The organism is Paenibacillus sp. FSL E2-0178, assembly GCF_038593005.1.
Classification (GTDB): domain Bacteria; phylum Bacillota; class Bacilli; order Paenibacillales; family Paenibacillaceae; genus Paenibacillus_AQ; species Paenibacillus_AQ phytohabitans.
In genome coordinates this window covers 6,104,804-6,335,489 of the sequence record NZ_CP151953.1, presented here as the reverse complement: position 1 = coordinate 6,335,489, position 230,686 = coordinate 6,104,804, and the positions used below count along the sequence as shown (strand labels likewise).

The following is a 230,686-nucleotide window of genomic DNA, read 5'->3' as shown; positions in this document are numbered from 1 at the left end:
TGCCGATCCTGCTGCTCACTGCCCGCAATCAGCCGGTGGATATCTATACGGGATTCTTATCCGGAGCCAATGATTATGTCGCGAAGCCCGTGGATGCTCTGGAGCTGAAATACCGGGTCCGCTCCCTGACCGGACTGAAGCAGTCTATTAATCAGAGCCTGCGGCTGGAGGCTGCTTACCTGCAGGCGCAAATTCAGCCGCACTTCCTGTTCAACACGCTGAACGCACTGCTGGCCTTAAGTGAATTCGACCTCCCGAAGATGCGTGATCTCGGAGAGGCGTTCTCCTCCTATCTGCGAATCAGCTTCGACTATATGAACTCGCAGCAGCTAGTCGGACTGTCCCATGAGCTGGAGCTGGTTGAGTCCTATCTGTTTATTGAGAAGGCCAGGTTTGACGAACGCCTGCAGATCGAATGGGATGTGGAACCGGAGATCGAGCTGCTCCTCCCGCCGCTTACCCTCCAGCCGCTGGTCGAGAATGCGGTCAGACACGGCCTGCTGAGCCGGAAGGCCGGCGGACTGCTGCATATCCGTATTCACCGCCGGCAGGGGTACACATCGTTTGAAGTAGAGGATAACGGCAAAGGGATGCCTGATGAGCAGGTTCTTCATCTGCTGGATGACAGCGGACTCGGCTTGCCTTCCCGCGGCATCGGACTGCTGAATACCAACCGGCGGCTGACACAGCTGTATGGCCAGGGACTGGTCATTCACAGCCAGCTTGGAGCCGGCACCACCGTTTCTTTTGTTATTCCGGAGCGGAAGCAGCCGGAAGATGTTTAACTTCACGGTTATGCCTATCAGTCACAACACAAAGAACCTGACTCCTCCTTCATTGGAGGGTCAGGTTCTTTATTGTCGCTATACACTGTCAGCCAATCTCAATGACTCTGGCCGAATAGGTCTGGGGGAGCCGGACACACAGCACCGCCCGCTCGGCATCCCAGGCGGCCACAGCGGATTCCGCCCGGGCTGGATAGAGGCATCGAACATTTCCACTCTGCCCAGCGTTCTTCCCCTGCGCCGCCCCCTTCGCCCACTTGCCCAGCGGAATCTCGATAAGCTCCTCTTCCTGATCCATCCGCCAGACGGCCAGTACGATCCGGCCGCCCAGCTGCAGACCCAGGCAGGCCCGGCTGGAATGCTGCTGCGGAATGCCCAGCGGCCAGAAGGCTGCGGATTCCGCCAGCTCCTGCCGGAGCGATTGGTAGCAGGTAATGCCTTCGCGGACCAGAGCGCTGCCGGCTTCGCCAAGCTCCGCCAGCGGTCCGCCCAGAATGACGCGGGACAGCATCACGTTGACCATGTTGAAGATGACAGCTTCATCATCGGAAGTGGTCAGCGGATAGGACCAGATTCCGGCCTGCTCCGGCGGTATGACCGACGGGCTTGCGGCGGCAATCATGCCCATCAGCCGGTAGTCCATCTGGTCGCTGACACACTGCAGGCTGAAGCGCTCCAGGGTAGCATAATCCATCCGCATGCCTCCGCTGGCACAGCTCTCGACAATAAGCTCCGGGTGACGGAGGAACAGGCGGTCCGCCCAGGCCAGATAAGCCCGGTTATGACCCAGCAGGCCATCACCCAGACTCTCCGCCGCGATATCCGTGCCGGTTCCGGCGTTCTGGTTGTAGTCGAACTTGAAGTAGCCGATGCCCAGCTCCGCAATGAGCCGGTCCACGGTATCATCGGCATGCCGCACAACCTCCGGGTTGCGGAAATCAAGCTGGTACCGCCCGGCATCGACCACTCTGCGGCCGCGCTTGCAGAAGAACCAGTCATCCGGCTTCTTGCTGAGCGGACTGTCCCGGTGCACCGATTCCAGCTCCAGCCACAATCCCGGAATCAGGCCTTTGGAGCGGATATAGCCGGTCATTGCCGCGAGACCGCCTTCGAAGCGGCCCTCCGACGGCAGCCATTCTCCCAGCTCCCCCTCATACCAGCCTGCATCAATGCAGTAAATCTCGCAGCCGGCAGCCGCAGCCGCGTCCACCAGCGGCTGCACTCTGGCCGTAGTCGGATCGCCCCACAAGCTGTGCATGAAATCGTTATAGACTACAGGCAGCGTGCGGTTATCTTCATTCTTCCTCCGCACCTGCCGCAGATAACGGGTCAACTCCCGGGCGGCTTCGGTGAAGCCCCCTTGAACCGCTCCGGCTACCGCAGGAACCGATTCGAAGCTCTCTCCCGGCTGGAGCGTCCGGCTCCAGTGTCCCTCGTCCTCATTCGGCCCGCTCAGCCTGACATACAGCTCATTCACCTCGGCATCGCTGAGTTCCCATTGCCAGGAGCCGTTATGCTCAATCTGCCAGAACAGGCAGGAGCCTGATTCTGTATTCTCAAGGATGGCTACCGGCAGATGTTCATAGGAGGACCAAGTGCCGAGCGAATGCACCGACAGCCGGTTCACCGAATGATCGAATACCCGGCTGAGGCCCCATTCAGGCAGGCTATGCTGCTGCCACTGCACCTCTCCACACCAGGAATTACGCGGCAGGTGCAGCATCATCTTCTGGTCCCACGGGAGGCTGCCTTCCTTGGCCGCGCCGTTATAGGCGAAGGAAGACACGTACTCGACCGGCAGCGGGTGACCGCCTTCATTGCGCAGCTCGGTCCAGGTTCTCGCCAGGGACAGGCCCTTGTAGAACTGGAAATGGCTGATCACAGCCAGCCCTGTGGCGGCATCGGACTGGCGGATCTCCAGCCTGCGGCTGTCTCCGGCTTCACTGAACAGGTGTGACTGATATTTCAGGCGGGTGCCCGGCACCGTTCCGATATGCTTGAGCCCGTGATGGATCACATGATCCTCTCCTGTAATCTGCACATCCACCAGGCGGCGGTTCGCATAGCTTTTATCGTCCAGCGTTTCTTCTTCATACGTCCCGGAGGCAAAATGCAGCAGCTTCACGCTGCCTTCGTCTGTCACTTCAATGAGCACATGCAACATAGCTTCGTGATGCTCAATACGTATCATTGCCATACTTCTCTCCCCTGTTGTGCTGCGTATTATGCCGTTATAGCGGTCTTTTGGCCGGCTCCGCCTTTAGGCGTACTGTAACCGTGGTACCGGCGCCGGGCTTAGACGCGATGCTGATTCCATAATGATTGCCGGCATAGAGCTTGATGCGCTCATTCACGTTGTACAGCCCGTAGGAGCTGCCGGTGGAATCAGGCTTTGCCTCATGCGGCTCCTCCATCAGCAGTTGGCGCGCCTGCTCCTCTTCCATGCCGATTCCGTCGTCGGACACTTTGAAGATCAGATCGCCTTCTTCCTCTCTGACGGAGATGGTAATCGTTCCGCGTTTGTCTTTGGACTTCAGGATTCCATGCAAAAGGGCATTCTCGACAATCGGCTGCAGGATCAGCTTGGGCATCTGGTAGGCACCCAGCCCGGGCTCGGTATCCAGCACGAAGGCGAATGCATCCAGAAACCGGCTCTGCTGGATCTTCAGATAGACTGCGGCCAGACTCAGCTCATCCTCTACGCTGACGATGCTCCGGCCCTTGCTCAGGCTGAGCCTGAAGTATTTAGCCAGGCTATCGATCATCTGGCTGATGTCGGTTGCCCCTTTGCCGATGGCAATCCAATTGATTGTATCCAGCGTATTGTAGAGGAAATGCGGGTTAATCTGGGCCTGTAGCGCCTGCAGCTGGGCCTCGCGTTCATGAATTTCGGCTCTGTACTTCTCCTCCACCAGCGTCCGCACCCGGAGAATCAGATGATCGACACTCCGCTCCAGCATATGAAAATCGCCGTTGACCGGAGGAAGCTCAATCAGCCCTTCACTTCCCTCCTTGCGGATGACGGTAATAACCTGCATGACTCTGCGGTTCATTCCGCGGACAATGATGGCGAGCAGCACAAAGGGCAGGATCAGGAACAGCGCCACATACTCCATCAGCGAGGTCCATTCCGACCGCTGCGTCAGCTCCAGGGCGCGGCGAGACAGCTGGGATTCCGTTCCCTGCGCGACCAGCCTCCAGCCGGTGGGCTGCAGCGTCGTATACATCACATCGTTGACCTCCGTGCCTATCTTCAGCGTGGAGCTGCCCTCACTGCTAAGCTTCATATCCTTCAGAATGGCAGGAGCAATCTTCGTACCGATTATGGCGCGGTCAGGATGATAGACAATCGTTCCGTCCGCGTCCGTCAGATAGACCTGCGTGCCCGGCGCAAATTGCAGCGCGGACAGAATATCCGCCACCATCTTCTCCTGTACATCAATCATCAGCACGCCGGATACCTTATCGTACCGGTCCGGATCACGCAGCATACGGGCGAACGAGAACACGCGGGCCTTCCCGATATCAAGAAAAGATTCCTCGTAAGCCCCAATCGGAACAATGCCTCCGTTGGCCCCAATGACGGGGGAATACCAGGCTTTGTTCTTCAGGCTGTCCAGCGAGAAGAAATTGATTTTCTCACCCGCATACAGCTTCGATTGATCAACATACAGCCGCACATGGAATACATCGGAGTTCGACTGTACCGTATCGACGAGAAATCTCAGGTCCTTAATGACCTGCAGCTGAATCTCCATCGACTGGTCATCGGCGCCGACGGAGAGGTACGAGTGGAGGTTCGGGTTCATAAAAGCCGCATTGCTGATATCGTAGATATGCTCCAGGCGGTAAGACAGGTTGCTTCCCGCCTGCTTCAGCGCCTGCTGCATGGTCCGGATCACTTCACTCTTCAGAATGGAGGCCGAACGCTCGTAATAGCCATACAGGAAGATTCCCGCCGGAACAACAATCAGCAGCAGATAGGCCAGCAGCCACTGCCGGGGAATCCGGATGCGGCGGGCCAGGCTTACGGCCGAGCCGAAGGCTGAGGACAACAGGTGCCAGAGTCTTGCAGCTGCCCTACGCATGGCTGTCCCGGTATGCGCTCGGTGTAACTCCCGTGGCTTTTTTGAACAGCTTGGTGAAGTAGCTCGGGTCCGTATAGCCGATGGCATAACAGATATCATAGAATTTGTACTGCGGATCGCGCAGCAGCTCCTTCGCCTTCTCCACCCGGATCTGCGTCAGGAATTCGTTGATTGTCTGCCCGGTCTCCTGCTTGAACAGCAGACTGACATAGGTTGGCGTCAGATAGACCTCCTTGCCAATGTCCGTTACCGTCAAGGCCCCGTCCGCATATCTTTGCTTGATGATCTCGCGTACCCTTTCAATCAGATTGGCTACCTTGCCGGTCCGCTTCTCGCGGATACGCGCACAGACACTGCTGAGATGAGCTTCAATCAGCTCCCGCATCTCGCCAAGCGTCTCCTGCTCGAACAGTGTCTCCCACAGCCGGGCTTCCGCCGCCTCCAGCTCGGGAGACCCGGCATTCAGCTCCAGCAGCAGCTGCCCGACCGCGAGGACAATCTGCAGGCAGATGTTGCGCCCGTATTTAAGCCCGTCACGGCGGCCCCGGTTCAAATCCGTGAACAGCTGGTCCAGCACCTCGCGCATCCGGTCCGGATCAGCCGCCTTCAGTGCCGACAGCAGCTGCTCGCTATGATCCGGATCGTATCTAGTGAAGCTGGCCGGCTCCGACTCGGGATTCTCCAGGCTGTCCATGGTGATAATCCGGTTTTTGCCCAAATACCATTTATGATCGGCCGCTTCACGCGCCTGCTTATAGGAATGAACCAGCCCGGGAAGGCCGGTCACCCGCTCGCTGATGCCGATGGTGACGCTGATCTTCAGCCATTTCTCCAGATTGCCGAGGATATCCCCCGCCAGCTCCAGCAGTGCTTCGGCATTGTCCGCAGCGCCGCCGTCCTCCGGATTCTCCCGCAGAATGCCGACAAACTCCCCGATCCGGTGCTCAAAGGCATAGCCGGTAAGGTGCTGGCCGATCAGCTCCTGGCAGATGTTCAGCACGGAATACCACAGCAGCTGCTGATCCGTCTCCGAACGGCTCCCTGTGACCTCTGCGAGATCATCGACAGAAATCACGATCACCCAGTACACGGCAGTAAGCGGCAGATTCAGACCGAGGAACTGCAGCCGTTCACCCAGACCCTGGCGGGGGGCGCCGGTGCTGATCAGGGACAGCAGGAACTTCTCCCGCAGCAGCGGCATCCCTTCCTTCAGCTTGCTCTGCATGTCCACCTTGAACCGGTGCTCCGCCCGCTCGGCATCGAGATGGCTGACCACCCGCTGGATCACCGCGCTGAGCTCCTCCAGATTCACCGGCTTGAAGATGTAATCGACCGCGCTTACCTTAAGCGCCGATTTCAGATAATCGGCATCATCATGGCCGCTGACAAAAATAATCTTCGTCCGGGGATACCCGGCATGGATATGCCGGGACAGCGTAATCCCGTCCATCTTGGGCATACGGACATCGGTCAGCACAATATCCGGCTGCTCCTTCCCGATCACCTCAAAGGCCACATCCCCGTCATCCGCCTCACCAATCACTTCAATACCGTACGAGGACCAGTTGAAATAGGAGCGCAAGCCGAAGCGAACCGTTGGCTCATCATCCACAATTAGCAGTTTGTACACAGCCCCGTCCTCCTTTATGTAGATTGAACTAGAGATATAGAATCAAGAATCAGTCGCCACTGCGGTGAATGTTTGGACTTCCGGCCGCTGTTGTCCCCGGATTCTTGAATTTGTAACGCTGGTCGCGGTGGAAATCCGGGTGACTGCTGATGCTTCCGAAGCGGGCTTTCCTGCGGAAGGCTTTCAGGCGTACGCTGTCGCTCCTACAGTTCCAAAATCCCCCTCCGTACCTTTGCTTTCTTGGGGTAGTTTTTAAGTTCATTTTATCTACATTAGCACCTATATAGATTGAACTTCAGAATCTAATTGTGTGGGCCTGGCGGAATACGTCAATACCTTACACTTGATCCGTTACTGGCAGTGTGTTGACTTTTAAATAATCAATGTAGACATAAATGTTGTACGTTTTGCAACTTGAGTTCATAGATAGTCCGATGTTCGGGAGAATTGTTGTATAAAATACAAGAATCCTCCCGCAAATTCGTTTGAAATAGGTGAAATCCTGCAGTTTCTACAACAATTTCGGATTTGGGCTGATTTAATGAAGAAAATGTTGTATTATGTGCAAGATTTTATGAAAATCTACCTGATCACTGCCCGGAAAGCGGATGAATCGAGGATATCCCGCGGCAACAGCAGCCACCATGAAGTCCCATATTCACAGAGTGATGTGAAATCTTGCGTGAAGTTCTTCAGTTCAATCTATATAGTTAATGTTAACTTATAAAACGCACATCCTGGCGCTTCAGCGCCTCATGCAGCTTATCGGCCGGAACATCCCGCAGCGGCACAGACTCATCCAGCGAGATGGCGGCCGCAGCGCCTGCCGCCTGGCCCAGCGCGTAGCAGGTGGCCTGCATGCGCATGGAGGACATGGCCACATGTGTAGCCGATATCGGCCTTCCGGCCACCAGCAGATTCACGACCTGCTCCGGCACCATGCACCGGTAAGGAATATCATACCCGCTGATGGCCCGTTCATCGGTCGTTCCCGCTCCGTCGGGGCTATGAATATCAATCTCGTAGTTGGTCTGTGCGACCACATCCGGGAACCGGGCTCCGCTGACCACATCCTGCTCGGTCAGGGTGTAAATTCCCTCAATCTGGTTGCTCTCCCGGACCCCGGTCTGCGGGGCAACATGCGAGAGTGCATACGTCCCGAAGCCGTTTCTCTGCAAATAATTCACAATCGAGAACACCTGCCGGAGCGCTTCCGTCTCCGCGTAATTCACCTCTTCTATTTTAGCTCCGTTCGCCTTCACGCGCGACATATTTACAAGCAGTGTACCGTCGCCGTTCTGCTCCCAGTAGAGCTCGCGCCCTTGCGGCAGATCCGCCAGCTCCTTGTATTCATAGCAGCCTTCGGGAAGGATCGGGATCACCGGCTTGCCGGTATTCTGCATCATGAACATCAGGGTCATCGGCTGGGTCAGTCCGTCTTCTTCTCTGCCCGAGTGATACGGGACTCCCGCCTCAACCGCTACTCTTGCATCACCCGTGCAGTCAATGAACTGCTCCCCTTCAAAAGCCCTCAGTCCTTCCCGGGTGGAGACAATGACCGCCTTGATCCTGCCGCCCTCCTGCACCGTGCCCACGAACTCGGCATGGTAATATACCTGCACCTGCTCTTTTTTCATTTTCTCATTCATATACTGCCGCATCAGAAAAGGCGAATACTGTGGTGCAATCGACTCGTCATGCCCCTGCGGCAAAGATTCTGCCAGCATCTCCGCAATAATCTCACGGTAGATCCCGGTCACATTCCCGATGGGCATAAATACGCTGACATTCGCCAGGGTTCCCATCCCGCCGAGCTGTGCCGATTTCTCCAGCAGCACCACCTGCTTGCCGCATCTTGCCGCACTGATTGCCGCCGCCGTACCCGCAGGACCGCCGCCTATGACAATAACCTCAGCATGCAGCACCGTCTGAACCTGCCGCTGAAATGAATATTCCAGGTTATTCAAATTTTCCGTCTCCCTTCATGGAAAGGAAGCGGCAAGCTCCTGTAATTCAAGCTGCCGCTCCTATGGTTTATTTGTTTACAGTTGCATACCAGTCATTGATTTCCTTCGCACTCGCTTCTTCTCCCGCGGCCTTATACTTGGCCTGGAAATCTGCCAGTCCGTCCAGCGTATCCGCTCCGGCAATCAGCTTAATCGTGTAATCCCCCGCCATCGATTCCAGCTGCAGATTGTTCTTTGCATATTCCGGCATGTACGGTGCCAGCCCCAGAATATTCTGGATCTTGTATTCATCCGGCAGCTGGTTGTTCAGGCTGTCGAACGCTTCGAACTGCACCGGATTCTTCCGCGCCCGGGCCTGCCAGTACAGCGGATAGTTCTGTTCATCCGTGCCTGACATGTAGTTGTTCGACAGGTTGCGCTCATCGTTGAAGGCCGGCAGAATCGGCAGGTACGCCCCGTTCTCGAACGTGTACGTCTTGCCTTCTTCCCCGATCGCCAGATTCTTGAACGTCTCCGGCTCCAGCGTCGCGTTGATCCATTTCACCGCATCTTCCGGATGCTTCGACGCCTTCGGCACGAAGGTCAGACGGTCGAATCCGGCATTGCCCGAGAAGCCCGCTTCCCCCGACGGTCCCTTCAGCGCGGAGACGAAAGCAAACTTCGCATCCGGGAAGTTCTTCGTCAGCGCATCGGAGATGCCGCCGATATCCGCCCAGTGGACGATGATCGCTCCGGCTTTGCCGCTGGTGAATTTCTCTTTGGCGGTGGCATCCTTGTTCACGACGAATTCCTTGTCCAGCAAGCCCTGCTTGTAGAGATCTGCAGTATAGGTGATGTAGTCCTTATACGCCGGGTCCAGCAGACGCGGCACCAGCTGGCCGTCCACATCATTCCACGTATTCGGCATACCGAACGCGCCGACCAGGTTATCCAGCATCGGCAGGTCGCCGCGGATCGTCAGCGGCACGTTCTGGTCGCCGTTGCCGCCCGGGTCCTTCTCCTGGAATGCTTTCAGTACCGTGGTCAGTTCATCGGTAGTCGTCGGCATCTTCAGCCCCAGCTTCTCCAGCCAGTCCGTGCGGATCAGGATGCTGCTGTTCACTTTGTAGGTAACGACCACCGGAATGGCATACAGCTTGCCGTCAATCTTCAGCGCGTCCATCGACTCCTGGGAGATCGCCTTTTTGATATTGGGACCGTATTCATCAATGAGCGGCGTCAGATCGACCAGTGCGCCTTTTTGCGCATAATCGGAATAGAGCGCCATGTCATTGTAGGTGGTGATCACATCGTACGGCTCCCCGGAGGACATAATCAGGTTGAGCTTCTCGCCCCATTTGTCCTGCGGCAGCATGTCGTACGACACTTTGTAGCCGGTCTTCTCCTGCAGCATCGACGCTACCGGATAGGTATTGTAGTCCTCGCTTTGCCAGATGCTCAGCCGTTTAAGGTCCGGCTTGGACTCGGCGGCTGCCGTCGCCGGACTGCCGGAATTGCCCGGCGCATCCGCACCTCCTGCTGCTGTGGCATTATTGCTGCTGTTGTTCGACGAGCAGGCTGCCAGGGATGATGCAAGAAGCATGGTCGCTGCGGCCAGTGCGGCTGTTTTACTGATTTTTCTCATGTGAGACCCTCCTGAAAGATATATCTATAATTTACAGTTGAAGCCGAATTCCAGAATTCTGATCAGCCCTTGACGGAACCGATCAGCACACCCTTGATGAAGTACTTCTGCAGGAACGGATACACCAGCAGAATCGGCACGGTCGAGGCGATGACAGTCGCTGCCCGGACGCCTTCCGCCGGAACGTTCATCAGATCATCGGCGCTCCGGTTGAGGGAGGAGCTGTCCGCATTCATGACGATATCCTGCAGATAGAGCTGAAGCGGTTTCAAGTTAGAGCTGTTAATATACAGCATCGGATTGAAATAGTCATTCCAGAACGATACGGCGTAGAACAAACCGATCGTAGCCAGCACCGGAGCGCTGAGCGGCAGAATAATCCGGAATAGGATCGTATAATTCCTCGCCCCTTCGAGCTTGGCTGATTCCTCCAGGCTTTCCGGGAGGCTCTCGAAGTAGCTTTTGATCACCAGCATGTTGAATACATTGATCAGTGCCGGCAGAATCAGCGAGCCCAGATGATTGATCAGGCCGAGCTGGCGGATCAACAGGTAATTCGGAATAATGCCGCCGCTGAACATCATCGTGAAGATAAACATGACGATCAGAATGCCGGAGCCTGGAAGCTCCCGCTTGGACAGCGGGTAGGCCGTCATGGCGGTGATAAGCAGCGACAATAGCGTTCCCACAAGCGTGACAATAACCGAGATAAGCAGGGAATGCAGAAACTGGCTGGAGGTGACGACGAATTTCATCGTATCCAGCTGGAACCCTACCGGGAAAATACCGACCTTACCCGAGGTGATCGCCCACTCCTCACTTACCGACTTCGACAGTACATTGGCGAACGGGAGCAGAGTGATCAGTCCCATCGCGGTCAAAAAGAGATAGATTCCGGCATCAAAGCACAGACTGCCGATTGTTTTGCTGCGCATGTTCACACTTCCCCTCCCTTACCAGATGCTGCGGTTCAAAAATTTGCGGCTGAGCATGTTGCCGGACAACACCAGCACAAAGCCGACGACGGAATTGAATAATCCGACCGCTGTACTGAAGCTGTAATCCTGCTGCCCCAGTCCGAGGCGGTACACATAGGTTCCAATTACATCGCCCGTCTGGTAGACCAGCGGATTATACATGGTGAGAATCTGTTCCGTCCCCGCCTCCAGCAGGCTGCCGATCCGCAGGATGAACATCAGCACAACGGTGGGCAGAATGCCGGGCAGGGTGATCGAGATCATCTGTCTGATCCGTCCCGCACCGTCGATGGCTGCCGCTTCGTACTGCTCCTGCTCGATGCCCGCAATGGCAGCGATGAAGACGATGGCATTCCAGCCAGTTTCCTTCCAGCCTGCCGTGAAGACAATGACGCTGCGGAAGAACTGGTTGTCGGTCAGGAACGAGACCGGATGCCCGCCGAAGCTGCTGATGATCACATTGACCAGCCCGCCCGCCGGGGAGAGAATGGTAATGAACAATCCGGAGATGATGACCCACGAGAGAAAATGGGGCAGATAAATAACCGTCTGGATCGTACGCTTGAAGAACATCCGCTTCACTTCATTCAGCAGCAAAGCGATCAATACCGGAATCGGAAATAATATGACGATCTTGTACAGGCTGATGACCAGCGTGTTGATCAGCACATTCATGAAATCGCTGGAATGAATCAGCTTCTCGAACTGCGCCAGCCCGACCCATTCGCTTCCCCCGATACCGCCGAAAATGTTGAAATCCTGAAAGGCAATCAGGATGCCGTACATCGGCGTGTATTTGAACAATAATAAAAAGACAAGCCCCGGAAGCAGCAGCGCGTACATATCGAGATTGCTGCGGATCAGCCGCCAGCGCCGTCCGCCGGCCCCTGTCTTGACCGCCTGCTGATGGCCCAGCGAGATTTCGCTTTTGCTCAAATCTATCACCTTCTTCTGTCTGTTGTATCTTTATTGTAAAGAAACGATACCGTTATCAGTAGAAGGCAATCCTTCAATTTCTGGTGCTATTCTATAAAGTTGCGGCACTATGGAGCTGCGGCGCTGTCTCTACATGTCCACCTCAATAGTATGCGTCAGACCGTCTCCAAAAATAGGAAAGACGTCCCCGGCAATCTCCTTGCCGTCAACGGTGAGCCGCTCCAGCCCGCACTGCTTCCGGTTCTTGTTGCGTATGGTCAGCAGATAGGTATCGCCCCTATAGACCCGCTTCATAGAGCATTCTTCCCAGTCCTCAGGAATGCAGGGACGAATCTTAATATCGTCATAGCCCGGATAGAAGCCGAGCATATACTGGGTCACCGCACGGAACATCCAGCCTGCCGTACCGGTTACCCAGGCAAATGCCGTCTCTCCGGCCCGCGGATTCGCCGGACCGAAGTACATATTCGTGAACGCATAAGGCTCGCAGCCGGAATAATCCGAAGGGTTGGCGGCGCTGTCGGGCAGTATTTTGCTGTAGGTGTCAAAGGCTTCATTGCCTCTTCCCGCCACGCAATCGGCAACAATCTTGAACGTTCCCCCATGGCAGTAAGGCGTTCCGTTCTCCCAGATGCCGGGAACAAAGCCGGTTAAGCGGCCGATGGAGGCATTGTATTCCGTATAAGGAGGCGAAAGGGTAAGCGGTCCATACGGGGAGTCCAGCTTGCTGTCCACCGCCAGCAGACACTGCCCGGCACGTTCACCCTCAGCCAGTCCCGACATGACCGCCCAGGTCTGGCTGTTCAGGTATATGCTGCCCTCCTGTTCCGTATGGGAACCGACCTTGTCCCCAAGGTCATTGTAAGCCGCAAGGTACCAGTCCCCGTCCCAGCCGTTAGCATTCACCGCGTCCTTGATCCGTGCCGCAAGCTCCAGCAGCTCCCGGGCAAGCCCCTCATCCCGGACCACTTCCCGGGCCAATTCCGCAGTTTCGTTCAGGGCATGATACAGGGCAATCGAGGTCCAGACGCTTTCGCCCTTGCCGCCCGTACCGATTCCGTTCAGCGAATCGTTCCAGTCCCCGTCATGTGCAAGCACCAGCGAGTGCTCCCCGAGGTCCCCGGAAGAATAACGGACCGCTGTCAGCATATGCTCCCAGACCGTGCCCGCTCCTTCATCCAGATAAGGCACCTGCTCCTGCAGGAAGGCATAATCACCGGTTTCCTTGAGATAGGCATTCACCGTCGGCGCAATCCATACGGGACCGTCAGAATAAATATGCGGGTCCAGCGGAAGCCAGCCCCGGACACATTTCCCGTCCTTGTATTGATACTTCAGGGTTTCCTTGATCTTCTCCTTAGCCAATCCCGGGAGAAAAGCGGACACCGCCCAGGCATCCTGCAGCTGGTCACGGAAGCCCTTGCCTGTGGCTCTGCCGGCCTCGGCACAGAGCAGCACCTGCTGCTTGACCCACATATTGGTGATGTGATTCACCTTATCCAGCGGCGTCTGCACGGCAATATCCTCCGTCATCGCTGTCTTCTCCGCCAGCAGCCGCGCGAAATCAGCTTCGATCCTGCCGGGTGCCAGCAGCTTGCGGGTCAGCTCCCGCGCCGTCTCATTGCCATCGGCTGCTCCCCAGAGGGTATGATAGGTAACCTCCTCCCCCGGCTTCAGGGTGAAGGTGTGCTCCAGCACGCCGACCATATCCTCACAGGCGGCCAGTGAATTCGAGCAGGCTCCGCGGACTACGCTCTGGGGACTGCCGGTATCGCCATAGTTCCCCAAAAATGCCCGTTTTCCCGTCTCATAGCCTGTCGGCTTCACGCTCGCCGCCGCGAAGCCGTCGAACCATTCATGCGGCCGCTCCTGGGCATGGTTGTGCGCGACGATAATACCGTCTTCCGCCAGATAATCGCAGTAGACATAGGAGTTATATTCACTGTACCTTGCATAGCCTTCCAGTGAGAATTCTACGAAGGAATAGACCTTAATCTCCCGTTCACGCGGGCTTTCGTTCGTGAGGGTGACCGTCCAGATTTCCACCGGGTCCTCCGCATTGACGAATACTCTGGCACCCGCGGCAATTCCGCCGTAAGCCCCCTCCAGCCGGGTATACCCCAGCCCGTGGGTGCAGGAGTAGCGGTCCAGCGTCCGCTTGACCGGGTACCAGCCCGGATTCCAGAATTCACCCGTTTCCCCGTCACGGATATAGAAATAGCGGTTGCCGCCGCGGAACAGGCTTGAGCGCCCTCTTCCCTCCGGGTCGATATAGGCGGCACTCCGCGAGCCATAAGCCCCGTCGCCCCCGCCGAAATGGTTAATGCCCGACAGTATCCGCGGGTTCCAAATATAATTCAGCATAGGCCGCGGGGTCTGCGTGCCGGTAAATACAAACTCTGAGCCGTTCTCTGTGAAATTGCCGAAGCCAGCCATGGTGCTCCAGCCCCTTTCCTTATAATTTATCTGAAGTCGATGCCGTCACCCGGAGCAAGCGCGGAATTCGCCTTGATATAGGGAATCAGCTCTTGAATGGTGGTGTAGGCCACGGCCACATAGGTGTCCGCCGCCCCGTAGTAGATGGCAATCCGCCCGGTTGCCGCATCCTGCAGCGTTGCACAGGGGAAGACCACGTTCGGGACGAACCCGACCGCTTCGTAATTTTTCTCCGGGGTCAGCAGATAATCCCTTGTCCGGTACAGCACCTTGGAAGGGGTATCCAGATCGAGAATCGCCGCACCCATGCTGTAGACCAGCCCGTTGCAGGTGCCGACGACGCCATGGTAAAAGATCAGCCAGCCCTCCGACGTTTCAATCGGCGCAGGTCCGCCTCCGATCTTCACATCCTGCCACCAGCCGGCGGCAGCCTTGGACATGACCTTCCGGTGGTGTCCCCAATGGACCATATCCGGGCTCTCGCTCAGATAAATGTCGCCGAACGGGGTATGCCCGCTGTCGCTGGGACGGCTGAGCAGCACGTACTTTCCATTGATTGTCCGGGGAAACAGTACGCCGTTGCGGTTAAAAGGAATGAACGGATTCTCCAGCCGGACAAACTCCCGGAAATCCCGGGTCATGCCAAGCCCCAGAGCCGCACCGCCGAAATCCGTACACCAGATGATGTAGTACATATCTTCAATCTGCACCACCCGGGGATCGTAGGCATAATTCGGCTGGTAAGGCTCTCCCGCTTCGTCTTTCCAGACAATGATATCATTATCGATCTCCCACTTCAGTCCATCCGCCGACCGTCCCAGATGCAGATTGGGCATGCCATGCTTATGCTCGGCGCGGAAGACTCCGACGAATCCGCCTTCGTATGGAATGACCGCACTGTTAAAGATCCGCGAAGCGGCCGGAATCGGATTCCAGTCCACAATCGGATTGGCGTTATGTCTCCAGACTACATCCTGAATTCCGTCCGGCTTGTCCTGCCACGGAATGTTAGGTAACGCGCTGCCAATAATTTCTGCCATGTTCTTAAACCCCCTAATGATATGGAAGACCCGGCCAGCAGCTCTGGCCGGGTCCCTGTTACTCCCCCACATTCTATCAATTTGCGCTTCATTTCCCCATGGAATATCCTTTAATTTCCCGGCTTATTGTATAGACTTTTTCGGTGAAAGTTTATTTTGTAACCTGGACAACGATCATCTGGCTGGTTGACACCCCCGCGCTGTTGATCAGCTCGCAGCGGTATTCATAGCTGCCCGGCGCTTTGCCGCGAACCCTGGTCAAGGCAGACTGGGCATTTGGCGTCCGCTGGGCAAGCGTCTGAGTATCTATAAGCACGCCATTCTCATACAGCTTGTATACGGAGCCGTTCGTTCCCCACCACAGGTTCATGCTGATCTCGAAGCTGCCGTCCTGATCCCAGTTGTTGTGGCTCAGGACCGGGGTACCGGGCTGTGCCTGGGTTACAGCCACGGTCAGCGGAGCGCTTCTTGTGGTCCCCGCCCGGCTCGTCAGCTCTGCGTAATAGCGGTAAGTCCCGTTCTTCCTGCCGCTGATGGACGTGACCGCTGTCTGGGCATCCGGAGAATGGGCGGACAGCGTCTGCGTATCAATGAGAACATCGTTCTCGTAGAGCTTATAGGTATCTCCGTTGTTCCCCCACCACATATTCATCGTCACCTGATAATCGCCATCGGCCAATCCCGTATCGTAGCCGTTGTTGTCGGCAAGCACCGGCGTGCCGGGCACTCCGGCCGGAGCAGCGGTGCCGCCGTCCGCGAGAATGATCTTGCCCCATTTCTCCCGGTTCGCGGAGTTGCTCTCTACCCCGTTCCAGTAGAACTGACGTTCACGGCCGCCGGCACCCCCTTCATCGAAGCCCATATCGAAACGGATGGCCGTACCGTCTGATGGACCGGTTACTCCCAGATCCGCAAAAGCAATCCGCGCCTCAAGGGTATAGCCCTTGCCGTCCTCATCCGGCTTGGCCGCCATATCGATGGCCGGCTGCTCCTGCTCCTTATACCCGGCCCAGTAATAGGCCGTCTGTGCGTTGCCGCTTGCGTCCATGGCCGCTGCCAGCAGAATCTGGCTGTCGCTGAACTGCATCGAGCCGCCTTCATCCACATTCTTCGGCCCGAAGAACAGCTCAATGGCATCTCCGGCCCACAGGTAGGCCTTGGCCGCCGGCACGGTGAGCCCCTTGATTACATTCGGGCTCTGCATCGGCGTGGGATCATCAATATGGGAGCGGAAATAGAAGTAATCATCATCCCAGGTCAGGCTCATCTGGCCGCCGACGCCTGTCTTCATCACACCCAGCACCAGATCGACATCGGTAATAGAGGCAGTCGCGGCACCTGTCCATTCCGTGTCCAAATTACCGAGTACCGGAGCAGCAGCTGCCTTCGCTACAGACAATACCTTATCCGAAGTCCGCTCGGTCTGTCCCGGCTTGAACACATGGTCATAAGGCGGCGTGTTGCCGAGCAGGATGTCATAGATCTTGGCGTTGGTTCCGGACACCGACTGGAGGAAGTCCTGATACGGCCGTCCCGCGACATTGATCAGCCCGATGGCGCCGGCTTCGCCGTTCAGGCCCTGGAACCATCTTCCCGTAGGCGCCTGGTCCAGATAGGTGAACCAGTCGGCGCCGACAATGATGCCTGAAGCTGCCGCCTGCTCCACGTAGTTGCTGTACATCAGTCCTTTGTCCTGCTCATTCTCGGCCATCCGGGCCGCGAACGTCAGTCCAGTGGTCGGATCGCCGTAATGGAACTCCGTCATGATAAACGGCGTTTCTCCAGCCAGCTCGTACAGATGCTTCAGCATATCCAGGTTCAAATCATAGGTGTAATAATTATAGGTCAGCACATCCATATATTTGCCCGCATACTGGGCCAGGGCTTCCCGGAGCTTGCTGTCATTCATCACACCGGCCAGCCACCGGTCACCCATAGCCAGATGATTCGGGTCATACTTCTTGGTGTAATAGGCAATTTGCTTGTAGAGCTCATCCAGATACAGCGCTGTAAAATGGTCCATATCCTGCGTAGCCAGCTCTGTCTTGGCGGCAAAGGAGGTGTTCTTCAGCGCCTCGAAGCTGGCGGCGTTCATCGCCCAGGCGGTATTGAAGCTGTCAATCGTTCCGTATTCCTCCGCGAGCATCTCCACCAGCCTGACCTTGCTGCCGGTCGAGGCATTCGCCGCCGGAACGGCGGACTTCAGCTTGTTGTAAGGAAGCTCGTTGGCGAACATATAGCCGATCAGCTGCTGATTACCGGTATTGGCCCCGAGTGCACTGAATCTCTCATCCAGCTGGTTCAGCATATCGGGGTGGAAGATATCGAATAAGCCGCTGTCCCCGATCTTCAGGTTCGGCATAGGCAGCCAGTCCACATAAGGCATGCCGCTGGCTTTGGACCAGGCGCCGAGTCCGGTGAAGCCCAGCGACTTCACGAAATCCACGCTGTCCGCGGAATACTGGGCCTGACTAAAGGGCTGTCCGGTCCGCCGGATCTGATTCGCCACATAGAAAGAGAAGTTCCCGCTGCCGTCATAGGCGCTCTGGAACTGTCCGGTCTTCGCCGGCAGCCATTCATAGACGTTCTCGCGCCCGTTCACGACCGTGAAGGTCTCATCCACATATCCCGTGCCGTTCACAGCCAGGTTGAAATACAGATTGCCGAGCGGATCGACCATGACAGATTTCCCGTTCAGCTGTTCAATATGGAAGTATCCGGTCTGCGTTAAATGATAGGTTGCCTGGCTTCCGGCCAGTCCGCCGTAAGCATCCCGGTCTGCCGGAGCGGTAAGCCCGTCCGTATAGGCCTGATCGGCAAGCGCAGCCCCGGCGAATTCCGCGTCGTTATGAATCTTGCCCGGGAACTCGGCCGTGCGGATCTGCCCGTAGGCATCGACCACAATCTCTTCCGTGTTCACGTAAGCGAACGAACGGGTGATGCTCTTGCGCTTGCCCGCAGCTTCCGTCCAGGCGGTCAGTGTGGCGGAGTGGTCCAGGGTGACCGGCCCGGTATAGAGAAGCTTCGCCCCGCTTCCCGTGAGCGTATAGTAAATATTCCCGCCGCTCTCGCTTGTGGCGAGCGTTACGGCTTGCCCGGGAGTCATCTCCCCGGCTCCCGGCTCTGCCGTCACCGGAGCCGCGACAGCATTAATGGCAACCTCCGACAGTTGCACAGTCCCGGCGCCAACGCTGTCCGGAATGGCGATCTTAAGCAGGGTCATGCCTGCCGGAACGCCATAGCTCTGGTAGACGGTGAGCGGAAGATTCGTCTTCCCGGCATTGGCATACGTGTCGGCGGTCAGGGCCAGAGGCTCAAAACCGCTTCCGTCAGACACGGAAGCGGCTATCCCCTTTGGCGTATTGGCTTCATCTTCATAGAGGGTGATAGAAACGGAGGTGATGCCGGACGGCAGCTCGTACAGAAGATAGCCGCCGCCCGCCCCGGCCTGGACAGCCCGCGCGGAATCTCCGCCATACCAGGCTGTATTGGCGTTGTCGATCTTGATATTGGCGGATTCCTTCACTTTGTCCAGGCTGTCCAGCCCGTCGATCAGCCCATCCGCCAGCTGCAGTTCATTGGTATTCAGGACGGTGAATGCAGCATTCTCCTGCCAGTACCCTGTACCCAGCTCGAAATCGGAATTCGCCAGCAGATTATTGCTTCCTGCGGCGTTCAGGAGCAGATCATCGAGGTACAGCACCCCGCCGCTGCTTCCGCTCCCCAGCTTCAGGATATAGTCACCGCTTGCCGCCGGCTGCACGGTGAAGCTGTGTTCTTCCCAGTCACCCGCTGAAGCCACGGCGAAGCTCTCATCGGCCAGCTGCTGCTGGTTGTCCTTGTTCTGCAGCTGAACCGAGACACTGCCGCTCCCCTTCGCCCAGAATTTGAAGCTGTACGCTTCGCCTCCCTTCAGGCGAACCGCCGGGGAGAGGGCTGACTCTACTCCCGCTGCTGCCCCGCCACTGCTGACCTTCAGCGCCCAGCTTCCGCTATGGGCATCTGCGCTGCCCGCATTACGCGAGTAATCCGTCATCTTGAAGTTCGCAGGATTCCACCAATGGGTTCCGCCGTCCTCGAAATTCTCGTCGATCACGGCAACCCCGTCCTCCGTTCCCGCCAGCTTCACATCGTCAATATAGATCCGGCCTGTATTGCCGCTGGTGTCCCTGTCCCCCAGCTTGATGTTGTACGGGCCGGTGGCGGAAGGCGTGTACGTGGCCGAGACATACTGCCAGTCAGCCGTGGCCTGGAAGGGCTTCACAAGCACCTCCGCCCAGCTCGTTGTATTCTGAATTACCAGTGCCATCTTGCCGGAGCCCTTGATCCATGCGCCGAAGGTATAGCTCTTGCCTGCGGTAAGCACAGGCTGCGTACTATAACTGGAACCGTTGGTATCTCCGGTGCCTTTCACATTGGCCGTAAGCGACCATACCCCGCTGCGGGTGAAGGATGTCCGCGAAGGCACACTCACCGCCTGAGACCCGTCTTCGATATCGGCGGGATCGCCGGGGACATAAGTCCCCGTTGCTCCCAGCAGCAGAATATAGTCGACCTTGAAGTTATCGAAGTTGTCCAGCTCATCGCTTGGATTGATCTGCAGCTTGACGGTAGCTCCCTGAGGGATCTGTACGTCAGGAATGACGACAGAGCCGTAGCTGTGCGACCAGGAGCGCCCATGTTGCGGGAACAGGATACCCGCTTTGACCAGAACGCCGTTGACGTAGAGAGAAGCTTTCTGGTCCGACTGCCAGCCCTGATAGACAATGGCAAGCCCGTTATCCGCCCGGTTCGCATTGGTGAAGGTAAGCGCGTTGACCGATTTGTACATCACAGCGAATTCTCCACCGGATGCCCATGGATCACCGTGAAGCTTGTTGACGCTACCGGTCAGGATGCCGTCTTCGCCTTCGATCCGGACATACGGCCCGCTGATGCCGGGGATATCCGCAGGCTCAATGGCCGGGGATGTATCCGGCGCTCCGGCCGGGTTCCACAGCTCGCTGAATTTGGCCGAGGACTGCGGGAAAGCTACCGTGTCATACAGATCATGGTCGCCGTCGCTGGCCGAGACGTTGAAGTACACATGCCAGGCCACATTGTTGTTCTCGATCCACTCATGCATCTGCTGGATGAAATAAGGATTATCCGCCCCGCCCATTCCGTCTGACCGGGCAGCCAGCCCCCATTCGCAGAGACCAAGCGGAACCCCTTGATCTTCGGCGAAGGAGGCAATCATATTCAGTCCCCAGTTGCCGTCATTCACCTCGGCCGTCCAGGCCAGCTGTTGTCTTCTTAACCGTTCGGCTGGATCGGCGTTCTGGTAGGCCGTCCCGTATATCGGTGTCCCGCCGCTTTGTGTCCAGGTCTGGTCATAGTGGTCGATCCCGATGAAATCCACATAGTCTCTGCCCGGGAAGGCCGCTTCCAGGTCTACGCCCCAGATTGCGGTGGCCGGATTCCAGACGAATTTGAACTGCTGCCCCGGAATGCTGCGCAGCGTGTTAACGAACTGGCGGAAGCTTTCCGCGAAATCCTCGGTTTTCTGCAGATGGTCCGGATCATTGGCATTTCCGACCGACCATACATACCAGCCGCCGTTGAACTCATGCCCGAAGCGGATCGTCGCATTCGCCATGCCGGAGGCAATCAGATTCTCCCCGAGCTTCCGGTAATGCCCGTTATAGGCTCCGCTTGCCGCCTCTGCCAGGCTTCCGCCCGATTTAGGGAACGGATATGCCGCCCACAGCATACTACCGGCATAAGGTGTATTCTGCCAGGCAGCCAGGCGGTTGCCGCCTTCAAGATCGGACCATGTATTCTGCTCCAGGAAATCCTCCGCCAGATACGGGGTCCGGCCAACCCAGTCTCCGAAATCCGTTACCCCGTCCGGGTTCCGGTCCCAGGCATACACGCCCAGATTGTTAATACCCTCATATTGCTCGGCCGGGGGATTATCCGATTGGTTGGGATACCGTGTAAAGACCGTTCCCTTATCGCCTCCCCAATATTTGAGCTGCTGCTCAAAGCCGCTGTTCAGCAGCAGATTGGCGCCGCCGGTTAACCCGAAGAAGACATCGTCAATATACATCGTTCCCGCCGCTTCCGCTTCGGGCAGGGCACTTCCCGCGCTGTCCGAGATCGAGAAGACAAGCGACCCGGAATACGTGCCGGAGTTAAAGCTGGTAGTTACATAAGTCCAGGTGCCTGTAGCCTTAGGTCTGATGAACTGGAGATTCTCACCGCTGCTTTTGGCGGTCTTCACCGTGACCGCGCCGCTGCCCTTCATCCACAGGCCGAAGGTGTAATCCGTATTCGCGGTAATTCCGCCCACCTGCTGTGTGACCGTTTTCCAGTCGGACTTCTTGCCTTTGGTCACCGCCTGCATCGAACGGTTCCCGCTGTGTATATTCGCTGCATCCACCGGTGCGCTCGGGAGCGGTGAGCCGGATGGGGTTGGTGTTACCGTTGGTGTTACCGTTGGTGTTACGGTTGGTGCTGGAGTTGGTGTACTTGCCGGAGTTGCTGTTGCAGCCGGGGTGGGTGTACTTGTCTGGACCGGCGTACTGCTCGGAGCCGCCGTGCTGCTCGGATTCGGTGTGCTGCTCGGAACCGGTGTACCGTTCTCCGGGGTTCCCTCTGTAACGGCGAACACAACTGGCGAGCTGTTATTCGCAACCGTCCAATTTGTAAGTCCACTTGTAGCCTCAAAGCCCGGATTCAGCAGCAGATTGGACGCCGTACCTTTGACTCCAAAAAATACATCGTCAATGTACATGGTGCCCGCCGCTTCCGCCTGCGTGAAGCCCGAGCCGGAGAAGACGGCGCTGTCATAGATGGATACATACAGATCCTCGGCTGAGGTGGCGGTATAATCCGCTGTCCAGTAGACCCAGCTGCCGGTCGCTTTTTGGCGTACATACTGTGAAGCGCTTCCAGAACTTGAGCCCTTGGACAGCTTCAGTGTGGCGGCCCCGCCGCCCTTCACCCACATACCCAGCTCATATACTGTACCCTGGGTTATGCCCGTGACCTTCTGGGTAGCATAAGCCCAGCCGCTTGTTTTGCCCTGAAGGTCCGCCTTCAGCGAGTGGGTTCCTGTATATACCGTTGTGTTAACCGGCGGCTCTGTGGGCTGGGCAGGTTCCTCCCCCGGAGCGGCTTCCGTTACAGTAAAGACATCCTTCTCGTATTTGTTCCAGCCGCTGAAGCCTTGCTCAAAGCCCGCGTTCTGTAGCAGATTATCCGTGGAGCCGGTCAGCCCCAGAAAAGCATCGTCCAGAACCATCGTTCCGGCGGCCTGGCTCTGTGGGAAGGCGGTTCCCGCGCTGTCCACAATGGAGAAGACCATGGTCCCTGATCTCGTACCGGAATTGAAATCTATCGACTGGTATGTCCATTCCCCGCTTGCGACAGGCCGGGTGTAAGCTACCGTCGAACCGCCCGACGACAGCTTCAGCGTGACGATCCCGCTGCCTTTTACCCAGACGCCGAAGGTATAGGCGGTATTGGCCGTTATTCCGGAGACCGTTTGCTCCGTATAGGCCCAATCGGTTGCCCCTGCCTTAAGCGCAGCTTGCAGAATGTGCGTGCCGCCATGAGCTGCAAGCTCACCCTCCGCCGCTGCAATGGCGGAATGCCCCGGAAACGGAGCGGCCAGCAGAACAACGGTACTGAGCACGGCAATGGTCTGTTTCAGCCTCTTCATGAATTTCATATAATCACTGCCCTTCTATGCTGGTAGTTTAATCTGATATTCGTTTCAGCTTGACTCACTGCTGCTCAAGCTCATACGCGTAATTATCTAAGCCTTGTAAGAAAGCGGCAGACTCCCGGACTGCAAGCTGCCGCTCCTCTGGTTTATTTGCTTAAGGTTGCGTACCAGTCATTGATTTCCTTCGCACTCGCTTCTTCCCCGGCGGCCTTATACTTGGCCTGGAAATCTGCCAGTCCGTCCAGCGTATCCGCTCCGGCAATCAGCTTAATCGTGTAATCCCCCGCCATCGATTCCAGCTGCAGATTGTTCTTCGCATATTCCGGCATGTATGGCGCCAGCCCCAGAATATTCTGGATCTTATATTCATCCGGCAGCTGGTTATTCAGGCTGTCGAATGCTTCGAACTGCACCGGATTCTTCCGTGCCCGGGCCTGCCAGTACAGCGGATAGTTCTGTTCGTCCGTGCCTGACATGTAGTTGTTCGACAGGTTGCGCTCATCGTTGAAGGCCGGCAGAATCGGCAGGTACGCCCCGTTCTCGAACGTGTACGTCTTGCCTTCTTCCCCGATCGCCAGATTCTTGAACGTCTCCGGCTCCAGCGTCGCGTTGATCCATTTCACTGCGTCTTCCGGATGCTTCGACGCCTTCGGCACGAACGTCAGACGGTCGAATCCGGCATTGCCCGAGAAGCCCGCTTCCCCCGACGGTCCCTTCAGCGCCGAGACGAAGGCGAACTTCGCATCCGGGATGTTCTTCGTCAACGCCTCGGCGATCCCGCCGATATCCGCCCAGTGGACGATAATCGCTCCGGCTTTGCCGCTGGTGAATTTCTCTTTGGCGGTGGCGTCCTTGTTCACGACGAATTCCTTGTCCAGCAAGCCCTGCTTGTAGAGATCTGCAGTATAGGTGATGTAGTCCTTATACGCCGGGTCCAGCAGGCGCGGTACCAGCTGGCCGTCCACATCATTCCACGTATTCGGCATGCCGAATGCGCCGACAAGGTTATCCAGCATCGGCAGGTCGCCGCGGATCGTCAGCGGCATGTTCTGATCGCCGTTGCCGCCCGGGTCCTTCTCCTGGAATGCTTTCAGTACCGTGGTCAGTTCATCGGTAGTCGTCGGCATCTTCAGCCCCAGCTTCTCCAGCCAGTCCGTGCGAATCAGGATGCTGCTGTTCACTTTATAAGTGACCACTACAGGGATGGCATACAGTTTGCCGTCAATCTTCAGCGCGTCCATCGACTCCTGGGAGATCGCCTTCTTGATATTGGGACCGTATTCATCAATGAGCGGCGTCAGATCGACGAGTGCGCCTTTTTGCGCATAATCAGAATAGAGCGCCATGTCATTGTAGGTGGTGATCACATCGTACGGCTCCCCGGAGGACATAATTAGGTTAAGCTTCTCGCCCCATTTGTCCTGTGGCAGCATGTCGTACGACACTTTGTAGCCGGTCTTCTCCTGCAGCATCGACGCTACCGGATAGGTATTGTAGTCCTCGCTTTGCCAGATGCTCAGCCGTTTAAGGTCCGGCTTGGACTCGGCGGCTGCCGTAGCCGGACTGCCGGAATTGCCCGGCGCATCCGCACCTCCTGCTGCTGTGGCATTATTGCTGCTGTTGTTCGATGAGCAGGCTGCCAGGGATGATGCAAGAAGCATAGTCACTGCGGCCAGCGAGATCGTTTTGCTGAATTTTCTCATGTGTGAGACCCTCCTGAATGTAATGGATTGCTGAAACCGTGCGCTGCCTGTGGAATAACCATCCGGCTGCCTCTTTAATCTAAAGCGGAGAGAACGCTTTCAGTAGCAGGCAATCCTTTAATTTCTGGTGTTTTTCTATAAACTTGCCGGCTAATATACAGATATTGGTCCGATATCCAAACTCCACATACCAAAAAAGCCCGCAAAACAGAGCGACGGCTCTGCCAGCGAACTCTCCTTCATGGTATTACTATCAATCTGCGAAGAATATACAACCAGCTAAGGTAGTATATAGAAATAACTATTTTGTACCATTGTCCCTGCCACTTATATCCGATATCGTAGTTTATAACTCACCTATGGAAGGGGGCAGATGTTACCCCATGCAAGCATCACAGCCTTCATTATCTGCAGGAAATGGCAGTACGCCGAAGACTACACGGTTGAAAGTTATCGATATGGTCCGCGGCATCACCATCCTGCTGGTCGTCGTTGGACATGCCGGCCTGACTCCAGCTGTACTGAACGATATGTTCAGAGATTTCCGCCTCCCGCTGTTCTTCATCGTCTCCGGTTACTTATTCAGCGCCTCCAGGTATTTTGACAACCTTAAGCTATTACTGCGGACCAAGCTCTTGACTCTCGTCCTCCCCTACTTCACCGCCGGGCTGCTGACTTACTGCCTCTGGGCACTCCTGCGGATGCTCGCCAGCGACCATAGTCCGGGTGTTGGCTGGGTCCAGCCGCTGGCTGCCCTCCTCTACGGTAACTATTCCGATGGACTGCTGCTGAACATCCCCATCTGGTTCCTGACCTGCCTGTTCGTCACACAGATCATCTTCTGCATCACCATGCGCTACATACACACACGCTCCTGGCAGCTCCAGCTCGGGATCATGCTTGCCTTAAGCCTGACCGGCTACGGCCTGGGACGGGTTATCTTCCTGCCCTGGAACATCGATGTGGCCCTCGTCGCCCAGCTCTATGTGTTCATCGGCTATAAGCTGAAGCAGCATCAGGCACTGAGCAATATCCGTATTTTCAATCTGAATACGCTAATCCTGCTGTTCATCTTCCTGGCTGCCGCCTACTTCAACTCCTATGTCGATATGAACAACCGGGTGTACGGCAACCTGCTCCTCTTCTACCTCGCCGGTATCGCCGGAAGCCTGCTCGCCATCAAAGGCACCCAATTACTGTCCAAATCCAAATTATTCGCGGCCCTCCTGACCTACATCGGCCAAGAATCCCTGGTCATCCTGATCTTCCATTACGGCGTCTTCATCCTGCTGCTGAACTTCCTCGAACGTTATGTGCTACACACCTATCTGGGCTGGTTCCCGACCACTATAATTGCAGTAGCCGGATCGCTCGCCTTGAACCTGGTGATTCAGAAGGTCCCGGTGCTTAGCTTGTTGATTAGCGGGAGGAGGGGGACGGGTTATAGAAAATCATCCTCTGGGAAAGATGGCAGAAGCACTATTACCCTAACGGGTGGATAAACGTACTGATTTTCCTATACAACGAAAAGAAGACCTTGGGTACTCTCACTCACCAAGGTCTTCTTTAGATTATTAAAGTTATATATCTAATTAGAAAAGCTCTCTTACATCAGCTTCTTAATCTCATCCAGTGGTAACTCAACAGCTTTGGATACAGCTTCCGGAGTAAATCCATGAAGCAGCAATTTACGGATAATCTCCGCTTGGGCTTCTTCTCTTGCTTTTTCTTTTCCTTCTTCTATTCCTTCAGCTTTTCCTTCTTCGTATCCCCAACGTTTCCAGTGTGGCATCAACTCCATTATTGCTTCACCTTCCTCCGGGTATTGTTTCATTAATTCTCTTAGAATCTCTTCATCCTGTGCCCGATCCGGCTTGAAATACAAATCTGCCACGGACATAATCAGCGCCAGCCGTCCTTGATCCAAACGTGCTTTTAGCTGCATGAACATTCGCAGGAACTCCCCGCGCACTTCTCTCGCTTCTCTTGTAGTATAACCCATTTTGGCTAGTAACGCAGCAGCCACTGCATTATCCGAATTAATAAATTGGCGCCAGTTCTGCTTACGCAGCTCCACCTTTAGAAACTGGAAGCGAAGGATTTGGTGCTCCGGAATACTCATTTCCAATGTGTCCTGCTCTTCCCTGATCTCGTCTGAAGTAAAAATCGCTATCGGAATAATCAGCTTATGCTCTTTCCGGTAGCGCTCGAATAGACGGCTGAAGTAAATAAACATCCGTTCGTGAAACTGTGTGTCTCTATACGATTGCGGCTCCAGATGGATTAGAATATAACCGTCCAGCCCTTTGTAGCGGATCTCCAGCAGCAAATCCAGTTCCCGTGCTTCCTCGCCAACGATGTCCACCAACAATTCCTGCATCAGAAACCGGCTTTCACTGTAATCAAGCATAGAATCCAGCTCAGGAAAAAACAATTCAATAAATTCCTTGAAGAACGTCTCCAGCAGCTTCTTAAAAGCTTCATCATGCGGTATGGATATTTCTATCGCCTCCCGTTTCAAAAACACAGCTTGTCCATGTGATTATATTCCATTTCACTGGCTTAGCATATGATAAATAGAACAAACGTTCGATTTTACAATAAGCCCAAAGAAACCGACTTCACCTCAACGGCGGGTCAGTTTCTTCGGGCTCTACTTATAATTCGACTTACAAGTTACTATTTCAGCTGATACAAACGATAGATTAAGGCCGCGGCTTCTGCTTTGCTGGCGGTTTGAGCAGGACGGAAACTCTGATCCTCGAAGCCTTCGAATAAATGAATGCTCTTAGTCAACGCCACGCTTGAAGCAGCCCATTTCGATATCTTGGCTGCATCCTTAAAGGTTGCATTCACTGCTGCCGGCTGGGCAACAGCCGATTTACCGTTATACGTTGTAATTGCCCGTGCAAGCATCGTTGCAATCTCTTCACGCGTGATGGTTGCCTCAGGGTCAAAAGCAACCGCCGATTTGCCGTTAATGATCCCCGCTGCATAAGCAGCCGCAATCTCATCCGCATATGGATTCGTTGGCTTAATATCCTTGAAATGCAAGGCTACGCCTTCCCCATTCAATCCATAGGCTCTGGATATCATTGCCGCAAATTGCTGGCGGGTAATCTTGTCGGATGGAGCAAACGCTCCGCCCTCATCCAGAACGCCCTTGGTCAACAAATAATTGATTTCTTTAACTGCCCAGTGACTAGCAGGAACATCCGTGAAGGCAGCGGACCCGAGCATCACTGTGTACTTACTGAAATGTCCTCTCGGAGCAGTTACGGTTTGTGTGACAGGATCGTATTTCCCCCCGACAGCTTCCCAAGTAAGACTCTCCTCATTAAGGACATATACGGTCAGATTCTCAAGATTAGCCTCTGAGTATTTCGAAGTATCAATAGAAGATACATCGAAGGTCACGTCTATGGGTTTGGCGAAGCTCTTAACAGGTTGACCTCCAACAGATGCACTGAATTCCATCACAGGGATGTTTGCCAGCGGTTCTGCCTGACGAGGTTTGTTAATCACAGCATTCTCTACAACTTCTGCTGCCAGGTTAATCTTCTGGCCTGCTTCAACCGTTCCGAAGGTATCAGGCTCGATGGTGAACGCCGTTTGGTCCATTTGAATCTTCAATCCGGCAATATCATTCTCCTTCACCAGCGTAAGAATCTCTGATGGGAGCGTGGTATTCAGCTTATGAATCCCTTCACTCACTGGAGGTACCTTAACCGTGAGGCTTAGCTTCAGGTCAGCAGCGGTCCCGGCTCCAAGCTTGCTTGTCAAATCTCCAGAGACAGATGCCAACGCCAGCTTCGCCGTTTCAATCTGTGCGCTGATTAATCCCGAATCCAGCTGTGAAGAAACAGCGTTTCCTTCCACGGTTACATTTTCTTTGGCGATTGTCACCTCACCAGCTTTATTAAGCGCAGCCTGACTAGAGGAGATGACAGCGTTTTTTAACTTCTGAACTTCTTCCGCCGTGATGCCCAGCGCATGATTCAGCACTGCAGCCGCATTCTCAATAAGTGCATGGGCGACTTCAACTGCCTTGTCAGAGCTGTCCAATTTGTTCAGTAAATACGGCGCACTGCCTACCAATTCAGTAATAGAACTTACAATCTTCTGTTTCTCTGCAGGATCCTGGATGGTGTCCAGGAGTTGTGCTGCCGTATCCATGGCTAGAGTCAGACTCTTACTGTTCTGTTCAGCTTGTGCAGGAGTGTTAACCGATTTGAGTGACTCGGCAATGCTAGACAGCGCCTTCTGTGCTGCTGAAGCCTTCTCTGCTGCTGATCCGGAAGTATTCTTCAACAGGTCTTGCAGCTTGTCATTCTGCTGCTGTACATTCTCGTTAACCCCTGCTGTTGCTGCAGGAGAGGAAGCAGCCGGAGTGGCAGCAGAACCGGAAGTTCCTGACCCGGATCCCCCTGGAGCTGGTGTCGGCGTTGGCGTTGGCGTTGGAGTAGTACCGGCGTTTCCACCACCTCCAATATCTGTTCCCGGCGGATTCTGACCTGGATCAACCACAGTGCCTGTAGCCGTCTCCAGAGTTACTTTTTTGTCCAGTGTATAGATTTGTCCGTCAATGGTCAGGGAAGCTTTGATCAAGTACGTACCGTCAGTCAAATATCTGCCATCTGCATAATTATAAGTAATTGCCGTTAGCGGGTAGCTTAGTGAGATCTGTGAGGACAGCACTTCCCCCGCTTCGTTCTGGAGTTCATAAGAAGCATGTTCAGGATACAGACTCTTGCTGCCACTGCTCCAGCCCCCATTGGCAACCAGAATTTGTGGCTTCTTAATTTGTGCAATCTGATTGCCTGCCGCATCGACCAGTCCAATCTCCAGCGAGGTCGCACCGGCCGGGCGTATCAATTTGTCGTTCTGCAGTCCTACAATATCTATTCCTTGCAAGGCTTGTGGTGCAAGCTGAGTGAGCGTACCTGCCTGCAAAGTTCCAGGTGCGAAATGAATATTATACTGGTATTCTATAGCACCCATGATTTGGTCTACATACACCGTTACATCTCCTGGTGTCACTTGTACCTGATTGGCATTGTACGCATAGCCTTGAAGTTTCGATTTGTTGGCTGTGGTATATTCAACAGCATAGATGGTTCCGGATTCTGGTGCCACCAAGGAAGCCAGCCCGGAAGCAGAATCATCCATGGTTAAGCTATTGTCTCCTGCATTGATTACAACGTTATCACGGTATACAAAAGTGCCCGATTGGGTCTGTGCCATCATACTGTAAGTTCCTTGCGTAGCGTAGAAATAATTCTCATCTACAGCGTTGCTGTCGATAACATGGGGAACATAACTAGCCCCGGCTAAATCCCTCCGCACCACATACAGTTCTTCTGTCGGCTTATCCAGAATAACCTTGCTGACTTCCTGAAGTTCTTGTCTTGCGTCCAGCACCAGCGAATAATCCTTGCCGGGTTCTGTGCTAATGGAACCATACATGTAGTAACCATATTTGGCCTCTACTCCGGTATAGCTTCTGTCGTAGCGCATGAAGTCAACGCCTACCACTGAAGGAGAATCCACCACCAGAAACCCCTGTGATTCAGAAGTGCTAAGGTAATCAGATGTAACTGAATAAGATCCGTCACTTCTTCTAACTGTAGCCTGGATGTTGGCATAATCCAGTGGAACCCCGCCCTCATAGCCCGTACCTTCAGCTTTATCCAAGCCCCGCACACGGATTACAGCTTGAGATTCCGGATTAATGATCGCTACATATACCTTTTTAGTTAAATAATTAGTCTTGTTGAAGTACAGTTCACCAATATAATAAGCCTTGTCATCAGGAATCGTGAACGTTCCCTGCTCATCGGTGGTACCGAGCACTTCATCATAACGGCTGATCTTTACTCCAGCCACCGGTTGTCCCTGTGCACCAGTATCATGCTGGCGTACTGTAATCGTTACCTTCTGCGCCTGGTCAACGGTCAGGTATGGCTTGTCTACCAGGTCAACCAGTTTGCCGTCTGCGCCTCTAATTTCGATATCAAGCTCGTTCTTCGGCAGAACCTTCAGTTCAGCCTCGCCCAACAGCGCCCCAAATACATATCCGCCATCTTTGTATACATACGGGAATAATTGAACCTTATAAGTTCCCGATTTAGCAGGCTTCCAATCCCGCTTGTTTATGCGCTGCAGATTACCTTCCTGTTCTTCACTAGTCCAGCTCAGGTATTCGTTCGAAATGACAGTGCCACTCTCATCCGTAATTACCAGCCTATAATTACTGCTCACATCAAGACTATTGCCATGCTCATCTGTCACTTTAACCAAAGCTTCTACACTCTCGCCCAGGACAATCTGACTCCGCATTTCGGCTTCGCTGTAATAATAACTAGTGTCCTGCACCCTGAAGCTAATCTGAGTCTTATAAGTGCTGCCGCCATGGAAGGCATAAGCATCAGCAGTCGGAGTGAAATACGAATCCAGTGCAACGGCATTCGTATTAGTGTCGCTGGCATAAGAACTTCCCGAAGCAACGTTTGTGGTCAGGCGGTGAATTTGTTCACCTTTAGGTACGTATACATCGCTGCCAGCCGCAGGAGCATACATACTGATCTGGTTGTAGTTGAATCTTCCATTCAGATAAGATACTTGAACTTTTGCCTGGGTTCCATCCATAACAGGTGCTTGAATATTCAGCTTACTGAAATCACTGGATTTCGCAGCAAGCGCTACCTCATGGCTGGCTTCCACCGGCTTGAATTTGTTCCGGAACACAATCTTACCTTCCACACCGGCGACTCTTCCAAGCGTTGTAAATTCATATTCTTTGTTCTTCTTCAGGTAGACTGTGTTTCCATAGAAAGTTGGAGCACCGCTTGTACTATTAATCTGTTTGTACAGACTGTTATCAATTAAGGAGTAATAGTCCACAATCACAGGTTTATCATCCCAGGTGTACTGGAGATGCACACGGCTGAACTCGCTCGCATCCTCAATAACTTCTTTATGAACCCCGTCTACTGACGAGTACAATGAAGAAACGGGTGTCTGGAACAAATACGTTTCATTATTATTAAGTACATAAGAGCTGTAACTCCCTGATACCTCTCCAGTTCTGAGTACCAGCATAGCATACCCCGGGACAGCACTCTGATCGTCGAGTCCGCTTAACCCGTAGATATTTCTGCTCTGATCGCGGAACAATCTCCCCTTGGCATCAAGATAACGAATAGCTACAGTATAAGTACCTGCTTTTTGAAGATCGGTTACATAGATAGGCTTAGCTTCATACTGCTCGCTTCCCTGCTTCAGTAATACAAACATAACCGATTTATTGAGCACCAGTTTCGTATTATCCTTAAGCTGGATCTGCCCGCTCGCATCCGTAGTATAATAGTACGAACTATAATTACTCCACACTGCAACAGATTCACCCGCAAGCGGAACACCATTATTCAGGATGGTAAGTCTTACATTCTTATCATCACTGCGGATTTCCGAAGTAGAGGAACTTTCATATGTATTAGAATCTTTGGTCATTCGTTCCAGCGAAATATCAATTCCTGTAGCAGAAGGTACACGGATGCTCTGGGATGGTGTCACAATCGTCCCTTTCTCGCCTGCATATTCTGCATGCAGGAAGTATTCCTCACCGGCTGCCAGACCTTCAAAAGAAAGATTGTTGTACGTCATAGATGTATAAACTGAATCCAGCACAGTAAGCTGGGCTACATTCCTCGCCTTCGCCAGACTGGCTATCTCGATGTCGTCCTTCTTAAGTACGAACTTAACCCCAGTTAGAACCTTAAGATCGCTATAAGTCACGTCTACCACACTGTTGACCGTAATCTTTTGTTTGCCGTCCGGCAACCGTTCATTTGAGATTACCCCCGCTTTAAACGAGGCTGCAGATACCTCAAGCACACTCATAAATGATAACAATAGTACTAACATCAGCGAAACCGTAGTTCTAAAATTTTTCGAGATCATACGTTGTCTCCTTCTCCCCAGTTCATTCATCATAACCTTTAATTGAAACTACAATATTCCTCCATTCCCAAGTAATTCTATTAAAAAGTTTCATAACAAAGATGTTACATTTTTCTCATGAATATGTCTATTAATTCCTTAATAGGGTGTCGAAAAACATCCTTCCTACTACGGATTTGTCACATTTTGTCTGCAATTCGTACTATGAGTACGCAAAAAAACGACGAAGACCTCTCAAGTCTCCATCGTTTCTATACCTATCACGGAGCAGTTCCGCTTATGCCGAGCAAAAAACAATCAAGCCCGCTCACGCACAACCTCCGGAAGAGCTGGCTCCCGCCGCGCTGACGCACTTGCCGACATCAGGCTGGAGAGCTGCTTATAATTCATGGCGAACAGCATACCCAGCGCCGCCTCCATCAGGATGATGAGGTCCCTGTTCGGGATCACGAGCGGAACCGCAACTACGCCAATGACAATAACCGCCCATGGCAGGAAGTGCTCCAGGTACTGCGCTATATAGCGGTTAAACCACAGCAGAATATGCATGCCAACATAGGTGCAGATCAGCACCAGCCCCCATATCAGCACAATATGCAGACGGCCCAGACCCAGCCGGTCAAACGCGAGGATCAGGAACAGATGGGTAAACAGGAACAGCAACGAATGCCTGCCGACATACAGCAGCGGACTTGTGGAAGCATAGCTTTTGATGCTTCGGAAGAGAGAGAACGCCCCGAACAGCACAGTCATAGACAACAGCAGATAAGGCATGGACATGTTATATTTCACGTAATCCGCCTCACTCACACCTCCGTAACTTACAATCACCAGCAGCGCGGCGGCAATCAAAGTCAAGATGAGGTTCACCCGGTTACTGGCCCGGTACGCAAAGACTCCCGCCAAAAAAGCAAACAGCCAAGGAAAATACGTAAACCCGACCGTCTCAGTGAATACTACAGATTTAAGCGGAAAGTCCGGCAGCCGGTGCCCGATGAACGAATGTACCGCAAACACGGCCAGCGACAATAGCAGATACAGATAGAGCGGGGGCTTAAGAACCTTCTCCAGCAAATAGACAGTGAGGACGCCAAGCGCGATGATCTGGGGAACATCCATGATGCGAAAAGCCTGTACATCCGGTCTCCACATCAGATTGTAGGCGAACCCGATGACCGCGAACAGCACATAGAAGCCAAGCAGGGAACTGAAGCTGCGCCGCTTCACCTGCAACGTAGTAGTCACACCTGAGACCGCGAAGAACAGGACAGGAGCCACACCCGCAACAATCTGGAACACCCGTTCATTGCCGTAGAAGTACAGCGGTATATGCGCAATAATCATCAAAATACAGCTAATCCCCTTAATCGCATCCAAAGAATAATCATATGGCTTCATCCCCTCACCTGCCTCTCCGTTCATATGTATTTCAACTAGAGTATAGAGTGAAATCCAAGATCCGCCATCCCTCTAAAGTGTAGCCTTCCATAACATTTTTGCGTATATGTGTAAGTTATAGGGAATGAAAGTGCGCTTGAAGCCAAAAAAATAGAGACCCCTCAGGTCTCGTTAGGTCTCTGTCGTCTCTATATCCCGTTTGCGAAGCAGCTGCCTCCGCTGTTTACCCCGTTTAATCCACATCCGATTCGCATCATCGCGGTAGAACCGGATCTGTATCCATCGCAAAGGTGTCCATATTTCCCTAAAATGATAATTAGGCATGGTCCATCTCTCCCAGACTATAAATAGATTTGCTTCTAATTATAGACCGGGATACCTAGTTTTTTTGTCGGTTTGTGGGTGCGGGGGCTAGAATATTATGAGGGGTTACGCTGGCACTACTACCCGTTGCTCAAAACACGGCTGCCGTCTCCTGCTTCAGCCACAGCCGGTGCTCCTCATCCAGCAGCGGGGCCAGCTTCGCATAGACTTTGGCATGATAACCGTTGAGCCATTCGAGTTCCTCCCGGTTTAGCATGGAGGGCACGATCGCCCGGTAATCTATCGGTAAATAACACAGGTCTTCGAATTGCAGGAACCTGCCGAACTCGGTGGTCACACCCTCCGCAATAAGCAGCGTATTCTCCGTACGGATACCATGACGGCCTTCCTTATATACTCCCGGCTCCACCGTGATAATCATCCCAGGCTCCAGGCGAACATCATTCGGCTTGAAGCTGAACCGCTGCGGCTCTTCATGCACATTGGAGAAATAGCCCACACCATGTCCAGTCCCGCACTTGTAATCCAGGCCGTTGTCCCACATCGGCTTACGGGCGAGGATGTCGAGTGTAGAGCCTGTGGAGCCATACAGGAATTTGGCTGTAGACAGGGCAATGACGGATTTCAACACCAGGGTGAAATCTCTTCTCTCTTCCTCCGTTAGCGGGCCAAGTGCCAGCGTACGGGTAATATCCGTTGTCCCATTCAGGAAATGGGAACCCGAGTCGAGGAGATATAAGCCTCTGACTTCCAGCTGGACCGGATGATCGGCGGATGGGGAATAGTGCATCATCGCAGCATTCTCACCGTAGGCAGAGATGCTGAAGAAGCTTAGCTCGGCAAATAACGGCTGCTGCCGGCGCAGCTCCAGCCCTTTCTGGTCTGCTTCGAGTTCTGTCACCGGACGGACGGGGACGGTATCCTGCAGCCATTTGAACAGCCCTACAAGAGCTACACTGTCCTTCAAGTAGACATCGCGGATGTTAGTGATTTCTACATCGTTCTTGATGGACTTGAGCGCCACGACAAGACCCGGAGCCTCAATGATGCGGGCCGATGCCGAAATGGCAGCCGCGAGACTGTACCCGGTTTTGGCCGGATCATACAGAACCGAAGCAGATTCGGGCAGCGTCTCCAGGAAAGGACCGATGTCTTCGTATGCTCTGATCTCCACTCCGTCCTTGCCCAGCATCGTCTTATCTTCGGGAGTAACCTTATGTTCCCCGGCAAACAATAATGCATTATGTACACCTACAACGGCAAAAGCAGTCACATACGGATTAAACGGAATATCCCGTCCCCGGATGTTAAACAGCCAGCACAGATCATCGAGGGCGGACAGCACATAATAATCAGCGCCGGTACGCTTCATAGCCTCTCTTATCTGCTCCAGCTTCGCCCCCCGGCTGAGTCCTGCATAACATTCATCATGCAGCATTAACGGCTCGGCCGGTATTCCCGGTCTGTCCCCCCAGATCGTACCTACCGGATCGAGGTCCGTTACCGCCTGAATACCCTTCTCAGCCAGCTTAGCCTGTAAGCTCTTCATGGCGGACACAGACAAGGTTCTGCCGTCTACGGCAAAGCTGGCGCCTTGCGGCAATTGCTCTGCCAGCCATTCGTCCCATTGCGGAACACCAGGCTCTGCCATGCGGAACAGGCGGATCCCCGATCCCTCCAGCTCCCGCTGTGCCTGAATGTAGTATCTTCCATCTGTCCACAAGCCTGCGTCATCTGCCGTGATCACAGCAGTTCCGGCTGAACCGGTGAAGCCGGTAATCCAGCGGCGGCTTTTCCAGTGTTCTCCCTCATATTCACTTAAATGAGCATCTCCGCTTAATATAGCGCTGGCCCCAATCCCGCCCTCAGACATCCATTCTCTTAATTGTTGTACTCTCTCAGCAGGCTTCATGTCCATAACTCCTTCTCTATAGTCTACTGAATATCATACACCTGCATTTTAAGAAAAAAAAGGAGATCGGCAACTGACGCAGCTTTCAGGAGCATCTGATCCCTTTCAACATCTGCATAGACAGAACAACGTTCCCGGAATACCGGGAACGTTGCTTGGTTTGCGGAATTCGGCAAAATGGAGAACAGTAAGAACACTTGGAAACAATCATTGCGAATGGTAGAAACTCAGTCGCGTCCTACACCGTGCCCCATAAGTTGAATTAGCGCTTGAGTAGTTCCATTAGTTCCATTTTCTACAGGTTCAGGAGTTGCAACAGGAATAATAATTGCAACAGCCAGACTACAGAAAGCTAGAAGCTTGATGATTTTTCTTTTCATGTGAGTCCTGCACCTCTCTAATTAGAAATTTGTATTGCTCTTGCTCTTCTTCATCTGCCAGATACGAAATCAAATTATTGCTGCCCGGTAAGTATCAACCATCACCTAAACCGTGTCCCATAGTTTGCATCAGAAGTTGAGTGCTGCTGTTTGCTACGGGCTCAGTAGTACCCACAGGTATAATAATTACAATAGCCAGACTACAGGAAGCTAGAAGCTTGAACAATTTTCTTTTCATGTGAGTCCTGCACCTCTCTAATTAGAAGTTTGTATTGCGCTTGCTCTTCTTCATCTGCCAGATGCCGATGCTGTTCGAACAGATCAACACATTTGATGATATTAGTCTCGTTATTGATTCTAACAGACGATTCCAAACTTTTAAGTATAAAGATAATCCCCTTTTTGTTCTTTTTATGTAGATAATAAGTTGCTAATTCAGCGAGAAATCTGGCGTATTGGTTGGCTATAACTTGTTTGTTATGAACAATGCCATACTCTGCAAGATTTGTCCGGTAAGGGATGTAGGCTGCAAACCTTTCAAGAATTGAATCAACATTCCAATCATAGCGGTTAGCCGATGAGGTAATATTGTACAAAGCTAAGAATATCTCATCTGGTCGCTCAGAGATAAAATCGACATATTCTGAGAGAACTTCATACTGCCCTGCCATCACCCGATAGAGTAGGCGGTTCGCGGTACCCCACTCCTGGAACTGGGCTACAGTCCGCTTCACTTCTTCATTATCTTCCTGTATCCAGCTTCCATCCATATAGAGGGACACCCAATCCAATGCCGATTGATAGTCACCTATTTCCTCACACACACTTGAACGGATAAGCTGTGCGTACAGGATGTAGAAGTACAGGGGTTTCTCAGTTTTTCTCTCGTTGTCCTCTCTGCGGTCCGACTGACGCTGGAGATTATAACGAAGAGTCGCTAATTCCAGCATCTCCTTCGCCAGCTCATCTACCTTATGCCACTTATGCATTGAAACATATACATGAGCGAGATGCTTCAACCCATCCAATTGATCCGCTTCATCCAGCCGGTCCAGGTAACATTCAAAGAGATGCGCCGCCTGCAAATTCCGTGTCTGGTCGTCACCAATGGCGATTCGGAACAGACGGTATTGGCATACCGCGAGTCGCTCGGAATTCTGATACTTCTCACTGGCACTCACATTCTTATACAACAATTCGGCAGCTTGCCACAGCCCTTCTTGAAACAGTCCCTCAGCCACTTCGAACAGCATGGGGCCATAGACCAGATTCTCTAGCAGATTCTGAACCACCTGTTCAACGCAATCCAGACGGCCTAGCGCAGCTGAACGCACAAGAAACGGCCGCAGACGCCGCCAGGTTGGTGACGAATAATAGAAACATTCATCCACGTATAAGCTGTAGAAATAGTCCTCCGGCAGATCCATCGCCTTAGTGATTCGCTCCAGATGGTCCATAGCAATCGGCTGCTGACCGCTAAGTATCCGGCTGAGCGTTCCTGAATTAATTCCGGATTGTCCGGAGAATTGATTAATGGACATTCTCTTCTGCGACAGATACATCGCCAGTGCATCGCGAATCATAGTTGTAGTAGGGACCACGCAGACACCACCTAACTGGAATCCAAATATTATATATTTGTTTATAGATGTAATATTATGTCACATTATTCCAATGGTCAATAGTATGGAATAGTGCAGATTAGTATAATCCGTGAACTGCGGGCAACCCACTTGCCAATCGCACTCGATTTTATTGAAATTAGATTACGCTTCCCGGTTATTGCAAAAAAATAGAGACCCTAGTGGTCTCGTAAGGTCTCTGTCGTTTCTATTCCCTGTTTGCTTAAAAGCCGCCGCCACCGAAGCCATGTCCCATAGTTTGAACCGACATATGAGCGCTAATGTTTGTTAGGGAGTCATTTGTACTTATAGGTATACTCCAATTTGAAGTTTGTATTGTTCATTCTCTTCTTCATCTGCTTGATTCCGATGCTGTCCAAACAGATCGACACATTTGATTACATTGCTCTCGTTATTGATTCTAGCGGACGATTCCAAACTTTGCAGGATGAATTTAATTCCTTCTTTGCGCTTGTTATGTAAATAATAGGTTGCCATTTCAGCGAGAAATCGGGAGTATTGGTTAGCTATGACTTGTTTGTTATGAACAATGCCATACTCTGCAAGATTTGTCCGGTAAGGGATATAGGAAGCAAACCGCTCCAGAATATAATCAACATTCCAATCATAGCGGTTAGCCGATAAGATAATATTATATAATGCTATGAATATTTCATCTGGTCGGTGGGAGATATATTCGACATATTCAGAGAGAGCCTCATATTGTCCAGCCATCACCCGATAGAGCAGACGGTTCGCGGTCCCCCACTCCTGAAACTGGGCTACAGTCCGCTTCACTTCTTCATTATCCTCCTGTATCCAGCTTCCATCCATATAGAGGGACACCCAATCTAATGCCGAATTGAAGTCTCCTGATTCCTCACACACAGTTGAACGGATAAGCTGCCCGTATAGGATGTAGAAGTACAGGGGTTTCTCGGTTTTTTTCTCGTTACTCTCTCTACGGTTCGACTGGCGCTGGAGATTATAACGAAGAGTTGCTAATTGCAGCATCTTTTTCGCAAGCTCATCCACCTTATGCCACCGATGCATTGAACCATAGACATGACCCAAATGATTCAACCCATCCAATTGATCCGCTTCATCCAGCCGGTCCAGGTAACATTCGAAGAGATGTGCCGCCTGCAAATTCCGCGTCTGGTCGTCTCCAATAGCGATTCGGAACAGACGGTATTGACATACCGCGAGTCTCTCGGAATTCTGATACTTCTCACTGGCACTCACATTCTTATATAACAATTCGGCAGCTTGCCATAGCCCCTCTTGAAACAGTCCTTCAGCCACTTCGAACAGCATGGGGGCATAGACCAGCTTCTCTAGCAGACTTTGAACCACCTGTTCAATGCAATCCAGGCGGCCTAGTGCAGCCGAACGCACAAGAAAAGGCCGCAGACGCCGCCAGGTTGGTGCCGAGTAATAGAAGCATTCATCCACGTATAAGCTGTAGAAATGATCCTCCGGCAGCTCCATCGCCTTAGTGATTCGCACCAGATGGTCCATAGCGATCGGCTGCTGACCACTGAGTATCCGGCTGAGCGTTCCTGAATTAATACCGGATTGTCCGGAAAATTGATTAATGGACATTCCCTTCTGCGACAGATACGTCGCCAGTGCATCGCGAATCATAGTTGTAGTATGGACCACGCAGACACCACCTAACCGGAATCCAAATATTATATATTTGTTCTATAGTCGTAATAATATGTCACATTATTCCAATGGTCAATAGTGTAGCATATTGCAGATTAGTATAATCCGTGAACTGCGGGCAACCCAATTGTCACTCTCCTTGATTTTATTGAAAATAGATTACACTTCCCGGTTATAGCAAAAAATTAGAGACCCTAGTGGTCTCGTAAGGTCTCTATCGCTTCTGTTCCCTGTTTACTTAAAAGCCGCCGCCGTTTAATCCACAGCCGATCCGCATCATCCCGGTAGAACCGGATCTGTATCCATCGCAAAGGTGTCCATATTTCCTTTTACCGGCGGAACCAGCGTTTAATCTGTTCAAGCGCACTCTTCGCTTCCGGGCCATTATAGCCGAAGGCATTGCCAATCATCTTAGTATACTCGTTAAAAGTAGTCTCCCGGCTGTTCCGGTCACTCCACCATGTCTTCGCATTATAGCCCGAATCGGAGCCTATATAGGTCAGTTCAATCCCTGACTTCTTATAGACATGATCAAAGATGAATTTCACCCGCCGCATATGGAAGTCAGAGGACACAACAATGGCAGACTTGAAGCCATGCTGCTTCATGATTGGTAACGTGAACTGGGCATTCTGATAGGTGCTTTGAGCAGCGTCTTCGGTCAAAATAGCCTCTTCAGGGATACCCAGGGCGAGGGCGGTTTGGTGCATGTCGCCGGAGGGGCCTGTTAACTCTTTGGAATTGGATAAAAGAATGTACGATCCATAACCGGATTTATATAAATCAGCAGCATGTTCAATACGACCTTCGCCACCGCTAAGAACGATGATTATATCCGCTTGTTTTGGAGAAGTAGACAGGCTCAAAAAACTTCCCGCTATTAGAAACAAAAGCACTAACATTACAGATATACCAATAAAGAATCTGAGGATTCTTTTTCTTTTTATAATAAGCATAAGATTTAGCTATTCACTTTTCTTCTACCAATTGACTCGTATATTAATCCAGCTTCCTCTACCTCAGTAAGGGAGTAACAATTTCGTCCATCAAGTATAAGTGGATTCTTCATCAACTCTTTATATTTATAAAGTGGAAAATTCTTAATCTCTGCCCATTCCGTAAAGATAAAGCATATATCAGCATCTAATAAAGTATCTTCTATTGATTCACAGTAATTAATTTCATTAGGAAACAGTTTTCTAAAATTTTCTGCCCCCACAGGGTCCCACGCCTTAACATGAGCGCCATCCTCAAGCATTAAAGGGATATTTACTAAAGAAGGAGCATCTCTTAAATCATCTGTCCCAGGCTTAAAAGTTAAGCCTAACACGGCAATATTAAGGCCACTAAAACTATCATAATATTTTCTGGATTTTTTTATGAGTTTTATTTTTTGATTCTCATTTACTTCAATTGCAGCCTTTACTGTTTTTAATTCATAATCATTAAAGCTGGCAAGCCAATGCAAGGCTTTGGTATCTTTGGGAAAACACGAGCCGCCATAACCTATACCAGCACTCAAGAATCGATCACCTATCCTTGGATCCATTCCCATTCCAGTAGCAACATCATCGATGTTAGCTCCAACAATTTCGCAAAGATTAGCCATTTCGTTAATATAAGATATTTTTAAAGCTAAAAAATCATTAGCAGCATACTTAATCATTTCTGCACTTCTACGGTCGGTAACTACAAAGGGGATATTAAACTCACTATACATTTTTTTCAATAATCTCTCTGCACTTTCTGACTCGACACCTAATACTATTCTTGTAGCATTCAGGGTGTCTTTAACTGCGGTACCTTGAGATAAAAATTCAGGATTAGAAGCAACCTCAATAGTTACATTATGTTTCTTATTTTCTTTTATAATTTGTTCCACTTTATCATTAGTTCCTACTGGAACAGTTGACTTAACAATAACTATACAGTCCTTTTCTACCGTTTGTGCTATTTGCCGAGCAACCTCATATACATATTTTAGATTTGCTGATCCATCTTTTTTTTCGGGGGTACCCACCCCAATAATAATGATTTGTGCATTGCAGTATGCCCTTTGATAATCGGTTGTATAAGTAATATTCTCTTTATTTTTCTTCATAAGTACTTCTAGACCAGGCTCGAATATTGGAGAGACACCATTTTGCATGAGAGAGATTTTTTCTTCATCGATATCTAAACAAGTTACATTATTTCCTCTTTCGGCTAGACAAACAGCCGTTACTAGTCCTACATAACCTGTTCCTGCTACAGAGATTCTCATATATAATCATATCCTTAACATTTTTTTAATGAGTTTTTTATTCCATATAACAAAATACTCAAATCTGGTTCCAAACCTATCTTTAAACAATCTTATTATTTCATCATCTAGCTCTGGATGATCAAATTCACATTTCTTAGTGCTTGTATTGAGACTTGTATCATACCTATTACTTATACCACTATGAGTACCTGATCCATCAAGACCAATATTTTTCACTCTTGAAACTTTGGGGTATACTGTGAACATGTTTAATTTGAATTGGCTATAACACCAACGTATTGCCCAAGAATCTATCTTCCCATCGATTTGTGCATCTAGCATTGCCGACATATCTCTTCCACCACGATTAAATTTATACCGAAGACTTTTACTTTTTTTAAAGGTCATGTAATCAGAAACTTGCCAATCAACAGCGTTCCACCTATCCTCCCAAGTTGCCCATCCCCAACTGCAACCCCTGTACGATAAGTATACTTCGCTTTTATATTTTTCTGGGAAATCTAAATTAAAAGTGTAACCACTTATTGACCATATTTTTTTATTTCTTTCATAAAATTCCAGCGCATCATTCATATATCCCAGAAAGTCCGGAGAAGTTATCAGATCATCTTCAAGAACAATTACTTGTCTATTCAATTTAATAATTTCATTAACCCCAGAGATTATTGAGTTTGCTAGTCCTTTATTATACTCTGCTTTAATAATTTTTAATGATTTAAAAATTTCTTGGTCAGAAAGTGTATCAATGTACTCTCTTACAAGCTTCACCTTTTCATTGGCTTTTTCGTTTTTAGGTGCATCCGAAAAAATAAAGACGTCTGTGGCACTTGCCAAATAATTAGAGGCCAATGATTCTATTGTCTTCCTAGTATGCTCTGGTCGTGCATATACAAATATTAATACAGGGGCTAACATAGTTACACCTCACACCGGTAAATTTTGAACCAGTAATTTTGATTTCCCTCTCTTTGTCAAAGGCAAATCTTCTACAAATTCAAAATATACTTTTATGTTTGCAATATCATAAAAATTATCTTGAAGTTCAATTTGATCTTCTTGTGAAAAGTCTTCATTTTTAATAATTTTAAATACAACCTCTCCAGGAATCTCTTGTTCAATCTGCCATTTTTCGATATGATTAAAAGCCTTGTAGTGCCTACCAAACACTATAGCAGTTAGTAAAATTTTCTTCATATCTTTTGTATAAATATAATCCTGTGTTCTTCCCAAAATTCTCTTAAGTCTCACTATCCCGTTCTCTATACCATCGTAAGTAGCCAGATCTCCTGTACGATAACGTATAAATGGCATGGCATAGTTATTAAATCCAGTCACAACAATTTCACCAATCTCACCCGGTTGCACATGGATTCCATTCTCACCTATAATTTCAGTAAATCCATAGAATGGTGAACAATATGTTGTTAAAGTGTCATCGATAGAATATCCAAATACACTTGCTTCAGCATGTCCGTATTGATTAATAATTTGAGTATCGAAGGCATGTTTTATATTTTCTACTTGGTAATCAAAAAAACTTTCAGAAGTTAATTCAACCCCTTTTATATTTAGTCCTAACTCAATGTTATTCTCGTTAATATAAGTTGCTATTGAATCAATAAATGAAGGATAACCTCTAATGATGCTGGGCTTAAAGTCTTTTATGTACTTAACATACAAACTTTTATTATCATTAGTAAGATATTGAGAGGATAAAGCAAAACTGCCGTACGGAATATCTTTTTCGCTTTTTTTTATCCACAATACTCCTTTTTCCAACAAATCATCTGGTATGACTGATCCATCCATTGCCAAAATTTTATCTCCTGGAGAATATCCAAACATTCTGTATAAAAAATGTTGATGCTCTGCGTCATAACTCCCCAATGTATAAAACCCTAATGGTTCCCCTGTACTTCCACCAGTTGTTACAAACCCAATATAATTTTTCGAGTTCGGGATTGCCATTATATTATTTTTCTCTTCTCTGATAATACTTTTATTAAGAAAGGGAATTCTATAGAAGTCATCGTGATTTTTTATATCAATCTGATTATCAGTGAATATTTTTTGGTAATATGCAGAATTCTTTTTCGCATATTTTAGGATTTTGAATAATGAGTTTTTATTAGTATTTTCAAAACTCATCTTGTCACCCAAATGGTATCTATGGAGCTTCCTCAATCCGTAACTCAGATGCACTTTTCCAATATAATGTCTGAGGGCGTATCGAATATAACGAGGATCATTTAATCTTTTAACAATCCGAATTAATCGCTTTTTCCCCATAATAAATCATCATCCTCATTTATGTTTAATATCTAAAAACAATCTTCTTAAATTAAATGCTCTTAACATCATAATAGACGAAATTCTCGTGGGTTTAAAAAATGCCGGAGCAATAATCGCTACTGTTACTTGTGAGGCTAGTGTAGCTATCGCTGCTCCATATCCCCCATAAGATGGTATCAAAAGAAAATTTAAAGACACATTAATAATACAGCCAGCAGCTATATATGCCATTGAGTACCTTTGCAAGCCTTCAGTCACCAACCAAACACCTCTAGCTGAACCTAACATTGCAAATGTACCTGCCCAAATACTTACCGACAATATTCTAGCAGATTCTATATATTCTGGCCCATATAATATACCAATGATTAATTTCGAAAATAGTAATATGAAAATACCAAAAACAATGCCCATCCAAGCAACAATACTATAAAGTAACTGTATTGATTTCATATAACCTTCATTATTGTTTTTCTTTTTACTAATAATTACTGGTCTAAAAGATACAATAATAGCCATTGGAACAAAATACCACATTTCCGCAATTCTAACGGCGGCAGAAAAAATACCCAATTCATCTTTATTTGGCATTATAGTACCAAGCATAACTTGATCAATTCTCATATATAATGAAACCATCAAGCCTGATAGAACAAGATACCAACTTTGTGATAGAATTTCTTTAGCATAACTTATGCTAAATCTCCAACGAGATTTTTCTTGGCGGAATTTAATATATGCGATGACTAAAGCAGCACTTATTATAGTAATATCAATTGTGTAGATCAAAGAAAATAAAACTAAATCGCCTTTAAAATATACCAATAATAATTTCAAAGTTGCAGTTACCAAACTGACGATAATTCTTATTAAGGAAGATATTTTCGCTATTTGGTGAGCCTGTATCCAATATTCAATAACCTCGAACGATCTTATTACCATTGAGAAGGACATTATAAGAGCTATGAGTTGCAAGTAATTATTCGATGGTTCTAACATCCACATTACTATAGAAGAGACAACAGTCAATATGATTCCACCTAGCACTCTTAACAAGAAACTTGTGCAAAGAATCGTTCCTTCTTCATGATCTTTATCAACAATACTTTTAACAGTTAAAATTTCCAAACCCAAGGTAGATAGCACTGTAAATAAAGATACGATAGCTAAAGCATAATTGAATTCGCCATATAATTCCGGGCCGAAATAACGAGCCACTACTGCAGTTACAAAGATACCTAGAATCATATTAAAAATTTTATCGCTAACTAACCAACTAGAGTTTCCTAATATTTTTTTGGCTACTTCATTATCTAGTAATTTATCCTTAGCAAGGTTAAATAGGTTCAAGTTGTTTTCCCACTTTTTTTATACTTTTCAGGCTTGTCTAAGCTATGCCAATAAAATTAATTGGTTTCAACTATATTATTATAAATTTGAGTTAGTTTTTTTAAATTATATTCTCTGTTATGTGTCTTAAGAGCATGTTCTCTTGCGTTGCTAGAAAATTTCAAGGCTAAATCATTATTAGCAAAAATCTCACAGATATAATGTGCCAACATATAGGGTGCATCTGCTTGATACAAAAATCCTTCTTGCTTATCAATTAATAAATCACTTACTCCTCCAACATAAGATGCAACACAAGGCACTCCCAGGATCATTGCTTCTCCGAGCGAGTTTGGACTATTCTCAATAGATGAAGGACAAACAAATACATGAGATTTTGAATATCTCTCGCACATCTCTTTCTCGCTTAGACTACCTGTAAAGGAGACTTTATCTTGAAGTCTATGTTTTTTTATAAGATGGTTTAGGTACTTTCCATAGGTGCTCTTTTTCAATTTTGCTTTTAATCCTGAAAGATTTGAGACATTAATTCCCCCAACATAAAGCTTTGCGTTTGGAAATTTCTTCAATATAACGGGCATTGCTTCCAGCATATGGTGCAATCCTTTTATAGGATAAGTCCCCTGACTAAGAAATATTGAATTCTCCTCAATTTTATCGATGTTCCATACAGATGCAGAATTATAGAAACTCTCTCTTAAAGTCTCGTTACAATGGTGATAATGAATGTCTGGATTGATTTGTATTGAACAAGCTTTATCCCAGGTTGTTCTCCCTAATACATTTCCAACTTTCTTCAATGCAGATATTTCAGAAATTCCTCTTGTTTTAAATTTGTTCTGTTGTTGTACTAAATTGTCTTGTTTAATTAAATCTCTGAAAGTAAAGCTATTTTGAATTTCTTTTGGTAAGTTAGCCATATAATGTTGCGCATAAATTGACACTAATCCCTGTATAGAAATAAGTACTTTTATATTTCTTTGGCAACAAATATTAACCATTGAAAGTGTATGAATGTATTCTGTTCCAAATATATGTACAAGGTCAGGATTAGTTCTTTCAATTATCTCTTTGAGATGTACACTGATTTCATCTTTATTTTCATTCAGGGAAAAAGGGTAGTAATTAATTTTTTCCCCATGTAGCGTATCAATCGCTGTGAACGAACTAGATGGAAAAGAAATTGATAATTTTATATTTTCAGAATTCGCTAAAAATTTGGACATATTAACCAGCCATCCACCGAAAGGAAGAGGTTCGATATTCATCAAAATACTTGCTTCAGGCAATGGAATATTAGTAAGCCATAAAATATTCATGATATAGATTCCTTTCTCGTTCCAGCCAAAATTTTAACCAACTCCACATATCAGAGTTCTAACAATACGACTAAATTAAATATTAAAAGTAGTTGTCAAATATATAACCATACTTAATGAGAATAACAGTAAAACTAAACTAATAATTAGTAAATGACTTTTTACATTATATGAATAAATTTCATTAATTGTGTTGCTTCTGTGTTCTTTAACTATCCTGTTCATTATACCTAAGAAAAAGCAAAATCCATTAAAATAATATAACCAACCTTCCATAATCGGTTCTAAAAAAAAGCAAATGAAAAAGGAAGATAATATACAAATGAAACTCATCTTTAATGTATTAGGAAAGTTATTTCTTAATAAATAAAATAAAGTTATAAACGGGGAGACTGTAAGAATAATCAATAAAACAAAAGGAAGAATACCGCTTTCTATTCCTACATCTAACCACATATTATGCGCATATTTTAGAGGCAAACTTACCTTATTACCACCAAGAGGATATTTGAATATTCCTATTACTGCATCCTTCCATACGGCAAATCTAGGATCATTAAAATTATCCATACTAGACAAACGTGAAAATAAATACGTAGAATCAATATAATTCCAAGTAATAAAACATAAAAACACAAAAAATATTATACCAAGCACCTTACGTATATTCATTTTGCCTAATAGCAAAAAAGATACAGCGGTAGGTACAGCAATAATAATTATTCCAGTTCTACTTCCCAGTTTAAGCATGCAATATACTGACAGGATAAAGTTTAGTAATGCTATTAGCCGAACTTTTTTATTAGTTGAGAATAAACATATAGGGAGTAAAGAAAGACCAAGCGAAAGATAAGTATTAAGTCCTGTAGCTGAAATATTCTCTCCCCAAATACTACTAACACCTCTCCATGCTGCTAAATTTGAGATATCAGAAGTTATAAGACTTAAGAAAGCAAACGTAACCAGAGTTGTAGTAATAGATAGTAGTAAGAAATATGTTTTTTTAAAACTGGTGTCATTCTTAGCTAAATAATCTCCAAAAAAATAAAAAACACTAGGAAACAATAAAGTAACTATTAAAACTCCAGTAGGCCGTTGATGATAATTAAAAAGTAAGTAAGTATAAATAGAACAAAATAAAAAAAGCAGTAATTGAAAATAGTTAACTTTATTTGTATTTCGAAAAATCAACCAACAAATTAATGGAAGTAGAGCAAAAATCAAATAATGACCAACATTAAAAATATTAAAAAAATATAGAATAACAGCCATCCAAATAATTATTTGTAATTTTGTCAGACCAAGATATACAGGTTCTTTATTCAATTCACATTTTTTCCTTTCTAATCCATATTTTCTTTATTTCGAGATTCTGAATAATTCAATAATTTTTTTTATTTGAACTTCTGGATTCTTTTGAGATAGAACAAACTCTCTTGATCTTCTCCCTAATTCAATTAAATCCTCTTCCTTTTGACCGAATATCTCTTTTATACTGTTTGCAATGGCTGTAGCTCCTATTCCATTAATCGTAAGTAAATAATCGTAATATTCATCAGGTATACCAGGAAGCTTATAAATTAATGCAGGAGTACCCGAAAGCATATACTCCATTATTTTGGAAGGAAAGGAAAATTTAGTGTATTCACCCTCGTTGTTTCTTGGGTTTATAAGGAGATGTGCTTGATGTTGAAGCTTAACTGCTTCATCATGAGAAACTTGTCCATAATAGATAACTCTTTTATCAATAATCGCTAAATTTTCAACTTCTTTTTGGGCTTCACCTGCTCCACAAATCCAAAGTTGTAAAGAATCATCCTTAATCATTTTAAAGGCATCCAAAAGATCCATGATTCCATAAGCTTTATTTAGAGTACCCGTATATAAAATACTCTTACATTTATTTTGATTTGTTTCATTTATAAGGTCGAAATTATTCTCTATTTGATAAGTATTCGCTATTCCCTCTATAACTGTCCATGGTCTATTTTGTACATTGACTCTTTCTATCATGAATTTAGTCAAAAAAACAAATGAATCCACATACTTTAATAACATATCCATAATACGTTTGTCGGTTGACTTTAGAAACTCAAACAAAAAACCTTTTTTTTCATCGGTATTCATAAATTCAGGAAGATCAGGACATATTAAACAAATATGAATACTTGGGTTAACTTTTTTTGCTTTCATAGCCGCATAAATGAAAGGTGTATTCATAGAATAAATAATAATAATTTTCCCTCTTGTTTCCTGCTTTTTTGCCCACATTTTAGAATGTTTGGAAACCGATATACCTCTCCATATTTGTTTAATTCCAAACAAATTCAAAAATCCTATGTTCATATCAATATGGTTTAAATCTTCACTATGATTCCATAACCTAGACATAACAAATATTTCTTTATAATGCTTTGGGTAAGAGCCTAGAAACATTGAATTGATTAATTTAATGGGAGTATTCAAACATATTTCCAGACCATTTACTATATTCCACTGAAATACATTGGCAGCAAATTGAATAACACCCTTGCTTTTATTGTAAATTAAATTTTCTTCATCTTTTGGAAACAATCCCCCAAGAAAAAGAATGTCCATATGAACAACTCCAATACTTTATTCTTTACGCCATACTACTTTATTAATTATATCTGTGTAACTTTGAATAATCTTAACAACCTTTACAGATGTATTTGTGTCAACGTAATCAAGAGCAAGGACTGTTTGTTCTTTATTATCATTCATTGCTGTAGCAAGTTGTATGGCTTGAATAGTACTTAAAGCACCTATGCCACCGATAACAACAGTTCCTTTATCAAGCACTTCAGGACGTTCTGTAGAAGTTCTTAGCAGTATGCCTGTGAACCCAAGCATAGCGCTCTCCTCAGACAAAGTACCACTATCTGAGAGTACACAATAACTATTTTTCTGAAGTTTATTATAATCTAGAAAACCAAATGGTTTTAAATTCTGTACAAGTGGATGAAACTTGAAATTCCGTTGTTCAATATACTTCATGCTTCTTGGATGAGTAGAATATATTACTGGCATTTGATAACGTTCAGCAATTTTATTAATGGCATTCATCAATGACATGAAATTCTGTTCATTATCAATATTTTCTTCACGATGGGCGGAAACAATTATATACTTCCCTGACTCTAGGTTTAATCTTTCAAGAACATTACTTGCATCGATTTTATCCATGTGAGCTTGAAGAACTTCTTGCATAGGTGAGCCCGTAACAAAAATATGTTCTTTGCGAAACCCTTCCGATAGAAGGTACCGTCTAGAATGCTCTGTATAAGGTAAATTGATATCCGAGATATGATCAACAATCTTGCGATTGATTTCTTCAGGGACATTTTGATCAAAACATCGATTTCCTGCTTCCATATGGAAAATCGGTACCTTAAGTCTTTTTGCAGCGATCGCACTTAGTGCACTATTAGTATCACCTAAGATAAGCAGGGCATCAGGTTTTTCTTTTTCTAGAACTTCGAACGATTTTGCTATTATGTTCCCCATCGTTTCGCCAAGATTTGTTCCCACTGCTTCAAGGAAGTAATCAGGTTGCCGAAGATCAAGTTCATTGAAGAACACTTCGTTTAATGTGTAATCCCAATTCTGTCCAGTATGAACTAGAATGTGATTGAAATATCTGTCACAAGCTTTAATACACTCAGACAAACGAATGATCTCTGGTCTGGTACCCAGGATTGTCATGACTTTAAGCTTTTCCATTTATTTAAACCTCCAAGTAATATGTATCTGGTTTATCAGGATTAAACAGTTCATTAGCCCAGAATAGGGTTATTAGATCAGTTGACCCTGTATTAGTGATGGAATGTGTGTAACCAGGTGGAATATCTATCACTCGCAATGATAGTCCATTCACCGGATATTCTAAGACTTCTCCGCCTTCAATCTGGCGAAATTTCACAACAGCTTCTCCTTCAATCACAAGGAACTTCTCCACTTTAGTATGATGCCAGTGATTACCTCGAGTGATACCTGGCTTAGTACGGGAAATGAATACTTGACCGGAATGTTCAGTTTTAATGAACTCAGCTAACCATCCTCTGTTGTCATGCTTCATTTCCAGATCGTATCCGAAATTGTCCTCGGGCAAATAAGAGAGATAAGTACTATAAAGAAAACGTTCAAAATCACTTTTCAGGCTCGAAATCACGAGTGTATTTCGGCTCGTTCTAAAGGATACTAGTTTGGCTTCCAAATCTTTAAGCTTTACCTTGAAAGAGCGCGAAATACCATGGTAAACAATTGTATCAAGTGCATCTGGACCATCCATAGCAGCTATGAAAGACTCAACTACATCATCAATATAGACTAACTCAACTTCTGCCTCCGGATTATTCACTTGAATAGGTATTTCTCTGCTAATATTGTAGCACCAAGTTGCAACAACAGAATTATAGTTAGGTCTACTCCATTTTCCGAACACATTTGGTAGCCTGTAAATAAAAGTACAAACATCCTCTTTCTTTCCATAGGCTAAAACAGCATCCTCTGCTGCTTGTTTGCTTTTCCCATATGGATTGTCAAGTTCAGCTTGAATCGATGAAGAGAGTAATATTGGAGTCTTCTTTCTGTTTGCATTCAATATGTTGATTAGATGTTGAGTGTACCCCAAATTACCAATCATGAACTCCTCAGAATTCTCAGGTCGATTAATTCCAGCAAGATGATAGATGAAATCAGCTTTTAGTGCATATTCTTCTAATTCTTGGAGTGAATGTTTAGAGTCGATCTTCATAACCTCAATATCTTCTCTTCTATTTAAAGACGCTACTAAATTACGTCCAATAAATCCGTAAGCACCGGTTACCAGTACAGTTTTCATAATTATAAGCTCCTGCCATTAAGTTCTTTTTTTATCAGATCTAGACTTAACAAGAGTTCTTTTATACCTTGAATATCTAACCTTTCTGTATTATGAGAATTATATTCCCATCCCTCAGAAATTTCTTTATTACCTTCTTCAAAGAACTTATCATAGTTTAAATCTCTGGTATCCGCAGAAATCCGATAATAGCTTCCTAAGTCGGTTGCTTTAGCCATTTCTTCGCGCGTCAGCAAAGTCTCATATAACTTTTCCCCATGCCTAGTTCCAATAACTCTTGTATAGCTATCCGATTGAAATAGCTCTTTTAGCGCAGTAGCTAATTCACCTATTGTGGATGCAGGAGCTTTCTGAACAAAAATATCTCCTTGTACTGCTTTGTTAAAGGCAAACAACACTAGCTCAACAGCATCTTCCAAGGACATCAAATAGCGAGTCATATCAGGATCTGTAATTGTAATATCCTCATAGTTTTTAATTTGATCAATGAATAATGGGATAACAGAACCTCTGGAGCACATCACATTTCCATAACGAGTTCCACAGATTAATGTATCTTCAGGAGATACTGTTCTTGATTTGGCAACCATAACTTTCTCCATCATCGCTTTTGAAATCCCCATAGCATTGATAGGATATACTGCTTTATCTGTCGATAGACAAACCACTTTCTTCACTCCAAAAGCAATGGCAGCATTAAGAACGTTCTCAGTCCCCATAACGTTAGTCTTCACAGCCTCCATAGGAAAAAATTCGCATGAAGGAACTTGTTTCAGGGCTGCCGCATGGAATACATAATCCACCTTATGCATAGCTGCTGCCACACTATTATAATCTCGAACATCCCCAATAAAGAATTTGACTTTATCGTTTCTTAATTCCTTACGCATATCATCCTGTTTCTTTTCATCTCGGGAAAATATTCTAATCTCTTTAATTTCTGTGTTCAAGAACCTCTTTAGAACCGCATTACCAAAAGAACCTGTGCCTCCAGTTATCAATAACGTTTTTCCAGTAAACATCAGTAATACCCCGCATCCATTTTTATTTAATGAGATATAATAATTTCGTAAGTTCTATCCACAGTGAAATTTTCTTCCAGATAAGTTCTTCCGTTAGATCCCATTTCCAAACGCAAAACCTCATTACTGTTCAAGTTAACAACGTTATGCATGAAGCTTTCTAAATCTCCGCTTGGAGACCATAATCCACATTTAGCTTCATGCAACATATCTTTGACATCGGTATTCAGATCAGTTGCAGCTAAAATTGGCAATCCAAACTCCATATAAGAATTAATTCTCGACGGGAAGTTTGGAATAGTGAATCTTTTATCCAAGAATACGAGCCCAACGTCACTTACAGATAAAATCTCATCGAACTCATTCTTAGGCATATATTCTTCGATCTTTATGTTCATTTGTTTGCTTCTAATTACTTCGGTTTTTATTTTATTGAACTCAGTACCTGAGCCTATTATTAAAAAAAATATATTCTCCATATTTTTCACAGAATCCAAAACATCCATTAAAAAATCTATACCCTGTGGTTTTCCTAAATTCCCGCCATAAATATACAGCACTGATTCTGTAGGAATATTGTACTTCAACCGTATATCATTCCTCTCTATTGAGGAATAATCATGCATTTCAACTGGTTTAATAGAGTTAGGACAAACCTCGACTTTATTACGATCAACTTCGCTATTATGTTTAATCACATAATCAACATTCGCTTCTGACATACAGCCAATATTGTCAGACAGTGCGTAAAGGTTTCTCTCCTTTTTTCTAAAATATTGCCATATCAAACTTCTCTCTTTAATGATTCCTAGATCAACCGCATTCTGTGGGAAAATATCTTTTAACAACAAATAAGTTTTACTTCCATCACGTTTTTTGATAAATTCTACTACTTTTACAAAAGTAATTGGTGGAGTTGAATATATAATTAAATCAAATCTAATATTTTTAAAATACTCTTTTACTGCTTTTATAAATTGTCTTTCAATTAATAAGGTAGATATTCCTTTCTCAAGAAGCCCAGTTTTAGTTACATTTCCTGTTCTCACTCTTAATACTTGTATTCCAAGTTCATTTTTAAGTTCTGTTTGTTTATCATATCTTTTCTCACGCTGACAAATAACAAAAACTTCATCACCACGATCTTTAAACTCTCTCATCAAGTCTACATATAAATTTCTGGAGACTTCCCCTTCTGGATAAGCTAGTGTCAGAAATAGGATTTTCATTTCTTTACCGATATAAAAATTTCGTTAATCGTATTTAGAACTAGGCTTTGCTGATCATGAGTCATCGAAGAACCTGAGGGGAGACAAATTCCATATTGAAATAAATAATTTCCAACACATTCAGTCTCATAGTGATAGAACATAGGTGCGTCTATGAATATTGGCTGTAAATGCATTGGTTTCCATAAAGGACGCGACTCAATATTCTTTAATTCAAGTTCATTAATTATAGATTCAGGAGTGAGGACAACATCTTCATTTAAAGTTAAGACCGATAACCAGTAGTTAGGGCTTCCTAACTCTGAAATCGGCATGAAACGTAAAGGTAATTCTTTAAATTTATCTTCATACTGGGCAAATATATACTTTCGGGTATCAATAAAACCATCCAAAGCTTGGAGTTGTCCTCGACCTATTCCGGCACTTATATTGGATATTCGATAATTATACCCTACCTCTTTATGCTCATAATGCTTTGCCGGCTCTCTGGATTGCGTGGCCCAGAATCTCATTTTTTTTATAGCTTCTTCATCATTAGAAACGACCATACCTCCACCAGATGTAGTGATGATCTTATTTCCATTAAAAGAAAAAATCCCCACATGACCAAACGTTCCACATTTTTTACCTTTATATGTTGCCCCGAGCGCCTCAGCCGCATCTTCAATAACTGGAACTCCATAATGTTCACAAATAGGAAGTAACAAATCATAATCTGCGCTCTGGCCGTACAAGTCAACTATAATAACTGCCTTCGGCATTTTGTTTTCTTTTTTTGCCCACTCAAATGCTTTCTCTAAAGCTATAGGTGACATATTCCAAGTTTCTGGTTCTGAATCTATATATACTGGTTGAGCATATTGATACAAAATTGGATTACAACTTCCCGCAAATGTAAGATCTGAACAAAACACATAATCACCAGGACCCACATTAAAATATTTCAACGCTAAGTGAATACCTGCTGTTCCAGAAGACAGCGCTAATCCATGATCTATACCTATATATTCGCATAGTTCTTCCTCGAATTTATCAACATTAGTCCCAAGGGGGGCAATCCAGTTGCTATCAAATGCCTCCTGTATGTATTTCATTTCATTCCCACTCATATGCGGGGGTGACAAAAAAATACGTTCCTGCATTACAATTCATCTCCAAAGCTTTTTTTTATTTGTGCCGGTACGCCTGCTACCATCACACTATCAGGAATATCACTGATTACCACTGCACCGGCAGCAACAATCGCATTGGAACCTATAGTGATATTATTTACAATTTTCGCCCCTACACCTAGCCAGGAGTAGTCATTAATAGTTACGGTTCCACTAACATTTACTCCCGGAGAAATATGAACCCCTTTTCCAATAACACAATCATGATCGATAGTACATGAAGTATTCAGAATACATCCTTGAGCAATACTAGCATTTGCATTGATCACTGCATTAGCCAGAACTACAGTGCCAGATTCTATTCCACTGAATTTACTTACTATACTAGATGGATGAATTATAACAGGAATTTTGTAGCCCGCTTTTTCAAGTTTAGTCAGCCAAACATGCCTGTTACGGTTATTTCCTACTGCAACAATAGCATTCGAATATGTTTTTTTATGGTCCAGATAAGTATCAAAATCGCCAATGACAGGAATCCCGAGCACCCTATTAAGGGTATTATCATTGTCCAAAAAAGCTATATTATTCCAGCGACCAGTAAGCATGGCCGTTTCAGCAACAACTTTCCCATGCCCACCAGCCCCCAAGATTAGTAAGTTATCCAACTGAATTCACCTGACCTTGGTTTGATGAATCAACCTTCTATTGCATTACTGCCAGTGAAAATTGGCATTGTATCTGTCTGTGAATTATTTACACCATCTCTAATAAGTACATTTTTAACTGTTTTCATAATAATCTTCATGTCCAGTTTTAGAGAAACATTTTCAACATACCAAACATCATAATCAAATTTTTCTTCCCAGCTAATTGTGTTTCTTCCATTCACCTGGGCCCAGCCTGAAATTCCCGGTGTTACTTCATGTCTTCGATTTTGCTCTGGAGTATAATATTCAAGATACTTTACCAATAGTGGACGCGGACCTATGAAACTCATTTCGCCTTTGAGAATATTGATTAACTGCGGTAGTTCATCGATACTTGTCTTCCGCAAAAAAGAACCTACCCGTGTCATTCTTTGTATGTCAGGTAAAAGTTCTCCGCTCTCATCCGTCTCTAAAGACATAGTTCTGAACTTGTATACCGTAAAAATATTACAATTCTTGCCTGGACGTTTCTGCCGAAACAGCACTGGGCCATTAGAGCTTATCTTTACTGCAATGATTGCTGCTATCATAATGGGAGAGCTTAGAACAATAAGTAAACATGCAATAAGCCAATCAACAATTCTCTTCACGACTAAGTATGGCCGCATTCACTATCAACCTCTATTTTTAAAAAATAAAAACCATTAAGTTAATTCACCAGAGATGCAGCTTCATCCATACCGCCCTGAAGGGTCGCTTCAAATGTGTCTTTATACTGCTGAATAATACTAGTGCTATATCCATTATTGTTTAGTTTTTGTTCAGCGTCAGCGATTATACTGTTGAAAGAAGCTCTAAAGGATGCTATCTGCTGTTTCCCTTTGGCTTTAATACTTTCTCTGGTCGCATCATCACTCGCACTCAAGTATTCGGCTAAGGTTCCCAGTAGCGTAGACGCACTTTGCGATTGTAAAGCATTCAACTTCGCTTCTGTTGCGCTTGTAATAGACTCATAGGAAACCTTCCCCGAACTTGCTCCCGCGGATGCTGAACCTGCTCCATTTACATCAGTAGTCGCCGTTGCTGTCGGTGCTGCACTAGCAGATGGACTCGATCCGTTAATATTCGGATTCACATTAGCATTGTTTTCTTCATAACTCTTAGAATTTGCAGTAATAGTCTTTGTCTTCTGATCCCAGCTAATGGAATTCCCTACAGATTCCGATAAGAATCTTAGTGGTACATAGATGGAACCATTCAGTAGATAACTGGATTGGCCCTTGGGTAACGCTTTATTATTCCCATTAAATACATAACTTGCATTTACGTTGTTCAGAGCAATACTCTTCGTTGCAAAAGCGGAACTATCTGTAACATTCATCAAATATTCTTTAATTACGACCATTTCCGAACTGCTTGGCTCTGCTACTGTTACCTTAAGATTCTTGGCATCCCAGCTTACGCTCTTTTGGAGTGCATAGGACATGAAACGTAGAGGAACATAGGTAGTGTTATTGTACATAAACACATATTGACCTGCCGGTGGCTGCATAACCACACCATCAAAGAGCAACTTCACATCTACATTCTGCACTTTGATTGTATTTGAAGCCTTTGGAGTTACTGTAGAAACAGCAGCTGAAGCCGATATAGGCGCCGATGCTGTTAATGGTGCTGATCCTATTAACGCTACTGTCAGTAGAGCTGCTGCGGGAATTTTCACCTTAAACAAGATCATTCACTTCCTTTTTCTTGTGCTTTAAGTTGTTCTTCTTCAGCAATTATTTGATCACGTGTCTTCCCTTGGCTAACGCCGTATTTCTTGGCTACTTGTGAGAGTTCGTTATATTGTTCCTCTGAGACTTTACCAAGAATAATGCTGCGTGCTTCCCGCTTCTCATCAATGGTTAGGCCGCCCTTAGCCAACTCTTGAAGTCTCTTGATATCTGATACACTTAGTTGCCCTGCTACTATAGCTGCAACATTCGCCTTATCCTTCACAGTCACACTGTCCTGAATCTCTTTAGCTTTATCCGTAGAAACTTGAGCGGTATATCCATCTTTAGAATCCGTATTCTTATTTGCCACTGGAGCTGGAGTAGTTGCTGGCTTAGTGGTACTGACAGCCGTTTGTTCTCCGGCATCCGTAGAAGCTGGAGTGCTGTCTGGCGGACTTGTTGATGTTGGAGCAACTGAAGCCGCTGGTTCCGCAGACGGATCACTCTCCGCTACTGTAGGCTCAACAACCTGTCCCTGAGGCACATTAACAGTATCTTCCGCTTCCACATCAAACCCATCCGACATAGAATTCATCAGCTTGTCAACAGCATAATTGGCAGCGAATAGTCCGCCAACGCCCAACACCACGATGACCGACAGCGTCCAGATCAATACTTTCTTCCATCTTTTCACTTCAGGTACCTCCAAGTTCTAATTAGCTAATCGCCGCCTGGATCACAGGCTGCATCGGCACGATCTGATTAATTACTTCACGAATGGCTTCTCCGTCTTCAGCAATAACACGTTCTAGCCGTTTGAACTCCAGCTCCATTTGACTCTGGCTAATGACATTAGGTCTGCCGATGAAGATCCGGTCATGCTGAGTTGAGCTCAGGTTCTCTTCATCTGTCAGCAGTTCTTCATATAGCTTCTCACCTTCACGGATACCCGAGAAAGTGATATCGATATCCTTATACGGTTCATAGCCAGACAAAGTAATCAAGTCTTCTGCCAAGGTAAGAATTTTTACCGGTTGGCCCATATCCAGCACGAAGACTTCGCCACCTTTTGCAAAGGAACCTGATTGAATCACTAATTGTACGGCTTCCGGTATCGTCATGAAGAATCGGACCATCTCCGGATGCGTAACAGTGACCGGTCCTCCGGCAGCAATCTGCTGCTTGAATGCGGGAATTACGCTTCCACGGCTGCCTAGTACGTTGCCGAAACGTACTGCCGAGAATTTCGTTGGGCTCGTTACATTAAGACTCTGAACATACATCTCAGCGATTCGTTTCGTTGCCCCCATGACACTGGTAGGGTTAACGGCCTTGTCTGAAGAGATCAGCACAAAACGTTCTGCTCCGTATTTGTCTGCACAGTCAGCTACATTACGTGTGCCGAAGACATTATTCTTGATCGCCTCGGAAGGATTACGCTCCATCAGGGGAACGTGCTTATGTGCTGCCGCATGAAAGACCACCTGCGGCTTGTGGCTCTGGAATATATCCATCAGCCTTGTACGGTCTTGAACATCGGCAATAATCGTCACAATATTCAGATAAGGGAAGCTCTTGCGCAGCTCCATCTCTATGGTATAGATGCTGTTCTCTCCGTGTCCAAGGATCAACAGCTTGTCCGGTGCAAAGGGAGAGATCTGGCGGCATAGCTCTGATCCGATAGAACCTCCTGCTCCCGTAACAAGTACGGTCTTATTATGGACATAACCCAGGATACTGTTCATGTCGGCTACAATTGGCTCACGGCCCAGCAGATCTTCTACACTAACATCCCTTAGCTTCTTGACAGAAATCTTGCCTGCGATCAGGTCATTCAATGCCGGTATAATCTTTAGCTTCGCGCCCGTAGCCTTGGCCAGATTAATAATCTCGGATATTTCGGTTCGGGAGACGGAAGGCATGGCAATAATAATCTCATGAATTTCCTTCTCCTTGACAATCCGCGGGATATCATAACGGTTACCAAGCACAGGGACACCCAATATGGTCAGGTGATATTTGTCTGAACTATCATCTATGAATCCTACCAGCCGTGTATGAGCGAATGAAGGCCCCATCATTTCCCTGGCAATCAGGATACCGCAGTCCCCTGCTCCTACAATAAGTGTATGGATCTCCGTATCCTTATTGTTAATCCGGTCATTGCGGAACACTCTCCAGACAAACCGTACTCCGCCTACCAACAACAGAATCGTCTCCACCGAACGCACTTCTATGCTTAAGGGAACCTGGTGGGGCAGAATAAATAAAGCTACCGAGTATGAGATTACGGCTCCTACCACAATAGCTTTGAGTACCGATATGATCTCGCCAATACTGGCATATTGCCACATTCTGCGGTACAGGCCGAAATACACCAGACTTCCCCCGAAGGCAACAGTCGAAATCACACCGAATACGATCATCTGGACAACATATTCCTGAGGAATATGGTTAGTGAACCGGAAGAGATAGGAAGTCACGATACTGAACCATATGATTGTGATATCGATCAGAAATAATACCAACACCCTGGTTTTCGCTGTCATTTTTAGTGCCTCCAAAAATAACAATTTTCATCAATAGGAAACTTAATTGCCATAATAGTAATAATAATAGCCTTCACTGGCTTTACGTTTAACATTATTCAGTACTACTCCCAGCATTCTTGCCCCTACCCGGTCCAGACCTGCCTTTGCCTTAACGGCAATATCCCGCTTAACCTTGCCGTAACTCACGACCATAATAACGCCATCGCTCTTGGAGGCCACAATCTGCGCATCTGTAACTGCCAATAGTGGCGGTGTATCGATTAGAATAACATCGAACAGCTGGCGCAGCTCTTGCAGAACCGCACTCATACGGTTGGAGGCCATCATCTCTGCCGGATTTGGCGGAATCGGACCAGAAGTCATTAAAGAAAGGTTGTTCACTCCTGATTCTTGAATCACCTCAGACAGCTCAGCCTGCTGAGATAATAGTGAAGACAATCCGTAACGGTTACTGAGCGAAAAAGTCTTATGTGCTGTAGGCTTACGCAAGTCACCGTCAATGAGTAGCACCTTCTTATCTGCTTGAGCATAAGCAGCGGCAAGGTTAGCTGTCACTGTAGACTTCCCTTCCTCCGGTCCGGAAGAAGTGACCATAATGACCTGAATCCGTTCATCTACCGAAGAGAAATCAATATTCGTGCGCAGTGCCCGAAAAGCTTCAGATACAGGTGAGCGCGGGTTCGTCACGGTAATCAGATGGCGTTGTTTATTTGGCTGCTGTGACATGTTCGAGATCTCCCGCCTTTCTGGTCTGCGTCTGTACTTGCTGTTCAGTAGTCTTCGTTTCTTCTTGTCCAAGCCGTGTAATCATGGCGATCGTCGGCAGTCCAAGGTATTTCTTAATGTCATCTTCTGTCTTCAACGTATCATCTAAGTATTCCAGCAAGAAGGCAATTCCCAGACCGATCATCAAGGATACAATGAAGGCAATCGCGAGGTTCATCACCACATTCGGCTCTACCGGTCCTGGAGCAACCGGGGGATTAAGCTTAGCTTCATTGAGGATGGACACATTCTGCACATTGAACAGGCTCGGAATCTCCTGCTTGAACACAAGTGATATGGCATTCACGATCTCTGCGGCTCTCTGATATGAATTATCTCGAACGACAAGTGTCATCACCTGCGTATTGTTTACGGAGCTAACATTAACCTTCTTCAGCATCTCCTCCGCAGTAATAGCGAATTGCGGATAGTTCTTAGCCACAACGTCGAGGATTGCCGGTGTCTTAATAATTTCCTTGTACGTATTGATAAGCTGAATATTCGTATTAATCTGGTTAAGATCCAGTTGCCCTACCGTAGATTGGGTAGGTGTCTGATTAACAATAATCTTCGTTGACGCCTCATACACCGGATTCTTAATGTATAAGCTGTAGACCCCGGCAAGAACACATGCCACGATAACAATGCTGACAATCATCCACAGTCTCTTCCTGACAATCTGGAAATAATCGCGCAGATCCAATTCTTGTGCTGACAAGTGAATTTCCCTCCAAGCTGTTTCTGTAATATTTCACCTAAGCAAGTAGAAACGCCTTTGACGTCCATTTAAAGGACGGCACCGTTTCAGCGAGAAATAGAAGGATAATTTATAGCGTAGAGCATATAAATTCTTATATTTCTAAAAAAGTGCCTCCTCTCTAATAGACGAGAGGAGGCTCTCCACACTTACTATTTACTTACTTGAAGTTGATTGTACGGTAGATAATAACTGCTGCTTCTGCACGTGTAGCAGTATTGTTAGGGTTGAACTTGCCTGCGTTACCGATAACCAGGTTATTGCTGGCAGCGAAGGCAACTCCGTCTCTCAGCGATGCACTGATCTTGGCAGCATCAGAGAACTGGCTTAGCGCGCTTGCACTAGTAGTTGCATCAGGGTTCACCGACTTAACTGCACGGGCGATCATGGTTGCCATTTCCGCACGGGTAATGGTTGCATTAGGATCGAATTGTGCAGCGCTGCGTCCGGTGATGATCCCTTTCTCAGCAGCTACAGCTACATATGGGGCATACCAGGAAGTAGAGCTAACATCGCTGAAGCTCTGCTTAGCGGAGTTGTTCTCCAGATTCAGTGCGCGAATCAGCATCTTGGCGAATTCAGCACGGGTCACATTGCTCTTCGGAGCAAAGTTGCCGTTACCCACGCCTTCGATTGCGCCCTTAGCAGCTACAACGGCAATTTGTCTTCCCGCCCAAGCCTGTACACTTGCAATGTCTTTGAAGCTTACTTTGTTCTCAACTACTGCGTAGGAAGAGAACGTGTCACGTGGTTCTACGATATAGTCACCGTCTACAACACCGCCCTGGAACTGCAGCGCACCGTATACAACCTTAGCAACGGAGAGCAATTCTTTGTCTAGGCCTGTTGTATTCTTCAGTGGCAGCTTGATTGTCAACGGCTGCTGGAAGGTTGTTGTAGCAACGCCGCCTACAGTCAGATCAAATTCATATACGCTTGATGCCAGCTTCAGGCTGGAAATCGAGGTTACAGTAGTGTCAGCAATTGTGGATACAGTCAGTGTAACCGCATCGTTGAATTGGCCTACTGGAATCGTTACGGTCAAACCGTTGAAGGTAATTGCAATGTTGGCAATGCCTTTAGCCTTAGCGGCATCAATGATTGCTTTGGACAATGGAACTTCAACTGTTGCAGCATTCACTGTACCCAGGTTCAGGGTAAGTGTAAGGCCTGTCTTACCGGCATTAGCAGCAACCAGGGCATCAAATGCTTTCATTACATCAGCATCAACCAGCTTAAGTGTCGCCTTGTCTCCAACAATAGTTACCAGCTTGGATACATCGTAGATTCCAGGTGTAGCTGTTGGATTGGTAACTGGAGTTGTTACTACAGTTCCGCCACCGCCACCGCTGCTACCGCCATCACCGCCACTATTGAAGCCGTATGCTTTGATATAAGCAGTAGCAAGAGCCTTCACCGCAGGCTTCGCTGTTGGAAGTGTAGCATTCAGGTTCTTCAGAGTCAGCTTCACATCAGCAGGAGCAATATCAAGATTGTATACTACCTGACTAACTGTAAGGGCTCCTGTACCTGTTCTGTGGTTAAGCACAGCTGTAATGGCATCATCAATGAGAGCATCCTGGCTTGTGGAATTAGCGATAATATCAAGCAGTTGAGCATTTGTCTTGCTGCTGACCAATGCGCGGAGTTCTGCTTCCACACCATTGCTACCCAGCAGGAATTCAATCAGGTCATCAAATGTAAGCTCAGCCACGCCAGCTTCTGCAGCGATCTTATTAAGCAGGTTTACATTATCCAAATCATAACGAATAGCTTTAATTTCAGCAAAATCATTAGCATACACATCATAAACTACACTGGATACACTCTTGAATGCTTTATGGGCAGTTGCAACATCACCATCATTCAAGAATGTAAGCTTGTCGAGCACTGGCTTGAAGATAGCTTTGAATGTAGTAATGTCAATGTTGCCTGCTTCTAATTCATAAGCCAGAAGCTTCTCCTTGTCTGCTGCAGTAAGTTGATCATATACATTCTTCACTTTGAGCTTCGCATCTGCGTGAGTAACCGCTGCCGCAGAAGCCGTACCTACGATCCCAAGATGCTGGGCCAGCCCCTTGCTGCTGAACGGGAATCCGGCAACGGATGCCGCTGCCATGCTTACTGCTAGTGTAGATACTGCCAATTTTTTCTTCAAAGTCACTTGTCATCCACCTCTTTGTATGTATTTTTATAAATAATAGAGCGTTAATCCAGTAATACCCATTCTACCATTAATCCATTGAGAGGTCACCCTTTACGAGAAAATAATCCGAACAATCTATGAAGTTTGCTGTTAGATTGAACAGGATTAACTCGAATTATCTCCTCGTTAGCCACAATTCTGCGCGCATTGTGTAGAAAAAAGTCGAATGTCTCATTTCCCAATTGCTTCTTCACAACCTCGTAAGCCTCGCTTAAACCAAACGGACGATTACTAGAATCATGGGCATCTGATGCAATCACATGTATAGTCCCCCGCCGGCACAAGTCGATCGACAGCTTCTGCAGCTTACTCCCGAAGGTCCCGGCAAGACTCTGTGCCGTCAGCTGTCCAAGCGCTCCCAGTTCGGTTAGCCGCTCCAGCTTGGACGGATTCTCGGCGACTTCGGCATTACGCTCCGGATGGGCAATTACCGGAACATAGCCCTGAATGATCAGCTCATGGCAGGTCTCCTCCATGTTGCGGGGCACACGCGAGGAGGGCATCTCCAGCAGGATGTACCTGGAGCCTGCAAGCGTCAGCAGTTGTCCCTTCTCCAGATCATCCAGCAGATCGCCGTAGATACGAATCTCCTGGCCCGGCAGCACCTGAAGGGGATTGCCCGCTTCTTGGAGCTTCTCATTCAGCAGCCGCACAGCTGCTTCTATATCTGGAGCCGGATTCATATAAACTCCGTTAGCATGGTGCGGGGTGGCAATTACAGTTGTAATACCATCGTTATTGGCGTCTTGCGCCATGGCGAGAGCGGCGTCAACATCAGCGGCTCCGTCATCCATGAAGGGTAGAATGTGGCTATGGATATCTATCATATGTCTTTTATCGGTCCTTTTCGGGAGGATATGTATAGATTTCGCAAAAAAATACAACCATTTCACTAGGAAATGATTGCTAAATTTTAAATTAATCTTCTTAAGCTTCTAACTGAAACAGCCTGTAAGCTGCCAGCGCAAGCTGTTCGTCTACTTCACGGATAGCCTCTTCATGCTGACAAGTATTGCGGAGATCCAGCAGTCTATTAATCTTCCGGCGCTCCTGTTCTATCTCCTGCTCTACCGTCTGCAGCTTGTAAATAGACATCATCTCTACTAATGAATATTTATGCTGATAGATCAGCTTGGTGCCGCCGGGTCTCACTTCCGAGATCCGGCGCACCGAGCCACCCTCATAATAGTACATCATGGTTAATTCCTTATAAATCCGGTTCACGGTTCCCGTGCCCTTATACATGAAGAAGAGCTTACGTACCGCATTGATCAGATGAGGATTCACTACCCTGCAGGACAAGGAACCAATATAGATGCCGCCTTTGCGTTCAAAAGACAGATGTACCTCCTCGCCCCCGGCTTCCTCCAGCACAATCTCCTGTTCACCTGCGCCAAGGATCTTCACGCGGTGGCTGATATAGCTGGTATCGGCGGTAAGCAGAAACTGGTTCAGCTGAAATTCGGTCATTTGCATTGTTGCATTCACATATTCCATAGCCAGACGCTGAGCCATAACCATCCCTCAATTCTATGACAAACCCTTAAGTCTCAGAAGAGTCTTCGTGCTGTGGTTCATCCCCGGAATCCTGATCGTCCGGTTCTGCCGGAGGTTCTTCTTCGGTAGGAAGAGTATGTCTATCGATAAGTTCCCATAGTTCGTCTTTGCCAAGTCCAATCTCTGAAGAATAGGCAATGAAGTTATCACCCGGCAGCACACCGAGCTCCTGCTTCATAACCTTGATATGCTTCGGCCAGCGGGTCTTCGGAATCTTATCCGCCTTGGTTGCCACTACACAGAGCGGCAGATCATAATGCTTCAGCCAGTCGAACATCATCTTGTCATTGCCGGTTGGCGGATGACGAAGGTCTACAACGAGCAGGACCATCTTCAGCGTTTCACGCTCGGACATGTATTTCTCAACCATTTTGCCCCAGGAGGCGCGCTGCGTCTTGGAGACCTTGGCGTAGCCGTAACCCGGAAAGTCGACGAAATACATACTTTCATTAATACGATAATAGTTCATATGCTGCGTCTTACCCGGTGTAGAACTGGTGCGGGCAAGATTCTTGCGGTTAATCATACGGTTAATCAGAGATGACTTCCCTACATTGGAGCGCCCTGCCAGAGCAATCTCCGGCAAGGCATCCTCAGGGTATTGATCAGGGCCCACGGCACTGATCACAAATTCGGCATTGTTAACTTTCATAATACTCCCCTTCTAATGCACACTACTTGGCGCTTCAATACTTATTTCTGTATCCGTATCTGTGTCTCTGCCGCTGACGGCCTCATGATCCACAAGTGCATGCTTCAGCACCTGATCCATATGGGCTACCGGCACAAACTCCACATCGTTCAGGACACTCTCGGGAATATCCTTAAGGTCACGCTCGTTGTCCTTAGGAATGAGGATCTTCTTATAGCCTGCACGGTGGGCAGCCAGCGATTTCTCCTTAAGGCCCCCGATTGGCAGCACACGCCCGCGCAGCGTAATCTCGCCGGTCATCGCCACAGTCTTCGAGACATAACGTTTCGTCAGGGCGGAGATCAGTGCTGTTGCAATCGTAATCCCTGCAGACGGACCGTCTTTGGGGATCGCACCTTCGGGAATGTGGATATGAATATCGTTCTTCTCATGGAAATCCGGTGCCAGTCCCAGCTCCTCCGCCTTAGAGCGGGTATAGCTGAAGGCGGCCTGCGCCGACTCCTTCATCACATCGCCCAGCTGTCCGGTCAGCGTCAGCTTGCCCGTACCCTGCACAACCGTTACTTCGATCAGAAGCGTATCGCCGCCAACCTCGGTCCAGGCCAACCCGGTCACGGTGCCGATCTGATCCTCCAGCTCCGCCATTCCATAGCGGTACTTCGAAGCGCCCAGATAATCCTTAATCTCTTCCGGAAGAATGCTTACGCGTTCCTTCTCTTCCGAGACAATCTGCTTGGCGGCTTTGCGGCACAGGGCAGCAATCTGCTGCTCCAAATTCCGCACTCCGGATTCCCGTGTGTACTCGCGGACAATCTTCAGCAGCGTATCATCCTCAATGGATAATTGCTCATCTTCCAAGCCATGACTCTTGCGCTGCTTCGGCAGCAGATAGCGGCTGGCAATCTGCAGCTTCTCCAGCTCCGTATAGCCGGGAATGAACAGCATCTCCATCCGGTCCAGTAACGGGCGCGGAATATTATGCACGGCATTCGCTGTTGTGACGAACATGACATTCGACAGATCGAACGGCAGCTCTACGAAGTGATCGCTGAACGTATTGTTCTGTTCTGGGTCAAGCACCTCCAGCAGAGCCGCCGACGGATCGCCGCGGAAGTCCGCTGCCATCTTGTCGATCTCATCCAGCAGGAAGACCGGGTTGATGCTGCCTGCAGTCTTCATCCCCTGAATAATACGTCCGGGCATAGCACCGACATAGGTACGGCGGTGACCACGAATCTCCGCTTCATCCCGCACGCCGCCCAGCGAGATGCGGACAAACTTACGGTTCAGCGAGCGGGCGATGGAGCGGGCGAGCGAGGTTTTACCAACGCCCGGAGGACCTACCAGACACAGAATCGGCCCCTTCAGACTCTTGACCAGCTTCTGTACCGCCAGATATTCCAGTACGCGTTCCTTCGGCTTCTCCAGACCGTAGTGGTCTGCATCCAGCACCTGCTCCGCCTTCTTGATATCCAGATCATCTTCGGTTGCTTCGCTCCACGGCAGACCCAGCAGCCAATCCACATAGTTGCGGATGACGCTGCCTTCAGCCGAGCTTGCCGGCATTTTCTCCAGACGGTCGATTTCCTTCTCGATCTTCTCCTGCACACGCTCCGGCAGATTCTTCTCTTCCATCTGGGCGCGCAGCTCATCCGCTTCGCCTGCCCGGCCTTCCTTCTCGCCAAGCTCCTTCTGGATCGCTTTCATCTGTTCGCGCAGGTAATACTCCTTCTGGGTCTTCTCCATCTGTTTCTTCACGCGCTGGCTGATCTTGCGTTCCAGCTCCAGCACTTCACGCTCATTATTGAGGATATCGAGCAGCTTCTCCAGACGTTTGCTGACGTCAATGGTCTCCAGAATCTCCTGCTTCTCCTTAATCTTCAGCGCCAAATGACTGGTGATCACGTCGGCCAGCCGGCCCGGCTCTTCAATATCGGAGACAGCAGCCAGCGTCTCGGGAGTAACCTTCTTCGACAAGGTGATGTAGTGTTCGAACTGGCTCAGTACGGTACGCATCAGGGCATCGCTCTCCTGATCAACATCCTCCTGCTCCGGTAGCTCACGCGCCATTACCTCGTAGTACTCCTCGTTATCCGTATAATGAATAATCTCGGCACGCTCTACGCCCTCCACCAACACTCGGATCGTGCCGTTGGGAAGCTTCAGCATCTGCCGCACATTCGCAACTGTACCCACCCGGAAAATATCTTCCTGTCCCGGTTCCTCTATATTCACTTCCGACTGGGAGCAGAGGAGAATCAGGTTATCTTCAACCATAGCTTTTTCCAGTGCCCGGACTGACTTCTCGCGGCCTACATCTAAATGCAGAACCATGCTGGGATATACAAGAAGACCTCTAAGCGGTAATAAAGGAAAACGACGACCTTTCGATTTGCTTTGTATCATCGCTTTCGCACCTCCCATGGTTCATAAGTAGTGTCATATGCATTCATTCTAACAAAAGCGGCATGAAAACACCAACAAGCCTTGTGCCGCGGCAAATGCTGTGGCGCAGTCGTCTTTTAGTATTCGCTGAACTTAAGTGTACTATGCCGTTGCCTTTACTTAAAGGGTGCCTGATCCATTAAAAGAAAAGAACGCCCGGCATGGACGTTCCCCGAATGTATTGTTATTTTGGACGATTAGCCCTGATCACGCATTTACACTTTGTGCCTTACGGTCCTGCCTTGCATGCAACGTCTTCATTGCCAATCTTGCGATCGGCTGCGCAACCAGCAGTTCAATCCAGAAGGCTATCCCAAAGTTCCTTGGCCAGATATGAAGGAAGTTTCTGACGGGCTCCAGACTTACATGTCCCGTTCCAACCCATGTGCCGATAACCGACATTGAAACCGATAATACTGTAACATTCAAAATAATATTCAGGAGAACCCTGGCATTAAATCCGTCAGTTTGTCCTGTGAATTTCGGCAGCACTTTGCGGACAATAGGTCCGGCCACCAGCCGTACCAGCAGAACTACGATTACCCACATGAATGGAAGGATCTTCAGTGTATCCAGATATACTTCCTTGCTGAATCCGAGTTCCAACCCTACGATAAGAGGAGCAATGGTATTGACTGAAATAATTGAGACAATCAATAAAAATAATAAACCTTCTTTGGCGTTTCTGGGCAGTCTTGTTTCTCCGTGCATGTACGTCATCTCCATAAAAATAGTATTTCAGATGGCAGACGTATCCTGAGACATATATTTTTAGTCTATAAAAGACTAATATCTCCACACACTGATCTATTCATTATATCATTTCAGGCGGAGGAATGTCAGCACTTCTTCTCAAGAAACCTGATCCCTGTACCAGGTGGGAACAAGTGGAAATAGCCCGCAGAGTCGTGTTTTAGCTTGGACGGTGAATCAATTACTTTACGGGGGGGACCCCCAAGAGCTACATTCCGCGGACAAAAGGGGAGGATGCCGCGGGGATACGGACTGATGCCACAAGCAAGTGGATAAAGGTATCTTAATTTGTTGATTTCGGCGGATCGGGGGCAAGCAAGTGGAAAAACTACATTTAATTCGGGTGATTTAGCTAGTTTGAGTGAAAGACAATAATTTAAGTGCCGTATATCCAACTGCTGTTTCCGAAGGATTCATTCGTTCCTCAGCAAGTGTAGAAAATCCATCTATTTCCGGGCCAGCTGCATCCGGTCCGTTAGCCCCGTGCCGAGTCCCCCTTTCGCTAAAAAAGCGGCCTTACGGTCCGTAAGGCTCAGGAATCATTACATAACGAACAAGTGGAAACAGCTCCTCCATTCTCCAAAGGATGGTACCGTTCCAGCAAATTCCGCAAAAAAAGGTCCCCCAGTACATGATCTGAGGGACCTCTTCATATAGACTGCTGCTATCCCGGCAAGCTCTCCCCCGAAGCATCCGCCTTCAGCAGCGAAGGCGCCGAAGAGAAGGTCTCGCCCGACACGGCTGGCATTCTCACGTCTGCCGTATCCGCGCCAAACAGGTGGCGGAAAACTTCTTCGACGGTGTCCATGGGGATGACCCGCAGGGGGCCGAGGTCGGCGAACAGCGACTGCCAGTTCTCCTTAGGAATCAGCACGGTGGTTGCACCGGCCTGGAACGCGGCCTCGACCTTGGCGACCACGCCGCCGACCGGCTTCACACGGCCGTGGATGCCGATCTCCCCGGTAATCGCTACCGTGTTATCCACCGGCAGCTGCCGGATGGCGGAGACGATAGCGACCGCCATGGCTACTCCGGCGGACGGGCCGTCAATCGGCGTGCCGCCTGGGAAGTTAATGTGCAGGTCGTAGTGGTCCGGGTCCAGCTTCATCGTACGCAGTACGGTCAGCACATTCTCGATGGAGCCTCTGGCCATACTCTTGCGCCGGGTCGTCCGTGAGCCGCCGCGCAGCTCCTCTTCATCAACTACACCGGTTATATTCAGTCTGCCTTGTCCATTAGCGGCAGGTGCGGCGGAGACTTCAATCTCCAGCAGCGTACCCATGCCCGGCCCGTAGACGGCAAGGCCGTTAACCAGCCCGATCTGCGGAGACGTTGGAATCTTGCGCTCCGTCCGCAGCGGCAGCTGGCTGCTGCCCGCGACCCATTCCACTTCGGCAGCACTCAGGGTATCCCGGCCTTCGGTCAGGGCCAATCCCGCGGCCAGCTGGATCATATTCACGGCCTCGCGGCCGTTCGTGGCATATTGCTGCACCACTTCCACCGCTTCGGGGCTTGGCTTCAGTCCGACCTTCTGGACGGCATCCCGTCCGATCACCGCAATCTCCTCCGGCAGCAGCGGCCGGAAATAGATCTCCATGCAGCGCGAACGGAGCGCAGGCGAGATTTCATCCGGCGAACGTGTCGTTGCACCAACCAGCCGGAAATCGGCGGGCAGGCCGTTCTGGAAGATATCATGGATATACGCCGGCGTGTTGCTGTCTTCTGAATTATAGTACGCACTCTCCAGCAGCACCTTGCGGTCCTCCAGCACCTTCAGCAGCTTGTTCATCTGAATCGGATGCAGCTCCCCGATCTCATCCAGGAACAGAATCCCGCCATGCGCCTTGGTAACCGCTCCCGGCTTCGGCTGCGGAACTCCGGCCACCCCCATGGCCCCCGCACCCTGATAGATTGGATCATGCACCGAGCCGATGAGCGGATCGGCAATCCCGCGCTCATCGAAGCGGGCGGTAGTGGCATCGATCTCTGTGAATTTGGCATCGCGCTTGAACGGGGACAGCGCATTCTTCTTCGCTTCCTCCATGACCACACGCGCAGCGGCTGTCTTGCCTACACCAGGCGGTCCGTAGATAATAACATGCTGCGGATTGGCACTGCAGAGCGCGGCCTTAAGTGCGCGCAGCCCGTCCTTCTGTCCGACGATATCATCGATGGAGGCCGGACGTGTTTTTTCTGAGAGCGGCTTGGTCAGAGAGATCATCCGCATCTTGCGCAGCTTATCCAGCTCCTTGCGCGATTCCCGGTCTACCGCCGTCTTGTTGGTCTTCTGTCCACGCAGCAGATTCCAAAAATAAACGCCGATGACCAGCGCGAAAAAGAGCTGCACGATCATCAGCAATATACTTAGTTGCATAGCACACCCTCCTGTTTCCTTCCGTCTGCCTGTCCAGTATTTAACTACTACTAGGTAGTATAGCCGTTTCAATCATTCGTAAACGCCTGTGCCAAAAAAACAGAAGCCGCCTGCACCCTTCCCGGCCCGCAGATTGCATACGATTCCCATAAACGGAAAGACTATACCGGATAACAGGAGGCGAATGCACATGACGCAGCTGGAAAATGCAGGATCGCCGCAGGAGAAGCTGCCGGAATCTCTGTCTGTTTTTATAGAGGGAATGCAAGTCCGCCTGGGCAAAAGTACAGATATCATCTACCGGTTCATCACACTGGGCTCTTTGTCCGCTGTGCTTGTCTTTATTGAAGGCCTGTCTGATCCGCAGTCTCTCATTCAAGCGGTTCATGAGGATGCCGGCCTGTTCCATGAGCTGGACGATTTCACGCCGGTAACCTGCCTGAAGCTGCTGCAGGAACGGACGCTTACTCTGGGCAAGGTTGGAGAGATCAGCAACTATACAGAGGTTGAAACGGAAATCCTGGCCGGTAACACGATTCTCTTCATTGAAGGTAGCGTTACGGCGCTGTCTGCCGGCACGGAGGCTCTCAAGCAGCGTGCGGTGGAGGATGCGGTCTCCCAGTCGGTAGTCCGCGGGCCCCGAGAAGGCTTCACCGAATCCCTACGGGAGAATACCGCTCTGGTCCGCAGGCGTATCCAGAACCCGAAGCTGCGGATCGAGTCGCGCAAGCTGGGGGAGCAGACCCAGACGGATGTCGCGGTGATGTACATTGAAGGCAATGCCGATCCCGTCGTGCTGGAGGAGCTGCGCAGACGGCTGGATGACGCCAGGCTGGATAGCGTACTGGAGAGCAATTACATCGAGGAGATGATTCAGGATAAGCGCTACAGCCCTTTCCCGACCGTCTATAATACCGAGCGTCCGGATGTCACGGCCTCGGCACTGCTGGAAGGTCGGATCGCCATTCTGGTGGAAGGGACTCCGTTTGTGCTCGTGGTTCCCGCACTGCTGGTACAATTCTTTCAATCCAGTGAGGACTATTACCAGCGGAGCGATTTCGCCAGTCTGGTGCGGCTGCTGCGATTTTTTTGTTTCGCTGTTGCGCTGCTGACTCCCTCCTTCTATATCGCCATCACTACTTTTCATCAGGAGATGATTCCGACCACTCTGCTGATCAGCCTGATCGGCCAGCGTGAGGGCATTCCTTTTCCGGCCTTCCTTGAAGCGTTCATTATGGAGATTACCTTCGAGATACTCCGCGAGGCCGGTATCCGGCTGCCTAAATCCATCGGCCAGTCCGTGTCCATCGTCGGAACTCTGGTTATCGGTCAGGCCGCGGTTGATGCGGGGCTGGTCTCAGCAGCCATGGTCATCGTGGTGTCCATCACAGCGATCGCCAATTTCGCATTGCCGGCCTTCAATGTCGGCATTTCTGTGCGGATGCTGCGTTTTGTGCTGATGGCGATTGCCGCCTCCTTCGGCCTGTACGGGATGATTATCGCGATGATTATTCTGGGTCTGCATCTGTGCAGCCTAGAATCGGTGGGCATTCCTTACATGACCTCCTTCGCACCTATGCGCTGGCAGAGCCAGCGGGATACCTTCATCCGCGTCTCGCGGCGCAGCATGAAGAAGTTTTTTGGACGAAACTAGAGGTTGCCTGCCTGTGAATCTATAACGAAAGGAACGCTGCCTGATGCGGGGAAGACGCGCCCTTACGATCCTCCTGATTCTAAGTCTCCTGTCACTTACCGGATGCTGGAGCCGCAAAGAACTGAATGATCTTGCTCTGGTCATGGCGCTCGGCATTGATCTGGTTCCGGAGGGGTATGCGGTCACCGCCCAGGTTATGAATCCCAGCGAGGCCGGTAACCAGAAGGGGGCTTCCTCCGGAAGCCTGCCTGTCGTAACCTACAAATCCGTAGGCCGTACCGTCCCCGATGCGCTGCAGCGGATGCTGGGCATGACTCCCCGTATGCTGTATCTGGCCCATATTCGTGTGCTTGTCTTAGGGGAAGAACTGGCCCGCAGCGGGGTCAGCGATGCGCTGGACTTCATCTCACGCGACCATGATCTTCGTACCGATTTCTACCTGCTGGTAGCCAAGAACTCGAAAGCCTCGAAGATCCTGGAGATTATCACACCTTTCGAGCATATTCCGGCGAACTCCCTGTATTCTTCCATTCTCGTCTCCCATAAGAAATGGGCAGCGACCGGGAAGGTAACCCTGCAGCAGTTCATTACCGAGCTGGAGCGCGGAGGCTCGAACCCGATCATGTCAGGAGTACAATTAAAAGGAGATCTGGAGGACGGGGAGTCCGCCAAAAATGTGCAGAGCATCAGCCCGAAGACCCTGATCCAGCATGCCGGCATCGCCGTGTTCAAAAAAGACAAGCTGGTCGGCTGGCTGGGCGAACCGCTCAGCAAGAGTGTTAATTATACGCTGAACGATGTAGACTCAACGGTTGGAAATGTCCCCGGCCCGGATGGCGGAACCGTAGGCTTCATTGTTTACCGGGCAGACACTTCGATGGATATCAAGCTGAATGACCAGGGCAAACCCGAATTCACGGTGCAGCTGAATATAGAAGCCAATCTGACGACAGTAGAAGGAACCCTCGACCTGAACAAGCCGTCCAGCATTGAGGGCATTGAGAAGAATCTGGAGAAACGCTTCGACGACAGAATGGCCAGTGATATCCGGGAGATCCAGCAGAAATATAACTCGGATATCTTCGGCTTCGGAGAAGCGCTGCACCGCAAATATCCGAAGCTGTGGAAGGATTACCGCGACCATTGGGCGGACACCTTCAAGACCGTTAAGATTGATGTTCATTCCAAGGTGGCGGTCCGGCGCATCGGCTCGGTCATCCAGCCGCTCAAAAGGGAGCTCGAGGAGAAATGAACTGGAGTCTGCTGCTACTGTTCTTCCTGCTGTTTGTACTCTTCCTGAAGACACCCGGCATTCTTAGGCTCCGTTCCGCCCGGGATACGGCCGCTTTCTATGGAATCTGGGCTCTGACTGTCATAGTTACTCTCGCAGATAAGGCGGATCTGCCCCAGCTAAGGCCGCTTGACTGGGTTCGCAGCATCATGGAGCTGCTGTCCTGAATACTTTTTGCGGAAAGGATGTGAGATAGAGGTGAAAAGCCGTACCGGTATTGCCGCGAGGCAGTTCTACATTATGACATTCGGTTTAACCATCGGTACCTCTATTCTGGTCATCCCGAGCGGACTTGCGCATACCGCAAGAGAAGATGCCTGGATCGCCTCGCTCTGCAGCCTTATGATCAACCTGGTCATGGTGGTGTTGTATCTATTCATCGCACGGCTTCACCCCGGCAAACATCTCTTTGAAATTCACGAAGCTGCCTTCGGCAAATGGCCCGGTAAAATAATCTCACTGCTGTATCTGTTCTATTTCCTCATTCTCACCGGCACTCTGCTGGGTGACCTCGGATTCTTCATGTCGAGTGAGATTATGCCGGAAACACCGATTGAGGCGGTCCAGATTGTATTCCTGGTTGCTGCGGTTATAAGTGCCGGCATGGGGGTTGTCGTACTCGCCAGATTGGGGGAGCTGCTGTTTCCCTGGGTATTATTTCTGTTCCTGATCCTTGTCCTCACGCTGATCCCCCAGATTGAATGGAATCATATCAAGCCTGTGTTGGAGGGGGGCACAGGTCCCGTTTTCCAGGCCGGTTTTCAGTCCGCCATGTTTCAGGAGCTGATTGTGATGATGACGTTCCTGCCTCTGGTCCATAAGCGAAAAAGCGGGGAGAAGGCCTTCCTGTGGGGCACTCTGACCGGCGGTATCGTGCTGCTCCTTATTGTACTGCTCAGCATTCTGGTGCTTGGCATTGAGCAGACGGAGAACAGCACTTTTCCTGCTTACGCACTGGCCAAAACGATCAATATCGGGAATATTCTGCAGCGCGTCGAGGGGATCCTGATCACCATCTGGATATTAACCTTTTTCATCAAAATTTCGCTGCTCTACCTCTCCATCCTGAAAGGTATCCAAACGGTCTTCGGGCTCAAAGCTCCACAGCATCTGATCTACCCGCTGGCCGTATTGTTCCTCATCATCGCCTGGAATACATATATCAACACCGTCTACGTCAATGACATTATCGGAACGGTATGGGGGAAGTTCTCGTTCATTTTCCTCCTGCTGATCCCTATTATGATCTATGTAATTACACTGCTGAAGAAGGCTGTTTTCCGGAAAAGAACATAAAATAACCCTAAAACATATCAATTCTTAGCTATTAAAAAGCGCCCCGCCGCAGTCAGTCTGAACGAACAGACCTCTGCAGCGGGGCGCTTCATGTATATAAACATAGTTGCTATTAGGATAGGATGCGATAGAATCAGTTCAGTTAATTGCTGCCCTCTGGGTTACCAACAACTACAGCCGGAGCCAGTCCCGCATGCTTGCGGCCGGGAATCTCACCCGTTTCTTCAAAATGCGCCACAATGATGTCAATTTCCTTCTTCAGCTCGGAGACCAGCTCCGCTTCAGGAACCTTACGGATCATCTTGCCGTAACGGAACAGCAGACCTTCCCCGCGTGCGCCGGCGATGCCGATATCGGCTTCCCTTGCTTCACCCGGCCCGTTCACAGCGCAGCCCAGTACAGATACCTTAATCGGCACCTTCAGCTTGGAGATGTACTCTTCTACTTCATTGGCGATAGAGAAGAGATCAATGTCCAGGCGTCCGCACGTCGGGCAGGAGATCAGTGTAGCCGCGTTCGAGATCAGACCAAAGGTCTTGAGCAGCTCACGTGCCACCTTCACCTCTTCTACCGGATCAGCACTCAGGGAGATGCGTACCGTGCTGCCGATCCCCATGGAGAGCAGCGCACCAATCCCGGCGGAGCTCTTCACGGTTCCTGCGAACAGTGTACCGGACTCAGTAATTCCCAGATGCAGCGGGTACGGAATAACCTCCGCCGCCTTGCGGTAGGCTTCAATGGCCATGGGCACATCGGATGCCTTCAGCGATACGATAATATCATGGAAATCCAGCTCTTCGAGAATCCCGATATGGTACAGGGCACTCTCGACCATAGCTTCCGGTGTAGGATAGCCGTATTTCTCCAGCAAATGCGTCTCCAGGGAACCGGCATTAACCCCGATACGGATTGGAATCCCTTTATCCTTGCAGGCTTTAACTACAGCTTCTACCTTATCGCGGCGTCCAATATTGCCGGGATTGATCCGCACCTTGTCGATGCCGTTCTCAATCGCCAGCAGGGCCAGCTTATAGTTGAAATGAATATCCGCTACCAGCGGGATATGAATCTGTTTCTTGATTTCCTTAATTGCCGCCGCCGCTTCTTCATTATTAACCGTCACACGCACGAGCTGGCATCCGGCTTCCTCCAGCCGCAGAATCTCGGCTACGGTCGCTTCCACATCGGCGGTTTTGGTCGTACACATGCTTTGGATAGCAACCTCGTTGTTTCCCCCAATAATAACCCCGCCGACATTGACGGGACGGGTCTGGTGTCTCAAGAACATGGTTTTCTCCCCCATAACGATCAAAGCTCCACCCTCTCCGCTCCCGCAGGTACTGCGGGGTGTGCGGGAGAAAGTGGAGACCCTGAATTGTATTGTTAAGCTGCACTAAGCAGATGATTACTCATTGCTTACGCACTTTCTTCTTTTTTCTTATCCTTCTTGAGACTAAGCTCCGGCAGGGACTTCTCCTGGACCACCTTCTCGGTAATGACACAATCCTTGATGTCATCACGCGAAGGAACCTCATACATCACGTCGAGCATAATGCTCTCGATGATTGCACGCAGTCCGCGGGCACCGGTGTTGCGTTTGATCGCTTCCTTGGCAATAGCTTCCAGGGCAAGCGGTTCAAACTTCAGCGCTACATTATCCATCTCGAGCAGCTTAATGTACTGCTTCACGAGCGCGTTCTTCGGCTCGGAGAGGATACGTACCAGTGTGTTCTCATCAAGTGGCTCCAAAGTGGAGATGACCGGCAGACGGCCGACAAACTCCGGAATGAGGCCGAACTTGAGCAGATCCTCAGGCAATACCATGGAGAGGTATTCGCCGGCTTTCAGGTCCTTCTGACCTTCAGCCCCTGCGTTGAAGCCGATGACTTTTTTGCCGATACGGCGTTTGATCATTTGCTCCAGGCCGTCAAAAGCACCGCCTACGATGAACAGAATGTTCGTGGTATCGATCTGGATGAATTCCTGATGAGGATGCTTACGTCCGCCTTGCGGTGGAACAGAAGCTACAGTACCTTCCAGGATCTTCAGCAGAGCCTGCTGTACGCCTTCACCGGAAACGTCACGGGTAATGGACGGGTTCTCGGATTTACGGGCTACCTTGTCAATTTCGTCTATATAGATAATGCCGCGTTCGGCCTTCTCCACATCATAATCAGCCGCTTGAATCAGCTTCAGGAGGATGTTCTCAACGTCTTCACCGACATAACCTGCTTCCGTAAGGGAAGTGGCATCTGCAATGGCAAAAGGAACGTTGATGATCTTCGCCATCGTCTGCGCCAAGAGGGTCTTACCGGAGCCTGTAGGTCCGAGCAGCAGGATGTTGCTCTTCGTCAGCTCCACATCTTCAATCTTGCTCTGGCTATTCACACGCTTGTAGTGATTGTATACGGCAACGGAGAGCGATTTCTTCGCCTGCTCCTGGCCGATTACGTACTGATCCAGAATATCGCGGATTTCCTTCGGTTTCGGAATATCCTTCATATCCAGTTCTTCTTCGTGACCGAGCTCCTCTTCCACGATTTCCGTGCACAGCTCGATGCATTCGTCACATATATAAACGCCAGGTCCTGCTACCAGCTTACGAACCTGCTCTTGCGATTTGCCGCAAAAAGAACATTTCAGTTGCCCTTTTTCATCATTAAATTTAAACATCTTACCACCCCTTTAAGATATGATCGGTGAAGAGAGTACCTGGTCAATGAGCCCGTATTCCTTCGCTTCTTCCGCGCTCATGAAGTTATCGCGGTCCGTATCCCGTTCGATTTTGTCAAGGGGCTGACCTGTGCGCTCTACATAAATCTGATTCAGCTTCGCCTTCGTCTTCAGAATCCAGTCGGTATGGATCCAGATATCGGATGCCTGCCCCTGAACGCCGCCAAGCGGTTGATGAATCATAACCTCGCTGTTGGTCAGCGCAAATCTCTTGCCAGGCGCTCCAGCTGTAAGGAGCAATGATCCCATACTGGCAGCCATCCCTACACAAATCGTTGAAACATCCGGTTTGATATATTGCATCGTATCATATATACCCATGCCGGCTGTGACAGAACCACCGGGCGAGTTGAGGTACAAGTGAATGTCTTTTTCGGGGTCATCTGCTGCCAGGAACAATAACTGGGCAATAACCAGATTGGCGACATCATCGTCAATCGCACTGCTTAGGAAGATGATGCGATCCTTGAGCAATCTGGAATAGATATCGTATGAGCGTTCTCCCCGACTTGTCGTTTCCACAACCATTGGTACCAGACTCATGCCACCAACCTCTTTTCTCTATACAGATTAGTCTTTCCGTTTCAGAAATATTTTAACACGTTCAAAGCGGGATGTCATTTATTCACTGCTGCTCTTAACCGCACTGCTCATGTGCATGCCATTATATCGCAATTCCGCGGGCAATGCCAATTCTTGATTCGTGGTATGTACTCACATAACGTCCGCCCCGATAAAAATAAGGCACGTAACAAAAACTTACGTGCCTTATCTGCTCTTTATGGAGGCCTAATGGAAATGGCCGTGCTAGGTAAAATTTCTAAAGAAGACTACTCAGCAGATGACTACTCAGCGCTTGCTTCTTCTGCAGCCGCTTCTTCAACGGGTGCTTCTGCAGCCGGAGCCGGAGCATCAACTTCTACGCTATTGCTAACGAGGAACTCAATAGTCTTGCGCAGCGAAATTTCGTCACTCAGGCTGCTCAGGGAACCATTGGCCGCCAGAATGCTGCGGATTTCTTCAGGAGTACGTTTGTAAGCTTCTGCCATAGTAGCAAGCTCTTGCGTAACTTCATCTTCGGAAACTTCGATCTTCTCTTCCTTAGCGATGACTTCCAGAACAAGGTTGTTGCGAACGCGCTTCTCGGCATCGCCCTTCATTTGTTCCTGCAGGTCTTCACGTGTCTGGCCGGAGAAGCTGAGGAACATATCCATGTTCATGCCCTGCTGGCGAAGACGGGTGTCGAAATCACGAACCATGTTCTCTACTTCACTGGCGATCATAGCTTCAGGAATTTCAACTTCAGCATTAGCAGCAGCTGCATCAACTACTGCAGTTTCGCGAACGCCTTTGAGTTCTTCCTGTTTGCGGGATTCCAGCTGTGCCTTCAGATCTGCCTTGTATTCTTCCAGAGTGTCGAATTCACTTACATCCTTAGCGAATTCATCATCCAGTGCAGGAAGCTGTTTGCGTTTGATTTCGTGCAGCTTCACTTTGAATACAGCTACTTTGCCGGCAAGCTCAGCAGCATGGTAAGCCTCAGGGAAAGTAACTTCAACATCCTTGAAGTCTCCAGTGGACATGCCAACTACTTGCTCTTCGAAGCCTGGAATGAAGGAGTTGCTTCCCAGTTCAAGGGAATGACGCTCAGCCTGTCCGCCTTCGAAAGGAACGCCGTCAACGGAACCGTCGAAGTCGATCACAGTGATGTCGCCGTTAACTGCTGCTTCATCTTCAACTACAACAAGCTCAGCATGACGCTCTTGCAGACGTGTCAGTTCAGCGTCCAGCTCTTCATCAGTTACTTCAGCCTTCTGTACTGGAACTTCCAGACCTTTGTACTCGCCCAGCTTCACTTCTGGCTTAACAGTGATCTTCGCTTTGAAGATGAACGGCTGGCCTTTGGCGAATTGCTCGATGTCTACTTCAGGACGGTCTACAGGGAAGATGTCGGTTTGTTCAACCGCTTCGCCGTATGCTTCAGGAAGAAGAATGTCGATGGCATCCTGATACAGGCTTTCCACGCCAAAACGGGATTCGAAAATCGGCCGCGGCACTTTACCTTTACGGAATCCAGGTACGTTTGCTTTCTTAACCACTTTATTAAAAGCTTTGTCGAGTGCTGCAGCTACACGGTCTGCTTCTACTTCGACTTCAAGAACTCCAAGGTTCTTCTCTATTTTTTCCCAGGTTGCTTTCATAATATACTTTTCCCTCCAAAATTGGTTACATGTTTACTTAAAAAAAGTCATACAATTCACGCACAGAATAACCATTATATTATATACAACATTACTTTATTTATCAAGTAGAGAACTCTTTACAAATCCTTTGAGCGAACGGTAGGCCCCTTCGAATTGAAAGCGCATGCTGTCCGTGATCCCGTACATACTCCGTGTTTCCTCTTCATTGCGGTTTCCGTTCAGGCTCTCCGACACCATCTGGTGCAAGGCTCCAGCCCATATATCCAGCAGCGAATACTCTCCGTCCAGCAGCTTGCGGTATTCCTTCGTTCCATAAATCGACATGATGAACTGCCCCCAGAGCTCCTGGGCAAAATAGTACAGCGTCGGCTCATGCACCTCGGCCTGCTCCGCCACCCGCTCCAGCACCTGGCTTACCTGCGGCGGGAACTCGTCATTCTGCAGCGGCACAGCCTCGATCTCCACCTCAGCGGCTTCGTGGCCGCGGCTCAGCCTGACCGCGCCCTGTGCCCCGCGGCGGCGGAGCGTCTGCAGCGTGCGGAACTGCAGCAGCGGATGCACCTCAGCCTGCTGCAGCCAGCCGGTCAGCGCTTCATCCACATGGCCTCCCTCCAGGTAGGAGAGCTGCTCCAGCGCCAGCACGGTCGCTTCGGACAGCGGCTCATTCATGACCCGCTTCAGCAGCTTATCGGGATAATCCGCATCCTCCTCCAGCTTGGATATGGCCAGAATCCGGGCCATATCCTCTTCCTTCAGATCCTGCTCTTCTGCAGAGGGGGCACCATCCGCATCCCCGCCCTGTGCGGCGTAGGGAAACGCCGCCTCCAGCCAATCCAGCAGCGACTGCCACTCCTCGTAGTGCCGCTCTTCCTGTCCTTGGCACTGCAGCAGAAAACGCAGCAGTTCCATCGCTTCCCCGTAACGTTCACTTTCCAGCATTACCGTAAGCTGGATCTGGTAATAATCCAGCGTCTTCGGGAACAGCACGATATTCTCTTTGGCAGGGGAATTGAATTGATTCATGAGGGCACCTCCTTTTCTCCGTTCCTCTTCATCCGCACCCTAATCAATTGTAGATTATAGCATATCCCCGTACGGTTTCAAAAAAACAAGTTGAAAAAATAATCTATGTATGATAACATAATTTTTGCTTGCTTTTCAGTCAGGCACCATGTCCCGGTAGCTCAGTTGGATAGAGCATGCGCCTTCTAAGCGCACGGTCGGGGGTTCGAATCCCTTCCGGGACGTCATAGAACAGCCTCCCTTCGGGGAGGCTGTTTGTGCGTCCGGGGGGATGAGAACCCTTGGCGCCAGCCGGGGACGTTGGAGCATATTCTTCGGGAGCACCTGCTTCGCAATCAGCCCGAATGGGCTGTATCCCTTCCGGGACGTCATAGAACAGCCTCCCTTCGGGGAGGCTGTTTGTGCGTCCGGAGGGATGAGAACCCTTGGCGTCAGCCGGGGACGTTGGAGCATATTCTTCGTTAGGAATACTTCGCAATCAGCCGTACTTTGGCTGCATCCCTTCCGGGACGTCATAGAACAGCCTCCCTTCGGGGAGGCTGTTTGTGCGTCCGGAGGATGAGAACCCTTGGCGTCAGCCGGGGTCGCCCAAGCATACGCTTCGTTAGCACTTGCTTCGCCATCAGCCGAATTGTGGCTGTATCCCTTCCGGGACGTCCGTGCCAGAACATAGCGGCATCCTTGCGGACTGGAAAGCGCTTATTTGGGCGGATCACGCCATTCCGCAGGCCATGCGGACTCAGATTCCTTTAAGTAACCCGTTTCATCTCATTTTGAGCTCCAAATTACAATATAAGCGCTTCTGAGTCCGCAACGGGCAGAAAAGCAGGCTTTTTCGCCAAATAAGGTCATCTGAGTCCGCATAATTCGGCAAGCGGCTCCGCCAGCTCACGCACCATCCGCATCTCCACCCCAGCAGTGTGCTTTCATGCCGCTTTTCTGCCAATACAGCCCCTAAGCTCACCAAAAACGGACACCAGATGGTGTCCGTCACTGTTGCTACACTAATTGCTAAATCCATAATTCCCCGTTCTCAGGTACAATTACGCCCTACCTACGCACCGCAGCATTTCTTATGCTTCTTCCCGCTTCCGCAAGGACAAGGATCGTTGCGGCCTACTTTTTCCGGGCTTATATAAGTTTTTTCAGTTCCGTTTAGTCTGTTATAAGTTCCTATGGGAGCTTTGATGCTAAACATCCGGTCGGATTCTTTCTTTTGTTTGGCTATCCGCTTCTCTTGCGCATCAAGCTGCTTCTTCCAATCCTGTAATGAAGGATGAGGTGTGTCCGAGATTACACAGTAAGCATAGATTGACTCCGTGAGATTCAACAATCCTCGGTCGTAGTCTCCTTCCAGCATAGCCTGGACTATAGGAAGCCCCTTATTTGAACCAAGTTCACAAAGACCGTCAGCCAATATAGTCGCGTTGGTGAGATCACGCTCTTCCGGCAACAATCTGAGCAATGCTTCTTCTGAGGCGGGTAGCTTGATTTTACCGAACACACCAGAGGCATACAGCCGGTAGCTTCCCCGTTCAGCAATAGAATATTGCTCAGTGAGCGTCGTAACCACCCCTGCTGTCCCGATACGAACGAGCGCCTCTTTGGCATTCTCCAGAAGCAAGTCATCCTCAGAACCGAAAAATCCGCATAGCACAGGAATAGCCGCCTCCAGCTTCAGTAGACCTGCCAGCTGGATAAGATAAGGCACTTCATAGCTTGGGTCTTGAGGATCATTGTCGCGCAGCTTCTGCAGCACAGCTTCGGTATCCATACATCTCCGGCGGGACAGCTCATTTACGATTTCGTCCCCGTAAGCCGTATCAAACTCATCCCAGCTTTTCCCTGTGCTTTGTTCAATAAACACCTTGAAGACATCCAACAGTTCCTGGTCATCCATGTTCGCAAGATTCCTCTTCTGATCCAGCAGCTTTTGCCAGCTCGGATCTTGCCCGACTAACTCCATAAAGGGGATGGACTGCTCAGGACTGCAATGACGCAAGATGATCTGCAAATGAAATTTCGTATTATTATCAATAGAAGGCGACTGGTGCAAAGCCAGCAGCTCGCGGATCGCTTCTTCAGTTAGCGGGAATTTATAAGTATGGTGCAGGTGAACCGTCCCGGCTTCCTTGGATTGCTTCAGTTTTTCTAACACAAGCGGCATTAGAGTAGTATCGTTCTCATATAAAAAGCTGTCGGCAAAGTATTGCAGGGCTGTATTACTTACAAATGACTCCGGATGGAGGATAAAACCTTTTACTTGTTCAGTAGTAAACATCAGCATGTCCCTTTCTCATTAAGATTCTTTCGGCTTCTTCAGCACATAGTGGGTAGCGTAGTTTGTTTCAATATTGTGATCCCCGGACTTCGAAAAGCGAAGCGGCCGCTTGGGGCCTTTGCCCCATCTCATATAAGCAGTGTAGGATGGATTCAGATCAAGCTCCCGCGCTTTCCCGCGAAGTAATGACATGATATAGCTGAATTGAGCCAGGTTACCGTGAAGCGCCCGTTCCAAATAAGGAACTCTACCGAAGCGCCATTCTTCTACCAGCTTAGGGGTAATGGTCCCGAGCCTTAAGAATACATCCAGCGGACTGACAACGCCCTTCTCCGAAATGAGATCATCGACTATTCCGTGTACTTTCTTGCGCAGCTCCAGCCTATTCATACCGATTGTTCCTCCTGCTGCCTGCAATAAGAACATTTCTCCGGAAAATGAAGCCCATCCGCCTTGTAACAGCTCAACAAGAGCTCATCAAAAGCAAACGGGTCCCCGCATTCCTTACATACCAGTATGACCGGCTTGCGCGAACGTACGAGCAGTGTTTGTGCGCGTTCCCGCAGCAGCGAATGCCACTGCATCTCCTCCAGCTGGTCACGCCCATTCAGGGCTTCGATCACCTGCCGGATTTCGGCTTGCACCCTGCTGAAGTCAATGGGTTCCCACTGCTGCAAATACGGTATGTATTTCCTATCACCAGAACATAGGATTTTAAACAAGAACATAAAGATCATGCCGCGGTTTCGTTCCTTCAAATACTCCATGCTGACCGGCGTAACCCCGTTAGCCAGCCACTGATCCCATTCCCGCAAAAATTCTTCCGCCCGACGTTCCCGTTCAACCGCCCAGCCGCGCGGAGTGAACACGATCATCGGGAGCTTGCCGGAGTACTCGGTTCGCAGATAATCGGCATCAATTAATTCATCCACTTTCTCCACAATCTGCTCAAGCGTGATATCACGGTAAAATCCATAGGAGGGATTGCGGTCCAGACCGAGCTCAAGCAGCTTTTTCTCCTTCGAGCCCTTCAGGATTTTGGACAGCAGTGTACGTCCACCTTCGGCAATAATATCATCGGCTGCCCGCAGAATTGCATGCATCTCCGGAAGCGGCAGCGTTACATTCATATGACTTTTGGGCGAATCCTTCCGTTTCGGCTCTTTACGGCTTGTCTTCCGATTACCCAAATGATCCTGCCTCCTTATCAATTTACTCATGCCTTATCATCAAGTTGCAGCAATTTTTCCACATAAGATTATAGCATATCTAGACAAGTGAATCGTTACGATCCGGCAGCCTCCATGCGGACTGGAAAGCCCTTATTTGGGCGGATCACGCCATTCCGCAGGCCAAGCGGACTCAGATTCCGTTAAGTAACCCGTTTCACCTCATTTTGAGCTCCAAATTACAATATAAGCGCTCCTGAGTCCGCAACGGGCAGACAAGCCGCCTTTTTCGCCAAATAAGGTCATCTGATTCCGCATATATTCTTGAATATTATATCTCCTCGCATACAGTCAACAGCGCCCCTCTTCGTCTTCACCTTATTCCTCACCGCTACCGCTTCTTCTATCTTGCCTGTTTCTCCCCGCACTCAGACGCTCTCCTTCACTTCGCCCCAACTTCACACTACAACATAAACAAAGAGCGCCCACGCAGCCACAAGGCATACAGGACGCTCTTATATTACACTACCCTCTCCCGGACTCTGCAGCCAGCTTCATGCTCCGCAGACTCTCGGCGTCGAAGACCAGGTTCTCCACCGGCTCGGTGATGTCTGCGGTGTAGCGGTCAATGGTAACTTTGCCCAGGTACATTTTGCGGACGGAGATACTTTGTTTGGCCTTGAGGTAGGATTGTGCGCCGCTCTCCCCGCCGACATAAAAGGCAGAAATGCTGCCCCCGGCCTCCAGCTTGGAGCCGCGGCAGACGGAGAATGTTTTGAGAAACGTAATATTGCCCGAAGAGAACAGCTCACTCTGCACAATCCCGTCCCGGTGGATGATGATATCGCCGTTGGATTTCAGCGTGCTGTTCTGGCATTTGCCGATGTTAACCTCGACCTTGGTCTCCTGCATCCGGGCCACACCCATATGCAGCTCCTCCAGCATGCCGATCACTCCGCTGAGCGAAGCTTCACTCATATAATCCACCAGCTGGGCCGGCTTCAGGAACAGATTCAGGAAATGCAGCGTCTGCTCCAGATCCTGATGATAGGAGGCCTGAACGGTTGCCAGCACCGAGAGCAGCTCCTTGATCAGCTGCGGGATCTTCTGGAACTTGCTCTCCAGCAGCAGCAGCACAGCCTGTCCGTACTTCACGCTCTGCTTCCGGCCTTGGACGGCCTGGACCAGCATCCGGACCGCGGTCTGGAGGATCTTGGTCTCTTCAATCAGCAGCTTGGAGCAGTTGTAGATCCGGTTGTACATCACGCCGAAATACCCGGAGTACAGATTGCTGTTCACTACATTGCCTTTGACGAGAATGCTTCCGGTAGCTGTGATGGTGGAGTTATAGATGCTGCCGGCAACATAGACGTTACCCAGCGACTCAATGATCATATTGTCCTCGACATCGCCCCTTATAATGACATCGCCGGAGAATACAATATTGCCGGATTTAATGTTCACATTGCCGGGTACGATGTAGGATGTGCAGATGTCGAAATATTTGATCCGGTCACCGGTCACCCGGGGCCGGCCTTCACGCAGGGCGCGGATTTCATTGCCGATCAGCAGAACTGTATTATTTTTGGCGAGAATCGAAAGGTCTGCAGGCGGCGGGGGATATAGAATCTCTCCATACACATCATAGCCGGGAATCCCCTCGATAACCGGAATTTTGCGCGCCAGCACTTCACCGCGGATCGCGGAAGGAATACGCAGATGACTGCGGTAATCCACCTGACCTTCAATCTCGCTGAATTCATTCTCAATCGTCTCGGAGAAAAACAGTTCAAGATACGCATTCTCCCCCGGCACAGCCGCTCTGCCCTGGGCAGCGGTAATTGGCTGATAAGTGGGATTCTGGAGTTCAGCATGAATTCCGGAGATATTCAGGTTCTGAATGATCCCCCGGCGCTCAAAATCGGCAATAATCTGGTTCAGGCCCAGAATTCCGACAACATTCTCCGTATTCATCACGGCGTCTACTTCCACCATACCGGCGGATAAATGGTCATTCAGCTTCCAGGAGAATTTCTTCGTGGAATGGAGGGTGAAAAAAGCCAGCAGACGATCCTCCGACACGGTAATCGAATACAGCGGCGGCTCCGAGATTTCCCACTCTATAGTATCCTCCGTAGTCACCTCGGCCGGGCCGGAAACCGGCTCGCCGTTGACATATAGATTAACCGGAAGAACCCCCATAATCACTGCGGGCGAACCGCCGGGCAGCGGGTCCTGTACGAAGATTTTGTCAGCCCGGACCAGCACCCGCCCCCCGTGGTCATGATCCGGGTCATCGGATACCATAAATGAAATATCAAACTCGATATCACCGTCACCCTGCGACAGCTCCAGCATATTAATCAGCTTATTCAGTTCCTGCTCGGACATACGGTCAGGCATTCGGCATACCCCCTGTTCCTTATAACCGCTTTCATTCTAGTATTATTATAATTTTAAGTAATGGAAATAGATAGGCTCCCCTGTGAAAAAAGCCCTCCGGCGGCTGCGATCCTCTCCGCGTCTCCTGTCACGTCAAACAGGCTGCCCGCCGTGGATTATCCACAGCAGAGCAGCCTATTATTTCGCATAAACAGCTTCAGCCTAAGTCTCAGCGCCCCCGGCGGCGGTTCCCCAGCCACAGCGGAAAGCGGAAAATAAAGTTAATCAGCAGGACTACAAACACCAGCACCGCAGCGGACTTGTCCGCGATCTGCCGCGCATCCTCGACAATCGCCTCGGACTGCACGTACCACAGATGGACCGCCAGGGTCTCACCCGGCGAGAACAGATTGAAATCCCACATCTCGCCGGAGGTGCTGAGTCCGGCGGTCAGGATAATAACCGCAGATTCCCCGAAGGCGCGCCCGGCCACGAGGCAGACGCCGGTGATGATTGCCGGAAGGGCTACCGGCAGCACGACCTTGCGGATGACATGGAACTTCGTCATGCCGAGTGCATAGCCGGCTTCACGGATCTCGCCGGGGACCGCACGCACGGCTTCTTCCGTGACGCGGGCCAGCATCGGCAGATTCAGCAGTGCCAGGCTGACGCCTCCGCCGAGGATGGTCAGGCCGACACCGAAGTACTCGGCGAAGATCGCCAGGCCCAGGAGGCCGAACACGATGGACGGAACGGAGGCCAGGGATTCCACACAGATGCGCAATGCGCCTGTGAAGGCATTATCCGGCGCATACTCCGCCATATAGATACCTGCCCCGATCCCGATCGGAACCGAGATCAGCAGCGAGATGAACAGAATATAGAAGGAGTTGAAAAGCACAGGGCCGATCCCCCCGCCGGCATCCATCTCTTCCGGCTGCTTGATCAGGAAGTCGGGCCGGAGCGCCGGCAGGCCTTTGCTTAAGATGGTGAACAGCAGCCAGAAAATCAGCAGCATCACCAGAGCGCCCAGTGTGTAGAAACCGATGGTTGCTATTTTGTTACGCCGCTGCGCCCTTGCCGTATATCGTGTACGAGTAAATCCGTTCATCAGGCATCCCTCCGTTTACGGCCCAGCACGCGGATAATTAGAATCAGCACAAAGGAAATGAGCAGCAGCAGGAAGGCCATCATATGCAGGGAGTAGTTCCAGGTGGACTCAAACTCAACATTAGAGATCTGCATTACAATGTTGCTGGTCAGCACGGAGGTTGGCGTGAACAGGGTCTTCGCCAGTTGCGGCGTATTGCCGATCACCATAACCACCGCCATGGTCTCGCCGATCGCACGGGTCATGCCGAGAATAACGGCCGAGACAATTCCCCGGCTTGCTGCCGGCAGTACAACGCGCATAATGACCTGAAGACGGGTCGAGCCCAGCGCATACGCGGCGTCACGGTATTTGCGCGGAACGGACACAATGGCATCATCGCTGATCCGGCAAATGGTCGGCAGCACCATCAGCGCCAGCACGAGGGCTGCGGCGAGCAGTCCGTCCCCCAGGCCTTCTCCGCTCACTCTCCTCAGGAAGGGAAGCAGTACGGTCAAGCCCAGATAGCCGTATACAATAGAAGGAATACCGACCAGCAGATCCAGCACCGGACGGATGAAGCTTGTCAGCCATTTAGGCGCGATCTCCGCACAGAGCACGGCCATAGCGACTGAGATTGGTACGGCGATGACCAGGGTCAATGCGGTAAGCGATAATGTATTTACAATAAAGGCAGCGGCGCCGAAGGCATCCTCTTCCGGTGTCCAGTTGAACGAGAAGAAGAAATCGAGCGGCGAGACGCTCCCGAACAGCAGCAGCGCCGTTTTGCCGATGAATACAATAACTAGTCCAAGCACCACACAAAGCGCAAGGATACTGAACAGGAAATAATAACGGGATATCGTGTTGCCAAGCAGATGTCTCTTATGTCTTCTGGTATTTACTTTAACTTCCTCAAGGCTCTTCTGTGTCTGTGCTGTCAGGCTATGAACCGGTGCCCCCATACTTTCCCTCCTGTAAGAGGCCAACCCCGCATGAAGCTCCGGAGCTGGCCGCTGTTACCTATCAGTCTGTTACCTTGTACTAGGGATGATCCTAGGATTGCATGGCAGCAATCGGAATGAATTTAAGCTTTTTGAGCGAGCCCTGCTGGAACTTCTTGCTCTGCACGTATTCGATGAATTCTTTGGTAGCGCCGGTAGGCTGGCCTTTGGTCATGTAGTAGCCGTAAGCCCAAATCTTGTAAGAACCGTTGATAACATTGTCCGTAGTCGCTTCCACACCGTTGAACTTCACAGCTTTGATGTCACTGCCGGTCACGTAGACAAGGTCGATGTATCCGATAGCGTTAGGAGTAGTGCCCACAGCTGTTTTCATGTCGCCGCTGGAGCCGGTTTCCTTGTAGTTCTTCTCTTTCTTCACAATATCTCCGCCGGCAAGTGCCTTCGCCTGATAGTTGACCCGGGTACCGGAACCGAAGGCACGGGTGATAACCACGATGTTGGCATCTGCTCCGCCGACTTCCTTCCAGTTCGTGATTTTGCCGGAGTAGATTCCTTTAAGCTGTTCTGTAGTCAAGTTGTCTACACCGACGTTTTTGTTCACGATGGTTGCAAAAGGAATGACCGCTACCTTGTTCGCTACCTGTCCTTCAAAAGCTTTGAAGCCCGGAACATCAATGCTGGCATCCCAGTCGCAGGCGCCGATATCCGCAATGCCTTTCTTCACGGCTTGGGGGCCGGTTACGGAGCCTTTGCCTGAAGCGGCGATTTTTACTTTAGGGTGAAGCTTCTGGAATTCTTTTGCAGCCTGCAGCGTCAATGGAAGCAGTGCGGTCGAGCCGTTAACGGTGATTTTACCCTTGAGACTGTCCGCAGCAGCGGCAACCCCTGCAAAAGCTGCGGTAACCGCGATAACCGCGGTGAGCGCTGTAACTGTTAATTTCCGGAAAACCTTCATGTATAATTTCTCCTCCCGGCGGCCAGCGCCGATATATGTTGTTGTGAATCAGTGAAACTCAGTATTAGTTGGACAGCTGCACTGCTTTGCCGTTCTGAATTACAAGGATTTTGCCGTCGCTGACAATGGCCACCTTACTGCCGTCATTCGAGACAGATACCTCAGACACATCTTCTGCCGTGCGGAATAATTCAACCGGAGCCGCTCCGCCCGCAATAGAGTAGATTACGGTGCTGCCATCTGCGCTCAAGCCTGCAACCACCAGACCTGCACTTGTTCCGGCAGACCAGTTGGCTTCAGCACTCAAGGTGATATCTGTGCTGGTGCCATCTGCTGTAATCGACTTCAGGGTGTTGGCGGCAGTGCCCTCCGGATCCGCACTCAGGTACACTACGCTGCCGTTAGCAAGAATCTCCGGGTACAGCTTGTTGTCGAGCGCAGTAGTCAGGGCTGCCGGCTTCGCGCCTTTGGTGGCCAGATCCAGCTTGTACAGCTGTTCTCCGGCTTTGCTGAAGTCTACAGTCAGTGAATCTTCTGTACTGTCGGCATCATTTTTGGCCGTGCCTGTTACATTGACAATGTACACGGCAGTTTTGCCGTCCGCCGATACGCGAAGCTCCGATTTATTCTCCACTTTATCCTCAAGCAGCGCTTTAACCTCTCCGGTCTCTACAGAAATCTGCGCCAGCTTCTCCTGCTTGTCGCCTTGAATGAAATAGATTGTCTTGCCGTCGCTGGACCATACGAGGTCCGTCTTCACGCTGGTGTCTTTGCCAAGGGTAGTGATCACTCCGCTGGACAGGTTGATCAGTTGCAGAAGGCCTGTCTCATTGCTGAACACGCCCCACTGCTGATCCGCAGAAACTGCATAATCCACAGCACTGCTGTTGGAAGAGAACCATTCATAATTGCCCGGCACCTGGCTGAATTTATAGAGCAGTGTGGATTCAGCGTCGCTTTGGCTGGCGATCAGGCTGCCGTCCGCACTCCAGTGAAGGGTATCAAATTGGCCAGCCGGCCGGGCGAAGCTCAGGATACTGCTGGTTTCAGCCTGCAGTTCACCGCCCAGTGCGGTAACCAGCTTCGTAAGTTCAACATAGGTTTTGCTGTTATGAACGACAGGTGCTACTGTAAATTCCTGTGCTTCACCATCAACCTGATAGCTTTTTACACCCGCCTGAATCTGTACATTATGTAGGCCCTTGCTGTCATTTAATAGAAATCCGCTGCTGCCGAGCACAAGTCCTGCTCCAAGCTCCCCTGCCACCTGGCTTAACGAATAGAGTTTATATCCACCGCTGTTGATTGTGCTGAGTGCAACCGGCGTACCATTGATACTCCATGTAGTACTTCCCTCCCCGACTGCGGCTGTCTTGACGGCGGCGGCGCTCACACTGCTGCTTGTAGCCAAAACACTTACTGATCCCCCTGTTACGAGAAGTGCTGTAGCCAAAGCGGCGCCGATCCATTTACTGTTTGTCAATTAGATTCACCCTTTTCCTATAGGTAACTGCTAATGTTATTTTCATCTACGAATGTCAATTCTGTTGCAGAGGAATGTTATGGAAATATTAATTGTAAAAGTAATCACAGCTTTTCTCTTCTAAATGGATTGAACTTGGGCTTCTTTGAGAAAAGGATCAATCGCCACTGCGGTGAATATTTGTGTTTGGGGAGGAAAATAAAACGGCGGACCCCGGAATAACTCCAGGACCCGCCGTTTGTATAAATGATGTTAATTCAATATCCACGTCACAATAATCTCATTACCGCCGGGCTTCGAGTCCGAGCTGCTGCCGATAATAGAATACGAATAAGAACCGCTCACCTTGCCATTAATTAGAATGTTGTTGCTGTCGACAATCTCTGTGCCGCGTTCCAGGTCCTTGTCCCTTACATATTTCTGATATGTACTTCCGAGAACGGCCATACTTTCCTCTGTCTCATAGATCAGCATAGAGGATTTCTTCCCCTCTGCCACTTCACCTTGGGTAAAAGTAATGCCCGCGCCTTCCGGTATCGGCAGATCGTCAGGCAAATACTGTTTCGCGTCCGCATTCTCTTCCGCCAGGGTATGAAAAGCTCCGCTGTCCGCTTCGGCTCCGTCTGTACTGCTGCAGCCGCTAAGTCCGGCCGCTGCCAGAAGCACTCCCAGAGTAAGGAGCAGCTTATGTCCTGCCATGATTCGCACCACCTTCTAATGTAATGGGTTCCGGTTGCCGGCAATCTCCAGTATTCTCCTTATTACCCTGATAACCGGTAGGTGGAAACGGGGAATCCATAAAATTTAATATGTTTGTTGCGGCGGAAACGGCTCCACGTCCTTAATACATCGTGCATGTGCTCTGCGGGAGCCTGACGAAGCTTCTCATAATCTGTCCGCCAGTCTGGCGGACTTACAATCAGCTATTTCGGGTAAAACATGCAGATTCCCAGGTTAATCGGACTCAGATTCCTTTATTTGTCCGCAATAACGGAGAGCAATAGAGCGTCAGATATATATTTTTGTGTACTTGGAAAAGAGATTTACTTTTATCAAGAGAATCATTATTATAATGAGTGAGTACTCACTCATTATGCAGAGAATTGAGGAGATCACAATGAAACATGCCAACCCAGTGATTACAGTAACTCATGTTGACCGTGCTTTCGGCAGCAAGAAGGTATTGAAGGATATCACGCTACAGGTGGAGCATGCGGAAACCTTCGGGATTCTGGGCCCGTCCGGCTCCGGCAAGACCACACTGGTCAAGCTGCTCACGGGCATAGACGAAGTTACCTCCGGCGAGATTAATGTGCTCGGGGTACGGATGCCGAAGCTTGCCATGCTGCAGCAGATCGGCTATATGGCCCAATCCGATGCGCTATACACAGAACTGAGCGCCAAGGAGAATCTGGAGTTCTTCGCTTCCCTCTACGGGCTGAAGGGCGGCAACCGCACACGGCGGATCAGAGATGTAATGGAGCTGGTGAACCTGCAGGAGCATTTGCGCAAAAGAGTAGACCAATACTCCGGAGGCATGAAACGCCGCCTGTCACTGGCCATCGCGCTGCTGCATGAGCCGCCGCTGCTGCTGCTGGATGAACCCACGGTAGGGATTGATCCGGTGCTGCGCCAGTCGATCTGGAAGGAACTCAAGGCGTTGAACCATAAAGGCACCACGATTGTACTCACCACACATGTTATGGATGAAGCGGAGAAATGCGGCCGGCTGGCTATGATCCGGGATGGTGTTCTGCTCGCAGTAGATACTCCTGCCGGACTGCTGCAGGCAACAGGCTCCTCTACCATTGAAGAAGCCTTCCTGTACTATGGAGGTGTTCGTCCATGAGAATCCGTGCGATTACCCTGAGAATTCTGCAGCAATTCATCCATGATAAAAGAACCATGGCGCTGATGTTCATCGCGCCCCTGCTGGTGCTCAGCCTGATGAGCCTGGTCTTTAACGGCGATGCTTATGAGCCGAAGATCGGCGTCGCCTCCGGTGCTGAAGTATTCAGCACCGCGCTTGAAGCCCAGAAGGCTGAAATTACCGGCTATGATAATGATGAATCCGGCAATGCCGCCCTTCAGGCCGGGGACATTGATGCTTATATTACAATGAAAGGAACCACTCCTGAGATCATGCTGGAAGGCAGCAACCCGGCCGCTAACCGCGCCGTAATGATGGCCCTTCAGGAAGCTATGCAGAGCCTGCAGCCGTCAGCGGCAGGCAGCGTACAGAATCAGCCGCAGATCAGCTATCTCTACGGCGCCGAGGATATGAAGACGATCGACCGTTTCGGCCCGATTATGATCGGGGTATTTGTATTCTTTTTCGTCTTCCTGATCGCGGGTGTCTCCTTCCTGCGCGAGCGGACCACGGGAACACTGGAACGCCTGCTCTCCACTCCGCTGAAGCGCTGGGAGATCGTGCTTGGATATGTCTGCGGCTTCGGTATCTTCACCGTCTTTCAGGCGCTGCTGATCTCCTGGTTCTCAATTCAGGTGCTTGGCATTATGATGGCGGGCAGCTTCGGCTACGTTCTGCTGATGACCTTGCTGCTCTCGATGTCGGCACTGACGCTGGGCACCCTGCTCTCGGCATTTGCCGCTAATGAGCTCCAGATGATCCAGTTCATTCCCCTGGTCATTGTGCCGCAGATTTTCCTCAGCGGATTATTTCCGCTGGACACCCTTCCGCTCTGGCTGCAGCGCGTAGGACTGGCAACCCCCATCTACTACGGCGCCCAGGCGCTGATGGATATCATGATCCGCGGCAAAGGCTGGAATGATATCGCCCTTGATGTATTCATGCTGATCGGCTTCTCCCTGCTGTTCATGCTGCTGAATGTGCTGGCCTTGCGCAAGCACCGCAAAATGTAACTTCGAATTCGCGGTATAGGCTGTGGTACACTTGGAGGTAAGAGCAAGAGAGTTGGAGGGTCCATCATGGAGAAAGACAATGCTGCTGAGCAGCAGGGGCAAGAGCAGTGGATTCAAGAGCTGCTGGCCCTCAGTGAAAAGGAACAAATGACCCCCAAGCAGATATCCATTCTGCAGGCGGCCATTGATACATTCTCCGAGAAGGGGTTCTCGGCAGCCGCCACCAGTGAGATCGCCCAGAAGGCAGGCGTGGCTGAAGGAACGATTTTCCGCTACTACAAAACCAAAAAAGACCTGCTGCTGGCCATCGTAGTCCCCACCATGAGCCGGATGATCGCTCCGTTTGTGATGCGTAATTTCAGCGGTGTGCTGGATGTGCCCTTTGAGAGCTATGAAGCGTTCCTTAAGGCATTTATGGTGAACCGGCTCGATTTCGCCCGTAAGAATCTCAAAATTATCAGAATCCTTATCCAGGAGATCCCCTTCCAGCCCGCGCTCAGAGAACAGCTGGTCGAGAATATTCTCAGCCAGGTGCTGGAGCGTGTCACTGTAATTACGGAGCATTTCAAGGAGCAGGGCCAGATTATGGATGCTCCTACTCCTGCGATCATCCGCTTCACCATCTCTTCGGTCATCGGCTATCTGCTGGCCCGCCTGCTGCTGATGCCGGACCATGACTGGAATGACGAGGAAGAAATTGAGCAGACCGTCAGCTTCATCATGCACGGAATTGGCGGGGCAAGGACACTGTAGGCGGCTGGATGGGACATTGCTGGAGCAGCTACGCCATTTCGGGACAGTCTGAGCCGGTCTGGGAGCACATCGTGCTGGCCAGGCTGGCTTTTACTTGGTTGGCTGCTGCTAGTTCTACTGGTTCAACAATGCAACAATTGATGTAATCAGTTCCTCCAAGTGGAAATTCAGTGATAGTTGTATACTATGCAATTAAAAACAGCGAAAAACGTTGCTTGTCTCTTATAACTGTAGTCTGTACAACTAAATCTGCCGAATTGGTGATAACCAGTCTAGATAAGGCAGTTTAAGTGTACGAAATACAACTAAACGGAGAATCGCCTGTAAATCAGATGATTTAGTTGTACAATGTACAATTAAGCATACGCATAAGCCATAATCAGGTCACTTCAAACCCTCAGCAAGCGATTTACCCATGTGATTTTCACTACTTTAAATCTGACGCTATACTAGTTCTGCTGCTTCTACTCCCTCACTTATACCTTGCGAACTTCTGCTTCTCTGCTATTCTTGCTCATCCACCTGCCCGGTTCTATTTGCCACCTTACTACTCCTTGTACACAATTTACACATAAATAACTGCAATGGGGTCCGCAGGCACGGTGAATGATGTTGTCCGGGCATATAGAGCACCCCAGTCCGCTGCTATCCATCAAGATAACTCCCGCATTGCTTAATTCTTCAGGACAGAGCAGACAGAACTGCTCTCAGCATAAACCCTTTTGAAGGCGTACGCCTGTTCTGTTATTATGGGTACTATAACGATTGTCGAACGGGACAAACCAGGCTTTGGCTTGGGAGCAAGTTAGCCATCAGGAATAGAAGGAAGTGAGGATTACATTGGGTTTCCAGGTACCGGAACGGGTAATCAAGCTGCTGTGCGGCAGAGCCGCTTTTGATCAGGGGGTAGCTTATTATCACGCTCATAAGGTTGATCTTATCTATACAGAGCACAACGATGAAGGGGAATATTCGAAATACCGCGCTGCGGTTCATGGTCTGGAAAGCCATGAAGTAGTGCTGACCATAGATAGTGACGGTGATGTTAACGGGGAGTGTACCTGCCCGGCCTACTACCGCGGCGGACCTTTCTGCAAACATATTGCAGCTGCACTGGTTAGTGTCCTTTATCTCGGCAAAGATATGGACATGGGCCAGACTCCCGATCCGGATGGGCAGGAGCCGGAGGCGTTCACGGGAGAGACCGGTATACTTACGCCCCGCCATTCCGGCTCTGCCGGAGACGGATACACCGGGCGCAGTGGGGACCGGCAGCTGGTGAGCAGCATGCTCGGGATGTTCACCGGAGTGCGGCAGCGGCCGAGCGGAGCCGGAGCTTATATGGATCTGCGGACACCGCTTCAGGTAGAGTTCATCTGCAAACCTTTCTCTTACAGCTTCGGCAGCACAATGCTGGGCATAGAACTGAAAGTAGGCCCTAAGCGCCTCTATATCGTGCCCAAAATCCGGGGGTTTCTGGAACGTGTTCACCGGGGTGAGCCTTTTGAATTCTCCAGACATTTCAGTTATGATCCCGCCCTGCACAGCTTCTCGAAGGAAGATAATGAGGTGCTCGTGAAGCTGATTGAAATCATGCTGAATGAAAAAATATACCGCAGCAGCATCAGCCCTTACGCTCCGCATACCGGCACCTCGGGAAATGAACGGCTGCTGGCTGTTCCTCCCTTCTTCTGGGAGAGCCTGCTGCCGGCACTCTTGGCTGTACCTGCAGCCCGTCTGCAGCACGGCCAGGTCCTGCACGAACGTCTCTCTCTCTCCGCTGAGGCTCTTCCGCTGAGCTTCCAGTTCGATCAGGCGCAAGGAGAGGGGTACCGGCTGGATGTCCAGGGGCTTCAGCAGCTTACGATTCTGGAAGATTACGGGCTTGTATTGTCTGAAGGCAAGCTGCTGAAGCTGCCGGCGCAGGAATGCGGGCGTCTCGCTGAGCTGAAAAAGCTGCTGAACCCCTCGCGGCAGGACGGAATTGCCATTGCCCCGGAGCAGATGGAGCCATTCATGGAGGGCGTCATTCCCGGACTCAAAAAATTGGGCCAGGTGTTTATTGCCGATGCCATCGCGGACCGAATCGTTCAGGCGCAGCTTCACGCCAGACTCTATCTCGACCGGGTCAGAGACCGGCTGCTCGCCGGGCTTGAATTCCAATATGGGGGGATTGTCATCAATCCGCTGGATGAGAAGGCGCATGAGCGGAGCAATGAGGTGATCCTGATGCGGGACGGGGAGGCCGAACGGCGGATTCTCGACCTGATGGCCCATGAGTCCTTCGCACGGACAGAGAGCGGATATATCATGCGGGATGAGGACGGGGAATTCGATTTTCTCCACCATACCATTCCGCTGCTGGAGCCGCTGCTTCAGGTCTATGCCACAACTGCGGTCAAGGAAAGAGTGCTTACGGAGCATGCCATGCCCAAGGTCAGCCTGAGCTGGAATGAGAAGACCGACTGGCTGGACTTCAAGTTCAGCATGGATGGTATTCCAGAGAAGGATATTGTGCTGGTGCTGAAATCCCTGCAGGAAAAGCGTAAGTATTACAGGCTGCCGGATGGTGCGCTGTTGCCGCTGGAAACTGCAGAATTCCTGGAAATTATCGCCCTGATGAATGAGCTTGGCGTTCAGAACGGGGATTTCAATCACGCAGAGTTCTCCCTGCCGCTGGTGCGGGGCCTTCGCCTGCATGCGGATACCGGCAAAGGCGATTCCGTCCAGATCGGCCGGTCGTTCCGGCGGCTGCTGGCCAATATGGCGAGTCCCGAGAATCTGGACTTCCCTGTGCCGGAGAGTCTGGCCCCTGTACTCCGCGACTATCAGCAGTACGGCTTCCAGTGGATGAAGACGCTGGCCCACTACCGCTTCGGCGGCATTCTGGCGGATGATATGGGTCTCGGCAAAACCCTGCAGAGTATCGCCTTCCTGCTCTCCGAGCTTGATGATATCCGTCAGGGCGGAGTCCCTGCGCTCATTGTCACCCCGGCCTCGCTGCTCTACAACTGGCATAATGAGCTAAAGCGTTTCGCCCCGGACATCAAGGCAGCCATTGCCGACGGCAGTGCGGATGAACGCAACCGGACGCTGCGGAATTCAGCCGGCCATGATGTCATCATTACCTCTTATCCGCTGCTGCGCAGAGATGCCGTGGAATACGCCAAGCGGTCTTTCCATACCCTCATCCTGGATGAAGCGCAGATGATTAAGAACCATGAGACGCAGACTGCCCAGGCAGTTAAGCTTCTTCAAGCCCGGTACCGCTTCGCGCTTACGGGAACGCCGGTGGAGAATGCGCTCGAGGATCTGTGGTCAATCTTCGGCGTGGTATTTCCCGGGCTGTTCCCCGGCAAGAAGGCCTTCCATGACCTTCCCCGGGAGACCGTGGCAAAGCGTATCCGCCCCTTCCTGCTGCGCCGCCTCAAAAGCGATGTCCTGAAGGAGCTGCCGGACAAAATTGAATCACTGCAGGCCTCTGAGCTGCTGCCGGAGCAGAAAAGGCTCTACGTCGCTTATTTGGCCAGACTGCGCAAGGAAGCGCTCAAGCATCTGGACAGCGACAGCTTCGGCAACGGCCGGATCAAAGTCCTCGCCGGTCTCACCCGGCTGCGCCAGCTGTGCTGCCACCCCTCGTTGTTCGTGGACGGATACACTGGAGGATCGGGCAAATTCGAACAGCTGCTGGAGATTATCGATGAATGCCGCAGCTCCGGCAAACGGATGCTGATCTTCTCACAGTTCACGCAAATGCTGGGGATGATCGGGCGCGAATTGGCCCTGCTGGGTGTGCCGCATTTCTATCTGGACGGACAAACACCGGCTTCCCAGCGTACCCAGCTGTGCACCCGCTTCAATGAAGGGGAACGTGATCTTTTTCTGATCTCGCTGAAGGCAGGCGGCACCGGCCTTAATCTGACCGGAGCCGACACGGTCATTCTCTACGATCTGTGGTGGAATCCGGCTGTCGAGCAGCAGGCTGCGGACCGTGCCCACCGGATCGGACAGAAGAAGGTCGTGCAGGTCATCCGCCTGGTTGCGCAGGGAACCGTAGAAGACAAGATGTACGAGCTGCAGCAGAAGAAGAAGAATCTGATTGATGAAGTAATTCAGCCGGGACAGGAAGCCCTGTCCAGCCTGAGCGAGCAGGATATCCGGGAGATACTCGCGATATGACAACGGCAGGCTTGCAATAGAATGGGTTTCTGCGCCAAATCATACGGCTTCTGTTGCACAAAGTACAATCATGCTGAAGATCTCCTGTGATGTTTGGGGAATGACGGTAATCCTGCTTAGTTTGGAAGCGCTTGGCAAGTCCGGTATACTACAAGGGAAGGCTTGTATCTTATTCAGGAGGTGCTTGTAAATGAGCTTTACATTGGCGCTTGGAGACTCAGCCCCTGACTTCGCCCTGAAGGCGACGGACGGACAGATTTATTCCCTGGAGCAATTCGCGTCCGCCAGGTTCCTGGTTGTTTTTTTCACCTGCAATCATTGCCCGTTTGTAGTCGGTTCCGATGAGCTTACCCGTGAGGCAGCGGAGAAATTCCGCGATCAGGGTGTCCAATTCGTTGGCATCAATGCCAACAGTGAAACCACGCATCCCGATGATTCGTTCGAGCATATGGTTGCCCGGATGGAGGAGCATAAGTTCCCTTGGACTTATCTGCGTGACGATACGCAAGACACCGCCCGGGCCTATGGCGCACTGCGCACGCCCCACTTCTATATCTTCGATGAAGCCCGCAAGCTGGTCTACACCGGACGCGGCGTTGATAATCCGCGCGAGACCGGCAAGCTGACCGTCAACAATCTGGATAACGCCCTGACAGAGCTGGTATCCGGGCAACCGGTCAGTGAACCCCTGACCAACCCGATCGGCTGCAATGTGAAATGGGACGGCCAGGATGCCCACTGGATGCCGGCCGAGGCTTGCGATCTGGTGTAACACGGCCGGCTATATAACCCACACTTATGACAACAACCTAACCAGCTTATTGGTTAATCGCGGCGGGACGAGAGGAATATGTTAATTCCTTACACACCAATTCGTTGCCGGCAGAATGTAGGCTTCTTAGTACGCACGAAGGCATAAATATTGTACGTTTTGCAACTCTGATCCCTAGATACCTGGGTGTGCGGGAGGATTGTTGTATGAAATACAACAATAGCTTCGTTGATCGGCCTGGAACGAGGGAATTGCTGCCTTTTGTACAACAATTATAGATTTAGGGCGTGTTAATGGGGGGAATGTTGTATTCTGTGCAGGATTTTATTAAAGTTACCTGATCTGTGCCACCAACAGCGGATGAAATCAGAACCCCATACTTCAACATTAGCTACACAGAGTACAAATATACAACTACAATTGAGTTCTCTAGGTCATAATTAAAATAGGGACGCTCCTGAGCCTATAGGCTTGGGAGCGTCCCTGTTTATTTATTTCTTTTGGCTTGCAGCGCCAGGTTTAGACAATTGTAACTCCACCGCTGGCATAACCGGCAACCGTTGTCGCTACATCAATTCCGGCTGATACCGTTGCCGAGAAGACCATCAGCAGACGGGTACCGGCAGTGACCGGTATACTAAGCCCGGTAGTCAGACCGCTGCTGATCGTACCGAGGGAAAGAACTCCTGTCAATGGCGGAGCTAAAGTTACTGTGGCGCCTGGTACTGCCGTGAAGCTATTATTGGGTGTAGTCGATTGGAATAATCTCGCAGTTATGGTTACGGTTGAACCCACTAAGCTAAGTCCCGCAGTCGTACTGAAATAGCCTGCCAGTGAGGTAATGGTGCCTGCACGCGGCACTGAGAAAGCAAAGTTGAGTAAGGTTCCAGCCGCGCCTGTCAAGTCAATGATCCCGCCTGTAACACTAACACCTGCAGAGCTGCTGCCAAAACCTACAAGACTGGACGTATTCAAGAGTCCGCCGAGTACCGTTGTCAAAGATACTGGAAGGCCGGAAGCATACGGAATGATTGCTCCTGAACCCGTTGCCCCTGTCGCGCCAGTAACACCCGTAACCCCAGTCGCTCCGGCTGTGCCTGTCGCACCCGTAACCCCAGTCGCTCCTGCTACGCCCGTCGCACCGGTAACCCCAATCGCTCCGGCTGTGCCTGTCGCACCCGTAACCCCAGTCGCTCCGGCTGTGCCTGTCGCACCCGTAACCCCAGTCGCTCCGGCTGTGCCTGTTGCGCCGGTAACCCCAGTCGCTCCGGCTGTGCCTGTCGCACCAGTAACCCCGGTCGCTCCAGCTGTGCCTGTCGCGCCAGTAACCCCAGTCGCTCCAGCTGTGCCTGTCGCGCCAGTAACCCCAGTCGCTCCGGCTGTGCCTGTCGCACCCGTAACCCCGGTCGCTCCCGCTGTGCCTGTCGCTCCAGTAACCCCAGTCGCTCCGGCTGTGCCTGTCGCACCCGTAACTCCAGTCGCTCCAGCTGTGCCTGCCACGCCAGTAACCCCGGTCGCTCCGGCTGTGCCTGTCGCACCGGTAACCCCAGTCGCTCCGCCGCCAGAACCCGTCGCGCCAGTGGCGCCTTGAGCCCCGGTGGCACCCGTTGCTCCTGCTGCACCTGTAGCACCGGTAGCTCCGCCACCCGAACCTGTCGCTCCTGTGGCGCCTTGAGCTCCGGTGGCACCCGTTGCTCCGGTAATACCGAAGATTTCGCCCAGCAGTTCTGCAGAAACCAGACGGTGCGCGGTTACCAATGCCCCCGTACTGCTCTTACCCCAGAGCGAAACCTGGACCGGATCATTCACTGTCGCAGGTGTTAAGAATGTAAATTCTAAACCATCCAGATCAGCAAAATAGGTAGTGGTTATCGATTGATTCGGAGCAACATCGATCGCCTCACTGACATAGAGGTTTCTGACGCCGCCGCTCAAATAGTACCCCTGAACCGATACTGTGGAGGCAGTGATATCACTGCGGTTATCAATTCTGACTGTAATCTGGGTAGTTGGTCTCACACCGCCAACCATGTTATTTTCTATCGGTCCCGTGGATAAAAAACTCATCGTTTCAGCACTCCTTTTCCTAGTAGAATGGGATGAATCTCTATACTTCGGAGCTTAATTTCTCATGTGTAACAATGCGATGGGCATTCACCAGCTGGCCGGTAGAAGACTTGCCCCATACTGAAATTCCGATCTCCTCCTCGGTTGCTTCTCCGATCGTAAAAATAAATTCGAACGCATCCAAATCGGCAAAGTAATCCCTGGTTACCACTTCATTCGGAGCAATATTGATAACCTCACTTACATACAGTGTTCTTGTCGCTCCCAGCAAGTAGCCCTGAATACTGACTGAAGATCCGGTCATGCCATCACGCTTCACCAGCTTTACCGTAACAGTCTGCGTAGGTCTTACTCCCGAAACGGCATTGTTCTCGATAGGTCCTGTTGATAAAATCGGCATCCCGTCTCATCCCTCCTTCCATATCTAGCATTTACGGCGTGAAACTCAGTTACTAGCGACGGTTGATCTTTAATCGCACAATATAATAATATTCGGGCGTCCTCCGGTCGGTGTGGACATAAGACAGGTTCCATTCACCAATATCTGCGGGGGTGCATATCTTTTAATTAAGGAGAGACCGCCCTTGCTGCCGCTTTCCTGCAGAATGACCAATGGAAGAAGGGAGTCCCATGCCCCCTCCTGGAAAAGGAAAGAGACCTGCCGCCAAAAAACCACCGGCCAGCTCCAAAACACAAACTCCAAAAGGGCTTGAGTTCGCGGTGGCTGCCCTTCTTTTGACCGGCAAGCTGAAAGTAGACTCCATCCAGATGTATACGGACGCATCCATGTTCGTCAGTCTGGTAGGCAAATATAAAACCTTAAGTGATCTGAGCAACGACAACGTCGATAAGCTGGTCAGCTTCCTTGATGACAACAGCAGTCTCACCCTGAACGAGATTATGACCGCTTTGAAAAAGAAAGCCGAAAACTCCTGATCACCTAATTAGAAAGTGAAAGTGAGGCGCGGGGATATGGACAGTTTTGACGGGGAGGGTTTCGCCGGAGGTCTGCTGCTGGTGATTGTAATTGCCCTGCTGATTTATGGTTCTACGGACATCAAGAATCTGACCGGTGCGCCTACTGCGGACTAGGCATTTCCTCTGTCAGAGATTCTGAAGAGGTCTGCTTGCCGAGCTGGCTTTGTAGTCCATTGCCAAGCGGCATCCATGTGATTACTTATGATACAAAAAGCTACCCTAACTCTATTGGGGACAGCACCCTGTTTGTGAGGCTGGGATCGAAACGCCTGGCAAGTTTAAATAGCCCGTCACCGACAATCCATCGGTGACGGGCTATTTAGCTTCACTGAAATCCGAATATCTCTGAATTCTACTCTGCCAAGCTTAGTTTATTTTTTGAATCAGGATAGAGGCGTTGGCATTGGCTTGTGTTCCGCCTGACAGCGTCTGCAGCGTAATTGCCGCTGAACTGGAATGATTGCGCAGAGTCAGGGAATCTCCCGCTGCCGCTACAACAATCACCATTCCGGGATTGGCCTGAGTTCCGGCGCCGGAACCATATGTGGCGCCCGCAACAGAAGTACCATTTTGAAAAAGTGAAAATTGATTGGGCTCCACTCCCGTTGCGTTGAACCAGACTGCATAATCTCCAGCAGTACCTATAGTAATCACAGAGCTCCCTGCCGTGTGTGTAATCGCCCCAATTATAGGACCGTTATTACTAAAAGTAACATCGGCCTCCAATGGAACCGTTTGGGCAGCCAAATTATAAATATACGCATACTCGGAAAGACCAGCCGGACTGGTTCCTGTCGCACCTGTGATTCCCGTCGCACCCGTAACCCCGGTTGCTCCTGCTGTGCCTGTCGCACCGGTAACCCCAGTCGCGCCTGCTACGCCCGTCACACCGGTAACCCCAGTCGCGCCTGCTTCGCCCGTCGCTCCCGTAACCCCAGTCGCGCCAGCTTCGCCTGTCGCACCTGTAACCCCGGTCGCGCCTGCTGTGCCTGTCGCACCCGTAACCCCGGTCGCTCCAGCTACGCCCGTTGCACCTGTAACCCCAGTCGCTCCGGCTGTGCCTGTCACACCTGTAACCCCAGTTGCTCCGGCTGTGCCTGTCGCACCGGTAACCCCAGTCGCGCCTGCTACGCCTGTCGCACCTGTAACCCCAGTTGCTCCTGCTACGCCCGTCGCTCCTGTAACCCCAGTTGCTCCAGCTGTGCCCGTCGCACCGGTAACTCCAGTCGCGCCTGCTACGCCCGTCGCACCTGTAACCCCAGTCGCTCCTGCTATACCCGTCGCACCTGTAAACCCGGTTGCTCCGGCTGTGCCTGTTGCACCTGTAACCCCAGTTGCGCCTGCTACGCCCGTCGCACCTGTAAACCCGGTCGCTCCTGCTGTGCCTGTTGCTCCCGTAACCCCTGTCGCTCCTGTAACCCCAGTTGCTCCGGCTGTGCCTGTCGCACCTGTAACCCCGGTTGCGCCTGCTATGCCCGTCGCACCTGTAACCCCGGTTGCGCCAGCTATGCCTGTCGCACCCGTAACCCCAGTCGCACCTGTGTTGCCGGTCGCACCGGTAACCCCAGTCGCGCCCGTAACCCCAGTTGCGCCTGCTATGCCCGTCGCACCTGTAACCCCGGTTGCACCAGTTGTGCCTGTTGCTCCCGTAACCCCAGTCGCACCAGCTGTGCCTGTCGCACCTGTAACTCCAGTCGCTCCAGCTGTGCCTGTCGCACCTGTAAACCCGGTCGCTCCGGCTACGCCTGTCGCACCTGTAACCCCAGTCGCTCCGGCTACGCCTGTCGCACCTGTAACCCCAGTTGCTCCTGCTACGCCCGTCGCACCTGTAACCCCAGTCGCTCCGGCTGTGCCTGTCGCACCCGTAACCCCAGTCGCTCCGGCTGTGCCTGTCGCACCTGTAACCCCAGTCGCTCCTGCTACGCCTGTCGCACCTGTAACCCCAGTTGCTCCTGCTACGCCCGTCGCACCTGTAACCCCAGTCGCTCCGGCTGTGCCTGTCGCACCTGTAACCCCGGTTGCGCCTGCTATGCCCGTCGCACCTGTAACCCCGGTTGCGCCAGCTATGCCTGTCGCACCCGTAACCCCAGTCGCGCCAGCTGTGCCTGTCGCACCCGTAACCCCGGTCGCTCCAGCTATGCCTGTCGCACCTGTAACCCCAGTTGCTCCTGCTACGCCCGTCGCACCTGTAACCCCAGTTGCTCCAGCTATGCCTGTCGCACCCGTAACCCCGGTCGCTCCAGCTATGCCCGTCGCACCTGTAACCCCAGTTGCTCCAGCTGTGCCTGTCGCACCCGTAACCCCGGTCGTGCCTGTGATGCCCGTTACTCCTGTGGTAGCTCCCAGAAGTTCAGCAGAAACCAGGCGGTGTGGCGTTACTAAGCCGCCTGAGCTATTTTTTCCCCAGACTGAGACTTGCACATGTTCATCAATGGTTCCTGAAGTGATAAAAATAAACTCAAATGCATCCAGATCCGCATAATACGTGGTTGTCACTACCTGATTAGGCAGTACATTCAACGTTTCACTGACATATAGCGTGCGGGTTCCATCCAGATAGTAACCTTCTACCGTCACCAAGGAAGACATGGTATCGCTTCGGTTATCGATTTTGACCGTGACCTGCTGGGTAGGTCTAAGCCCGCCTACCGCATTATTTTCAATCGGTCCTGTAGATAAAAAGCTCATCTTGAGTTCTCCTCTCCGAATATTTTAATAGTGATAACAACTTACTATATTCGAGCCATCACTGGAGGTGTGGACAAAGCCGGATATCTATTGCAAATACCGGATGCTATGGGTTGCATTTTCCGGCAACAAGGTTCCGCTTGACATTCGGCTATTGCTTTCTTCCAGAAATTCGCTATACTGATAAAAATCATATTGAATCGATGACCGGGAGAGTAATAACCCTGAACCCTAGTCCCCAGCGAGCCGGGAGAGTGTAAGCCGGTACAGATCAGGATTATGAAGCGCACCCGTGAGATGGACTTCTGAACCTTAAGAGTAGGAAGCCCCGGCTAAAGACCGTTAACCTGTAAGGTGGTTGAACTGTAGGTTCAGCAACGAGAGTGGTACCGCGAGCGCATAAGCCTCGTCTCTTTTGAGACGAAGGCTTTTTTTGTCGTCTATTCTTTGTCTTTTAGAATTCTGCACTACCCTACGGCCTTTAGCGGCCGCTTACACTTTTCACAAATATAGGAGGTATTTACTCATGTTAATGCTAAGTCAGCTGATCAAGAACAGTCTGGAACAATGTATTCACAAAGTATCTGAAGACCTGGGGATTCCCGGCAGCTCTGCGGTAAAAGTGGCTCTGGAGCAACCGGCGAATGCGGACCATGGAGACTACTCCAGCAATATAGCCATGCAGCTGGCCCGTACCCTGCGCAAAGCCCCGGCCGTCATCGCAGAACTGATCATCGCCGAGCTGAAGTCATCGGGCTCCGTTAACGGACTGCTGCAGAGAATCGAGGTTGCGCCGCCGGGTTTCATTAATATGTACATCGATTGGCAGGTATGGGCCACGACTGATTTTGCAATTCCGCAGGCTGGCGGTGAGAAGGTTATTGTAGAGCATACCTCGGTGAACCCGAACAAATCCATGCATATCGGGCACCTGAGAAACTCCTGTATCGGGGATGCACTGGTTAGAATTTTGAGAAAAACCGGTCATACCGTCGAGGTGCACAACTACGTGGATGATCTTGGCAATCAGCTTGCAGATACTGTAGTCGGCCTCTTGAATGTCCCGCTTGCCGGGAAGCATGCCCGTTTCGGAGATTACTGCTGGGATATTTACGCTGAGATCAACAAGGAGTACGCGGAGCATCCTGAAAGTGTAAATAAACGGACCGAAATTCTTCACGCGCTGGAAGAGGGGCATGGCAATACCGCCTGGATTGGCAACCTTGTCGCCGGACAGATTGTAAAAGAGCATGTGGAGGAGATGCGCAGCTTCGGCATTCACTACGACCTGCTTGTTTGGGAGAGCAGTATTCTGAAAGAAGGCTTCTGGTCTTCCGCCTTCGGCCTTTTGTCGCAGACAGATGTGTTCGTTCAGGAGAAGGAAGGCAAGCTGGACGGCTGCTGGGTGCTGAAGCAATCCGCTGGCACTGGCGCACAGGAGACACAAGAGACAGAAGAGGAGCATCAGAAGGATAAGGTGCTGGTGCGCTCGAACGGGATTTTGACCTATACGGCCAAGGATATCGCATATCATCTGTGGAAATTCGGCCTCTTGGACAAGGACTTCGCCTACAGCGAATTTGGCAGCGGGCTGTGGACGACCGGCTTGAGGGGGGAGACGCTGCCTTTTGGACGCGCAGACAAGGTCGTGAACGTGATCGACTACAGACAGGAGTATCCGCAGGCGATGGTTAAGCAGGCCTTCCAGGCACTGGGCTACAGCGAGCAGGCGGATCGGCTGCATCATGTAAGTTATGGTGTAGTTTCGCTAAGTCCGGCTTCTGCTGCGGGGCTCGGTCTGGACACCTCCGCCGGCAAAAGCTCCTACGCCATGTCCGGACGCCAGGGCATCGGCATCAAGGTAACCGAGCTGGTCCGGCTTATGGAGCATTCCATCGAGACTACCCGTTCCGACAAAAACGGCCTGTCCAGCCGGCTCATCGCCACTGCTGCCATCCGCTACTATCTGCTGCGCTTCAATCTGGGTACAGAGATTGTGTTTGACTTCAATCAGGCCATGGAAATTTCCGGCAACACTGGCGTTTATCTGATGTATGCCTATGCCCGGGCAAGCCGTGTGCTCAGTAAAGGCAGCGCTTTGGCGGAGAGCGGTACCGGGAATAGCGGCGGTAACGAGCATGGCGGGAGCCGGGAGTATGGGGGGCACGGGAATAGCGGGGATAACGGGGATAACGGGAGCAGCGCACATGGAGACCTTCCGCTCTTTCCGCCGCAGCTTGAAGCAGCCGAGCTCTCCCTGCTGAGACAGCTCAGCCTCTGGCAGGACACCCTATATACGGCAAGCCGGGAGCTTACTCCGAATACGATCTGTAACTATGCGCACAGTCTGGCCGTACTGTTCAGCAATTTCTACTCCGCCTGCCCGATCCTCAAAGGAGAGGCTTCCAGCGTAGCCTTCCGTCTATGGCTAACCCGGAGCTTCACCGATACTTTAGGCGAGGCGCTGGATGTACTCGGTCTGCCTAAGCCGGAGCGGATGTAAGCTGGGGGGGAAGAAGCTGTGCAGAGCTCCGCATAGTTCAAGTAGGGCTTATAGTAGATAACTGTACTCATTAGGAGAATGATGTTGCTTACTTGGGGGATCTCTGTAGGCGAGCGGGGGTTTGAGTAACAGTAGTCTAGCGGATCGCTGTACAAAGAGTGACTTGAATGCTTAGACAGCAGGGACTTCCAGGAAAATCGTCTGCACTCTGCAGATAGAGTCTTCTGCTAAGCTATGCGGACTCAGATGACGCTATTTGGCGAAAAAATCTGTTTTTCTGATTGATGCGGACTCAGAGGCCTTTATATTGCAGTTTGGAGCTCAAAATGAGGGGAAACGGGTTAGTTAACGGCATCTGAGTCCGCATGGACTGCGAAATGATGTGATCCGCCGAAATAAGATCACCTCAGTCCGACACGCTGCTTCTAAACGTGAGGGTCCCGTTTCAAAGTAATCCTCCGGACAACAAAACAGCCTTCCCGAAGGAAGGCTGTTACTTGACGTCCCGGAAGGGATTCGAACCCCCGACCGTGCGCTTAGAAGGCGCATGCTCTATCCAACTGAGCTACCGGGACAAATGAAGAATCATGAAACCTAAAGCTGTAAAGATCATATGTATTAATGCAACGTTATTTATTATACCTGATTCACAGAATTTATCAAGACTAAACTCTCCCAGCCGGCAAATGAGGTCCCCTACACCCCACTGTGCAGGCGACTTCTGAACGATCCAGTAGATGTCCTGATATACGAACCCTAATAAAAAAGAAGCCTCCCGCATCCTGAATGCGGCAAGCTTCCTGCTCTATGGTCCATCCTATAGGTTATTGGTTGGTAATTGTGCAGCGAATCTTCGTTGCAAGAGGTCCCGCCGGAATCAAGAGTACTGCCTGAAATGCTCACCCAGCTGCTTCTTCAGCTCTCCGAAGATCAGCAGCTCGCGCTGGAATTTGGACCGTTCATCCTCCGGGCTCATTACGGTGCTGCCGGTGAAGCCGCTGACCGTCACGTCCTTGAAAGCGTCATGCAGATTGTTATCGAACCAATCGGTGGCGGTGTCCGCATCATTCGTCAAAATACGGACAATTTCGTAACCCTCCTCACGCCGGTCCTCAACAATATACACCAAAAGTGCGGAATCGCCCACAGCTCCAGGCAATACGCCAACCTCTGCGCAAGGTGCTCCGTCATACTCGGTCATTCTGCGGATTTTGGCGTCTTTAATGTAATACACTTGTCATCCATCCCTCCTGGCAAATTTCCCTCTCCCCTAGTGTTCGGATAAGGACATACATTTTATCCCTTCCTTCGGCATATATCTGTATTACTTGGCAAAAAAGAAAGGACAGACAACAATCGCACAAAAGAGAGGATGAACCAACATGTGCGGAATAACCGGATTTGTCCAGTGGCGCGGTGATCTTACAGGGCACTCGCAACTGCTTGTCAGAATGACTGAAACTTTAGCGAACCGCGGACCGGATGCAGCCGGAACCTGGATTTCAGGACCCATTGCCTTCGGACACCGCAGACTCAGCGTCATTGATCCCGAGAACGGCGCACAGCCGATGATTGCCCGCCATGACGATAAGGTGTATGCAATTGTGTATAACGGCGAGCTATATAATGCCCCTGAGCTCAAAAAAGAGCTGAAGCAGCGCGGCCATCATTTTCTCACAGAATGCGATACCGAGGTACTCCTGCATGCCTATATCGAATGGGGACCGGACTGCACGGAGAAGCTGAATGGCATCTTCGCTTTTGCCGTCTGGGACAGCTTGCGCGATCAGGTCTTCCTGGCCCGCGACCGCCTGGGCGTGAAGCCTTTGTTCTACAGCCAAGTGGACGATGTCTTCGTATTCGGGTCCGAGCCGAAGGCGCTGCTGCAGCATCCCAAAGTCCAGCCGAAGGTTGGACCGGAAGGCCTTGCCGAAATCTTCATTATCGGTCCGGCCCGGACACCGGGACATGGTGTATACAAAGATATATTCGAGCTTCGTCCAGGTCATGCCATGATTTATAGCCGCAGCGGTATCCGTACCTACGCGTATTGGAAGCTGGAGAGCGACCAGCACACGGATAACGTGGATGAAACGGCAGCCCGGGTGCGGGAATTACTCCAGGATACGCTGGAGCGCCAGCTTGTTTCCGATGTTCCGGTCTGCTCTCTGCTCTCCGGCGGACTGGACTCCAGCGCCTTAACTGCGCTTGCCGTAGATTATTACAACCGGACCGGCCAAGGCCGGGTTGATACCTTCTCGGTGGATTATGTAGACAACGACAAGCATTTCAAAAGCCATTCCTTCCAGCCCGGAGCCGACGGCCCCTGGATTCAGCGGATGATCGATGAACTGAATACGAACCATCACTTTATTGCTTTTGATACACCTGAACTGGTAACGGCGCTCGATAACGCCCTCTACTCCCGCGATTTGCCGGGGATGACCGATGTGGATTCATCACTTTATTTATTCTGCCAGGAGATCAAAAAGAAGGCGACTGTCGCTATCTCCGGCGAAGCTGCGGATGAAATTTTCGGCGGCTACCCCTGGTTCCACCGTGAGGAGATGCTGTCTTCCGGCACCTTCCCCTGGTCGGTAGCACCCAAAATGCGCGCCAGTCTATTGTCGCCGGAAATGAATGAGTGGATACGTCCGCTGGAATATTTGGGTGACCGGTACAGCGACGCCGTGGCCGAGGTGCCGAAGCTTGACGGTGAGACCGGCAAACAGGCGCAGATGCGCGTCATGTCCTACCTCAACATTACCCGCTTCATGCCTACGCTGCTGGACCGCAAGGACCGGATGAGCATGGGCGTGGGCCTGGAGGTACGCGTTCCTTATTGTGATCACCGCCTGGTGCAGTATGTATTCAACATTCCCTGGGAGATCAAGACCGTAGGCAACCGTGAAAAAGGCATTCTGCGCAAAGCACTCGAAGGTGTACTGCCGGACGATGTGCTCTACCGCAAAAAAAGCCCGTACCCTAAAACGCATAACCCTGCCTATCTCAACAAGGTGCGCTCACAGGTACTGAGTATACTGGATGATCCTTCTTCGCCAATCCTTCCGCTGATTGATCCGGCCAAAATCCGGGAAATCGCCGCATCACCGGAATCCTCCAGCAATCTGCCGTGGTTCGGCCAGCTGATGTCCGGCCCGCAATTATTCGCTTATCTGGCCCAGGTAGATCTGTGGCTGCGGAAATACAATGTCTCCATCGGCTAATGCCAAATAGATGTGAACATGCCCGCCAAGACCGTATAGCATACGTTCAGGCGGGCATGTTTTTTTACATAATATGAACTAAGCCAGTATAAGCTCGCCTTTAGCCGCATACTCCGCAATATATAGCGAAACGTTAATATTGAACCGGAATTCCAGCTTGTTGTCCTCAAAAATAATCGTGTACGTGACCACATAAGGAGTCTCAATGTAGTACAGCGTAAGCTTCAGTGCGTCCTCCGTCAGCCAGTTCGCGTAAGTAATTACCTGTTGGCGGTGTAACGCGAGGTCTTTATTAAACACATCCTCCGTCCATGCCGGTTTGCTGAAATCGAAAGGCAGCACATTATCCCGCTTGTCGCCATACACCATTTGCAGCTCCAGTTGCCTGTTATTCCTGGTAAAAGTAATCCGCTGCAGCCCATGGGGATTACCGCCCATCTGGTATGGGCCACTCAAACCATCCGCCAGCCATCTCTCCGGACAAAACTGCTGCGCCACAGGTAAGGCTGAAGTACTCCAATCGGACAATAGCTCCTGCAGACCGGCGTTATCCACGGAATCCGGCAGCGGTCCATCTCCAAGCGTATCGAAAATATATTCAAAAATCAGATCCAGCAATACCTGCAGCCGGTTCATACTCCCGAAGCTTGCCGCCACAGCAATGACTATATTCTGCTCCGGAGCCACCAGACACAGCTGTCCAAAAGATCCGTCTCCCCGGTAGCAGCCCCTCCGGCACAGATGAAATTGGTAACCATAGCCCTGCGCCGAGTCAATCCGCTGCGCTCCGGCCCGGTTGTCGCTCTGCTCACTTGTAGCCCGCTGTATGTACTGCTCCGATACAATTCTCCGCCCGTTATACACACCTTTATTCAGCAGCAGCAGGCCAAACTTGGCTACACTTTCTGTAGACAGGCTGAGTCCCATCCCGCCAGCCGTGATTCCCTGCGGACAAGTCTCCCAGGATGGTCTCGGGATACCCATTGGTCCGAACAAACGCGGCATCAGGTAATCGACCATACTTTGCCCGGTCACCCGTTCGAGGATGGCCGCCAGCATATAGCTGGAGGGGGTACTGTAGCGGTAATAACTTCCCGGCTCATGCTCAACCTGCTGGGCGAGGAAGGCGGTGATCCAGTCCTGTTCCTTGACTACAGCAGGATAAATATCTTCATGATGGCCCGCATTCATGGAGAGCAGATGATGCACTGTCATTTGCGCCAGATTAGATGACACAACCTCAGGCAGCTTGTCCGGGAAAAAGGAGATCACCGCATCCTCCAGCTGCAGCAATCCCTCGTCCCAGGCAATGCCTATGGCTATAGAGGTAAAGCTTTTGCTAAGTGAATAAAGCATCTGCGGGGTATCCGGACGGTAAGGCATCCGGGTGAACTCTGCCGTAACCTTGCCGCCTTGCAGCAGCATGAAGCTGTTAACCTCAAGCCCCCGTTCCCTGACCTCCATGAAAAAACGGCTTAAAGCCTGCGAGGACAATCCATGCTTCTCCGGATAATCTCTGATCAATTCCAACGTTGTGCCCTCCCATTGATTCCTTCTATTCTCATCATAAAAGCCGGGGCAGCGGATGTCGATGAGCTTTGATGTCTTGCCATTGGATTGTTGTCCTGCTTTTAAAAGCAAAGAGCAGGCCCCATTAGAGCCTGCTCCTTTCTTTATACTCCGCCACCCATAGATTGAACTAAGAGAAAACCAATAAAAGATGATCGTACGGAGGGGAATTTTGGAACTGTAGGAGCGTCAGCGACCGCCTTTGTCACCGGATTTCTACCGCTTATAGCGGTAACAATCAAGAAATCCGGGGACAACAGCGGCCGGAAGTCCAATATTCACCGCAGTTACGACCAACATCTCTATTGCTAATAACTTCAGTTCAATCTACATCACCCCTAGAAATTGAAATTATCCGGGTCCGGGCCGAAGCGGTGATTCTGATTCAGGTCCTCAATAGCCTTGACATCGTCATCGCTGAGGGTGAAGTCGAAGAAGCCGGCATTCTCGATGATCCGCTCCGCATGCACGGATTTCGGAATCGTGATCACACCCTGCTGCAGATCCCAGCGCAGGACAATCTGCGCTACAGTCTTGCCGTACCGCTCCGCCAGCTCCTTAAGCAGCGGCAAGTCGAGATTCCCCTGCATCAGCGGGCTCCACGCTTCCAGCTGAATGTCATGCTCCCGTGTATATTTCAGCAGTTCGCGCTGGGTTAGCAGCGGATGGAACTCGACCTGATCAACCACAGGTACCACACCGCTGTCATCGATGATATCCTGCAGATGATGGGTCTGGAAGTTGCTGACGCCGATTGATTTGACCAGGCCTTCCTTTTGCAGATGAATCAGCGCTTTCCAGGTCTCTTTATATTTACCGGCAACCGGCCAGTGAATAAGGTACAAATCAATCTGCTCCAGACCCAGCTTCTTCCGGCTGACTTCAAAAGCCTTCAGCGTAGATTCATAGCCCTGATCAGGATTGCGCACTTTAGTGGTAATGAACAGCTCTTCACGGGGTACCCCGCATTCACGGATAGCTTGTCCAACGCCTTCTTCATTGTTGTACCCGGCTGCCGTATCAATGCTGCGGTACCCGGTCTCCACGGCAGCCTTCACTGCCTGGATAACTTCATCGCCATCCTTGGTCTGCCATACGCCAAGACCCAGCCAGGGCATGGTCACTCCGTCGTTCAAGGTAGGCCCGCCTGTAAATGGTGCGTTTAATTGACTCATATGTTTACCCTCCAAGCCTAATTTGAGTTCATCAAGCATCCTTAACCTTAAAAGCGCCTTCATAATCATCCAAAATCAGAATCAGTATAACAGATAGGAGCAAAGCCGCCAAAAGTGGCAAAAACATGTCCGGTCATCGTTGGCTGCTTCGGATAAAAAATGGAGTACAGCCTATTCTCCGGCTGTACTCCATTTCATTCCTGCTCTTATTTCTTGTCAATCAGCTTGAAATCATCAAAGTGGAACTCCGGTGATACGATACAGGAGACCAGCACCGGCTCTTCACCCAGCGGACGGGCTGCCTGCCATACTCCGGCAGGAATAACTACCTGCGGCTGCTGGCCTGCGGCGATGTCCAGCCCCAGAATCACTTCCGTCACGTTCTCCGGCTGTTCACCGCTGCCGCCCAGGCTTAGCACAATCGGACTGCCGGAATGATACAGCCAGATTTCGGAGGACAGCACAGTGTGCCAATCCGAAGTCTCGTCAGCATGTAGCAGGAAATAAATTGAGGAAGCTGAAGCACGCGGCCCCGAATAGCTTCCGCCCAGAGTCTCCTGGGGAATCTCGAAGGATGAATTCCAAAGTCTCTTGTACCATCCGCCTTCAACGTGAGGCTGCAGCCCAAGCGTTTCTACGAGCGGTGAAATCTCTTTTTGCGTCACAGTATCTTCTCCTTAGAGTTTTGCGTAGCAAAACTGTCTTCGTAAGCATAGGCTTAGTTTTGCGTTGCATGCTTCGTAAGCATAGGCTTAGTTTTGCTTTTAACTTTAACGGAATGTGCCGCAATTGTAAAATAGTTCTGAGCTTATTTGCCGTCCTTACTCGCCTTGAATACTTCTGCAATAGCTCCGAGACTGCCAAGCGTTTCAACAGCACTGGTCGGCAGGAACACTTTGTTCGCCGGTCCCTTGGAGATTTCAGTCAATGCTTCGAAGGACTGATAAGCCAGTACTCTTTCATCCAGTCCTGCACTGGCGATCAGAGCAATCCGCATCTTCTCGGCTTGCGCGACCGCTTCAATCGCCTTGGCTTGGCCGAGGGCTTCCAGCTCCTGCGCCTGGCCGAGACCTTCCGCCTGACGGATACGTGCTTCCTTATCCCCCTCAGCCTTCAGGATCTTACTCTGCTTATCCCCTTCAGCGCGGAGGATCATATCCTGTTTGGCAGCTTCCGCCTCCAGTACAATCGCACGCTTGCTGCGCTCAGCCTTCATTTGTTTGTCCATCGCTTCCTGGATATCCAGCGGCGGCTTGATGTCGATAACTTCTACACGCTCAATCCGCACGCCCCACTTCTCAGTGGCTTCATCCAGCGCGAGACGGATATCCGAGGAGATTTTTTCACGGCCGGACAAGGTTTCATCCAGCTCCAGCTTACCAATAATCTGGCGCATGGTGGCAGTAGAGATATTACGTACACCATAGACATAATCGGAAATTCCGTAAGTTGCTTCTTCCGGTCCTACCACTTGATAGAAAATAATCGTGTCGATCTGTACCTGTACGTTATCCTTCGTGATTACCGTCTGCGGCGGTACATTCGCCTGTTGAATCCGCAGGTCATGATAGACCCGCACCTGATCAATTACCGGAATCAGAATATTCAGACCCGGTGTAAGCAGGCGGTTGAATTTACCGAGACGCTCCACGACCCCCACTCGTTGCTGCGGGACAATCTTGATAGTCAGTGCGATAAATACTACGACAACAACAACAATAATTCCGATAATAGCTAACTCCATTAGTACATATCCCCCCATCGTTCTACTTCGATAATTGTGGTGCCTCTTCTTACAACAATAACCTCTTGATCCTTACCTAACGCCACTGTGGATGTTGCACTCCATGTATCGCCGCCTACCTTGACCTGTCCGTAACGGCCAGGCTCAATCGCTTCGACGACCAGACCCTTTCGGCCGACAATATCGGTACCGGTATCCTTGAAGCCCCTGGAATTGCGTAATCTCGCTGCCAAGGGTTTGGTGAAAACCGTCAATATCAAGGCCACCAGTGAACCGGCCACCACTTGCAGCAATAATGCATCCGGGAGCAGAAGCGCGACCAAGCCGGCAACCAATGCTCCGAGACTAAGCCATAATAGGTAGAATGTAAACGTAAACATTTCTACAACAAACAAGACGCCAGCGGCAATCAACCATAATACCCAAACAACCATCGGTGAATCCACCACCTTCCGCTATATACTACTATAACGAAATAAACGGCATCACGTTCCATAAATATATTTGACCGGGACAGCCGCCTGCCTCTTTCATTATATTTCAGCTTGTGGAAGCTTATGAACACCGGTTAAATATAACTAAGTATATGTAAACATGAAATTATTCAAACGAAGCAGTAAAAGGCGGGAATGGAAAAATGAGACTCTGATTAGAGCGCATAAATAAACGGTGCCCGGCATTAAGCCGGCACCGTTTCTTCGTGCGGAGATTGCTATGCTGCACAGCCTGGCGAATTCAGTGGATTAACCCGGATTCCAATTAAAATCAGTTCAGCTTCCAGAGAGCCGGTGTTGTAGACGGCTCCCAGCTTACCAGCGAGGTATGTGCCTGCAGACAGGTATATGATTTCCCGCTGTAGGTTACAACATCACCCGCTTTATAAGCAATTCCTGCAGCCCAGGCTGAGGCACCCGGGGTTGCCGTCGGGGTTGCCGTGACCACAGGCGTCGCGGTTGGTGCTGCTGTCGGCGTAGCCGAAGGACTCACAGTGGGAGTGGCTGTAGCGGAAGGCTGCGGTGTAGTGTTGCCGCAAGTGCCGACAACCCTCCAGACTCCGAAGGCACCGCTGAGATCCGGCCGTTCGCCCTGCGTCCACCACTGGGCTTGATAGAGCAGTCCGCCGTAGGAGGCCTGCTGTCCTTGAGTGTAGACGGCGGTTGAACTCCAAGCCGCTGCCGTACATTGACCCGGTGTTGCAGTAGGTGTAACTGTTGCGGTCGGTGTGGCTGTAGCAGTCGGTGTGGCACTCGGCTTAACCGTTGCCGTAGGTGTCGGCGATGGGGTTGCACTCGGTGTTGCCGATGGTTTCACTGTAGCTGTTGGCGTAGGGCTTGGCGTTGCCGAAGGCGTTGGTGAAGGAGTTACCACTCCGCCGCTAAGATCAGCGCTTAGCTTCGTCTGCAGTGTCCGGTTACGGTCGCCGCTGGTCTCCCAGAACATGGCTCCGGCCAGGCCTTTGGATTTCAGATAACTTGTTTTGTAGCCGATGGATTCTACATCATCGTAGCTGATAAAGGTCTGATTCGATGGATTATAAAGATAAGGAACCTTGGAAGTGTTGTTCCAGTAGCGGGTGTAGCCGTTCTTGTTGATGTAGTTGGCTTCCAGATCACTGAAATCATAGTTGCCCTTCTCCCAGGTGCCTGTGGAGGAGATTCCCGCCGAGACCTGGTACTGGCCGTTCCCCGCAGCCGGAGCACCGCCCCAGCCTCTGCCATAGAACGGCATGCCGAGCACGAGTTTACCCGCCGGCACGCCGGCACTCAGATAGCTGGTGACCGCTTTGTCGATATTGTAATTCGCCGGCTCCGTCAGCCCTGATGAAGCAGCGGCCGTATCATAGTAGAGCGGTGCGTTGTGGCCCGTAGTTGTATTCCAGCTTCCGTTGAAGTCATAGGTCATGATATTAATCCAGTCCACCACTGCAGCGATCCCGCTGAGATTATTGTTCTGGATATAAGCAGGTCCTGCGCCGGAAGCAATGGTCAGCAGATACGTTTTGCCGTCGGCAGTTCCTGCAGCATTCAGCTTCTCGCGGATCTTCTGCAGCAGCAGAACATAGTTCTGTTTATCCTCCGGACGGTAGCTGTTGCCCGCCAGTCCTCCGCTGACCGGGTATTCCCAGTCCAGATCAACGCCGTCCATCTGGTATTTGCGGATGAAATCAACGGCGGAATTGGCGAATACCTCGCGGGTTGCCGCAGTCGCAGCCACATCTGAGAAGCGGTTGGACCACGTCCAGCCGCCGACGGAGATGACCGTCTTCAGGTTCGGATTCTTCTCCTTCAGCTTCCAGAGCTGCTTCAGGTTACCCTTGATCGGGTCATCCCATTTATCGTCGCCGAAGCTTTTCTGGGCGTCGATCCAGGGATCACCCAGCACTATGGTGCCGTTCGGGACGCTAATTGTCTGTCCTTGCTCATTCTGGCAGGACCAGGTTACCGGATTCGGACCGGTAGGGTCTGGATTGCCGTGTATCCCGTTCCAGCAAATATCCGCAAACGCATAGTTGATTACATTCATTTTATTAGGATCAATATCCGTTACATTATAGGCCCGCCCGTAAGCAGCCCAGGAAGCATAATACCCGACAAGCTTGTAATCCGAAGCTGCATTAGCCGTTCTGGTATTTGTACCGAAAGCCGAAAAAAGGGTAAGGATAAGAACTGCTGCCAAGCCAAGCACAAAGGGTTTACGAGATTTACTTTTGATAAAGACCATTTCGTTATTACCTCCCCGGTTCAATGCGTTACCCAAACAGAAAGCTTCAGCACTCACCTCCAGGACCCTATTGACCCCCACCCTGTAAATCTATTAAATTCACAACTAGCAGGCTGAATACTATAGTCCAGCCCAAAAAAGCGCAGCTAAGCTGCATACCTGCGGATCTCGTGCTCTCTTGCCGGGTGTCTACTCTTAACTATGGCTTATGCTTGTGTAGTAAGTTTTGCGTCATTCAGCTAGGCTGCCTCTGTTTGCAAAACTTGTGAAGGGAATGGGGTAGCGGAAGAATGCAGGATGTTCGAAAGGGGTGAAGTCAACTCTTATTCTCATACAAAGCACGCTGCTGCGCTAGGGGTAAATTTCCATACTGAGGGGGGATTATCATCTAATTTCCATATCTCAACAAGTGGAAACGGCTTTGCCGTCCTTTTAAAGGACGGTACCGTTTCAGCGAGAAATAGAAGGATAATTTATAGCATGAAATATATAAATTCTTATATTTTAAAAAATCCGGAAACTCCCCTGCATGTTACACATGCATGGAGGCTTCCGGATAAGCTTCAGCTTCTATTTCACATCACTCTGCGCGGCAGCAAGCTTCTCCGTCAGCAGGCGCAGTGCTGCGCCCCGGTGACTGATCGATTGCTTGTCTTCCAGCGTCAGCTCCGCCATCGTCTTCTCAAACTGCGGAAGATAGAAGAGCGGGTCATAGCCGAAGCCTCCTCCGCCCGCAGGCTCCGAGGTAATCCAGCCTTCCACTGTCCCTTCCGCCGTCAGCTCCCGCCCGTCCGCCGGATCATACAGCGACAGAGCACAGACGAACCGGGCCGGACTGAGCAGCGGCTGGCCGGTATCCTCACCCTGCTTCAGCCGCTCCAGCTCGCTCAGCAGCTTCAGGTTGTTCGCTTCATCATCTGCAGGCTCCCCGGCGTAGCGGGCCGAGTATACTCCCGGACTGCCGTCCAGCGCTTCCACGCATAGACCGGAATCATCCGCAAGCACCGGAAATCCGAGTGCATCCCCTACCGCACGGGATTTTTTGAAGGCATTCTCGGCAAAAGTCACCCCGTCCTCCACCACATCCGGCAGATCGGGGTAATCGAACATGCTTTTGACGGTGAGTCCAAGGGGAGCAAAGGCGTGCTGGAACTCCCGCACCTTGCCTTTATTCTTCGTCGCGACAATCAGAATCCCGCTGCCGGACTTCATATTACACCTCTTGGCCAGGCTGGCCGGAAGGGATTTTGAGCGCAATAGGGCCCAGTACTTCTTTTTGAACGGTGATCAGCTCGTAGATCCCCTTCTCGCCCAGACCCAGCAGCTGGTCAAGCTCCTGGCGGGTAAACGGCCGCTCTTCGCCGGTACCCTGCACTTCAACAAACGCGCCGCCGCCTGTCATAACCACATTCATATCAACCTTCGCTTTGGAATCCTCTTCATAGTTCAGATCGAGCAGCGTTTTGTCACCGACGACACCGACGCTGATCGCCGCCAAGTAATCCGTAATCGGAAATACCGCCAGCTTGTGCTGCAGTGCGATTTTATTAATGGCAAAGGCCATCGCTACAAAAGCGCCCGTAATCGAAGCTGTCCGTGTTCCGCCGTCCGCCTGAATCACATCGCAATCCAGCGTAATACTGCGTTCGCCCAGTGCCTGCAGATTCACTACGGAACGGAGTGCCCGTCCGATCAGACGCTGAATTTCCATCGTCCGTCCGGTAAGCTTGCCGCGTGCTGCTTCGCGCTGGTTACGGGTCTGGGTAGCCCGGGGAAGCATGGAATATTCGGCAGTGACCCAGCCTTTGCCTTGTCCTTTCAGAAACGGCGGAACTTTCTCATCCACGGTTGCCGTGCAGATGACTTTGGTATCTCCCATCTCAATAATTACAGAGCCCTCTGCATATTTGTTGGTTTGGGTGGTTATCGTCAGCGGCCGGAGCTGGTCTTCTTGGCGCCCGTTTGATCTCATCTTTTCTGCCTCCTACATCGTATAGCCCTAAGTTTGTGTGTACACGAATCCATCCCTTATCTTATACGCAGAAACGGGTGCCGTCCTCTGCTTCAGAGAACGGCACCGCTATTCCTGTCAAGATATCCGGATCAATGAACCTTTATTCTATCAAAGAGCAGGCACAAAAGCATCTTTTTAAAAAGATAAGAATTTATATGCTACACGCCATAAATATTCCTTATCTTTCTCGCTGAAACGGGTGCCTGAAAGCGGTACGTAGTAGCGCTGCTTCGAAAGCATAGGCTTTAAAAGGACGCCCAGCCCATTCCACTTACTCTGCATATCCTTCTACAGCGGCAGCTCGTTCACATATTCCGGCGCCGAGACCGGCTGGCCGTAATCGACATTATTGGTTCCCGTAACTGTTTCTTTACCGTTCAAGCGGATCTGCACCAGGGCATCGTCCGTATTCTGCGCAACCGTCAGCACAACTGATTCGAGCATTTCTTCAGGAACGCTTGTGCTGCCTTCGAACATCTCATCCTTCAGGGAAACGGTAACTACCCCATTCTGGCCTGCTTCCACGGAATCCACCACCGTGCCCTGAGTCATGACCATCTCCAGGCCATTCTCGGACTGTGGACCGGCAATCAGCTCGTTCAGAGCTGCCTTCACCGAATCTCCCCCTGCGGGTACAAAGCGCGTAACCGGAACATAATACTGGTGAATGCCATCCGGAGAAGCAGCAGAGAAGTAGACGGTCACTGCGCTGGAATTCATCATGAGCGCACTCTGCTTCGGCAGGTTAATGCCCATGGCGCGGGACAGCGGCCGATCCAGCGGAGTACCCTGCAGCGGCATTTCGGTAAGCTTTTTGCCATCGACCCAGAGCTGTACGCCCTGGATGTCTTCCTGACCCGTCAGGGTCCAAGTGACTGCCTCCAGAATTTTGCGTTCATCCGCCGGATTATAGTCATTGAATGCCGAGTTGAATTCAACGATGGCCACCTTATCCTGGCCGATAGATACATTGTTCACTTCCGTCCCTGCCGGCAGTACGCCCTGGAAGCCTTCGGGCAGTACAGATTTGTATGCCCCCTTGCTGACTAGCGCAGTAAGAGAGTCCTCCAGCATTGCTGTGCCCTCCCCTTGCGGAAGGGCAAGAGACACCGGTGCCAGCAGGCCGTGCTGATCCTCCAGGTACACGGTTGTCCGTTCTCCAGCCGCAGCGGAGACTGCCGCATCTTTAACCCCCGCTGCGAGATCACTCTCATCCAGCGAGACCGGTCCCAGAACCCCGGTGTCGAGTGTGCCTTCTCCGCTGACCTGCAGCATTTGTGCTTCGACTTCACCAGGAGGCGGGTCTACCGCTGCCGATTCCGAACCGAACAGACTGCAGCCGGAGAGCATAATCGGAACGGCCAGCAGGCAAGCCGCGGAAACCCCGCGGATGTGTTTCATAGGCTTATTCAATCTTCATTACCCCTTTCAACGCTAAGATCAGTTTGTACTGCTATGTATACGAGCCCTTAGTCCAAAAAATAACAACAGCTTATCCAAAATTGCAGAAGTTCTGTCCGGACGGGCGGGCAGAGCCGGATACGGCCAGCACACTGCCAGATGCAGCCAGATACAGCCCGCGAATCCGCACGGTTCTGGACATCAGTCTGCCGCTTGCGTACAATTTAGTACAAACAGCTATCCTAACTTACTTACGAATGGAGGACTTCTCATGACTGATGCCAAAATCCCTTACAGCCTCAACAGCAAAGCTGTCGCCGAAGCCACCCGGTTCTGGCTGCAGAAACGCGGGGTAACCATACTTGAGATTGCCGAGCTTGTCATGCTGCTGCAGAAGAAGTATTATCCGAACCTGACCATGGAGGAATGCGTTCATAATGTGGAGATGGTGCTGAGCAAAAGGGAGGTGCAGAATGCGGTGCTGACCGGCATCCAGCTTGATGTACTGGCCGAGGAAGGCAAGCTGTTCGCTCCCCTGCAGGATATGATTGAGAATGATGAAGGGCTGTACGGGGTGGATGAGATTCTGGCGTTCTCCATCGTGAATGTATATGGCAGCATAGGCTTCACCAACTACGGCTATGTGGACAAGCTGAAGCCCGGAGTGCTGGAGCGGCTGAATGACAAGACCACCGGCCAGATCCACACGTATCTGGATGACATCGTAGGTGCCGTGGCCGCAGCTGCCAGCAGCCGCATTGCCCACCGGAAGCAGGCAGAACGCGAACAGGAGCTTGGCCTGCCCCATGCACCGGAGGATGTTGAAGAAGCCGCGCGGAGAAAGGTTCCGGAGAATGAGGAGCTGGAGTAAGACAATATTACATTGATTTTATTTTGAAAGGTGCGAAGTGTGAATGACCTATTCGTTTGTAGTTGAGCCTGTGTCTGTTCTTGATTTTGACAGTGAAGATGAGCTGATTGACCGGTGTAAGGAATGGAATCTCCTGCCCGCTACAGCCACCCGGGTCAAAACTTATCAGTATAAAAGAAACGGCCTGACAATGCCGGTAGAAATTGTAGGCTACGTGGACAGCCTGACCGTGGTGATACAGTTTGAGAATAAACAGCAGCACTGCATACATCCCGCTTATCTGAAAGAAATGCAGACCGCTGCCTTCGGACAACGCGCTGCGGCGGCTGAAGCAGCCAAGGCGGATGATTCCACAGAGGTAACGGAAGCGACTCTGCCAGCCGTGAACGTTCTGGAGGAGCAGGAAAGCCAGGAAGTACCGGAGGCAGAAACAGCAAGCGGGGAGATTCTGTCTGCTCCGGAAAGCGCAGATTCAGATTCACCAAAGCAAGCGATACCGGAAATCCCGCAGAAAAAAGCAGCCGCCTCCAAAAAGAAAGCCGCTGTCCAGCTGCCTGAAGACAAGCTCGCGATTACCGCTAGGGTCAAAGAGTTCACAACCGTCCCCAACCATTTCTCGGACAACGATGATGAAGTTATTATATATGAAGCCGTTTCGGTAGAAGGCCATGATCTGGCGATTGAGGAAGTCTGGTCCAGCCATAGCGCAACGCTGAAGAAGCTGGAGCTTAATCCCGGCGATAAAGTATCCTTCGAGGCCAAAATCGTCGCCAAGAAGCTCACGCAGCATCCGGTTAAATACAAGGTCAACAACCCGTCCAAAATGAAAAAAATCGAATCGGATTCATAGGATTCCTAGTAAATTGCTTGCTGAAGATATGCAGTGACCCGATTACGAATTTGGCGGTATGCTTAATTGCACTTTGTACAACTAAATCGTCTGATTTTCAACCGATTATCCGTTTAGTTGTATTTCGTACAATTAAAATGCGATTTATAGATTGGTTCTCACCATACAGGCAGATTTAGTTGTACAGAATACAGTTATATGATACTAGCCTACCTTTTTGCTGTTTTTAAGTGTACGTTCTACAACTATCACTGAATTCCCACTCGGAGCTACTACATCAATTGCTGCATATAACAGCGGGATGTCTTTTCTCGGAATAATATTGCAACCTGCCGGCTTCTACAGATCTATTGCACAGTATCCAGCGGCCGTGGTGCCATTTGATTGCGCTCCATCAGAGCCAGGATGTCTTCGATCATTTCGTTGGCCGGGTATGGCATCGAATGGGTGATCCACCACTCCATTACACCTACTACAGCCGATGCCAGGAACTGGATCAGCATCTCTTTGTTCATCCCGCGGTTCAGGCCGCTCATGTCGATCTGCTCACTCAGACCCTGCAGCAAAATCGCATGCAGACGGGTCCGGAAGGCCGGAACGCCTTTATTGTTAAGCAGTGTAGTGAAGACCCATGCGTGCCGCTCCAGATATTCGGCTGTGCGCAGCAGCGCGCCCCCGGAGGCGATATGGGCGTCCTCCCCGCCGGCCAGGCAGCTCTCGCACAGCTGTTCCATTTGTGTCTCTATACACTGATCCAGCAGATCGTACTTGTCTACGTAATGGAGATAGATTGTTCCTCTGCTTACATTGGCACGCGCTGCAATCTCATTTACCGTAATCTGCTCAAAGTTCTTCTCGGCCATCAGGCTGATAAAAGCCTCGAAAATAGCTTCCCGCGTTTTGCCGATACGTCTGTCCATAAGCTTCTCCCTTTCACTTGTCGTCCAGTTGCTTAGTGCACTTATTATATTTAACAAATGTCAATAAATCAACAAGTGTGCACATCGTCACCGTGCTCTGCTCTGCCCTGCCCCCCACACTGCGCTATATGCGCCCAGCGGTTCAGCACAACGGGATACATTGGGCTGGTTACCTTCGCGGTAGCACAATGTATTCGATTTTTCGCATACTTTGGGTCCGATTACCTTCGCGCTGGCACATTGTATTCGATTTTTCGCATACTTTGGGTCCGATTACCTTCGCGCTGGCACATTGCTCGATTGTATTCGATTTTTCGCATACATTGGGCCTGATTACCTTCGCGCTGGCATATTGTATTCGATTTTTCGCATACATTCGGCCCATATGCCCACTTCCGGCGAATTTAAAGATACTTCTTGTTCCCGCCACTCGGAGTACCTTGGTACTTTTCTAACTAACAGTAGGGTAAGACGAGGGATTACTCCCTCGGACTCCCCGTCAAACCGTGCATGCAGATTTCCCGCACACGGCTTTCCTTCGTCAGTTCCCCATCTTCAGGAGTGAGTTTCCTTCATCCATCGCCGGATTGCCTATTTCACTCCTGAATTAGGAACGCGTGGTGAGTAAGCTTGTTAGAAATACCATTCCCGCTGCTTCCAGTTCCTTATTTGGAATCAACCGGTTTGACACCGTAGATTTCTTTTTGCGCCTGAAGGCTCGCACCCTCATCCGCGTCCATTTATCCAGACGTTCAAACTTTTTCTTTACATCTCCTATCCCAAAATAGTTTCCAAATCCTCGGATGATTTCGTTTAGCTTCTTGAGCATTCCCTCCAGGTTGGTTCCTTGCTGCCTTCGGGTCGCGTTTCGGATTTGTTCCTTATATTTCTTCATTTTCGCTTCCGGCAAGCTCACATAGTTCCTCCTGAAGTCAAATCCCAGAAAACGAAATCCTTCTTTAAAATCCACCACTTTGGTTTTCTCCGGGTGCATCCGCAGCCCTAGGTCCTCTTCCAGGATCTTCTTTGCTGCCAGATATGCCTCTTTTGCCTTCTCCTTACTCTTGCATAGGATCACAGCATCGTCTGCATATCTGACAACGGCAAATCCCTGCTCCTTCATTCCCCAGTCAAACGTATTCAGATAGATATTTGCCAGCAGCGGCGAGATAACCCCGCCCTGTGGAGAGCCGATTTCCGTTTCATGGAACTGATCATCTTCCATGATTCCCGCCGTTAGCCATCCGCGAATGAGCGTCAGCACTTTTCCGTCGGTGATCCGCTCTCGTACCTTCTCCATGAGTCCCTCGTGGGGAATTTCATCGAAGAAAGATACAATATCCAGGTCCACTACATATTCATATCCGTTACGTTTGGCCCGCCGGATCGTGTGTATGGCTTGATGCGCCGAGTATCCTGCCCGAAATCCAAAACTATAGTAGTAAAAGTCCTCTTCAAAGATAGGCTCAATGATTTGGCGTACCGCTTGCTGACATACCCGATCCCGGATCGTGGGAATGCCTAACGGCCTTAACTTCCCATTCTCCTTCTCGATGTAATGCCGCCTCACGGGATCTGGAACGTAACGCCCCTGCTGCAATAACCTTTGGAGTTCTCTTAGGTTCATGCTCACATTCTTCTCGTACATTAGGGTGCTGACGCCATCCACACCGCCACTTCCTTGATTCTTCTTTACCGATAGCCAGGCTTCGTGCAGATTGTTCATTTGGTAAACCTTATCGATTAAGGAATAATAACGTCTTTTCGGTTTCATTGGTGTTTCACCACCTTTACCGCTACTCACCAAGCTGGTCTTGTTTCCGCTACATAGATCGATTCCTTGCTTATTCCATCCCGGCAACTGCGTGTTAGAAAAAAAAACTTTCAATCGCTCCTGCTGCCCTGGATGTACTCAGGTCGCCAGTTTGCCTCATCCCCAAGCGCTCTTTCGCTCTCGGCGGGACGTACCCCCTCGGTCAAACCCTCGCTGGTTTAAGACGTTTACGATCTCCACTCACGAACACTCACAGGCTTTGACGAAGCACGTTCCCTTCGCCTCTGTCTCTCCTCTTTTGGAGTGAGAGCAGGGTATGCGACACCACTTTTTTTTCTGGCTAATTGCCTTTCAAAAAAAAAAATCCAGGCGCATACTCATCCGGGTTTTCTCCTCCAGTCTGTTACCAGCTTTCATTGGCCCGGATTTACTCACTACTACGAAACGATCCGCCATCTCGCAATCCTTCGGCTTGGCTTTCCCTTTCGGTTATACCTCCCCTACCTTGTCCGCGTTTGCGTCAAGGAGACTACGAGACTTCCCTCAGTTATCTGCACCTTCTATTCCATCCATCCTGACCCTAATCACGTCGATGAGTTCTACAGGTCATTTCCCTTTGGTTGTTTTCCTGTAAAATATACGTTCTCGTATAAGCTTCCCCGTTTTTCGGGCGGGTCGCCCGACATCGCCGCCACCTCTGGTTCACTGCATTCCGGGCTGGACTTTGCCTGCAGGCCCTTCGGATTCTTCCTCACGGAAGACACCCTGCCTATCCGTGCAACCTTCGGTTGCCGGATATCTACTTCGGCTACGGCACTTTAAAGGGTAAAGTTACCGGGTGGATTTGAACCACCTAGATGGTGCGACTGTGAGGCGCACCAAAAAACGGGTACCCTCCTTGGCGGATAGTGCCCGTTTCTCTTAAGTATGCTGTATTCTGGTCGTTGTTTGGCATTGGATGTAGTCGTAATAGTAAAAGTAATAGTAGTGGTAACAGCAAAGGGTACGGTTCCCGCAACGGTTGTAAGAACAGCCTCAAGGAGAGACGGCAACGGACACAGATGGACTTAGGTCTGCAACAAGCATTCTATTGCAGCTTATCCGGACACCGCCGCCGTGAACAATATGCTCCCGCCGGGGCCGTCCTCCGTCTCGGCCGCCCGCTCCCGGCGCACCAGCTCGGCCAGATGGGCCAGCGCCTCGCTCATCGCGAACCGCATCTGATGCGCCGTCGCGATCCGGCTGCGGAACAGCCCCTCACAGACGGCGAACCCGCTCAGCGGTCCGCCGGCAAGCAATGCGGCTGTAGTATCCAGCCGCTCCTCATGATGCCGGAGCAGGCTGTCCGCCCGCGCCGTGAACCCGCTGAACGGTTCCCGGTGGCCCGGGAACGCCAGCTGCACCTCAAGGCTGCACAGCTCCCGCAGCCCCTGCAGATACGTCCGCAGCGGCTGCGGATCGCTGCCCGGCTGCAGGCCGACATTGGGCGAAATCTGTGGCAGCACAGCATCGCCGCAGAAGATTTGCCCGCTGCCGCCGTGGTAGAGCGACACATGACCCGGCGCATGCCCGCCGGTCATCAGAACCTGCCATTTGCGGCTGCCCATCACAAACGGCTCTGCCTCATTGATATAGGTGACCTCCGGCTGCGGGGTCACCTCCGGCCGGAAGCTCTCCAGATGCTCCCGGATGCCCTGAATCCAGACCTCCGGCATGCCGTGCCGCAGGAAAAACAACGGCAAAGCCTCATCCAGAATCGCCCCGCTGCCCCAAGCCAGGCCGGCTTCAGCATGAGCCCGCTCCGACATCCAGACCCGAGCACCGCTGCGCGACTGCATCCAGCCGGCAAGACCATAATGGTCGGGATGATGGTGGGTAACAACGATATCCCGCACCTTGGACCAGGACAGATCCAATTCCTCCAGCACACCCTGCCAGGCAAGCTCTGCATCCGGAGTGTGCGGACCCGGGTCAATCACCGTAATCCTGCCGTCCCGGTCAGGCAGAATATAGCTGTTCACCTGACGGAGCGGCAGCCCCATCGGCACAGAGACCTGCAGAACTCCGCCATCCCAAGATTGAATATCCGCCTTGTGCAAAATCCTCTCTCCTCCTCCGGCTCTTCTTCCCGCCGCCATCTATGGTCTAGCTCCTGTGAAGATCATCCGGGTTGAGGACTCAGCATCATATTCCTCTTCATCGTAGCTGCCATGCACAGCTTCAAGCCGCAGCCCGGCAGCAGCAATCATCTCGCGGAAATTGTCCACGGAATAGAGCTTCACCCGTTCATGATATTTCCGGGGCGCCCCTCCAGCCTTCGAGATCAGAAGGATATCCTTCTTCACATAACCCTCCTCAATCCGGCGTGATTCATCGATCAGAGTATCCCCGTCCTCACGGACAGAGTGGGGCACCAGATGGCGGATGACATAAGCCGGATTCAGAAAATCAATAATAAATTTGCCCTCCGGCTTCAGCATCCGGCAGATTTCCTTCAGCACCTTGATCTGCTCCTCGTCTTCTTCGAAATATCCGAACGAAGTAAACAAATTGACCACTGCATCGAATCCGCCCTCCAAGGGAAGCTCACGCATATCAGACCGCAGCCAGGTTACGGCTTCCGCCCCCGCCTGCGAACGCGCTTCACGCAGCAGCGCCTCGGATAGATCAACCCCGGTCACCTCATAACCGGCCTCCGACAAAGCCAGCGAATGGCGGCCCATACCGCAGCAGAGATCAAGCACCCTGGCACCCTTGTGCAAGTCCAGCCAGCCGATCATCGTCTCTACCTCATGGCGTGCACCGCCGAAGTCCCTGTGTCTATATACGATTAAATAGTCCTCGCCAAAGCTTGTTTCGTACCACTCACTCATCTCTCTATTACTCCCTCCACAGCCTTTTTCCCAGTACGGCCTTATGCCTCTCTTTAATAACGCTTATTGTACCGTCTTTTACTGTGGAAACAAAGCATCAGGATCACAATTCAGCCGGAACATAGATTGAATAATTATTTATTTTCGTGAAAAAAAACAGCAATCCCCGGAGACCACTCCCGGACTGCTGTTTTGGGTTCTTCAGTCGGCGGTCCGGGAACCCGGGTCCGGCCTTACGTTTTGCTGCTTAAGCGCTGCAGATATACACGCGCCTCATATGGACGCAGCTTCAGACTGCGCAGATCATCCTCTTTGGCTGCAGGATAATTAGAGATCAGCAGCTCCAGCTTCTCCGCCGCCTGAAATTCCTCCGGAAGCTCAAATACCGGCTCACGTTCATAGAAATTCAGAATGACCAGCAGCCGCTGGTCCTCCAGCGTCCGGGTGTAGGCATAGATCTCGGGATGCTCTTCCAGCAGCAGACCATATTCACCGTAGACGATCACCTGATGTTGTTTTCTAAGCTGAATCAGCTTTTTATAGTAATTGTAAATGGAGTCCGGGTCCTTGACTGCATTAGCCACATTAATCTCCCGGGAGTTCGAGTTCACCCTAATCCAGGGAACCCCCGTCGTAAATCCGCCATCCTCACCATCGTCCCACTGCATCGGCGTGCGGGCATTATCGCGGCTTTTGGTATGAATAGCGGCCATAATATCGGCTTCGGGAACGCCGGCGGTCCGCTTTTCCTCGTAGAAGTTCAGCGTCTCTACATCCCGGTAATCATCAATCGACTCGAAGGCGACATTGGTCATCCCAATTTCTTCACCCTGATAAATGTAGGGGGTGCCTTCCAGCATGTGGATGAAGGTCGCCAGCATTTTGGCTGACGGGATACGGTAGAACAGATCATTGCCGAACCGCGACACCGAGCGCGGCTGATCATGGTTGCACAGATAGTTGGCGTTCCAGCCCCGGTTATGCAGAACGGTCTGCCAGTTGCTGATAATCTTCTTCAGGTCACCCAGCTTCCAGGGCACGACATCCCATTTCCCGCTGCCCGGTGAGGCGGCATCCAGATTCATATGCTCGAACTGGAAGGTCATGTTCAACTCGCGGCGTCCGTCACCGACATAATCCAGCGCCTGCTCCGGCCCAAGACCCGAGGTTTCCCCTACCGTCATAATATCGTAGTAATAGAGCACCTGATCATGCAGATTCTGCAGCAGCGTATGCACATGCTCCAGGTTCGAGAACATATCATAAGCGCGTACGGTCGGCGTGCCGCCGGGATTCAGGGCATCCGGATAACCCTCGGCCTTCACAATATGGGCAATCGCATCAAACCTGAAGCCGTCAACCCCCTTCTTCAGCCACCACTCCACCATCTCATGCAGCTTGTCGATCACCGCGGGATTCTCCCAGTTGAGATCGGGCTGAAAACGGGAATACAAATGCAGATAATATTCATCCGTACGGGGATCGAGCTCCCAGACCGAACCGCTGAAATAGGATTCCCAGTTGTTCGGCGGACCGCCGTTTTTCCCTTTTCTCCATATATAATAGTCCCGTTTGGGATTATCCTTCGAGCTTCTGGATTCAACGAACCACGGATGCTCATGCGAGGTATGATTCAGCACCAGGTCCATCATCAGCTTCATCCCGCGGGTATGCATCTCGCGCAGCAGCAGGTCAAAATCATCCATCGTGCCGAATTCCTTCATAATGTCGCAATAGTCGCTGATATCATAGCCGTTGTCATGGTTCGGTGATTTATAAATCGGGCAGATCCAGATCACATCTACGCCGAGGTCCTGCAAATAATCAAGCTTCGATAACACTCCGCGCAGATCGCCCTTCCCGTCACCATTGCTGTCCATGAAGCTGATCGGATAAATCTGGTAGGCAACACTTTCTTTCCACCATTTGGGGTTCAATTTAGATTCCCTCCGCTTCTATTGGTTCCTGCCTCTGTAAGACATATTAATATATCTTAACCAGACCGAAGGAAGAGGATAACAATTTATTCGAAAAGCATGCGCCTACTCCGCCGCAATCAATCCCCGTATGGCTGCCTTCAGCCGCTTATCGAGCTGCTCATTCCACTTCTGCCCCTCTGCTGCAGATTCCCCGTGGATGTAGAACATAAGTATGGCCCCTTCCTGATAGGCTTTAAAAGGAATCAAATCTGCAGCAGCCGTCTGCTCCCCGAAGTCTTCCCAGCCTGCAGCCCGCTCCTCTGCGGAAGCGAAGAGATATAGCGACAGCTCCACTCCGTCCATGGAATAGACCTGCGGCTTAAGCCCGTTCAATTCCAGCTGAAAAATAGCGCCAGGTACCTCTTCACCCGCCTGCAGCCTGCACAACAAAAAGACAGGATACCCTCTACCCGGTACCCCGCCTCCCTCCAAGCCTGTTCTGTAACCTTCAATTCTCTGATTTCTGCTACTGCTAGGCCAGCTGCTTAATGACAATCGACGCATTGACATTCGCCTGTGTTCCGCCAGCCAGGGTCTGCAGTGTGACTGCTGCCGACGAGCTGTGATTTCTCAGCGTCAGCACATCTCCCGAAGACAGGGAGAAAATGGCCTGCCCGGTATTCTGCTGTGTTCCTGCACCCGAACCATATACCGTCCCCGGAACCTGTGCGCCATTCACGAATAGGGCAAACTGGCTCGGCTCTACACCGGATACCGAGAAATTAACCTCGTAGACACCCGCATTGGTAACCGAAATGGTGGTTGTACCCGGAGCATGCGTAATCCCGGGCGTAAGAAACCCATTCGTATCAAAAGATACATCCGCCTCAATCGGCACCACCTGTGCGCCGAGATTGTATACATAACCGAACTGGGCAATCCCGCCAGCGGCTCCGGTTGCTCCGGTAGCCCCCGCCGGACCTGCCGCTCCCGCCGGGCCGGCCGCACCTGTGGCACCAGTGGCCCCGGCTGCCCCCGCTGCTCCGGCCGGTCCTGCAGGCCCCACTGCCCCGGCTGCTCCGGCCGGTCCTGCTGGCCCCACTGCTCCGGCTGCTCCGGCTGGCCCAACTGCTCCAGCTGCTCCGGCTGGCCCTACAGGCCCCACTGCTCCTGCCGGTCCTACAGGTCCCGCAGGTCCTGCTGCGCCCGCCGGCCCTGCGGGGCCAACCAGTCCGGCAATTCCCGCCGGACCGATTCCGCCCAGCGCTCCCGCTGCACCGGCAGCTCCGGCAGCACCCAAGGCGCCGGCGACTCCCGCAGCGCCGAGTGCGCCTGTGGCTCCAACTGCGCCTAGCGCTCCAGCGGCTCCAGCCGCTCCCAGCAGCCCGGCGGCACCTACCGCGCCAAATGTGCCGGTTGCTCCACGGGCACCCAAAGCACCTGCTGCGCCTACAGCGCCCAGCGCTCCGGCCGCACCGACTGCGCCGAGTGTTCCGGCGGCGCCCGGTGCACCGAGCGCTCCGCCTGCTCCTGCTGCGCCAAGCGCACCTGCCGCACCTGCAGCGCCAGCCGCTCCCAGCGCTTCTACAGCTCCGGCAGCACCCAGGGCCCCTGCTGCCCCGGCTGCTCCCAATGCCCCTAATGGAATATTAACGCGGACGATCTGCTTTTTGACGATAATCTTCTTGCAGTTGCATTTGTTATCATGCACTTTTCTTTTCGGACGTTTAATTTTTGGCAGCGGACACTCCAATACATCGTCTTTGCAAATACGTTTTTTTCTCTTAAGTTCCGGACGACCCATAATTAGCACCTCCAATAGACTTTATGTATCCTACTCCGATTACCCAGACAGGGCATGGACATTCATCCCGTAGGCAAATATTTATTTTAGCGAAAAGTGGTCATTTATACCGGTTGGACAAGCTGAATACATCCGGGCAAGCCAATAATTGTTCACCCGCCTTATCACACCCCGTCCAGCCAAAACATATACTATTGCCGGACAACCCGCCCTTTGGAAGCCGGGCACACACAAAAAAGAGCATCCTACTGCACAATCTGCAATAGAATACTCCTTCGGCATCGCTCTCTCGCCATGTAATGCCCGGCTTCCGCTTATACCATCCATCCCTGCCTTACAGCAGGCCGACCATCTTCAAGCCTTCGTAAATCCCGTCCTCGCTGACATGCTTCGTTACGTAAGCGGCGGCAGCCTTCGCTTCAGCTTCCCCGTTGCCCATAGCAATACCGTAGCCGACGAACCCCAGCATCTCTACATCATTCAGACCATCGCCAAAAGCATATACATCTTCCTTCCGGACGCCGATAACCTTCAGCATCTCCGCAATTCCGTTAGCCTTGGAGCCATTGCCCGGCAGCACATCCATACACAGCGGGTGCCAGCGGATGAAGTTCAGCTGCGGATACCGCTCAGTGTATATAGCCTGACTCTCCTGCGGGCAGAAAATCATCGCCTGATGCGTGTCATTCTTCAGAAAATATTCTGCATCATGCGTCGGAAACACCAGCTTCAGCGAACCGATGCTCGTCTTGATATACTCATGATCGGCCACGTTTACTTTCATGCCCGCCGTATCTGTGTATGCCACCGGATGATCCAGCTTCTCAGCGAACAAGGTAAGTTCCTCCAGTGTAGGCTTCTCAATCGGGTTGCTGTACACCGGCTTTCCTTCATATACTACATATTGCCCGTTAAGCGAAACATAGGAATCGATCCCCAGCTCCGCGCGCAGCTCCTCGAACATATAGTCCGCTCTTCCGGTAGCAATCGCCACATGGTGGCCGCGTCTTTTCAGTTCGGCTATTGCTTCTTTGGCGGACGAGGGAATCTGCTTTTCTTCATCATAAATTGTGCCATCAATATCAAAAAAGATCGTTTTCCTCAATGTCATAGCTGCCCATTCTCCTTGCTTTCTTCCGAAGTAACATCCTGCTCAAAGTGTAGATGCTTCCTGCAAACGATGCAAGTTATCTTTTCAGAAAATGACGGATTCACAGCAAAAAAGCAGCACTGTTCTCCCTAAGGAAAACCTGCGCTGCTTAATATGATCAACACTTCAATGCTGCTCTATACCGCATTCTGAGCCCGCTGCTGCTCTTCCATCAGCCACTGCACCAGCATATACTCCGGCACGGTGCCTTTGCGGGCTTCCGCATATTCACGCACCTTCTCCAGCAGCCGCCCGGCCGTGTCAGCGCTGACCTCAAGGCCCCGCTGCTCCAGCACATGCGTGACACCGCCGCTGCCGGAATGCTTGCCGAGCACGAAGCGGTGAGCCCGGCCTACCTCCGCAGGATCGAAGGACTGATATGTGGACTTCTCCTTCATCAGCCCGTCCACATGAATCCCCGATTCATGGGTGAAGGCAAGCTGCCCCACAATCGGCTTCGCGTCGCCGACACTGCGGCCGGATGCGCTAATCACCTTGTCAGCCAAGCCTTTGAGCAGCTCCAGCCGGACCGCACATTCCCCGCCGTACAAATAGCGCCAGGCCATGGCTACTTCCTCCATGGCCGCATTGCCGGTCCGTTCGCCGATTCCGGCCACCGTCGTGCTGGCCCATACCGCCCCTGCCGCGATGCCGCTAAGCGTATTCGCGCAGGCCAGACCGAAATCATTGTGGCAGTGCACCTCCAGCTCCACATCCCCGGGCACTGCACCCAGCAGCCGGCTCACCCGTTCTGCCATCTGCCCCGGATGATGCGCCGAGACGGTATCCGCATAACGGAACCTGCGGATGCCTTCCTTATATAATGTATTCACCACTTCAATGAGAAAATTCAGATCTGCCCTGGAGGAATCCTCCATGCCTACCGACACCGTCATGTCCTGCCGCAGCCCGTATTCCACTGCACGAAGCAGCTTGTTCAGACCTTCATGCTGCGACAATCCCAGCTTGCCCTGCAGCTGAATCTCCGACACCGGAATGGAGACATGACTCCAGTTCACTCCGGTAGCCTTTGCCTTGTCAATATCTCCGGGAACCGAACGGTTCCACGTCATCAGCTTCATGGGCAGTCCCAATTCAGCGATGGCCGCGATATCCTCCTGCTCCCGTTTGCCCATGGCAGGAATCCCTACCTCTGCTTGCTCTACTCCGCACTCCGACAGCAACTTTGCGATTTCCAGCTTTTCCGCCCTCGTGAATGAAACTCCAGCCGCCTGTTCACCATCCCTTAGTGTCGTGTCACATAGCTTGAGACTTTTCACGGTTTACCTCCTTCTCCGCAGCAAGCGCAATTCGGATTACGGGTAATATGGACGCTATAACAGGCGAAGTCGAGTGAGCTGAAGCGATGCATTACGCCCGCATAAGTTGTCCCTACCCCTGTAATCCATTTTACGGCTTCCAGCGCTGCCAGACAACCTGCAATCCCGGAGGTTGCACCCAGAACAGGGAATCCAAACGGCTCCCACTGCGGCTGCACATCCGGATACAGGCATTCGAGGCAAGGCGTAAGTCCTGGAATCACAGTTGTCAGTGATATTTCAAAGCCATACATTGCCGCTTCCACCATCGGCGTGTTCGTATCGACACACAGACGGTTCAGCGCATACCGCTCAGGGAAATCGTACCGGGCGTCAATCACAATATCTGCATCTTTTACCCAGGGTCTGGCCGCATTATATTCAATTTTAGAATTATAGCCTTCAATTTCCACATACGGATTCAGCCGCCGCAGCCGGGCAATAGCCGTACTCATCCGCTCCTGCCCCAAATGATCACTATCCATCAGAATCTGCCGGTTAAGATCCGGTGCGAGAATGATTCCCTCATGGGCCAAAATAAGCTTACCGACACCTGCCGCCGCCAAATAGAGTGCAGCTGTTCCGCCAAGTCCGCCGATGCCGGCCACCATGACCGTCGCTTCCTTCAGTGCCTTCTGCCCGTCTTCCCCGAGCAGCTTCAGCTGCCGGGCATACCGTTCCAGCTCCAAACCTCCGGCAAGCTGCTCCATCCCTGAATCCCCCTGTAACTGCGAATTGAGATCTGCCCTAGCCCTCCAAGCTAAGCAGCCCGTGCTCTGAAGTCATCACCTTGTATTTCTCCAGAAAAGCCTGCCCTTCTTCTATACACTCCACCCCGTACCGGATCGTCTTCTCTGCAGAAGTGAACGGGAAGGGGGCGCCGGCGCGTAAGCTTTTGAGTACCAGGATAACTCTGCCGCTGTACAGCAGCCCCCGTCCAAAGCCCTCGCCATTAATCTCGGCGGTACTCTGGATCATAAGGCCCGTTCTTTCTTCCATCACTCCGGCCATCGCCTGGAACAGCAGCGGTACCTGCTGGCGCACCTTCGGTGACACGGCACAATTGAATTCCGATTGATTCTGATCCTCGGCAGTAGCCAGGAACAGCTTCCCGATCTTCTCTAGCGGCGGAAGCATGGCATTACGCCCGAAGAAATCTCCGGCATCCAGCAGATGGCACAGCCGCCGGACCAGAGCATCCACTGTCTCCTGGTTCAGCTCCTTGCGCACTTTCCGGCTGCGCAGCCTCATTGCCGGGGCTTCCGTGTTCCCCGTATCCTGCTGCACCGCATGCTCATTAGCCATGGGTTCCATTCGCTTCTCCCCCTTCGCTCCCGCTGTTCTCCTCCGCCCGCAGAACCTTGGCCAGCCACATAGGCGGCTTACCCTGAAGCATCTCCACCAGCCGTTTCAGCTGTTCCTCTATGGGACTGCCGAAAGGCACCTTCACCGGCATGATCTTGCGGCGCGTCACCCGCGCGGCTGCTGACGCACCGATCTGCATGATGAAGATCAGGGTACAGTCGCTTACCGCATCCAGCCGGCTGTCGATTTTGCCTGCTTCATCCTGGTTCAGCACCGCTGGCAGCTTGCGCAGCTCAACCAGTGAGGCGCCTGATTTCGTTACATTATATACAGCAAACATCGGACTTTGGCCGAAATGGGCATTTACACGGTTTCCATCATCTGTGGCGAACGCTACTTTCACGGTGTCCTGCCTCCCTCTGCATTAACAAATTCCCTGCTTTATTACTCCATTCCATAGCGCCTCGATACCCGACCGAGACAGACATATAAGCACCCAGCTCATTCCAGACCGGGAATCCGGCCGGCATAAACGCTGCCTCAATCCGCTGCGCGCCAGCGAGCCCGTGGGAATTGCTGATCCACAAATCCGCCCCCTTGCCGAGTACCTCGGCATCATCCAGATCCCCCACCCATACCTCGCGTTCCATTCCGGCAACGAGCGGAGTTTCGTATGAGGTAATCAGTGCCGTCTGCTCTACCCCCAGCTCCTCCAGCCATCCCGAGACCGAATACAAATGATCCGGTTCCAGCGCCGTCAGAGCCGACATTCCGGCAAACTGAAAATGGGCATCCAGCATGCTGTCGAGCAGATTCTCCCTCTGCCAGCAATAGCGCAGCGGCACTGGCTCCCCGCTGATCTGATGCAGGAAATGCAGCAGTTCATCGGTGGCTTTGAGTCCCATTGCGCCTTCGAATACTTTATAAGGCGTGCCCAGCGCATTGTGCAGCCGCCGGGCCGGACGCTCCATGCTCCCGCCTATGGCAATCGTCAGCCCGGACTGCAGGCTCTGCAGCATGGAATCCAGCGGAACCCCGCCCCGGGTCAGCGGCGAGAAGCCTGTCAGCAGATGGCCCGACAGGGACGTTGAGATATCCGGCAGCGCAATCACCTCGAACCCGAAGGAGGAGATGATCTCCTTCAGCTCCATTACATCGGCCGGGGTTAAGAATGATCCCGGCAGCAAGGTGATCTGCCGGGTGTTTACACTCCTGGACCCCCGGTGCCCGACCTGCTGGATCATCTCGTCAATCATGGCTTCTACCGTAGAGCTGAAGCCCGATTCCAGTGATCCGCGAAAATCCGGAAGCACGACGGAGAAGGCGAGACCGCCGCGCATATTCCGCTCTCTTTTATACGTCTTAAGCATGTTCTGATAATCTACACCCGCCACATCGGTCAGTTCTGTTCCAATAATGCCGATGATATCGGGACGGTGCTTGCTCAGCACCAGATTCAGCGCCTCTTCCAGATTGCGGTTGGCGTCGAAGATGACATCCATCTCCTGCAGCGCCGAGGTCTGCACGGCAATCGGTTCCCGGAAATGCCGGGTCAGCAGCGCCTTCGGAAAAGCGGAGCAGCCCTGGGAGCCGTGAATCAGCGGCATGGCCCGGTAACAGCCCTGCAGTGCCAGCACGGCACCCAGCGACTGCCCGATCTTCAGCGGGTTGACAGATGCCGGCTTCTTTCTCCGGTTAACGGTCATAAGGAGGAGCCTCCTTATCCCATGGGGCCGGGCTCGCCGCCAGCTTCCAGATTGGATTCGCCAGGGAATAGGTCAGCTCTTTGGCCAGCCTCAGCAGTCCCTCATATCCGGCATACGCCTTGTGCCGCTCCTGATTAATATCGATGAACGGGATCTGCTCTTTCATTGCCACGTACATATTGCGTCCGCCGGCAATCATAATGTCAGCCTTGCGTTCCCTGACCGTCTTAATAATCCGGCTTGCTCCGCCTTCGGGAATGTATTCCGTATCGTCGCCCACCCGGTCGGCAATCCGCCGCACATCATCCTCAGTACTTTTGTTCGTGCCTACACCGACTACCTGGACACCCAGCTCCTTCAGCGCCGAGATCACCGACCAGCTTTTGACACCGCCGGTATAGAGCACCGCCCGTTTCCCCTTCAGCAGCTTGCGGTAAGGCCGCAGATCTTGGCTTAACCGGGCCTCTTCCCGTTCGGTGAGCCGGTCCACCCGCCGCTCCATCTCACGGTCATTCATTAGAAACGCCATCTGCCGCAGCGAATAGGTCGTTTCCTTGGCACCATAGAATGAACCTTCGAAATATGGAATGCCGTATCTGGATTCCATCTCCTTGGCAAGGCCCAGCAGCGCCCGGCTGCAGACCACCATATTCACCTTCGCCCGGTGCGCCCAGGTAATCTCCTTGTAACGGGCATCTCCCGTTATCCGTGAGGTTACCGCTATCCCTGCGCTGTTCATCAGCTTCTCGATATCCCACATCTCACCGGCGATATTATACTCTCCGATCAGATTCACGCCCAGCGGCGTCAGCGGCTCCGGCTCTCCCGTACCAATGACGTACTGCAGCAGGGCATCACCGGCCAGGCGGTTGCCGAGATTCTTGCTGCCGACGAAGCCGGGACTGTTCACGGGGATCACAGGAATCCCGATCCGCTCAGCCGCCGTCTTGCAGACCGCATCCATATCTTCGCCAATCAGCGCTGTCACACAGGTTGAATATACAAATATTGCCGGAGGCGCAAAGCGCTCGGCAATATAGTCGATACTTTCCTTCAGTTTCTTCTCGCCGCCAAAAATAATATCGGAATCCGTAAGATCCGTGGCGAAGCCATATTGGGATAGGGAGGGGCCGCTTGATAACGTTCCTCTGCTCTCCCAGCTATTACCGGCACAGGCAATCGGTCCATGGACAAGATGTGCAGCGTCCATAATCGGCAGCAGCGTAATTTGGGCTCCGTCGAAGGAGCAGCCTCCAGCTGCTTCACCCGGTTTGGGCCGCGGACAGGGCTTTGCTTTTGGGGCTATGCTCCCGCAAGCCTCGGAATCAAATTCGTCTTTTCGAACAGGGTCCATCGGCTCTTCATCTCCTTCGCTTAAGATGCTGTGTTTCACGCAAATCTTGCGCTGTTCCTGAGGCGGCATTTGCACATGATGGCAAGAATCCCGGCCCTCCGCTGCCCCCGCGGATTCCGGTCATAATAACCGCTGCCGTACGTACCGGGGGACGAAGGATGCCAGGCTTAGTATTTTTACATTTATTCAAATAATTACATTAATAATATACATTTCATTTCAGAAAGTTTCAGTAATCCCTCTCACTCTTAGTGATCACTTTAACTTAGATAGCTGATAAAACTATGTTTAGCGCACCAGCTCAAAGTTAAATCCGGAATTATTATCATCGAGCTGTTGAAGGATGGTATTCACAATCAAGCTAAGCAGATTTAACGTCCCCTGATACCCGATAATGGGATAACGGTGCATATGATGACGGTCAAAGACCGGGAATCCGACCCGGATCAGCGGAACATCGGCATCCTTGGCGGCGAATTTCAGATGGGAGCTGCCGATTGCCAGATCAACCGTATCATTCAGCAGCAGCGAGCGCATATGCCACAGGTCTTTACCCACATGCACAGTTGCTTCTGAACCGTAAGGACTTGCCGCCAGCAGCGCCTCTGCTTCATCCTTGAACTTCACTTCATTGTAATCAACATCACCGTTCGAGCAGACGATATGCACCGGCTCCATCCCGGTTTCCAGACAGAACCCGATCAGACCGATCAGCAGATCCGGATCACCTACAAGCGCAACCCGCTTGCCGTGCAGGTAAGGATGACTGTCCATGAGCGCATCTACTACGCGGCCGCGTTCTTCAGTAAGTGAAGCAGGAACCGGCAGTCCCGTCAGTTCACTGATCGTTTCCAGCAATTTATCGGTACCTTTAATCCCAAGCGGTGTCGATAATGCGGAGATTTGCTGCTTCCAGGTTCCGCTGATATATTCCTGCGTCTTTTTCAGCGTATATTTTTGCAGAGACAAGGTTCCCAGTGCATTCGCTGCCTGCGGAACATCCTCAAGCTTCGTGCCGCCATAATAGTATTCGTATTCTCCTGTGGCCGGGGAGTCATAGTTTCCGCTGTGGTCTCCCAGGATCGTGTACTTGGTATCAAAAGCCGCCAGAATCTTGCGCAGTTCAGCAAAGTTGCCGGTGTACGGCTCGAACCCAAGCAGAACATTCAGCTTCTCTCCGCTTTCCGCACCGCTTCCCGGCTTACTCTCGATTCCCGAACGGGTATAGAGGTAGCTCAGAATGCCTTTGATCATGGCGTCATAGCCTGTGATATGCGAACCTACGAAGCTTGGGGTGTTGCAGAAAGCTACCGGGTATTCTTCACTGATCACCCCTTTGATCCGGGCATTGCCGATAAAAGAGTTGAGGTCATCCCCGATAACCTCAGCCATACAGGTGGTACAGATGGCAACCATCTCCGGTTTGTACAGCGCGACACTGTTCTCCAGACCGTCGATCAGGTTATTCATTCCGCCGAATACAGCCGCATCCTCGGTCATTGAAGTGGAAACGGATGGCGTGGGTTCTTTAAAGTGACGGCTGAGATGGCTGCGGAAGTAGGCGTTGCAGCCCTGCGAGCCGTGTACAAACGGCAGTGTTTTCTCGAATCCGAGCGCGGCCATTACGGAACCCAGCGGCTGGCAGGCTTTATGCGGATTGATGACCACATTCTGGCGGCTGAAGTTCTTTTCCATATATTCAGCGGATTTGGAGTAAGCGAGTGCTTCAGCAGTTTCCTGCTCGCTGCAAGGCGCTTCGAACTGTTTCTTGTTCTCCCGCTGCTGAACATAACGTTCTTCCTTAAACAAGCTGGTATTATCTTTAATGTTCAGATCATCCTTGCTCATATGCTCGCCTCCTCTGGCTGGATTTTGGATTTCCGGGTTACCAGATCCCATACCGGGCTGTTCACAGTCATATCCATATCCTTGGCAAAAACCTTAAAGCCGTCGAAGCCATGATAAGGACCGCTGTAATCCCAGGAGTGCATCTGGCGGAATGGAACACCCATTTTGTGATACACATACTTCTCTTTCACACCTGAACCTACCAGATCTATGTTCATTCTCTGGGTGAGCTCTTCCAGCTCATAGGCTGTCGGGTCATCCATAATGATGGTTCCTTCCTGCAGCATCGGAAGCATCTTCTCATAGTCATCCTTGTGGGCGAATTCGTAACCGGAAGCTACAATATCCATCCCCAGATCCTCATACGCTCCGATGGTATGGCGGGAACGTAATCCGCCGATCATCAGCATGACCGTTTTGTTCTCCAGCCGGGGTCTGAATTTATGGATAATGGCATCCATCACCGGCTTATATTTAGCAATCATTCTCTCGCAGTTTTCCTGAATCGTAGCATCGAACAGGGCGGCGATCGCCCGCAGACTCTCATAGGTCTTGGTCGGTCCGAAGAAGTTGTATTCCAGCCAAGGAATACCGTAGGCCTTCTCCATATGATCTACCATATAGTTCATCGAACGGTGGCAGTGAATCAGGTTCAGCTTCGCCTTGTGGGCTACTTCCAGCTCATTGAGGGAGCCGTCACCGGACCACTGGGCAATCACGCGCAGGCCCATCTCCTCCAGCAAGATACGGGATGCCCAGGCATCACCGCCGATATTATAGTCGCCGATAATGTTGACATCATACGGGCCGGTCTCCGCCAGCTCCGCACGTCCCATGACGAAATCGCGGATTGCATCGTTGGCAATATGGTGGCCCAGCGATTGGCTGACCCCCCGGAACCCTTCACAGCGTACCGGAACAATCGGCATGTCCAGCTCTTTGGACATCTTTTTGGATACCGCTTCAATATCATCACCGATCAGACCGACCGGGCATTCGGATTGAACTGAGATCCCCTTGGCCAGCGGGAACATTTCGGTGATTTCACGCATGATTACGGCTAGCTTCTTATCTCCGCCGAAGACAATATCCGTCTCCTGAAAATCACTGGTGATCTGCATAGCCGTAAAGTTGTCAATACCCAGCGTCCCGTTCGCAAAGTTACGGCGTGAGCCCCAGCTGTATTGGCCGCAGCCGACCGGTCCGTGACTGATGTGAACCATATCCTTGATCGGGCCCCAGACTACACCTTTGGAGCCTGCATAGGCACAACCGCGCGGAGTCATCACACCCGGCCGGGATTTAATGTTGGACTTGACTGCGCAAGTACCGCAATCTATTGCATTATCTGTAGCAACCTGGAAATGCTTCTCGCGGTCTTTCTTCGCTTTTTTCGGGTAAGCTTCCAGAACTTCTTCTACCAGTTTTTTATTATCTTCGATATTCAGTCCCATGTATTGACCCTCCTTTTCTTGATGCAGGACGTCTAAGCCGCCTGCGTGGCTAATACCACCTGAGATGATCCGGCGAAGGCCGTCTCTCCACTCCCGTTCACCGGATCACTCTGTAGATTACGGCTTAGAGTCTTATTGACCGGAAGCCTGCAGCTTCTTGATTGCAGCTTCTTCATCTTCGATGATGCCGAATTCCATCAGCAGCTCTTCCAGCTCTTCCATGGAAATCGGAGTAGGGATGGTCAGCATTTTGTTATTGAGGATTTTCTCAGCCAGCGTTTCATATTCCTTCGCCTGCTGATGGGTAGGATTATATTGGGCAACAGTCATTCTGCGCAGCTCGGCATGCTGAACGATGTTATCGCGTGGCACAAAGTGAATCATCTGTGTGTTCAGGCGGCGGGCCAATTCCATAATCAGCTCATCTTCACGGTCCGTGTTACGGCTGTTGCAGATCAGGCCACCCAGTCTTACACCGCCGCTGGTAGCATATTTCAGGATACCGCGGGCGATATTGTTCGCCGCGTACATCGCCATCATCTCACCGGAACAGACAATGTAGATCTCTTGCGCCTTGCCTTCGCGGATTGGCATGGCGAAACCGCCGCATACAACGTCACCAAGTACGTCATAGGATACGAAGTCCAGATCCTGATAGGCACCTTCCTGTTCCAGGAAGTTAATGGCGGTGATGATCCCGCGTCCTGCGCAGCCTACTCCAGGTTCAGGGCCGCCGCATTCTACGTTGATAATGTCGCCGAAACCTGTCTGCAATACATCTTCAAGCTCAAGATCCTCTACCGAGCCAAGCTCAGCCGCCAGTTCAAGCACCGAGTTCTGGGCTTTCGTGTTCAGGATCAGACGGGTAGAGTCTGCCTTAGGGTCACAGCCTACGATCATTATTCTTTGTCCGAATTTTGTAGCCAGCTGAGCCAGGGTGTTTTGTGAAGTTGTCGATTTACCAATACCGCCTTTACCGTAGAAAGCTATTTGTCTCATTGTTCATCATCCCTTCGAAATGTTTATATTTTCAAAATAAGAGCTGTACTTGACGCTTTCGAGAATGGCTTCCTGAATTCCGCCTTTGCGGACGAGGGGCAGGACTCCGATTTTGTTCAGGCTGGCTCTTGGAGCATCGCCGATACCGGAGCAGAGAAGAATGCGGCAATCACTTAGAATAGAGATGATTTCTTGCAGCGTGGCGGCTTTGTCGCCGTTACAGTCTGCTTTGCCATGACAATATGCTTGTATTTTGCGGACACCCAGGAGCTGTACATCTGCGCCGTCAGTCTCGTAAATCAGAAACTCAGTGGCATGACCGAAATGCTGATTCACCTTATCGCCGCCTCTAGTGGCAACTGCGACTCTGGTCTTCGGCCCGCCTGCCTGAATGCGTCTGGCCTGTTTGGCTTTGACGCGCTCGCGGATTTTGGTATCCAGCTCACTCTGGAACATTGCCCGGGCTTCTTCATTAATGACCGGTTCAGCTTCCATCGCTTCAAGCGGGAAATCCTGATTGCGGTCCTGGCCCAGCAGCCCGATCGCATCCGCCCGGCATTGGCGGCAATGGCGCATGACCTTCATGCCGTCACGGCCTAGCAGCTCCTGCAGGTTAAGCAATTCCTTCGGACGGGGCGCTTTGCGTCCATCCGCTTCGTATTGGCTGCCCGGCGCGATAATCAGCGGTGTTACATTATGCAGCGTGGCCCCGAGTTCTTTTACTCTTTGGGACACGGCGGGCAGATGATGATCGTTGACCCCCGGAATCATAATCGAATTCACTTTGACCAGAATCCCCAGCTTCGCCAGCATCTCAAGCCCCAGCAATTGGCGGCTGATCAGCAGCTCAGCTGCTTCCCTTCCTTCGTACCGGACCCCTTCATCGAATACCCAGGGATAAATCGCCTGGCCGACATCAGGGTCAATGGCATTAATGGTGATGGTGACATGCCGGATGCCAAGCTCGATAATCTCATCCACATGCCGGTAAAGCGTAAGTCCGTTGGTACTAAGGCAGAGGGACACGTCAGGCACATACTTCTTGACCCGGGCAAAGGTATCAAATGTCTGCTCCGGATTCGCCAGCGGATCTCCGGGTCCGGCTACACCCACAACCGAGAGCTGCATCAGCTGAGCGGCAACGCCTCTCACCTTGCGTTCCGCCTGCTCCGGTGTAAGCACTTCACTGACCACGCCCGGCCTGCTTTCATTTACACAGTCGAACTTGCGGTTGCAGTAATTGCACTGGATGTTACAGGCGGGAGCAACCGGGATGTGCATCCGGGCATAAAACCGGTGGGCCTCCTCGCTGTAGCAAGGGTGGCGGCTAATCTCCTCCTCCGCTTCACTTGATATACATGACGGCTGCATCATTTCCCACCTCCTAAAAGATTTGTAGGCTAAGCTTCCCTGACATTCCCATTCGCGACAGTCAACTGGCTGCCAGCTTAGTTTTATGTTATATTAATTAACACCAACGTCGCTTGGCTGCTTTAATTAGTCTCATCATATTTTCATAACAGGGCATCGTCAATTAGGATAAAGCTTGATTTGCCCTTAATTTCCTTATGTTTGCAGTTTCGACATATGGTATGTCAAGTTATATAACTCGTATGTGCCATGTTTCCGTTTTCAAAACAATCATTTCCTGATGATATTTATTCTCATAAGCATTGACAACGCCTCTCAACTCATATATGATACTTTTAGTCAGATACGTAAATCCTAAAATTTCATATATCCCGTAAAGGGGAGTAGCTGTTAGATAAAATCGTCAATACGAGAATATGAGGATATTCTCCGGTTTTATCGGCAATTCATTTTGTTAGCGAGACCTTTACCAATCAGGTTACCTTTATTCCAAAGGCTAATCTGTTTGGTAAAGGTCTTTTTTATATAGTTTTGGTTACAATAATGGTAATAAGGGTATTTTTTATGAAAAGTATCCAGAGCCACATGAGGAGGAAACAGCAATGGATTGGGGATTATTATTAGAATACGGATGGGTATTGCTCGTTCTGGTCGCACTGGAAGGGCTGCTTGCCGCAGACAACGCACTTGTATTGGCAATCATGGTTAAACATCTTCCTGATGAGGAACGTAAGAAGGCGCTCTTTTACGGATTGGCAGGAGCGTTTGTGTTCCGGTTCGGATCACTTTTCGTCATCTCTTATCTGGTCGATATCTGGCAGGTACAAGCTATCGGCGCAATTTATCTGTTATTTATCGCGGGGAATCACATCTTCCGAAAATTACTGTTCAAGAAACCGGTCACGGATGAAGCAGCTGAAAGCGGCACTTCCGGGGCTGTCAACAAGAAGAAAGCCAGCTTCTGGTTCACCGTACTTAAGGTTGAGATTGCAGATATCGCCTTTGCAGTAGACTCCATCCTCGCAGCTGTCGCCCTCGCCGTTGCTCTTCCGCCAAGCGGAATCGGCCATATTGGCGGACTTGACGGCGGACAGTTCCTGGTAATCTTTGCGGGCGGATTCATCGGCCTGGTTATTATGCGGTTTGCCGCTTCTTTCTTCGTCAAATTGCTCCACACACGTCCAGGTCTCGAAATTGCCGCCTTCTTCATTGTCGGCTGGGTAGGGATTAAGCTTGCCGTCATCACTCTTGCACATCCTTCGCTGGGTGTATTGTCTGAAGACTTCGCGCACAGCACCTGGTGGAAACTGACCTTCTACGTAGTTCTGATTATTATTGCGGCTACAGGCTGGTTCATGAGCAGCATCAAGACCGAAGACAATGTCGGCGAGAATCCCGTCAAGGAAGTCGACAAACAGCTCGGCAAATAAGCTTCTCCACTTCATAATGCGACGTCAAAAAGCCCGTTCCCGCCATAGTGGCGGAAACGGGCTTTGCTGTGCTTCGTTCTCTATTGGCCGATCACCTGATCGGTTCTGCCCTGCAGCTCTACGAGCTTCATGATCACATTAGCTGCCTGCGCTTTGGTTACAATCTGCTGTGGATTGAACTTCCCGTTCTCTCCCTGCAGCAATCCCAGCTTAACAGCCAGTGCCACTGCCCCTTTATCCTGAATTGCCGCATTGTCACTGAAGCCGGTTATGACAGAATCATTACCCAGAAAAGCTGAAAGCTTATCGTACTTCAGGAAGGAGGCCAGCAGAACAGCAAGCTGTTCGCGGCTTAACTTACTCTCAGGCTGCAGCGCAGCCTCTCTGCTGATCCATTCACGCTCTGCCGCATAGCTGACAGCTTCATAATAAGGGCTGTCCGGACTCACTCCAGCCACGGCTTTAGGTTCAGAACCATTCGAATACCCTGCATAATACGGTGTTGAGGATCTGGCAATTAGGGTGAACCAGTCTCCGGCCGTTATCTCCTGGTCCGGATTCACCTTCTTATCCGCATCTACGCTCAGCACGCCGTAGTTCAGCAGCTCGGTCAGTGCCTGCTCTGCTGCATGCCCCTTAAGATCAACTGCCTCCGCTCCACTCCGTGACTGCAACGGGTTCTCGTAGGTCGTGACCCATTCCTTAGTTTGCGCATCCAGTACCTTATAGGTATCCTGAGAATCTGCCGGAGTCGGAGCATATACCAGCTTAACTGCCGGTTCAACATACTTATTGTCTATATTATATCCGCCTATACTGCTGTACTGCAGCTTAAGATCATATCGGCCGAGATAGCTCTGAAGTGCTTCCGCCCCGGAAACTGCCGGAACGGGCTTGTCTTTGAGCGCTTCATAACCGGTGCTGCCTGTATTCATGTAGCTTAGCAGTCTGCCGTAAACATCCATAGTCATGACTATATTACTGTCACTAACCGGAATACCCTGATAATAGCGCACGAACTGGTAACGGTACCCCTTCCCGTCCTCAAGGATACTCCACTTTCCTCCATGCTCAGCCAGCTTAAGACTTCCGCTGGCCTTAGGATACAGACGGTTGATAAGCTCTATCGCTCTCTCCTTGGATTGTGCCTGCGTCAGTTTGGTTCCGCCTGCAGGTGCAGGCTGTTCCTTCAATTCCTGGCCGCCATACTGATCCAGCTGGAATTGAATGATTTCTCCGGTGCTGGAGTCTACTTCAGCGTAAGTACGCTCCGGCATTGCCATATTCGCAGCCGTGCGGCTTGCTTCCCAGGATAATCTCCAGAGCTTTTGCTTATCATTCTGGGAATTCATGCCAGAGTTCTGACCTGAAAGCTTGCGTTCTGCAGGAATCGCGGCGACCTGCTGTACCAGCTTCGCCGCTGCAGCTGCGGTCAGCCCGGCGGCGCTTGCCGGCTGGAAAGCATTCTTCCGCTCTGGAACCGCCTCATAAGTGACAGCTGCCGTAATTGCCTTACCTTCATTATCTATGCTTTTGCCAGTCTGGGCATCTATAAGGGACAGGGATTCACTCTCAGGGCGCCAGCCCAGAATCCAGCGCACTGCCGTGCCATCTTTATATAGAGGGATATAATAGAGCCCAACCTTAAAGTTCCCGGCAAATTGCTTGCTTGCTGATTCCGGGGAGACCGCCGGCTTCGCTGACGGATACACTCCGTCTGTAGCCGGTTTGCTGAATTGAACGATATTCCCGTTTCCATCGACGGAGATGTTCAGCATATCCGCTGCCGAGGCAAGCCCGTTTCTCAAGATTCTGAACGGAAATCTATATTCAAACATACCAAAGAGTGCGTCCCTGCCCATATAAGTCTGGTCGTTATCATCCAGTACAAGATCCTTGGCTGCCAGGGATGGTGCGGCCGCGGCAATAAAGCTGCGGGCTTTCGCCAGTGCCTCCTCGCGGGAGAATTCCGGAGGGTAAAAAGCATTCTCCCTCAACATAGGGTAAGAAATATACGTATTAACCAGATCACCTGTCATCGCATCGACCAAACTGGAGAACCCGTAACCTGAGCTGCCCAGCTGGTACTGCCACTGGACATTCCACACCATCTGGTTCCCGGAAGGAGGATAAGAATCCGTGCCAAGCCGTACATTGGATACCGTCGCTTCCTTCAGAACGGGAAACAGCTCTCTTAGCTTGGCAATGGCCTGCTCCTGTGTGATTTTGGCCTTGGCCGGGTCCGGGGCTGCGGAATTGGCGGCCTGTCCGGCAGCTGCTGTGGAGAGAGGCACCATTACCGAAGTGAAGCTGGAATCCGCAGCAGCCAGCCCGCCAGGCAGCAGTAATGCAAGCGCTACCGAAGTAATCAGGGCTGTCCGGGCGGTTTGCTGAATAAATTGATTACGTTTACTGTTCAAAACATTTCATCCTCCTCAAATAGGTAACATGGATATTCTAATTATAATTATATTTAGATATATTTACCATGTTATATTTGCGACAGGAAATTACAGCATTCTCAAACAAGTAGAAACGGGCACCGTCCTTATGCGGACAATACCCGTGTACAGACTAACGCCGCCACTTCATAAACCGGTAATCCAGCAGATCCACCAGCAGGAAAAGGACAAAGCCTACCAGACTGAACAGCATAATTCCCGCATACATCTCCGGATAATCCAGCCGCAGCCAGGCATCCATAATGAAGAAGCCCATGCCATGCTCCGTACCGTAAATTTCGGTGAAGAACAGCACCGATATTGCCGTTCCAAGGGAGATACGAATGGTGCTGAGAATGACCGACAATGCGCCGGGGAGCGTCACATTCCAGAACTTCTGCATGGAGCTGGCGCCGATGCTCGTCAGAACATCATATGTACTCTCAGGGATCGCCTTCACACCATCACGTACGGATATGATTACCTGGAACAGCAGGATCAGCATGATCATCAGCACTTTGGAGGTCTCTCCGAGGCCGAAGAACAGCATCACTACAGGCAATAACGCAATCTTGGGAATCGGATAGGTCAGATACACCACCGGATCCAGCAGCCTGTTCCAGAGCGGAGAGCGGCCCATCAGCAGGCCTACCATCAATCCGAGCAGCAGCGCCAGCAGCACACCCTCGAAGATCCGGAGCAGGCTGTAGCCCACATTCAGCGCCACATCACGCGCGCCTAACTGAAACATAGCTTCATAGACCGCACCCGGACTTGGCAGAATGGAATGATTCATCAGCAGATAGGCTATATACCAGATTACATTCATGCCCGCAAAAACGAACAGCAGCCGCAGCAGGTGAGGGAGATGCCGTTTTTTCACCATTTCTCCATCATAACCTTTCTGATTCTCTTACTCTGCTCGAAATACTCATCGCTCTCCCGCTTGTCCACATGCTTCATGGCAAACACAGCGGAGTTGTCGAGAATCTCCGGCGGCTCCTGTTGCCCGGGCAGCATCACGATAATCTTCTGCCCCAGGAGAATCGCTTCTTCTATATCGTGGGTGACGAACAGTGTGGTTGCCGGATGCGCCTGCCAGTTGTCGATAAAAATCTGCTGCAGCCCTTCCCGCGTAATGGCATCCAGCGCCGAGAACGGCTCGTCCAGCAGCAGAATGGTCGGCAGAATGGCGAATGCACGGGCAATAGCCACCCGTTGCTGCTGTCCTCCACTCAGCGAGAGCGGAAACCGGCCGGCCAGCCCGGCTATACCCATGGACTCCAGCCAATGCAGGATTTGCCCGTCCTGCTCTTGCCTGTTTGTGCTCCCGCTGCCGGGGCGGGCAATCTTCATGGCAATCCTGATATTGTCACGGACTGTCTTCCAGGGCAGCAGGCCATAATTCTGCGGCACCAGGCCAATCAGCGTCTCCTTCTCATGGACGGATCTGCCGTTGAAGAGCAGTTCTCCCTCATACCCCGGCAGCAGTCCGGCAATCGCCCGCAGCAGCGTGGATTTGCCGCTGCCGGAAGGACCGATTACTGTGTATATCCCATGCTCCGGCAGGGTCAGATTCATCTCTCCGAGCGCCAGCTGTCCCTTTTCGTAGGCTACATGAAGGTTGTTAATGCGGAGTCCGCTATTCTTTAAACTGGACATCGGAGATCACTTCTTCAGCCGATATATTTTTGGTGAGCAGTCCTTTTTCACGCGCCCAGGCGAAGGCCGCTTCTACTTCCTTCACATCCACCTGGTAAGCAGGGAGATATTCCGGCACCTTAATCTCATTCTTCAGCGTGTCCGGATAACCCACTTCCTTGATAATCAGATCGATATATTCCGACTGGTCATGCGTTTTCATATAATCTACAGCTTCATCATAAGCGGCGTACATATCACGGATACCTTGTCCCTTGGCATCAATCGCACTCTGCGGGAAAGCCAGCACGAACGGATTGATTCCCGCACTATGGGTCGAGCTGAGGACACGCAGGCCAGCAGTTTTGCCCATGGTCACGAACGGCTCCGGAAGGACGGCTGCATCGGCTTTATTATTCTTGAGCAGCTCCAGACGGGTTGGAATCTGCGGCACTTCGGTCACTGTAATATCGTCTTCGGTCAGACCGGCCTGCTTCAGCATCATCGCCACGGTATATTGGGTCGAGGTATTCTTGGACAGAATGACAGTTTTGCCCTTCAGATCCTTCACCTCTTTGACTTCATCATTTCCGGTCAGCAGATCAAATTCACCCGTGGTAGTACTGGTAATTTTGACATCCAATCCCGCTTCATTATAGATGGAAATCGCTACAAGATCTGCGCTGAGACCATCTACTTTGCCGGCTTGAAAAGCTACATCACGGTCCTTGGCGCTCTTGAAGGTCTGGATATCGAGGTTTACATTATGCTGTTTATCAAAGCCTTGCTCATGCGCAATAATAAACGGAATCGCATCAATAGAAGGCAGCAGACCCAGCGATATGGTAACCGCCTCGGCGGGAGCTTCCGCAGCATTTCCGGTACTTGCAGTATTGGCATTGCCTGCATTGGCATTATTCGAATTTCCGCAGCCAGCCGTTACCAGACCAACCGCAGCAGTCAACATTGCTATTTTCATAAGGTGCTTCCAGTTTTTTCTCTCCATGAATCTTAATTCCTCCGTCTCTTTTCTCTTCATCTTCTTGCTGTTGCTTCGCTTCTGCTTCCGGGAACAGGATCATCCTGTGGTGTAGTGCAGCATAGCCCCCTCAGGCCAGAGGTCCATGCGCATTTATTCACATATGGGCATAGAAGTAGAAACGTTCATGCCGCCCTTCAAAGCACGGCACTCGTTTCTATGGATACCGATTCCTATTCTGCTCGCCGGGAAGACCTAAGTAATGCAATTTTACACCCATTGCCCTATTTTGTATATTTATAAATTGAAATAATCAGGGGAGTGCCTACATGTATTTCCCGTAATCCTTGATTGTCACCTTGGCCTTGCACTCTATCTCCACCTGCGGATAAACCTCCCGCCAATTCATTTGATTCCACTCTTTATAGCTCAAAGTATTCCTTATCTGTATCCCGATTCCGAGACTATCTACGTTATGCTGCTGCATTTGCGACACCATTTCTTTGGCTTTGGCCATAATCACATCTGCGATATCCCGCTCCAGCTGTTGTCTTACCCCGGCCTTATTCAGATAATGGTGTCCGGTATATTCAAGCACGGAGCCCTGGATATTCGCCAGAAGCTCGACTTTGAACCGGCCGGGCCCCAGACGATGAACCTTCACCTTGCGTGAATTCAATAATGAACTGAACATCACTACCACCTGCCGGCCATCCTCTTCCCCCAAATGGAGAGCGGCCTCCCCTTGCCTCAGGTCATCACGGAACAGTCCGAAGAATATCCCGTCTTGAGCCGGAATTTTCATTCTGTAACGGTCCTCCTGAAATAAGGCAATGCCGTCAATAATGGCTTTGTCCCCGCTATCCTTGACTATCGGTGCCACCGGATCTATGCCATCGTCATTATAGTCGCGGGAGAATTCATACAGTGTGGTATTGGGAATGCTGTTGCCGGCCGCCTCTTTCTCCAGCAGATGATTGATATATCTTCCGGTATCCGTATGCGGCTTGTAATCCTTGGCCAGAATTTCACCGGCATCCCCGTTAATAATTGTAACCTTGACGCCAAGGGCTATAGAGGGGTCCCGCAGCAGGGTATCAATGTAATCCCCGAGTCCCGCTTTGGCCAGCTTCAGACCAAACAATGCATCTCTGAGCTGCCCGCTGACAACCGTCAAATCTGTCTGTCTGGAGAACATGATTCTCGCTTCCTTAATGCTATCCGAGACAGTAGACAGCAGCTCGCGGCGTACGGAGGAATCCGGGTCAATGACCGGGACGCAGGAGGTAACTTTGATCCTGTTATTCTCTGCAAGATCGTAGCTCGCCGTCTGTACCAGGCCCAGCTTCTCAAGGATTCTCTCGTCGCTTTTGCATCCGGCCAGCAGCAGAGGAAGCATAAGCAATAGAATCAGGAACAACCTTGCCATGCAAAAATTATGTCTATGCACGGACCTCTCCCCCTTTCCGCTGAATCAGCAGCAATAGAAGCAATAGTACAGGAAACCCGAAAGCAATCCCGGTCACCGCGTACCCCAGGTTAGTGATCCAGACCCCCACTGCATCCAGTGTCTTCGGAATAAAAGAGATACTGTAGGAAATCGCAATCAGCAGGAAAGAGAGCACGGATAGTTTTATTCTGGGGAGCATTCTTCGTACCGACTCTTGTGCCGCCCACCAGTACATTACAACAGTGACCAGAACCGGGAACAGAAACAGCCCGTACAGCAGATTCTCCAGCCTCTCTATAAACGGAAATTGGATATACGCCAGCAAATCAAGCAAGGGATAGAGCAGTTTTTTCAATTGCCCCAGACTGAAGAACCCGAAGCAGATGATCGCCAGCGAGATATACAGCACAGCTAAATAGAGATTTCCCGCATAGACGCCCGCCATAGCCTTTTTGTTCTTGTTCACGTAAGGGAACAGCAGTATCGATAATTCGTAACCGAGAAAAGCGGAATAGATCTCCATCGCTCCTTTGAACTGATTATGCCCGCCTTTGAGAATAAACGGAGTCAGGCGTTCCCAGCGGAACGCCGGAAAAAACCACAGCATGAGCAGATACATCCAGGCAGACAGCCAGAAGAACAGCGTTGCCGCTTTGGAGATGGAATAGATTCCTTTGGTAATCATCAGAAAGGCCAGAATGTCCACAGCCAGCTTGAACACCATGGGATTCGTTGTCGGGAAGGACAGCATTTGGAAGATTAGTACGTATTTCTTGCCGATCATGCAGCCAAAAACAAGCCAGACCGCAGCCAGGCCGCCATAAAAGGGATACAGCACCGGCCTTGGAATTGTCTGCTCCATAATCTCAAATACAGACCTCCCTTGGCCAAGCCGGAAGACCAGTGAAATTAAATAGATATTGAAGGTAGAGACTACGATACACGGCACCAGAAAAAGCCATCCGTTGGTACCGAAATAGTCGGCCAGATTGCGGGGCAATGTGAAGATCACAATTCCGGATTGGGTCATATGCATTAGAACGGCAATATGAAAGGGGCGCAGCTTTTCGGGCATAACGTCCACTCCTACTTTTTGTTTTTTTGCCTGATGGAATTCATGGTCTTACTCTGGGACGGACGGCTGCTCAGCTTCGAGAAAGGAGCACGGATAAACACATCCTTCCAGTCTCCCGTCTTCATTGGAGCAATAGGGGTCAGATAGGACGAACCCAGACTCGTCAGGTTGGATAAATGAATTACGATCAGGGCTATACCCATTACAAGTCCAATATTGCCCCATATTCCGGTGAGTATTATGATTCCGAAGCGGATCAGGCGGATAGAGGCGCTCATCATATAGCTGGGAATCACAAAAGAGGCAATGGCAGATGAGGCTACTGCGATAATAAGCACATTGCTTGTCAGGCCAGCCTGTACAGCCGCTTGACCAATCACAATCCCGCCCACGATCCCGATCGTCTGTCCAATCTTGGTTGGCAGGCGCGCTCCGGCTTCCCGCAGCAGCTCGATCATGATTTCCATCAGCAGCGCTTCATAAACAGGAGGAAACGGCACCCTGTTCCGTGATTCAGCCAACGTTCGGAGCAGCGCTTCGGGAATCATCTCGTAATGAAAGGTAGTTACCGATACATACATCGCCGTGAATGATATCGTTATTACAAGAGCCAGAAACCGGAGCAGCCGCAGTGCCGTCCCCAGTGCCCAGCGCTGGTAGTAATCATCCGGTGATGAGAAGAATTCGAAAAAGGAGGAGGGCGCACTGATCGCTGTCGGACTATTGTCAACGATGGTGATGATCCGCCCGGCCGCCAGCTTCGACACAGCCACATCAGGTCTTTCCGTAGTCAGAAACTGCGGGAACACCGAATTCGGCATATCTTCAATGAACTGGGTCAGCGTCCCGCCGTCATTAATCGCATCTGTCTCAATCCGGTTGATCCGGTTCTGCAGATCCTGGACATATTTAAGATTGGCAATATCCTTGATATAAAGGATGTACACAGTTGTTTTGGAAATTTCTCCGATCTCACACCGGATAATTTTCAGATGCGAGCTTTTGATCCGGCGGCGGATTAAGCTCAGGTTCGTAGGAGCGGATTCCACGAAGGCATCATGAGGGCCGGCAATTACCGTCTCCGTTTCCGACTGCTGTACACTGCGGCCTTCCGGGCCGTAGGCGTCCAGTAAGTAGACAGCTTCCCCGTGGAAGACAGCTACACAGCCCTCCAGTATGCCGACCACCACGGCTTTGGACTCCCTTGTCTCAACAAATTGGGACTGGAGGAACAACTTATCCAGCCCATCCGCCTGAAGCCGGTCAAAGGGCAGCAATATTTCCTGGATTAGCAGGTTGTTATCCACCGTATGCGGGAAATACACAATATCAGCGGAGAGTTCAGGAAAGCGCCGGTGGCTGAGATCCGCACACTGATCGAATTCATCAAGAATATGCCGCAGCGTAGGAATATTCTGTGTGTCCGGTTCCATAGATGCCCTCCTTCCCCGTTCGTTTGGTATAGTATCCCCAAGATTTTCTTGGATATTTAAGGCTGCCGCAATAAAAAACCTTCTTCCATCCCGCAGGATAAAAGAAGGCTATCATGTACATCTTCTGCTTGTGCTACATCTACATTGCCGTACCGGTAACGCTCGTTCCGTTCTTGGTGATCTTGTAATTCACGACTTCGCCGCTCCAGAAATGGAACTTCAGGATCACGTCACCATTGTTCACTTCATTGAAGAACGCCGGCAGCAGACTGATTTCACCCGTGGTATAGGAAGGCGTAAACGTATAAGCAAATTCTTTATAAGACGTCCAGTTTTGCGGGCCGGCATTCCCTCCAGAAGCATATACGGCTTCCATAGTAGCGAGAGTATCGCCATTGAACACAGCCGGTATTTTAAAAGCACTGGCTGTTCCCTGAACGCTGCTTAACTTTGGCGTATTATAGAGAATTACGTTAAAATTCCAATCCGTTCCTTTGTTGAAGCGGGCCGTCAAAACTGCATTGACGCCAAGCTTACCGGAAGAAGTCAGGCTGGTGAGCTTCGCTGCTTTGAACGTCAGCTGGTCACCGCTTAGGGTATAATCCGTTCCCTGCACCAGCTGCTGGCTACCGTATAGAATTGAAGAGAGCGTATTGCCGTTCAGATTCAGCTTAACCGTCACATCCTTGGCTGCGGCACCCTTTTTCAAATGAATGAGATCGCTTTCAGCAGTGGACGAACGGCCGGTCCAGCTGGCCTTCATCATATTGTAAAGCTGCGGATCGGACCACTGGAAGGAAGTGCGGCCGAAATGCTGGCCATTGTCCCACAGCATCGGTGTAATTTGCTTAGACTTCAGATAATAAGCCAGATATTCGAAAAACTTCAGCTTCTCCCCCTGCTCGATCACACCTGTATTCTTGTCAAAACCGAGCAGCCCATACTCGCCCACAATAACGGGAATGCCTTTGGCCGTAAAGGTGTTATAGACATTATTAAAAGTAGTCACGATATCGTTCTGGGTATCGGTCTCGAATCTGGTATATCCCGCAATATTGACACTGAACGGCCAAAATCCGTAATAGTGTACGGTTGCGATCAGATTGGAGTCGTTCAGCCTGGTGATGGTCTGGTACAGGGCATCCATCCGGGTCTGCGTCGGTGAAGCTTCCAGCGTGGACAGCACCAGCGGACGGGTGGCATTATTCCCGCCGGAGGCTCTGACGATGCCATGGAAAGCCACATTCAGCTCATCCAGCATCTGAATCGCCTTGGCCTCATCCGTCGTTCCGCCATCGGTGAAACGCGGCTCATTCACGCTCTCGAACATCAGCTTGCTGGAATATCCCTTGAAGCGGTTCGCAATCTGAGTCCAGACTGCCTTATAGCGGGCCAGCACCAGATCATGCTGCTGCTCCATTTTGCTGATCCACAGCCAGGAATCATGGTGAACGTTGATCATGACATACAAATTCTCTGCTACTGCCCAATCAACAACCTGCTGGACACGTGACAAATAGGCCGCATCCACTGTATACGGGGCAGCCGCTCCCGTATGTACATCCCAGGTCACGGGAATCCGGATGCTCTTATAGCCTTGGGCAGCAATTTTCTTGATTAGAGCCTGTGTGACGGCCGGGTTACCCCAGGAAGTCTCATCGGCTCCGGTCGCATCCAGTGAATTGCCCAGATTCCATCCCGGTTGCATGGCATCTACGTAGGATTGAAGACCTGTGGATGCAGCGGCAGCTACGGCTGCCTGCTCCTGTGGCGCCTGTTCTTCCGTTGCAGCAGAGACCATCGGTGTGACCATAGCGAGCAGCAAGACCGTGGTGAAGATGAATGACAGAAACGATTTCTTTTTTGGCATGGATCGTTTATTCCTCCCGGTTTGTTGTGATCGGCTGATGCATAAAATCAGCTTCAGGATTTTTATGCAACCGCTTACCAAAATCAATATAGCATCTTTGCCGATTGGTAAATATCCCAATTATTAGTGTAAAAAACACTCATAATTAGAGATTTTCTTTGTTCCAGGCAGGAATGCCGCGCTTCAGCCAGTTTGCTCTTTTTCCTCGGCCTGTCCCCCCGGCTTATGCTATAATAATTAAACATAATCCAAAGAGCCCGCTTCTGATGTAATCTATATTTGAGGAGCTGTGACGATGAGCGATCCGATTCTGCAACAGATTCTTACGGAATTACAGGGAATGAAATCTGAAGTGACAGAGATGAAGGCTGAATTTACAGATATGAAATCCGATATCAAAGAGATACGGTCCGAGCTGGGCACAATGAAGGCTGATATTGACAGCATCAAAGAAAATACGAAGCTGATCCCGCTGATCCAGCAGGCTGTATCCGAAGTCAATGCTGAAGTCATTGCAACCCGGGACACTCTTGAGCGGATAGACAAAACATTAACCGTACATGATGCTACACTGGACATGCTGGCCAGACGTTCTATTGATCAGGAAGCCGCATTGAAACGTATCAAATAAGCTTTCCCTACAGGAGTTTGCTGCAAGCGACCGCCATATCCGGCAGTCGCTTTTTCTTTTACCATTCCTCATCCCCTATTGTCTCTCCCACAAGGACACAACTCCTTTCACAAAGCACAAAGCCTCTCCAATTCACACTTTGTACTCTTTTATTGTCTATTTCACACGGACACACCTTTGATTTTCGACTGATCCGTGTTATAATGAAAGCGTAAACAAAAGTGATCGAAACCCTATTTTCCATCGGATTTCATCGCCAAGGAGGATGAATGCAATGCTGGCAGGAATTAAGGAACTGAAGAATTGGGTAACCGGAATGTGGCAGCCTGGGATGGCTTCGGGAGAAGAAGACTACCGGAAAATGGAATACAGCGTAGAGCGCCATTTGCACACACCGCAAACGCCAAGCCCGCTTACTTACGAACAGGAATCACGGATCAAGACTGTCAAATTCCATTAATCTAACCGGATGTATATAGATTGAACTATAGCCACACTTAAAAATCCACACTAAAAAGGCCGCAAGTAACCGGATCATCCGGTTCATGCGGCCTTTTATTTATTTCGTGTCCCCTTACGGTCCGTAGAGGCAAAATAAGTACCAGCGATCATAATGATTAGTGCCATAATAAACGAAAAGGACGGTAAATCGAAATACATGATCAGTGACAGCAGCACTCCTATAAAGGGAGAAATGGCATAATAAGCGCTTGTCTTCGCCGCTCCAAGATACCGCTGTGCATATATGTACGAATAGATGCTCAGTCCATAAGCAACAAATCCCAGCAGCAACGCAGCAAAGATATACCCGATGCGATCTGTAGTTTCTCCAAGAATGAGTGAGATGACAAGTGAGCCTAACCCTGAACCAAATCCTTTGATCACTACAACCTGTAATGGGTCTTTGGCGGACAGCTTGGAGGTCAGATTATTCTCAAGTCCCCAGCAGACAGCTGCAAGCAGCACAAATATTGAACCCCACGATAATGAGATACTGCCGAAATCCTCGACAGAGAGAATCATACTGGCAGCTGTAATGAGGATAACCGCCAGCCACAATCTTGAATTGATCGACTCCTTGAACAGCAGAAGGGCAATCAGCGCGGTTGCGACAATCTCAAAGTTATTGAGGAGTGAGACCGTTGCAGGTGTTGTCACCGTTAGTCCGATCATCAGGAAGATAGGAGCGGCGATATCCAAGACAACCATCCCAGCTGTAAAAGGCAGCTCTTGCCTGGTCAGCCGCATTTCCCTCTTCGCTACTTCTCTTCTGGAACGAAACCAACCGATGACCGACATCCCCATACCAGCACCCAGATACAGAAGCGCAGCCATCATTGTTGGCGGAACTTCCTTTAATAGCTCTTTAGATACCGGCGTGCTGATTGCATATAGTGCAGCCGCGAGGATCGCCCAAATGACCGCAGTTCTTTGCTTTGTTGCCAATGGAATCCCCCATATCCTATAGTATGAAACGGTCTTAAACATCTATACCCAGTATCCCCCCTGGAGGGATATGCGTCAAACAAGTAGAAACGGATAAGGAACATTTAATACCGAAGCATATAAATTCTTATCTTTTAAAAAAGCCTTCCTTCATCTGCAGGATGAAGGAAGGCTAAACCCAGTCATTACTGGAATGTGACCGTGATTTTTTCAGTAACTGTCACTAAATATCAAGCGCTGCATGATATCCCTGATAAATTGCAGTAGTGATCGTTGACGCTTTTACACAGTCCCCGATCTGAGCCACATAAGGAGCACAATCAATTAACTCCTCTACGATATCTCTTCTTGCCCGTTGTCCAAGTGCACATATTACGGAGGTTCCCGGAATCAGCTGCTCTTCCCCGCTTGGATTCAGGCAAACTACGCCCTCCGGCGTAACACATAACCCTTTATACCCCAGATGAACCTTAATATTCAGCTTGTCGATCTCCTTCAGCATAATCGGGCGATGTCTGATATTGGCATCCGGTGCCAGCTCAGTTCTCATCTCGACCAAATGTACCGTTTTGCCTTCCTGGGCAAGGTGAATCGCTGCTTCACTGCCCGCAAGGCCGCCTCCCAGTACAACCACACTATCGGTAATCTTATCTTTCTCCAGATAGTAGTCATTAACTACAACTACATTATCACCATCAAGTCCCGGGATTGGCGGAACAATGGCTGCGGAACCGACAGCTATAATTAACGCATCCACATTTTCATTATCAACATACGCTTGGGTCACAGGTGTATTTAGACGAATCTCGACGCCTGCGTCTTTGGCTAATTTCCCGAGAGTAACTCCCAGCTCATACATCTCATATTTGAAGGGCAGCGCCTGCTCTCCCCGCAGAATACCGCCCACATCATCCGACTTCTCACATAAAATGACCTGATGTCCGCGTTTGGCAGCAGTCATCGCCGCATACAGCCCGCCGGGGCCAGCACCCGCTACCAGAACCTTACGCGGATTAGCCGAAGGATAAATTTCTGTCCCGTCCATCTCACGGCCGATTAACGGATTCACCGTACAGCGTCTTGTAGAGGTCTCCGCACGCTCCGCCATACAGGTGAAGCATCTCAGACATTTAATAATGTCCTCGTCACGGTTGCTCATGACCTTCCGGGGCAGCTCTGGATCAGCCAGCAGTGCGCGGGCCATCTCAACCACATCCGCCTGACCGCTGGCAATGATCTCTTCCATCTGAGCCGGGTCATTTAAACCGCCGACCGTAGCAACGGGGACACTTACATGCTTCTTGATCTCTGCTGCCAGATACACATTACTGCCATGCGGCAAGAACATCGACGGATGGGTGATTCCGAAGCCGGTCTGATACGTGCCCGCAGATACATGCAGCAGGTCGACTCTAGATTCGACAAGCTTGGCAATTTCAATACCTTCAGTAAGGTCATATCCGCCTTCAAACAACTCCGAACCGCTTATTCTGAACTCGATAGGGAAGCCAGGACCTACAGCGTTGCGGACACTGTCAAGAACCTCCTGGGCAAACCGCACCCGGTTCTCCAAAGTTCCGCCGTACTTGTCGGTTCTACGGTTGAAGTACGGAGAAAAGAACTGATTGATCAGCCAGCCATGTCCGCCATGGACCATAATCATCTCATAACCGGCTCTCTTAGCCAGTCCGGCACATCTGCCATAGGCTGCTACGATGTCATCAATTAGTGCTTGTGTAAGCTCCTTCACTTCCCTGCCGTCTGGGCGTACTCCGGGGCTGGGCCCCCACTGGGCCAATTCCTGCTTCTTATTCTTGTCCGTCAGATATGTACCGGCGTACTGTCCGGAATGGGATAGCTCAACACTCGCAATAGCTCCGTGACGGCGGATAGCATCTGCAGTATAAGTAAAGCTGGCAAGAGAATCTACAGTTCCCAGGTCCAGATGGTACATATGGGAGGCTTCGGTTTCGGGATGTACAACAACTTCACTGACTGTAACTGAGGCAGCGCCGCCTTTAGCTCTTAATTCATAGAACGCTGTGGATTTGGGTCCAATCGTACAGTCTGCTGTAATATCGGTTCCGCCCATAGGAGAGCCAAACATTCTATTTCTGAAGGTTACATTACCAATTGTGATGGGTTTAGACAGGTTCGGATATTTTCTAATCATGATTTCATTCTCCTTCTCTCTATACATTGCTTCTGTTCTTTATATACTAGCTTCCTGAGGCTTAGCAGCAGTTCTCGCCTGATATTTGACAGCCCACTTATAGACAAAGGTCAGGATAATTCCGGTGATGCCAAAGATGGCCGCAATCACAAAGGCTCTCTGATAGCTGCCGTCTGCACTGTACACATTCTTCATAATGGACGGGCCAAAATAGCCCGCTAATGCAAAGCCGATAAACATAATTCCATAATTCACACTATTATTCTTGGCACCGAACTGATCTGCAGTAAATCCGGGGAATACGCCCATCAGGGAGCCAAAGCTTAAGCCAATCACAGAAATACCGATATAGAAGGTCGCCACACTATTAGCTCCTGAAATATACAGCAGGGTGAGCCCCACTACAGATAAGAGTGAAGCAAAGGTAAGCGTGTTGATCCGGCCGATTTTGTCAGAAATATAGCCCGCCAGGATGCGTCCGCCCGTGTTGAACAGAGCCAGTACAGAAACCACAGTCGTTGCCGCCGCCGCAGACAGGCCAACCATTTTTTGAGCGATAGGTGAAGCTTGTGAGGTACACATTAGTCCGGCAAAAGCACCGCTGATTAATAACAGGATCATTACGTAGAATAGCGGACTTGCCAGCATGCCTTTCCAGTCTTTGTCGCTTTTTAGAGAACGGCCCGTACCCGGCAACTTGGGTGTCCAGCCTGCCGGAACGAAATCAGATGGGCATTTCTCAATGAAGAAAGAAGCGGAGCAGATGATAAGAAGAAATGCGCTGCCGATGATTAAGAATGCTGATTTCACTCCAGACGAGCTAATCAAGCCATTGGCAATTGGAGGGATGATGACCGAGCTTAATCCATAGGCAGCAGTGGTTACTCCGCCAACCAATCCCCGTTTGTCAGGGAAGAACTTGATGGAGTTACTGATAGTGCAGCCGTAGACCATGCCAGTTCCAAGGCCAAGTACGATGCCGTACGTAAGGACCAGGAAGCTAACCGAGGTTGCAAACCCGGACAATATCATCCCGCCCCCGAATAACAGGCCACCTACCAGAATTACCCGCTTAGGCCCGAATCTGTCATTAATCCATCCGCCTGAAATCATCGTAATTGGACCGACTGAATTGGTAATCGTAAAAGCGATAGCCAAATCCCCCGGTGTTAAGCTGAGTCCTGTCAGCCCGCTCAAATACGCTGCCATCGGGGCAGCAAATACACTCCAGGCGTAGATTGAGCCAATACACAGGTTAATAAAGCAGCTCGCAATCAGAATAATCCATCTCTTCTTTGTAAGTTCCACTGCAATCTTCTTCTCCTTCATCAATCGTATTGTGAATTTATTCACATCTAATCCGATTTCATATTAGCACAGGCTCTTATTTATATCAATACAAACATGTATATATTTATATGTTTAATACAACACGTTTCTTTACATATGTAACAAATGTTATTGTCGACTGGCTAAATATGCTATACTAGCGAAGTAGAAAACGACGAATATGTATAGGAAGCGAAGCTTATGAGAACTTTGAAATACGCTATTTTGGGGTTATTAAACAAAGAGCCAATGACTGGCTATGATATAGGTAAGGAATTCGGCAAGGATTTAGGTGAGTTCTGGAATGCCAAGCACAGTCAGATCTATCCGGAATTAAAAAAGCTGCTGGATGAGGGACTTATTGTATTCGAGATCCAAATTAGCGGAGAAATACTGGAGAAAAAACTGTATTCGATTACGGAGCAGGGCAAGAAAGCTTTTTTGCAATGGCTGAAAAAAGAAGAGCCGCTTGAGCCTACGCCTAAAGATGTGTTCCGGCTGAGAATGTACTTCTCCAATAATCTGGATATTGCCACCCGGATTCATCTATTGGAGCATCAGCTGCATCAGCATCAGGAGAGACTGAAGCATTTAAGCAGAAATAAAGAGCGGTATGACAGCATCCCCCCACTCGACAGCGATAATTTCGGTGATTATCTTGTGCTGGATGGCGCAATTCTGCGTGAGACGGTAACGATAGAGTGGCTGGAGAACTTCATAGCCCACTGCAAGCAATAAACAAACAAATAGAAAGCATAAAGATTCGAGATTTTGTCACCTCGGATCTTTATGCTTATTTTGGTTAAAATACTCTTTTCAACCACTCCAGAACAATCTCCACTGCTTCCACATACCGCTGCCCTACGAGTAACCCCGTATGCGTGGTGTTCCACAGGCCTTTATATTCTGCATGATAATAATCTGCGTTTACTTTGCCCCGGCGGTCGTCCTCCGCACTGTTAACAGCATGGATAACCAGACAAGGGCAAGTAATGGACCGGCTGTCCACCGGGATTCCGTCCGCACCGTAATGATAAGAAAAAGCGCTAAACGCCTTGGAGGACTCCATAGTCAGGTACTTTCTTTGAAAAGCCACATCCTCTGCCGATTCATCTATGCCCGTCAGCTCCTCTCGAACCGGGGCAGGCACTACGAGGCCTGGTTGTGTCCGGACGATGTCCCGGTAAGGCACCCTATCATGAACCTCCTTACAAATACTTGAATCGATCAGCACAAGCCCGGCTAGTTCTGCTGTTTCCGCCAGCTTTTGGCTCAGAATCCCGCCCATGCTGAACCCGATCACAATAGGCGGAGCCCCGCACTCAGCGATAACCTCGCTTATATCCTCCAGATAGTCCCCGAAGGTTATCTCCGTCATATCCAGCACCCGGCTTCTGTAATGGCTTCTCAGATTCATGACATAACAGGTCCAGCCTTCACGGATAAAATGGGGAATGTATTTGCTCCACATCCAGCTTCCGGTAAAGGCACCGTGCACGAATAGTAAAGGAGGCCTGCGGTCAGCGTCTTCCGGGAGGTTGCTTCCTGCGAATATCTGCAGATACAGATCGTTCTCACCGATGTATTTCTCTGTATGCTGCGGCAATTCTGTCGTGTAATCTCTCACAAGTAATTCCTCCTTTGAATTTTAGTTTGATATCAAACTATATAATATATTTTTTTAGAAGTTGTTATTGATTTTAATTAGAATGCCCAGCAGCGTTTCCTTCTCCTGTTCGGTGACATTGAGGTAAAACTGCTCGAGCATGTCTGCGGATATCGCCTCAAAAACTGTTTCCAGCTCCCTCCCCTTCCCCGTCAGAGCAACGTACACAAACCTGGTGTCCTCCTTCTCCCTTTCCTTCGTCACCATGCCAAGCCGCACCAGCTTATCAACCAGTGCCGTGACGGTCGATTTGTCTTTATTAATTTTGGCGGAGATCTCTGCCATAGTAAGCCTCGGCTTCTGCAGCAGCGCATAAATAATGTCCCCGTGCGAAGTGCCGATACCTTCCAGCCCCTGCTTCACCATCTCTGCAACAATGAACCGGTTAACCTTCTCTCTGATCTTGGAGATCAGCGAAATCACATCTCTAGTTTCCATACACGGATTATAGTTTGATATCAAACCATTGTCAATGTCGGCATTCTATATAGTGAGGCAATGCAGGTTTACTCATCGTCCGGATTATTTTCCAGCAACATTACTTCTTCACCCTGCTGCTGTCTGATTGCAATGTTGGCTCTGCCCCATGAACACATTACGTCAATAATTCCATTGGCTGTAGTTCCATATTCCGTTATATAATATTCAACTTTGGGCGGCATTTGATTATAGACCTGTCTGCCGATCATTCCGTCCCTTTCAAGTTCGCGGAGCTGCTGAATCAGAACCTTTTGCGAGATGCCCGGGATACTGCGCTGTAATTCACTTGTCCGTTTCTTACCCGACATTAGATTACATATGATTAACCCTTTCCACTTTCCTCCGAGAATTTCAAGTGTTGCTTCTATGCCTAAATGATATTCTTTCATACCTGCCACCTCATCACACCCTAATTAATTTAGCCTATCTTATCTTATGATTTCTATCATGCCATATAACGATCCGGAGTCCAATGCACACTTTGAGGTAACCATGTTACTTTATTGTGTGTATTTACATTTTTACAGGCATCCAAAATAATATAAACAGCTGCACAAAACCAATATCCGCCGGAAAGGTGATTAAATATGAAAACCCTTGTGATCCTAGCACACCCTAATATTGAGAATTCAAGAGTAAATAAAAGATGGAAACAGGAGCTGCTGCAGCATCCAGAGGAAGTTACGGTCCATGAGCTTTATACGGAGTATCCGGACTGGAGCATTGATGTTCAGACAGAGCAACGTTTACTCGAAGCACACAGCCATATTATTTTTCAATTTCCTTTATATTGGTATAGCTACCCGCCTTTACTGAAAAAGTGGCTGGATGACGTCTTCACCCACGGCTGGGCGTATGGTTCAAACGGGAATAAGCTGAGAGGAAAGAAGCTGGGAATAGCTATGTCAATCGGTGATAAGCAGGAAAATTACCTGCCTGCCGGTTCCGTTTCTTTTACTGTAGATGAGGTTATAGTCCCGTTTAAAGCCAGTGCCGTGCATGTGGGTGCGATCGCATTACCCTATTTCGCCGTCTTCGGAGCCTCCTTTCAGGCGGGTGATGAAGAAATCAATCAGAGCGCAGCAGAGTATCTTCAATATATTACTGGGAATAGATAGGGGCCCACAAACCTCCCTCTCGCTTACTTTTAAGAATCCTGCACAAAATACAACATTTTCCCACTCATCTCGGCCATAACTCCAGAAATGTTGTACAAAAGGCAGGATTTCTCTTCCTTCACGCGGCTTAACGGGATAATTCTTGCATTTTATACAACAATCCTATGAGATACCCTGATATCTAGGCCTCAGAGTTGCAATATGTACAACAATACTGCCGGTAGGATGTGATTAACATATCTGCATTACCCAGATTGCCTTTAATATAACATCTAGCCGATAATCCAATCGATTTCCTCAATAGCAATGACTTCAATGTCATCACAATAGAAGTTAAACCGGTCCTCATTCTCATAATCCCTGACAAGATATTTAACCGATTCCCAGCCCCTATCCGAAATATTCAAAATCTCAAACCAGCTTAATTGGATTACTGCTCCTCCAGCAGCTAGTTGAAGGCTCCCTACTTTTTTGAAATGAATAGTGACCTTATATGTTCGTTTATCCCCTTTAGACAATAAAATAAAGTTGATCAGCAGCATGGGAGTATTGTATTCATCAAACAGCTGCACCGTATCCACTTCAACCCAATATCTGAAATCCGTAATGAACTTCAGATCATTAACTGTAAAATCATTTACTTTGGCGGTGATCCAATCCAGTTTTTTAATATCAGGCATAGTTTATCAGCTCCAATATCACTTAATAAACGGCTTATATTCATTTTCAAATGAATAACCTTTGGACTATTTAAAAAGTCTTCAATTTCCTCATAGTAATTTTTATCTTCTGTTTTATCAAGTTCATGATCCAGTAGATATTTTAGGGATGTTTCCGTTGTAAGCTCAAAATAGCCCAGGAAATTTCTAAAATCTTTATCCGCATTCAAATCGCCAAAGCAGCTATTCCCGTTTCTTCCCCACTGCGCCAAGATAGATAACAAACTCCTCATCGCCGTCTAACTCCAATACCTCATCAATCAGCTTCTGATCATAGATGCCAATGGCGCAGGCACCTGCACCAATGGATTCGCTGGCTAAATACAGGTTCTGGCAGACATGTCCTACATCGATGAGGATTTTTTTGTGGGCGGAAATATCATATTTCCATTCGGAGCGGTAGGGTGTGGTACTCCAGGCAAACAGCACGGAAGCTTTGCGGGCAAAGTTAGGGACAAAGGGCTGATCCAAAGTGATCGCATCAATCTTCTGTTCCAGTTGATCTAATTCAAATATAAATAGGAGCTTATGCTCCACCGGAAGGTATCTGTAGATCCCTTGCGGAATGCCGTCTACCCGCATAATCATTAAATAGGTTTCAAAGGTGTGTGTCGCCCCACTGCAGGGCACGGTCCGCAGCGTAAGCCCGTTCTTGCTCATGCCGGTAATCCCTTGGGTAGCCCATAATAAATAGGACAACTCCTCCAGACTCAAAGTGTCCGCAGAATAGAAGCGTGTACTTCTTCTTTGCCCGATACAATCAAAAATATCCTCTTTACTCACTACGTCTCTGCTAACCTTCGGCAGATCAATAATTAGTGATTCCGGATCAAACGGCTTAACAATTGGCGGCTGGGCAATTCCTTTGATCTTGTCTGTTTTAATATGTTTGAATTCATGAAAATTGGATTTCAGAAAATTTCTTTGTTGTTCATATCTGGTCATAACAAATCCTCCCGGTTTAACTTGATAGCTTTAATTTACCACTCCGTTAAAAATAGATTGTGATTTCATTCACTTTTCATATTACAAAAATACAAATACCAAAAACCCTCCCCCACCCCGAAGGGTAAGGGAAGGCTTAAACGTGTCGTCTGAAGTACGGCCGCTATATTTCCAGTTCTCCAAGCCTGTTCAGTTAGGGCAACCGTTTGCGAACGGTCTTTTACGTTTGATTTTGCGTATTGAAACTGACAAATATTAGTTTAGAAACTTTTTTCTTCTTCCGTTACTGAACTAATATTTTGTAAAATAAATTTCTTATTTACGACAAAGACAATTTATGACATAATTCACTTTGGATCGCCCCCATCTTGTTTATCAAGAGATTCCCAACTGGAATATGACTAATTAACAGGGACTAACCTCTCTATTTTTGACCTAGAACAATCTGGGTAATAATGTAACGCCAATTGGGGGCTTTCCGGGCTTTCTACCAATACCTATATTGGAGGAAAATGATTCATGTCAGAGAATGTAATTAAAAATAGACTTGATAGTTTGTCGAATAAAATATGGATCACTAGAAAAGCTAGAATAAATGCTGAGGAACGTTTGGAAAAGTTTGATTTCCTCACTCAGATGCTAATTAATTACTACACTCTTGTGATTGTAGGATTAAGTATATGGACTCTTTATGATGAATCTAATGCGAAATTAATTTCTGTAATTACTATAATTGCTTCAGTACTTCTTTTCGGTCTATCTATATTTGTCAATGCTAGAAATTTTAAGATTAGATCGCTCACATTTAAAAGTTGCTATATAAAGCTTGATGAAATATATAACGAATGTGAATTGCTTAAAGACTCTCCAGATAAGTTAAGTTTAGAGGATATTTCAAAAATACAAAAAAAATACAATAAAGTCATGAACAGTATTGAAAATCATACTCCAATGGACTATTTAAAAGTACTTAATAATACAAGTGAAATTAGTAAGAGTCAGTGGTGGTATTTTAATTTTAAAAGAGCTTTATTTATTATATCAATATCCATAATTATACTTTTACCTCTAATGTTATCATATCTTGTAACAAAGGCGTGATTAAATGTCAGCTTCAAAAGTATTCACACGTAAATTTCAGGTTAAAAATATAAAAAAAACTACTTTGAAAAAATAATCTATAAGTGCACTCCTGGAATTGATAAAATAAATAGAACATCCTTTGAAAATCGTATTGATGAGTATGTAACTATTATTTCGATGAAAGCTCTGAATGGTAGCTACAAATTTATTCCTTACAAAGAAAAACTCATTTCGAAAGGTTACGACAAGCCGCCGAGACAGATATCTATCCCAACCATAAGAGATAAAGTTACACTTAGTTTGCTTAATGAATGTTTATCGAAAGTATTTGAAAGCAATATAAATAATAAAATAATTCAAACTCTAGTTAATGAATTAAAACAATCTATTCTCTCAGGTCATTTTGATTATTTTATTAAAATTGATATTAAAAACTTTTTCCCTTCAATTTCTCACGATAAATTAATGAAACTTATACATAAAAAGATACGCAAAAAGGAAATATTAACTTTAATTGAGAATTCCATAAAAACACCAACCATTCCTTTTCCAACAAAAATTCATTCTCCAAATATAGTTGGAATTCCTCAAGGAATCTCTATATCAAGTATCCTTGCGAATATATATTTATCTGATATTGACAATAATTTTTCAGTTCCTAACACTGATTTCAAATATTTTCGTTACGTAGATGATATTCTAATTCTATGTAAAAATTCTAATGTTTCAGATATCAAAAATGATATTCTGACCAAATTAAAAAGTTTAGATCTTGAAACAAGTCCCACTAAATATAGAGAGGCAGAAATTTCTGAAGGTTTTTCTTACTTGGGGTATTTTTACAAAGAGATAGGAAATGAATTTGGGTTTTCCGTTCGGGATGAATCTATTAAAAGATTTGAAGAATCAATAATTAAAATATTTTCCGAATATAAATTCAACAAAACAAATGGAATTGAAAAATTTATTTGGAAGCTAAATAAAAAAATTACAGGTTGTGTTTTTGAAAATAAAAAATATGGTTGGTTATTTTTCTATTCTCAAATTGATGACCAGAAGTTACTTTACCATCTTGATTGGTTTATACAAAAATTATGCAAACAAATAGATTTAGATTCAAATGTCAAAAAAAGAATTAAGCGTTTTGTAAGAACCTACCATGAAATAGTGTTTAATCTCAAAAACACTAACTATATACCTAATTTCGATGATTTTGATTTAGATGCACAAAGGACTGTTCTAAGAGATGTTTTTGATGTTCGCGATGCTTTAAAACTAACTGAAAATGAAGTATCCAAAAAATTCAAGAAAAATATTTTTAAATATATTAAAGAACTTGAAAAAGATGTGCAAAATATTTCTTGATTTTGTAAACAAACTGAAGATCTCAAAGGAATTATGAATTTAATCAATATCACAAATGGATTTCACAAGCAGAAATACCGCAGTAAGGAAGAAAGAAGTTCATAATTAGCGGTCCTTATATTCTTGTAGGCAGTACCTCTCTATTCTCATCAAAATCACTGATAGGGTAAACAAAAACCTCCCCTCCCCAAAAGGGAAAGGAAGGCTTACATACGTCTCTCTGAAGCACGGCCGCTATATTTCCAGTTCTCCCAGCCTGTTCAGTTAGGGCAACCGTTTTCGCACGGCTTATAAGTTTCTGCCTGGCACTGTGCTCTGCCGACATTGTGCTCTGCAGATTATATTCCAGCCTTCGCTTCCAACGTCAGCCGGTATCCGTTTTTTCCTTCCCGGACAGCAAACCCCCAGGCTTCGGCGGCTCTCCAGGCTGGATCACTCCCCAGCCGGACCTCAAAGGCCTGACAGGCTTCGGCCCGCTTACGCAATTCTTCATCGGCTCCGGGCAGAGGCGTCCCGGCAACCTTCTGCCGCAAGGCTCTCCACAGCTCTACATCCGCCAGGGCTCTTTGCAGCCAGGGCCCTGCTTCTTCCTTAAACTTGGAATTCCCCATTTCAAGTAACCGGTAGGAGACGCTCTCCAGGCGGTCGAAATACGCGTCAAGCCAGTGGATATCTTTTCTCTGCAAGGCCACTTTAAGTTCCTCATACCCGCCGCTATAGAGCTGGCTATTTAGATTCTGGCTGCAGAAGAACATCATATCCTCTGCCAGCTCTCCGGCGAATTCCCGGACCGACAGCTCCCAGGACAGCTCCGGCATATAACGCTCACTGTTCCACATGTAGTGGGCCATTGTATTCAGCGTAATCTTGGAGCATTCCCATTGAATCATCGGATTCGCTACCACTGCCTGATGTCCGGTCTGACCAAGCTGCGAATAACGTCCGCGAACCGGGTCCAGAAACAACCGGTCGTAGTCGGCATCATTAACGGGGATGTTGTCCCACAGCCACAGCTCATGTCCGTAATAGCTGTAATTATTCCGTGCATCCCTGCTTCCGACTTGCCGGGCGAAGACCGAAGAGCCGGTCCAGAATATCCTGATATCCGTATGCAGCTTCTCGCGGATATCCCGCTTATATTCGGTATCCCAATTAGACCAGTACTCAGAGGGGCACATCACCAGAGTAACCTTCTGCAACTGACGGCTTAAATAGTCATACACACGGTTTGCCACATAGGCGTGCGCCAGTCCGGAACGCTCCAGGTAATGCAGGTTCTCCCCTAATAATGCGTAGTCGATGTCGTCCATGAGCAGGGCGAAATGCCGGACACCGATGGCGATCATCGCTCTCAGCTTCGCTTCCAGACTGGCAAAATCATCTTCACTGCGAAACTGCAGATCATTCCCCGGACTAACGCAATAATAGAAGTCCACCAGCTGGGCATCGCATTCCTGCTTCAGCTCACGAATCTGGTCAAACATAGCCTCAGGATAAGGCTCACGCCACAGCTCACGGTGATAAGGATCATCCTTGGGAGCATGCATGAAGGCGTTCATGCGGTGAGCAGCCAGATAACGCACAGCATCTATCCGGTCGTCAAAGCTCCACGGCGTGCCATAGAAGCCCTCAATGATGCCGCGGACCGGAAAAGAAGGCTCATCGTGAATTGTAGCGACGGGCAACCGGCACTTGCCTTCATCTATGCTCAGCAGCCGGTGCAGAGCATCCATCCCATACCTTAGTCCTCTCTTATTGGAGGCTGCAATTGTAATTTTGCCGTCCTTACGGATGTCCAGCCGGTAGCCATCCGCCTTAAGCAATCCCTCATATTCAAGCTCCAGCGTGACATTGCCCGTTGCGGGTGCCTCTCCTTCTTGCGGCGGTTCAATAATTACAATCGGGCCATCCGCAGCAAGCGGCCACTCCCACTTCTGGATCATGGAGAACTTTGAAGTCAGCCCGATTCTCAGCTGCTGCCCTTCCAGCACCAGCTCCTCACCCTGATCGTAGTAGTCCCGGAAGTAATACTGCCGTTCCCGTAGCGGCATAGTCATATTCACGCCTCCTTCAGCCTGCCTATCAAAGTAAACTTCATTTCCCCGCTCTCAGACTTAGGCTTAATCCGTAACCTTCACATTTCCAAACACGGCCTTACCCCGCGAATCATTCCCCGGATTGCTGAGCGCTATGCCAATATACACCTTACGTTTCATGGGGATCTGAACCGTTCCGACCGTCTGCCAGCTGCTCCCGTTTGCCGAAATCGACCCTTTGAACGTATTTCCGGTTCTGGTCAGCTTCAGCCATTTCGGAGCAGAGGCGGCCGCAGTATGGTCGGTCATATCGCCTGCGGTTTCAGTACGATACTGGAAGGTCGCCCCATTCCCGGGGGTAAGCATCATATCCGCGTGCCTGGAATTATGGCCCATGGACTCCCGGATCATAATGCCGGCCTTGGCCCAGCTGTCCAGCCAGCTGGTGGACTGCAACTTAACAACAATCTCCGCATTGCCGCTCACGGGCTGGTATATATAATTCAGCTGATCTGCATTCCCCCAAATATCCGTCGAGCTGCTGCTGAGTGTAAATTGCTTATTGGAAGCATTGTAGGTGGCGTTCCCCGGCATGGAACCGATATTCCGCGCCTTCCACACAGCGGGCAGCTGGGCCGGATAATCTTGCTCTACCGGAGCCGTCCAGCCTGGTGTCGGCCAGGTCTCACGTTCATGGATGTTCGCCAGCTCATCTTCCGGCCAGGCCCCGTAGGCAAAGAACGCCAGGCGCTTCACGTCCGGATAATTCTCGCGGATGCCTTTGTAGACCTCCTGATATTGATCATCGGTCCAGTCATTATCCAAGGTGGCTACGATGTCCGCAGCACTGCTGCTGATCCGGTCGCTCGTATCCTTCAGGATGCCGTAGGAAGTGCTGTATACCCAATCACTGTTGAACTCCCAGTCATCGAAGTACGCCATCGGTGCGACAAAATCGATCTCGTTCTTGAACTTGGCTACATTCTGTCCAACCTCTGTAAATTCCGGCGGCAAAATATACACACCAAGCTGCACATCCGGATTCGAGGATGCGGAAATATCCTCACGGATATCGCCTACATACTGCCCAATTTGTTCGGTTCTCCATTCGTTCCACTGCTGACGCTGCGGCGAATCCGTATCAAAGTCAATGCTTAGCGGCGAATACCCGAACTCCGCCTGATACTTTGCAACCGTATAATCACTGACGTCCATGTTGTAATTGTCGAAGCGGATCCAGTCCAGCACAACACCGTCCACATCATAATTCTCAATCACTTCCTGAATGATGGAACGCTCATACTGCTGCACTTCATGATGAATTGGATTGACGAAATATTCGTTGCCGTTTGAGCCTGTAAACGGAGTCTGAACTCCGTCCACCAGCGCCTGCATCTGCCATTCATCGTGAGCCAGGAAGGCCTGCTGGTCATGGAACTGGGGAATCCAGGCATGAACCTTGATTCCTGCGGCATGAGCTGCCGTAATGACAGCCTGCAGGGCATCGAAATTCTGGTAGCCCTGGGCAATGGGCGCGATATCACTCTGATAAAATACACTGCCGGACGGAACCTCATCATCTTCGTCCTGCTTCACGTTCATGCTGATGACATCGACCCCGTAGCTGGTGGACAGACTGATGAAATTCTGGACATCCGCCATGTTCTTGAACTGGTTCACGGTCCGTACAATCACTTCCGTCTCAAATGGGGGATTGCTCTGCTGCTCGGCCTGGGCCGGCAAGGGAAGGGAACCACCCGCTACCGAAGAAACCAACACCAAGCTTAACACTGCCATAAACCTCGATCTCAGCGTAAACGCCATAATCTCGCCTCCACATCATAGTCTCATTGAACTTCTATATAGTTTGAACTCAAATTTTTGATATAAGGATAAGTCGCCACTGCGGTGAGTTTTGGACTTCCGGCCGCTGTTGTCCCCAGATTTCCTGATTTAAACCGCAGTTTGCGGTAGAAATCCGGTGACTGATTATGCTTCCGTAGCGAGCTTTCCTGCGGAAAGCTTTCAGGCGGTCGCTTCCGCTCCTACAGTTCCAAAATCCCCTCCGTTGCTTCATCCTTCTATAGTTTTATAGTTCAATCTATATAACAAGAATTATTTCGTAGCGTTGATTTTCTTAACATTCTCCTGCCACTTTTCAGTTCTGAACTCTAGCAGCTTATCCAGCCCCGCTTTTGCGGTGTTCTTTCTTGCGGTATCCAGTGCCGCCAGCACCTCTTCGTCCGACTGGGCTTGAACCATCTGGGCGTAAGCAAGGGTATAGATATCCGCGACATTCTGTGCGATGATGCCGGTCTCCGTATCGGGAAGCGGGTCGGTATTTACGAATTCTGTAATATCCAGCGCGGTTTGCCAGGTCACTGTGGACTGCGCCACGGTCTCCCATGATTTCTGGTTCGCCGAGAGCAGCGCCTCGAGGCTCATTTTCGCCGTATCAATAAAAGTCGTATTCCCGGCCCAGTTAAAGTCCTCGAATTTCCGCATCGTATCCGTACGCTCGTTAGCAGGAGTGGTCTTGTATTTCTCATTCGGAATGGGCGCTCCATCCGCGTCCTCTTCATCCCAGTATAAGCCCTTAGGGCCGAAGAACAGCACCTTCTGTCCCTCCGGACCCGTAATCCAGTCAAAGTAAGCGAAAATAGCCTCCGGGTCCTTGGCCTTTTTCGTAATAACACTGACGTTCCAGCCCAGCGTCTCAAAGCCGCTTACAAATACTTTGGTCTTGTCTATGCCGGCTTTATGGATCGGCCAAATAATCTCATAGCCGCTGTCCGGATGGCTTGCTGTCAATGCCCGGTGTCCCTCAGCTCCATACGTAGTGATATTGGATTCGACCATGACCGCTACCCGGCCGGTATTGACTTTTTCCTTGACCGCATCCTGGGTTTGCTGCAGCGCATCCTGCGTAATCAGCCGTTCACGGTACAGCTTATTGATATACAGCACCATCTCCTCGTAAGCGGGATCATCCAGGATAGATGTCAGCTTGTCGCCTTCCGGATGCCCCATGAGTGTAACGAACTTGCTGGTGGAGTTCTCCCTGAAACCACCATACATAATTTCCAGACCTGCCCCCTTCTCCCCAACCTCCAGAGGGATTACATCCGGGTACTTGTCTTGCACCATGAGCAAATACTGATATAAGTCATCAAAGGTCTCCAGCGCCGGTCTGCCGAGTGCGTTATAAATATCCTTATTCACCATCCACCCGCCGTTGCCGAATTGCCCGGAGGTATACCAGTTCGGGATCTGATAGATTTGCCCGTCATCTGAACGGAGCAGATTCAGGGTCGATTCCTTCACATATTTCTTGAAGTTCGGATATTTCTCATAATATTCATCCAGTGCAACGAGCTGCCCTGCCTGCACCAGCCGTTCTACTGAGGACCCCCGGTCCGTAAAAATAACATCCGGCAAATCACCGCCGACGATCATCGTATTGAGCTTTTCTCCGGCTGCTCCTCCGGATTGTATCGGTTCAACCGTAACCTTGCGGTTCTCCTGAATCCACTTCGTCGCCTCGTTCTCCCCCCAGGGTGAGGTTGTAAGCCAGTCGTAGTTTCCATAGAAGCTGAAGGTAACAGGCTTGATCCCGCTGCCGTCATCCGGGGCTGTCCCGGTATTCAGATTGTTCTGCGAAGCGTCAGAATTCCCACCTCCGCTGCAGGCAGCGAGCAGAAGCACCAGCGAAGTCAGCAACAGAGCTACCCCTTTCAGGCGTTTGCGCATTCTTTTCCCTTCTTTCTACGTAATATGGACACTGCTATTCTTTCAATGAACCGATCATTACGCCCTTAACAAAGTACTTTTGGAGAAAAGGGTACGTCAGGATAATCGGAATGGTAGCGACCATCATCGTAGCCATAGTCAGTGACTTCGTGGTAATCGTCCGGTTCCGGTTCATATGATCCAGCGCGATCGCATTCGAGGAGCCAATCTGGGTCATAATGTTGGAGTTCATCACCTGCCGCAGCAGCGTCTGTATAGGAAGCAAGTGATCCTGGGTAATATAGATCGCTCCCGTAAACCAGTCGTTCCAGTAACTTACTGCGGTGAATAAAGATATTGTGGCCAGCACCGGGCCGGAGACGGGAATCACGATCCGGAAGAAAATGCCGTAGTTGCTGCTGCCGTCGATTTTGGCTGATTCCTCCAGTCCCTCAGGTAAAGCGCTGAAGAAGGTGCGGATGACAATCATGTTCCAGACGCTGATGATGCCGGGGATAATCAGCACCCAAAAGGTGTCCAGCATGCCCAAAGAGCGAATTAGTAAGTAACTGGGGATGAGCCCTCCGCTGAAGAACATCGTAATCATGAAGAACACCATATATGGTTTGCGGAAAAGCAAAGTCTTCTTGGACATGCCGTAGGCTAACAGGGCGGTGAAGAAAACGGATAAAGCTGTGCCAGCGAGCGTTCTAAGAATGGTGATCAGAAAAGAATTCAGCAGGCGGTCATCCTGAAACACAATATAATAATTCTCCAGGGTAAATGCTCTTGGCAACAGGGTTACACCGCCGAGCGCCGTATCACTGCCCAGATTAAAAGAAATGACTAACGCGTTCCAAAACGGGTACAGCATGAGTAGCGCCAGCAGTGTCAAAAGGATATAAATAGTCCGCTGCATCACTTTGTCGCCCAGGCTTAGTCTCATTGTTCACCCCTCCTAAAAGGTTTATGGAGCATGACTCACAGTCGATACATCGCAATAAAACTTCACCGGAAGCATTCGCTATGAGTAGTAGTACCTACCAGAGACTAACATTTGCCCGGCGGGCGATTGTGTTGGCCGTCACCAGCAGAATGATACTGATTACCGCTTTGAACAGCCCTACAGCTGTCGCATAAGAGAATCTGGCATTTAATATCCCAACACGGTACACATAGGTGTCGATAACATCGGAGTAGGGGCGCAGGATCGGATTGGTTGCCAGCAGCAGAATGTCCTCGAAGCCCGCACTGAGCAGACTGCCGATGGCAAGAATCATAAAGATGACAATAATAGGGGTAATGCTGGGGAGTGTAATCAGGTGAATTTGCTTAAACCGGCTTGCTCCGTCTATAGAAGCAGCCTCATATAGGGTCGGATCAATACCTGCTATCGCAGCCAGATAGACAATGCTCCCAAACCCGACTTCCTTCCACACATTTACACTTACCAGAATGGACCAGAAGTACTTGGGTACCGCCAGGAAGTTAATGGGCTCCCCGGCCAGATTGAAACGCTCCAGCACATAGTTCACCGTTCCGTTATCTACGGATAGCAGCGAAAATACGAAACCGGATACAATAACCCAGGACAGGAAATAAGGCAGATAGCTGACGGTCTGGATCACGCGTTTAAAGCCCATATGACCGACTTCATTCAGCATCAGCGCAAGCAGAATCGGGGCAGGAAAAGAGATAATCAATTTGAGCAGGCTAATCACAATCGTATTTCGCATCACATTCCAGAACTCCGGGGCCTCGAAGAACATTCTGAATTGCATAAATCCAACCCAGGGGCTCTTCATCATGCCGCTAAAAATATCGTATTGCTGGAACGCCATCACCACGCCATACATCGGAATGTAGCTAAAAATGAATACAAATATAATGCCCGGCCAAACCATGGACTGCAAATCCAACTGACTGGTAAATCTCTTCCACCTGCTCGCTTTTCCGGCCGTGTTCATCCGCTTTACCTCCTCTGGACGATTCTAGTGAAACAACGGTAAAAACGGTTTGTTCTTCTCAAGCATTTCATCCAGCAGCTGTTCAGCTACGGTGACTGAAGGCATGAGCGGATGATGGACCATAGCCTGCAGAGCCACATCCCGGTCTCCGTGAACAGCCGCCTCGATGGTGAGGCTCTCATATTGCTTGACCGAAGCCAGCAGGCCTCTGACGGACTGAGGAACTCTGCGCAGCGGAATCGGCAGCGGCCCCTGCTTGGTGACCACACAATTCACCTCAATGGAGGCATCGTCCGGCAGGAAGTCAATAATCCCGTTATTCCTTACATTCAGCGTCTGGATATCGCGGGAATCATTATGAATGGAGCGCATCAGCAGCACCGCCGCCTCCGAGTAATAGGCTCCGCCGCGCTGTTCCAGCTGCTTCGGCTTCTCCTTCAGCTCTAGGTTCCGGTACAGCCCAAACAACTCTTCCTCCACCTTCTTCACAACTTCAGCGCGTGATCCGGTCGTTGCAGCTGCTTCCTTCTGTTCCGCCAGCATCTCGTCTGTCATATAGTAATAGCTCAAGTAATACGAGGGAATGGCCTGCAAACTGTTCAGGAACCGGTGATCCCAGGCATCAAACGGCACATTGCCTGCCCTGTAGCTCTCGGGGTAATCAATAAGCTCCTGCAGCTTGCTCTTCCCGTCAATCACGACATCGGATACCCAGTGCAGGTGGTTGATGCCGACAAACTCCGCATAGATCTTCTCTATGGGAAGTCCGAAGAACCCCGAGAGCCACTTTTGGAAACCGATCGGCGAGTTGCACAGGCCTACGCTTTTGACCGATGAATATTTGTGGACAGCTTCAGTCACCATCCCGGCCGGATTCGTGAAATTCAGCAGCCAGGCATCTGGGGCCAGCTCCTCGATATCCCTGCAAATATCCAGAATAACCGGGATGGTCCGCAGGCCTTTCATCATTCCTCCGGGACCGGTCGTCTCCTGACCGATGACACCGTATTGAAGCGGGATCCTTTCGTCCCATTTGCGCGCCTCCAGCATGCCTACCCGGATCTGCGTGCAGACGAAATCCGCTTCGGCAATGGCTTCCCTGCGCTCAAGCGTCTCTGCTACAGTAATCGGCAGTCCGGACTGTGCAATCATGCGCTTGCTCAGCTCCGCAATCGTATGTAGCTTCTCCCTGCCCTCCTCAATATCCACCAGCCATATTTCGCGGATGGGAAGCTCCTGGTGATGCAGGATGATCCCTTCAATTAATTCAGGTGTATACGATGACCCCGCTCCGATGACAACCAGCTTCAATGTTTCCTCCATGACAATTGCCCCTCCTTACCCTCTGATAGATGATCAAGAACCTCCTGATTCACATGCATACCGCTGCTTTCCATCGCCAGAATGACCGATCCTACAACCGGTTCACGGGTTAGAATCCTTAAAGTGCCATTCGGAGCCGCCAGCTTCACTCTTCGCTCAATGGCCCGCCGGATGATGCCGGAGCGGTCTCCCTTGGTCAGCAGGCTGCCTGCAAGCACGATATCGAAGACATCCTCCTCCATGGACAGCCGGCGGATGGCCGATGCCGCTGCCAAACCCAGCTCATCCCCTTGCTTGACCAGCAGCCCGTTGGCAACAGGGTCCCCCTCCTCTGCCGCTTGAAACAACAGCTCCGCAATTTGGGGAGGCAGGTCTCTGAAATGATCGAGGTAATCCTCTCTTAACTCTGAAACGGTGGTATAGCCCAGCAATTGAGTTAAGCGTTTGCTTAGCACTGTCTCCATTTCTCTTCCGTCATCCGCCCTGAGGACGCTGCGGAACACTTCCATACTTAAGTCATAGCCGCCGCCAAAATCCCCGAACCGGTAGCCGAAGCCGCCGCATTGGTAGGTAGCACCCGCCGGATTTTTGCCACTGCAGTTCACGCCCGATCCGCAAATCAGCACGATCCCATAGTTCTTCTCTGTACCTGACCGCAGCGCATTCCAGGTATCGCAGGAAATCTCCGTCCGGGGAAGGCCAAGGCTGCCGATGATCGGCCGCAAAATTCTAAAATCAGCCTCTCTGTCCGCTCCCGCCAGTCCGAACCAGGAGTAATCCAGCTGATCCCGGGTCAGCCCTGAAGCCGTAATGGCTTCCGATACGGCCTGGTGCAAGCTGTCCGCCGCCTGCTCACGGTTTAACTGATGATTCCCGTTCCCGCTTTTGCCTGCACCCATGACCTTCCCCTGTTCGTCTGCAATCATTGCGCAGGTCTTACTTCCACCTGCATCCACTCCCAAGAAATACTTCACAGATGATTCACTCCTATAATTCAAGTTAATCTGACAGATGCGGTGGATTCACGAATGAGCAGCTGAGGAGCGAGCTTCGTTACAGCGGGCTGCGTCACCTCCCCGTTGATCAGTTTCAGCAGTAATTCAACGCCTATATTGCCCATTTGCGCCTCGGGCTGCCTGACTGTCGTGAGCCGCGGGTAGAATTCACCTACGAACTGCTGATCATCAAAGCCGACCACGGAGATATCCTGCGGTACCAGAATTCCTTCCTCACGCAGGGCCTGAACAACCCCGAGCGCAATAAAGTCGTCTCCCGAAAAAATGGCTGTCGGCAGCTTATCCTCGCGAATCCATCTCTTCGCCACCTCATAACCGCTGCTTACCGTAAATCCGCAATATTCCGTGCCGAAGGGCGTTAGCCCCGCTTCATCCAGCGCCTGAACATACCCCCGTTTGCGCTCTGTTACACTCAGGAACACCGAAGGGCCACCGATATAGGCGATCCGGGTATGCCCAAGACCAATCAAATGCTTAGTAGCCTCATACCCTCCCTGATAGTTATCAACGAGTACACTCGGAACATCCTCATGCTGAAACTGGTTATCCAGCAGGACAACCGGAATGTTTTTTCGTTTCAGCTCCTCCACGTATTCCTTCTCCTCAAGCGGAGATAACAGGATAATTCCGTCCACGCGGTCCTTCTGAAACAGGAAGTTCACACCATCATCCTCATTCTCAGCTATAGACAAGGCCAGGAAGTACCCTTGCTCTGCCAGCTTCCGGTTCACCACGCGAATCACGCGGTCATAGAAAGAGTCGTTAAAATTCGTAATCGACATCCCAATAACTCCTGTCTTGCCGCGAACGAGACTCCGCGCCGCCGAGTTGGGCTGATAATTCAACTCCTCAATGGCATTCAGCACTTTCTGGCGGTTGCCTTCACGTACAGAGGGTGAATTGTTTAGAACTCTGGATACGGTCACTACAGAGAGCCCCGACTTCTTGGCTACATCATGAATGTTCATTTAAGTATCTATGCCTCCAAACTCAAAAGTTTAATCGATTTAACTTTCAGGGTAATAAAAAAGAGTAACTCCTCTCGCAAAAACTGCGTACTAACTGAAAATCGAACATTAGATGTGAGTTTTCTCTTTATCCAAAACTTAAAAACCGTTCTTAAAGTTTAAAGGTTTATACTTTACACAGATTTTACAACCAATTTCCCCAGCCGTCAATCCATAAAATGCAGAAAGCTTAATATTCGCTGATTATTGAAAAATAGACCAAATGACGCCTCCATACTTGGACTGCAGTCACTTGGTCTATTCCTGTTTATTTTTCAAAAAAATCATCCGAAACGATAATTCCATTTACTGAGAAGAGCTTGTTGAACGGATTATTTTGCTCAGAGACCTGTGTGGCAAACTCGCCTCCGAAATGCCCCATTTTGAACATATCGCGTAGTAACTTGGATTTCTGTGAGGTTGTACTTTGAGCAGCACCGTAATATTCACAGATGTCATGCACAGAAACGTAAGGCTCAAAGCTTTTATCAAACAAAAAGTTAATCGTGCCAATGGCGTGAATAATGCCTGCTGCCCAGATTTCCAGCTTTCCGCTCATAAAAGGAACAGTCCGTTTGCGTCCCAGCTTTTCTACCATTTTGCAGGACAGCTGTTCATAATCTTCATCCAGATATTCCTGGCAGAACCCCCGCACTAGCTGCAGCAGTTGTTCTTTCTTCTCTAACATCTTCGGGTCTATCATTCTCGGCCTCCCTATTCACAAATTCCGCATATTAAAAATATTATACAGCCATTAGTAAAATGCAAGGATAATCTCTTCATACCATAATAACAACAAAAAACCTCCCCTCACCCCGAAGGATAAGAGAAGGCTTAAACGCCATCACCTCTGAAGCATGGCAGCTAGATTTTCAACTCCCCAAGCTTGATCAGCTCGACAACCGCTTGCGAACGGCCTTTTACATTTAATTTCCGCATTACGTTGGATGTAGTTTGAAAGGAAGTACACAAGAAAAGTCATTTCGAATGCACTACTACTCAAAATACTCCAAATAAAACTTTTTAATCTTATGCCCTAGTTCATCTTCTACAAGTGATTTTACAAATTTACTTCTTATAATCTCCTTATTATTAGAGTCACTAAGTATCTTCTTAATTTCATCTTCATTGAGATGTGGTAACCATTCCAAATTAAATTTCTGATAATCAAAATCCCCCTCTTGTACCACTAAATCATAAAATTCATCAATTCCAATGAACTCTTTGAAAGGTTCTTTATTAATTATTTCCCCATGCCGTAAAAGTACAACCACTACCCCTAGCTGGCTTCCTAAAGGATCAGGAAAACTCTTCGTTGAACTTCTTTCTTTTTCATTTTTGTTTGTAGTACTTTTAATAATAGCTTCTCTTCATAATTTTCAGTTGAATGCAAAACACCGGCGTCACAAGCTGCACCATCCATATAATTACAATTACTGCACTCACTTCCGTCATCCTTAAGCATCTATGCTATACTGAAAAGATGATAAACTAAGCGAGGTGAAGCCAATGAAGTGGGGAGAGATTACAGAATTACACCCAAGCCGCTTTGTACTGGTGGAAGCAATTAAAGCAAGCTCAAGTAACCGCATGCGTCAGTTAGAGGATATGGCAGTCATACAAGATTACGATAACCCGCAAGAAGCTTGGAGCGGCTATAAAAAGCTGCATAAGCTTCATCCAAACCGTGAACTGTATGTATTTCATACAAGCAGAAATGATGTTGAGGTTGTGGAAGAGTTTTTCTCAGGAGTACGGCAACAGATATGAAGTTACACCTTCTGCATGGCCTGCCTATTGTTTCTTTGACTCTAACTCACCATGGTGAATCCATTTCTCTTAAAAATCTTTTATTTGATACTGGCTGTGCTGCAACCGTTTTTGATTCCGATATACTAGCTGTAATAGGTATCGATATTGATTTTATTAACGGAAGAGCCAAGCGAATGTATGGAGTAGGGGGAACGAGCGAAATTTGTTATGAGCAGCAGATTCCCGACTTTTGCATTGAAGATATCGATTTGAGTGATTTCCCCATACAGCTTGGTTCGATTCAAGAGCCTTACGGCTTTGATGGAATTATTGGCATTGATTTTATGATGAGAACCAAATGCCAAGTGGATTTTGAAGCGATGACTGTCCAGCTTGAAAAATAGACCAAATGACGCCTCCTCACTCGGACGGCAGTCACTTGGTCTATTCCTGTTTATTTTTCAAAATAATCATCCGAAACGATAATACCATTTACTGAGAAAAGCTTGTTGAACGGATTATTTTGCTCAGAGACCTGTCACAACAAAAAACCTCCCCTCACCCCGAAGGATAAGAGAAGGCTTAAACGCGTCACCCCTGAAGCACGGCAGCTATATTTTCAGCTCCCCAAGCTTGATCAGCTCGACAACCGCTTGCGAACGGCCTTTTACGTTTAATTTTTGCATGACGTTGGAAATGTGGTTGCGGACGGTTTTTTCGCTAATGAATAACAGTCCTGCAATATCCCGTGTAGTTTTGTCCTGCACTAGAAGCTCGAATACTTCGCGCTCACGATGCGTCAACAGAAATTTGCTATGATGTTCGTTCCCTTTCAATGGTGTCACCCCTCCTTGCTCTGGGTTTGTTTGGTATAACAAGGTAAAGGGATACAGTCAAACCATACTATGTAGGGTGGCAGTTAATGGTGCTGTTGCAGCATTAATTTGGGCGGGGACAGACGCGGATCGCGGACAACCCTGGCATTTCTGACCAAAACGCATAATAAAAACGGCTTCAGCTCCTATCGTTAAGGGCGTCATCCGTTGGGGCAAAGTCTATAGAAAACACGCTGCTAAGTAATGCTTAGGCAAAAAAAATGTTGCTGGAACTCCGTCCGCCCGCAGCGTTACGCCGCAAACTTTACCGGTCCGTCACGCCCTTTCGGTCACGCCGGCTTAATCCGGTAAGGCTGCTAACAACCCCAGTGTAATTTATGAAATGGATTCCATAGCAAGCTTTTTTATATGCGAAAATGTGAAAATTTCTATGGTAAAATAAAACCATTCCAATTCTGACTCGGGGGGCAGCATACGCCATGGCTAATATTAAAGAAATCGCCCGGATTGCCGGAGTTTCCGTAACGACCGTCTCGCGGGTGCTGAATAATCATCCTTATGTCAGCAAAGACAAAAGAGCCGCCGTCCTCGATACGATTGAGCAGTTAAACTACACCCGCAATATGAACGCCGTCCACCTGATTACTGGCCGTACCGGTACAGTGGCGGTGATTCTTCCGTATATCAATGCTTTTTATTTCTCGATTATTATGAATGGTCTTGCCCATGAGGCACTGCTCGCGCAATACCGGCTGATCCTGTGCCAGAGCAATTATTTGGCGGATGAAGAGATTAAAGTGCTGGAGATGCTGCGCAATAAAGAAATCGACGGTGTGATCATTGTATCGACTGCGCTGAAGCCCGAAACGATTGAGGAGTATACCGCCTACGGTCCGGTTGTAACCTGCCAGGACAGCGGGCAGCGCCGTTATTCCTCTGTATATATTGAGCATTTTGCGGCTTTCCGGCAGGGGCTGCAGTATTTGAAGGGCAAAGGGTACCGCACCATCGGCTATTGCGAAGGCAGGCAGAATGGCAGCAGCGCCTCTATCCGGCAGACCGCTTTTCGCGAATTCATTGCTGAGCACAAGCTGGTTTTTCAGGAGGAATGGATGATCTACGACTGCACGACGGAAGAAGACGGTGCGGCCGTGGCACGATTGCTGCTGGAGATGCCGGAGCGGCCTGAAGCTATGATCATCACTGGTGATCATGTTGCAGCCGGACTGATGATTGAGGCGCGCAAAGCGGGTCTTAGTATCCCGGGAGACCTCGCGGTCATGGGCTTCGATAACCAGCCGATCGGCCGGCTGCTGGAGATCACCACCATAGACAATCACCTGTATGAGATGGGTGCATCCGCCTTCCGTATTATCCATGAGCAGATCAGCTCAGACAACCCAGCCCCGGTCTACCGCAAGCTGGATTACCGGATTATTGAGCGGTCCACGGTGTAGAATCAGCGATCTGCGATCACTGCTTGTTGCTGCAATAGTTGTGATAGGCATGTCCAACACGCGCTCAAAGTTATACTCGTCCTAGCCAAACGGTCAATTGCCGGTGGGTACGCGGAATAATTCGTGCTGAGTTAATCCAGCGCTGTCACGAATGCTATAAACTTCAGTATGGCGGAACGTTTAAAAAACATTGCGTATACCAGGCATTCCGCCGGGGATCACGCTGTTGTCTCTGGGACACCGGCAGCAGAGCGAGCTTAGAGTAAGATAATTAAGTTTTGCTTCAGCCTGTAAAAGCATAATGTTGTACGTAGTGCAACTCCGGTTCATGAATACCCGGGTGTCCGGGAGGAATGTTGTACGGAATACAGGAATTCCCCCGATCTTCTGCTGGAACAAGAGGAATTGCTGCCTTTTCTACAACAATTCTTGAGTTCAGCCGTTTTTAGGAGTAAATTGTTGTATTTCGTGCAGGAATCAAGTAGAAACAGTAACGTTGTCCGTTTAGGGGACGGTAGCGTTTCAGGGGAACTTGAAGGATAAGTTATCATATGAAAAAGTATATATTCCTATATACTCAAAAAATTAAACTGCGTCTTCCGCCTGTCGGGAGGCGTTTTTGGTGTTTTATTTGTGTGAGTCAGCATGGATATGATAATTATCACATTTTTATTGACAGGTACTGGATGGAGATTTATGATAGGTCCATCATTGATAACGATTATCATTTACATAAACAAAAGGGGTGTCCAACAGAATGAAGATAGGTTATGCAGTACCCGCGGGTTTGCTTGCGGCTTCCCTCCTGTTTGCCGGCTGTGCAAGCAATGATAACAATAATAATGGCAACAACGGCAATAACAGCAATACCTCCGGGAATAATGCCGCAGCCCAGACGGGCAATGGGTCAACCGGTGCACCTGCCGCAACTGCAGATTCAACTGCTGCTGGCGTTACGGCGGATTTCACCACGGCCATCGACGAGTACCGGAAATATGTAATTGAACAATGCGACGAATTCGTGAAACAGACCGAAGGCTTCACCGATGCGGTGAAAGCAGGCAAGCTTGAAGACGCCAAGGCGCTGTATGCTCCGGCACGCATGTATTATGAACGGATTGAGCCCATTGCTGAAGCGCTCGGAGATCTGGACCCGAATATTGATGCCCGCGAGAACGATGTTGACGCTGCCGACTGGCGCGGCTTCCACAAGATTGAACAGGCCCTCTGGCAGAACAATACCACAGATGGAATGACTGATGTCGCGGACCGTTTGCTGAAGGATGCGCAGCTGCTGCGTGCCAAGGTGGAAACCGCTGAGATTGACGCCAACCTGCTCGTTACCGGAGCTGTAGAGCTGCTGAATGAAGTATCCTCCTCCAAAGTAACCGGTGAAGAGGAACGTTACTCCCACACGGATTTGTATGATTTTGTCGCCAATGTGGAAGGTGCCCAGAAGATCTATGAGCTGCTGAAACCCGAGCTGGCCAAAAAAGACCCTGCGCTGGAGCAAACGATCGGTGAACGCTTCACGGCACTGCTGAATGAGCTGGCGCCGTTTAAATCCGGTGACGGCTACGTTTCCTACGAAACGCTGAAAGAAGCTGAGGTCCGGACGTTAAGCCAGAATCTGGACGCCTTAGCTGAGCCTCTATCCAACATGGGAACTATCCTGGGAGTGTGACCGGTATGAAAAAGAAAGACAGGACTTCCCGGGAAACTCCCGCCACAGAGAGCGGTCTCTCCAAGGATGTTTCTAAAGATCAGCTAATATTCGATAAAAAACTAAGCCGCCGCGATATGCTGCGGCTTACTGGCGCCTCCGGACTCGGCCTGCTGCTGGGCGGCGGCGGTGTGAGCGGCATTCTGGCAGCACGCAAAGCGGCGGGTCAGGCGGGTCAGGCACTCACTTCCCCGCAACACGCGGGAGCGGACATTATTCCATTCCACGGGAATCATCAGGCGGGAATCATTACGCCTGCGCAGAATTTCCTGTGCTTCGCCTCGTTTGATCTGACAACAACCAAGCTCAGCGAGGTCAAAAAACTGCTGGAGGCCTGGACCACCGCCGCCGCTGCCCTTACTGCCGGTACGCTGATCGGCAGCGTGAACGACAATCCCAATCTTCCGCCTGCCGACACCGGCGAGGCCGATGGTCTTACCCCCTCCAAATGTACGCTTACCTTCGGGGCGGGTCCTGCCTTCTTTGACAGCCGGTTCGGACTGGCTGGGAAACGGCCGGCCTCCTTCACCGATCTCCCGGCATTCACGGGAGACAGCCTGGAGCCGCAGTGGTGCGGCGGCGATCTCTGTGTGCAGGCCTGCGCCGACGATCTGCAGGTGGCGTTCCATGCCATCCGCAATCTGGCCCGCATCGCCCGGGGCGTAGCCGTGCTGCGCTGGACGCAGGAGGGCTTCCAGCGCACCGGCAGCGCCGACCCGGCAGGCGGCACACCGCGTAATCTGCTCGGCTTCAAGGACGGCACGGGCAATCCCGATGTCAGCGATGACGCCGAGATGCGAAATGTCGTCTGGAGCGGAAGCGGCGATGGCCCCGCCTGGATGAACGGCGGTACGTATCTCGCACTGCGCCGGGTACGCTTTCGCATTGAGGTCTGGGACCGCTCTACGCTGAGCGATCAGGAAGCAACGTTCGGGCGTCACCGGCAGAGCGGCGCCCCGATTGGAGCGCGGGATGAATTCGCCGAGCTCAATCTGGAGGCGGCGGATGCCAGCGGCAAGCCTGTCATTCCGCCGGATTCCCATTCGGCCCTCGCCCATGGGGACGGTTCAGTCAAAATGCTGCGCCGCTCCTACTCCTATTCCAGCGGCATGGATCTCAAAACCGGACAGCTGGATGCAGGGCTGGTCTTCATCAGCTTCCAGAAGGATCTGGTGAAGCAGTTCGTGAGCATTCAGCAGCGCCTCTCGAAGAATGACCGGCTGAATGAATATATGGTCCATACCGGCAGCGCCGTATTTGCCTGCTTCCCCGGAGTACGGGAAGGTGGTTATATCGGGGAGACGCTGCTGGGGTGACGGCAGATATAGCTAAGTCCGGATTCAGCGTGAGGAAATGACGCTGAATTCGGCGCTGGATATATCCGGGTGCCTAAGGTTGTTCTTGTTCGGCGTGATCAGAATCAGCGGGATGAACGAGATGTGGGACGAACGATCCAGAACAAATAATCCGGAGCAGACTGGAGATTTGAGAACAGGAAAGTGTGTCGCGGAAGTTGCGGAAAGAAACGGAGCAGCGGCGGGATTGAGTAAATGGAGGGGCGGCTGGCAGCTGGCACGGCAGCAAACGGAATCAGGCAAAATGTTGCACTGGGTACAACTCGAATACCTAGTTTCCTGCCTATTGGGACGGATTGTTGTATGAAATACAACAATCGCTTCGTTTACCAGCCTGGAACCGGTGGAATGCTGCATTTCATACAACAATTTTAGTTTAGGGGCAATATTTCAAAAGAAATGTTGTATTTCGTGCAGGATTGTTAGCGGAGAATCAGGTACAACAGTTACTGCCGCCCCGAGTCCCAATGTTCACTGCAGTAACAACCTCGTTTCAGGCTCAACTCTTAAGTCCGCCTTCTATAGAGGAAACATAATAGCATGCTTATTCGCGAAGGGAATGATCCCGATGATCATAACGGTTAAAATCAGTCCATGGCGGCAGATCCGGGCAGCGCTGCTGCTGATCGGCCTGCTTCTGCTGCTGCCCGGCGCGCCGGCTTCTGCGTCAGGCGCGCCGCTCGATGAGCTGCTGCCGCCTGTAGGCAGCGCGCTAGTAGAGGCCGGCCAGAGCCGCTGGGATGCGGCGGCGGCCGATGTAGAATCGTTCGCGGCGCTGTGGCGCAGCGCGAACGAAGGCACGCCGGACCCGGCACTCGCCGGTCCGGCAGCTGAAGTCGACGCCGCGCTGGCAGCCGCGGCGCAGGCCCTTGCGGCCGGCGGCGGAGCGCCCGCCAAGGCCGCCTTGTCCACGCTCGCCAGAAGCGTGGACGCGTACGTCACCGCCGCCGCAGGCGGGGGCGGCGGTGACTCAGGCGCCGCCGGGCGCGCAGCGGCGGCGAAGCTGCTGCCCGCGGCGGAGCGCACGCGGGATGCGGCGCGCAGCGCCGACTGGACGGCGGCGGCGGAAGCCTACCGCGCCGTCGTGAACGGCTGGACGCCGGCGGAGCGCGGCATCCGGGTGGACAATCCCGCCGTCTACGGCCTGCTGGAGACGAAGATGAGCCTGCTGCGCATTGCGCTGCAGGCCGAGCCGCTCCGCGAAGAAGCCGCGCTGGCGGAAGCCGAGGCGCTGGTTGCGCTGCTGTCCGGCTACAGCGAGGGCAAGGCGGTCGATACCGGTACCCCGGCAGCAGAGCCCGCCTCCATTGAAGAGCTGATCAGCTACCTGAACAAAGCTTCAGCCTCTGCCGAAGCCGGAGACAGTCCGGCAGCAGCCGCGATAATGGAGCAGTTCATCATAGCTTGGCCGTCAGCAGAAGGCGCCGTACAGATTGCCTCGCCCAAGGTCTATGCCAATATCGAGAATGAGAGCACCGCCGTCACCGGCTACCTGCTCTCCGATCCTCCGAAGCTTGCCGGGGCGCTGGAGATCATGGACAATATGCTCGCCGAGCTGACTCCGCTGGCCGGAGAACAGACGTATACTGCGTGGGATGCGGCACTCATTCTGCTGCGTGAGGGGCTCGAAGCGATTCTTGTGCTCGCCGCACTCCTCGCTTATCTGCGCCGGGAAGCAGAACCCGCAGCCCGGCGCTGGGTCTGGTCCGGGGCTGCAGTGGGGCTGGCCGGAAGCATCGGCATCGCCGTGTTGCTAACCTATACCATCTCGCAGGCAGCCTCCGGGGGAGCACGTGAGCTGATCGAAGGTATTGCCGGGCTGGTCGCCGTGGTCATGATGCTCACCGTCGGCCGCTGGCTGCATGGTAAATCCAGTACGGCTGCCTGGAATAAGTATGTAGACCGCCAGATGCAGGGTGCGCTTGCCAAAGGCAATCTATGGTACCTGTTCTTCATCGCTGCACTGGCAATCCTGCGCGAAGGAGCGGAAACAACGATTTTCTACGCAGGTATGGCTCCAGCCATTGCTACTTCCCAGCTGCTGCTCGGCATTGGCGGCGCACTTGCGATACTGATCGTTCTCGGCTACGCAATCATTGCCCTGAGCGCCAGACTGCCGATTGCCGCCTTCTTCCGCACCGCTACAGTGCTGATCTATTATCTCGTGTTCCGCTTCCTTGGTGAGAGCATCCATGCGCTCCAGGTAGCCGGCAAAATACCGGCACATGCGGAGAGCAGCCTCCCATCCATCGGCTGGCTCGGCCTGTATCCGACCTGGGAGACCTTTGTGCCGCAAATACTCATTCTCGCTTTCATCCTCTGGGAGCTGCTGCGCGGCAGACAAGCTTCCCGCAGAATGCGCACACCAAACCGGTTAACCAAATAAACACACTAACATATAGCTGTCATCTGCGTGAGTGACCTCAAACACCGCAGATGACAGCTTCTATTTTGCCAGTCCGCCATATTCATTGTCCCCCTCTACTCCCTGCTCCCAACTCCACGCTCCCTACTCGCTGCTCCCTACTCACTGCTCACTGCTCACTGCTCTCCAGCTTCTACCCGCCGCCTTCTGTTCTCTCTTCTCTATTTTCTGCCCTTTGCTCCCTATTATCTGTTCTGCCCTCTCCTTTAACCTTTATTTCCTACCCCAGCTTCTCCTGTCTGCCCTTTGTTATCTGTTCTCTGCTTCCCAACACCTGCTCTCTGTCCTCTGCCACGCTCTGCTTCTTCCTTTTGCCCTTCCTATGATGCCATTGTTAGCTCAAATGCGCCTTCAGCCTCTCCCTGACTGTTACACCCAGCCTGCAAAGGAGAATTAAGTGGAAAAAGGTCACCTAATAATGGAAGAAATCCTGTTTACAGTATCACAGTTGGAAAAACAACACTTATTTTTACTCAAATAGCAAACGACGAAGATATGAGTAGAATTAAGTAACATAAATCCACTTAAATTCAACAACAAGCAGAATAAGACTGGTTTAAATGACGAAAATCCAACTAATTCCCCGGCGGACGGACGTATTCCCAGCAGATACATTATCGGCACATTTCCAGCTGGCCCCCCTCCGGAGGGCCGTTCCCCAACAAGCGCATCTTCGGCGGACGCATCTTCAGCAGACGTGGTTCCATCCGACGAGCCTCCGGCAGGCAGGTCTACGACTAGGTGTGTCCCGGCAGGTGCGTCTACGGCAGGTGCATTTCCAACTGGCCCCCCTCTGGAGGGCCGTTCCCCAATAAGTGCATCTTCGGCGGGCGCATCTCCAGCAGACTCGGTTCCATCAAACGCACCTCCGGCAGGCTGGTCTACGACTAGGTGTGTCCCGGCAGGCACTTCTATGGCAGGTGCATTTCCAGCTGGCCCCCCTCCGGAGGGCCGTTCCCCAACAAGCGCATCTTCGGCGGGCGCTTCTCCAGCAGACGTGGTTCCATCCGACGAGCTCCGGCAGGCAGGTCTACGACTAGGTGTGTCCCGGCAGGCGCGTCTACAGCAGATGCATTTCCAGCTGGCCCCCCTCCGGAGGGCCGTTCCCCCATACGCACTTCCAGCAGACACATCACTGGCAGACGCTTCTCCAACAGACACATCCCCGGCATACGCGTCCCGCAGGCGAATCACCAGCCAGTACTTCCCTCCCCGGCGTACCATATTCTCGGCAGACGTGTCCACCGCAGGCGCCACCCCATCAAGCACCTCCCCAGCTATCACACTTCCAGCCGGCATGTCTCCCGCCCCCTTAGGGCAAACTCACTATTGCATCCTGGGGCGATTTGTTTTATTCTGAGTATGAAAATAATTTTCTTTATTATTGGTGTATTGGTTAAAATAATTTCAGGAAATATTTCAGCTTCACTGCTCATCTATTCCACAAAACACAGAAATCAGCGTCAGCTTTAGCGTCAACATAAGTACAAACAAACTACAGGATTACAAAGAACGAAGAAAAGAAGGTGAGTACTTGTCTCCAATTCTGCATGCCCTGGAGCATGACAAGCCCAAGCTGTCGCAAATGGAACGCAAGCTGGCGGAGCGCATACTGGCTTCTCCGGGGGAAATTGTTCATATGGGGATTACGGATCTGGCCGAAGAGTGCGGCATCAGCCCGGCAACCATTACGCGGTTCTGCAAGGTGCTGCATTTCAAAGGATTCCCTGATTTCAAAGTCAAGCTGGCGGCTGAGCTCGCCCACAGCGATGCTTCGCCGCAGGATGGCGGCTCCTCTTACCAGGATATCGTAGCAGGCAATCCGCTGCCGTTCATTGTGGAGGCGATGCAGGCCAATCATCTGGCCTCCATCCGGGATACCACCTCGCTGCTCGATCTCGGACGGCTGCAGAGCGTGATCGATCTGCTCTGCCGGGCACGGCGGGTCGATCTGTACGGGATGGCAACTTCATCCATTGTCGCCCAGGATTTCTATCAGAAGCTGATCCGCATCGGCGTGAACTGCACAGCTTTTGCCGATTCGCATATGCAGATTACTTCCGCTTCTTCGCTCGCTGCCGGTGATGTCGCGTTTGCGGTCTCTTACTCGGGTGAAACCCCGGAGACCATCGATGCGTTAACCTGTGCCGCGGCAAGCGGCGCAGCCACAGTCTCATTGACATCATACGGAAGCAGCACACTGGCAACACTGGCCGATATCCCGTTGTTCTCATCATCACTTGAGCAGGGTATGCGGCGCGGTGATATGGCTTCACGGATCGCACAGCTGCATATTATCGATATTCTGTTCACCGGCATGGTCAGCACCCGGTTCGGGGATTTCATTCCCAAGCTGGAGCAGTCGTATTTGAATGTACAACACTACCGTCATAAACGGGGAGGACAATCATAATGAATATTTTGAAATTCCAGAACGAAGAAGATTTCGCAGTAACCGGGGCGAACCTGATCGCCAGCCTGGTGCAGAGCAATCCCAAGGCCGTGCTGGGTCTGGCTACCGGAAGCTCTCCGGTCGGCGTGTACGCGAAGCTGGTGGAAATGCACCGCAAGGGCATTGTGAGCTTCGCCAAAGCCTCTTCCTATAACCTTGATGAATACGTCGGTCTGCCCGTAGATCATCCGCAGAGCTACAGAAGCTTCATGAATGAGCATCTGTTCAACCATATCGATATTGACCTGGCCCGTACCCATGTCCCTAACGGAAATGCGCCGGATCTGGATGCCGAATGCCTGGCTTATGACCGGATGCTGGAAGATAACGGTCCTGTGGACCTGCAGATTCTCGGCATCGGCAGCAACGGCCATATCGGCTTCAATGAGCCGGATGCCAGCCTCAGCAGCGGCACGCATGTCGTTGATCTGCTGGAGGAAACACTGGAAGCCAACGCCCGTTTCTTCGACAGGCTGGAGGATGTGCCCCGGCAGGCCGTGACGATGGGCATCGGCGGTATTCTAAAGGCCAAGCAGATTGTGCTGCTGGTGCGCGGGGAAGAGAAAGCGGAAGCGGTAAAAAATGCGCTGGAGGGTCCAATCACTACCCAATGCCCCGCCTCGCTGCTGCAGAGCCATCCGAATGTTGTGGTCCTGCTTGATGAAGGAGCAGCAAAATGGCTGAAATAAACGTTTCATCCGGTGAACTGCTGTACGGCAAAGTCCTTACTCCTGACGGGGTCATCCAAAAGGGCGTAATTGCCGTCTCGGAAGGCCTGATCCAATATGCCGGAGAGGCGGCCTGGCTTCCGGCAGCCTATGCTAGCTGGCAGACGGGAACTTCACCTGAACCAGAGGGACTGCTGATTCCCGGATTTGTTGATGTACATGTGCATGGCGGGGCCGGTTACGATTTCATGTACAGCGACGCTGATTCACTGGATACCATTACACGCTTCCATGCTTCGCAAGGCACAACGTCTATGCTGGCTACAACTATGACTGCCGCCAAGGATGACATTGACCGCGTGCTGTCTGAAGTGAATGCTTATCGCTCCGCTGAAGGCGGCATGCCTTATGCCCAGCTGGCAGGCGTACATCTAGAAGGGCCGTTCATCAGCCCGAAATGGCCCGGAGCACAGAATCCCGGGCATATTGTTCCGGCCAATACGTTATGGCTGGAGGAATGGGAAGCCCGGTATCCGGGGATGATCCGCCAGGTTACACTGGCTCCGGAACGCGAGGGCGCACTGGAAGCCATCCAGTGGCTGCGAAAGCATGGAATTACGGCAGCGCTCGGCCATACGGACGCCACGTTCGAAGAGGTTATTGCCGCTGCAGATGCCGGCTTAAACCAGGCTGTGCACATGTTCAATGCCATGACGCCGCTGCATCACCGCAAGCCGGGGACCGCAGGTGCCGTCCTGTTCGATCCGCGCATCCGCGCGGAGGTGATTGCTGACGGCATTCATGTTCATCCGGCAGCGATCAGCATTATCGCCCGGCTCAAGAACGGGCATAACCTGCTGCTGATCACAGACGCCATGTCGGCGACCGGACTCAGCGACGGGGAATATGCCATCGGCGATTTGCCCGTTATTGTGAGCGGCGGGATTGCCACGCTGAAGGAACATCCTGAGTCGCTCGCCGGCAGTACACTGACCATGATCCGCGGCTTCCGCTACCTGGTTCAGGAGATCGGCCTCAGCCTGCAGGAAGCTTCACAGGCAGCCAGCCTTACCCCTGCGGTGTCGCTTGGCATGCAGCGGTCTATCGGGTCGCTGGAGGCAGGCAAACGCGGCGATATCCTGCTGCTGGACGATGAGCTGAATCTGCGCGGAGTCTGGATTGGCGGACGCAAGCTGGAGGCTGAAATCGGGTAAGCTGCGAGCTGTCTGCTGCTGCCCTGATCCATTCTATATATGTATAAGCAAGCCAAGCAGCCCTTCGGCCCGGATTCGGGTGCAGTGGCTGCTTGGCTGTTTGTGTCTGTGCTATGCCCTCATACTGAATAAGCATCATATTCCTCTGGAATACTAGCCTAATTGAGACAGGGCAGTTTACTTAATGCTTAACGCTTAATACCCGCTGCGCGTAGGGAAAATCCGTTCGACCATCGTGCGGAATTCATTCGCAAAGCCTTTAAGCGGATGCCCTGCACGGAATTCCTGTGCATAATAATCTGCCCGCTCAACGAAATCGGGGTTGGCCGAAACATACACATTGTTAAGGTCTGTCTTCCCTTTTTTCACTTCTGCGGCGATCTTATCCTTCATGTCCTGGGTAAGCGTGTCCTTATCCGTAATCGCGGTTCCGTTACCCGGCGTTACACTGCGGATTCCGATGGTATTGCCCAGGCTTTCATCGATGTCGCGTTTCATATGGCGTCCATCGACCATATTGCTGCGGGACATGATACCGTTGTTGCCGTTCCCCAGATAATTCTCCGGATCTGCAACGCCCGTACCGCCTACTGTACCCGTGCCCGTCATGCTTCCCGGAATTCCGGCAATAGAACCGCCTGTTCCTGTCATGCCCGGATTACCGGCTGCGGTTCCTCTACCGGTACGCATACTGTTGTCCATTCCACCCATTCCGGCACCTATCCCTGTTTCCAGTCCGCCTGCCGGTCTGCCTGTACCGCTCAGCATCCCGGATGTGCCGCTGCCGCTGGTACTGCCATAGCTGTACGACTGGATTCCCCGGGTACTCTTGGCATGGACTCCTCCGGACGCATTTTCCAGCATTACGGCTACATAAGCGCTTTTGCCTACCAGCATTACGTTGGCTGAACGGACTTCCGGCATGGCCGCCACACGGTTCGCCAGCTCCTCGCTCATCTCCATACTGTCGAAGGAATTCGCACGCATTCCGTTCTGTGCAGAGTTGACGTGAATACGTCCGTCCGTCCCCCGTACACTTTTCGTTTCCACCGTATTGCCCGTTGCAGAGTTATTCGCACCGCATCCTGTAATACTCACCGCGCCCAGCAGCAGCGCAGCAGAAACCGTTAGACCGAATTTCGACCGTAACATCCGTTCATCCCCCGTCATAAGAATAGTTAAGTGCAGCGTAACAAGCTTTAGCATGGCCTCTGCCCTGCCAAGCTATCCTGAAAGGATTTGGCACATCGCTCTTTAACCGTCACGCGTAAGTGAAACTTGGCGTATCTTATAAACAGCAGACTGTGTTTCTCCGCAAGGTTAATGTCAGGAGGGGTGATCTTGAAGGTTTTATTCACGTTTTATGTACCAAGCGGCGGGGTAGAGACACTGAACAAGCTGCGGTGTGAGAGTCTTCAGAAAAGCGGCATCGAATGCCACGTGCTCTACCTCATGCCGGGGTCCGGAAGCCACAACCAGACAAACTTCCCGGTGTTTATCACTTCCGTGGATGCAGAGATCAAAGCGGTGCTGGATACGCATAATTATGATGCCATTATTGTAACTTCAGACTATTTACTGCTGGAACGTCTGCGCCGGTTGGGGTATGGCCGTATTCTGATATATGAATCTCAGGGACTTGGCAAGCGCAGTGATGCGAGGAATCTGATTATTGATTCTGTGCCTTTTCTCCGCTCCTACTGCAATGCTGTTCTGATCCCCCCGACCGATCACTTACTGGAGCTGTTTATCGAGATTTGTCCCTGGCTGCACCGTTATGTCATTCCCAACATCGTGGATGTGCAGTCCTTCCAGCATATCCCCGGTGAACCGCCCTGCGATCCGGTCATCGCCTGGGTAGGACGGCTGGAAACCAATAAGAACTGGAGTGAATATCTGAAGATTGCCCATCAGATCCGGCTCCACAAGCCTGATCTTCATCTCTGGATGTTTCATGATCCCGATCTTGCTGCAGATGACCAGAAGGAACAATTTAACAGAGAGCTGCAATCCCTGGGCCTGAAAGACCGCCTCAGTGTGTTCACCAACATTCCAAATCATATTATGCCGGTATATTACTCATCCATCGCCGGTTCCGGGGGGTTCCTGCTGTCAAGCTCTATCACAGAGGGCTTCGGGTATGCTGTAGCTGAGGCCATCTGCTGTACCTGTCCTGTACTTAGCACCGATTCTGACGGGGTCAGATCGTTTATTACCCACAACATTACGGGTAAATTTTACCCGATCGGAAATTTGGAAGCGGCTGTAAACGAAGGGCTGGAGCTAATGAACAACATTCCGCTGCGTGAAGCGATCCGCCAGCAGGGCCGCCAGCATATGGTATCGCGGTTTGGATTCGAGCAATATGCCCACTCCTTCCGTGAAATGATGAATTCCTTCTCTATCTTCTGAAAATAACGTGAAAAAGAACCCTCAACCCCGTACAGCATCCGGGTCTTGAAGGTTCTTTTGGGTTATACGCCCTGTTTGGATACAATCTCAAACAGCTCTGTCTGAAAGATCTGCATGCTTCTCTCCCAGGTGAAGCGCCCCGAGTCCAGCTCTCCTCTCGCGGCCAGACGCTGACGGAGCTCTTTATTGTACACAAGTGCAGAGACATCCTCGGCCAACCGGTTCTCATATCGGTACGACATTAGGCAGTTATGCCCGTGTACACAGTATTCGAGATTGCCCCCGGAATATACGGTGACCAGCGCGGCACCGCAGCGCATAGCTTCCAGCCCCGGCAATGAGCCGGTGTCATAGGTGCTGGAGCTGACAAAAATGTCGCTCTCGTTATAATGATACGACAGCTCAGAATCATTACCCGGAGTACGTATTTGAAACCGTCCATCCCCAAGCAGCGCTTGCAGCGTCTCGGAGGAAGCATATTCTGACGGTGGCGTGATAATATATATCTCCACTTCAGGATGCCGCTGTTTCACTATATCCAGCTGCTGAAGCAGATAATCCTGTTCCCGGTGGCCGGAGAACCCGCCCTCGGGACGGCGCATAATGGCCGAGACGACAATCTTATTCCCGCCTCTGCCGCGTAAATGGGTATTAGTGAAATCAGGGTTTAGACCAATCGGAACAATTCTGCCCTTAATGCCATGATTAATCCGTATGATCTCCTGCTGCCAGCGTGAGAGTACTAGCAGGTTGCGGGTGATATTATAAGAGGCGAACGACAGATTATTATTGGGTAAAAAAGTCGGCTCATAGCATAGGGCCAGCCGGATATGCAGCCCCTTGCCCTGTTTACTGGCCCGCTCTGCAACCGGCACCGTTGTATAATAGTTGGAGATGATCACATCCCCGTATGGAAAATCATCTTCGGTCAGCACCGTTGCCGGTGCAGTGATAATGGGGCATTTCATTTCATATTCCACAATGCCGTGACTGGGTAAAAGAACAACCACCTCATGGCCGATTTCCGCCAGACGGTTAGCCAGCTCGGCCAGCATCCGTTGCGCACCGCCTCTGGACAACGTCAGAATCGGGAATGTCAGTCTCATTTCCCTCTCTCCTTTCTCAGCAGCTGCGTCAGAATGCCTTGATGCCTGCTCTGCACCAGAGCAATCTCCCGGTTCTGCGCTTCACTGTGTATGACAGAGCCCATCTCTTTGTGCACACGGTAATCCAGCAGCGGCTCCTCGATATAGGACCATTCATAATGCGGCAGGATACGCAGCCACAGATCATAATCCTGTGTATACAGGAACTTCTCGTTAAACCGTCCAACCTTATTGAAAATCTCCATGTCGAGCAGAACCGAGCTGCCGTTCACCGGACAGCCTGACATCATGGTCTCAATGAGATCACCCCTGTTATGAAACGGCATGCTGATGACTCCCGAGAACCGCTCTCCGAGCTCATTAATATAGTAATAGGCCGTATGGCTGAAGGAGGTTCCAGAGCTGCGGATGGCTTCCATTTGCCTTTTGATTTTATCCGGGTGGAACAGGTCGTCAGCACTTAACCAGGCAAAATAAGCTCCGCTGGCCGCCTTGATTCCCATGTTGAGCGCCGAGGCGGTGCCACCGTTTGTTTTGCGGATATACACAATATTGTCCTTGTACGCCTCAAGCTTCTCCATATAGCGTGTAGACCCGTCGTCGACAACGATCAGCTCAATGTCCGGGTAGCTCTGAGCCAGCACACTCTTCACCGCCAGATCCACATAAGGGCAATTGTAGAAGGGAATCACCACCGAAACCTTGGTTTTTGGAATCATGCGCTCACCTCCTTCCCGATTCAATTTATACTGTTTTGCAGGCCAGCAAAGCATCCAGCGGCGCATGATCCTCGCCAAACGCTTCACGGAATGAAGGATTCTCCGCATGATGGAAGCCTTTCAGTACGGTTACAGCGTAGCCCAGCTTCAGGAAATCCTCAGGCTCCCAGCCGCTCCAGTGCTTCTGGTAATACTCTCCGTGCAGGTTGAAATGATCCTTTCCCTCCTGCGGGAAGAACCCCCGCGGCGTGAATACGACTACCCGGTTCGAAGCAATGATCTCCGCTTTCCGCAGCAGCTCCGTGCCTTCTCTCATCGAGAAATGCTCCAGGGAATCAATCAGCGTAACCGCAGAGAATGTTCCCGGCAGAAACAGCTTATCAATATGGCTGGCATCGGCATGAACCGGAATGATATGCGGGGATTTGTATTTGCGGTGCAGCAGATAAGGTCTGTGGATATCCAGCCCCAGCACAACAGCCGCTTCATATCGTTCCAGCAGCGTACCGGTACCGCTGCCGATATCCAGGATACTCTCGGAGAATTTCAGCTGCTCCAGCAGGACCGGCAGGAAGTCTTTCACTTCTATTTCCCGGTACATATGCTTTCCCTCCTAAAAGTTGTGATAACATCAACTTCCTGAACTCTCTTCGCAAAACTCACTGCGGAAGAGCTTGATTAGTTGCAGCCGCTTCTTATTTCTACTCCTGATTAGCCGCCCATGGAAGCGATCAGGCTACTCAGCGGGGCATGATAGCGGGCATTAGTCGCTGCGGCTTCAGCCATGATGACATCATAATGTTTGATCGTCCCCATGCCGTCATGCCGGCGGTAGGCCGTTAAAGACTGATTGAGCATAATAGGAGGGTATCCGTTCAGAATCGCCCGGTACCACAAATCATAATCATGAGTGTACGGAAGAGCTTCATTGAACAGGCCGATGGCTCCGAATATCTCCCGCTTGAACATCACGGTGCAGCCGTTGATGGGATTGCCCTGCAGGAAACAGCGTAAGTAGTCCAGCTGGTTATGAAACACAGCGGCTGCGTTCAGCTGGGTCAGCTGCGAATCCCCGTTAATGAAGTTGAAATTCGTGTACGTGATCAGCAAACGGTTCTGCTCCATGAACAGAACCTGGTTGTTGATTTTGTCACGATAGAACATATCATCCGAGCTAAGCCAGACTACATAATCCCCTGTAGCATGGGCAATACCGTGATTCAGTGCGGAGGCGGTACCGCCATTGGCTTTGCCCAGGTAGTGGATATGCGGCAAGTACGGAGCAATGCGCTCTGCATGTATGAATGATCCGTCATCAACCACAATAATCTCATAAGGCTGCCAGGATTGAGCCAAGGCGCTTTGCAGCGCCTGCTCAATATAAGGGCAATTATAAAAGGGAATGATTACCGATACTCTGGGCTTCATCATATTCTTCCTTCCTTGCCGGCCCTTGTATAGCCGATGATATCCGCAAGTGACCGGTCAAGACCGATCCCCGGCTTCCAGCCAAGAATAGCGGCATTGTCCTCAGGTTCTTCCTGCAGCACTTCTCTACCAGCAGATGCAGACGAAGGCTTCGCCGGAACGGCAGATGCTGGGGAAGCAGCAGCCTGACCTTCCTCCGCATGCTGCGGTCCCCAGTCCATCTCCACCGGAACCGCTGCATGAGCCAGCAGCTTCCCGGCAATCTCCCCAAGCTCCCGCTGCGTCCCGGAATCGATCCGGTAGATCTTCCCGGTCTCTCCGTGATTCAGAATATAGCCATACGCTCTAACGGCATCACGCACATCCAGAAAGTCGCGCAGGACATGCCGCGAGGAGAGCCTGAAGGCTGCCGGTGGAGCTTCTCCCTTGCCGGCCGCAGCTTCACTGCGCACAATATGCTGTGCCAGTAAGGAACAGAAGCCGGTGGATGGTCCGGGACCAATCAGATTGGAGGGCTCCGCCATCAGAACAGGCTGTTTGAACAGCGTCCCCCAGGCCAGCGACACCAGTTCCTCCAGCGTCTTGCTGAGACTGTAAGGATGCGGCGGACCTGCCCCGGAATCCGGTCTGTACTTAAGCCGGGAGCCGGCCACCAGGATACGGCTGGCCGGCTGGAAACGCAGCGCCTCAAGCAAATACAATGTAGCCATTACATTAGTCTCCATATAGAGCAGCGGGTCTTGCCAGGACTCCGGAACCGAGTTCTTGCCTGCCAGGTGCAGCACCTGATCCGGCATGATCTCTCCAATCATTCCGGCGACAGCCTTGCGGTCACCGAGATCACAGACATAGGGCTGAACGCCTGCCGGGAAGACGGAAGCTTCCGCTGCGCTGCGGCGTACCACAGCGGTCACTTCAGCTCCCTCAGCCGCAAAATAAGCTACGGCATGCCTGCCGGTAAAGCCGGCGGCTCCGGTTATCAGCAGCCTCCGGCCCTTCATGTCTGCATCTCTGAGCCGTGCATAAAGTCCGCCAGCTCCGCAAGCATCTCGGGATAGGACGGTAATTCGAAGTTCACGTCGCTTCTGGTGCTGATCAGCGTCCGGTCCTGCACATGGACCCGTTCGGGGATGATCTTGACATCCTCCTTATGAAACGCCGACTGCATCATCTGCAGCAGTTCATATTTGCTCACCGGCCGGGGATGGGCCAGATGGATCAGCCCGGACAGATCAGAGTCCAGCAGGGAACTGATCACTTTGGCCAGCTCCAGGGTGGTGACTCCGTTCCACATCACACGTTCATAGCCGGTTACCCGGCCCTTCTGGGCCAGGAACCATTCCATGAGCCCGATGCCGCCGGAGCGGATTTCGGGACCAATAATGGAGGTGCGGATCGTCAGGTGGCCGGGGTCACGCACTTCTCCAAGGCTTTTGGTGATGGCATAAACCGATGTGCCGTCAGTGGCATCCTCTTCCGTGTACCCTCCGCGCGTTCCTTCGAACACGCAGTCGGTACTGATGTGGATGAGCCGGGCATGGACGCTGTCCGCTGCCCGCCGCAGACGGTGGGGAAGGAATCCGTTGACATGGTAAGCGCCGATTACATCACGTTCGGCGAATTGATTCAGGACACCCATTGCATTAATCATGCAATGGGGAGAGACGATTTCGACCAGTTTCTCTACGCCGGCGATGTCATCGGCATCCACATACAGCCCGCCAAGATCGTTCTTATCCCGGGTTGTATGGAAGACGTGATGCTTGCCCTGGCGGCGAAAAAAATCCGCCAGCATGTGACCCGCCATACCGTTTCCGCCGAGGATAAGCAGCTTCACTTGAGGAACCCTCCCCGGATCAGAATGTCCTTGATCTCTGCCTGATCCATCAGATTGTTCTCCGAGCTGAAGCTGTTGAAGGACACATGCGGGTATTCGCGGTAGTGCTCCTTCAGCTCCGGCATATCCAGGGTAGGAAGAATAACCAGATACTGCTCATCGTAGACAACGGTAGTTAAGCTCTCGAAATCACTCATGAGAATCTCATGGATTTTTTCACCCGGGCGGATCCCAGCCTCGATCATGCTGACATCTCTTCTGCCCGAAGCTTCGATCAGTACCTCAGCCAAATCCACAATCCGGCAGGTTGGCATGGTCATGACGAAGATCTCGCCGCCGATGCTGACCTCTGAAGCTTTGAACAGCAGCGTGATGGCATCGCGCAGGGTGAAGAAGAAGCGGGTCATATTCATATCTGTGATCCGCACCTGTCCCTTGTCCTTGATCTGCTTCATGAACAAGTGGACGACACTGCCGTTCGTCCCCAGAACATTGCCGCCGCGCACCGTTACAAAGCGGGTGCCTGAACCGATCAGGTTGGCGTATACGAACAGCTTCTCGCCGATCGCTTTGGTCATGCCGTAGAAGTTCGACGGATTGGCTGCTTTGTCGGTGGAGATGTAGATCGCTTTTTCCACATTGTTGGCAATCGCTGCTTCGATCACATTCTGCGTGCCGACCACATTGGTCTTCAGCGCCTCGTACGGCTGGTCTTCGCAGACCGGAACATGCTTGAGCGCCGCCAGATGGAACACATAATCCACTCCGCGGCATGCAGCCACGAGGGCATCCTTGTCACGGATATCGCCGATGACGAAGCTGAGGCGCTTATCCTCAAATTCACGGCTCATGGCTACCTGTGCAGACTCGCTGCGGGAGAATACGATGATTTCTTTGGGATGCTGCGGCAGCAGTTGCCGGATAAGCTCATGCCCCCAGGAACCGGTACCGCCTGTAACCAGAATCCGTTTATTATTGAACATGCAGGTTCCCTCCAAGCAGAAATTTAACTACTTTAACCGAGACATCGGGGGTCAGGTACCCTTCCGGCGCCTCCCAGGCAGGCTTAAGCGACGTCATCAGCCGGGTGCAGCGCAGAATGCTGTTCTGCTCTACGCCGGATACTACATTACTTCCGCAATCGACCGTCTCCGGACGTTCTGTGGTCCGGCGGATGGTCACTGTCGGCACCCCCATCAGGCAGCATTCCTCTTGAACGGTGCCGCTGTCCGTAATGGCGCACAGGGCATAACGCTCCAGATGGACAAAATCAAAAAATCCGAAGGGCTCATGGAATTCCACCAGCGGGTTCATAGTCAGCGGGAACTGCTCCGTAAGCTTGGAGCGTGTACGGGGATGGATGCTGCAGATCAGGCGGAGTCCATAATGTTCAGCCACAAGGTTAAGTCCCGACATAATCTGGAGCAGGGATTCAGGATCATCGACATTCTCGGCCCGGTGGGCAGTCACCAGCAGATACCGGCCTGCTTCAAGGCTCAGCCGGGACAGAATATCGCTGGACCCGATTTGCTCCTCATAATGCGTAATCACCTCATGGATCGGATTGCCGGTTAACACGATACGCTGGCTGGGAAATCCTTCGCTGAGCAGATGTCTTTTACTCTGCTGGGTATAAGGCATATTTATGGTCGAGACGGCATCTATGACACGGCGGTTTTTCTCCTCCGGCACTTTCAAATCGTAACAGCGGTTGCCTGCTTCCATGTGTACGACAGGAATACCCATCCGCTCGGCAAGGATTGCACACAGCGCACTGTTGGTATCGCCGAGCAGCAGAATCCGGTCCGGCTTCTCCTGAAGCAGGATGCTCTCCAGGCTCCCGAACATGGCGGCCAGCTGGCCCCCGAGTCCGGCCTGCTTATCCTGCAGCACATAGTCCGGTGCGCGGAGTCCCAGCTCGGCGAAGAATATCCCGCTGAGGCTGGCCGTGAAATTCTGTCCCGTATGCACCAGCACATGCCGCTCCGCATGCTCATCGAGCAGCGGAATGATGACGCTGAGGCGGATGATCTCGGGCCGTGTGCCCAAAATCGTCATGATCTTCATGGGTTCACTCCCCTTTGATTATGGCCTGCCCTCAAGTAAGGGGCAGGCGGTTCTGTCAGAGCTGGCAGCCGGTCCGGCGCAGCGGCGGCGAAGGGCTGGCCCGCCAGTAACGTTGGAATCAGGGGTAGTTGTGCCCCTGATTCTGGTGATTCCGGCGGTTGTAGCTGAATCAGGGGCATTTGTGCCCCTGATTCTGGTGATTCCGGCGGGTGGAGCGGATTCAGGGGCATTTGTGCTCCTGATTGGTGCGATTCCGGCGGGTGGAGCGAATTCAGGGGCATTTATGCCCCTGATTGGCGCGAATCCGACGGGTGGAGCGAATTCAGGGGCATTTATGCCCCTGATTGGCGCGATTCCGGCGGGGGTGGCGGATTCAGGGGCATTTGTGCTCCTGGTTGGCGCGATTCCGGCGGGGGCGGCGGATTCAGGGGCAGTTGTGCCCCTGATTGGTGCGATTCCGGCGGCGGCGGCGGATTTAGAGGGATTTATCCCTCTAATTAGTGCGATTCCGGCGGGGGCGGTGGATTTAGAGGGATTTATCCCTCTATTTAGCGCGATTCCGGCGGGTGGCGGTGGATTTAGAGGGAGTTATCCCTCTAATTAGTGCGGTTCCGGCGGGTAGTGCGGATTTAGAGGGATTTATCCCTCTAATTGGCGCGATTCCGGCGGGGGCGGCGGATTTAGAGGGATTTATCCCTCTATTTAGCGCGATTCCGGCGGCGGCGGTGGATTTAGAGGGAGTTATCCCTCTAATTAGCGCGATTCCGGCGAGGGCAGCGGATTCAGAGGGATTTATCCCTCTAATTGGCGCGATTCCGGCGGGTGGAGCGAGATTCAGGGGCATTTGTGCCCCTGATTGGCGCGATTCCGGCGGGGGCGGCGGATTTAGAGGGAGTTATCCCTCTAATTAGCGCGATTCCGGCGGGGGCGGCGGATTCAGAGGGATTTATCCCTCTGAGGAGTGCGGTTCCGGCGGCGGCTGGCGCAGCGCCGGCAAAGTGCCGGTCCGCGGACTCCCTGCGGACCTCAGCCCGCCTTGCGCCGCCGTCTTCCCCGGCGGCGCGCATGGCCCGCGCGGCGGTGCTTGCCGCCGCCGCTGGCCTTCCGGCGCGCGGAGCCTGCCGCGCGCTTCTTACGGCGCGGGCGCGTTCCCGCCGCGCGCGCCCGGGCTTTGGCGCGGCGCAGCCTGCCGCGCGCCGGAGCTTCGCGCCCCGCAGCCGCGCGGCGCGGCGCGAGGGGCGTACCCGCGGCGCCTCTGCCGCGGGGGCCCCCGCCCCGCCCGCCGGCGGAGCTGCGGGCGGGGCTGCGGGCGGGGCTTCTTCGGCGCCGCTGACTTGCGGCGGCGCGAGGCAGTAGCGGAGATGCCACCTCTCCGCTAAGCCGTACAGGCGGGCGCGGTAAGCCGCCGGGCCGTAGACGGCCTCGATGCGTTCCCGCGCCAGGCTGCCAATGGCAGCCGCCATGGCCGGAGCAGCCAGCAGCAGGTTCACCCGCTCGGCCAGCGCACCGATGTTGGCCGCAGGCACAAGCAGCTCACCGCAGCCTGCAGCGTTCAGAATCTCCCGCAAGCCGCCGGAATCATAAGCGACTACCGGCTTACCGAAGGCATAGCCTTCCAGTGCCGTCATGCCGAAGCCTTCACGGATCAGGCTGGGAACGACCAGCAGATCCATGGCGCAGTAGGCTGCGGGCAGACATTCTTCATATCCGACAAATCTGAACCGGGAGGTTAACCCCTCCAGCTTCACTTTGCGGACACAGCGTTCATAATAGCTTTTGTCTCCGGGGGAACCCACTACAATGTAGCGGGCTGCCGGATGCTGCTCATGCACAAGGACAGCCATTTTGACGAAATGCTCCAGACCTTTTTCTTTATTAATGAAGGAAGAGACATAACCGATCAGCGGTTCCTCCGGCGCTACCTTCAATTCACTCCGCCGTTCTCCCCGGAGCTTGCTCCAGGCTTCAAACATCATTTCCGTTTCATTCCAGGACGGGGGGAGCTGGGTCACCTTGCCTTCACGGATATCCTCGGGGAAGCAAGCCGCAGCCGTCTGCGAGATGGCCAGAATCTCATCGCTGTTGTTATGGATCAGCTCCACGCTGATCGGAGTGAATTCATTATCCGTAATGGTCTCGGAGATCTTCCACACCACCGGAATGCCCAGTGATTTCGCTGCCATCGGCGGCAGAGCATGCACACAGGTACTGGAAATAATGAACGACGGGCGCACACCCGCAAGCCAGTCACTCAGCTCCTGGTACTCACGGCTCTCCTGAAGCTTGCGGATGTCTGCCGGAAGGCCTGCGTATGGAGTGTACATTCCATAGACAAGCGGAATAGATAACAGCTGGACATTGATTCCGTAGCTCCGAGCCAGGCGCGTCAGCTTCCCGTCCTGCGGGGCTACGAGAATACAATTAAAGTAAGGAGACAGCTCCCGGCTGAAGAACAACAGCAGCTTCTCCGCACCCGTAATACTGCGTGTATTGGAAACATGGGAAAAGAGGACGATTGTAGCTTTGTCGGCCATGGTGTCTCGGCGCTCCCCCGCGAGGGGCTGTGGAGCAGCCATTCACCTCCCTAAAAGTTTTACGAAGCTTAGCATCAAGGCAATTTCATCGCAGTAAAACTCGCTTCGAAAGCATAAACTTAAGTTTTACGAAGCATTCACTTCAGAGCATTTTCATCGCAGTAAAACTCGCTTCGGAAGCATATACTTAAGTTTTACGAAGCATTCACTGCAGAGCATTTCTTCGTGTAAAACTCGCTCCGGAAGCATCATCTTAAGTTTTACGAGCATGCGCTAAGTTTTACTTTCTTTCATCCGGTGGATATCCGCCGCAGGCAGGCTAACATCATAACCCGGTACTCCATCCAGTATATTGAGGGGGCACAGATGCCGGCACGACACCTGTCCCCGGTGATGCGCACATTTTTGAAGCGTTCTGCGGAGTGTTTAGCCGTAAATAACCGTCAGCAGCTGATTCAGGCGTTTGGTGTAGGTGTGATCCTTCAGGGTCCGTTCAAAAGCGCGCAGCGCCATATCCCGGCGTTCCTCCTCATGCGTCAGGTAGAAACGGATTTTATCCATCATTTCCTGCGGACTTGAGAAGGTGTCAATCTCTTCCCCGACCTTATAGAAGGAACCCATGTCATCCCGGGCGTCACTGAGCTGCAGCGTGCCGCTGGCGGCGATTTCGAAGGTGCGGGGATTCGGCGATGCGGCCGGAATATACAGCGTATTGTTATTGGCTACCTCATCAATGTGGGAGCGGTGCAGGTTGATGACAATCTTCGAACCGCTGTAGGTGACTGCCGTTTCCTGCGGAGACATCCATTTACCGATCTCAATCCGGTCACCATAGATAGGCGCTTCCGGCAGACGGTCCCACCAGATTCCGTTAATCACCGTGTTGTAGCTCATCAGCTCCGGCATGATATCGCGGAAGAAATTGATCCGGTTCCAGTAAGCAGACCCGATGAAGCTGACATCGCGGCTGACCGGCGAACGTCCGGTAGTCGGGCGGTAATGCTCGCGGTGGGCGGCAAAAGGCAGATAATGAACTTCAGTGCACCCGAGGCCGCGGTAGAACTCCACGCAATTACGCTCCAGAGTGAATACATAGTCATAGTGGGCGACGATTTTCATGGTGAAATCCGTATAGTACGGATCATCGGTGAGCCATATCGCAGTCTTAATGCCTCTGCCGCGCAGAACGGCGACCTGATCCAGCGGTAAATCCAGACCGTCCAGGACCAGGACCAGATCCGGACGCTGGGCCGAAGCCAGCTCCACCAGATTCTGGCGTACATCCGTAATGGTTACCTGCGCGGTCAGTCTTTGCAGGGCGAAGAGTACCGCATCATCAAGCGGAGAATACGGATACCCTTTGCCTGAAGCCACATACATGACATGGATATTGCGTACCGGAAGCGGCTCTTCCGGCCGGCCATCCAGAATCGCCAGGCGTCCGCGCAGGTACCCTTCGTCGTATCCAACCTTGAAGCCGGTCAGGCGGCCACTCAGTTTCTGCTCTTCCGCAGGGGTCCGCGGCAGAGGCGGCGCAGGCATTATAAATTGATTATTCATGTTTATTCGCTCCTTCTATCCCATAATGGATTTCACCCTTGTGCAGCAAGAACTCCCAGCAAATGAGGCAATCGCGCGGTAAACGTGTGGTGGCGCAGTGTCGTCTGCAGCCCCCGCAGCGCATACTTGCGGCGCTCCTGCTCATGCTTCAGGTAATAGTCAATTTTGCGTTTCAGCTCGTCGGCAGAGGCAAAGGTCTCCAGGTCATGACCTGGACGGTAGTGGCTGCCCAGGTCCTCGCGGATATCGGTCAGCTGCATCGTTCCGCAGGCACTGATCTCATAGGTCCGGGGATTAATGGAGAGGGACGGCAGCTGGAAGGTATTCCGGTTGTCCTGCCCGCCTTCCCACGGACGGTGAATATTAATGACAAGCTTGGCACCGCTGTAATAGTTGGCCGTTTCCTCGGGAGGGATGAAGCCGCTTTTGATGAATGGAGACAGCTCTTCGAAGGTGTTCAGCCGTTCCCAGAAGCCACCGGCGATCAGCACCTTCTTGCCGCGGAGGAACGGGGCCAGCTCATCGAACAGCTCCGTCCGGTTGCGGAAGGCATTGCCGATAAACACAACATCGTATTGATACTGCGGTCCGGTACGGCGCGGGTAGAACATCTGCGGGTTGACGCACAGCGGAAGGTAATGCACCGAAGTCACACCCAGCGAACGGTAGAACTCCACGCAGCCCAGTTCGTGTGTAAACACGTAATCATAGTGCCGGCAAATGACTGATGTGTCCTCGGTAAAATAAGGGTCATCCACAAACCAGATCGCTGTCGGAATACCCAGTTTTCTTATTTCCGTAATTTGTTCCAGATGGTTCTCGGGAAACACATGCAGCCCGTTCATCACTAGCACCGCTCCCGGCGACTCACGCGATGCCACCTCCAGCATGGTTTCCGGAGAACAGATAATTAGCTCACTGACCAGCTGCCGCAGCGCTTCTGTTACTCCCGTGTCTATCGCCTGAAACCCTTGGGGGACATACATCAGCTTAAACGGCCGGCATGCACCCACTACAGGAGAATTCAGACGCTTCACGGCTTCACACAAGCCGAGATGGTACCCTTGCGTGTAACCGTCTCGGTAATCCCGCGGACGCACGTTTCTCTTTTTTGCTTTCACGGCCTTCACCCTGCCCCGTCATATTCTCAAGACAGTGTACTATATGCGGAGTCAGCATCCGCCTCATGGACATCTGTCTGTATTGCGGCGAAATTGGCACATGCCCCCTGTCTTTCGCCCGCATGGCCCGAACCTTTGCAGATTTCATCCACTCCAGTTCCCCGAAAAGTGCGGGGGTAGCGCCGAAGCCTTTAGTCAGGTGCTTTGCGGGCACCCTAAAATTCATATAGAATCGAAGGAACAGTTTTCCATCTATCCGGCTAAGAGGAGGGATTTAAAAATGAGTTCGATGTATGACCCGATGCTCTATCTCCGCCATGTAGACCTGCTTCGTGAACAGGTGCCTTCCTTTGACACCTATCCGTTTAATCTGCCGGTGGTGCGGGCTTTGGAGCGGATTGCTTTTCGGAAGCAGGTCACATTTCTTGTAGGGGAGAACGGAACAGGAAAATCGACTGTACTGGAGGGAATCGCAGCCGCCTGGGGGTTCAATCCGGAGGGCGGGACGCTGAACTTCTCTTTTAACACCCGAGCCTCGCATTCGAGTCTCTATGAATATCTGCGGATTGCCAAAGGGGTCAAGCGGCCGAAGGACGGCTTCTTCCTGCGTGCGGAGAGTTACTACAATGTGGCTACTTATATCGATGAGCTGGACGAGGACCCGGAGGCTGGGAGATCCATCAAAGACTCCTACGGCGGCAATTCTCTGCATGAGCAGTCCCATGGAGAATCCTTCTTCTCCACTTTCGTCCACCGCTTCGGCGGACAGGGCATCTATATCCTGGACGAGCCGGAGGCGGCCTTGTCCCCCTTGCGGCAGATGTCGCTGCTGGTTCGGATGCATGAGCTGGCAGCACAGAACTCCCAGTTCATCATCGCTACTCACTCCCCGATTCTGATGTCCTATCCGGGTGCGGATATATTCCTGCTGGAGGGAGAGAGCATTACGCCTGTGGCTCTGGAAGACACAGACCACTATACGGTGACGCGGGCCTTCATGACCGACCGGCAGAGAATGCTCCGTGAGCTGCTGGGAGATGACTATGCTTCGGATGCTTCGGACATATAACAGAACAAAATCACCCTAGCAGGTGAATTAGGCTGGAGCTATGCAGCCGGTGCAGCTGATGTAGATTTTAAGCCCATCTCACTTTGCTCTATTCTGACTACTTTTGTTTGGGGCAGCCGCCGGTAAAATCAGGGGCACTTTCGCCCCTCATTCTTGCCTTGGGCCAGTGTCCGGCGAAATCAGCAGAGGGATTTATCCCTCTAATTTCCTCATACCGCCCTCTTTCGGCGGAATCAGAGGGATTTATCCCTTTACTTTCCTCATATCGTCCACTTTCAGCGGAATTAGAGGGATTTATCCCTCTAATTTCCTCCTACCGCCCACTTTTGGCGGAATCAGAGGGATTTATCCCTTTAATTTCCTCATATCGTCCACTTTCAGCGGAATTAGAGGGATTTATCCCTTTAATCTCCCCATACCGCCTGCATTCGGCGGATTGAGAAGGATTTATCCTTTGATCTTCTCCTGCCTTCAGGGGCACTTTTGCTCCTCATTCTTGCCTGCCGCCCACTTTCGGCGGATTCAGGGGCACTTTTGCCCTTCATTCCTGCCTGCCGCCCACTTTCGGCGGATTCAGGGGCACTTTTGCCCCTCTTTCCCGCCTGCCGCCCACTTTCGGCATATTCAGGGGCACTTTTGCCCCTCATTCCTGCCTGCCGCCCGCATCCGGCGGAATCAGAGGGATTTATCCCTTTGCTCCCACACCTCCGGCTTTCGGGGATTCGGTGGGATTGCCGGTACCAGAACCAATTTGTCCTTCAGACGGACCTGCTCCAATTTCCAAAGAAACATATCCACAACAGACGAATATCCTATTTCCCTATACAATCAAAAAAGACACTTTAGCGGCACATCTGCCGTTAAAGTGTCTTTTGAATTTACAAAGCTGCTCTTTGATTCTCTAATAAAGCTGGTCGTCCTTCTCTGTATTGCAATCACTGTATTCGTTTAGGAGCGCATCCAGCTTTACCGATTGGCGAAGCACCCTTACATCCTGCATCCCGTGTTCCAGGGCTAGTTTGTTCAGTTCCTGCCTTGCCTGTTCAATCTTGTCCTTGTAATCATCATTACCCATAGCGGCCCCCTTGTAGGATGAGGCTGTTCCAAGCCATTTTCCACTCTTTTACTAAAGTTCCAAACACATTGTATTCTATAATCCGTAACGGGTCAATTAGCGGTTTGCCGCGAAAACAGGTTTCAAAAGCATAACGAGTTTATGCACAGCCCAGCCAAACATCGCTACCGCCATCATATCGAAACAGACATTGAACAGGAACAGATGCTTGCCGATATCCGCCCGGCCGTCACCCAGCACCGGAACAAGGAATGAGAATAACCCGATCAGTCCCAGCAGCATCATCAGTTCACCGGCAATCCGCGCCTGCTGCCCCCTGCTGCGGAAATAGTGAGTCATTACAATCGCATAATACACCAGGTAGAATAGAGCCAGAAACCCGAGTGTATGCGGCAGATAATTCTTCTTGAACTGGCTCCATGTACTATAGGTATAGTCGATAGCCCCCTTGGGCTTATTCATGCTTTTCTCATAGCTTCCAAGATAATAGGGACGGATGGACATGCTGTTCTTCGCTGCATATTTCATATTCTCTACCAGTCGCGAAGGATGTCCCAGATAGAAGAAGAGTACGTCTGTATGAGATACAAGATTATAGAAATCCGCTGTAAGCGAAGGATCATCCTGCTTAATGGCCGTGCCGGCCTGGAAATAATTCGTACCCGCCAGCACTTCCAACCGCTCCGGCAGACCCAGCTCACGCAGATCACCGCGCACATCCGGAGATTCGTTCAGGATTCCGAAGAATACGGTCTGATAGAGATTGATATGCTTCAGTTCCTTCGGTGCGGCCACGTACAAAGCCACGGACACGAGCGCTGTTGCCACCGCGAACCGGAGCGCCAGCTTGCGCCAGTTGCCTGTTCCATTCAGCGTCCGCAAACGCAGGAAGATCAGCGCAAACGCCAGGCCGACAGGTGCATTCTGGATTTTGGAGCAGATCAGAAACAGCACGGCCACGAAGAACAGCTTCAGCCCGCCCGCCGCCGGCCGCTCGGATCCGGCCAGCCGGAGTCCGAGCGCGAAGGTGAGCAGCATGAACACCATCGATACCGGCTCACCGAACAGCGTATTAAAATAGGCCAGATAACCAATGTCATAGAAGACAAACAACAGCGCCGCACCCAGCAGCAGACCCGTAATATAGGAGCTTTTGGCCCCCAGCTTCACGATCAGCCATGTCGCAGACAGCAGCAGCAGCGCGTAGACACAGGCAACCAGCCGGATATCGAAATAGCTGCCATGTACTAGCCCGGCAAGCAGTCTTGGCACCAGCACAACGAGAATTTGCGAAGAAGGATAGAAGCCCTTGAACAGATTTTCGTAGGAAAATCGGCTATGGCTATAGCCGAAAAAGCGGTCCGCGTAGCTTTCTGTGCTGTCATAATAATTCAGTCCGACCGTCTCCATCATGCGTTTGAAATCCCCGTTGTCGGCAACGCCGGTGAAGGGTTTCAGGAACAGAAGATAGAGGATCAGAACGCAGCCCGCAAGGGCCACAAGAGTCTCTGCTTTATTCAGCTTTTTCAAATCCCTGTCTCTCCTCCTAGCGCTGCGGAAGCAGCTTCACATATTCATCGGACAAGCCCATCAGCTTCAGGATATAGTCATAATCGGTCTGATATTTACTGAAATCCTCCACCGGCTCATACGTATCCAGGGAGATGGCCTCTCCGTCCGCGAAGCTTTTCCCGGGCACGAACATCACCTCATCATTAAAAAAGGAGCCTGTCGGCAAATAATAACGCATCCCTACCACATTGCTGTCAATGTTCAGCAGATCATGCCCAAAAGCGGTAAAGCCTTCGTCCTTCAGCGATACCCCCAGCAGGTTGGCCACAGTAGGAAGCACATCCAGCTGTCCGCCGGTCCGCTCTACCACCTGTCCCTGCTCCATGCCGGGTGCATGAATAATTAACGGAATATTAAAGCGGCTGATCCGGTCATCGTACGGAGTTCCAAGCGCTTCCTCCACCTGCTCCGCCGGGACATCCTTCGGCTGCAGGCCGAAATGGTCGCCGTACAGCACCAGCACAGTATCATCCCACATGCCCTGCTGCTTCAACCCGTCAATCAAAGTGCCGACCGCATAATCCGTATAATTCACTGCCGTCAGGTAATCGCCCAGCATTGTGCCCTGCAGATCCTCCGGAACCTTAATCTTCTTGAAGCTGTCCGGAATCTGGAAAGGATGATGGCTGGATGCCGTTACAAGCTGGGCATAAAAAGGCGTCCCCTTCTTCTGCAATGCCGCCAACTTCTCCACCGCCGTAGCATACAGCTGCTCATCCGAAGCCCCAAAGGCGTTGAAGTGATCATTTTTAAAATACCCTTTATCATAGTAGCCATTGAAGCCAAGCGCCGGGTAGAGCTCATTGCGGTTCCAGAAGCCTACCTTGTTCACATGGAAGGTGTAAGATTCATACCCCTTATCCCGCAGCAGACGCGGCAGGCCCGGCAGTTCCCGGTCCCCGAAGCCCGTTGACATCGCAAGCGTTGCAATCGGATAAACCGAAGTATTGCTCATGAACTCCGCATCCGAGGTGTTGCCCGGACCGACCTGCTGGAAAACATGCGGGAAATAAAAGCCCTCTCCGGCCAAGCCGTTCAGCACCGGTGTCAGCTCCTGGCCATCCAGCGACTGATGCAGCGGGAAATTCTGAAATGCCTCCATTTGGATTACAATTACATTTTTACCCTTTTGCGATCCAAAATATTCCGGCAGTCCCCCTGCGATATCCTTGTATGGATAACCAGCCTCCAGCGCCTCCACCTTGGCAATTGTTTCATTAATATCCCCAGTGCCGATGAGGCCGTTATCCTCCTGGGCTTTGATCGCGGCAACCACCTCATAGTTCAGAAATCCGGCGCTTTCCGCCTGAACCAGCTCATTCGTAATTCCGCGTGCCGAATCAATGGAATAGGCCGACAACGAACCGCCGCCGATAATAGCAACTAGCAGGGCGACCAGATAGACTCTCCGGGCTCTGCGTGAAGACTGACTTCCACGGTGCTGCTGTACGGGACCATTCTTCCATCTGCGGAACAGCAAATAAATAATCATAATAATCAGATCGGCAAAAAACAGGTAATCAATCAGCTCAATCGTAGATTCTACGCTTTCCTTCACCTGGAACACCTGATTCAGCTCATAGAGCGCCAGATAAGTCGGCACCGAGCCGAAATGGTTGAAGTACACACTGGCCGCGAAGAACAGCAGCGACAACAGACCGTTGAAGCTCCAGAAAACGGCCTTCCTCATCCGCACAGGTGTAATAAGAGCCAGCACCCCCATCATCAGCAGCACCGGGGCAATATCCGCAGCAATCCATTCCCACGCAATCCGGTCAAAAAACAAACCTCTCAGCAGCAGCAGCTTCAGCCAGACCAGTCCGATAACGATATAGAAATGAGCCTGCACCGGCGCAAGTTTCTTGTCGTTCATAATAATACTTTCCCCTCTTACTCTCTATATTGAAAATCTGTGTAAACTCTATTGCATTTTTCTGTAAAAGTTCAGATTTCTCTAGTATAGCAATACTTGAAATAGTTATCAAAACTGGAGGTTCTATTAAAGTAAAAAAGACGCCGCCCTGGCGGGGCATGCGTCTTGGCTAAAGCACTACTATTTCATCTGAAACTCAGGAATTCTATTCAGGGCTCATATTAAAAGATTATTCGACAGCGTCAGTCTGCTGCATCATGTAAAAGACTCCGTCCATATTATACGAACCGGTAATTACAGTTGCTCCGTCCGGGCTTTTGAAGGCAATCGTACCTATGCCCGACATCTCTTTAACAAATGTATAATCCTCCAGCCGGATGCCGAACATTTCATCGGCGATGGCAGAAGCCGCAAGCTGAAGCTTGGCCTTATCCATATTCAGCAGATTTGTATCCTGCTCACCGCGAATCCTGGAATCCGATGACTTCTCATCGTGGAGTGAAATATCGAGTACTTGAATTATTTCTTGTGTGGCATAGTCCATAAGCACGGTAGCGGCCCCATATTGACTCTCTCCATAGGTTAGAACGAGGACATCCCATCTCTGCGCAACGGTGCGCTTGATGGAATAGAGGTGATCGGTGCCCTTTTCCCTTAGCAGCTTAATTGCCTTAAGACCTTCCTGCTTCACTTCCGCACTCACCTCATTCTCACCCATTTTGAAGGTCGAGCTGCGGTAGACGCCGTTCTCGTAATCAATCTGCCCTTCCTCCGCTATGAGACTGTCATCGGTCTGAATGCCCTGTTCATCAGCGTTTGTCCCGTAGTGGACGGAATGGTGAAGCGCAGTAACTGTGAATTCTCCCTTGTAACCAGCTTTCCGCAGCTGATCCATCGCTTCATCAATGAATTTAGAATCGATTTGTTCAGGAGCGAAAAAGGTATCCATGTACGTCCGCACTACCTTGCCAGTCTCTGTTTCAAACCAGATTTTAGCAAAACTATCCCCATCTTTAAATTCGGCCAGGATTTCTCCTTCTTCCACGAGCGGCTCTAGGCTCACAAAGGGAAGCTTCTTTCCCAGCTGCTCAAGCATTACCTGTTCAGCGGTCGCCCTGAGCCCTTCATCCGTAAGATCAGCCTGCTCCGCAACCGGAGGATCGATTATTCCGGCGCTGCTTACCTGTAACGGATTAAAGCCGCCAGACCGCCCAAACCCATCGCCTCCCAGAACCAGCGCCCCGGCTCCGAACAACAGAAGAAAGACGGCGGCTGCGGAGAGAATCCGCAGGCGGATCACCCTGCGTCGCCGGCCGGATGGCAACACCTGGTTTAGTGAGGAACCGTCCATTCCAATCTGCCGGGCCACCTCGCCAGCAGCTTCTTCCGTAAATTTCATTTCCGGAAACGGGCCTTTACGGGCCAGTTCATACCACTGCGGCTCCTGCTCACGCTTATCCATTACTCCATCCTCCTTAGTTTGTCCTGGATTTTATGACGTGCGCGGTGCAGCCTCGATTTGACAGTGCCCGGGGATATCCGGATCAGCTCTGCGATTTCTCGGACCGACAGCTCTGCCTTAAGATCAAGCACCAGCACCTCACGCAGCTTATCCGGCAGCTTCATTATCATGCTCCAGATCTCATCCACCTGCCGGTTACCGAGATATTCCATCTCCGCCGAACGGGCAACAACCGCCTGCCCCGCAGCATCCTGCTGCTCCTGAGCCGTAGCGGGTAACGGCTGCATCCCGCCCCACAGCCCGGAGCGGAAAAACCGCGATTTGCGGTAGGAGAATACCGTATTGCGGGCAATACTGAACAGCCAGGTTTTGAGCGATGAAATCCCCCGGTAGGTACCGATCCGGTAATAGCATTTGATGAACACCTCCTGCGTGAGCTCATCCGCCTGATCACTGTTTTTGGTCAAGAAATAAATATAATTCCACACATCTTCCCCATAAAGCTTCATTATCTGCCGCAGCTGCTCTTCACTGATAGCCTCCGCCTGCTCCAATCCATCCAGTTCCAATGGGTTCACCTCACTATATTTGACCTCAAGAGTGGAGGGAGGGTTCACTTTTTCTAATATAAATTTCATTCATTCCATCATCCAGCCTGCTCCTCAGTGAAAAAGCGGACTTCCCGGGCAGCCCACGTTGTTGCGTAAATTTTTTACTTTAAAAATCCTGCACAGGATACAACATTTCCGCCAGTACAGCGTGTATTTAACTCAAAAAAACAAAAAAACAGAGGACCTGAGTCCCCTGCATAGTATATAGCTTGAACGAGAGGCTTGCCCACTATTCGCACCGATTCCAATTGCGGTGAATATTGCGACTTCCTGCCGCTCTGTTCCCGGAACACCGGTTAGTTAGCTCTTAAGAGCGAAATGTGTGATGATCCTGAGCGCGCTTCAGAAATAGAGCCATTACCCAAGCGGAGTGTTCACCAGCAGTCTTTTGATGGAACGGTTAGCTTCATGGAGCACAGTTTCTTTATCGACGGTCTTCAGCAGGCCTTTATGCATCAGGATTTGTCCGTCCACAATCGTCGTCTCCACATCCGCACGGGTGGCGGAATAGACAATCCGCGAGATCGGATCTACATCATAGGAAGGGAAGGTATGGAAATTATACAGGTTGAGGATCGCCAGATCGGCTTTTTTGCCAACCTCGATGCTGCCGATCTGATCCTCCATCCCCACCGCCTTCGCACCGCCGATCGTTGCCATACGGAACACACTTCTGGCGTCCATCGTGGTCGGCCCATGCTGCGGCTTCTGGATCACCGCCGCCAGACGCATTTCATTGAACATATCCAGGTTGTTGTTGCATGGAGCACCGTCCGCGCCAAGGCTAAGATGGATATGATCATGCAGCATTCCCGGAGTGTCGGCGATGCCGGAGGCCAGCTTCAGGTTGGAGCCCGGGCAGTGGCTGACATGAACTCCGCGGTCCCGCAGAATCCGCTTCTCTTCCTCATCGAGCCAGACGCAGTGGGCCAGAATCAGGCGCTCATTCGCCAGCCCCAGATGATCCAGATACACCACGTTACGCATACCGGTCATCGCCTGCACAATCTCGATCTCCCCCAGATTCTCGGAAGCATGGGTGTGCACCTTGACCCCGTAGTGCTCCGAGAGATTACGCACCTCTTTCAGCAGCGGCTCCGTGCAGGAAATGACAAAACGCGGGGAAAACGCATATTGAATCCGCCCGTTGCCATAACCATTCCACTTCTCCAGCAGATCCACGCTCTCCTGAAGGGAAGCTGCCGTATCCTCCTGCAGCGCTGCCGGTGCATCCGCATTCTTCTGATCCATCATCACCTTGCCGGACAGGGCACGGATGCCGCTTTTGGCGATTGCCTGGAAGGCAAAATCTGTATGATTCACCGTCTCCATATCCACTATGGTCGTTGTGCCGCTTGTAATTAACTCCCCAATGCCGAGCATAGCGGAATAATACAGCGACTCCTCATCATGCGCCGCCTCCAGCGGCCAGATCCGCTTGCGCAGCCAGTCCATCAGCTCCAGATCATCGCCTTTGCCGCGGAACAGTGTCTGGCACAGATGAATATGGGTCTGCACAAAACCGGGAATTACCGTGCGGTTCTTCGCATCAATTACTGTCTCTTCCCCCTGCGCCTCCAGGCCGCTGCCGATCTCCACAATCAGATCATCCTTGATGCGGATATCCCCGTATATAATCTCCTCTTGCTTGTTCATTGTAATAATCTCCGCATGCTTGATCAGGATGTTCGCCATAACCCATTCCCCCTTGTCCTTGTTGATGTCCAGCTGGCTTATAACACAAAAAGGCCACAAAAATATGCCTCAGCATATTTTCGTAGCCAGAAATTTACGGTTCCCGGTAGAGACCCTTAAACCAATTATTAAGGATATACGAAAAGGACTATTCAATTGCTTCTGAATAATCCCATCATAAAGTAAAGACAACTTTCCTGTCAACATAAGTTATAAATATTAACACGAAACTATTTTCAGCAGATAAAAATGGATTATTCGCTATTATCATCTTCAAATATGTAATATAACATTACATAAACTATCCGGAAATCTCCGTCAGCACCTTCTCAAATACAGGAAAAGCCGCTACCCGGCCGGGAAAATGAATCTCGCCTCTCTGCACATAGCCAAGCGAGGGATAAATTTTGAGTACCCGTTCATTCTTCGCATAAGTATCCATCCGAATACTGCTATACCCGCTGTGACGGGCGTGCTCTTCAGCGAAAGCAATCAGCTGCCGGGCGATCCCTTTACCTTGGAACTCCGGATGAACCGCGAGCCGGTGCATGATCAGATGCGGCCCCTGCTGCTGTAACCATTCAATTGCCCCATATTGCTCCGCCTGATTCTCATCCAGCACAATAATACCGGCAATGGCTTCGTTGTCCAGACAGACAAATAATGTGCCTGTATCAATATCCGCTGCAATGATCTCACGGTTCGGATAGCTCTCATCCCATTGATCGCTTCCGCCTGCCTGCATAACTTGTACACATTTGGCAATCAGATCCATAATCTCTCCGATTTCATTGCTCTGTGCTCTTCGTATCTCATTCCCAATCATGTATGGTCCCCGCTTTCCTACCTGGCATTCGAACCCGGTAAAGTTCTGTTAAGAAGTCTACCATATCCGGGCGAAAATTCCGATAGGCCGCCATTTCCAGTATCGTCCATAGGCTATAGAGGCGGCAGGAGAACTTGCCAACCTCTATAGCCGCTCAACTTCTAAGCCACTGCTGCTGCTCGCTCAGCCCAGCTCCAGCTTATGCCCGTCCTCGAAGCCCTTGGCGAAACCTGCGTCGAACCCCACGTTGTATGCTTCGGTGTAGCCCTGCTGAAAGGCGTCTCCCGGCGGCAGCTCCGGAGGGACGCCCAGATCCGGGGGGAGCGGGACTACCTGCGCTACCGGCGGCGCTTCGACTGCCGGAACAACCTGTACCGGCGGCTGAACCACATGCACCCTGCGGACAAGCCGGCGGCGGAGTCTTCTTTTCTTGCGCAGCAGCGGCGCTCTCTTGCCCGTCTTGCGGATCAGTCCTCTGCGCGTTTTGCGTCCAAGGCCTCTGCGCACCCTGGTCTTCCGTGACAACAGCAGTGTGCGTCTGCGGCCCTTGCTGCCTGAGCGCAGCTTGCCAAGTCTCTTTCTCTTCATCTGTCTACTCCTCCTGTACTTCATCTACTTCTTGCAGCAGTACCCTCTGAGCAATCCTTGCTCAGCCATGGCGCAGCAGGAACTCCCTGTTTGGGCTCATGCAGTGAAATGCCGGATATCATCCGGCACATTGAACTCTGGTACCCGCTCAGAATCCTGATATTGTCGCTCAGCTTGCGGGCTGTCAGCTCCGATTGCCCCGTAACTTCGGCAATGCTCTCGAGGATGGCTGCGAGCGCGGCTTGACTGCGGGCGATCGAGCGGATCATCTCCAGCTTAACGGCATGTTCGGAGAGAAGCCCGCCGCTCATTTGCTATCGTCTCCGAAGCTGAATCCATCCCCGCCGTCTCCGCCGAAATCACCGCCGCCCTCATCTTCACCGCTGCCCAGTACTGCTTTCAGATTACTGTACAGCCCGTTCTCCAGCTTCGTCAGCCCCTCCACCATCTCTACGATCACTTCGTGGATGGAGAGTGATTCCTTCAGCTGGTCTTCATGGGAGTCGAATGCTCTAGCGTGGATATGATGATGGGTCCACTGCTTCACTTTTTCCGCTTCCACCGCTTTGGCCTCGAGGATCATCGCGATGTTCCACTGGATTACAGCGGTCGACTCCAGCATTTGCAGATAAGCCTTTTCTCTGCTCATCTTCCGCCTCCTTGCTCTGGTTACGCGCTACTCTTCTTCCTGACCGTTTAGTTCCTTGATCACTCTGCCTACTCCTTCTGCCATCGCTTCTTCAAGATCGGCAAGTGCATTCAAGTAAGCAATAATGTTCTTGTTAACCTGACCTGAGCTTTCTACCAGCCCACTGAATCCGCCGAAATCAGGGTCCGCATCCGGCAGATCGTGAACTATTTGCGACATACGGACGGCTACGTGGCGTTCGGCGTCGAGAATCCGAGCCATCTGTTCGTGCGTATGGGCCATGTGCTGCAGGACTTTTGTAATTTTACTCTGCACCTTCATGTCTCCTTTGCTCAAACGCCCTGCTACAGCATATGCGGCATCAGCCGTGACGGTGCCGGAGAAGCTCCGCAAGTTATGGAGGTCCGCGTGTCATAAGACCGCTAAGCGCTGCGGCTCCAGATGCTGCGGCTGCTAAGTGGAAAAACGTCACTTAATTTATTCGAATGACCGGGAATCAGAGCAACAAGTGGAAAAAGGACAACTATTTCTATATTGGCCGGGCAAAAAAGTACATTTGGGAAGAATTAAATGCCTTTTTTCCACTTAGGGTGGATACAAAAGACAAAACGGGATTATTAAGTGGAGAAAATCCAACTGCTTCCGGCGCGAAGCACTGGCGGGGAACTCGAGGAGGGGACTGGCGCGGAACCCGAGGGGCAGTGGCGCGGAACTCGTGGGGCATGGAGGGGAACTAGAGCGGATAAGGCCAGGGCTTACGGGAAGGTTACCGGCTGGAGGATATTGACAAGCAGCTCAACAGCAGACTATGCTTGGCTGAAATCGGAGCTATATTATAGTTGTCCGGATCTATGTATCCGGAATGGAACTGGAGGTAATCTATGAAACTTACAGACAACCGTCTGAATCTGCGGCCCCTGACTGCAGCCGAGCTGGAACTGGCCTTGGACAATTACGCGGAGCTGGAGCAATCGCTGGGCTTGAACGTAACCGCAGCCCCAACCCTGCTGGATGACGAAGAGATGCGTTATGCCATGCGGGTCAGGCACGCCAAGGTTCTCCAGGATGAGCAGAACTATCCATGGCTGACCAACTGGGCCATTATTCATCTGGAGGAGCAGCGGATTATCGGCTTCCTGATCCTCAAGGGCGGGCCGAATGAGCAAGGCGAGGTCATCCTTGGTTATGTCATTGATGAGAAGTACCGGGGGCATGGCTACGCTACAGAAGCAGCGCGGCACATCACGGCCTGGATCTTCAATCATCCGGATGCACGCTGGGTCATCGCGGATACCGACAAGGATAATACCGCCTCGCACCGTGTCCTGCAGCATCTGGATGCAGAGCTGTACCGGGAGACCGAAGACCTGCTCTGGTGGAGAATCTCCCGGCCCGCCATTAGCTTCGATGATGATACTGGTATTTTGCGGGGACCCCAAAACATATAAATACCTATCTATTAAAAAAGCTGCCCCTCAGGGCAGCGTATCTCTCAGCTTTTCTCCGGCTTCGCGCAAGGACTGGAATGTTCCCGCGTCACTCCACCAGCCCTTGAGCACATCATAGCTAAGCTTGCGCTCTGCGGCATAAATATTGTTCACGTCGGTAATTTCCAGCTCCCCCCTCTTGGAAGGGGATACGCGGCGGATAATATCGAATACCGCTTCGTCGTACATATAAATACCTGTAACACAGAATTTAGTCTTCGGACGCTCCGGCTTCTCTTCAATATAAGCAATCAGGGACGAATCCCCGCTGTCAAACACCGGAACCCCGTATCTCCGCGCATCATCGACCGGTTTCAATAACACCTTCGCCGTTCCCTGCGGCTGCTGCAGATAACTCTCCACATAAGGCTTCAGATCATCCATAAAAAGATTGTCACCAAGCAGCACAACAAACCGTTCCCCCGGCAAAATAAATCCTTCTGCCAGCTCGAGCGCTTCCGCGATGCCTCCTGCAGCTTCCTGGATTTTGTAAGTCAGGGATACACCGAATTCCGCGCCGCTGCCCAAAAAGTCGGTGTACTGTCCTGCGGACTGTTTGCTGATGACCAGGAGAATATCGGTTATACCCCCCCGGCGCAGCCGGTCAATGCCGTAACACACCATAGGATACTTGCCGACCGGAAGCAAATGTTTGTTCATAAGCCGGGTCAACGGGTAAAGCCTTGTTCCTGTTCCGCCCGCCAGTATGACTCCTTTCACTTACTTTCCTCCTCTTTATCTATGTCTTTAGCCTTTGGCCTGGCCCCTCAGATGAATTGTGCGGGATCTACATGCCATTTCTCCATAAATAATCTGCGGTTACGCTCCACCAGCTCCTGAAGTGAGGAAGAGTAGACTTCCCTGAAGCTGGCGCTGCCTTCATGATGCACCAGACAATCTCCCGCGATCAGCAGCCGGTATCCCTTCAGTCTGGCGCGGTAGCAGTAATCATCATCCTCGTAATGGCCCGGTGAAAAGCGTTCATCCAGCAGGCCGATGGTATCCATGAGCTCTCTTTTGAATAATAAGCACAGCCCTACAAGCCTTCTGGCCTCCAGCCGTTTCGCCGCATCCGGAGCATTCGCCAAACGGGCTTCAGCATGATAACCCGGAATATCCGTATACCCCGTCTCCACCTGCTGCCGTCCGCTGGCATAATTGGTCACCGGACCCACCATTCCGATATCCGGGGCGCTGTACAAAGCGCTCTTCAGATTCGCCAGCCAGCCCTGCGACACAATAACATCATTGTTCAGCAGCAAAAGCTCATCTCCCGCAGCCAGCTGCAGCCCCAGATTGCAGGCCAGCGGAAAGCCGCGGTTCTCCGGAAGGGAAACAAGGGTCAGCTTATTCATGCGGCAGTAAGCATCCGTTTCGTCACTCGAAGCATTGTCGACTACAATAATTTCATAGGGTGAATCCGTATACGCCCTGATTGATTCAATACAGGAACGCAGCAGGCCGAGCCTGTTATACGTCGGAATAATAATGCTGGTCAGTGTCATAGGGCATTCCTCCACGCCGCCATTTGCCGGCGCTGCTCCTGCAGAAGGTTCTCGGACAGCCGCCCGCTTGCCTGCTGCTCTCCAAGAACCTGGGCCAGCGCCTCGGCATGATCACCGGCGATCAGCTGTTCCATCGCATTTCCGGCCCCTGTGTTGCTCTGGCGCAGCCGGTTATGCTTGATCACATTCACCGTGCCTGCCTTCTCCACCCGCAGCTGCCGCATAATCGAGAGCGCATGCGCTTTCGGCGGCACCATAAGCTCACGGTAGCCGATCCGCTCCAGCGCCTTCCTTGACATGGCATGGGGAACAGCTGTCATCGAGCTGACGCCCAGATCACTCCGCCCCAGTACGGCATTCAGATACATTTTGCAGCGGGTAACCGCATCGCTGAGGGCAAAGGGGGGCAGCAGATGATCAAGATCATTCAAGGCTACATCAACACCGCCATCCACCGCCTCCGCAAAAAGAGACATTTGCCGGGCGGGAATCACCATATCCCCGTCCAGGAACAGCAGAATATCCCCCCGGCTGAGCTTGGCGCCAAGCGACCGTCCCACATCATGTCCGGCAGATTCCGGAATATGCACAATTGTCGCCTGGGGGCACAGCCGGGTACGCTGGAAGCTGCGGTCGCTGCAGCCGTTAAGCACGACAATAATCTCCAGCGGCTTGAGCCGGGTTACCTGATCAAGCAGCTTCAACAAGGTCTGCTCCTCATTCCTGGCCGAGATAACCACGGACAATGAACCGTGCAGAGCCGGCAGCTGCCGTCCTGCTCCGCTGCCGGCGGCAGAAGCCCCCGCTGCCGTGCGGCGGGAACCCGCTTTGCCTGCCGCCTGCCGCCGGACAACTGCGGCTTTGGCGGCGGCGCTCCGGCGGGGCGCAGCAGCGGCTGGTTTGGCCGCCTTGCTCCGGGAGGCGGAGCTGCCCGGCCGGGTACGCCGGGCAGAGGCCCTGCTCCTGCCCGATGCTTTTACACGGGAAGATACGTGAACCTCCTGCCGGTGTCCGGGCGAAGGCTGCGGTGCTGCTGTCATCTCACCATCCCCCTTCGCCGGTTGCCGTCAATGAAGCCTGCTCTTTCGCCTCTGCGCTGAAGGACCAGACCTGCCGCATCCAGATGATCCGTGAGAATAACCTCACGCAAGGGATCTGTTCCCGCCTGCTTGGGCCGTACGGCATTCAGCCTGCCGACGGGCACCTTATGCACGGCCTTCACCTGCAGGCCCTCAAGCACCGCCTGCGCGTGTGCCAGAGGCGGCCGTGATAACAGGCCGCTCCCCAGAGAGGCAAGAGCTTTGCGGCTGAGTGCATGAGGCACCGCCGTCAGCGAACAGCCCTTCAGATCCGGACGGCCAAGCATAATGTTAAGCACATGCTTGGAGAGCACCACCGGATGCGGGAATTCCTGACGGACCGGACCGGAGTAATCATTCAGAGCCACATCTGTTCCATGACTGACCGCGGCCACAAAGGGACGCAGCTGTGAAGCGTTAAGCACAAAATCCCCGTCAATAAAGAGCAGGACCTCTCCCTTGGCCGCCTCTGCTCCAACACTGCGGCCCACATCATGACCGAGCGGCTGCTCGAAGTGAATGACATGTGCTCCCAGTGACAATGCAATCTTTGCCGTATTGTCGGCAGAACCGTTAACCACAACAATAACCTCACAGCGGGGATGGACTTCCCTGGCTCTGGCAATCACCCTGCCAATCGTTCCGGCTTCATTCATAGCCGGAATGATCACCGACACATAGGGAGCGGGGTGGTTGGCCGCAGGGAGCGGCACGGCAGGGCGCGCCGGCCGGGAAATCCGCCGTTTGGGTTGCAAAGCCCGCCGCCCCGTGCGGCGGGCAGATGTACGTATGTGCTTCAAGCTCATCCACCTTCCTTGCAGGGCATGGTCTCCGGGCTGAGGGTTACATCACAGTCTATGTAATCCGCTGTCCCGGGTAACGGCAAGTGTCTCCCTCCGAGCAGAAATTTGGACAAATGCCCTTCCGCTGCCGCAGTCCGGTTGAACCCGGATTTCGCCGGCCTTATCAACACAAAGAGCGCAGCCTCCGGCTGCGCTCTAGTATTGTTTATCTTCCTGCTCTAATCAAACACACGATGATCTGCAGCCGGCTTCACCAGAGGCGAACCGAGGGCGATCCAGGACAGCACTCCATAGAAGTGAGGAGTTTCGCGCAGGCGCACTACTTCAATCGTCGCGTCCCCGCCCGATCTGTTCTTCAGCGAAGCATGGAAATACGGCTGGTTGGTCATGGCGACCAGCACATAGCCGGTATGGCCGAAGCTTTCATCAAAAGATACAGTTACCTCAACACTCTGCGCGTCTCCATTAAACATGAAGGCCGTCATGCCGAACTGCTGCAGAACCTCCCGGTTCCCGGCACTCTGTACCGGACTGAACGACAGATGCTCGGGATTAACCGTTCCGGGCGCCAGATGGTCTCCGGTCACTGCACCTTGAGCAATATGATAGCTCTGCACGCTGTCTTCTTCCAGATGGCGGGATTGAATGGCAAATGAAGTGATTTTGGAAGCATCCACCGCTTCGTCCTGAAGCTCTGCACTCCCTACCGAACCTTCGGTCAGATGTTTGGTTCCGATGCTGCCAAGAGCAAGCTTCTCGCCGGTAATGCTGCCGTCCGTCAGCTGCCCTGCACCGCGCGTTTCCTCTGTGAGCTGCTCAAGCTTTTTCACAATGCCGCTGCTCAAATGACGCTCTTCCAGTGCGCCGTCTGCCAGATGCGCGCCTTGGATGCTCTGCCCTTGCAGATGCTGGGCACCTACTGCGCCTGCCGCCAGCTTGCTTCCGGTGATGCTGCCGTCTGCCAGCAACTCGGAGGTCAGCGTATCCTCGGCCAGATGGTCCAGACGGATGCTGCCGGTGCGGATATGGCGGCCGTCTACCGCGCCCGGGGCCAGATGGCCCCCGAATATGCTGCCCGGAGCCAGATGATAGGAACCCACTGCACCTGCCGCCAGCTTGCTGCCGGTGATGCTGCCGTCTGCCAGCTGCCCCGCATTACGCGTTTCCGCTGCGAGATGCTCCAGCTTCTTCACAATGCCGCTGCTCAAATGACGCTCTTCCAGCGCACCGTCTGTCAGATGTCCGCTCTGGATGCTCTGCTCCTGCAGATGCTGGGCACTTACTGCACCTAGCCCCAGCTTGCTGCCAGTGATGCTGCCGTCTGCTATCTGCCCTGCATTGCGAGTCTCCGCTGCGAGATGCTCCAGCTTCGTCACAATACCGCTGCCCAAATGACGCTCTTCCAGTGCACCGTCTGTCAGATGTCCGCTCTGGATGCTCTGCTCCTGCAGATGCTGGGCACTTACAGCGCCTAGCGCCAGCTTGCTGCCGGTGATGCTGCCGTCTGCTATCTGCCCTGCATTGCGAGTCTCCGCAGCGAGATGCTCCAGCTTCGTCACAATACCGCTGCTCAAATGACGCTCTTCCAGCGCACCGTCTGTCAGATGTCCGCTCTGGATGCTCTGCTCCTGCAAATGCTGGGCACTTACAGCGCCTACCGCCAGCTTGCTGCCGGTGATGCTGCCGTCTGCTATCTGCCCTGCATTGCGAGTCTCCGCTGCGAGATGCTCCAGCTTCGTCACAATACCGCTGCTCAAATGACGCTCTTCCAATGCGCCGTCTGCCAGATGCTCTCCTTGGATGCTCTGCCCTTGCAGATGCTGAGCACCCACTGCACCTTCCGCCAGCTTGCTTCCGGTGATGCTGCCATCTGCCAGCAGCTCTGAGCTCAGCGTATCTTCAGCGAGATGCTCACGCTTGATGCTGCCCCCGCGCAGATGGCAGCTGTCCACTGCTTCCGGTGCCAGGTGACCGCCATAGACGCTGCCGGAAGCCAGATGAACAGAGCCTACTGCGCCAGCCGCCAGCTTGCTGCCTCTGATACTGCCGTCAGGCAGCAGCTCAGAGCTGCGGACTTCCTGCGCCAGATGTTCCAGCAGGATGCTGCCGGAGGCCAAGTGATGCCCTTCCAGCGACCCTTCCGCGACATGCTCTCCGTGGACGCTCTGCGGCTTCAGATGCTGCGGCCCCACTGCCTCTGCCGCCAGCTTGCTGCTTCCAATACTGCCGTCAGGCAACAGCTCAGCACTTCGTACTTCGTCTGCCAGATGCTCAAGCTTAATGATACCCGAACTTAAATGCCGCTCCTCAAGCGATTCATCCGCAAGATGCTCGCCGTGGATGCTCTCCAGCTGTAGATGCTGTGAATGTACAGCTCCTGTGGCCAGCTTGCTTTCGTCAATGCTGCCATCCGGCAACAGCTCGGCGCTCAGCGTCTCGGAAGCCAGATGTGCAAGCTGGATGCTGCCGGTGCGGATATGGCGGCTGTCCACTGCATCTGGAGCCAGATGACCGCCATAGATGCTGCCCGCAGCCAGATGGAAGGAGCCCACCGCACCTGCCGCCAGCTTGCTTCCGCCAATACTGCCGTCCGGCAGCAGCTCCG

General features: G+C 51.0%; 182 protein-coding genes, 2 tRNA genes, 1 pseudogene, 1 riboswitch and 1 other annotated feature (2 of these 187 cut by a window edge). Of the genes and pseudogenes, 37 read left to right on the top strand and 148 right to left on the bottom strand.

The annotated features are described in order from the left end of the window. On the top strand, positions 1-785 hold the end of the coding sequence (locus MHI42_RS27565; RefSeq protein WP_342421253.1) for an ATP-binding protein. Its footprint begins 2,440 nt before the window's first position; the window shows 785 of its 3,225 coding nt (coding positions 2,441-3,225); its start codon lies off the left edge, out of view; its stop codon occupies positions 783-785. 88 nt (positions 786-873) lie between these two features. On the opposite strand, the gene MHI42_RS27560 is transcribed toward MHI42_RS27565, so the two are convergent. From MHI42_RS27560 to MHI42_RS27510, 11 genes are all read right to left on the bottom strand, one after another. After that, positions 874-2,982 carry an alpha-galactosidase gene (locus MHI42_RS27560; RefSeq protein ID WP_342421252.1) on the bottom strand — a complete coding sequence of 703 codons (2,109 nt, stop codon included), beginning with the start codon at positions 2,980-2,982 and terminating at the stop codon, positions 874-876. Between the two features lie 34 nt (positions 2,983-3,016). Then, positions 3,017-4,873: a sensor histidine kinase gene (locus tag MHI42_RS27555; RefSeq protein ID WP_342421251.1), complete on the bottom strand. Its 1,857-nt coding sequence runs from the start codon at positions 4,871-4,873 to the stop codon at positions 3,017-3,019. After that, positions 4,866-6,503 carry a response regulator gene (locus tag MHI42_RS27550; protein ID WP_342421250.1) on the bottom strand — a complete coding sequence of 546 codons (1,638 nt, stop codon included), beginning with the start codon at positions 6,501-6,503 and terminating at the stop codon, positions 4,866-4,868. The genes MHI42_RS27555 and MHI42_RS27550 overlap by 8 nt, the downstream gene beginning before the upstream one ends. A 716-nt stretch (positions 6,504-7,219) precedes the next feature. After that, entirely contained in the window at positions 7,220-8,470 is a 1,251-nt protein-coding gene (locus MHI42_RS27545) for an FAD-dependent oxidoreductase (RefSeq protein ID WP_342421249.1), read from the bottom strand. A gap of 67 nt (positions 8,471-8,537) precedes the next feature. Continuing rightward, on the bottom strand, positions 8,538-10,094 hold the full coding sequence (locus MHI42_RS27540; RefSeq protein ID WP_342421248.1) for an extracellular solute-binding protein: 1,557 nt from the start codon (positions 10,092-10,094) through the stop codon (positions 8,538-8,540). A gap of 62 nt (positions 10,095-10,156) precedes the next feature. Next, positions 10,157-11,029, bottom strand: a complete 873-nt coding sequence (locus MHI42_RS27535) for a carbohydrate ABC transporter permease (RefSeq protein ID WP_052429660.1) — start codon at positions 11,027-11,029, stop codon at positions 10,157-10,159. Positions 11,030-11,047: 18 nt separating this feature from the next. Next, on the bottom strand, positions 11,048-11,914 hold the full coding sequence (locus MHI42_RS27530) for an ABC transporter permease subunit (RefSeq protein WP_342424815.1): 867 nt from the start codon (positions 11,912-11,914) through the stop codon (positions 11,048-11,050). 222 nt (positions 11,915-12,136) lie between these two features. Continuing rightward, positions 12,137-14,443, bottom strand: a complete 2,307-nt coding sequence (locus tag MHI42_RS27525; protein WP_342421247.1) for an amylo-alpha-1,6-glucosidase — start codon at positions 14,441-14,443, stop codon at positions 12,137-12,139. Positions 14,444-14,469: 26 nt separating this feature from the next. Next, positions 14,470-15,483 (bottom strand): glycoside hydrolase family 130 protein, encoded by a 1,014-nt coding sequence (locus MHI42_RS27520; RefSeq protein WP_342421246.1) that lies wholly within the window; start codon positions 15,481-15,483, stop codon positions 14,470-14,472. A 151-nt stretch (positions 15,484-15,634) separates the two neighbouring features. After that, positions 15,635-23,200 carry a carbohydrate binding domain-containing protein gene (locus MHI42_RS27515; RefSeq protein WP_342421245.1) on the bottom strand — a complete coding sequence of 2,522 codons (7,566 nt, stop codon included), beginning with the start codon at positions 23,198-23,200 and terminating at the stop codon, positions 15,635-15,637. A 143-nt stretch (positions 23,201-23,343) separates the two neighbouring features. Continuing rightward, the gene (locus MHI42_RS27510) at positions 23,344-24,900 is read right to left on the bottom strand and encodes an extracellular solute-binding protein (protein ID WP_342421244.1); all 1,557 of its coding nucleotides are present in this window, start codon (positions 24,898-24,900) and stop codon (positions 23,344-23,346) included. 383 nt (positions 24,901-25,283) lie between these two features. On the opposite strand from MHI42_RS27510, the gene MHI42_RS27505 reads away from it, so the two are divergent. Beyond that, positions 25,284-26,402 carry an acyltransferase family protein gene (locus MHI42_RS27505; protein WP_342421243.1) on the top strand — a complete coding sequence of 373 codons (1,119 nt, stop codon included), beginning with the start codon at positions 25,284-25,286 and terminating at the stop codon, positions 26,400-26,402. A 104-nt stretch (positions 26,403-26,506) separates the two neighbouring features. On the opposite strand, the gene MHI42_RS27500 is transcribed toward MHI42_RS27505, so the two are convergent. The 34 genes from MHI42_RS27500 to lonB form a co-directional block, all read right to left on the bottom strand. Beyond that, positions 26,507-27,427 carry an Rpn family recombination-promoting nuclease/putative transposase gene (locus MHI42_RS27500; protein WP_342421242.1) on the bottom strand — a complete coding sequence of 307 codons (921 nt, stop codon included), beginning with the start codon at positions 27,425-27,427 and terminating at the stop codon, positions 26,507-26,509. Positions 27,428-27,579: 152 nt separating this feature from the next. After that, entirely contained in the window at positions 27,580-32,862 is a 5,283-nt protein-coding gene (locus MHI42_RS27495) for an S-layer homology domain-containing protein (RefSeq protein WP_342421241.1), read from the bottom strand. A gap of 297 nt (positions 32,863-33,159) precedes the next feature. Next, positions 33,160-34,206, bottom strand: a complete 1,047-nt coding sequence (locus MHI42_RS27490) for a hypothetical protein (RefSeq protein ID WP_342421240.1) — start codon at positions 34,204-34,206, stop codon at positions 33,160-33,162. A gap of 508 nt (positions 34,207-34,714) precedes the next feature. Further along, positions 34,715-36,496, bottom strand: coding sequence for an aminopeptidase P family protein (locus MHI42_RS27485; protein WP_342421239.1), 1,782 nt, complete (start codon positions 36,494-36,496; stop codon positions 34,715-34,717). Between the two features lie 227 nt (positions 36,497-36,723). Then, positions 36,724-36,876: a hypothetical protein gene (locus MHI42_RS27480; protein ID WP_342421238.1), complete on the bottom strand. Its 153-nt coding sequence runs from the start codon at positions 36,874-36,876 to the stop codon at positions 36,724-36,726. A 200-nt stretch (positions 36,877-37,076) separates the two neighbouring features. Beyond that, the gene (locus MHI42_RS27475) at positions 37,077-38,477 is read right to left on the bottom strand and encodes a helix-turn-helix transcriptional regulator (RefSeq protein ID WP_342421237.1); all 1,401 of its coding nucleotides are present in this window, start codon (positions 38,475-38,477) and stop codon (positions 37,077-37,079) included. Between the two features lie 327 nt (positions 38,478-38,804). Further along, positions 38,805-40,163: a helix-turn-helix transcriptional regulator gene (locus tag MHI42_RS27470; RefSeq protein WP_342421236.1), complete on the bottom strand. Its 1,359-nt coding sequence runs from the start codon at positions 40,161-40,163 to the stop codon at positions 38,805-38,807. Between the two features lie 335 nt (positions 40,164-40,498). After that, positions 40,499-41,071 (bottom strand): YdcF family protein, encoded by a 573-nt coding sequence (locus MHI42_RS27465; RefSeq protein ID WP_342424814.1) that lies wholly within the window; start codon positions 41,069-41,071, stop codon positions 40,499-40,501. Between the two features lie 59 nt (positions 41,072-41,130). Continuing rightward, positions 41,131-42,432, bottom strand: a complete 1,302-nt coding sequence (locus MHI42_RS27460) for a UDP-glucose/GDP-mannose dehydrogenase family protein (protein WP_342421235.1) — start codon at positions 42,430-42,432, stop codon at positions 41,131-41,133. 6 nt (positions 42,433-42,438) lie between these two features. Continuing rightward, positions 42,439-43,350 (bottom strand): sugar transferase, encoded by a 912-nt coding sequence (locus MHI42_RS27455; protein WP_342421234.1) that lies wholly within the window; start codon positions 43,348-43,350, stop codon positions 42,439-42,441. A 9-nt stretch (positions 43,351-43,359) separates the two neighbouring features. Then, entirely contained in the window at positions 43,360-44,583 is a 1,224-nt protein-coding gene (locus MHI42_RS27450) for a hypothetical protein (protein ID WP_342421233.1), read from the bottom strand. Between the two features lie 156 nt (positions 44,584-44,739). Further along, on the bottom strand, positions 44,740-46,077 hold the full coding sequence (locus MHI42_RS27445; RefSeq protein ID WP_342421232.1) for a flippase: 1,338 nt from the start codon (positions 46,075-46,077) through the stop codon (positions 44,740-44,742). A gap of 56 nt (positions 46,078-46,133) precedes the next feature. Beyond that, positions 46,134-47,396, bottom strand: a complete 1,263-nt coding sequence (locus tag MHI42_RS27440; RefSeq protein WP_342421231.1) for a glycosyltransferase — start codon at positions 47,394-47,396, stop codon at positions 46,134-46,136. Positions 47,397-47,471: 75 nt separating this feature from the next. Then, positions 47,472-48,722, bottom strand: coding sequence for an O-antigen ligase family protein (locus MHI42_RS27435; RefSeq protein ID WP_342421230.1), 1,251 nt, complete (start codon positions 48,720-48,722; stop codon positions 47,472-47,474). Between the two features lie 33 nt (positions 48,723-48,755). Next, positions 48,756-49,994: a glycosyltransferase gene (locus MHI42_RS27430; protein WP_342421229.1), complete on the bottom strand. Its 1,239-nt coding sequence runs from the start codon at positions 49,992-49,994 to the stop codon at positions 48,756-48,758. An 18-nt stretch (positions 49,995-50,012) separates the two neighbouring features. Then, positions 50,013-51,140: a UDP-N-acetylglucosamine 2-epimerase (non-hydrolyzing) gene (gene wecB / locus MHI42_RS27425; RefSeq protein ID WP_342421228.1), complete on the bottom strand. Its 1,128-nt coding sequence runs from the start codon at positions 51,138-51,140 to the stop codon at positions 50,013-50,015. A gap of 4 nt (positions 51,141-51,144) precedes the next feature. After that, entirely contained in the window at positions 51,145-52,260 is a 1,116-nt protein-coding gene (locus MHI42_RS27420; protein WP_342421227.1) for an NAD-dependent epimerase/dehydratase family protein, read from the bottom strand. A gap of 2 nt (positions 52,261-52,262) precedes the next feature. Next, positions 52,263-53,282 carry a nucleoside-diphosphate sugar epimerase/dehydratase gene (locus tag MHI42_RS27415; RefSeq protein ID WP_342421226.1) on the bottom strand — a complete coding sequence of 340 codons (1,020 nt, stop codon included), beginning with the start codon at positions 53,280-53,282 and terminating at the stop codon, positions 52,263-52,265. A 26-nt stretch (positions 53,283-53,308) separates the two neighbouring features. Continuing rightward, positions 53,309-54,442 carry a glycosyltransferase family 4 protein gene (locus MHI42_RS27410; RefSeq protein ID WP_342421225.1) on the bottom strand — a complete coding sequence of 378 codons (1,134 nt, stop codon included), beginning with the start codon at positions 54,440-54,442 and terminating at the stop codon, positions 53,309-53,311. Positions 54,443-54,507: 65 nt separating this feature from the next. Further along, entirely contained in the window at positions 54,508-55,653 is a 1,146-nt protein-coding gene (locus MHI42_RS27405; protein WP_342421224.1) for a DegT/DnrJ/EryC1/StrS family aminotransferase, read from the bottom strand. Continuing rightward, on the bottom strand, positions 55,653-56,291 hold the full coding sequence (locus tag MHI42_RS27400; protein ID WP_342421223.1) for an acetyltransferase: 639 nt from the start codon (positions 56,289-56,291) through the stop codon (positions 55,653-55,655). Before MHI42_RS27400 ends, MHI42_RS27405 begins: the two co-directional genes overlap by 1 nt. Before the next feature lie 29 nt (positions 56,292-56,320). Next, complete coding sequence (locus MHI42_RS27395; protein WP_342421222.1) at positions 56,321-56,941, bottom strand: sugar transferase; 621 nt, start codon at positions 56,939-56,941, stop codon at positions 56,321-56,323. A 41-nt stretch (positions 56,942-56,982) separates the two neighbouring features. After that, positions 56,983-57,996 carry a stalk domain-containing protein gene (locus MHI42_RS27390; protein WP_342424813.1) on the bottom strand — a complete coding sequence of 338 codons (1,014 nt, stop codon included), beginning with the start codon at positions 57,994-57,996 and terminating at the stop codon, positions 56,983-56,985. 11 nt (positions 57,997-58,007) lie between these two features. Beyond that, positions 58,008-58,685 (bottom strand): hypothetical protein, encoded by a 678-nt coding sequence (locus MHI42_RS27385; protein ID WP_342421221.1) that lies wholly within the window; start codon positions 58,683-58,685, stop codon positions 58,008-58,010. Positions 58,686-58,707: 22 nt separating this feature from the next. Continuing rightward, the gene (locus tag MHI42_RS27380) at positions 58,708-60,540 is read right to left on the bottom strand and encodes a nucleoside-diphosphate sugar epimerase/dehydratase (protein ID WP_342421220.1); all 1,833 of its coding nucleotides are present in this window, start codon (positions 60,538-60,540) and stop codon (positions 58,708-58,710) included. A gap of 42 nt (positions 60,541-60,582) precedes the next feature. After that, positions 60,583-61,269, bottom strand: a complete 687-nt coding sequence (locus tag MHI42_RS27375; protein ID WP_342421219.1) for a CpsD/CapB family tyrosine-protein kinase — start codon at positions 61,267-61,269, stop codon at positions 60,583-60,585. Then, entirely contained in the window at positions 61,250-62,026 is a 777-nt protein-coding gene (locus MHI42_RS27370; RefSeq protein WP_342421218.1) for a Wzz/FepE/Etk N-terminal domain-containing protein, read from the bottom strand. The genes MHI42_RS27375 and MHI42_RS27370 overlap by 20 nt, the downstream gene beginning before the upstream one ends. 199 nt (positions 62,027-62,225) lie before the next feature. Beyond that, positions 62,226-64,229 (bottom strand): S-layer homology domain-containing protein, encoded by a 2,004-nt coding sequence (locus MHI42_RS27365; RefSeq protein WP_342421217.1) that lies wholly within the window; start codon positions 64,227-64,229, stop codon positions 62,226-62,228. A gap of 86 nt (positions 64,230-64,315) precedes the next feature. After that, positions 64,316-65,098, bottom strand: a complete 783-nt coding sequence (locus tag MHI42_RS27360) for a CpsB/CapC family capsule biosynthesis tyrosine phosphatase (RefSeq protein WP_342421216.1) — start codon at positions 65,096-65,098, stop codon at positions 64,316-64,318. A 100-nt stretch (positions 65,099-65,198) separates the two neighbouring features. Further along, positions 65,199-65,786, bottom strand: coding sequence for a non-ribosomal peptide synthetase module (locus MHI42_RS27355; RefSeq protein WP_342421215.1), 588 nt, complete (start codon positions 65,784-65,786; stop codon positions 65,199-65,201). Between the two features lie 28 nt (positions 65,787-65,814). Then, positions 65,815-66,480, bottom strand: a complete 666-nt coding sequence (gene yihA, locus MHI42_RS27350) for a ribosome biogenesis GTP-binding protein YihA/YsxC (protein ID WP_039296666.1) — start codon at positions 66,478-66,480, stop codon at positions 65,815-65,817. A gap of 12 nt (positions 66,481-66,492) precedes the next feature. Further along, complete coding sequence (gene lon, locus MHI42_RS27345) at positions 66,493-68,886, bottom strand: endopeptidase La (protein WP_246354530.1); 2,394 nt, start codon at positions 68,884-68,886, stop codon at positions 66,493-66,495. A gap of 246 nt (positions 68,887-69,132) precedes the next feature. Continuing rightward, entirely contained in the window at positions 69,133-69,636 is a 504-nt protein-coding gene (locus MHI42_RS27340; protein ID WP_042139659.1) for a hypothetical protein, read from the bottom strand. A 706-nt stretch (positions 69,637-70,342) separates the two neighbouring features. Further along, complete coding sequence (gene lonB / locus MHI42_RS27335; RefSeq protein WP_042139662.1) at positions 70,343-72,052, bottom strand: ATP-dependent protease LonB; 1,710 nt, start codon at positions 72,050-72,052, stop codon at positions 70,343-70,345. A 190-nt stretch (positions 72,053-72,242) separates the two neighbouring features. On the opposite strand from lonB, the gene MHI42_RS27330 reads away from it, so the two are divergent. Genes MHI42_RS27330 through MHI42_RS27315 form a run of 4 tightly spaced genes read left to right on the top strand, consistent with a single transcriptional unit; the run spans position 72,243 to position 76,293 of the window. Then, positions 72,243-73,706, top strand: a complete 1,464-nt coding sequence (locus tag MHI42_RS27330; protein WP_342421214.1) for a spore germination protein — start codon at positions 72,243-72,245, stop codon at positions 73,704-73,706. A 43-nt stretch (positions 73,707-73,749) separates the two neighbouring features. Continuing rightward, a complete protein-coding gene (locus MHI42_RS27325; protein ID WP_342421213.1) occupies positions 73,750-74,958 on the top strand; it encodes a Ger(x)C family spore germination protein in 1,209 nt (402 codons plus the stop codon). Further along, a complete protein-coding gene (locus MHI42_RS27320) occupies positions 74,955-75,164 on the top strand; it encodes a hypothetical protein (RefSeq protein ID WP_342421212.1) in 210 nt (69 codons plus the stop codon). The genes MHI42_RS27325 and MHI42_RS27320 overlap by 4 nt, the downstream gene beginning before the upstream one ends. 31 nt (positions 75,165-75,195) lie before the next feature. Further along, positions 75,196-76,293 carry an endospore germination permease gene (locus tag MHI42_RS27315; RefSeq protein ID WP_342421211.1) on the top strand — a complete coding sequence of 366 codons (1,098 nt, stop codon included), beginning with the start codon at positions 75,196-75,198 and terminating at the stop codon, positions 76,291-76,293. A 142-nt stretch (positions 76,294-76,435) separates the two neighbouring features. Here the strand turns inward: MHI42_RS27315 and ispG are convergent, their stop codons facing one another. From ispG to MHI42_RS27290, 5 genes are all read right to left on the bottom strand, one after another. Continuing rightward, positions 76,436-77,581: a flavodoxin-dependent (E)-4-hydroxy-3-methylbut-2-enyl-diphosphate synthase gene (gene ispG / locus MHI42_RS27310; protein WP_039296744.1), complete on the bottom strand. Its 1,146-nt coding sequence runs from the start codon at positions 77,579-77,581 to the stop codon at positions 76,436-76,438. A gap of 128 nt (positions 77,582-77,709) precedes the next feature. After that, positions 77,710-78,966, bottom strand: coding sequence for an ATP-dependent protease ATP-binding subunit ClpX (gene clpX, locus MHI42_RS27305; protein WP_042139666.1), 1,257 nt, complete (start codon positions 78,964-78,966; stop codon positions 77,710-77,712). Positions 78,967-78,978: 12 nt separating this feature from the next. Continuing rightward, complete coding sequence (clpP, locus tag MHI42_RS27300; protein ID WP_042139667.1) at positions 78,979-79,569, bottom strand: ATP-dependent Clp endopeptidase proteolytic subunit ClpP; 591 nt, start codon at positions 79,567-79,569, stop codon at positions 78,979-78,981. A 302-nt stretch (positions 79,570-79,871) separates the two neighbouring features. Then, a complete protein-coding gene (tig, locus tag MHI42_RS27295; protein WP_171719828.1) occupies positions 79,872-81,227 on the bottom strand; it encodes a trigger factor in 1,356 nt (451 codons plus the stop codon). A gap of 96 nt (positions 81,228-81,323) precedes the next feature. Beyond that, on the bottom strand, positions 81,324-82,253 hold the full coding sequence (locus tag MHI42_RS27290; RefSeq protein WP_171719829.1) for a hypothetical protein: 930 nt from the start codon (positions 82,251-82,253) through the stop codon (positions 81,324-81,326). Between the two features lie 150 nt (positions 82,254-82,403). On the opposite strand from MHI42_RS27290, the gene MHI42_RS27285 reads away from it, so the two are divergent. Further along, positions 82,404-82,477 (top strand) — tRNA-Arg (locus MHI42_RS27285). Between the two features lie 830 nt (positions 82,478-83,307). Here the strand turns inward: MHI42_RS27285 and MHI42_RS27280 are convergent. From MHI42_RS27280 to MHI42_RS27240, 9 genes are all read right to left on the bottom strand, one after another. Continuing rightward, a complete protein-coding gene (locus MHI42_RS27280; protein ID WP_342421210.1) occupies positions 83,308-84,540 on the bottom strand; it encodes an SEC-C metal-binding domain-containing protein in 1,233 nt (410 codons plus the stop codon). 12 nt (positions 84,541-84,552) lie between these two features. Further along, positions 84,553-84,924, bottom strand: coding sequence for a hypothetical protein (locus MHI42_RS27275; protein ID WP_342421209.1), 372 nt, complete (start codon positions 84,922-84,924; stop codon positions 84,553-84,555). Then, positions 84,921-85,724, bottom strand: a complete 804-nt coding sequence (locus MHI42_RS27270; protein ID WP_342421208.1) for an RQC-minor-1 family DNA-binding protein — start codon at positions 85,722-85,724, stop codon at positions 84,921-84,923. Before MHI42_RS27270 ends, MHI42_RS27275 begins: the two co-directional genes overlap by 4 nt. A 504-nt stretch (positions 85,725-86,228) precedes the next feature. Continuing rightward, the gene (locus MHI42_RS27265; RefSeq protein WP_342421207.1) at positions 86,229-88,106 is read right to left on the bottom strand and encodes a FapA family protein; all 1,878 of its coding nucleotides are present in this window, start codon (positions 88,104-88,106) and stop codon (positions 86,229-86,231) included. Positions 88,107-88,314: 208 nt separating this feature from the next. Then, positions 88,315-89,196, bottom strand: coding sequence for a phosphate ABC transporter permease PstA (pstA, locus tag MHI42_RS27260; protein WP_042139673.1), 882 nt, complete (start codon positions 89,194-89,196; stop codon positions 88,315-88,317). Further along, positions 89,196-90,140: a phosphate ABC transporter permease subunit PstC gene (gene pstC / locus MHI42_RS27255; protein WP_042139674.1), complete on the bottom strand. Its 945-nt coding sequence runs from the start codon at positions 90,138-90,140 to the stop codon at positions 89,196-89,198. Before pstC ends, pstA begins: the two co-directional genes overlap by 1 nt. Positions 90,141-90,231: 91 nt before the next feature. Next, complete coding sequence (locus tag MHI42_RS27250; protein ID WP_039296622.1) at positions 90,232-91,095, bottom strand: phosphate ABC transporter substrate-binding protein; 864 nt, start codon at positions 91,093-91,095, stop codon at positions 90,232-90,234. Positions 91,096-91,159: 64 nt separating this feature from the next. Continuing rightward, positions 91,160-92,578: a hypothetical protein gene (locus MHI42_RS27245; RefSeq protein ID WP_342421206.1), complete on the bottom strand. Its 1,419-nt coding sequence runs from the start codon at positions 92,576-92,578 to the stop codon at positions 91,160-91,162. 252 nt (positions 92,579-92,830) lie between these two features. Continuing rightward, complete coding sequence (locus tag MHI42_RS27240) at positions 92,831-93,277, bottom strand: hypothetical protein (RefSeq protein ID WP_342421205.1); 447 nt, start codon at positions 93,275-93,277, stop codon at positions 92,831-92,833. Positions 93,278-93,695: 418 nt separating this feature from the next. On the opposite strand from MHI42_RS27240, the gene MHI42_RS27235 reads away from it, so the two are divergent. The 5 genes from MHI42_RS27235 (at position 93,696) to MHI42_RS27215 (ending at position 101,165) form a co-directional block, all read left to right on the top strand. After that, positions 93,696-94,427 (top strand): ABC transporter ATP-binding protein, encoded by a 732-nt coding sequence (locus tag MHI42_RS27235; protein ID WP_342421204.1) that lies wholly within the window; start codon positions 93,696-93,698, stop codon positions 94,425-94,427. Then, a complete protein-coding gene (locus tag MHI42_RS27230) occupies positions 94,424-95,461 on the top strand; it encodes an ABC transporter permease (RefSeq protein ID WP_342421203.1) in 1,038 nt (345 codons plus the stop codon). The genes MHI42_RS27235 and MHI42_RS27230 overlap by 4 nt, the downstream gene beginning before the upstream one ends. A gap of 66 nt (positions 95,462-95,527) precedes the next feature. Then, positions 95,528-96,214, top strand: coding sequence for a TetR/AcrR family transcriptional regulator (locus tag MHI42_RS27225; protein ID WP_341065735.1), 687 nt, complete (start codon positions 95,528-95,530; stop codon positions 96,212-96,214). 828 nt (positions 96,215-97,042) lie between these two features. Continuing rightward, positions 97,043-100,393: a DEAD/DEAH box helicase gene (locus MHI42_RS27220; RefSeq protein WP_342421202.1), complete on the top strand. Its 3,351-nt coding sequence runs from the start codon at positions 97,043-97,045 to the stop codon at positions 100,391-100,393. Between the two features lie 190 nt (positions 100,394-100,583). Then, positions 100,584-101,165, top strand: coding sequence for a thioredoxin family protein (locus tag MHI42_RS27215; RefSeq protein WP_342421201.1), 582 nt, complete (start codon positions 100,584-100,586; stop codon positions 101,163-101,165). Positions 101,166-101,684: 519 nt separating this feature from the next. On the opposite strand, the gene MHI42_RS27210 is transcribed toward MHI42_RS27215, so the two are convergent. Together MHI42_RS27210 and MHI42_RS27205 are read right to left on the bottom strand one after the other, a co-directional pair. Next, entirely contained in the window at positions 101,685-103,232 is a 1,548-nt protein-coding gene (locus MHI42_RS27210) for an exosporium glycoprotein BclB-related protein (protein ID WP_342421200.1), read from the bottom strand. A 40-nt stretch (positions 103,233-103,272) separates the two neighbouring features. After that, on the bottom strand, positions 103,273-103,632 hold the full coding sequence (locus tag MHI42_RS27205) for a hypothetical protein (RefSeq protein ID WP_171719839.1): 360 nt from the start codon (positions 103,630-103,632) through the stop codon (positions 103,273-103,275). Positions 103,633-103,862: 230 nt separating this feature from the next. Between MHI42_RS27205 and MHI42_RS27200 the strand changes: the two genes are divergently transcribed. After that, complete coding sequence (locus MHI42_RS27200; protein WP_039310734.1) at positions 103,863-104,168, top strand: hypothetical protein; 306 nt, start codon at positions 103,863-103,865, stop codon at positions 104,166-104,168. A 408-nt stretch (positions 104,169-104,576) separates the two neighbouring features. Here the strand turns inward: MHI42_RS27200 and MHI42_RS27195 are convergent, their stop codons facing one another. Beyond that, positions 104,577-106,898, bottom strand: a complete 2,322-nt coding sequence (locus MHI42_RS27195) for a collagen-like protein (protein ID WP_342421199.1) — start codon at positions 106,896-106,898, stop codon at positions 104,577-104,579. 194 nt (positions 106,899-107,092) lie between these two features. After that, positions 107,093-107,315: a binding site (T-box leader), on the top strand. Positions 107,316-107,430: 115 nt separating this feature from the next. Between MHI42_RS27195 and argS the strand changes: the two genes are divergently transcribed. Next, complete coding sequence (gene argS, locus MHI42_RS27190; RefSeq protein ID WP_342424812.1) at positions 107,431-109,401, top strand: arginine--tRNA ligase; 1,971 nt, start codon at positions 107,431-107,433, stop codon at positions 109,399-109,401. A gap of 501 nt (positions 109,402-109,902) precedes the next feature. On the opposite strand, the gene MHI42_RS27185 is transcribed toward argS, so the two are convergent. Beyond that, positions 109,903-109,976: transfer RNA gene (locus MHI42_RS27185), tRNA-Arg, on the bottom strand. 302 nt (positions 109,977-110,278) lie between these two features. Beyond that, a complete protein-coding gene (locus MHI42_RS27180; protein WP_039297666.1) occupies positions 110,279-110,635 on the bottom strand; it encodes a hypothetical protein in 357 nt (118 codons plus the stop codon). 148 nt (positions 110,636-110,783) lie between these two features. Here MHI42_RS27180 and asnB point away from each other — a divergent pair, with 148 nt between their 5' ends. Then, positions 110,784-112,628, top strand: a complete 1,845-nt coding sequence (asnB, locus tag MHI42_RS27175) for an asparagine synthase (glutamine-hydrolyzing) (RefSeq protein WP_171720478.1) — start codon at positions 110,784-110,786, stop codon at positions 112,626-112,628. Between the two features lie 78 nt (positions 112,629-112,706). Here the strand turns inward: asnB and MHI42_RS27170 are convergent, their stop codons facing one another. The 9 genes from MHI42_RS27170 to MHI42_RS27130 form a co-directional block, all read right to left on the bottom strand. Beyond that, positions 112,707-114,158: a serine hydrolase domain-containing protein gene (locus MHI42_RS27170; protein ID WP_342421198.1), complete on the bottom strand. Its 1,452-nt coding sequence runs from the start codon at positions 114,156-114,158 to the stop codon at positions 112,707-112,709. A gap of 377 nt (positions 114,159-114,535) precedes the next feature. After that, positions 114,536-115,372 (bottom strand): aldo/keto reductase, encoded by an 837-nt coding sequence (locus tag MHI42_RS27165; RefSeq protein WP_171720476.1) that lies wholly within the window; start codon positions 115,370-115,372, stop codon positions 114,536-114,538. Positions 115,373-115,578: 206 nt separating this feature from the next. Next, positions 115,579-116,037, bottom strand: a complete 459-nt coding sequence (locus tag MHI42_RS27160) for a cupin domain-containing protein (protein WP_039297676.1) — start codon at positions 116,035-116,037, stop codon at positions 115,579-115,581. A 143-nt stretch (positions 116,038-116,180) separates the two neighbouring features. Further along, the gene (locus tag MHI42_RS27155) at positions 116,181-117,116 is read right to left on the bottom strand and encodes an SPFH domain-containing protein (RefSeq protein WP_152679743.1); all 936 of its coding nucleotides are present in this window, start codon (positions 117,114-117,116) and stop codon (positions 116,181-116,183) included. Further along, positions 117,116-117,496 carry an NfeD family protein gene (locus MHI42_RS27150; RefSeq protein WP_342421197.1) on the bottom strand — a complete coding sequence of 127 codons (381 nt, stop codon included), beginning with the start codon at positions 117,494-117,496 and terminating at the stop codon, positions 117,116-117,118. The genes MHI42_RS27155 and MHI42_RS27150 overlap by 1 nt, the downstream gene beginning before the upstream one ends. Before the next feature lie 385 nt (positions 117,497-117,881). Continuing rightward, a complete protein-coding gene (locus tag MHI42_RS27145; protein WP_342421196.1) occupies positions 117,882-119,837 on the bottom strand; it encodes a glycosyl hydrolase family 18 protein in 1,956 nt (651 codons plus the stop codon). A gap of 570 nt (positions 119,838-120,407) precedes the next feature. Then, positions 120,408-121,049, bottom strand: coding sequence for an XTP/dITP diphosphatase (locus tag MHI42_RS27140; RefSeq protein ID WP_342421195.1), 642 nt, complete (start codon positions 121,047-121,049; stop codon positions 120,408-120,410). A gap of 1 nt (position 121,050) precedes the next feature. Then, on the bottom strand, positions 121,051-121,809 hold the full coding sequence (gene rph, locus MHI42_RS27135; protein WP_342421194.1) for a ribonuclease PH: 759 nt from the start codon (positions 121,807-121,809) through the stop codon (positions 121,051-121,053). Positions 121,810-122,139: 330 nt separating this feature from the next. Next, positions 122,140-123,252: a GerMN domain-containing protein gene (locus tag MHI42_RS27130; protein ID WP_342424811.1), complete on the bottom strand. Its 1,113-nt coding sequence runs from the start codon at positions 123,250-123,252 to the stop codon at positions 122,140-122,142. 271 nt (positions 123,253-123,523) lie between these two features. Between MHI42_RS27130 and MHI42_RS27125 the strand changes: the two genes are divergently transcribed. Next, positions 123,524-124,123 carry a phosphatidylglycerophosphatase A gene (locus MHI42_RS27125; RefSeq protein WP_171715843.1) on the top strand — a complete coding sequence of 200 codons (600 nt, stop codon included), beginning with the start codon at positions 123,524-123,526 and terminating at the stop codon, positions 124,121-124,123. 43 nt (positions 124,124-124,166) lie between these two features. After that, positions 124,167-124,973, top strand: coding sequence for a hypothetical protein (locus MHI42_RS27120; protein ID WP_342421193.1), 807 nt, complete (start codon positions 124,167-124,169; stop codon positions 124,971-124,973). A gap of 347 nt (positions 124,974-125,320) precedes the next feature. Here the strand turns inward: MHI42_RS27120 and MHI42_RS27115 are convergent, their stop codons facing one another. The 18 genes from MHI42_RS27115 to nifB form a co-directional block, all read right to left on the bottom strand. After that, on the bottom strand, positions 125,321-125,893 hold the full coding sequence (locus MHI42_RS27115; protein ID WP_042139700.1) for a TetR/AcrR family transcriptional regulator: 573 nt from the start codon (positions 125,891-125,893) through the stop codon (positions 125,321-125,323). A 607-nt stretch (positions 125,894-126,500) separates the two neighbouring features. Beyond that, complete coding sequence (gene ltrA, locus MHI42_RS27110; protein WP_342421192.1) at positions 126,501-127,667, bottom strand: group II intron reverse transcriptase/maturase; 1,167 nt, start codon at positions 127,665-127,667, stop codon at positions 126,501-126,503. A 1,097-nt stretch (positions 127,668-128,764) separates the two neighbouring features. Next, the gene (locus MHI42_RS27105) at positions 128,765-129,766 is read right to left on the bottom strand and encodes an MBL fold metallo-hydrolase (protein ID WP_342421191.1); all 1,002 of its coding nucleotides are present in this window, start codon (positions 129,764-129,766) and stop codon (positions 128,765-128,767) included. Positions 129,767-129,805: 39 nt separating this feature from the next. Then, the gene (locus MHI42_RS27100) at positions 129,806-130,540 is read right to left on the bottom strand and encodes a class I SAM-dependent methyltransferase (RefSeq protein ID WP_171718708.1); all 735 of its coding nucleotides are present in this window, start codon (positions 130,538-130,540) and stop codon (positions 129,806-129,808) included. A gap of 233 nt (positions 130,541-130,773) precedes the next feature. Continuing rightward, the gene (locus MHI42_RS27095; RefSeq protein WP_342421190.1) at positions 130,774-132,477 is read right to left on the bottom strand and encodes an alpha-glucosidase; all 1,704 of its coding nucleotides are present in this window, start codon (positions 132,475-132,477) and stop codon (positions 130,774-130,776) included. Between the two features lie 105 nt (positions 132,478-132,582). Beyond that, positions 132,583-132,909, bottom strand: a complete 327-nt coding sequence (locus tag MHI42_RS27090) for a hypothetical protein (RefSeq protein ID WP_342421189.1) — start codon at positions 132,907-132,909, stop codon at positions 132,583-132,585. An 82-nt stretch (positions 132,910-132,991) separates the two neighbouring features. Beyond that, a complete protein-coding gene (locus MHI42_RS27085) occupies positions 132,992-134,170 on the bottom strand; it encodes a collagen-like protein (protein ID WP_342421188.1) in 1,179 nt (392 codons plus the stop codon). Positions 134,171-134,597: 427 nt separating this feature from the next. Then, positions 134,598-135,374, bottom strand: a complete 777-nt coding sequence (locus MHI42_RS27080) for a Cof-type HAD-IIB family hydrolase (protein WP_342421187.1) — start codon at positions 135,372-135,374, stop codon at positions 134,598-134,600. Between the two features lie 176 nt (positions 135,375-135,550). Next, a complete protein-coding gene (locus MHI42_RS27075; RefSeq protein ID WP_342421186.1) occupies positions 135,551-136,693 on the bottom strand; it encodes a homocysteine methyltransferase in 1,143 nt (380 codons plus the stop codon). Beyond that, positions 136,690-137,442 (bottom strand): HesA/MoeB/ThiF family protein, encoded by a 753-nt coding sequence (locus tag MHI42_RS27070; RefSeq protein ID WP_342421185.1) that lies wholly within the window; start codon positions 137,440-137,442, stop codon positions 136,690-136,692. The genes MHI42_RS27075 and MHI42_RS27070 overlap by 4 nt, the downstream gene beginning before the upstream one ends. A gap of 37 nt (positions 137,443-137,479) precedes the next feature. Continuing rightward, the gene (locus MHI42_RS27065) at positions 137,480-138,046 is read right to left on the bottom strand and encodes a DUF269 domain-containing protein (RefSeq protein ID WP_342421184.1); all 567 of its coding nucleotides are present in this window, start codon (positions 138,044-138,046) and stop codon (positions 137,480-137,482) included. After that, positions 138,030-138,440 (bottom strand): nitrogen fixation protein NifX, encoded by a 411-nt coding sequence (gene nifX / locus MHI42_RS27060; RefSeq protein WP_039297710.1) that lies wholly within the window; start codon positions 138,438-138,440, stop codon positions 138,030-138,032. The genes MHI42_RS27065 and nifX overlap by 17 nt, the downstream gene beginning before the upstream one ends. Then, a complete protein-coding gene (gene nifN / locus MHI42_RS27055) occupies positions 138,415-139,743 on the bottom strand; it encodes a nitrogenase iron-molybdenum cofactor biosynthesis protein NifN (protein ID WP_342421183.1) in 1,329 nt (442 codons plus the stop codon). The genes nifX and nifN overlap by 26 nt, the downstream gene beginning before the upstream one ends. Then, positions 139,733-141,166: a nitrogenase iron-molybdenum cofactor biosynthesis protein NifE gene (gene nifE / locus MHI42_RS27050; protein ID WP_256704043.1), complete on the bottom strand. Its 1,434-nt coding sequence runs from the start codon at positions 141,164-141,166 to the stop codon at positions 139,733-139,735. Before nifE ends, nifN begins: the two co-directional genes overlap by 11 nt. Before the next feature lie 219 nt (positions 141,167-141,385). Next, positions 141,386-142,945 carry a nitrogenase molybdenum-iron protein subunit beta gene (gene nifK, locus MHI42_RS27045; protein WP_342421182.1) on the bottom strand — a complete coding sequence of 520 codons (1,560 nt, stop codon included), beginning with the start codon at positions 142,943-142,945 and terminating at the stop codon, positions 141,386-141,388. Then, a complete protein-coding gene (nifD, locus tag MHI42_RS27040) occupies positions 142,942-144,399 on the bottom strand; it encodes a nitrogenase molybdenum-iron protein alpha chain (protein ID WP_171718718.1) in 1,458 nt (485 codons plus the stop codon). Before nifD ends, nifK begins: the two co-directional genes overlap by 4 nt. Before the next feature lie 132 nt (positions 144,400-144,531). Then, positions 144,532-145,398, bottom strand: coding sequence for a nitrogenase iron protein (gene nifH, locus MHI42_RS27035; RefSeq protein WP_039297719.1), 867 nt, complete (start codon positions 145,396-145,398; stop codon positions 144,532-144,534). Between the two features lie 6 nt (positions 145,399-145,404). After that, complete coding sequence (gene nifB, locus MHI42_RS27030; RefSeq protein WP_342421181.1) at positions 145,405-146,772, bottom strand: nitrogenase cofactor biosynthesis protein NifB; 1,368 nt, start codon at positions 146,770-146,772, stop codon at positions 145,405-145,407. Between the two features lie 599 nt (positions 146,773-147,371). Between nifB and MHI42_RS27025 the strand changes: the two genes are divergently transcribed. Then, positions 147,372-148,199, top strand: coding sequence for a TerC family protein (locus MHI42_RS27025; protein ID WP_171718719.1), 828 nt, complete (start codon positions 147,372-147,374; stop codon positions 148,197-148,199). A gap of 80 nt (positions 148,200-148,279) precedes the next feature. On the opposite strand, the gene MHI42_RS27020 is transcribed toward MHI42_RS27025, so the two are convergent. From MHI42_RS27020 to MHI42_RS26985, 8 genes are all read right to left on the bottom strand, one after another. After that, the gene (locus MHI42_RS27020; RefSeq protein WP_342421180.1) at positions 148,280-150,619 is read right to left on the bottom strand and encodes an S-layer homology domain-containing protein; all 2,340 of its coding nucleotides are present in this window, start codon (positions 150,617-150,619) and stop codon (positions 148,280-148,282) included. 154 nt (positions 150,620-150,773) lie between these two features. Continuing rightward, positions 150,774-151,526: an ABC transporter permease subunit gene (locus MHI42_RS27015; RefSeq protein ID WP_171718721.1), complete on the bottom strand. Its 753-nt coding sequence runs from the start codon at positions 151,524-151,526 to the stop codon at positions 150,774-150,776. Then, positions 151,520-152,302 carry an ATP-binding cassette domain-containing protein gene (locus MHI42_RS27010; protein WP_076248413.1) on the bottom strand — a complete coding sequence of 261 codons (783 nt, stop codon included), beginning with the start codon at positions 152,300-152,302 and terminating at the stop codon, positions 151,520-151,522. The genes MHI42_RS27015 and MHI42_RS27010 overlap by 7 nt, the downstream gene beginning before the upstream one ends. Then, the gene (locus MHI42_RS27005) at positions 152,283-153,260 is read right to left on the bottom strand and encodes an ABC transporter substrate-binding protein (protein ID WP_342421179.1); all 978 of its coding nucleotides are present in this window, start codon (positions 153,258-153,260) and stop codon (positions 152,283-152,285) included. The genes MHI42_RS27010 and MHI42_RS27005 overlap by 20 nt, the downstream gene beginning before the upstream one ends. A 325-nt stretch (positions 153,261-153,585) precedes the next feature. Then, positions 153,586-154,689, bottom strand: coding sequence for a Ger(x)C family spore germination protein (locus tag MHI42_RS27000; RefSeq protein WP_342421178.1), 1,104 nt, complete (start codon positions 154,687-154,689; stop codon positions 153,586-153,588). A gap of 13 nt (positions 154,690-154,702) precedes the next feature. Then, a complete protein-coding gene (locus MHI42_RS26995) occupies positions 154,703-155,785 on the bottom strand; it encodes a GerAB/ArcD/ProY family transporter (protein WP_171718725.1) in 1,083 nt (360 codons plus the stop codon). Positions 155,786-155,796: 11 nt separating this feature from the next. Further along, positions 155,797-157,218: a spore germination protein gene (locus MHI42_RS26990; protein ID WP_076248420.1), complete on the bottom strand. Its 1,422-nt coding sequence runs from the start codon at positions 157,216-157,218 to the stop codon at positions 155,797-155,799. Positions 157,219-157,357: 139 nt separating this feature from the next. Further along, a complete protein-coding gene (locus MHI42_RS26985) occupies positions 157,358-159,088 on the bottom strand; it encodes a cellulase family glycosylhydrolase (protein WP_342421177.1) in 1,731 nt (576 codons plus the stop codon). A gap of 295 nt (positions 159,089-159,383) precedes the next feature. On the opposite strand from MHI42_RS26985, the gene MHI42_RS26980 reads away from it, so the two are divergent. Both MHI42_RS26980 and MHI42_RS26975 read left to right on the top strand, forming a co-directional pair. Next, on the top strand, positions 159,384-159,719 hold the full coding sequence (locus MHI42_RS26980; RefSeq protein ID WP_342421176.1) for a histidine kinase: 336 nt from the start codon (positions 159,384-159,386) through the stop codon (positions 159,717-159,719). 274 nt (positions 159,720-159,993) lie between these two features. Then, positions 159,994-160,179, top strand: a complete 186-nt coding sequence (locus MHI42_RS26975; protein ID WP_039297739.1) for a hypothetical protein — start codon at positions 159,994-159,996, stop codon at positions 160,177-160,179. 95 nt (positions 160,180-160,274) lie between these two features. Here the strand turns inward: MHI42_RS26975 and MHI42_RS26970 are convergent, their stop codons facing one another. The 3 genes from MHI42_RS26970 to MHI42_RS26960 form a co-directional block, all read right to left on the bottom strand. After that, positions 160,275-161,165 (bottom strand): DMT family transporter, encoded by an 891-nt coding sequence (locus tag MHI42_RS26970; RefSeq protein WP_342421175.1) that lies wholly within the window; start codon positions 161,163-161,165, stop codon positions 160,275-160,277. A 223-nt stretch (positions 161,166-161,388) separates the two neighbouring features. Beyond that, positions 161,389-163,338: an NAD(P)/FAD-dependent oxidoreductase gene (locus MHI42_RS26965; RefSeq protein ID WP_042139721.1), complete on the bottom strand. Its 1,950-nt coding sequence runs from the start codon at positions 163,336-163,338 to the stop codon at positions 161,389-161,391. A 39-nt stretch (positions 163,339-163,377) separates the two neighbouring features. Next, positions 163,378-164,646, bottom strand: coding sequence for an OFA family MFS transporter (locus tag MHI42_RS26960; protein ID WP_039297745.1), 1,269 nt, complete (start codon positions 164,644-164,646; stop codon positions 163,378-163,380). Between the two features lie 222 nt (positions 164,647-164,868). On the opposite strand from MHI42_RS26960, the gene MHI42_RS26955 reads away from it, so the two are divergent. Then, positions 164,869-165,405: a PadR family transcriptional regulator gene (locus MHI42_RS26955; protein ID WP_039297747.1), complete on the top strand. Its 537-nt coding sequence runs from the start codon at positions 164,869-164,871 to the stop codon at positions 165,403-165,405. A gap of 64 nt (positions 165,406-165,469) precedes the next feature. On the opposite strand, the gene MHI42_RS26950 is transcribed toward MHI42_RS26955, so the two are convergent. From MHI42_RS26950 to MHI42_RS26940, 3 genes are all read right to left on the bottom strand, one after another. Continuing rightward, complete coding sequence (locus MHI42_RS26950; RefSeq protein WP_342421174.1) at positions 165,470-166,294, bottom strand: alpha/beta hydrolase; 825 nt, start codon at positions 166,292-166,294, stop codon at positions 165,470-165,472. A gap of 54 nt (positions 166,295-166,348) precedes the next feature. Beyond that, positions 166,349-166,771 (bottom strand): MarR family transcriptional regulator, encoded by a 423-nt coding sequence (locus tag MHI42_RS26945; RefSeq protein WP_342421173.1) that lies wholly within the window; start codon positions 166,769-166,771, stop codon positions 166,349-166,351. Positions 166,772-166,839: 68 nt separating this feature from the next. After that, the gene (locus MHI42_RS26940; RefSeq protein WP_342421172.1) at positions 166,840-167,202 is read right to left on the bottom strand and encodes a helix-turn-helix domain-containing protein; all 363 of its coding nucleotides are present in this window, start codon (positions 167,200-167,202) and stop codon (positions 166,840-166,842) included. 198 nt (positions 167,203-167,400) lie between these two features. Between MHI42_RS26940 and MHI42_RS26935 the strand changes: the two genes are divergently transcribed. Continuing rightward, positions 167,401-167,931, top strand: coding sequence for an NAD(P)H-dependent oxidoreductase (locus tag MHI42_RS26935; protein ID WP_342421171.1), 531 nt, complete (start codon positions 167,401-167,403; stop codon positions 167,929-167,931). A gap of 272 nt (positions 167,932-168,203) precedes the next feature. Here MHI42_RS26935 and MHI42_RS26930 read toward each other — a convergent pair whose 3' ends face one another. The 3 genes from MHI42_RS26930 to MHI42_RS26920 are packed head-to-tail and all read right to left on the bottom strand — an operon-like array spanning position 168,204 to position 169,595. Then, positions 168,204-168,611 (bottom strand): hypothetical protein, encoded by a 408-nt coding sequence (locus MHI42_RS26930; RefSeq protein WP_342421170.1) that lies wholly within the window; start codon positions 168,609-168,611, stop codon positions 168,204-168,206. Then, entirely contained in the window at positions 168,569-168,862 is a 294-nt protein-coding gene (locus MHI42_RS26925; protein ID WP_342421169.1) for a hypothetical protein, read from the bottom strand. Before MHI42_RS26925 ends, MHI42_RS26930 begins: the two co-directional genes overlap by 43 nt. Then, entirely contained in the window at positions 168,834-169,595 is a 762-nt protein-coding gene (locus MHI42_RS26920; RefSeq protein WP_342421168.1) for a SagB/ThcOx family dehydrogenase, read from the bottom strand. The genes MHI42_RS26925 and MHI42_RS26920 overlap by 29 nt, the downstream gene beginning before the upstream one ends. 519 nt (positions 169,596-170,114) lie before the next feature. On the opposite strand from MHI42_RS26920, the gene MHI42_RS26915 reads away from it, so the two are divergent. After that, positions 170,115-170,696: an SLATT domain-containing protein gene (locus tag MHI42_RS26915; protein WP_342421167.1), complete on the top strand. Its 582-nt coding sequence runs from the start codon at positions 170,115-170,117 to the stop codon at positions 170,694-170,696. A gap of 159 nt (positions 170,697-170,855) precedes the next feature. After that, complete coding sequence (locus MHI42_RS26910) at positions 170,856-172,043, top strand: reverse transcriptase/maturase family protein (RefSeq protein WP_342421166.1); 1,188 nt, start codon at positions 170,856-170,858, stop codon at positions 172,041-172,043. A 338-nt stretch (positions 172,044-172,381) separates the two neighbouring features. Here the strand turns inward: MHI42_RS26910 and MHI42_RS26905 are convergent, their stop codons facing one another. The 11 genes and pseudogenes from MHI42_RS26905 to MHI42_RS26855 all read right to left on the bottom strand — a co-directional run bounded on the left by MHI42_RS26905 (position 172,382) and on the right by MHI42_RS26855 (position 184,395). Then, positions 172,382-174,100: a beta-N-acetylglucosaminidase domain-containing protein gene (locus tag MHI42_RS26905; RefSeq protein WP_342421165.1), complete on the bottom strand. Its 1,719-nt coding sequence runs from the start codon at positions 174,098-174,100 to the stop codon at positions 172,382-172,384. A gap of 63 nt (positions 174,101-174,163) precedes the next feature. Beyond that, positions 174,164-175,903, bottom strand: a complete 1,740-nt coding sequence (locus MHI42_RS26900) for a family 10 glycosylhydrolase (protein ID WP_342421164.1) — start codon at positions 175,901-175,903, stop codon at positions 174,164-174,166. Between the two features lie 291 nt (positions 175,904-176,194). Further along, on the bottom strand, positions 176,195-177,829 hold the full coding sequence (locus MHI42_RS26895) for an extracellular solute-binding protein (protein ID WP_342421163.1): 1,635 nt from the start codon (positions 177,827-177,829) through the stop codon (positions 176,195-176,197). Positions 177,830-177,863: 34 nt separating this feature from the next. Beyond that, the gene (locus tag MHI42_RS26890) at positions 177,864-178,754 is read right to left on the bottom strand and encodes a carbohydrate ABC transporter permease (RefSeq protein WP_342421162.1); all 891 of its coding nucleotides are present in this window, start codon (positions 178,752-178,754) and stop codon (positions 177,864-177,866) included. Positions 178,755-178,848: 94 nt separating this feature from the next. Beyond that, the gene (locus MHI42_RS26885) at positions 178,849-179,775 is read right to left on the bottom strand and encodes an ABC transporter permease subunit (protein ID WP_171718739.1); all 927 of its coding nucleotides are present in this window, start codon (positions 179,773-179,775) and stop codon (positions 178,849-178,851) included. Between the two features lie 24 nt (positions 179,776-179,799). Beyond that, entirely contained in the window at positions 179,800-181,098 is a 1,299-nt protein-coding gene (locus MHI42_RS26880; RefSeq protein ID WP_342421161.1) for a 6-phospho-beta-glucosidase, read from the bottom strand. Next, positions 181,083-182,072 carry a BadF/BadG/BcrA/BcrD ATPase family protein gene (locus tag MHI42_RS26875; RefSeq protein WP_342421160.1) on the bottom strand — a complete coding sequence of 330 codons (990 nt, stop codon included), beginning with the start codon at positions 182,070-182,072 and terminating at the stop codon, positions 181,083-181,085. Before MHI42_RS26875 ends, MHI42_RS26880 begins: the two co-directional genes overlap by 16 nt. A gap of 20 nt (positions 182,073-182,092) precedes the next feature. After that, positions 182,093-183,082, bottom strand: a complete 990-nt coding sequence (locus tag MHI42_RS26870; RefSeq protein ID WP_171718742.1) for a LacI family DNA-binding transcriptional regulator — start codon at positions 183,080-183,082, stop codon at positions 182,093-182,095. A gap of 307 nt (positions 183,083-183,389) precedes the next feature. After that, a complete protein-coding gene (locus MHI42_RS26865; RefSeq protein WP_171718743.1) occupies positions 183,390-183,824 on the bottom strand; it encodes a DUF6398 domain-containing protein in 435 nt (144 codons plus the stop codon). A gap of 161 nt (positions 183,825-183,985) precedes the next feature. Beyond that, positions 183,986-184,069 (bottom strand): annotated as a pseudogene (locus tag MHI42_RS26860) (DNA-binding response regulator); the annotation flags it as partial. Between the two features lie 47 nt (positions 184,070-184,116). Further along, entirely contained in the window at positions 184,117-184,395 is a 279-nt protein-coding gene (locus tag MHI42_RS26855; protein WP_342421159.1) for a hypothetical protein, read from the bottom strand. Between the two features lie 235 nt (positions 184,396-184,630). Here MHI42_RS26855 and MHI42_RS26850 point away from each other — a divergent pair, with 235 nt between their 5' ends. Together MHI42_RS26850 and MHI42_RS26845 are read left to right on the top strand one after the other, a co-directional pair. Further along, a complete protein-coding gene (locus tag MHI42_RS26850) occupies positions 184,631-184,891 on the top strand; it encodes a hypothetical protein (protein WP_171718745.1) in 261 nt (86 codons plus the stop codon). Then, on the top strand, positions 184,888-185,277 hold the full coding sequence (locus MHI42_RS26845; RefSeq protein ID WP_171718746.1) for an aspartyl protease family protein: 390 nt from the start codon (positions 184,888-184,890) through the stop codon (positions 185,275-185,277). The genes MHI42_RS26850 and MHI42_RS26845 overlap by 4 nt, the downstream gene beginning before the upstream one ends. A 207-nt stretch (positions 185,278-185,484) precedes the next feature. Here MHI42_RS26845 and MHI42_RS26840 read toward each other — a convergent pair whose 3' ends face one another. Next, on the bottom strand, positions 185,485-185,709 hold the full coding sequence (locus MHI42_RS26840) for a LuxR C-terminal-related transcriptional regulator (RefSeq protein WP_019908812.1): 225 nt from the start codon (positions 185,707-185,709) through the stop codon (positions 185,485-185,487). A gap of 479 nt (positions 185,710-186,188) precedes the next feature. On the opposite strand from MHI42_RS26840, the gene MHI42_RS26835 reads away from it, so the two are divergent. From MHI42_RS26835 to nagA, 7 genes are all read left to right on the top strand, one after another. Next, positions 186,189-187,166 carry a LacI family DNA-binding transcriptional regulator gene (locus MHI42_RS26835; RefSeq protein ID WP_342421158.1) on the top strand — a complete coding sequence of 326 codons (978 nt, stop codon included), beginning with the start codon at positions 186,189-186,191 and terminating at the stop codon, positions 187,164-187,166. A gap of 757 nt (positions 187,167-187,923) precedes the next feature. Beyond that, positions 187,924-188,850, top strand: a complete 927-nt coding sequence (gene efeO / locus MHI42_RS26830) for an iron uptake system protein EfeO (RefSeq protein WP_342421157.1) — start codon at positions 187,924-187,926, stop codon at positions 188,848-188,850. Between the two features lie 5 nt (positions 188,851-188,855). Then, entirely contained in the window at positions 188,856-190,205 is a 1,350-nt protein-coding gene (gene efeB / locus MHI42_RS26825; protein ID WP_342421156.1) for an iron uptake transporter deferrochelatase/peroxidase subunit, read from the top strand. A 607-nt stretch (positions 190,206-190,812) separates the two neighbouring features. Continuing rightward, positions 190,813-192,630 (top strand): FTR1 family protein, encoded by a 1,818-nt coding sequence (locus MHI42_RS26820; RefSeq protein WP_342421155.1) that lies wholly within the window; start codon positions 190,813-190,815, stop codon positions 192,628-192,630. Between the two features lie 1,573 nt (positions 192,631-194,203). Beyond that, positions 194,204-195,082 (top strand): MurR/RpiR family transcriptional regulator, encoded by an 879-nt coding sequence (locus MHI42_RS26815; protein WP_042217199.1) that lies wholly within the window; start codon positions 194,204-194,206, stop codon positions 195,080-195,082. Further along, on the top strand, positions 195,082-195,810 hold the full coding sequence (gene nagB, locus MHI42_RS26810) for a glucosamine-6-phosphate deaminase (RefSeq protein WP_171718752.1): 729 nt from the start codon (positions 195,082-195,084) through the stop codon (positions 195,808-195,810). Before MHI42_RS26815 ends, nagB begins: the two co-directional genes overlap by 1 nt. After that, positions 195,798-197,003: an N-acetylglucosamine-6-phosphate deacetylase gene (gene nagA, locus MHI42_RS26805; protein ID WP_342421154.1), complete on the top strand. Its 1,206-nt coding sequence runs from the start codon at positions 195,798-195,800 to the stop codon at positions 197,001-197,003. The genes nagB and nagA overlap by 13 nt, the downstream gene beginning before the upstream one ends. Positions 197,004-197,198: 195 nt before the next feature. On the opposite strand, the gene MHI42_RS26800 is transcribed toward nagA, so the two are convergent. Then, positions 197,199-198,155, bottom strand: coding sequence for a YhcN/YlaJ family sporulation lipoprotein (locus MHI42_RS26800; RefSeq protein WP_171718754.1), 957 nt, complete (start codon positions 198,153-198,155; stop codon positions 197,199-197,201). Positions 198,156-198,338: 183 nt separating this feature from the next. On the opposite strand from MHI42_RS26800, the gene MHI42_RS26795 reads away from it, so the two are divergent. Further along, positions 198,339-199,415: a glycosyltransferase family 4 protein gene (locus MHI42_RS26795; RefSeq protein ID WP_305954227.1), complete on the top strand. Its 1,077-nt coding sequence runs from the start codon at positions 198,339-198,341 to the stop codon at positions 199,413-199,415. Between the two features lie 62 nt (positions 199,416-199,477). Here the strand turns inward: MHI42_RS26795 and MHI42_RS26790 are convergent, their stop codons facing one another. The 8 genes from MHI42_RS26790 to wecB (MHI42_RS26755) all read right to left on the bottom strand — a co-directional run bounded on the left by MHI42_RS26790 (position 199,478) and on the right by wecB (MHI42_RS26755) (position 206,572). After that, positions 199,478-200,521 carry a glycosyltransferase family 4 protein gene (locus MHI42_RS26790; RefSeq protein WP_342421153.1) on the bottom strand — a complete coding sequence of 348 codons (1,044 nt, stop codon included), beginning with the start codon at positions 200,519-200,521 and terminating at the stop codon, positions 199,478-199,480. After that, complete coding sequence (locus tag MHI42_RS26785; RefSeq protein ID WP_171718756.1) at positions 200,518-201,240, bottom strand: glycosyltransferase; 723 nt, start codon at positions 201,238-201,240, stop codon at positions 200,518-200,520. Before MHI42_RS26785 ends, MHI42_RS26790 begins: the two co-directional genes overlap by 4 nt. Before the next feature lie 25 nt (positions 201,241-201,265). Then, positions 201,266-201,841, bottom strand: a complete 576-nt coding sequence (locus MHI42_RS26780) for a class I SAM-dependent methyltransferase (RefSeq protein WP_042139748.1) — start codon at positions 201,839-201,841, stop codon at positions 201,266-201,268. A 110-nt stretch (positions 201,842-201,951) separates the two neighbouring features. Next, positions 201,952-202,668 (bottom strand): glycosyltransferase, encoded by a 717-nt coding sequence (locus MHI42_RS26775; RefSeq protein ID WP_342424810.1) that lies wholly within the window; start codon positions 202,666-202,668, stop codon positions 201,952-201,954. Further along, a complete protein-coding gene (locus MHI42_RS26770) occupies positions 202,668-203,669 on the bottom strand; it encodes an NAD-dependent epimerase/dehydratase family protein (RefSeq protein ID WP_342421152.1) in 1,002 nt (333 codons plus the stop codon). Before MHI42_RS26770 ends, MHI42_RS26775 begins: the two co-directional genes overlap by 1 nt. Beyond that, a complete protein-coding gene (locus tag MHI42_RS26765; RefSeq protein ID WP_342421151.1) occupies positions 203,666-204,505 on the bottom strand; it encodes an SDR family oxidoreductase in 840 nt (279 codons plus the stop codon). The genes MHI42_RS26770 and MHI42_RS26765 overlap by 4 nt, the downstream gene beginning before the upstream one ends. Beyond that, positions 204,502-205,488 carry a polysaccharide biosynthesis protein gene (locus MHI42_RS26760; protein WP_042139752.1) on the bottom strand — a complete coding sequence of 329 codons (987 nt, stop codon included), beginning with the start codon at positions 205,486-205,488 and terminating at the stop codon, positions 204,502-204,504. Before MHI42_RS26760 ends, MHI42_RS26765 begins: the two co-directional genes overlap by 4 nt. Next, entirely contained in the window at positions 205,478-206,572 is a 1,095-nt protein-coding gene (gene wecB, locus MHI42_RS26755; RefSeq protein WP_076247552.1) for a UDP-N-acetylglucosamine 2-epimerase (non-hydrolyzing), read from the bottom strand. Before wecB (MHI42_RS26755) ends, MHI42_RS26760 begins: the two co-directional genes overlap by 11 nt. Here wecB (MHI42_RS26755) and MHI42_RS26750 point away from each other — a divergent pair. Further along, positions 206,562-207,176 (top strand): hypothetical protein, encoded by a 615-nt coding sequence (locus tag MHI42_RS26750; protein WP_342421150.1) that lies wholly within the window; start codon positions 206,562-206,564, stop codon positions 207,174-207,176. The two genes, wecB (MHI42_RS26755) and MHI42_RS26750, sit on opposite strands and share 11 nt — an antisense overlap. Before the next feature lie 196 nt (positions 207,177-207,372). Here MHI42_RS26750 and MHI42_RS26745 read toward each other — a convergent pair whose 3' ends face one another. From MHI42_RS26745 to MHI42_RS26735, 3 genes are all read right to left on the bottom strand, one after another. Next, positions 207,373-209,106, bottom strand: coding sequence for a glycosyltransferase (locus MHI42_RS26745; protein WP_342421149.1), 1,734 nt, complete (start codon positions 209,104-209,106; stop codon positions 207,373-207,375). A gap of 426 nt (positions 209,107-209,532) precedes the next feature. Beyond that, positions 209,533-210,666: a glycosyltransferase gene (locus tag MHI42_RS26740; protein WP_171718318.1), complete on the bottom strand. Its 1,134-nt coding sequence runs from the start codon at positions 210,664-210,666 to the stop codon at positions 209,533-209,535. A gap of 32 nt (positions 210,667-210,698) precedes the next feature. Continuing rightward, on the bottom strand, positions 210,699-211,787 hold the full coding sequence (locus MHI42_RS26735; RefSeq protein ID WP_342421148.1) for a DUF3880 domain-containing protein: 1,089 nt from the start codon (positions 211,785-211,787) through the stop codon (positions 210,699-210,701). Between the two features lie 289 nt (positions 211,788-212,076). On the opposite strand from MHI42_RS26735, the gene MHI42_RS26730 reads away from it, so the two are divergent. After that, a complete protein-coding gene (locus MHI42_RS26730) occupies positions 212,077-212,856 on the top strand; it encodes an AAA family ATPase (RefSeq protein ID WP_342424809.1) in 780 nt (259 codons plus the stop codon). Between the two features lie 901 nt (positions 212,857-213,757). Here MHI42_RS26730 and MHI42_RS26725 read toward each other — a convergent pair. The 11 genes from MHI42_RS26725 to MHI42_RS26675 all read right to left on the bottom strand — a co-directional run bounded on the left by MHI42_RS26725 (position 213,758) and on the right by MHI42_RS26675 (position 223,522). Continuing rightward, the gene (locus MHI42_RS26725; protein ID WP_171718320.1) at positions 213,758-213,931 is read right to left on the bottom strand and encodes an aspartyl-phosphate phosphatase Spo0E family protein; all 174 of its coding nucleotides are present in this window, start codon (positions 213,929-213,931) and stop codon (positions 213,758-213,760) included. 96 nt (positions 213,932-214,027) lie between these two features. Further along, complete coding sequence (locus MHI42_RS26720; RefSeq protein WP_342421147.1) at positions 214,028-215,461, bottom strand: hypothetical protein; 1,434 nt, start codon at positions 215,459-215,461, stop codon at positions 214,028-214,030. A gap of 16 nt (positions 215,462-215,477) precedes the next feature. Next, positions 215,478-217,376, bottom strand: a complete 1,899-nt coding sequence (locus MHI42_RS26715; RefSeq protein WP_342421146.1) for an LTA synthase family protein — start codon at positions 217,374-217,376, stop codon at positions 215,478-215,480. A 229-nt stretch (positions 217,377-217,605) separates the two neighbouring features. Beyond that, the gene (locus MHI42_RS26710; protein WP_342421145.1) at positions 217,606-218,838 is read right to left on the bottom strand and encodes a hypothetical protein; all 1,233 of its coding nucleotides are present in this window, start codon (positions 218,836-218,838) and stop codon (positions 217,606-217,608) included. Further along, the gene (locus MHI42_RS26705; RefSeq protein ID WP_342421144.1) at positions 218,838-219,476 is read right to left on the bottom strand and encodes an RNA polymerase sigma factor; all 639 of its coding nucleotides are present in this window, start codon (positions 219,474-219,476) and stop codon (positions 218,838-218,840) included. The genes MHI42_RS26710 and MHI42_RS26705 overlap by 1 nt, the downstream gene beginning before the upstream one ends. Positions 219,477-219,806: 330 nt before the next feature. After that, entirely contained in the window at positions 219,807-221,144 is a 1,338-nt protein-coding gene (locus MHI42_RS26700; protein ID WP_171718324.1) for a 5'-deoxyadenosine deaminase, read from the bottom strand. 63 nt (positions 221,145-221,207) lie between these two features. Next, positions 221,208-221,306, bottom strand: a riboswitch (purine riboswitch). 139 nt (positions 221,307-221,445) lie between these two features. Next, a complete protein-coding gene (locus tag MHI42_RS26695; RefSeq protein ID WP_039306861.1) occupies positions 221,446-221,970 on the bottom strand; it encodes a GNAT family N-acetyltransferase in 525 nt (174 codons plus the stop codon). Between the two features lie 183 nt (positions 221,971-222,153). Beyond that, entirely contained in the window at positions 222,154-222,558 is a 405-nt protein-coding gene (locus tag MHI42_RS26690; RefSeq protein WP_216626658.1) for a hypothetical protein, read from the bottom strand. Positions 222,559-222,578: 20 nt separating this feature from the next. Continuing rightward, entirely contained in the window at positions 222,579-222,869 is a 291-nt protein-coding gene (locus MHI42_RS26685) for a hypothetical protein (RefSeq protein WP_042139766.1), read from the bottom strand. Then, positions 222,866-223,207: a hypothetical protein gene (locus tag MHI42_RS26680; RefSeq protein WP_039306867.1), complete on the bottom strand. Its 342-nt coding sequence runs from the start codon at positions 223,205-223,207 to the stop codon at positions 222,866-222,868. Before MHI42_RS26680 ends, MHI42_RS26685 begins: the two co-directional genes overlap by 4 nt. Before the next feature lie 27 nt (positions 223,208-223,234). Next, positions 223,235-223,522 (bottom strand): nucleoside-diphosphate sugar epimerase, encoded by a 288-nt coding sequence (locus MHI42_RS26675; protein WP_036701568.1) that lies wholly within the window; start codon positions 223,520-223,522, stop codon positions 223,235-223,237. Positions 223,523-224,088: 566 nt separating this feature from the next. On the opposite strand from MHI42_RS26675, the gene MHI42_RS26670 reads away from it, so the two are divergent. Beyond that, positions 224,089-224,655, top strand: a complete 567-nt coding sequence (locus tag MHI42_RS26670; protein ID WP_342421143.1) for a GNAT family N-acetyltransferase — start codon at positions 224,089-224,091, stop codon at positions 224,653-224,655. A 27-nt stretch (positions 224,656-224,682) separates the two neighbouring features. Here the strand turns inward: MHI42_RS26670 and MHI42_RS26665 are convergent, their stop codons facing one another. From MHI42_RS26665 to MHI42_RS26645, 5 genes are all read right to left on the bottom strand, one after another. Continuing rightward, positions 224,683-225,414, bottom strand: coding sequence for a sugar phosphate nucleotidyltransferase (locus MHI42_RS26665; protein ID WP_171718327.1), 732 nt, complete (start codon positions 225,412-225,414; stop codon positions 224,683-224,685). A gap of 47 nt (positions 225,415-225,461) precedes the next feature. Beyond that, positions 225,462-226,199, bottom strand: a complete 738-nt coding sequence (locus MHI42_RS26660) for a glycosyltransferase family 2 protein (RefSeq protein WP_342421142.1) — start codon at positions 226,197-226,199, stop codon at positions 225,462-225,464. After that, on the bottom strand, positions 226,196-227,239 hold the full coding sequence (locus MHI42_RS26655; protein WP_342421141.1) for a glycosyltransferase: 1,044 nt from the start codon (positions 227,237-227,239) through the stop codon (positions 226,196-226,198). Before MHI42_RS26655 ends, MHI42_RS26660 begins: the two co-directional genes overlap by 4 nt. Next, positions 227,236-228,084 carry a glycosyltransferase family 2 protein gene (locus MHI42_RS26650; RefSeq protein ID WP_342421140.1) on the bottom strand — a complete coding sequence of 283 codons (849 nt, stop codon included), beginning with the start codon at positions 228,082-228,084 and terminating at the stop codon, positions 227,236-227,238. The genes MHI42_RS26655 and MHI42_RS26650 overlap by 4 nt, the downstream gene beginning before the upstream one ends. A 215-nt stretch (positions 228,085-228,299) precedes the next feature. Next, a protein-coding gene (locus MHI42_RS26645) for a WIAG-tail domain (protein WP_342421139.1) crosses the window boundary here: on the bottom strand, positions 228,300-230,686 show its 3' portion. The gene runs 2,866 nt beyond the window's last position; the window shows 2,387 of its 5,253 coding nt (coding positions 2,867-5,253); its start codon lies off the right edge, out of view; the stop codon is at positions 228,300-228,302.

Excerpts from the sequence above, each read along its gene's own strand:
- efeB (WP_342421156.1), top strand. The coding sequence starts at position 188,856 with ATGAAAAAGAAAGACAGGACTTCCCGGGAAACTCCCGCCACAGAGAGC.
- pstA (WP_042139673.1), bottom strand. The coding sequence starts at position 89,196 with ATGAACGGATTTACTCGTACACGATATACGGCAAGGGCGCAGCGGCGT.
- MHI42_RS26995 (WP_171718725.1), bottom strand. The coding sequence starts at position 155,785 with ATGCCCGAAAAGCTGCGCCCCTTTCATATTGCCGTTCTAATGCATATG.
- MHI42_RS26900 (WP_342421164.1), bottom strand. The coding sequence starts at position 175,903 with ATGGCGTTTACGCTGAGATCGAGGTTTATGGCAGTGTTAAGCTTGGTG.
- ispG (WP_039296744.1), bottom strand. The coding sequence starts at position 77,581 with ATGTTCTTGAGACACCAGACCCGTCCCGTCAATGTCGGCGGGGTTATT.
- MHI42_RS26690 (WP_216626658.1), bottom strand. The coding sequence starts at position 222,558 with ATGAAGAGAAAGAGACTTGGCAAGCTGCGCTCAGGCAGCAAGGGCCGC.
- MHI42_RS27420 (WP_342421227.1), bottom strand. The coding sequence starts at position 52,260 with ATGAAAACTGTACTGGTAACCGGTGCTTACGGATTTATTGGACGTAAT.
- MHI42_RS27405 (WP_342421224.1), bottom strand. The coding sequence starts at position 55,653 with ATGCAGGAACGTATTTTTTTGTCACCCCCGCATATGAGTGGGAATGAA.
- MHI42_RS26705 (WP_342421144.1), bottom strand. The coding sequence starts at position 219,476 with ATGAAATTTATATTAGAAAAAGTGAACCCTCCCTCCACTCTTGAGGTC.
- MHI42_RS27065 (WP_342421184.1), bottom strand. The coding sequence starts at position 138,046 with ATGGAACCCATGGCTAATGAGCATGCGGTGCAGCAGGATACGGGGAAC.
- MHI42_RS26905 (WP_342421165.1), bottom strand. The coding sequence starts at position 174,100 with ATGACTATGCCGCTACGGGAACGGCAGTATTACTTCCGGGACTACTAC.
- MHI42_RS27240 (WP_342421205.1), bottom strand. The coding sequence starts at position 93,277 with ATGGCAGGACATAAGCTGCTCCTTACTCTGGGAGTGCTTCTGGCAGCG.
- MHI42_RS27195 (WP_342421199.1), bottom strand. The coding sequence starts at position 106,898 with ATGAGCTTTTTATCTACAGGACCGATTGAAAATAATGCGGTAGGCGGG.
- MHI42_RS26650 (WP_342421140.1), bottom strand. The coding sequence starts at position 228,084 with ATGAGCTTGAAGCACATACGTACATCTGCCCGCCGCACGGGGCGGCGG.
- MHI42_RS27010 (WP_076248413.1), bottom strand. The coding sequence starts at position 152,302 with ATGTCCAGTTTAAAGAATAGCGGACTCCGCATTAACAACCTTCATGTA.
- argS (WP_342424812.1), top strand. The coding sequence starts at position 107,431 with ATGCTAAGTCAGCTGATCAAGAACAGTCTGGAACAATGTATTCACAAA.
- MHI42_RS26845 (WP_171718746.1), top strand. The coding sequence starts at position 184,888 with ATGAAGTTACACCTTCTGCATGGCCTGCCTATTGTTTCTTTGACTCTA.
- MHI42_RS26850 (WP_171718745.1), top strand. The coding sequence starts at position 184,631 with ATGAAGTGGGGAGAGATTACAGAATTACACCCAAGCCGCTTTGTACTG.
- MHI42_RS27265 (WP_342421207.1), bottom strand. The coding sequence starts at position 88,106 with ATGCCTGACCGTATGTCCGAGCAGGAACTGAATAAGCTGATTAATATG.
- nifK (WP_342421182.1), bottom strand. The coding sequence starts at position 142,945 with ATGAGCAAGGATGATCTGAACATTAAAGATAATACCAGCTTGTTTAAG.
- MHI42_RS27555 (WP_342421251.1), bottom strand. The coding sequence starts at position 4,873 with ATGCGTAGGGCAGCTGCAAGACTCTGGCACCTGTTGTCCTCAGCCTTC.
- MHI42_RS26940 (WP_342421172.1), bottom strand. The coding sequence starts at position 167,202 with ATGAAAGAATATCATTTAGGCATAGAAGCAACACTTGAAATTCTCGGA.
- MHI42_RS27320 (WP_342421212.1), top strand. The coding sequence starts at position 74,955 with ATGAACTGGAGTCTGCTGCTACTGTTCTTCCTGCTGTTTGTACTCTTC.
- MHI42_RS27460 (WP_342421235.1), bottom strand. The coding sequence starts at position 42,432 with ATGAGAATCTCTGTAGCAGGAACAGGTTATGTAGGACTAGTAACGGCT.
- MHI42_RS27525 (WP_342421247.1), bottom strand. The coding sequence starts at position 14,443 with ATGGCTGGCTTCGGCAATTTCACAGAGAACGGCTCAGAGTTTGTATTT.
- nifN (WP_342421183.1), bottom strand. The coding sequence starts at position 139,743 with ATGACCGTTAACCGGAGAAAGAAGCCGGCATCTGTCAACCCGCTGAAG.
- MHI42_RS26780 (WP_042139748.1), bottom strand. The coding sequence starts at position 201,841 with ATGTACCGGGAAATAGAAGTGAAAGACTTCCTGCCGGTCCTGCTGGAG.
- MHI42_RS26800 (WP_171718754.1), bottom strand. The coding sequence starts at position 198,155 with ATGTTACGGTCGAAATTCGGTCTAACGGTTTCTGCTGCGCTGCTGCTG.
- MHI42_RS26990 (WP_076248420.1), bottom strand. The coding sequence starts at position 157,218 with ATGGAACCGGACACACAGAATATTCCTACGCTGCGGCATATTCTTGAT.
- MHI42_RS27430 (WP_342421229.1), bottom strand. The coding sequence starts at position 49,994 with ATGGACATTCTTTTTCTTGGGGGATTGTTTCCAAAAGATGAAGAAAAT.
- MHI42_RS26760 (WP_042139752.1), bottom strand. The coding sequence starts at position 205,488 with ATGTTCAATAATAAACGGATTCTGGTTACAGGCGGTACCGGTTCCTGG.
- MHI42_RS26655 (WP_342421141.1), bottom strand. The coding sequence starts at position 227,239 with ATGACAGCAGCACCGCAGCCTTCGCCCGGACACCGGCAGGAGGTTCAC.
- MHI42_RS27070 (WP_342421185.1), bottom strand. The coding sequence starts at position 137,442 with ATGGAGCAGCTTGCCGGAGGTTTGGAGCTGGAACGGTATGCCCGGCAG.
- MHI42_RS26740 (WP_171718318.1), bottom strand. The coding sequence starts at position 210,666 with ATGAATAATCAATTTATAATGCCTGCGCCGCCTCTGCCGCGGACCCCT.
- MHI42_RS27560 (WP_342421252.1), bottom strand. The coding sequence starts at position 2,982 with ATGGCAATGATACGTATTGAGCATCACGAAGCTATGTTGCATGTGCTC.
- MHI42_RS26985 (WP_342421177.1), bottom strand. The coding sequence starts at position 159,088 with ATGCCAAAAAAGAAATCGTTTCTGTCATTCATCTTCACCACGGTCTTG.
- MHI42_RS27155 (WP_152679743.1), bottom strand. The coding sequence starts at position 117,116 with ATGGAGTTAGCTATTATCGGAATTATTGTTGTTGTTGTCGTAGTATTT.
- MHI42_RS27200 (WP_039310734.1), top strand. The coding sequence starts at position 103,863 with ATGCCCCCTCCTGGAAAAGGAAAGAGACCTGCCGCCAAAAAACCACCG.
- MHI42_RS27535 (WP_052429660.1), bottom strand. The coding sequence starts at position 11,029 with ATGCGCAGCAAAACAATCGGCAGTCTGTGCTTTGATGCCGGAATCTAT.
- MHI42_RS26945 (WP_342421173.1), bottom strand. The coding sequence starts at position 166,771 with ATGGAAACTAGAGATGTGATTTCGCTGATCTCCAAGATCAGAGAGAAG.
- MHI42_RS26865 (WP_171718743.1), bottom strand. The coding sequence starts at position 183,824 with ATGATAGACCCGAAGATGTTAGAGAAGAAAGAACAACTGCTGCAGCTA.
- wecB (WP_342421228.1), bottom strand. The coding sequence starts at position 51,140 with ATGGAAAAGCTTAAAGTCATGACAATCCTGGGTACCAGACCAGAGATC.
- MHI42_RS27355 (WP_342421215.1), bottom strand. The coding sequence starts at position 65,786 with ATGGCTCAGCGTCTGGCTATGGAATATGTGAATGCAACAATGCAAATG.
- MHI42_RS27440 (WP_342421231.1), bottom strand. The coding sequence starts at position 47,396 with ATGAATATTTTATGGCTTACTAATATTCCATTGCCTGAAGCAAGTATT.
- MHI42_RS27145 (WP_342421196.1), bottom strand. The coding sequence starts at position 119,837 with ATGGTCTTTATCAAAAGTAAATCTCGTAAACCCTTTGTGCTTGGCTTG.
- nifH (WP_039297719.1), bottom strand. The coding sequence starts at position 145,398 with ATGAGACAAATAGCTTTCTACGGTAAAGGCGGTATTGGTAAATCGACA.
- MHI42_RS27450 (WP_342421233.1), bottom strand. The coding sequence starts at position 44,583 with ATGAGTTTTGAAAATACTAATAAAAACTCATTATTCAAAATCCTAAAA.
- MHI42_RS27140 (WP_342421195.1), bottom strand. The coding sequence starts at position 121,049 with ATGAAGTCCGGCAGCGGGATTCTGATTGTCGCGACGAAGAATAAAGGC.
- MHI42_RS26915 (WP_342421167.1), top strand. The coding sequence starts at position 170,115 with ATGTCAGAGAATGTAATTAAAAATAGACTTGATAGTTTGTCGAATAAA.
- MHI42_RS27485 (WP_342421239.1), bottom strand. The coding sequence starts at position 36,496 with ATGAAGCCTGCTGAGAGAGTACAACAATTAAGAGAATGGATGTCTGAG.
- MHI42_RS26910 (WP_342421166.1), top strand. The coding sequence starts at position 170,856 with ATGAAAGCTCTGAATGGTAGCTACAAATTTATTCCTTACAAAGAAAAA.
- nagA (WP_342421154.1), top strand. The coding sequence starts at position 195,798 with ATGGCTGAAATAAACGTTTCATCCGGTGAACTGCTGTACGGCAAAGTC.
- MHI42_RS26730 (WP_342424809.1), top strand. The coding sequence starts at position 212,077 with ATGTATGACCCGATGCTCTATCTCCGCCATGTAGACCTGCTTCGTGAA.
- MHI42_RS26790 (WP_342421153.1), bottom strand. The coding sequence starts at position 200,521 with ATGAGACTGACATTCCCGATTCTGACGTTGTCCAGAGGCGGTGCGCAA.
- MHI42_RS27115 (WP_042139700.1), bottom strand. The coding sequence starts at position 125,893 with ATGGACAGACGTATCGGCAAAACGCGGGAAGCTATTTTCGAGGCTTTT.
- MHI42_RS27125 (WP_171715843.1), top strand. The coding sequence starts at position 123,524 with ATGACTGATGCCAAAATCCCTTACAGCCTCAACAGCAAAGCTGTCGCC.
- rph (WP_342421194.1), bottom strand. The coding sequence starts at position 121,809 with ATGAGATCAAACGGGCGCCAAGAAGACCAGCTCCGGCCGCTGACGATA.
- MHI42_RS27480 (WP_342421238.1), bottom strand. The coding sequence starts at position 36,876 with ATGAAAAGAAAAATCATCAAGCTTCTAGCTTTCTGTAGTCTGGCTGTT.
- MHI42_RS26695 (WP_039306861.1), bottom strand. The coding sequence starts at position 221,970 with ATGATTGGGAATGAGATACGAAGAGCACAGAGCAATGAAATCGGAGAG.
- MHI42_RS26955 (WP_039297747.1), top strand. The coding sequence starts at position 164,869 with ATGAGAACTTTGAAATACGCTATTTTGGGGTTATTAAACAAAGAGCCA.
- MHI42_RS26890 (WP_342421162.1), bottom strand. The coding sequence starts at position 178,754 with ATGAGACTAAGCCTGGGCGACAAAGTGATGCAGCGGACTATTTATATC.
- MHI42_RS26880 (WP_342421161.1), bottom strand. The coding sequence starts at position 181,098 with ATGGAGGAAACATTGAAGCTGGTTGTCATCGGAGCGGGGTCATCGTAT.
- MHI42_RS27210 (WP_342421200.1), bottom strand. The coding sequence starts at position 103,232 with ATGAGTTTTTTATCCACGGGACCGATAGAAAATAACATGGTTGGCGGT.
- MHI42_RS26895 (WP_342421163.1), bottom strand. The coding sequence starts at position 177,829 with ATGCGCAAACGCCTGAAAGGGGTAGCTCTGTTGCTGACTTCGCTGGTG.
- MHI42_RS27235 (WP_342421204.1), top strand. The coding sequence starts at position 93,696 with ATGAAACATGCCAACCCAGTGATTACAGTAACTCATGTTGACCGTGCT.
- MHI42_RS27025 (WP_171718719.1), top strand. The coding sequence starts at position 147,372 with ATGGATTGGGGATTATTATTAGAATACGGATGGGTATTGCTCGTTCTG.
- MHI42_RS26975 (WP_039297739.1), top strand. The coding sequence starts at position 159,994 with ATGCTGGCAGGAATTAAGGAACTGAAGAATTGGGTAACCGGAATGTGG.
- MHI42_RS27510 (WP_342421244.1), bottom strand. The coding sequence starts at position 24,900 with ATGAGAAAATTCAGCAAAACGATCTCGCTGGCCGCAGTGACTATGCTT.
- tig (WP_171719828.1), bottom strand. The coding sequence starts at position 81,227 with ATGAAAGCAACCTGGGAAAAAATAGAGAAGAACCTTGGAGTTCTTGAA.
- MHI42_RS26785 (WP_171718756.1), bottom strand. The coding sequence starts at position 201,240 with ATGATTCCAAAAACCAAGGTTTCGGTGGTGATTCCCTTCTACAATTGC.
- MHI42_RS27275 (WP_342421209.1), bottom strand. The coding sequence starts at position 84,924 with ATGAATAGGCTGGAGCTGCGCAAGAAAGTACACGGAATAGTCGATGAT.
- nifE (WP_256704043.1), bottom strand. The coding sequence starts at position 141,166 with ATGCCGCCTCAGGAACAGCGCAAGATTTGCGTGAAACACAGCATCTTA.
- MHI42_RS26745 (WP_342421149.1), bottom strand. The coding sequence starts at position 209,106 with ATGGCCGACAAAGCTACAATCGTCCTCTTTTCCCATGTTTCCAATACA.
- MHI42_RS26685 (WP_042139766.1), bottom strand. The coding sequence starts at position 222,869 with ATGAGCGGCGGGCTTCTCTCCGAACATGCCGTTAAGCTGGAGATGATC.
- MHI42_RS26660 (WP_342421142.1), bottom strand. The coding sequence starts at position 226,199 with ATGACACTGACCAGCATTATTATTCCGACGTATAACAGGCTCGGCCTG.
- MHI42_RS26715 (WP_342421146.1), bottom strand. The coding sequence starts at position 217,376 with ATGAACGACAAGAAACTTGCGCCGGTGCAGGCTCATTTCTATATCGTT.
- pstC (WP_042139674.1), bottom strand. The coding sequence starts at position 90,140 with ATGGGGGCACCGGTTCATAGCCTGACAGCACAGACACAGAAGAGCCTT.
- MHI42_RS26820 (WP_342421155.1), top strand. The coding sequence starts at position 190,813 with ATGATCATAACGGTTAAAATCAGTCCATGGCGGCAGATCCGGGCAGCG.
- lonB (WP_042139662.1), bottom strand. The coding sequence starts at position 72,052 with ATGCAACTAAGTATATTGCTGATGATCGTGCAGCTCTTTTTCGCGCTG.
- MHI42_RS27415 (WP_342421226.1), bottom strand. The coding sequence starts at position 53,282 with ATGTTTACTGGAAAAACGTTATTGATAACTGGAGGCACAGGTTCTTTT.
- MHI42_RS27375 (WP_342421219.1), bottom strand. The coding sequence starts at position 61,269 with ATGTCACAGCAGCCAAATAAACAACGCCATCTGATTACCGTGACGAAC.
- yihA (WP_039296666.1), bottom strand. The coding sequence starts at position 66,480 with ATGAAAGTTAACAATGCCGAATTTGTGATCAGTGCCGTGGGCCCTGAT.
- MHI42_RS27130 (WP_342424811.1), bottom strand. The coding sequence starts at position 123,252 with ATGAAACACATCCGCGGGGTTTCCGCGGCTTGCCTGCTGGCCGTTCCG.
- MHI42_RS26935 (WP_342421171.1), top strand. The coding sequence starts at position 167,401 with ATGAAAACCCTTGTGATCCTAGCACACCCTAATATTGAGAATTCAAGA.
- MHI42_RS27290 (WP_171719829.1), bottom strand. The coding sequence starts at position 82,253 with ATGAATCAATTCAATTCCCCTGCCAAAGAGAATATCGTGCTGTTCCCG.
- MHI42_RS27340 (WP_042139659.1), bottom strand. The coding sequence starts at position 69,636 with ATGCACGGAGAAACAAGACTGCCCAGAAACGCCAAAGAAGGTTTATTA.
- MHI42_RS27120 (WP_342421193.1), top strand. The coding sequence starts at position 124,167 with ATGACCTATTCGTTTGTAGTTGAGCCTGTGTCTGTTCTTGATTTTGAC.
- MHI42_RS26700 (WP_171718324.1), bottom strand. The coding sequence starts at position 221,144 with ATGGCGAACATCCTGATCAAGCATGCGGAGATTATTACAATGAACAAG.
- MHI42_RS27530 (WP_342424815.1), bottom strand. The coding sequence starts at position 11,914 with ATGTACGCGCTGCTGCTTCCGGGGCTTGTCTTTTTATTATTGTTCAAA.
- MHI42_RS27005 (WP_342421179.1), bottom strand. The coding sequence starts at position 153,260 with ATGAAAATAGCAATGTTGACTGCTGCGGTTGGTCTGGTAACGGCTGGC.
- MHI42_RS26930 (WP_342421170.1), bottom strand. The coding sequence starts at position 168,611 with ATGCCTGATATTAAAAAACTGGATTGGATCACCGCCAAAGTAAATGAT.
- lon (WP_246354530.1), bottom strand. The coding sequence starts at position 68,886 with ATGATACAAAGCAAATCGAAAGGTCGTCGTTTTCCTTTATTACCGCTT.
- MHI42_RS26980 (WP_342421176.1), top strand. The coding sequence starts at position 159,384 with ATGAGCGATCCGATTCTGCAACAGATTCTTACGGAATTACAGGGAATG.
- MHI42_RS26920 (WP_342421168.1), bottom strand. The coding sequence starts at position 169,595 with ATGACCAGATATGAACAACAAAGAAATTTTCTGAAATCCAATTTTCAT.
- MHI42_RS27280 (WP_342421210.1), bottom strand. The coding sequence starts at position 84,540 with ATGCTGATGTTTACTACTGAACAAGTAAAAGGTTTTATCCTCCATCCG.
- asnB (WP_171720478.1), top strand. The coding sequence starts at position 110,784 with ATGTGCGGAATAACCGGATTTGTCCAGTGGCGCGGTGATCTTACAGGG.
- ltrA (WP_342421192.1), bottom strand. The coding sequence starts at position 127,667 with ATGAAACCGAAAAGACGTTATTATTCCTTAATCGATAAGGTTTACCAA.
- MHI42_RS27490 (WP_342421240.1), bottom strand. The coding sequence starts at position 34,206 with ATGATTATTGCGCATATACCGCTGTACTTCTACGGCAATGAACGGGTG.
- MHI42_RS27395 (WP_342421222.1), bottom strand. The coding sequence starts at position 56,941 with ATGCGGCCATACTTAGTCGTGAAGAGAATTGTTGATTGGCTTATTGCA.
- MHI42_RS27520 (WP_342421246.1), bottom strand. The coding sequence starts at position 15,483 with ATGGCAGAAATTATTGGCAGCGCGTTACCTAACATTCCGTGGCAGGAC.
- clpP (WP_042139667.1), bottom strand. The coding sequence starts at position 79,569 with ATGAGTCTGGTACCAATGGTTGTGGAAACGACAAGTCGGGGAGAACGC.
- MHI42_RS27215 (WP_342421201.1), top strand. The coding sequence starts at position 100,584 with ATGAGCTTTACATTGGCGCTTGGAGACTCAGCCCCTGACTTCGCCCTG.
- MHI42_RS27540 (WP_342421248.1), bottom strand. The coding sequence starts at position 10,094 with ATGAGAAAAATCAGTAAAACAGCCGCACTGGCCGCAGCGACCATGCTT.
- MHI42_RS27080 (WP_342421187.1), bottom strand. The coding sequence starts at position 135,374 with ATGACATTGAGGAAAACGATCTTTTTTGATATTGATGGCACAATTTAT.
- MHI42_RS27325 (WP_342421213.1), top strand. The coding sequence starts at position 73,750 with ATGCGGGGAAGACGCGCCCTTACGATCCTCCTGATTCTAAGTCTCCTG.
- MHI42_RS27410 (WP_342421225.1), bottom strand. The coding sequence starts at position 54,442 with ATGAGAGAGTTTAAAGATCGTGGTGATGAAGTTTTTGTTATTTGTCAG.
- MHI42_RS26835 (WP_342421158.1), top strand. The coding sequence starts at position 186,189 with ATGGCTAATATTAAAGAAATCGCCCGGATTGCCGGAGTTTCCGTAACG.
- MHI42_RS26775 (WP_342424810.1), bottom strand. The coding sequence starts at position 202,668 with ATGAAGCCCAGAGTATCGGTAATCATTCCCTTTTATAATTGCCCTTAT.
- clpX (WP_042139666.1), bottom strand. The coding sequence starts at position 78,966 with ATGTTTAAATTTAATGATGAAAAAGGGCAACTGAAATGTTCTTTTTGC.
- MHI42_RS26870 (WP_171718742.1), bottom strand. The coding sequence starts at position 183,082 with ATGAACATTCATGATGTAGCCAAGAAGTCGGGGCTCTCTGTAGTGACC.
- MHI42_RS27250 (WP_039296622.1), bottom strand. The coding sequence starts at position 91,095 with ATGAAGGTTTTCCGGAAATTAACAGTTACAGCGCTCACCGCGGTTATC.
- MHI42_RS27515 (WP_342421245.1), bottom strand. The coding sequence starts at position 23,200 with ATGAAATTCATGAAGAGGCTGAAACAGACCATTGCCGTGCTCAGTACC.
- MHI42_RS27455 (WP_342421234.1), bottom strand. The coding sequence starts at position 43,350 with ATGTTAGCCCCTGTATTAATATTTGTATATGCACGACCAGAGCATACT.
- nagB (WP_171718752.1), top strand. The coding sequence starts at position 195,082 with ATGAATATTTTGAAATTCCAGAACGAAGAAGATTTCGCAGTAACCGGG.
- MHI42_RS27015 (WP_171718721.1), bottom strand. The coding sequence starts at position 151,526 with ATGGTGAAAAAACGGCATCTCCCTCACCTGCTGCGGCTGCTGTTCGTT.
- MHI42_RS26965 (WP_042139721.1), bottom strand. The coding sequence starts at position 163,338 with ATGATTAGAAAATATCCGAACCTGTCTAAACCCATCACAATTGGTAAT.
- MHI42_RS27165 (WP_171720476.1), bottom strand. The coding sequence starts at position 115,372 with ATGAGTCAATTAAACGCACCATTTACAGGCGGGCCTACCTTGAACGAC.
- wecB (WP_076247552.1), bottom strand. The coding sequence starts at position 206,572 with ATGAAGATCATGACGATTTTGGGCACACGGCCCGAGATCATCCGCCTC.
- MHI42_RS27000 (WP_342421178.1), bottom strand. The coding sequence starts at position 154,689 with ATGGCAAGGTTGTTCCTGATTCTATTGCTTATGCTTCCTCTGCTGCTG.
- MHI42_RS26750 (WP_342421150.1), top strand. The coding sequence starts at position 206,562 with ATGATCTTCATGGGTTCACTCCCCTTTGATTATGGCCTGCCCTCAAGT.
- MHI42_RS26710 (WP_342421145.1), bottom strand. The coding sequence starts at position 218,838 with ATGGATAAGCGTGAGCAGGAGCCGCAGTGGTATGAACTGGCCCGTAAA.
- MHI42_RS27505 (WP_342421243.1), top strand. The coding sequence starts at position 25,284 with ATGCAAGCATCACAGCCTTCATTATCTGCAGGAAATGGCAGTACGCCG.
- MHI42_RS27150 (WP_342421197.1), bottom strand. The coding sequence starts at position 117,496 with ATGTTTACGTTTACATTCTACCTATTATGGCTTAGTCTCGGAGCATTG.
- MHI42_RS27100 (WP_171718708.1), bottom strand. The coding sequence starts at position 130,540 with ATGAGTGAGTGGTACGAAACAAGCTTTGGCGAGGACTATTTAATCGTA.
- MHI42_RS26770 (WP_342421152.1), bottom strand. The coding sequence starts at position 203,669 with ATGAAGGGCCGGAGGCTGCTGATAACCGGAGCCGCCGGCTTTACCGGC.
- MHI42_RS26725 (WP_171718320.1), bottom strand. The coding sequence starts at position 213,931 with ATGGGTAATGATGATTACAAGGACAAGATTGAACAGGCAAGGCAGGAA.
- MHI42_RS27225 (WP_341065735.1), top strand. The coding sequence starts at position 95,528 with ATGGAGAAAGACAATGCTGCTGAGCAGCAGGGGCAAGAGCAGTGGATT.
- MHI42_RS26680 (WP_039306867.1), bottom strand. The coding sequence starts at position 223,207 with ATGAGCAGAGAAAAGGCTTATCTGCAAATGCTGGAGTCGACCGCTGTA.
- nifD (WP_171718718.1), bottom strand. The coding sequence starts at position 144,399 with ATGGGACTGAATATCGAAGATAATAAAAAACTGGTAGAAGAAGTTCTG.
- nifB (WP_342421181.1), bottom strand. The coding sequence starts at position 146,772 with ATGATGCAGCCGTCATGTATATCAAGTGAAGCGGAGGAGGAGATTAGC.
- MHI42_RS27205 (WP_171719839.1), bottom strand. The coding sequence starts at position 103,632 with ATGCCGATTTTATCAACAGGACCTATCGAGAACAATGCCGTTTCGGGA.
- efeO (WP_342421157.1), top strand. The coding sequence starts at position 187,924 with ATGAAGATAGGTTATGCAGTACCCGCGGGTTTGCTTGCGGCTTCCCTC.
- MHI42_RS27230 (WP_342421203.1), top strand. The coding sequence starts at position 94,424 with ATGAGAATCCGTGCGATTACCCTGAGAATTCTGCAGCAATTCATCCAT.
- MHI42_RS27495 (WP_342421241.1), bottom strand. The coding sequence starts at position 32,862 with ATGATCTCGAAAAATTTTAGAACTACGGTTTCGCTGATGTTAGTACTA.
- MHI42_RS27380 (WP_342421220.1), bottom strand. The coding sequence starts at position 60,540 with ATGACAGCGAAAACCAGGGTGTTGGTATTATTTCTGATCGATATCACA.
- MHI42_RS27330 (WP_342421214.1), top strand. The coding sequence starts at position 72,243 with ATGACGCAGCTGGAAAATGCAGGATCGCCGCAGGAGAAGCTGCCGGAA.
- MHI42_RS26885 (WP_171718739.1), bottom strand. The coding sequence starts at position 179,775 with ATGAACACGGCCGGAAAAGCGAGCAGGTGGAAGAGATTTACCAGTCAG.
- MHI42_RS27465 (WP_342424814.1), bottom strand. The coding sequence starts at position 41,071 with ATGTTAGTGCTTTTGTTTCTAATAGCGGGAAGTTTTTTGAGCCTGTCT.
- MHI42_RS27360 (WP_342421216.1), bottom strand. The coding sequence starts at position 65,098 with ATGATAGATATCCATAGCCACATTCTACCCTTCATGGATGACGGAGCC.
- MHI42_RS26670 (WP_342421143.1), top strand. The coding sequence starts at position 224,089 with ATGAAACTTACAGACAACCGTCTGAATCTGCGGCCCCTGACTGCAGCC.